Genomic DNA, 230,686 nt, shown 5'->3' with positions numbered 1-230,686 from the left:
CTCGGAAGTCTGGAACGACTGCGAGGCGACAGCACCGCCGTGTACACGATGAATAACTCCTTCACGATTCAAAACAGCCAGATCTCGGCGAATTGTTTCTGCGGTGACATCGAAGCGAGAGGAGAGTTCAGTGACATTAACCCGGCCTTCAACGGCGGTCATTGAAGCAATTTGTCGGCGACGTTCCTCTGCGTACATGTGATATCCCTTCTCGCGAGCTCATGGTGGACGGATCGTTAACGTGATGTCTGGGTACCTCACGGGTACGAGCGACAGATGAAAGTCTTCATTGCCTTAATCGGCAGCGAGGTGAAACATCACGGATGGAAGACCGATGTGGAGTTGTGTCCAGAATTGGCTGTGTTCTCTCTACAATGCCACGGATTTCAGAAATAAACACAGATTTCTTTACTCTATTCTGGGCCGCTTGTGTCGAAATTATACTGCTTGTCGCGGTATTTTGCGCGGTCAAGGTGTTGAAACGTGAAGGAAATAATGTGGGATTATCTGTGTTTGAAGATGGCGCGAAGTTTACCATTTCGGGGGTAGAGTGCTGGTCATTTCTCACATCACCCGTCAGCAAGAAGGACCGTTTCCCCAACATGAATCGGGGAAACGGTCCTTCTTGAGGTCAGCTGCCGGCTAGATTTTACGGATGACCGAAACTACCTTGCCCATGATCTGAGCATTATCACCGTTGATTGGTGCGAATGCTTCATTGTGGGGAAGCAGCCAAACACCGCTCGAATCCTGGTGGAATTCCTTCACGGTAGCTTCTTCATTGTCCAGCAATGCCGCAACGAAGTCGCCTGGTTCGGCTGTGGGCTGAGACCGAATGATAACCCAATCGCCGTCAAGGATTGCCGCATCCTTCATCGAGTCACCGACAACCTTGAGCATGTACAGCTCACCCTTGCCCACGATCTCATCAGGTAGAGGATAGTAAGAATCTACGTTCTCCTCGGCCGTGATAGGGGCGCCTGCCGCAATTCGGCCAACCACAGGGATGTAGCTAACGCCTGCGGCGGTCTCTGGGAGCCCCTCGTCAACAGGGGCGGGCGCAGTAGTCTTGCGGCCAGGTTTAGGCTCATCATCCATCGCGAACTGGCGAAGGTCTACCGCGCGTGGCTTATTGGGATCGCGGCGCAGGAAGCCTTTCTGCTCCAGTTGATTCAGTTGGTACGCAACCGAAGAGGTGGACTGCAGCCCAACGGCATCACCAATCTCGCGGATGCTTGGCGGATAGCCACGTAGAACTACCGCATCCTTAATTACTTCAAGAATCCGGCGCTGGCGTGGTGACAGCTCGGAGATGTCAGGGCGGGGAGTAACTCCTCGTGGTTTAGCCATATCTATTAGCTCCTTGGGCTACGTAAACATTCGGCCTTCGCGATGGTGCTTGTGCTGAAGTCATGTTCGGCGATTTCACATGGGTGGACGGCTGGGATTGGACAAAGATTGTGCCAATTAAGGCGATACCCCATTTGTAGCACGTTTTGTGCTCATGTTCGACTATTCCACGCCAAATGTGGACAAACTTTCGAAATCCTGTTATAAATCGAACATACCCAATAAATCGAACAGTTGCGCGAATGTCGAAATCCAGTGTCTGGCTATTTGGATAAACTCACTCGCATAACCGAAAGGATATCAACATGGCTATCGCACTTGACCGAGGAAAAATCTATTCAGCTCGCACTTCTTCCTTCTCTACCGGTCGCTCTAGGGTGGTCCCAGCCGCCGCAGTCTGGGAGCCTTCCAATTCGACTCCTCGAGTAAACAACGTTCGCACCCTGGGTAATGTAACTAGAACAGTACAGCGAAGTAATTTCGAACACCGTCCTCTAGGTTCTGAAAACTGCTCGCGCGAGGATTCGGCATCAGGTGCAAGTGTTCGAAGTAACCTTGCGCTTGGGGGCATGTTCGGTATGGCGATCTTCTTCGGCATTCTTTTTACTGGATTTAATGCTGGGGAAGAGCCAGTCGCTCCGGAAACTACTATCAGCAGCACCTCGGCGACTACTGAGGTATTCGCGCGATAGTCAAACCGCGTGAAGTGAGGGCTAGCTTGCCCACTACGATGGGCAAGCTGCATCAATTAATTAAATGCAACAAGGGCAGTACACTAGTTCAAGTCATCTCTTCAACAACGCTTTTTAGAGCGTGAGAATCTTTTGAGTAAGGACGCTTGGTGTACTGCCCTTTTTGCCATCATGAACAATCCCGAGTCATCGATTCCCGTGTCATAGATGCGGGGTCGTCGATTCGGCGCCGACGCGAGTGTGCGTCCTGTCAAGGGCGATTCACCACGGTCGAAAAGGCCATTCTTTTAGTCGTTAAGCGGAACGGCCTCGCTGAACCTTTTAGCCGCGATAAGCTCATCCGCGGTGTGCGACGTGCATGCCAAGGCCGCGATGTATCCGATGATGCGTTAAAGCGTCTTGCCCAAGAAGTGGAAGAGCGTGTGCGTAGCCACGGCAGCTCGCAGGTGAACGCCAATGATATTGGCCTCGCAATCCTAGATCCGCTGCGCGATCTCGATGAGGTAGCGTACCTGCGCTTCGCATCGGTATATAAATCTTTCGATAGTGCCGATGATTTCGAGTCTGAAATTCGACTCATGCGCCGGCGCGAGCGGGACGTGTAGCACTCGCGTCGGCACTTATTTCAGTTTGTCGACTGCCTTTTGAATCCGGCGTAGTGACACAGCATGTGCTGTGCCGAGACGTTGGGCGAAAAGAGACACGCGCAGCTCTTCAATCATCCATCGGATGTCTTTCACTTCCCGTGACTTAGCGCGACCTGCGGGAAGATTGCGCAGTCTATTGTTCAGGTAGGCATGGGCATTTTCCACCTCTGCTTGTCGGTCCGCGTCTTTGTCCGGATCGATGCCCATTTCTTCCATGCGAATATTCATTGCCTGGAGATAGCGGGGGAGATGGCGCAGGTGACCAATCCCGTGAACCGTGATTGCATGCGGTGGCAGCAGGAACTCGAGCTGTTTCTTCATGTCATCAATTGCTGGGCCGGTCCATTTGTCGAGCTCGTCTTTCACCCGGGCATATTCCACCATCGCCGGAGCCAGTGCGACAATAGATTGGCGCACTCGTCCCGGAATTTCTGGTTTAACTTTCATCTTCAATTCGTGGAATGCCTCTGGGTCGCGGACTGGACCTCCCACTTCCATCATCAAATCTCGAATCGATGCCACACGCGCGTCATTGACTAATTCCTTGCTGCCGTAATTATCAATTGCGACGCGCTGCTGCAAGGGTAGGCCCTTGACCATGCTTTGGGCATTGACGGTGATATCGCGCATGAGCAGAGTCAACGTCGTGGTGATCATCGCTGAATCAGCGGCGGCCTTGGTGGCGTGCACCTTGACCTCAACACCTTCAGGAGTTGCCACGAGAGCTGGGTACGCGGTGACTTCATGGCCGTCAACGACGGTCGACACTTCTTCCTCGATCGTGCCGAGGGTATCGTTGGTCCATTTGTCGACAGCTTCAGATTCCTGCGAACGGCTTAATTGTGACACCGAGGACGTAATTGAACCAGCTTGCCGTGTTACCAGCTGTGCGAGATCGCGATCGGAGTCAATGATTTTGCCCTTCTTATCGACTGCAGCAAAGTTGAACTTTAAATGTGCTGGCAGGGCTTCAGGGCGGAAGTCGGACGCTGAGATGCCTGATCCGCCAAGTGAACGGAGGACATCTGAAAGTTGCTGCGTGATGTCGCCTTCATACGGGATCAACTTTGGTAGAGCCCGCTGGGCGAATTCTGGAACAGGCACGACTGAGCGGCGCAATGCCTTAGGAAGCGTGCGCATCAGCTCCGTGACTAATTCTTCCCGCAATCCAGGTACTAGCCAATCGAAGCCCTTCTTCTCTAGACCCGCTAGGAGCGGTACCGGAATCATGAGGGTCACGCCGTCTAGCGGATCGCCCGGCTCGAAGCGGTACGTCAGTTCATATTCAATTGAACCTTGCTTCCACTTATCAGGGAAAGCCTCCTCGGTAACTGAGGCGTCTTCATTGAGCAGGCTATCTGGATCGAAGTCCAGAAGCGTCGGGTTCTTGTGGCGTTCTTTCTTCCACCAAGAGTCAAAGTAACGCCCCGTCGTGATTTTGGCAGGTAGGCGTTTGTCATAGAAGTCAAAGAGAGTGTCTTCATCAACGACAATGCCACGACGGCGGGCCTTCTCCTCATGTTGAGCGGCATCTTCCAGCTTCTTGACGTTGTCGTGGAAGAAGTGGTGGTGGGTATTCCAGTTGCCACCGATAAGTGCTTCACGAATGAACATATCGCGGGCTGCAACCGGATCGACCCGGTGATACGGCACCGTTCGATCTGCAACGACAGTGACGCCATAAAGCGTTGAACGCTGCGTTGCCATCGCGGCGGCACGCTTGGTGGACCAGGTGGGTTCCGAATAATTATGACGCAGTAAGTTTCCAGCGAGTTTTTCCACCCATGCTGGATCAATCTTGGCCACATCGCGTGCCCAAAGCCGAGAGGTTTCGACGAGCTCGGCCGCCATGATAAATTCGGGCGGCTTTTTGGCAAGAGCCGAACCTGGGAAAATCAGGAACTTGGTATTACGCGCGCCAAAGAACTCCTTGGAGTTGCCGTCGCGGGCACCAATATTTGACAGCAGACCAGACAAGAGTGACTGGTGAATGCTATCAGGTTGACGTTGAGCCTCCTTAGCAGTCCAGCCCATTTGCTTGGTGACGGTATTGAGCTGCCGCACCAAGTCGAACCATTCACGGATCCGCATGTAGTGAAGGAATTCCTTCTTCATCCGTTTGCGGAACGCATTGCCCGACATTTCATCGCGCGAATCCTGAATATAGTCCCACAGACGCAGCATCGACATAAAGTCTGAAGCTTTGTCTTTGAAGCGCGCATGCGCTTGGTCTGCCTGAGCCTGGTATTCCAAAGGTCTCTCGCGAACATCCTGAATGGTCATTGCAGCGACGATGACGGAGACATCGGCAAGCACGCCCAAGCTTTGAGCTTCAACGAGCATGCGCGCCATACGTGGGTCGACTGGAATGCGCGCTAGATCCTGACCGATCTTGGTTAGCTGCGGCAGGCCGTCTTTTTCTGTGTTCTCAATGGCAGAAAGCTCTTGGAGAACCATGATGCCATCCCGAATGGACTTAGCTTCTGGTGGTTGTACGAAGGGGAACTTCTCAATCGCGCCCAAACGCAACGACACCATCTGCAAAATCACGCTGGCTAAGTTAGTGCGCAGAATTTCTGGGTCCGTGAATTCCGGACGCGATGCGAAGTCGTCTTCGGAGTACAAGCGAATGGCAATGCCATCAGCGATACGTCCACAGCGGCCGGAACGCTGATTGGCGGATGCCTGTGAGATGGGTTCGATGGGCAAACGCTGTACCTTAGTGCGCGTGGAATAGCGTGAGATACGTGCGGTACCGGTATCAACAACATAGTGGATGCCGGGGACCGTCAATGAGGTCTCAGCGATATTGGTGGCCAACACAATGCGCCGGCCTGAATGCGGGCTAAAGGCCTGGTGCTGTTCTTGGTTAGAGAGGCGGCCAAAGAGCGGTGTGACTTCAACACCGCGCCAACGGCGACTATCAATGGCTTCCATGGCGTCACGGATATCACGCTCACCGGGGAAGAAACACAGGATATCGCCTGGGCCTTCCTTCATGAGCTCTTCGATTGCTTCACACAGACCATCGAGCGGGTCTTGATCCACGAGCTTGCCATCTACTTCAAATTGCAGTGGTCGGTAGCGCACTTCTACTGGATAGGTACGGCCAGAGACCTCAATGATTGGCGCCGGTGTGCCGTCTTGCGCAGCGAAATGTTCAGCGAATCTTTCCGGATCAATGGTCGCTGAAGTAATAATCACCTTGAGATCAGGACGCTTGGGCAATAAACGCTTGAGATATCCCAAGAGAAAATCAATATTCAGTGAACGCTCATGAGCCTCATCGATAATGATCGTGTCATAAGCATTCAGGAACCGATCCCGCTGCATCTCAGCCAGCAAAATACCATCTGTCATGAGCTTAACCGCAGTGGTATTGGTGACGCGATCATCAAAGCGGATGGCATAACCAACAGATTCACCAAGATCTTGGTTCAATTCATCAGCGATACGCTCAGCAACAGTGCGTGCTGCCAAACGGCGTGGCTGCGTATGGCCAATGAGTCCGCGACGTCCACGTCCTAGCTCCAAGCAAATCTTCGGGATCTGCGTGGTCTTACCAGAGCCAGTTTCACCGGCAATGATGACGACCTGGTTATTGCTAATTGCCTCAGCGATATCATCTTTGCGCTCGCTAACGGGCAGCGTATCCGGGTACACGATCTCAGGCACGCGTGCGTCGATGGTGGTCACGCGCTGCGCTGCCTTATCGATGTCTGCGCCGATGGCGGCTAACGCTTTCGGTGCCCGTGCCTTAGACAAGCGGCGTCGAAAAGAGCGTTCCTCCGTTAGCGACACGTGTGAAAGGCGCTCAAACAACTCATCACGAGTTGGAGCGCTCAAGTGTGCATCGGATGCATGTGGTGGATTATCACTGTGGTTATTAGTCATGGCTAGTGGAAAATGATACCCGCTATCAGCCCCTTTCCCCAGTTTGCTGCCTTTACGAAGCGCTTGGCCGCACCAAGCATTTCATGTCCTTCTTATTCAAACTGTGATGAAGCTGAGCAGGACTGTGCAAATTTTGCTTCTACCTCGGGATTCCTACACGCAGGATTGGTTGGGAGCGAAGAAAATTGGGGTGAAGAGGAGAAGCGCCGGGATTGAGGACGCCCGTACGCAAGTTCCCACGCTAAATTTGGGGTGGAATGGGCTGAAAGGAATAAACCTTGAGTATCTCCGATGACGCGGCGAAAGACGGCACTCACGAGCGTTTGCAGGGTATTTCTGGGGACGCAGCGAACCAGCACAATCTTGGCGAGCTTCGCGTTCTTGACGCGCTCGGATTTAGCTTTGGGCGCACGTTTTCACATGCCTCATTGTGGCTAGTTGGCGCCTTGGTGATCATCGTGGTATTTGCTGCCCTAGGTGCACTAACCGGAGTGCTGATAGCGTCTAGTCCTCGTATTCACGGCTTCATAAAACTTGGTTTTCAGATAGTTGGCAACATAGCCAATATCCTGATGATGTTTGTAGTGCCGTACATTTTTCGTCTGGCCACGATGGAACTTGATCTTAAGAATAATCGGCGGAAAAACTTGGGCAAAGATGTTCACCAAGGGACGGCCCTAGGGGTCATCATTCTTATGGTGATCATGTGGATACCGTTTATTTTTGTTTTATCCATTTTACTATTTGGCATATTTGTCGGGTCGATTTTTGCACTCTCAGACGCGGCTGAGGGGGCGGAATGGACGGCCATCGTCGATTACACTGGGCCGTGGCTCTTGCTGGTTGTGCTGCTTCTTGTAGGAGCATTCTTGGTAGTACCGCTCTTCCAGTTGATGCCCTGGTATGGGGCGGAAGGGCGTGGCGAAGTCATGGCAATCTTTCGCAGCGGATTTCGCCGCGGCAAGGAACACTACACGTCCTTGCTTGGCTTAAACCTCGTACTTTCAATAATGGTGGTTATCCTGATCCCCTTAACGCTTGGACTGGGATTAATAGTCTTCGTGCCGGTCTGCTTGCTTGCTCAGGCTCATGCTTTTAGACAAATTGCGGGAAAGCCACCACATTCGGAAACCGGGGAGTAACACACACTGCACTTTCAAGGACATGAGCAAGAACACGTTTCCGATTTAATCCCCAAACGGTAATATTTTTATTTTGGTCGCCTCAGTATTTATCGCTGAAGGTAGGCTGGAGATGAAGCGGATGGCCTACGTAGTCGTTTGATGTGAGCGAAATAGCTTGAGAAAGGGGATAGCCGTGAGTACTCCGTATAGCGGAAATAATGACGAAAACTGGGACCCAGGTGATGGTTTTGGGGACCTGCCAAAGTATGGTTCGACTAATCATCCGGAGGATCAGCCCGGCTATGGTCAATCGTCATATGGCCAGCCTGGGTACGGCCAACCTTATTCTTCGGGGTATGACTCGAATTATGGAGCTACTGGATATAGCGGCGCACAATTTGGTGGTGCCGGCTATTCGGATCAAGGCTTTGGTCAGAGTTATGGGCACGAGACGCTGATTCAGACCCATGGCAAGCTGCAGGTCTTTAAAGCGATCGGATTCGGTTTCAAAAGAACATTCACCAACGCCAAGTTGTGGCTATTGGGGTCCGTTGCTTTCTTGCTGGTATTTATGGTTCTCGGTGCGATCATCGGCATGATTGCACCTGCTCCGGCACAGGCCGACGGAACTTTCCAAGTGGGCACTGATTGGGCTAGCAGCATCACCGGTGTAATTTCGCTGGCATTGATGCCATTCATTTATCGTTTGGCGACGATGGAAGTTGATACCCGTGACAATGGGTGGGGCAAGATAGGCAAGGATGTTCACTTCCTGCCAACTCTGGGCATTCTCTTGGTCATGTGGCTAGTGGGAATCGTAGTTTCCGTAGTGTTTACGGAAGTCGCTTTTGGCGGCATCCTCTCTGCCTTGGAAGCTGCCGGCACGAATGAGGACGCCATCATGCAAGCATTCGTTGACCACGCGGGCGCCGCCTTTGGTGGTCTCCTGCTCTTCATAATTGTTGTTCTGTGCGCCACGCCTTTCTACCAATTGATGCCGTGGTACGCAGCCGATGGCCGCGCTGGAGTTATTGGCTCGATTAAAAATGGTTTTCAAAATGGTACGGTAAATTTCTTTCCATTGCTCGGTTTTAATATTGCGATGGGTTTCCTCATGGTGGTTATCACCATCTTTACCTTGGGATTGGGCATGTTCATTGCTATGCCGGTGTATCTTTTGGCTCAGGCACATGCCTACCGCCAGATTGCTGGTGGTCCAGTTCCGGCGGATAGTGTTGAGCAGAGTTTTGGTGACAGCGCATATTAGAGGTCCATTTCGCCCTGATGCTTGGGAATGAATAATGAAAGCTGTGTGGCCCCACCATTAAGGGTGGGGCCACACAGCTTTATGCGATAAAGAGCAGTGAAGAAGTAGTTGCTGACTACTTTGTCTTGGAGGCGAGTACCTCACGGGAGCGTGCGATTGCAGCTTCATACGCTTGAACCACTAAATCGCCGAAGTGACGGAATTCTTCCCCGCGGGCAGCCGAAGCACGGAATACTAGACCGATTTCACGTTCAGCAATGACATCATCAGCAAATGTAGCGAGCTTGAGCTTGTCATTGGAGTACTCAGTACTGATTGCTGACTCTGGTAGCAGCGTAGAGCCCAAGCCGCCCAATACTAGCTGGATAATGGTGGTCAGAGATGAAGCACGGGTAATGGAGTTGGTGGCATCTGAAGGATTGACATCTGCACGGCGGCACAGATCCATGATCTGATCGCGTAAGCAGTGTCCGTCATCAAGAAGCAAAAGCTCCAAGTCCTTGATTTCGGCCAACGTAACGTCTTCACGGCCAGCAAGTGGATGGCCGTCCGGGAGAACCACCGCGAAGCGCTCGCGGTACAAAGGAACGGAGACAAGTCCGGCGCCTTCGGCGGGCAGGGCGATGATAGCCATATCTAGCTGGCCATCACGCAGCTTCTGCGTCAGGTGCTTGGTTTGTTCCTCCACAATGCGTGGCTCAAGCTCAGGGAATTGAGTTTGAATCTCCGTGAGAATCTGCGGCAGAACGTAAGGCGCGACCGTGGGGATCATGCCGATGGTCAATGGGCCAGATAGTTCTCCATGCGCGCCACGGGCATGGGTCATGAAGATATCAGCAGCCTCGAGCGTGGCTTTGGCAAAGGGGAGTAGACGCTCACCGGCGGAGGTGACAATCACCTTGCGGGTGGAGCGTTCGATTAACTGAATTTCAAGGCCTTGCTCTAGGGCAACAAGGGCTTGAGATAGGGAGGGTTGGGAAATTCTAAGCTTCTGGGCGGAAGTACCGAAGTGCTTATTTTCGGCGATGGTAACAAAGGTGCGCAGCTGAGCCAGAGTCGGGCGGTACTCTTTATCGAACATGCCTATAACTCTACACCAACTGATATGACAAACTATAAATCGGAGTAATATTGATAACCATTTCAACTAATTGCAGGTAGTGTGCGCATATCCATCGGTAATAGATGGTTGGTTACATTACTGGCCTGCGCCACTCGCTACCCATGACATGAGTATGGTGTCAGATATATCCACACACCTTAACCCTGATGGGCCTTGACATGAAGGAATGTATCCCCGATGGCATTGGAAGAGCTTAAGCGCCGTATCCCTGAATTTGCACGGGACCAGAGAAGAAATCTGGATGCGCTACTCAACTCATCAACATTGTCGGAGCAACAACGATGGGGATGCATCTTGGCCGCCGCAATGACCGCCAACCATCACTTGGTGCTGGGGCCCGCGCGGAAAGAGGCCCAAGAGAACTTGGATGCCCGCGCTTTAGAGGTCGTGGCCTCGTGTGTCACGGTGATGACCTTGAATAATTATGGCTTTCGTGCAAAACACTGGCTGGGTGAAGATTTTGATGACATTCGCTTTGGCTTGCGCAATGGGGTCAACCTCGCGCCGGGGGTCAGCCAAGCTGATTATGAGTTGTGGGCGATCACCGTATCTGCGGTCAACGGTTGTGAGCAATGCATCCAAGCGCATTCACGCGTTGCGCAGACAGCTGGTGTAGAAAAACTTCAGGTGTGGGAAGCTGTGAAGATTGCTGCGGTCATCGAAGCCATCGCCCAGGCTATTGCGATGGCGCAGGAAATAGGCGATGGCCAGGGTGATTAGTATTCAATCCGCAGGTTAGCTAGGCGGACTTCGCCAGCTTCATCGGAGGCATCCAAATCGACTGTGGCAACAAACTGGTAGCCGTGGTCACCTTGTGGGTCCTTGATAATTTGGCGGACATCCCATATGCGTCCGGAGGTATCTCCTAGGCGGAAGAACTCTTTGCCGCGTGCTTCGGGACCGGTCTCCATATCGGAATATTCATCAAAGTAATCATCTAATGCCGCACCGAAGTCCGGAATATCTTCCAGATAATCCAAGATTTCGGCCAAACGATCTTCCTTTTCCAGTGCGAAAAGCTGCACGAGACGGAAAAGATAATTGCGCACCATGATGGTAAAAGCACGGCGATTGGCAGTTAGTGCCGTCGGGTCTTCCACGCCGAATGCCAGCTCACGCTCCAAGGTCTCCTGCGAAATCGGAGCATCCTCACCGGTCATTTCTGCCCACTCATCAACCAGTGAGGAGTCCACCTGGCGGATGGTTTCTCCGAGCCACTCGATGACATCGGCGAGTTCATCCGTCATGTACTCATCAGGAATGGACTGACGCAATGTGCGCCACGCATCCGTGAGATAACGCAACACCACGCCCTCTGAACGAGCCAGCCCATAGGTGGCAATAAGGTCAGAAAATGTCATGGCGTTTTCCAACATGTCACGCACGACAGACTTCGGCGAAAGCTTAAACTCTTTGACCCAGGGATTAGATTCGGCAAAGGTGTCATAGCCTTGCTCAAGAAGCTCCTCTAAAGGCTTTGGCCACGTGATATCTTCAACGATTGCCATGCGTTCGGTGTAATCGACACCGTCGGCTTTTAGTGCTGCAATTTCCTCACCTCGTCGCTGAGATTGCTGTGCCTGCAATACCTGGCGTGGATTATCCAGGATGGACTCAAACACGGAAATAACATCCAGGTAGAAAGTCGGCTCTTCTTTATCCAGTAAAGAAAGGGCGGCCAAGGCATATGGTGATAGTGGTTGGTTCAATGCGAAGTCTCGGGGAAGCTCACGTACCAAATGATAAGGGCGACCGTAAATATCGAGGCCCTTGGTGGAACGCTGAACCAAGCCCGCGTTGACTAAGCCCCGGAAAAGGTCCAGTGCCGTCAAAATATGTTTATTCTGCTGTGTGCGGGTGTCATGATTGGTGCGCAGCAAATGTTTCATGTGCTCATATCCATCACCGTGACGCGCAAGGACATTGAGCAACATAGAGTTAGAGACTTTAAATTGCGATGTGAGCTGTTCTGGTTCAGCGTTGATGATGCGGTCGAAGGTCTTCTCCGACCATGTCACAGAACCATCGCGGGCGGATTTCTTTTTCAGCTTCTTCAGTTTGGCTGGATCACTGCTCAGACGCTGGCGAGCCTTGGCGTTTTCAATTTCATGCTCAGGTGCTTCGACCACCACGGTGCCTTCGGTGTCATATCCAGCGCGGCCGGCACGGCCAGCAATTTGATGGAACTCGCGCGATTTTAAGATCCGCTCACGGCGGCCATCATATTTGGCTAATCCCGTCATCAAGACAGTGCGGATAGGCACGTTGATGCCCACACCCAAAGTGTCAGTCCCGCAGATGACCTTGAGTAGACCTTTTTGCGCAAGACGTTCGACCAAGCGGCGGTACTTCGGGAGCATGCCTGCATGGTGAACGCCAATACCGCGGCGTACTAGTTTGGATAAATCTTTACCAAAGGTTGTGGTGAAGCGAAAAGTGCCGATTTCCTTGGCAATGAGTTCTTTTTCTTCAGCGCTGATTAATCCAGACAAAGAAGTCAACGCCTGGGCGCGCTCCGATGCTTCACGTTGCGAGAAATGCACGATATAGATGGGAGCCTTGCCTGCATCCAGAAGTTCCTGCACTGTTTCATGTACCGCGAGGAATGTATAAGAGAAATCCAGGGGGACAGGGCGGGTGGTGCCACCGACGAACGTGGTCTCACGCCCGGTGCGGGACGTGAGGTCTTTTTCTAGCCACTCGGTATCACCCAAGGTCGCCGACATGAGCAGGAATTGTGCCTTAGGCAATTCCAGAAGCGGCACCTGCCATGCCCAGCCGCGGTCAGGCTCGGAGTAATAGTGGAACTCATCCATTACAACCTGATCGATCTGGGCATCCGCACCATCGCGCAGTGCAATATTGGCGACGATTTCTGCGGTGGCGGCAATGATAGGGGCGTTGCCATTGACAGTGGCATCACCGGTCATCATGCCGACGTTTTCCGGACCAAAGATCTCACACAATGCGAAGAACTTCTCACTCACCAGTGCTTTAATCGGCGCTGTGTAGAAAGAACGCTGACCACGCGCCATGGCAATAAAGTGCGCAGCATTAGCCACCATTGACTTACCCGACCCGGTAGGGGTGGCAAGGATGACATTGTCACCAGCCAGCAGTGCTAAGGAAGCTTCTTCCTGTGCTGGGTATAGCGAAATCCCCCGTTGTTGAGTCCATGATAGGAACGTGTCCCACACGGCATCATCAACGAGGGATTCAGGTACTTCTTCCAAGTCAGGCAACATCTGGGATAGGTTCACCCCACCCAGCTTAGCTACTGCAGTGACTAGAAGTCATCCTCAGGCCCGGAGTCCTCACTGTCATCAATATCTTCTGCTAAGAAGTCATCAACCGTTCCTAAATCAGCGAGGAAGCGCTCAAACTCAGCACTAATTTCCTCACCAGTTGGAATGTTCTGTTCACCCGGCATAATCGCTTGCGGATGCTCATTGCGGTAGCGCTCCATATAGGCGTCATATTGGTCTTCAAGCGAGTGAACGACCTGGACGATTTCTTCGGAGTCATTGACCTGCTCTTCCAGCTGGGTGTTGACACGCTCAATGTCATGCTCCAAAGACTTCAACGGCAGCTTCACCCCAGCCGCACCCGAAATTGCGTCAAGCAACTCGAAAGTAGCGTGTGGATAAGGCGAGGAAGCCAAATAGTGCGGAACATGCGCCGTATAGCCGGCGACATTGCGCCCACGCTTAGCCAACTCTTTCTCGATGTAGAAAGACGCCGAGCCTGGAACAATCATCTTGGACTCCATGCGCACCATGCGCGAGACCAATTCCGTTGAATTGCCGTGTGCAGTTACCACCAGCGGGCGAGTATGGGGCACAGGCATAGGCGCTGCGTAAAGGCAGATGGTGTTTTGCACATCAAAGCGAGTTACGAGCTCGGAGACAGCCTTGGTAAAAGATTCCCAACGCAAGTCCGGTTCGGGACCAGAAAGCAAAAGAAAAGGCTTGCCCTCGGTGTCCTTGAGCACTCGAATATCCAAGTCCAAAGACTCAACTTCAACCGGCTGGTCAATATCAATAGTGACCGCTGGGCGGCGTGAGCGATAATCAATGAGCTCATCAGAATTAAAGGTGGCTAATGGACGTGACTCCAAAGCCGCCTTGAGGTGGTCTGCGCTGGCTTCAACCGCCAGGCCTGCATCGGCATAACCGTGCATTGCCACCACTAGCGTTGGTCCCTGATCAACCGGTGGTGCGGGATATTCCAACTCATACATGCGACGTTCGTTTTCTTGCATGATAAACCTCCTCTTGCTACCACATACAACACACTTCATTAATAAAGTATTCCGGTCGTAATTCGTGGTGCTTGTCCGACTATTCTAGGCCAAACGCAGCTACATATGTGCAAACCGGGCCCGTGGATGTCCATTAAGGGCGCCGCCTGTGGACAAAGATTGTTGCAACGTCAACAACTAGAGCCAGTTATCCACAGAAAGGGCAGTGAAGAAGCGATAGCCCTCGTGTACAAGAGCTGAGTATATGAAGCTTGAGCCATGACACAATCAACACTGACAACACCTGGACAATTGCTCGCAAACATTCCCGGAATCCTTGGATTCTATCCAACTGAATCTATTGTCTTCATGGCCTTAGAAGAAGACCAAGGCACGTACTCACTGGGCCCAACCCTGCGCTTCGATATCAACAACATGGAGTCCACGCTCGTAGAAGCACTCACCACCGTTGACAATAAACACAACGCAGTCATACTCGCATTTGCCATTACCGCCGATGAGGGCATCGACCTAGACGACGTCACCGTCGAAATCTTCAAGCATGCAGATACCCTCGAAGCCCCAGTTGCCGGACTATGGCACACCAGAGAAATTGCAGATGGTGAGCCATGGGAGATGATGAACATGGAATCAGTCGGTGAGGTCCCCGGCATTCCGGCATTTCCCGAAATACCGCCAGCATGGAAATACGGCTATATCGATTCCATCGTCACCGCCATCAGCATGGAGCCTTATATCCGCGAAGGACGCCTGCCAGGATATGACCGCGACGAAGCCCACGCACCCCTGCACATGCGCAACCCACACATAGACGCAGAGACTCTGAAGCTCACCCAACAGCAAGCACACCATGCGGCAGCCATCATGTATGAAAAGAGCACGCTGACCAACCCACGCTATGGATACGGATTGGAACAGCTCCTCAAAGAATGTGAAGAAGTCATCTTCCGTACCACCACCTATGGTTTTGACGCAGCAGATAGCTGCCTCCACGATGTCAACGTGCTCGGATACGCAAGCATGACTATGGCTAATACCTACGTCCGCGACCTCACTGCAGCAACCTACCTCGACCACCCCGAAGAAACCGCAGCCATCATGCTTGCAGTCTCTCAATCATTCACGGGGACTATCCGCAACAACGCCCTCTGCATCTACGCCGCCGCACAAATTAAGCGGGGACTGCCAATGTATGCAGGAATGGCACTCAGCGCCTCCAACGACGCCGACCGTGCCCATTCGCTCACCACACTCATGTTGCAGTGCTACCTGAACGGACTAGCTGCGCAATGCGTGGACAATATCTATCACGGAAGTGAACAAGCCCGCAGCCATCATGACAGGCAACGGGCAGATAAACAGACGGGCGAAAAGAAGGGAAAAGCTAAACGCCCAGACTTCGATGACGCCGCATAGGAGAACAGCTGAAGGGCTACTTCACGCGCTTGGCGGAATGTGCTCGATCACCAAGCTGACGGGTAAATTCCCACGCATCAGAAACAATGGTGCGCAAATCGGTACGCGTTGAGTTCCAGCCCAATTCGGACTGGATCTTCTCTGAAGAGGCGATCAGCGTTGCCGGGTCGCCAGCGCGCCGGGCTGCAACCTCTGCGGGAATCGGGTGCCCGGTGACTTCACGGCACATTTCGATGACCTGCTTGACGGAGTAGCCATCGCCCGAGCCAAGATTGAAAATGCGGTGCTCGCCAGAGGCGTTGGACTCCAATGCCAATAGGTGAGCATCGGCCAGATCGCGGACATGGATGTAGTCGCGCACAGCCGTGCCGTCTGGGGTATCCCAGTCATCACCAAACATGAAAATCTTGTCGCGGTGACCCAGGGCTACTTGCAAGACAATGGGGATGAGGTGGGTCTCCACCTCTCGGTTTTCACCAATCTCGCCATAAGCGCCGGCAACGTTGAAGTAGCGTAGCGAGGTAGCCCCCAGGCCATAAGCCTTGGCGTAGGAGGTGATCATATAGTCAATCGCTAGCTTAGATGCGCCATAAGGATTCGTTGGTTGCGTGGGCATCTGCTCCGTGATGGGAACCTGCTCTGGCTCACCATAGGTGGCAGCAGTGGAGGAGAAGACGAGATTAGTAACGTTATTCGCGCGCATTGCTTCCAGCAGTGTCAGGCTGGTTACTACATTGTGCTGCCAGTACTCAGCTGGCATCTCCACCGACTCACCAACGAGCGAACGGGCAGCAAAGTGCATGACACCGTCGAAGCCGCCCGATGCAAGAACATCCGCCACAACGTCAGCAACATCACCCTCCACCAACGTAGCCGAGCTAGGAACTGCTTCTCGGTTGCCAGTGGAGAAATTATCAATGATGGTGACGTCATGGCCAGCCTCGATCAGAGTGGCAGCACACACGCTGCCGACATATCCGGCTCCGCCAGTAACAAGAAGTTTCATGCAATGTCCTACTAAACAGGTTGAGTACTTAAAAAATGGGCACGCCACACGCACAGGGTGGAACTCACCACATTGACCTGACAAGCAAAAATCCCAGGAACACGACTCACCGTGTGCCTGGGATTGCTGCGTGGTGCAGATTAACGGAGTGCGACGCGAATCGCGTGCGCGTAGTCATCCGCCAATTGTACCTTTGCACCCTTATCGTTGGTGATAGTCACCACGCCACCGTCTTGGCACACCGTGACATCAGAGCCAACGGTCATGCCGGCGGCATATAGCTCGACGAAAGCGTCACCGTCATACTGGATGATTTCGTTGATCTGAGTAATAGTGGCTGGGAGTTCTTCACCATGTGGCAAATCAATGGCGCGCTTATCTTCCACAGGAGCAGAGCCCTTTGCGCCCAGTGCTTCCAGTCCCGGGATGGGGTTACCGAAAGGAGAGAGGGACGGGTCCTCAATAACGGCGACGACGCGGCGCTCCACGTCTTCACTCATGACGTGCTCCCAACGGCAGGCCTCATCATGGACCTGGTGGATATCTAACCCCAATACATCCGTCAGCAGGCGCTCAGCCAGACGGTGCTTACGCATCACAGAGGTCGCGTGTTCACGGCCTTCTGCGGTCAGGTCAAGGCTACGGTCGGGAAGAACGTGCAGGAGACCGTCACGCTCCATGCGGGCGACGGTCTGGGATACGGTTGGTCCAGACTGCTCAAGGCGCTCAGCAATGCGTGCGCGAAGAGGAGTAATTCCTTCTTCTTCTAGTTCGTAGATGGTGCGCAGATACATCTCTGTGGTATCGACTAAGTCCCTCACGTGGCGACCCTTTCAGCAACAAAGAAAATTCTAATTACTTACACACTAGCGCATTTTGTCCGCCGAGACCTTTCAGAACCATGTGGTTAGCCTAGGTCAAAACTCGCGATTATGTGCAGTTATTATTTTGTCTAATTAATTCAGCGGTATAGGAAAGCTTTAGTTTTAATTTAGCACAGAATGGCACGCATGTTCCCTTTGGTGCCGTGCGCTGGGCAAAAATAGCTCATTTGAGAAAACGCCCGGAATTTTTGGTCATTTCAAGATGTAAAAATCCACCGACCTCAGAATGTTAGGCGAGGTAATCGGTGGATATTTCAGCTGAGATTGATGACTTTAAAGGGCGTACTCACGCAGGCGCGCTGCACGGTTGCCGTCACGCAGCTTCGCCATAACCTCACGCTCTATCTGGCGAACGCGTTCACGGGAAAGCCCAAACTTGCGACCAATCTGGTCCAAGGTGCGTGGAACGCCATCATCCAAGCCATAGCGGAGGCGGATAACGTCTTGCTCGCGCTCCTCGAGGGTGTCGATGACATCCCGGATATCGGAATGGCGCATAGAAGCAACCACTGCGGTCTCAGCGTCAGTTGCCTCAGCATCTTCGATGAAGTCACCCAAGGGGGCTTCTTCATCTGCACCAACTGGCATGTCCAAAGAAACTGGGTCACGAGACTGGCGCAGCAGCATCTCGATCTTATTTTCATCGATGCCGGACTCTTCTGCGAGCTCCTCATTGGTCGCTTCGCGTCCGAGGGACTGATACATCTCACGCTTGATGCGGGAAAGCTTATTTACCTGCTCCACCAAGTGGACTGGTAGGCGGATCGTGCGGGACTGGTCAGCCATGCCGCGGGTAATTGCCTGACGGATCCACCAGGTGGCGTACGTGGAGAACTTAAAGCCCTTGGCGTAATCGAATTTCTCCATCGCGCGGATAAGGCCCAAGTTGCCCTCTTGAATGAGGTCTAGGAGCGGCATGCCGCGGCCCGTGTAGCGCTTGGCTAGTGAAACCACGAGGCGAAGGTTTGCTTCCAGCAGGTGGGAGCGTGCCTTCTTGCCTTCCTTAACCAGGATTTTCATGTCACGCTTTTCGGCGCGGGTCAGCTTCTCGGCATTCGCCAGCTTGTATTCGGCATAAAGACCAATCTCAATCGCTTGTGCAAGTTCAACTTCGTCTTCAGCGGACAGAAGTGCGGTTTTACCAATTCCATTGAGGTAAACGCGCACGAGATCGGCAGAAGGATTGTCATTGGTCTGACCGCGGCGTGAACCCCGGTCTACTTCCTTCTCGTCATGTTCTGGAGTGTCATGGGAATTCTGGGCAGATGCATCGGTCATCGTTGGCCTCCTGAATTAATCGCCGGTTACATTAGGTCTAACGGCACACGCTTCCAATTAGTTCCCGAGCGTCTTAAAAGAGTGAATCTGGCCTCTTTCGCCCAACCCGATCGGGGGTAAGGGTGTCCTAATATGATTAGGTTTCGACCATTACGGTAAAGGGGCCATCGTTGACGGAAGCGACTTTCATCCTGGCGCCGAAGCGGCCTTCTTCCACGTGAATCCCGCGCGCACGCAGCTTTTCATTGATTTTTTCGATGACTGGCTCGGCATCTTCGCCCCGCGCCGCATCAGACCAGGAGGGGCGACGTCCTTTTGCGGTACGGCCGTAGAGTGTGAATTGACTCACGACAAGGACTGGTGCACCAACTGTTTCCACTGAGGTCTCACCATCCAAGATTCGCAGCTCGGCAATCTTGCGCGCCATCGTGTCAATCTTGTCTTCTAGACTCTTTGGATCATTGACACCAGATTCGATGTCTTGTGTGGAGACTCCCACCAGTGCCAACAGACCACCTGTATCGGGAGCATCGAATGCGCCAATGATGTCACCGTCGACGGTGACTGAGGCACTAAGGCAGCGGGTCAAAATAGCACGCATAGTGAAGCGTACTTCTCCTTTCTTCGGCGTCTATCCAGGTCGGTTCAGGTGGGTATTAGAAGACTGGTCCGAGTTCAGTGGGGTAGAGGAAGCCATGGCGGACTAGGTCAATGATTGCTGGCTGGGCAGCAGCAAAGAGCTCATCAGCATCCACATCATTGGCCACGGCATAAAGCTCCACAGTTTCCCGCAAATTGAGGCCATGTGGATTAAGCCCTGCCACGATGGAGGCGAGGTGTTCATCGACTTCGTGCGTCCAACGCGGTCCTTCCGTGCGGGTTAAGCGCATGGTGGCGCGAGTAAAGCCGAAGCCGAGCTCATCATTGCTCAGCGCGATATCCTCACGCGCAACGCCTGGGCGAAGTCCAAATTTCTTGTCGCCGATTTCATCGGGAAGCAAATTGCGCAGCCACGCGGAACGGCGGAAGTGCTCTTCTACCTCAGAACCCAGTGCGTCATCGAATGCCTGCGGAATCTCTTCGGCGGTAACTTCTGAGGGCAGGGAATCATCTATCTTTTGCAGTGCCACAAATCCAAAACCAATGCCAGTGACATCATTATCCCGGAAGTGCTCCAGCCAGAGCCGTGAGCGCTTGCGGCCCTCTTTGCCGCGTGGGTCAATAGATTCATCCTTGAGCCACGTGGAGACATAAAGCGCGGGGTCGGCAACATCGCGCTGCAAGACCCAAGCGCTCACACCGGTTTGAGGCAACCAAGAAGCAACGCGTTGTTGCCACGCATTATCTGAAGTATGAATCCATGCCGCCAAAAGATGCGCAGTGCCGCCCTCGTTGAGATGCTCCGCCGCCTGAGAGACCACCAGCTCACTCGCTCCATCCAGATTGAGCCCGGAGTCACGGTAGACGTGGCCGACCTCTGGAAGACCGACCACGAAAGGTGGGTTCGCAACAATGCGGTCGAATTTTTCACCCGCCACGGGCTCAAACCAGCTGCCATGGCGGAATTCAACATTCTTTGCATCCGTGGTTGCGATGGTGGCCTGCGCCAACGCTAATGCGCGCTCATGGACATCGGTAGCCACGATGCGCTCAGCAGAATCCAACTGACCTAAAAGCTGCACGCCAGAACCGGTGCCCAAGTCCAACACGGATGCTACCGGAGTAGTGGGAGTAGTTCGCAACAAAGAAAGGCTTGCCGCGCCCACGCCGAGCACGTGATCGGGGCCCGGGACGTGTTCCACCACTGACGCATCGGCATCGGAAAAGACCCACCTATTCGTGCCGTCAATGATGTGGGAACGAATATCCAGGGCGATGTGCACCATGCCGTTAGAATCGGCAAGCGCGATGTGCGAATCCACAAGCTTGGTGGCAAGCAGCGAGCCGACGGCATCGGCAAGCGCGGTGGCCGGAACCTGCTCGTGCAGCAAGAATAAACGAATCAATAAATCCATCTGGCTGCCACCTGACGTGGCAACCTCCACGGCGGCTGGCTCGCCGCGGTAGAGCGCCTCTGTTGCCTGCGGACCAAGATGCGCTGCTATGCCCTGGGTATTAAACCCGGCCTTTTCAAAAACGGACACTAATTCTGGAGCTACCGTATGCAGCGGAAAGTCGGGGCTCAGCGGCGGGCAAAATTGAAGCATCTGGTTATCCTTAAATCTTCGCGATTGGGTCTATCAAATAAAGGCTGGAGGCCCGCATTATTGAGGACGCGTTGGGCCATCGGGATCGATATGGTCAATAATGTCAGATTCTCGCCGCGGTGAGTCCTTGAACTCCAACTGCTGATAGTTGCCATCCGCCAATGCCTGCTGCTGCCGCGCCTGACGGGCTATCGCCGGCTTATACGTGTTGCGGTCGCGCTTATCGTTTTGGTTGCCTTTGGCATTGGCAAAGACCACAGCAATCCACGGCAATGGAATGGTGATTGCTGAAATGATTGCTGCGGCCACCCATGCTTGGTGGGCATAAATGAGCCACACCGTGAGAAAAAGAGCGGGCACCCTCAAAAACTGTAAGATGCCATAGCCGATCTCGCGGCGATGCCGGTCCTGGCCAGGAGAGACTTTGGCGTCGGTAATGAGCACAGACTCTTTGCGGCGCCACCAACTCTTGGCGCCGGATTTGCCATTGCGCTTATCGTGACCAGAATTCATAGTGCTCAAGCGTAGACCCCTGAACCGTCAATTTCGATATGTCCCTACCAGCGGCTTGCCCATTCGGCGGGGTTTTGGGGCAAGATAGTAGGCGTGAGTACGACGACGAAGACTATTGAGAGACCAGACATCCGTGAGGATGTAAGCAACACCGATGACGACACCCCGAAGTTCTTTCACTACGTCAAAAAGAACCAGATTGTGGACTCTGCTGTGTCCGGCAAGATGGTCGTTGCGTTGTGCGGGGAGACCTTCCCGGTGACCAAGCAAGCAAAGCCGGGGTCACCGGTCTGCCCTGATTGTGAACGGATTTATAAGGGTCTGCGTCGAAAGTGAGTGCTCCAACGTCCAGGAACAAAGGTCAACTGCGTGCCTGGCAGCAAGCAGCCTTAGACAAGTTCTTAAAAACCAAGCCGCAAGATTTCATGGCGGTGGCAACGCCAGGTGCAGGTAAGACCACCTTCGCGCTACGAGTTGCCACCGAGTTGCTCGATTCACGCGCGGTCGAGCGTGTCATCGTGGTGGTCCCCACGGAGCACCTGAAAGTGCAGTGGTCTGCTGCGGGCGCCCGCGTCGGGCTGTCGCTTGACCCGCATTTCACTAACTCCTCAGCCGTTAATCCTTCTTATGACGGCATTGTGGTCACTTATGCGCAGGTGGGTATGCACCCATTCAAGCACCGCGCCGTGGCATCTGCCCGGCGTACTTTGGTGATCCTGGATGAGATCCACCACGCGGGTGATGCCAAGAGCTGGGGCGATGGTGTGCGTGAGGCATATGATGATGCCGAACACCGCCTGGCGCTTACCGGTACGCCATTTCGTTCTGATGATTCGCCGATTCCTTTCGTGCGTTACGAGGAGGACGGTGAGGGGCATCAGGTTTCACGCTCCGATCACACCTATGACTACGGGCATGCGCTTGCCGATGGCGTCGTGCGCCCCGTAGTCTTCCTCGCCTATTCGGGTGAGGCGAGGTGGCGTACCTCAGCGGGTGAAGAGTTTGCGGCACGCTTGGGGGATCCACTCAACCCTGAACAAACGGCTCGTGCATGGAAGACTGCGCTGGATCCGAAAGGTGACTGGATTCCCTCGGTGCTGCAGGCCGCGCACACGCGCCTGATGCAAATGCGCCGCAATATGCCTGATGCCGGCGGCCTGGTGATTGCTACCGATACGACGACGGCACGTGCCTACGCGAAGATCCTCAAGCAGCTTTCTTCCACCTCGGTGTCTGTCATTTTGTCGGATGAGCCAGGCTCCTCAGACCGCATTCAGGAATTCTCTGACTCGCGTGATGAGTGGATGGTGGCTGTCCGCATGGTGTCGGAGGGCGTCGACGTTCCGCGTCTAGCGGTGGGCGTTTATGCAACTTCTGCTTCAACACCTTTGTTCTTCGCGCAGGCAATTGGCCGTTTCGTGCGTTCGCGCATGCCGGGTGAGACAGCATCTGTCTTCCTGCCTTCCGTGCCTCGCCTTTTGGGCTTAGCTGAGAATATGGAAAAGTCCCGCGATCACGTTCTGGGCAAGCCTGACCCGGACCGTGAAGGCTGGGATGAAGATCTTGTTGCACAAGCGAATAAAGAGCAGACCGAACCGGATTTGGAACCTTCCTATGAGTCCATTGGTGCCGATGCTGAGTTTTCATCGCTGATTTATGATGGCTCGCAATTTAATACCGCGGCTTTAAGTTCAGATGAAGATGCGGATTTCCTCGGCATTCCGGGTTTGCTTGATGCTGATCAAGTAAAGGACTTGCTGCGGAAGAAGCAGGAAGAAGAAATGGATGCGCGTGCTGCTAAGGAACGTGAGCAGCGCGCAGCTCAAGCTGCTGAGGAACATCGCCGTAAGATTCATGGACTACCTTCGGCACCCGCCAACCGGCGCAGGGCGGAAGCAGCAAAGGATGACGGCAATGATCCGGTGGCGATCGATGAAGTCACGGCATTGCGTAAAGAGCTCAACACCATCGTGTCTATTACTGCTGGCCGTACTGGTCGCCCGCATGGCGCTATTCATACCGAAGCACGCAAAGCCTGTGGTGGTCCGCCCACCGCATTGTGCAATGCGGATCAGCTTCGGGAAAGGATTGAATACCTGCGCAAGTGGTAGGGACTTCAGCTCTCCTTCGGTTGGGGCCATGTGATAGTTCACGTGGTCTGATTCCTTGCTTTGGATATCGTGTGGGTGGTGTGCTGAACGGAGAATAGGTGAACCGGTAAACTGGTTCACTACGCCCCATGGCTTCTCCGCTCACACTACGGTGTGGGCCGCGATCTGTATGCCAACAAAGTTTAAGGATTATCTGAAATGACCAACCCAAACAACAACCCGTACGGCGCTGATGGCCAGTCAGGCAGTAATGGCGATAACGCTGGGGGACTGCCCAGCTACGGCGGGGGCTCCGTAAATAACGGTGATTACCAATCTGGAGCTAGCTCAGCCGGCGGTTACCAGGAGCCTGATTTCTCCAGCTACGCGGAGTACCAAGGTTATGCAGGTGCGGACCAGCAGGGCCCGGTGAAGAAGTCTGGCATGGCGCTGGCAGCGTTCATCATCGGTCTCATCTGCTTGCCGGCTATGCTCACCGCTTTTTCCATTGTGCCAGGCGTAATTGGCCTGATCGTTGCCATCATTGCTTTGGTACGTAACCGCAAGAAGCCGAAGGAAGCACGCCGTACCTGGATGTCCGTGGTGGGACTCATCCTATCCATCCTCGGCATCGTTGCCACCGTGGCAGTCGTCGGCCTGGTTGCAGTCATCATGGGCGACCCAGCCGTTCAGGCGTGCTGGGAGAATTCTGCCACCCAGGAAGACTTCCAGGCGTGCTTCAACAGCCTAGTTGAGTAACCAGTTAATTCAGTCACAAGTAGGATTGCAAAAGTTGCTCTGTTTCTTTTGCAAGAGTAAAGCTAGATAGTAGAAGATGACGTTACGATGAAACTCATCGTGGCTTCGGCGCTTGCCACCAAACCACGTGCGTTCTTAGGTACAACGCAGGATAGGTAGATGGCAAGCGCTTATTCTGTGCTCGGCTTCGAGTCTTAAAGTGCTCAACACATTGGCATGGCGGCGAAATGAGAATATTTAAATAAAAGGGGATGAGCTCTTTCGTGAGTCAAGGGACTGGGGCTAATAAGAAAATGCTCACCATGGCAGATTGGTGGACAGCATTTACTGCTATCAATTCCAAAGCGACACGGTGGCCCGGTGCACTGCGAGCCGCCCTCGCTATTGCTATCCCAGGCGGCATCGCCATGCTCACTGGAAATAGAGATGCCATCCTTTTAATCTGTGCCGGCGCATTCGCCGTTATCTATGGTGAAGGAATTGTTTACCGCAAGCGTTGGAAAGTTATGGCGATTGCCGGAGCTTTGCTGTGGCTTGGCGCTACAATCGGCACACTCGTCGGCACGCTCATCTTTGCACCAGGCAATGGCCATTGGTGGTTATTGCTTTCAGCTTTCTTTGTCACGGCACTTGGCGCAGTCGTGGTCTTTTTGCAGAATGCGCTCAGGCTACCACCGCCCGGCGGCTTCTTTATCGTCATGGTATCGGGTGGTTCGACAATGCTGGCCAAATCTGGTGTTGACCCATTGGAGGCAGCTTTTTGGCCGCTGACTGCTATTGCAACGTCACTGGTGCTGGGAATGCTGCCTGCCTTAAGGGACCCTCATGGCCCAGAACGTGCCACGGTGGAAAACTTAGAGCGCGCTGCTAAAGCCTTTCAAGAGGCCAAAGATGATGAATTAGCGCGCCATCACCAGGCACAAACTGCGCTGGCTAATGCGTGGGAAGCTCTTTCTGACGCAGGCATCGTGCGCGGCGGCTTGATTATCAATGAGTCCCAAAGCGACCTCGTTGACCGGACTCTGGCTGCGCAGCGAGCAATTGTTCAGCACAACCAAAAGCGGGATGGCCTAGGTGCGGATGCTGCAACTTTATTTGAGTCCGTCAACCTTTTGGAGCCGGAACGCACGGCGATTCCGCACTCACGTCCAACAGCCCGCTACCGCATTTATCGCTCGTTGACTGCAGATAGCCATGCAGTGGTAACCGCTAAGAAAGTGGCGATTGCTGGTTTAGCTACTGGCGTGATTGGCGTGGCTCTAGGCTTGAATCGTCCGGACTGGGGCGTTATCTCTGCGCTATTGATTTTGCAGAATGGGCCGGAAAAGATTCCGGGAACCATGCGTGGTACCCACAGAATGCTGGGGTCAATCTTGGGTTTGGGACTATTCGCCCTGTTTTACCTCTTCGGGGTTGAAGGCTGGACACTTGTTGCGGCTTTGGCGATCTGCCAGTATTGCGCTGAAATCATGGTGGTCAAAAACTACGCGCTCTTGGTTATTTTCTCTACTCCGCTGGCGCTGCTCATGGGTGGTATCTCAGAGCCCTTAGGCAACTTAGTCGTATCCCGTATTGCGGAGATTGGCCTGTCTGTATTCTTTGCTTTCATCGCCTTGTGGTTTATGAGCAATGCTTCCAAGGCGCGTGAGTATCTACGGCTGCAGGTACGCAGCTATCAGGCCATGAGTACGGTGCTGGGTACACTGCTGTCAGCTACTCCAGATGAAGCACTAGTTTTGCGCCGCGACCTGCAATATGAGCTGCTCTCTGAGCGTCGTGCAATTCAGACATTGGCTCTAGACCACCCAGAACAAGCTCAAGAGCACTGGGAGAAGCACCGTGCTATTCAGCATGCGGGTTATCAAATCCTGGACTATTGCTCCTTGAGTCCTAATACCATGATGGAACACGGGGCCCTCGGGGCATTAATCGAGTCTGTGCGTAAGATTTCACCCTCAAAATCAGGGAGTAAGTAGCCAATAGGCAGGCTAGTGCCTGCGTATTGACAAGGGGTGTGCAAATATATATTTATGTCTGAAACGATTTACTTAGTTGCACCGGCAGGCCATCCCAATTTTGGTGATGAATTTATCGTTTCGGCATGGCTGCGTGAGCTCTATCGGCGCCGTCCTACTGCTCAAGTGATTTTGGATTGCCACACTCCTGGGATTGCATCCATCCTGCATGCGAATGTGCACCCGAATCTCACAGTCACGGATACCTTGTGGCACGTAGGCCTCAAATGCGCAACGCCAGAAGACGTTGTCCAAGCATTTAACAATACTTATTCCATCCCGCTGTTAACTACCGGGATGAACCTTGCCAAGACCGCCGATATTGTTCATGTGGTGGGGGGCGGCTGGTTCAACGACACCTGGCCGCATCATGTGAAGGTGCTGGCAGGGGCGTCGTGTCTGGGCAAGCAGGCCAAAATTATGACTGGCCAAGGATTTGTGCCCGGCACTACCATCAAGGATGAGCTGGCTATCTGGCTGGAAAAGTTTGACCGAGTCTTAGTTCGCGATGAGCCATCACATGCCCTTCACCAAGCGATTTCTGTGGTTGATAGGGGAGTTGATGATGCCTGGCTGGCGGCAGCTGATAGCACGACACAGCATGGGCTGGGATGGGGCAATGCTGATGCCCGGGAACGTGATTTTATTATCGCTGCCCAATCGGATTTCCTCGGAATTGAGCTGGAAGAGCTTGCTCAGCGGCTAGTTAAGCAATTGCGTTACCTAGGAGCTACTGGCGATAATGCGGTCTTCTTGGAGTGTATTCCGGAAGAAGACTACAAGGTGCTGGATGTAATGGTGGAGGCCGATGCTGCGCTGATGGACGGCATCAAAGTTGTGGCTTTTGATGAGCTGTGGGCTTTTGGTTTGCCAACCCGAGAAGGGCAAACCTGGATCTCAACGCGTTTTCACCCACACCTTATCGCGGCAGCACGTGGCGTTTCTGGCATCGCTGTATCAGCGCACGCCGGTAACTACTATTCGGTCAAACATGGGTCCGTCGGATCATCGTGGACCATCACGGACCTATCGGAGCCAGTTGACCCGGGCAGAGGAATGACGAAACAGCACCTGGAAAATAACGTGCTTCGCGCGTTTGAGCTGGCTGAAGAAATTTACCCGATGAATCGGAGCCAATACTTAAAGCAGAGCTTGAAGTCGATTGGGCGTGCTGCAAAGCAAAGGCTTAAGAAATAGGCGGCGAAAGGCTGCGAGCGTCAAGCCCGTGAGAGTGCCTCATCGCAGCCTGAAAGAAGATTGCGCCCTATTTATGGAACGCGTTTGGTCCACTTCTCAGTAGAGTATTTTTCAGCAACTAGCTGCTCGGCAGCATTAAGATCAGTGTCACTGAGCTCAACTTCATTCGCACCATAGCGATTTGCGAAGACCGATTTGAGCGTGCCGATGATGTTTTCACGTGACGCGCCAGTTTGGCGGCGCAGAGGATCGACTCTCTTCTTCGCACTGCGGAGGCCTTTGTCAGAAATCTTGACTTTGCCAATGCGCAGAACTTGTGTCATCATATCCGCGTCAATGTCATAGGACATGGTGACGTGGTGAAGCACAGCACCTGAACGGCGCTTTTGCGCAGCACCGCCAATCTTTCCACCAGTTGAGGTGATGTCATTGATTGGCACATACCAAGCATCGACGCCATGCTCCTTGAGCGCAGCCAAAACCCAGCGGTCCAGGTATTCATAGGACTGTTCATAGCTTAGGCCTGCAACCAGGGACTCTGGGGCGTAGACGGAGTAAGTAATGCAGTTGCCACCCTCCATAAACATCGCGCCACCACCAGACATGCGGCGCACCACGGTGACGCCGTGTTCGTCTACGCCTTCTTGGTCAATTTCATTGACATAAGACTGGAAACTGCCGATAACCGTGGCGCGGTCCTCCCAGTCCCAAATCCGCATGGTGGGCTTTCGCTGGCCAGAAGCAACCTGTTCCAGCAGCAGCTCGTCGAGCGCTACGTTCATAGGAGTTGGCAAAATACCAGGGTGGAGGATTTCCCATTCGAAATCGGTGAAATCCTTGGCACCACTCACAGCCCGGCGTACAGCAAGCGCGACATCGCTGGTGTGGAAGCCTTGGAGCTCCGCATCATTAAAATCAGCGAGGGCAGCGTCCATCTTAGCCTGTAGCCGTTCCGCCGGATCATTGATGGATGATCCCTTCAACGCTCGGCTGAGATCGAAGAAAGCTTCATCAGGCTCGATGAAGAAATCACCCGAAATTTTCACGTCTTTAATGGTGTCTTCTTCGATATCAACGTCAACCACAACGAGTTTGCCACCAGGAACTTTTAGCTCAAAATGTTTGCTCATCCCACCAGACTAATGAAAAACCAAAGTTAGGGTACCCAAACCATTTTTGGTGAAAGTGACAAAGAAGTTGAATACAAGAAATCTTCTACGTGTATGTGATGTGCGTCATAGGAGGCGTAAGCTGGAGGGTGGACTTTTCCATAACCTTTTCAAGGGAGAACATGCCATGGCCGGTACTCTTTCCACCTACATCACATTTAATGGACACACCGCCGAAGCTTTGAAGCATTGGCACGAGGTGTTTGGCGGTGAGTTGGATTTGCTCACTTATGCCGATACACCAATGCCCGCTGATGCAATGCCTTTTGAACCAGCACCAGATGCGCTTGCTCATGGAGTCTTGACTATGCCGGGAGGCATCATCTCCGGCGGTGACTCTATGGACGGGGAATACCCTGTCCGCGACACTGCCTATTCCATGCTATATAACGCAGAATCCGTCGAAGAAGCCCGCGAGAAAATCGATAAGCTAATTGCGGCAGGCGGCGAAGAGACTATGAAATTTGAGGCGGCACCTTGGGGCGGCGCCTATGGTCAAGTTTTCGACAAATTTGGAGTTATGTGGGCATTTTCTGCTGAATAGTTGCGTCAAAGGCAAACCAGAAAGACGCAAAACAAATGGGCTCGGTGCATCGACCATAGTTGGATCGTGCACCGAGCCCACGGCGTTGTGGAACTTGATGAGTTAAGAACTCAGATACTAATAAGTGTTAACTCGACTGCGGTTTGGGAGCCGCACTGTCGATGTGCTCAGGGCGAGTCTTTAGTGTGCGCGAGGTCGCAAGGATGAGCGCTCCCAGGAGGCCAACAATTGCGAAGGCGAAGAAGCCCCATGGATAAGCAATGCCTAAGGATACCAGCAGGCCACCCAATATCGGTCCGGAAATTGCACCTAGACGACCCACGCCAGCAGAGAGCCCCATTGCGGTAGCACGAACTGATGCGGGGTGATTTTCCCCGACGAAGGCGTATACGAGGACCTGCGACGAGAATACAAAGATACCTGTCAGGAAGATCATGACGTATAGCGCGATGATCGGGAGTTTGATAGCAAGGGCTGCCAAGAAAAGGGCAGAAGCGACAAACCAAATGAGCGAGGTTTTGCGTGGAGAGTGCTTATCGGCGACTTGTCCAGAAAGCAGTAGTCCGACCACCGCACCAACGTTGAGAACCATGAGGAAAGCGAGGGAATTGCCTAGATCATAGTCAGCATCGCGCATGATCTGCGGTAACCAGGTATTCATTCCATAAACCAATAGCAGGCCCATGAATGAGGTGCCCCAAATAGCGATGGTATTGCGGCGGAAGGTTGGTCCTAGTAGCACCTTCATGGTGTTACTATTTTCCATTTCAGCTGCGTGCTTATCGCCCAGCTCATCCTCCAACGGGATATTGTATTCCGCTGCAGTCGCTTTCGCTTCTTCAATTCTGCCAATAGCCTTCAAATATTGCGGCGATTCCGGAAGCAGGAAATACATAGCTGGGACCAGAACCAAGGCTGGCAATGCACCTGCAATGAATAGTGAGTGCCATCCAAATGGGGCAATCATGATGATTCCCAAGAATGCGGTCGCAACGGCCCCCACGTGGTAACCGGTCATCAGGGTGGTTGATGCAGAACCGGACTTCGTGGCTCCGCGAAATTCCGTGACTAGTGCAATGGAAGTCGGCAGCGCGCCGCCCAGACCAGCGCCTGCCAAGAAGCGGAGCAACATGAAGACTGTGACGCTATTGGTGAACGCGAGGAAGAAAGTGAATAGGGAGAATAGCGCTACTGCAAACATCAAGACCCGGCGACGGCCAAACTTATCGGTCAAAAAGGAGATGACCAGCGCGCCGAGCATCATACCAACAAGACCAGCAGTGGAAACCAAGGTGGCCTCAGCGGGGCCGAAGTTCCAACGGTCGTCTTCCATCATCGAAGGGATGGCGACGCCCAAGACAACGAGGTCGAAACCATCAAGCAGCATGGCAAGCCAACACAATACTGTGATGACCGCAGGGTTTTTATCACTGCGCGTGGCAGCAGAGGAGGTTGTGCTCATAATTTTAAATTGAGAACCTTTAGATAGTCGGGAAATCGAGGCCGACGTATTGCTGTGCCAGAAGCTGGCGGCCAGCATCAGAGCTGACCACGGTGGACAACTCTGCCAAACGACGGTTGGTGTGGAATGCGGAAGTTAGTTCATCCTCAGCAGGTACAGAGTGGAGCATAGATGACATCCAGTAGCTAAAGTGCTGAGTCTTCCATACTCGTGGGACGGCGCGCTGGGTATAGGTCTCAAGCAGGGAAGAGTCTGACTTCTTGACTGCATTAATTAAACCTGGCGCTAATGCACAGATGTCCGCCATAGCGAGGTTTAAGCCCTTCGCGCCGGTTGGTGGAACTGTATGTGCTGCATCGCCAGCGATAAATAGACGGCCGCGTTGCATCGGATCGGTGACAGCGGAGCGGAAGCGTAACACAGCCTTATCGGTGATCTCACCTTCAGATACAGTCACGCTGTCATTGTCAGCACGCAGATGCAGTTGCTCCCAAATTCGATCATCTGGCCACATATCTGGCGTGTCATCAGGGTTGCACTGAAGATAGTAGCGCTGAACATTCTCGCTGCGAGTAGAAATCAATGCGAAGCCCTCGGGATGGGTTGCGTAAATGAGTTCTGGTGCAGTCTGAGGAGCATTGACCATGATGCCAAACCACGCGAATGGGTACTCATGCTTCATGCGGCGACCACCAGCATCAGTAATGCGCTTGCGAGCTAAAGACTTTGATCCGTCTGCGCCGATCACATAGTCGGCATTGAGTGTTCCTTCAGTGCCATCGGCTTTCTTGTATGAAATAGAAGGATTGTCAGTGTCTTCGCCGTCAATGGAGGTAACTTCGGTTTCAAACCAGAGTTCACCATCATCGCTCAGGCGGCGGGCGATTAGATCGATGAGGACTTCATGCTGAGGGTATACAGCGACTTGCTTACCGGTGTACTTAGCGAAGTCGATGCGGTGGCTTTCGCCTGCGATGGAAATAGAAATACCTTCATCAATTTCGGCCTCGCGGTCGAGACGCTCGCCGACGCCAGTTTGACGCAGCAAGTTGATGGTTCCTTGTTCTAGGATGCCGGCACGCACGGTGCTCTCAACCTCAGCGCGGCTCTGCTTCTCGATGACGACGCTTTCCACGCCCTCTAGATGGAGGAGGTGTGAAAGCATCAACCCTGCGGGACCCGCACCGATGATGGCTACGGGTACATGAGAAGATTTTGAATTGCTTTGAGTTGCCATGGGATTACCTCTTTTTACGGTCACACGGTCAATCTGGTGGCAGATTGGTCGAGGATGATACTTTCTGCATTACCTTCAAAAATAAAAGTGATGTTGGAAACAATATATCCTGTGTTCGCAAAAGTAATACAAGATTCGCTCTGCGCACATGTGGCCATTGATAATGTACTAGGTCGGGGGTAGGTGACGGTAGAGAACTGTCTGCGACCGGTGCACCATTCCCAGCCGTGCAAGGAGACAATCTGGCTTCAGAAACTGAAGTGGAATCGTTTGAAAAACCTGCTTTTGTGAGTGGCATATTTTTTATTGATGTGCAATACTTTTAGTTGTCAGAGCGTGGCCCCCGGTACTTCACCCCCGAATGTCCGGCGCGTGCCCCCTGACACGGAGGCATTCGGCCAACCCCCCCGAGCCGAATGTCTCCACTTAGTTTTCCACCTCCCGCCTCGAGCGCAGTGCATTAAGTGTATTTTCAGAACGATAAAGCCCTAGCTTCCGTCCACAAAGTGGGGGAGAAAGCTAGGGCTTAGTCGCTAAAAGCATGGGGCTTTAGTCCAAATAGTCTCGAAGAACTTGAGAACGAGAAGGGTGACGCAGTTTCGACATCGTCTTGGATTCGATCTGACGAATGCGCTCACGGGTGACTCCGTAGACTTGGCCAATTTCGTCTAAAGTGCGCGGCATGCCGTCGGTCAAGCCGAAGCGAAGACGAACAACGCCGGCTTCACGCTCTGACAAAGTGGTCAAAACATCCTGCAGCTGATCTTGGAGCAAGGTGAAGGAGACCGCGTCGACAGCGATAACTGCCTCCGAGTCCTCAATGAAGTCACCGAGCTGGGAATCGCCCTCATCACCAATGGTTTGGTCTAGGGAAATAGGCTCACGAGCATATTGCTGGATTTCCAGCACCTTTTCCTCGGTGATGTCCATTTCCTTTGCCAATTCCTGCGGGGTTGGCTCGCGACCCAAGTCCTGCAAGAGCTCACGTTGGATACGGCCCAATTTGTTGATGACCTCAACCATGTGGACTGGGATACGAATGGTACGAGCCTGGTCCGCCATCGCGCGAGTGATGGCCTGACGAATCCACCATGTCGCGTATGTGGAGAACTTGTAGCCCTTGGTGTAGTCAAACTTCTCAACCGCACGAATTAGACCGAGGTTACCTTCCTGGATTAAGTCCAAGAATGCCATGCCGCGGCCGGTGTAGCGCTTTGCCAGGGAAACTACCAGTCGTAGGTTGGCTTCCAGGAGGTGATTCTTTGCCTTACGGCCATCTCGTGCAATCCAGCGCAAATCACGCTTTTGTGCAGGGGATAGCTTCGCTGCCGCATCACCTTCAGCAATGAGACGCTCCATGTCATCAAGACGGTGCTGCGCATAGAGTCCAGCCTCGATGCGCTCAGCCAGCGAAACCTCTTGCTCAGCATTGAGCAAAGCGACCTTACCGATCTGCTTCAGGTAAGCACGCACGGAGTCAGCGGACGCGGTGAGCTCGGCGTCTTTACGCGCCTGGCGCAGGGTTGCAGACTCATCTTCGTCCCAGACGCTGGAGCCATTGTCTTCCTCGGCTTCTTCGTCCTCTTCGGCTTCGAGTTCCTCACCGGGTTCACCGAACTCGTCCTCATCCATATCCGCATCAGGATCGAAGTCAGCTTCGGGCTGATCCGCGTCCTCCTCGGAGTCGGTGAGGTCTTGGTCCTCTAATGCTTCCTCATCAGAAGATTCAGCAGCGTCCTTCTCTGGAGAAGTTGCCTTTGAAGCCGCCGACTTGCGTACGGTCTTCTTGGTCGACTTCTTTGCAGTTTTGCGCGCCGTCTTCTTGGCGGTCTTCTTAGCCGTTTTCTTCGCCGTCTTCTTGGCGGTCTTTTTGGCTGTTTTCTTCGCCGTCTTTTTGGCAGGGGTTTTTACTTCTGGAGCTTCCTCTGCGCCCTCGCCGAAAGCCTGGTCTGAAGATTCAGTGGCTGCCACGTACGCCCTTTCGCCTTGACATGATTTGTTTGAAACTTAACACGCGCGAGTAATAAAACTCGGACATACACCCTCAAGAGTGCGACAAATAAGTAAAACGCTTGGGGGAGCGTTTTAATTTCCTGCCGCCGTATTGAGGGCATAGCAGCGTCAACTGTAAGTCCTACTGCGTGCTCCATTGCTCAATAATGAACGGTCGACCGCCCAGTATAGATGATTGATCGTCACCACTGCTAGAACGGGTCTGTGTTTGTTCCATTATAGAGACCTTTTGGGGTAAATGGGGTGGACACACTACGGCGCGATATCAAGACTGATAGCCATCGCCGCGCCGATAATCCCAGCTTTATTTCGTAGATGAGCTGGCTCAACAGGAGTTTTGACCGTGAGATGTGGTCCCCATTTTTCGAAACGGCGGGAAATTCCACCACCGATGATGAACATGTCTGGGCTAAAAAGTGCCTCGTATTCGTGCAAGACCTTGTCTACTAATTTGGCCCAATGCTTGAAAGAAAGGTCTAACTCTTCTTTTGCTGCGGACGACGCTTGATGTTCAGCTTCATCCTGACCCACGATGAGATGACCTAGCTCTGTGTTTGGCCACAGCGTCCCGTTCATCAAAAATGCTGAACCAATGCCGGTGCCAATGGTGAGGAAGATGACATTGCCTTCGCAGGCTTTTTCACCGCCGAATTCCACCTCGGCAAGACCCGCGGCATCAGCATCATTCAGGACCGAGATGTGGCGATCCTTTCCCAAGTGGCGATGGAAGAGCTCATAGGCATCCACGCCAATCCAGGATTTATCAATGTTGGCAGCGGATAAGACTGTTTGTTCTTTGACAATCGAGGGGAGTGTAATGCCCAGCGGGCCTTCCCACTGCGCTTGTTTAACTATCTCTTTGATAGTCTCCGCGACGGCCTCAGGGGTTGCCGGTTTCGGGGTAGAAATCTTAATACGATCACCGACGAAATCGCCGGCGTTTAAATCAACGATGGCGCCTTTAATGCCAGAGCCGCCCACATCAATGCCGAAAGAAGTTTTCATGCGCACGAGTCTATAGAAGTGCACAATGGGAGGCATGACTATTGATGATGTATGCAAGTTTCGTGACTATGCCAAAGAGCTTGCTAAGCAGGCAGCTTCATTGATTGTGGCAAAGCGGGCGGAGATTACCGCCACGGATGATCTTCGCAACCATGCTGAAATCAAGTCTTCTGCGGTGGATCCCGTAACTGAGGTGGATACAGCGGCCGAAGCATTCATCGTTGCCAGCATTACGAAAGACCGCCCAGGGGACGGCATTATCGGCGAAGAAGGTGCAAATGTTGAATCCACAACTGGTGTCTCGTGGGTAATCGACCCTATTGATGGCACCGTGAACTTCATGTACGGCATTGGGGAATTCGCAGTGTCTATTGCAGCGATGAAGGACGGGCAGTACGTCGCGGGCGCGGTCATCAACGTCACCAAAGGAACTCTTTACTCTGCGGCGGTGGGACATGGCGCGACCGTCACATATGAGGATGGAACCAGCACCGATTTACGTTGCCGTCAAGAAACTGACCCAGGTTTGGCCCTTGTTGCCACGGGGTTTGGATACACCGACACACGTCGCGCTGGCCAAGCCACTATCCTGCAGTCCTTGCTGCCCCAGGTGCGCGATATTCGCCGTATGGGGTCAGCAGCGTTGGACCTTTGCCGCGTGGCTGATGGCACGGTTGATGCCTATTACGAGCATGGAGTTAAAATCTGGGATGTAGCTGCTGGAGTTGTCATCGCCCGCGAAGCAGGCGCTCAGGTCACGGTGCCAAGTTCATGGGATCGTAGCAGTGACAGAGGCTTGCTCGTGTGGGCAAGTTCTGCAGATCTGGCCCCTGCATTTGAGAGGTTGCTGGAAGCCTCAGGTGCAGCAAAGGAGATTGATTAACTTTTTTGAGCATTGTCCTTCACTGGGCAGGTTGATTACTCTGTTTTCAAGAGCGCGAAAACGAGAACTCCGCCGGGGACAGTAGGGGTAAAATCACATTCCTTTAAAGGCGGGGGATTTCTGCAGGTAGAGCCGTTATATCTGCAGGATATATAGGTGGTGGGGGTAAAATTGGTCCCCGCGCGAGTCGAGAAGTATGACATCGTCGCAAATGTGCTTTACTATGCGCGATCGACGAAACGTTTAACCTATGATTAACCCGAGCTAAGGACACATCTATGGCAACCGATTACGACGCACCACGTCGTCGCGTTGAAGACGAACTTGAGACCGACTCTCTTGAAGGTCTCAAGGCTGCTGAAAACGAAAACAATGGCATGGACGATGATGGCGAGATTGTTGAGCCTTTTGAGCCACCAACAGTAGACCTGACCGGTGAAGAGCTAAACGTCACCGTTGTGCCTCGCCAGGAGAATGAATTCACCTGCTCTGTTTGTTTTATCGTGCAGTCAAATAAGCGACTTTCGCATGAAGAAGATGGCCAGCCAATTTGCCTTGACTGCGCCTAATAATTTCTGCGCTTAGTATTCAACGAAAAGACCAGCATCCCTTCTCTGCTCACCGGCTCACAGCCATGAGCAAGAGTTTGGATGCTGGTCTTTGCTTATTAAGCGTTTAAGTTCTTCAAGGCACGATCTGCTTGCGCAGGAACGAGAGCACGTAGAAGCGCTTCGGGGTCCTTGGAGCTGATGAGCCAATAAGGAGTTGGGTCTTCGGGATCATCGAGCACGAGCATTACAAGCTCGTCAACCCATTGGTGTGAGACCAAGAAAGCAGCGGGGTCGAGCTGCGGTCCTAATGCGCTGCGACGCGCCGACTTTGGAACAGCCAAGCTGCGGGAGATGATGTCATGCGGTAATTGGGCGCCCTTCACGGTAAGCCAGCGGGTACCATCGGCATCCTTTTCCACCTGGATGATAGTTCCAGACATGGAAACTAGAGCCCATCCGAAAAGGCCAAAGGCAATAATGAAGGTAATGATCGGCCAAATATCGTGGCGGTTGAGGCTAACGGTTGCTGCCAACAAGGCTGCGACGAATGCCGCGAACAGCCACCAGTACCACGGAACCCACTGACGTTCACGATAAAGAACTTCAAAATTGTCCCCTTGGTCCAAGCCATTGGAAACATTTTCTTGATTGTTGCCCTGCGGCCCACCATCCGGGGCAGTATTAGCTGATGAAGTCACAAATAACTAGTGTACTTGTTCTCTCTTTATTAGCGAACTACCTAGACGAACACCACACGTAGGCGATGGCGGTAAGGTGTGAATGGTGAATGCGAACGAACAAGCAAATGAAGTAACCAACAGTGCACAGGTCGAGCCCATTGGGAATGTCGCTATCAAGCGTCTTGATAAGGACCTGCCTCTTCCGCATCGTGCGCACCGTGGAGATGCGGGAGCAGATCTGTACGCTGCGGAGTCGCTGATTCTGCAGCCTGGGGAACGTGCGTTAGTTGGAACCGGCATCGCGATTGCCTTACCTCTGGGAACCGTGGGGCTGATCCATCCTCGCTCTGGCCTGGCTGCAAAGCATGGCTTGAGCATTGTGAACACCCCAGGCACCGTCGATGCAGATTATCGTGGCGAGATTAAAGTCTGTCTAATCAATCACGACCGTCACGAGCCAATTGAGATTGTCCGTGGTACGCGTATTGCCCAACTAGTTATCCAACGCGTAGAACTCGTGGATTTCATTGAAGTTGAAGATCTGGATGCTACCGAGCGTGGAGCGGGAGGCTACGGCTCGACAGGCGTTTAAAACCCCACGCCACTTCATTAGGCTTGAGGGTATGCAAAGAACCTTGCCGTCCTTGACACACAGTGGGCTGCTTGCTTGCTAAGCATTTGATGCTGCGAGCGCCCAATACGCTGGGGTAGCATTGCGAGGTTAAAATTTATAGTTACACCTGAAGGGATGATGACGAATTATGGCTATCTGGCCTTTCGGAAAGAAGAAAAAGCAACGCGCAGAGGAACAACCATCACAGGATGCTGGTGAGGCTCATACTGAGCCATCTGCGGATGTTAACCCAGAAGCGGAACGCGAAAGCATTGAACCAATTCTTGGAGCAGATAGTCCAGCCCCGAGTGATACCCCGGGTGATGCGGCTGCAGCCAGCAACCTCGAGGTAACTGTCAAGCGTCATGACGCAATCAACGGTGAGATGGGGCCATTCGATGGTGACTCTGTGGACATCGAGACCTTCGATTTCTCTGACTTCTCCAATGGAATCTTGGACCTGAAGTCCATTAAAGTTCCATTGCCGAAGAAGTCACAGGTGCAGGTAGAAATGGGTGCAAAGGGGCCCAAGATGCTGCACATTATCACCGAATTCGGCCGAATTACCCCGGTAGCTTTTGCTGCCCCACGCTCAAGTGGACAGTGGGAGTCTTCTGTCGGTGAGCTAGTGGAAAACATCCATAAGGACGGAATGGATACCGACTTGGAGGAAGGTCCATGGGGAACTGAGATTGTTGCACAGAACTCTAATGGCATGATTCGTATCATTGGCGTGGAAGGCCCGCGCTGGTTGCTCCGAATGACTTTGGCGGCGCCTACCGGGCGTGAAGAAAATCTGACTGAGCTCGCACGCGAAGTCGCATCCCGTACCTTCGTTTACCGCGGTGATGATCCGATGTTGGCCGGAAATTCTCTTCCAGTGACCATGCCGCCGCAGTTGGTGAAGCAAGTTCAGGATGAGATGGAGCGCCGTAAGAAGGAGCAAAACCAGTCGAAGGCATCGAACGCTAATAACGCAGCGTCCCCGAGTCCTGCTGATAAGGCTGCGCAGGAAGCTGCTGCGCGACAGCTATTCCAGATGCTTGGTGGAAACGCAGCTGCGGCGAAGAAGAACTCTGAGAATCACCCAGAAAATGCTCCTGATTCACAGACGGATTCCACCGAATCGAACCAGAACAATACTGGCAACAACGAAGATTCAAAGTAGAGTAAATCTACCTCTCAATAACGTGCTGGAAACAGCAGAACGCAGCAGGCACATGTGAAATTCGTGCGATACGGTGAAAGCAAGGCAACGCAAACGGTGAATGACGAACACAGCAAGAAGAATGCGGCTGAAGTAAAGCCCGTTAAAAAGCCCATCGAAGAGCAGACACTGCTGGAACAAATGGGCGGTTGGCAAGGGCTCGTGTCCACTACTTTGCCAATTTTGGTTCTCGTTCCCGTCAACACCCGATGGGGACTAGAACCAGCACTGATCGCTGCGTTAACCGTGGCATTTCTAATCCTGGTGTGGCGCATCGTCCGCAAAGAAACCATTCAGCCGGCAATCTCGGGATTTATTGGTGTAGCATTTTGCGCCGCGATTGCCTGGTTCACCGGCGATGCCAAGGGTTACTTTCTTTATGGCATCTGGGCATCACTCGTCTTTGCAATCATCGCTTTCGCTTCAGTCCTGTTTAAATGGCCAATCGTTGGTGTTATTTGGAAGGGCATCAATGGGGAAGACATGGCGTGGCAGCGCGTCACTAAGGCACGACGTTCTTACGCTATCGCTACCTTAGGCTGGGTTGTCATCTTCCTTGCACGTTTCTTTATCCAGAACAACTTATATACCTCCGCGGATACTGCGACCTTAGGCATCGTTCGAATCTTGATGGGTTGGCCGCTGACCGGCGTGGTTACAGTGCTAACTATCTGGATGGTCCGCCGAGCCAATAAGGCTGTGGAAGAAGCTATAGCCAGTGGGCTCATTACACCCACGCCAGCAATAGACTCAGTGACGGATGTTGAACAATCAGAATCAGCGCGTAATGTCGAAGATTCTCATTCCGTCGCAACCGATCCTGTTGTAGACAATGCTGATGATATTGCTGACACCACTAATAATTTTTCTAACCCAGAGGAGCGTCGATGACCCAATCACCGCACGATGAAAAGCACAATCCGGAAACCGCGCATCCAGTGGCAGTGGGTGATGTTTTTGAAATGACCATTGACCGGATGGCGCACGGCGGTGAAGGAATTGGACATGCGCCCGATGGGCGAGTGGTATTCGTTCATGAAGCGTTTCCTGGCGATGTAGTATCCGTTACGGTGACGAAAGCCAAGAAGTCCTTTGCACATGCACAGCTGAACGGCGTTATTGAGCCCGGACCACACCGCGTCGCATCAGTCTGCCCAGCGGCAGAGCTAGGTGCAGGTTGCTGCGACTTTGCTGAATTATCTCCAGCATCAGAAATGGACATCAAAGCCACCATCTTGGTGGACCAGCTTCAGCGTGTAGCAAAGACCTCGACGTTGCCAGACTTGGAAACGATCAATCTCAACCCGCATCGAGGTTGGCGTACCCGGGTGCGCCTCGGCGTCGATAACGAGGGACGTGCTGGAACCCGTAAGCGCGGATCAAATGAGATCATCTCTGACGTAGCCTGCTCGCAGCTTGCCCCAGGACTAGTTGATGGTTTGGTGGGCGTGGATGCCCGCCGTTTCACCCCGGGGGCTGAAGTGATTGCGGTGCTAGATAGCGAAGGCACTCGACACGTGGTGGAAACGATGAAAGCGCCGCGTGGGCGACGTGTGGAGAAAGTCACCACTGTGATTGAAGGATCTGGTGAGGTCAACGAAGTTGCTGATGGGCACAACTTCCACTTCCCAGCAACGGCATTCTGGCAGGCTCATGTGGAAGCCCCTGATACTTATTCCCAGGTTATTCGGGAATTCTTGAATGATTGCCCGCAGACTCCAGGCCGTGAACCACTCGGCTGGGACCTGTATGGCGGGGTAGGGGTGTTTGTTCCAGCAATTGCACGTACTTTGGGAGCTCCAGAAAAACCTGCCCGCGTTATTTCTGTGGACTATTCACCAGCAGCAACAGCATTGAATCAGTCTGACCTTGAGCAATATGAAGTTGACGTTGTGTCAGACCGCGTTGAAAAAGTAGCCGCACAATTGCCTGGACCAACTGCCGTGGTGATGGATCCTCCACGTACCGGTGCGGGACGCGACGTGGTATCTACTGTGGCTTCAGTTGCGCCGCAGCGAATTGTGCATGTTGGCTGCGATCCAGCGACCTTTGCTCGCGATATTGGCTATTGGAATGAGCACGGATTCAAGTTAGACCGTCTGACCTTAGTTAATGCTTTCCCCGGTACTCACCACTTTGAGGTCATTGCGTTGCTGGTACCTGGTGTCGACGTCGGAAATGAAGCAGAAGAAGGAAGCGTGACGGTCTCTTCATAGTCGCTGGGGTTGTAGCCAGCGGGTTGTGCCTCGAGCATGTGCTGTCCGCTTTTCGAGTGCAGTGCTCTGCGTAGGTGAACCAAGACCGATGTGTAAATGGTGAAGGCAGCTGCTGTTGCACGAGTAAGCTGACGTCGCCAGCTGTAGGAGGATATACCGTAGTTCTGCGGAGTATCATTCACATTTTTGATAGTTCGCGGGGTACGGTGGAATCTACAGATTTTATGCAGGTGTGGACTTGCTAATTGCCTAATGCGACCACACCAAGTTGCGGTGTATCCCCATATACAGCGCACATCCATGTTGAACACCATTTAGTAAAGGGGTTTAGTACACTCCATGGGAATTCTCCACAAGGTGACATCACCACAAGACCTCAAGAATTTGCCTGATGACAAAGTTGAGGAATTGGCAGCTGAGATCCGCCAATTCCTGATCGATAAAGTCTCGGTCACCGGTGGCCACTTGGGGCCAAACCTGGGCGTGGTCGAATTGACTATTGCTTTGCATCGCGTCTTCGACTCACCACGTGATCCCATCGTGTTTGATACCTCGCATCAGTCTTATGTCCATAAGATTCTGACCGGCCGCGCGGATCAATTTGATACCCTGCGCCAAAAAGGTGGACTATCCGGTTACACCGACCGTGGCGAATCGGAGCATGACTGGACAGAGTCCTCTCACGCATCGGCAGCAATCTCTGTTGTTGATGGACTCTCCAAGGCTTTTAAGATTAAGGGTGAATCCCGCCGTAATGCTGTTGCCGTAGTGGGTGACGGTGCGCTCACTGGTGGCATGTGCTGGGAAGCGTTGAACAATATCTCTTCGGATACTGAGCGCAACGCTGTCATCATCGTCAATGACAATGGGCGTAGCTATTCACCAACCATTGGCGGTTTCTCAGAAAACCTCAGCCGTATTCGTGCGCAGCATGGTTATGACGAGTTGATGGAACATGGCAAAAAGACGCTCCAGTCATTGGGCTGGGTTGGTAATCGCACTTTCGATGCCCTGCGCGCATTCAAGGAAGGCGTAAAGTCTTCAGTGCTTCCAACAGAAATGTTCCCTGAGCTGGGAATGAAGTACATTGGGCCAGTAAACGGCCATGACTTGGAAGCCTTGGATCACGCGTTGGCATATGCGCGCGACTATGAGGGACCCATCATTGTTCACGTTGTGACTGAGAAGGGCCATGGTTTTGCACCGGCAGTTAACGAGCCGCAAGACCAAATGCACTCCACAGGCGCTATTGACCCAGTTACGGGTGTGCCGAAAGGGAAGAGCCAGCCGGGTTGGACCGCGGTGTTCTCTGAGGAATTGGTAGAATCCGGCAAACGTCGTGATGACATCGTGGCTATTACTGCGGCGATGGCCGGACCTACCGGGCTGATGCCATTTGCGGAGCAGTTCCCAGATCGTTTCTTTGACGTTGGTATTGCAGAACAGCATGCCATGGCATCGGCGTCTGGTTTAGCTCTAGGCGGCCTGCATCCAGTGGTGGCTATTTATGCCACTTTCCTGAACCGCGCATTTGACCAGGTCCTTATGGATATTGCGCTGCTGAAGCAGCCCGTCACCATTGTTCTTGACCGGGCTGGCGTTACTGGTTCGGATGGTGCGAGCCATAATGGCGTGTGGGACATGGCCTTGACCACTATTATTCCCGGCATTCACGTTGCTGCACCACGCGACGGTGCGCGCCTGCGCGAACTTTTCCGTGAGTCCCTGGAGATTGAATCTGGTCCTTCGATCGTACGTTTCCCCAAGGGAAACCTGCTTGAGGATATGGAAGCGGTGGCTACAACCGAAGATGGCGTCGATATCCTCCATGAATCCGCACCAGAAACCAGTGATGCCGATGCTCCGAAGGTGCTAGTTATTTCAATTGGTGCGATGTCGGCACGTTCATTGTCCGCAGCCGAAATCTTGGAAAAAGAAGGCATGTCTGTCACCGTGGTTGATCCACGCTGGCTGTGCCCAGTAGCGCCGTCATTGATTGAAATGGCTGATGCACATGACATCGTTGTGGTCGCTGAAGACGGCATGATGCGTGCCGGTGTGGGCTCACTCTTCGATGAAGCTTTTGCCGCAGCAGAGGTTGATACTCCTTTGCGTCGCGTGGCGTTTCCTAGCCTCTTCCCAAAGCATGGCTCCCGCGGAGAGGTCATGGAAGAAGTTGGCATGGATGCCGAGGGCATCGCAGCAGCCGTTACCGAGTGGGTAGATAACCTCGAGGCATAAGCGGGGACTAGGCAGTAAAGAGCAGCGGTTCCAGAACTGGAACTAGTTGCTCGATCTGCCAATTGCGCAAGCCCTTCTCATGAAGGAAGGCATTCAACTGATCAGCATTGTTTACTGTTGCCGCGGTGTGCCCATAGTAGACATTGGAGACATCACCGTGGACTGCCCATGCAGCAGCACGCAGGTTAGAGATGCTGACGATTGAATCTGGGATCACAGCAAGATCTTCTGCCAACTCATCGCGGCTAATTCTTAGCTGATCAATGAGGTCATTGAGTTCAGGTGCGTGATTCTTCAGGTATTGCTTGGCGGGGAAGTCTTGAGACTCTTCTGGCAAGCTAGGCCACGTTGCCGGGTCAGAATCGGCTGCAGCGTTAATGATATTGACCAGAGCGGTCAGCTCTGAAGCTGATCGCTTCTTCAACTGCGTTATGCGCCTCAGTGACGTGATGGAACGTGGAATGGTTTTGGCAATCTCTATCACAGAAGAATTAGAAATGAGCTGACCAGGTGCACGGTCTGTGGATCTGGCCTCACTTTCGCGAGCTTCCCATACTGCCTTGGCAACAGCTAACCCTTCAGGTTCTGTCACAGCGCGTAAGCCCCGCGTGTCCAGCCAGCTGCGTGGCGCAGGCTCAGTGACATTAGCGAACTCTTCAACGATTGCCGCGAATTCCTCCTCAGCCCATCTGAGCTTATCTTCCTCATTAAGCTCATACATCATTTCTTCCGCTAACTCCGGAAGAGTGTCTACATCGAGTGCGGCGTAGAGGATCTGGGCTTTAGACAGCGGGAAACGCGACCAGTCGGTGCCGCCGTAGCCTTTGTCTAGTTCAATTCCTAAGAATTCTTCCGTGACGAACGCTAAGTTGGGGTGTGAGATACCCAAAAGTCGCGCAGCTACTTCTGTATCGAATAACTTGCCGGGATATAACCCCAACCAAGCTAAGCATGCGAGGTCAGTTGCGGCGGCGTGAATGATCCATTCTTGTCCGTTAATGACTGGAGATAAAAGCTCACGGACATCACCACGGATTCCTTCGGGGGCGATGAGGACGTTTGGGGTGTCGGCTCTCCGCAGTTGGATTAAAAAGGCCCGATCGTCATATCGATATGACGACGCACGTTCAGTATCGATAGCGATGGGGCCAGTGCCCTGGGATAGAATCCGGGCTGCTTCTTTCACTCCGTTGCGCGTGGTATATACGGCAGGGATGCCGCCATCGGGCACACGGTGTGAAGAAGTCATAACATAGAAGAGTAGTCCAAGTGACAGGCGGCGTAATGCTCAAACAATGCTTGTTGCGAAAGTTTTTGCGAGCAAGGCAACTATCGGGACAGTTCGGTCACGCCTTCTGGTGGAAGACCGGCAACATTTGCCAGGACGCGGGAGAAGGCTTCTACATGCTTGGTCAAATCCAATCCATCTGCGGTCCAAGATGCACGCATCTCGAGCTGGTGGGCGCGTGGTGGGCCGCCGATTTCGCCAAACCTTACGGAGGCGGTGGCAGTTACTGTCCCGCCCAGGTTGGTATGTCCGGCGCCGCATTCTTCCATGGACTCAGTGAGCCACTCCCAGGCCACATCGGGCAAAAGTGGATCGCCTGCGACATCGGAGTCCATGTCAGCCTGGATGTATGCGACCAAGCGCATGGCGCCTTCCCAGGCTTCCTCTGCGCCCGGATCGTGCAGCAGAATGAGGCGACCGAAGGCATCGCCGTCAGTATCTACTGGGACGATGTCATCGGCGCGATTTTCGCCCACTTCCAATCCAACGGCATGGCTAAACGGGGCCAGCTTCTGTGGCGGGCGGATGGTGCCCAAGTTGATCTCAGGCCGCAGGTTCGCTGCGTGCATGGATTCAACCGCTTGAGAAAATGCAGGTGGTGTCATGTTTTCTGAATCTCCAGCCGAAGGGCGCGCGTTGTCCTGAATGCCAGTGATTGGCGTAGGGGCGCCGGTTGGGTGCTGGGTAGGTGCGTCGGAAATGCTCACGAGTCTCAACCTATAGTTTAAAGTCGCCCATACGGATTAGGCGCGCCGAGTCACATTTAGTGCATTTCTCAACCATCCAACTTATGATGGATAGGGTAGTTATTCCTATTGATGAAAGATTGGCGGCGAATTCGCATGGCGAAGCTCGACTATAAGGCACTCAATGAAAAGCAGCAGTACTCTCAGCACGCAGTATTCAAGGTTCCGGCTGGCGCTTTGGGTACTGAACGAGCAGAGGTAATCGCGCAGGCTCAGCAATTCTTTGAATCCCTTAAGGATGCGGGCGTCGTTATTGTTCGCGGCATCTATGATCTCTCTGGAATGCGTGACAGTGCTGATTTCATGATCTGGTGGCACGCGGAAGAATTCGCCGACATTCAAAAGGCTTTTTCTGACTTCCGTCGTGAGACCGTCCTGGGTCAGATTTCTGAGGTGACCTGGGTGGGCAATGCTCTGCACCGTCCAGCTGAGTTCAACAAGTCCCACCTGCCATCCTTCATCATGGGTGAAGAGCCAGAAGAGTGGATTTCGGTCTATCCATTCGTTCGCTCTTATGACTGGTACATCCTGGAGGATGAAAAGCGCCGCAAGATCTTGATGGAACACGGCATGGCTGCCCGTGACTACGCAGATGTGCGTGCGAATACCGTTCCGGCATTTGCTCTTGGGGACTATGAGTGGATTTTGGCCTTCGAGGCGCCGAAGCTCGACCGTATTGTCGATCTCATGTACGTCATGCGCTACACCGAGGCGCGCCTTCACGTCCGTGAAGAGATTCCATTCCACACTGGTCGTCGCGTTCAGGATGTTTCTGAATTGATTGAAATCCTGCCTTAAGTCCCAACGAGGGTATAAGTGCATAGATACATAAATGCATAAGCATTGCTTGCCGATGCTTCCCTCACCTCATCAGAGATGAAAAGAGCGTGTGTTCGCATCCCAATGGCGGGGATGTGCGAACACACGCTCTTTGTCTAAGAATTAAAGCTCTAAGCGCTCTCAAAACTCATGGAGATGGAGTTGATGCAGTAGCGCAAGTCAGTGGGGGTGTCATAGCCTTCGCCGGCAAATACGTGACCCAAGTGGGAGTGGCAATTGGCGCACAGTACCTCAGTGCGGACCATGCCCAAGGAGCGGTCTTCGCGCTCAATGATGTTATCGCCAGCCAGCGGGGAGAAGAATGATGGCCAACCACAGTTGGACTCGAACTTTTCGGTAGAGCGGAATAGCTCAGCATTGCAGGCGCGGCAACGGTAGACACCTTCGGACGTGGTGTTGGTGTATTCGCCAATATGGGGGCGTTCAGTGCCGGCCTGGCGTAGCACTTGGTATTCCTCCGGAGACAGTCGCTCACGCCACTGTTCCTCAGTCAGCTGAGAAAAGTCAGTGTCGGCGTCAGAAGCAGGAGTTTGTAGATTATCAGACATAGGGTTAAGTCTACGCCGTATTTTTGGCTTGTAAACGCCACCAGCCACACGCAGTCGCCGTAGTGACGGCGATGAGTAATACCCAGCCAATTGTGCCGATGTACGTGGACATCCAGCGCCCGAAATCTGGCCATAAATCGGAGGACCAGCTGTTGGGAATCAGAAATAGTACAGCGGCGAGCCATGCAGGCCAGGTGTGAAATACGCTGCGGGAAAGTAGCACGGTGAAAAGCATGGGAAATAACCACATGGAGTAGTACTGCTGACCCAAGGAAGACAGAGTGAAAACTCCGACCATGAGTAATCCGCTCGTGGTCAACGCCCAAAGCTTGATATCTGTAACTCGCCAGCGTAGTAGCACGATGATTCCTACGGCCGCGGAGGCAGCGGTAATCAGCCAGAGGGGATAGTAGAGTGCCCCAGGGATATCAAAGTAGGCTTGCCATCCTGCCAGTGAGGAATTGGCGTAATCGCGGGTCTCACCAAGATAGGGAACCAGCTTGGTAAGGTAGTCTCCTGCTCCGGGGATGAGCGGCCACGCAGCGATGTTGAGAACGACGGGTACGACGATTCCTGTGCCGGTGGTGCGCCAATCCAGGCGCGTGAGCGGCAGGAATAACAGTGGCGCGAATTGTGGCTTAATGACGATAGCCAAGCCAATTGCGAGACCAGCAATATAGGTCAAGAGCTTAGCTCGTGAGGGCGGAATGTCTGTCCGAAAGGAGCTGATGAAGCAGGCTAAAAATACTGCAAGCAGTAATAGCAAAATGCCGTTGATATTGGAAAATGTGAGCGTGTTGATGACAGCTTCTGTTGAATATGCCAGTGCAATAGACACTGGCAACACTGGTCCCCGCAGTGAATGCCCCATGAGCCTGGTCAAGATGGCTAGTGCGGCGACAATCGCAGCACAATTAAAGATGATAAACGCGTATCGGGCGGCTTCGAATTTGTCTACGGCGCCAATGGGCAGCAAAAGCAGGGTTGCGCCCGGGTTGTATAAATACAGCGGGTCTACGTGGTTATAGGCCTGGTCATAGACGGCGTTGCCCGATAGTGCGCGCGTGAGGGCGCTATAGACCGTGGTGAAATCATCCGTGGCAGTGCCATTGAAGGCCGTGAAGAAGGTGCGATGAAGCACCAGCACTATAGCCAATGGCCAGGCCGCAAAGGTGAAGATCTTCCGCGTATTGCTGGTTCTTGCTGAAGCCGGGTTCTCCGCGTTCAGGTCGGGGTCAGCCGGGCTTCGATCACTTGTTGAGGTAGCTAGAGTGAGCGGGCTGTGAGCACTGAAGGTTTTATCGAACCGGGTATGAAATGCGGATGACACAGTGGATGATACTAGTTCCTAGCGGGGTTTTTATAGCGTAGAAACACCGTCGAATCAGGGTGGATGGCTAGATGTTCTAGCTCCAACGGTAAATGAGGTTGCTCCTCTTGGCCGATGGCGGCGACAATCCTATTAGAGACTAACGCCGTTTCTACTGAGCTAGACGTCCCTGGAGTCAGCGTGAGATAGAACTGGTCTACCTCTAATGAGGCAATAAAGAGCCCATAGACACCCGGTCCGCCCTCACATGTAATTCGGTAGTAGCCGAGCTTATTTAGCGCCTGAACAATCTCCGTTGCGGTGCCTTGACCGCAGTCGACAATGGTGACTCCTGCTTCTTGCAGAGCTTTTTTCTTCTTAGCCAGTGTTAAGTCATTAATTGATGCAGATTCAGCGAGAATCAGCGGTGGCGTGGCTGCTTCCGTGACGAAAGCAGAGGTGGGATCAATACTGAACCTACTCGTGAGCACTGCGATGGGGGCGGGAGTGGGACGTGCATGAGATGGCCTAATGCCAACGTATTTCTCCGACTTAACGGTCTTGCTGCCCACCACGATGATGTCCGATTGGGCGCGAAGCTCATGCAGTAGCTTCAAATCGACATCATTTCCGAGCCCATTTGATTTTCCGGATAATGCCGCAGAGCCAGACAAGGTTGAGATCTCAATCAGCCTGACATGGCTTTGACCTACGGGTGCTGGTTCACCTGCAAGTTGGGCGATTGTCGATGCAGAAGCATCAGTGATGGTCATAGCTGTGGAGTTAATCATGAGAGATGTGAGTGAGTTCTAGGAACAATCGTGCGGCAGTGAACCCTAAGGATTCGTCTAGAGGATCGGTGTACGTGGAATGGTTGCCTGAATTACTCAAGACCACGCGTGCAAGTGCCACAAGGGAGTTGATTCCACCGGAGGAGACCTGCATGGGATTCTTCGTCGTCCACGCATGCTCAGGATCAGCGCCCAAAGATACCAATGTCTGGCGGATTAAGGCCTTATCCTCGGAGCCGTCTTTACCGCGCGATAGTTCAACGGGAATCCGCATGGCGAGTTCAAAGCCAGCAATGGTTTGCCACACTTGGATATATCGATCAGCGTCATCAAGCAGGCGTTCATAGAAGTCCGGGATTTGGCGCTCGCGGATAAAGTTCTTGCGGACCTTGCTGAGGACTTTTTCTTGGTACTCCTCATTGGACGTAATTGTCTCGTTTGAGCCACCCAAAAAGAGCGCGTCTGCTCCGGCGCCTGTGAACATTGCACCGGTCGCATCGTGCTTGCGCCCTTCCTGCTCGCAGGCCAAGAGGATGACACCGGCCAAGACCTCCCAGGGATCTGTGCAGTCGAGTTTTATGACGGTCTCGCGAACAAGAGATTCATATTCTGTCGAATCAAGTTCTGTCACAACATGTTCTAGGCCTAGGTTGGCCGCAACTTCGCTGGCGATGTTGAATTCTTCTGAAGAATTACGATCTTCGTACGGGTCTATGAATGTCACCGCTAATGTATTCGGCGCATGCTTGGCTAGGATGGTCGCAAGCAAGATGGAGTCGACTCCGCCAGAAAGCATCAGCAGGGGACGGGACTCGTACTTTTCCAAAACGGCGAGGACGCGCTTTTCCAAAAAATTAATGATTGCTTCCGAAGCTTCAGCGCGAGTTCGTATCAGCGAATTATTGTCACCGATGCATGCTTCGAGATTGACTATGTCTGCGACATACTCGCACGGTGACGAGAAATCGGATGCTAAACTCATGTCAGGGAACTATACCAGAGCCGAGACTCACGAAATCGCTGGATTTAACGCCTGCGTTTGGGCTTGGTCAGCACGTGAATCATGATGAAAAAGAAAATGATGAAGACGGAAGATGTGGAAAGGATGAGAATTCTTTCCATAAACTCCAAATTGCCGGCAATGGAGACTCCCACGGTGGTGGCTAGAACACCAATGAGAGCTACGAATAGCCCCAAGATTTCCATGATACGAAAGAGCAAGTCATGTGAGCGCTCATCCATCAAGGAGATTGCTTCATCAACTTCCTGCTTGAGGGTCTCTTCGAATTGTTGCTGAAGTAAACGCTGGGACTCAGCAACATCGATACGTTCGATGATCTGAGTTCTTTGATATGAATACTGGTCATGGACTTGTAGTGCAGAACGGTCGAGGAGGTGCAGAGCCTTTTCTGTGTCCTGCAGTGCTTCCTCAAATCGTCCCTGGCGTTTGTATCCAATTGCTCGGCGAGCCCACACGTGTGGATCCTTGTGGGTGAACGTAAGTACCTTGTCGGCGACAAATTCAATCTCGAAACCATAGTTATTGGTCGGTGCGAGACACATGCCTTGCAGGACAATCATGAGGTTCTTACTGAAGTTCTGCTCCTGAGCGAACTGCTGAATGCGCTCAGGGGCAGGATTCTGGTTTAAGAAGAGCTCTGTGAAGAGCTCGAAGGCGGTAAAGATGCCATGTTCTTCTAAAAGACGCTTATCGTAGATTTCAAGGAGCGTTCGAATCCGATCACAGTCATAGTTGAACCTGGCCATAGTCAAAGCTAGATACTGAAATGCAAACCTGGTCATGCGGTCGGTGATTTCGCACAACTCCTCATCGTGGTACTTGTCCCGAATGATGATCTCATTCTGTCTCATGCGCCAAGCTAGATCAGGAACAAACTCGATGAGAAACTCCGTGGTCATCGAATCATGCTGGGCTACAGCTCTCAGAAGATCATCCCAATTCTCAATGTCATCGTCGAATCGCTTGAGAAGCTTAGGTTTAAATGCCACGTTGTCGACGGCAATACTGACGAGTTCATTGAAATCAAGGTTATCGAAGTTGGATAGTTGGGAAGTGTTTCTAGAATCTTGATGATGCATCGGGCCGTCCTTTTCCTTTTTAGCTGTGCCTGTCCATCGAGCTACCTTACCGAGCATCAGGTTAATCACACGGGTGTTATTCATGCACGGAATTCAGTGGCAAAAGTTATCGATAAAGCGCAATTTAGCGGGGGATTTGGAAACTGGGGCTGCAAAGGATAAAGTTTCATATCGCAACACAGCACGCGTGTTTCACAATTGATTGACTTTACGTCGATGGAGTTTGGTGAAACGATGTGACTGGGAAGCAGTGCGGATGTAGCGCAGTTGGTAGCGCATCACCTTGCCAAGGTGAGGGTCGCGAGTTCGAGTCTCGTCATCCGCTCAAAGTTTCAGCAATGAGACTTATCTCGCGCGATTAGCTCAGCGGTAGAGCACTACCTCGACACGGTAGGGGTCACTGGTTCAATCCCAGTATCGCGCACCAAGGGTGAAACCTTGAAAATGCGGATGTAGCGCAGTTGGTAGCGCATCACCTTGCCAAGGTGAGGGTCGCGAGTTCGAGTCTCGTCATCCGCTCTGGTACTTTTACGGGTAACTGTCGAAGTGCCTGAGGCGGTTCGCCACGGTGGAATGGCCGAGTGGTGAGGCAACGGTCTGCAAAACCGTGCACACGGGTTCGATTCCCGTTTCCACCTCAATTTGTGCTGTCCTCGGACACGCACAAGGCGCGATTAGCTCAGCGGTAGAGCACTACCTCGACACGGTAGGGGTCACTGGTTCAATCCCAGTATCGCGCACACGGACAGTTACTTAAGTTAACAAAGTCCTAGAAACCGGGCCTGGTTTCGTTTGCGGATGTAGCGCAGTTGGTAGCGCATCACCTTGCCAAGGTGAGGGTCGCGAGTTCGAGTCTCGTCATCCGCTCAAATATCAAGTGTGTCTTCTGGAAGATGTTCCGGAGGGCACACTTTTTTGATCTCTGTAAATGAGGCCTAAGGCGCACGAAACTCATTCTGGATTGTGTTTGATATCACCGGATGGTTGCCAAGCGCAAAGTGTGTGCTACTAAAGGCAATGGTCAATGTGGTTGTTGTGAGTTTGGCAGTTATTTGCCAGGCTTTTCCATTCGTGCCTGCTGGAACTAATGTGATCGGTGATGCGACTAAATGCTTAGTACAGCCTTTGTACACCTAAAATTTTGTCAATCACAGTGGGCTAATTGCAGGAAACTCCTGCTAGAGCCAAGGAGTGAAACATGAATCAATCACCAATCCGCCTCGGACGGACATTAACGGCCGGCGCAGTCGTTGCAGCTTTAGGCGCAGCCTCTGCATTTCTGTCCCCTACTGCGCTTGCTCATGACAGCGTGGTGGGCGGAAGTATCTCCGAAGGCGATGTATTGGATGAATTCCCGGAAGAAATCACGTTGGAGTTTTCCGCGATCCCACGTGAAGGCTTCAATAACTTTGCTGTGACTGACCAAGGTTCCGGTGAGGTTATTTTCTCCGAGGAACCCGAACTCAATGACCGGGAGCTCACCATCAACACCCCTGCAGGTCAAGAACCAGGCGATGGTGACTACCTATTGGGCTTCCAGATCACATCTTCAGATGGACATGCCACCCGTGGGGGAATCAATTTCAGCGTGGAATCCGGAGATTCTAGCGCAACAGCACCAGCAAATGCCGCAGATGAGCCTGCAGAAACCACCGCACCTGCGCCCGAAGAAGAAGCCACTGAAGGCATGAGCGACACCATGAAATGGATGCTTGCCGGTGCTGGTGTACTAGCCATAGCTGCTGTCTTGGCGGTCGTGCTGGCTAAGCGCCGCGGCTACGACGCTGAATAAATTTTCTATTTCTTAAATTTAACCCGCTTTATTAAAGCGGAGAAAGATTGATTTTTCATGACTAAGCCTTCTCGTCTGCTTGTTTCCGCCATCGCTGCTTCCGCGCTAGCACTGGCTGGCTGCTCCAATTCTGAACAGGACTCAACCCAGAATGACTCGGCGCAGACCGGCGCGGCTGAAGAGACCACTGCGGATGATGTTGCCACCAGCGATGACGACAGCGACGACAGCGACGATGACAATGATTCAGACGATGATCTGGACTTTGAGGACGCAGTCGTGCGTGCCATGGACGAAGACGCGGATATGACCGCGATCTTTGGCACCCTTGTCAATGAAACTTCCGAGGACATCGAGGTTGTGGGTTTTAGCTCGAGTATCGATGCCGGTGTGAATGAAATCCATGAGACCGTCGATGGCCAGATGCGTGAAATGCAGGAGCCATTAATTATTCCTGCAGGTGAAACCGTAACTCTTGAGCCAGGTGGCGCACACTTCATGCTCATGGAAGTAAATGATGCAGTCATGGCCGGTGATGAAGTAACACTCACCATTGAATTGTCCGATGGCTCCACTGAAGATTTCGATGACATTCCAGTACGCACGATCGGCGCGGGTGATGAGAACTACGGCGACCTCGGCCACGGCGGTCACGATGATGCCGATGATCACGATCACTAATTAAGTAGGTGACAGACCACATGGTTCAGCTCGATCGCCGAGCGCTCCTTGTTCGTGGTGGCCTCGTTAGTGGCTTGGCCGCCTCCGGCTCCATCCTTGCTGCCTGCGGGGCATCAGAAGAAGCAGTGATGCCCTCCGGAACGGATGCGAAAGGGGAGGAGGGGGCATCGGAAAGCGATGCTCAAGCCGCAGCCGACAGTGACTTTGTGCTCAATGAGGCAATCGTCCCTTTCGACGGCGACCACCAGGCGGGAATCACGGCTAATTCCCATGCTGTGTTGAATATGCTGGGGTTTAACCTCAAAGACTCGGTCTCCAAAAAGGAATTTACCAACCTGATGAGACTATGGACTGCTGATGCACGCAAATTGTGCACGGCGGAAACACCGGCAGGCTCCCTCGAACCTGAGATGGTGGAAAGCCCAGCCAACTTGACGATTACCTGCGGCCTTGGCGAACGTGTATTCGAAGTACTAGGCGCACCTGAGCTGCGCCCGGACTGGTTGCGCGATGTGCAATCCTATGAGCGCGATAAACTTGAAGCCGAATGGGGCCAGACAGATATTGTGCTGCAAATCTGTTGTGATGATGCAGTAACTGCGGGCCATGCCATGAGGCATATGATTCGTGCAGGCCAAGACTATGCCACAGTGGCGTGGCTGCAACAGGGTTTTGGCCATGCCTACGCCGCTGGTGGCAAGGAAAAGACCATGCGCAACCATTTCGGGCAGCTGGATGGCACGGTCAATCCTCGCACCGAAGCAGAAATGGATGCGGGCGTCTGGATTGATGAGGGACCAGCGTGGGCTAAGGGCGGAACATCCATGGTGGTGCGGCGTATCCGCATGAACCTGGACACGTGGGAGAAGCTGGACCGGAACTCGCGGGAAAACTCCATTGGACGCAGCCTTGATACGGGTGCGCCTTTGACCGGTGAAGAAGAATTCGACGAACCTGACTTCCAAGCCGTGGATAAGTACGGACTGCCGGTCATTGACCGTAATTCCCACATCGCTCGCGCGCAGGCCCCGGAAGGCCAGCCGGAACAAACTATGCTGCGTAGGGCATTTAACTATGACATGCAGCCAGATTATGCGCCGATTTCTGAAACTGGTTTTGTCAGTGATGAGGAAGGCATCTCTGGCACTGATGTGCAATTATCAAATTCTGGATTGGTGTTCATCTGTTTCCAGAAAGATATGAGTAAAGTATTTGAACCCATGCAAGCGCGGATGGATGAAGTAGATCTGCTCAATGAATGGATTACGCATATCGGTTCTGCCGTATATTTTGTGCCACCGGGAGTGAAAGCTGGCGCCGGTGAGGACGATGCTTTGGGGACCTTTTGGGCAGAAACCTTAATCGACGCGGTAGGATAACAAGGTTAGATTTTGTACATCAGGGTGGCGGCCAGGTATGCCGTTTTCCCGCTAGGCGCAAAGGAGCGCAGCATGTCAGAAGCAATCGCCGCTATTTCGGTAGGATACGAACCATTTACCTGCCCCGCCGGCACACCGGTTGGCGCCGCGATGCGGGAACTGGGCTTGCCAAATAAGGGCCCAGAGGCGGTTGTCGTTGTACGTGACGCCGAGGGAAATTTGAAGGACCTCGCTCACGTACCAGATGCGGATGCTGTGTTTACTCCAGTCGCAGCCAGCGAAGAAGATGGCCGTGCCGTCATTCGCCACTCCTGCGCGCACGTGTTGGCGCAGGCTGTGCAGGCTGAATTCCCAGGTACCAAGCTGGGCATCGGCCCAGCGATTGAGAATGGCTTCTACTATGACTTCCAAACCGCGGAGCCTTTCACGCCGGAGAACCTGGCGGCGATTGAAAAGCGCATGAAGAAGATCATCAAGACCGGCCAGCGCTTTGAACGTGGCGTCTTTGCCTCCACTGAGGAAGCAGCAGAGGCGCTCAAGGATGAGCCTTTCAAGTTGGAGCTGATTCAGGATAAGGGCAACGTTGACCCGAACTCTGATGAGGCAACCGAAGTAGGTGCAGGTGAGCTGACCTACTACGACAACGTCAACCCACGCACCAGTGAAGTTGAATGGTCTGATTTGTGCCGTGGCCCGCACCTGCCCACCACCAAGTACATCCCAGCATTTACGTTGACGCGTTCTTCCGCAGCCTACTGGCGCGGTGACCAGGACAATGCTGGCTTGCAGCGCATCTACGGCACTGCATGGGAGTCCAAGGAAGCTCTGGATGCTTATCAGCTGATGATTGAAGAAGCTGAAAAGCGTGACCACCGCCGTCTTGGCGCGGAGCTGGACCTGTTCAGCTTCCCGGATGACTTGGGTTCTGGTCTGCCAGTATTCCACCCCAATGGCGGCATCGTTCGCACGGAGATGGAAGAGCACTCCCGTCGTCGCCACATTGAGGCCGGTTACTCCTTTGTGAACACCCCACACATCACCAAGCAGGACCTTTTTGAGCGCTCCGGTCACCTGGGTTTCTACAAGGACGGAATGTTCCCGCCCATGCACGTGGATGCGGAATATGACGAGCAGGGCAATGAGACCAAGCCTGGCCAGGATTACTACCTGAAGCCAATGAACTGCCCGATGCACAACCTGATTTTTGACACTCGCGGACGCTCATACCGTGAGCTGCCACTGCGCCTGTTCGAGTTCGGTAATGTCTACCGCTACGAGAAGTCCGGTGTCATCCACGGACTCACCCGTGCACGTGGCTTTACCCAGGACGACGCGCACATCTACTGTACCGATGACCAGCTCGAAGATGAGCTGACCTCGGTACTGGACTTCATTATTTCCTTGCTCAAGGATTATGGCTTGGATGACTTCTACTTGGAGCTGTCTACCCGTGATCCGAAGAAGTCAGTTGGCTCTGATGAAATTTGGGAACGTTCCACTGAGATCCTGCAGCGCGTGGCCACCAACTCGGGTCTAGATTTGGTTCCAGACCCAGAGGGTGCAGCATTCTACGGTCCAAAGATTTCCGTGCAGGCACGTGATGCGATTGGCCGTACCTGGCAGATGTCCACGGTGCAGCTGGACTTCAACATGCCTGAGCGTTTCAACTTGGAGTACACCTCTTCGGATGGTTCCAAGAAGCAACCAATTATGATTCACCGTGCACTCTTTGGCTCCATTGAGCGTTTCTTCGGTGTGCTGTTGGAGCACTATGCGGGTGCTTTCCCAGCGTGGCTGGCTCCTCACCAGGTAGTGGGCATTCCAGTTTCTGAGGACAATGTGGGTCACTTGGAGCAGGTTATTGCCAAGCTGCGCGCCAAGGGCATCCGCGCGGAGGTGGATACCTCTGATGACCGCATGCAGAAGAAGATCCGTAACCACACCACCGGCAAGGTTCCTTTCATGCTGCTTGCTGGCGCACGTGACGTGGAAGCAGATGCTGTGTCTTTCCGGTTCCTCGATGGCTCCCAGGCTAATGGTGTGCAGGTCGATGAAGCAGTTGAGCTCATTGCACAGTGGATTGCAGAGCGCAATAACGAGCAGCCAAACCAGGAGAATATCGAAGCCCGCCGCGCTGAAGCTTAAAGGTTTCAGCCCACAAGCGGTCGTAATCGCCCCCGCACAATATACACCCAGGAGCCGGTATTTCAGAGCTGGTGAGAAAGGATACGCCCCGACACTATGAACTATTCACCTGATAGCCGTGATGAGTCAGGGGAGGACGTCTATGTTGAGTGGGGTGCAGGCACACCTGACCGCTTGGAGCGTTTATGGGCGCCATTTCGGATGGCGTACATCAATAAACGCACCACGGATCCTTTCGTAGAAGCTCCTAAGAAGAGCGATGAAGAAGCGCTCATCATTGCCCGGGGCGAGCATGTTTATGCTTTATTGAACTTATTTCCTTATAACGCTGGTCACTTAATGGTGGTTCCGTACCGCAAAGAATCCAACTTTGAGGACCTCACGGATGCTGAAACTGCCGAGCTCATGCAGTTTGTGAAAAAGGCAATTCGGGTGCTCAAACGCGTATCCAAACCAGAAGGAATCAACGTTGGATTCAATCTGGGCAAAGCTTCAGGCGGTTCCGTTGGGGATCATCTGCACATGCATGTCGTGCCGCGGTGGTCAGGAGATAGTAATTTTATGACTATCCTTGATGGCACAAAGGTGCTTCCGCAATTATTGCGGGACACCCGGGATGTGCTGGCGCAGGGTTGGCAAGAAATCGACATGGAGGATCAGCAGGTGGATAACCCCAGGATGGAGAACCCCAGTGCTTAGTGTCCATGGGCGCAAGCCCGCGGCGGTTGTTGTGGAGCCGGTTGCTCAGTTCTTCTTGAAAGTGGGACTGACCCCCAATGCTGTTACCTTCATCGGAACATTCGTCACCATTGCTATCACGGTGACGTTGATTCCTACCGGCCACCTTTTTGCGGCCGCTGTCTTTTCTGGGCTCTTTGCCGCGTTCGACATGGTGGATGGAACCATGGCGAGACTATCCAAGGGTGATACCAAATTTGGTGCGACGCTGGATGCGACGTGTGACCGTATCACCGATGGTGCGCTTTTTGCTGCGATCATCTGGTATCTCATCTACCAGGACAATGCACATCCCGCCACGGTTTTTGCAGCGCTCGTGGTGCTGGTGACCTCGCAAGTCATTTCCTACGTCAAAGCCCGCGGTGAAGCCTCTGGTTTCACTATGGTGGGTGGCCTCATTGAGCGTCCTGAGCGCCTGATCTTGGGTCTCGTTGGTATTGGTCTCGAAGGTCTGGGCGTGCCATATATCCTGCCAATTTGCCTATGGGTACTCGCAGCCGGTTCATGCTTCACTGTCTATCAGCGCTTGATGCAGGCATATAAGCAGGAACAGAATGCAATCAAGCAGGCTGAAAAGGCCTAATAAACCCTTAAAGGAAGATTTCTGACGTGCTGAGCAAAGCTGACTTATCCGCAGCCGGCTATTTTGCTGGCTGGTCATTGGTCAAGCATCTTCCGCTACCTGTTGCGCGTTGGCTGTTTAATAAGGTCGCGGACAAGGTTTCGGATAATGGCCGGGGAATGGACCAATTGCGTCGCAATCTCAGCCGAATTGTTGGACCAGAAAACGTGACGAGTCAGTTGGTGCGTGATTCCATGCGCTCCTATATGCGCTATTGGATGGAAGCATTTCGCCTCAGCGCTATTCAAAAAGACCCGCAGCTCCATCAGAAATTGCTGGAAGGAATTGAAGGCAAAGAGCATGCCGATGCCTCCTTTAACAGTGATAAAGGCACAATCCTGGCGCTGACACACAGCGGCAATTGGGACATGGCCGGTACCTTTCTGGTGGGGTATAATGGTCCTTTCACCACGGTGGCCGAACGAGTGAAGCCTGAAAGTCTGTTTCACGCTTTCGTGGACTATCGCGAATCGTTGGGTTTTAAAGTTATAGCTTTGACCGGCGGTGAACAGCCACCATTTGAGCTGTTAAAGGAAGCTCTCAATAAGGGTGAAGTCATCTGCCTGTTGTGTGAGCGTGACCTGACGCGTAGTGGCGTGGAAGTGGATTTCTTCGGCGAAGCCTGCAATATGGCGGCAGGACCGGCGCTTTTAGCTCAGGAAACTGGCGCGAATTTGCATGCGGTGCACTGCTTCTTCACTGATGGCGATGATGACACGGAGCCTGGCTGGGGGATGACGGTATCTCAACCCATCGAGGTCTCAGATACTCAATCGACCACCCAGCGCATTGCTCAAGAGTTTGAAGTATTTCTGCGCCGGCGCCCGCAGGATTGGCATATGCTGCAACCACAGTGGAATGTGGATGTGGAAGCGCGAAGAAAACGCCGTGAAGAAAAAGATCGAGAAGAACGGGGATAGATATTCCTATGCGTATAGGTATTGTGTGCCCGTATTCTTTTGACGAACCTGGCGGTGTTCAAGCGCATATCCTTGATTTAGCAACAGTCTTTCTTGATCAGGGGCACTTTGTTCAGGTGCTGGGACCGGCATCGGAAAGCACGGAGCTTCCTGGATTCGTTGTCAAAGGCGGTGGCTCTCTGCCGATTGCTTATAACGGCTCGGTAGCCCGTTTATCCATCGGACCGCAAGTGAGCAGGCGCGTCAAAGAGTTCATTAACGCGGGTAATTTTGATGTTTTGCACATCCATGAGCCAAATTCTCCCAGCTACTCGATGTGGGCCTTAAGGATTGCTCAAGGTCCGCTTGTTGCGACCTATCATGCTTCAGCTGCGAGCTCGCGGCTGCTGCAAGTAGCAAAACCGGTGTTATTGCCTATGCTGGATAAAATCCGGGGTGGGATTGCGGTGTCTGAGATGGCTCGGCGCTGGCAGGTGGAGCAACTTGGCGGTGATCCAGTGCTGATACCCAATGGCGTGGACACATCCGTTTATGCGGCTGCACGGCGCCATCATGAGCAGGAGATCGCATCCGAGGCTGCAAGCTCCACATCCGAGCCGCTGGAGATTGTCTTTCTGGGACGGCTGGATGAATCCCGCAAAGGCTTGGATGTGTTGCTGGATTCCCTCGACTACATCGATCGTCCCATTCGCGTTACGGTTATGGGCGGTGGGCAAGCGCGTGAGCGTGCGGGCGTGGATTTTGTTGGTCGCGTGTCCGATGCAGAGAAAGCAACCATTTTGGGCCGTGCTGATATTTATGTAGCGCCCAATCGGGGCGGGGAGTCCTTTGGCATCGTGCTAGTGGAAGCCATGGCCGCTGGCTGTGCCGTGGTTGCTAGCGATCTAGAGGCTTTCGCAGCGGTTTGTAATGCTGATTCAGATAGCCCAGCGGGCCTATTGTTTCGAAATGGCGACCACAAAGACCTAGCTGAGAAAATCACTCACCTGATTGATGACTCATCAGCCCGTCGCACCTTGATTGATGCCGGTACCGAACGTGCTCAGCAATATGACTGGGATCATGTGGCAAGTGCAGTGATGCAGGTCTACGAAACTGTTCAGGACGGCACTAAAGTTCACGTCAGCTAAAGCAACAGGTGTAGAAGGTAGGAAACCTCTTCGATGATTACCACAGTGTGGACCAGTATCGCCGTCATCATCACGATAATTGCGTTGTGGGCCTATTTCACGGCTCAGCGGCTTAACTCATTGCATATCCGGACGGACGCGGCGCTTGCCCAGCTGCAAGCCATGCTGGACCGCCGCGCGGCCGTGCTCGCTGTCTTGGTCCCTTCGATTACCGCGACGGCGACAAAGGCGGAAGGCATTTCGCTCAAACATGGCAAATTCGATGAGCGCGCACAAGCAGAACGCGAGCTGAATCATGAGGTACACCAAGCTATTGCGAACGATGAAGTGGGCGGCGCCAAAATCCCAGTGAATGCCCAATTAGTGGATGCAGAAACCCGCGTCCAATTGGCTCACCGTTTCTATAATGAAGCAGTTTCCGATACCCGCTCGCTCCGTCTTCGCCCTGCAGTCAAGATGCTGCGCCTTGGCGGGACAGCGCCATTGCCGGAGTTCTTTGAATACTCCGTCAAACTTGATCCTAAATAGCGCGGGGGCGAGCCCAACGGCCCACCTGCAAAGAATAGCTCGATGACAAAGGCTCTACTTGTACGCGGAGAAGAGCATTAGTATGCGTCTTTGCCCATGTCGATTCCGGGATTTCTGTCATCTGGCTCCGGTCTGTAGTTAGCATCCTGTGGTGATTGCGGCTCATACTCCTGGACAGGGGAACCATAGTCTGAGCGCCCAGGAGCAGGAGTTAAGTCTTGTGGCCACACACTGTTGTGGGCATCTCCATTGGTAGAAACTTCTCCGGCAGAACTAGTATGTGGTTCTGCGAGCGGGAGATTCGGCCCTTCAACACCTGCTTTGGTGAGTTGAGCATCACGCCAGGTTTCTAGGGCTAGCCAGATGAGGGACAAAACGGCCATCGCGACAATCAAGCCATTACGGATAGCGAGGGCCAGCACCGGTGCGTATTCGATACCGACATCGTCCCAAATAAAGTTGTACTTGGTGGGGTAAACATAAGTGCCCAGGCCTGCTGCGGCCAGCGTCATGAGGGTCAGCAGCATCAAGATAGTACGAATAGCGATCCGTGTTTTCGGCGTACCTTCAATCTTTGGTTGCCGGATAGCAACGGCCAGCAATGGACCGAACCAGACAATGTATTGCGGGGAAAAGACCTTGTTGGTTACCAACAACAGCAGAATCATCACTCCGAAGAATGCGATGGTGCTGCGTGGCTGCCAACCACCGGCGATGAAACGCCACAGCGCCCATAACAGTGCGAAGATGATGACACCGGCCATTGCCCACGTGGAGATGTCAATTGCTTGTTGAACACCGGGGCCAGCGATTTCAAAACTCTTGGAGCTGGCATAGCCCATCTCCCAGCGCTCGGGCTCGAAGAAGGCCTGGTATACAAAGGGTGTTGCGGGGATTGATTCAATCTGCAGCCCACGCACATCCTGGTACGTCAACGGGCTGATTAATCTCTCCCACCCACTGGTGACAACGGTGATGGCGCATAAAACAGCGAGGCCACCAAAGAAAGACACCAACCGTAGCCATGATTTACCTTGGTTAAATTTGCCAACCAGACCGGCTGCGAGGACACCGGGCCAGAGTTTCATGGTGGTCGCAAACGCCAACATAGCCGAGGCGAGGTGGGGCCACCGGGTAATACAAGCAGCGGCTGCGGCCACCGCTAAGGCTGGGAAAATATCCAGGCGCATGTAGAAGACCTGACCAGCTAGCGTGCCAAAGAGCGCCCAGAACCAGCCAGCAATAAAAACCCGTGAATTATTCTGATGCTCACGCAGGACAAGCGCGAGGAATAGGGCATCGAAAAGCATGCACATCAGCACGAAGGCGATGTAGAACGCGTCCAGACGATTTCCGATGAGCGAGGTGAGTATCTCCACTGGCCACGTGCCGGCGTGTGGATATTCCGTCATCATGGAGGGGTCATCGCCGAATTCCCCGTAAAAGTAATAGGCAACGTCGCCGCGCGGGGCGAAATTTTCCAGAATGATGAAACCTAACCCAATGCGGGCTAAAACCCATGCCGTCCAAACAGCTGGAACGGATGCGAACAATCGCCTAAATAGTGGCATACGAAAATGGCCTTAGATGTGATCTGGAATTTTTTAAATCATGGGTACCTTACCCACAAAATGTCCTGCCGGCACCGCGCAGGCAGGACTGAGGAAAAGTGGGCTATTCGCCTTCGATGACGGACTCAACATCTACTGGTGGGCCCAGGTACAGCAAAATGCTGAACACGATGATGACGATTACGAGCACGATCAGGATGGAACGCACGGGGTGGCGGACAACCTGGGCGAGTATTTTGTCGAAGAAACCATGTGGCTTGTCATCAGTACCAGCAAAACGCCAGCCGCCTTCCAAAAAGCCCTTACGGTCAGCCCATAGCGCGAAAGGAAGCGCTGCCCACGGCACAATGGAGACAAAGAGACCAAGGATGCCAATGCCGAATGGCCAGCGGTTATTGATCCAGACCAGAATCGTGATGAATGCGAAGCAGAGGAAGCCAAAGCCATGGATACCGCCGGCAACTGAGGTCACCGCGTCCGTTACTCCGGAATACTTCAGGATCATCCCTATAATTAGGAAGGTCCAGGTGAACATTTCGAGATAGGCGACTACTCTATGTAGCTTCTTCGGCGTCATAACCAACATGGTATCCAACAATTACCGCAACCGGCGCACTGGTCTGAGTATGTCAGGGCTTAGTATTGCTCACATATTTGTTATACCTAAACCCGCACTGAGCCACCCGGGCGAATAGCTCAGTGAAAACTCAAGGAGAGATTATTGATGGCTCATTTCGATCAAACAATTCATGATGTGCTCGCTGTAGAGCAGATTGAAGAGAACATCTTTATTGGCCCTTCAGTGAATTCAGCGTTCGTTCGCACTTTCGGTGGGCAAGTCGTGGCACAGGCTTTGTGTGCCGCGCAGCAGACCGTCACCGACAAAAACACACACTCACTGCACGTTTACTTCCTTGAAGGCGGCATTGCTGAGTTGCCGATTGAGTTCCGAGTAGACCGCATCCGGGACGGGCGAACTTTTTCCTCGCGTCGTGTTGAAGGGTTTCAGCATGGTAAGCGCATGATGATCATGTCTGCTAGCTTCCACCATGAGGGGGATTCAGGGCCCGAGCATTCTGACGCTATGCCGGAAGTCCCGGGACCAGAGGACTCGATTGACCACCTTTTGATTCGGCCACGTTCTCAGGCAAAGCGTGATCTGGATTGGCAGGACTGGGACTTGCGCGTAGTGCCGGAGCAGGCGCTTTCCGATGCCCAATTGAATCCGCATGGACAAGGCCGCCACCAATACATGTGGTTTAAAAACTTAAGTGAGATGGGTGATGACCAGGCGGTGCATCAGGCGGCATTGGCATATCAATCCGATATGTCATTGCTCTATACCGCCTTAATGGAGCATCCCGCCCAAGAATTGCAGGTCGCTAGCCTTGACCATGCGATGTGGTTCCTGCGTCCAGTCAGGGTTGATGAGTGGCTTTTGGTTGATCAATATTCGCCTTCTGCAGCTCATGGGGTGGGATATACGCAGGGCAGAGTGTTCAACCAACAAGGTGAATTGGTTGCGATGCTTTCTCAGGAAGGTCTGACCCGTCAGAAAAATTAAGAAATTAACGTGAAACTTTCTTCAGACGGTCATTGACCATTTTTAGGGGAGTAGCATTGAAAAACCTAAAGGGACGTATAGTTGATTTAGAGTTAATTTCTTAAATACGAAAGGTTACTTGAATGGCAGGCCACTCAAAGTGGGCAACGACGAAGCACAAGAAGGCTGCGAACGACGCTAAGCGCGGCAAGGAATTCGCAAAGCTCGTTAAGAATATCGAAGTTGCAGCGCGAACCGGTGGCGGTGACCCGTCGGCAAATCCGACCCTGGATGACATGATCAAGAAGGCCAAGAAGGCCTCTGTTCCCAATGACAATATCGAGCGTGCTCGTAAGCGTGGTTCCGGTGAAGAAGCTGGCGGCGCTGACTGGGAAAACATCATGTATGAGGGCTATGGCCCGAATGGTGTTGCCATGCTGATTGAGTGTCTGACGGATAACCGCAACCGTGCAGCAACTGAGGTTCGCACCGCGATGTCTCGCAATGGCGGCAACCTGGGTGAATCCGGTTCCGTTTCCTACATGTTCACTCGTACCGGCGTTGTCTTGGTTCAAAAGGGCGAACTCGACGTTGATGACGTATTGATGGCGGTTCTGGAAGCCGGTGCAGAAGACGTCACTGACATCGGTGAATTCTTCGAGGTCACATGCCAGCCAACTGATATTGCGGCGGTTAAGGAAGCACTCCAGGAAGCTGATATTGAGGTAGAAGATTCTGACCAAGACTTCCGTGCTTCTGTTGAGGTTCCTCTGGAAGTCGAGGACGCTAAGAAGATTCTGCGACTGATTGACGCTCTGGAAGATTCAGATGATGTCCAAAACGTATACACGAACATGGATCTCTCTGATGAGGTTCTCGCAGCCTTGGATGACTAGTCTCTGATGAGCTAATCACTGACTGATTAACTTAGGGCTTATTCGAACTAACCGTTGGCTCAACCTTGCTGCTGATAGCGAGCACATGCACCCACGTCGGATATCGGCGGTGGGTGCCTTTGTGTCATGATGCGCTATGGTAGAACATATGTGTGAGAACATGGAGAAGGCGGTGAGTTGTGAACCTTGAAGGTCTGCGCGTCATGGGAATTGACCCAGGTTTGACGCGTTGTGGTTTATCAGTCGTTCAAGCAGGCCGCGGCCGCGCCATTATTCCGGTATCAGTTGGGGTCGCTAGAACCCCTCCTGATGAAGATCTTTCACAACGCCTACTGCGTCTATCCAATGCAGTTGAAGAATGGATGGATGACTATAAGCCGGACGTCGTAGCGATTGAACGCCTTTTTGAGCGCGGAAATGTCTCCACAGTGATACACACGGCTCATGGCGTTGGCGTATTGATGCTAGCTGCAGCTAAGCGTGATATCCCGGTGTACATGTACACGCCTTCAGAGGTAAAGAAGGCTATTTCTGGTAATGGACGTGCTGACAAGAAACAGATGACGTCCATGATTACTCGGATTCTGGGACTGAGTGAGGCTCCGAAACCAGCCGATGCCGCGGACGCTTTAGCCTTGGCGGTGTGCCACTGCTGGCGCGCTCCGGTTATCCAAAGAGCTGAATTAGCGCAACAGCAATTAAAGAAGCTAGAAGCTGAGCGTCGTGCCAAGGCGCAATAGTCCTAAAATCTCGCTGTGAGAAGTAATTACAGCAGAATTTTGACAGTCTTAAATGGTGGAATGAAAAAGAAAAGGAGCCTGAAAGTACGTGATTGCATCTTTGAGCGGTGAGGTTCTCACCATTGAATTGGACCACGCGGTTATCGAATGCGGTGGTGTGGGCTATCAGTTTTTGGCAACGCCAGTCACGTTGGGCACCTTGATCAGGGGAGAACACGCACGCGTGCTGACCTCAATGGCAGTCAAAGAAGATGCCATGACCCTTTATGGGTTCACTAATGCTGAAGACCGCGCCATGTTCCACCAGCTGCAGGCTGTCTCAGGCCTCGGGCCAAAGCTCGCCATGGCATGTTTATCAGTACTCGGTGCCGAAGAGATTGCTGCGGCGATTGGTAACGGTGACACGAAGAAGCTGCAGACCATCCCTGGTGTCGGTAAGCGAATGGCAGAGCGCATGGCACTAGAGCTTAAAGACAAGGTCGCGCACTTTATTCAAAAAGCCGATTCTTCAGATGCTAGTGCTCCCGCTGCGGGTGCTGCATTGCCGGTGGGTGCTGGGGCAGTGGCAGATACAGTCGTGGAAGCACTTATTGGTCTTGGATTTACAGAAAAGGTCGCACGCCCGGTCGTCGAATCTCACCTTTCAGAATCCCAAGACCCCGAAGCAGTTGATACCGCCACTATTCTGCGTGCCTCATTGTCCTCACTGAGCCGAAGCAAATAGAGCTTGAGAAGTTAAGAGCAATAGATGTCCGACGTAGAACGTACAGAATTCACACTTCCCGAAGACGCTAACCAGGCAGCCGGGTCGAAACGCAATGATGACGTGGAGCCTGAAGCCCATCACGGTGAGCACGATATTGAACGCTCACTGCGCCCAAAGGGGCTCGATGAATTTATTGGCCAGCCCAAAGTAAAGCAGCAGCTTTCCTTGGTTCTTACTGGTGCGAAGAATCGTGGGGTTACCCCAGACCATGTCCTGCTTTCGGGTCCTCCTGGTCTGGGTAAGACCACGATGGCAATGATTATCGCGCAGGAGATGGGTACGAGTCTGCGCATGACTTCTGGCCCAGCACTGGAGCGTGCTGGTGACTTGGCAGCGATGCTGTCAAACCTGATGGAGGGCGACGTACTCTTTATCGATGAAATCCACCGCATTGCGCGTCCAGCTGAGGAAATGCTGTACATGGCCATGGAGGACTTCCGTATCGATGTGATTGTGGGTAAGGGCCCCGGTGCTACGTCGATTCCGCTGGAAATCCCGTCTTTTACTTTGGTGGGTGCCACCACTCGTGCGGGTATGCTCACTGGTCCTTTGCGTGACCGTTTCGGTTTTACTGCGCAGATGGAGTACTACAACACTGGCGATCTTGAGCGGGTTGTTACGCGCGCCGCGCGCATCTTAGGGGTGGAGATCGATAAGGACGCGGCGGTTGAAATTGCCTCGCGGTCCCGCGGCACGCCTCGTATCGCTAACCGCTTGCTGCGCCGTGTTCGAGACTTTGCTGAGGTCAACGGAAATGGACGCGTTGATATGGCATCTGCGCAGGGTGCGCTCGAAGTTTTCGACGTTGACCACAAGGGCCTTGATCGTCTCGACCGCGCAGTTCTGTCTGCGTTGATTAAAGGACATGGTGGCGGTCCAGTCGGTGTTAATACGCTTGCTATCGCGGTAGGCGAGGAGCCTTCAACGGTGGAGGAAGTCTGCGAGCCCTACTTGGTTCGTGCCGGAATGATCTCTCGTTCTGCTCGTGGCCGTGTTGCTACAAAGACGGCCTGGGAACATCTGGGCCTTACTCCTCCGGATACCGCAGCGGGATTATTTTAGCGTAAGGATATTTCGTACAGAACCTATTTAGGGGACAAATCCACGAATTTGTTCGCGTGTAGAGAACAAGCCCTCTATGCATTAACTTTCCGCTAATTCTTCTGGCACACTCGAAGTATTATGGAATTAATCTTTCTCGCTATTATCCTTGTCCTTTTCCTCTTGCCAAGTATCCTGATTGGCCGTAAGCAGCGCCAGCGTCAACGTGAAGTTGTCAATTTTCAGCAGAGTCTGGTATCTGGCCAGCGCGTAGTCACTGCCGGTGGCATCGTCGGTACCGTATCTGCAACGTATGAAAATGGCGTTGACCTTGAGATTGCTCCTAACGTTGTGGTCACTTTCGATCGCATGGGCATTTTGCGCAGCGCCGAAGCCATTGGCCAGGCAGATACTCCTTCAGTTGCGCCACAACAGCCTGCAGCAGGTTCTGATGCTGACCGTGCATCCTTGGAGGACCGCTCTATTCACCCAGAAAATAATTCTGATAACTACGGTTCCGGTGATTATGGCGAAGGTAACTACGGCGAAAGCCCTGAGTCGAAAAACTAAGGGTACTTAGTACTTCGCTTAGCCCAGCGCTTTGTGGTGACTTATGACGTCACTGCAAGACGCTTTTGGCTTTCAGACAGCGTATTCAAAGGTCTTATCCAGTTGAATATGTGCAGTTCAGAGCTTAATGGTGGCCGGGTTTTGTCGAAGATTCGTTGTAATAGTCACAAGTAGCTGGATTTGAGCAGGTTGGGTGGGGCAATGCCAGGTTAATGACGTACGATGATGGTTTGTGTTCGGTCTGCAATGAGTTCAGGCCATCGAATTTCTAATAATCAATAAAGTCAATTAGTGGGAGATTAGTCTTGTCCGCTCCTAACCGCGGTGTGGCTAGTAATAGTCGCACATGGCCAAAGCGCGCGCTCGCGCTTTTTGGTCTTATCGTGATCGTCCTTTATGCATTCGTGCTGTTTACCGGCGACCGCTCCCTGTCACCAAAGCTTGGTATCGATCTTCAAGGTGGTACTCGTGTCACCTTGGTGCCGCAAGGTGAAGAACCAACCCAGGACCAACTGGCACAGGCACGCGTCATTCTGGAACAGCGTGTTAACGGTATGGGTGTCTCCGGTGCTGAGGTAGTGACCAACGGCAACACGCTGGTGATTACTGTGCCAGGTGAAGATACCTCCCAGGCGCAGGCTGTGGGCCAGACCTCTCAGCTGCTGTTCCGCCCAGTCGCGCAGCAACCGATGCCGGACCCTGCCCAATTGGGGGAAACCTTAGAAGACATGGCTAACCGCTGGGTCGAGTATGGCGTCATCCCTGAGGACCGTGCGAACGATGTCCTGGCTCAGGTCAATGACGCGTTGAACCCAACGACTGAAGAAGAGGGCGAAGAGGCATCTGATGCACCAACGGTGACGGCTGAGCCAATGCCTGAGCCAGAGAACTCCATTGAACAAACAGAGCGTCGTGGAGAAGTCACTGAGATGCTTCTGCAGGACCGTCAGTCTGAAGACCCAACGGTTCAGGCAGCTGCGTTGTCTTTGATGCAGTGTGATGCCACCACAGATCCTCTTGCTGGTGCTGATGACCCTGCTCTGCCATTTGTGACTTGTGATTACGCTAATCAGACTCCATATCTGTTGGATCCAGCTCCACTGTTGACAGGTGTTGACGATCCAGAGGGCACCCGCCTGACCGGTAATGAGATCGACACTGATTCTCCAATTACTGGTGGTTTGAACCCACAGACCGGCCAGATGGAAATTAGCTTCTCCTTCCAAACTGGTGATGGCCCTAACGGTTCCGAGACGTGGCAGAACCTGACCACTGAGTACCTCCAGCAGCAGATTGCTATCACCTTGGACTCCGCAGTCATCTCTGCACCAGTTATCCAGGGCACCACTCCGTACGGCTCGGCCACCTCCATTACGGGCCAGTTCACCCAGGAGGAAGCGCAGAGCCTAGCGAATAACCTGCGTTATGGCGCACTGCCGCTGTCGTTTACAGGTGAAGATGGCGAATCCGGTGGTACCACGGAGATCGTCCCACCATCTCTGGGTCAAACTGCGCTGCAGGCAGGCTTGATTGCCGGCATTGTTGGTTTGCTGTTGGTTGCTGCGTACTCCATCTACTACTTCCGCACCCTGGCGGGGATCTCCATGCTTACTTTGGCCGGTGCAGCAATCCTGACTTATGGCGCCATCGTCCTGCTGGGCCGTTGGATCGGCTACTCCCTTGACCTATCGGGTATTGCTGGTTTGGTCATCGGTATCGGTGCTACCGCCGACTCCTTTGTTGTCTACTACGAGCGCATCAAGGATGAATTGCTAGAGGGCCGAACCTTCCGTTCGGCCGCTACCAAGGCTTGGGAGCGTGCCCGCGCAACCATTGTCACCGGTAACGCTGTGACCCTGATTGGTTCGGTTGTGGTCTACCTACTGGCAGTCGGTGAAGTTAAGGGCTTCGCGTTCACCTTGGGTCTGACCACCGTGTTCGACTTGGTCGTTTCCTTCCTCATTATGGCCCCACTAATGCAGCTAGCGGCACGACGTCCGGTGTTTGCGAAGCCATCGATGAATGGTCTGGGCGGTATCTACGGACTTGTTGAAGAACGCCGCGAGCAAGGTTTCTACTCGAAGGCCACCAAGGCCGGTGTAGATGCTGAGGATGAAGAAGCACCAGAGAATAAACTTCGTTCGGTTGTAGGACCTACTGCCTCAAGTGATGAATCAGAAGTGACAGTTTCATCAACTGATTCCACGAGCAAGTCAGGCTCAAATCCTAAGAGCGATAATGCGCAGGATGAGGAGAAATAATCATGGCTTCCAATAAATCTAAAATCTCCCGCATGGATCGCCTCTACCTTGATGAAGGTGGCTTCGATTTCGTCGGGCGTTCCAAGACTTGGTACTCCATAACCATCGGACTGTTGGTTGTTGCTATCGCGGCTATCGCTATTCGCGGCTTTACGCTCTCCCTTGATTTCGAGGGCGGTACCAAGGTCAGCTTGCCGGCTGCCGATTTGGAAGAACAGTCCGTCTCTGAGGTGTTTGAGACCGCTACGGGCGTTGAGCCTGAGCAGGTACAGATCGTCGGTAGCGGCAACTCTGCAACGCTAGAAGTAAACTCTGAGCGTCTGACGCAGGAACAAGCGGATTCTGCCCGGATGGCTATTTATGAAAACTTCCAACCAGAGAATGAGCTTGGTGAAGTAACTCCTGACGCCGTGGGTGTTTCTACGGTTTCTGAGTCCTGGGGTTCGACGATTACCCAGCGCATGGTCATCGCGATGATCGTGTTCTTGGTGCTGGCAACCGCCTACGTTGCTATTCGTTTGCAGCGAACCATGGCATTCGCTGCAATTCTGGCGCTGATTGCCGATGGCGTGATCATCGCGGGTATCTACGCGCTGTTCGGACTTGAGGTTTCTCCAGCTGTCATCATCGGTTTGCTCACAGTATTGACCTTTTCCATCTATGACTCGGTCATCGTATTCGACAAGATTAATGAAAATACGCAAGGTATTACGGGGCAGAGGCAAAGAACCTTTGCTGATCAGACCAATCTGGCGATTAACCAGACTGTCATGCGTTCGATTTCTACCTCGGTAATTTCTGCGCTGCCAATTGTCGCGCTATTCGTTGTTGCGGTGTGGATGATGGGCATTGGTACCTTGCGTGATCTAGCGCTGATTCAGCTGATCGGTGTCTTAGAGGGTATCTTCTCCTCAATCTTCTTGGCCTCGCCGCTGGTATCCACTCTGGCTAATCGCCGGAAGGAGATTAAGCAGCATAATAAGGATGTTGCGGAATACCGTGGAACCCGCGAGTACGTCGAGGGTGAAGATGATGCCTCCGGCGTAAATGATGAAGGAAACCAGAAGCGTCAATTCGTTTCTCCAAATCAGCAGTTGACCAACCTCGAAGGAACACAGGTTTCAAATACTGGTTCATCGTGGCGCCCGGGGCGCTAGCAACGCACAGTAGAACGGGTTAAAGACTTCTAGACAGCACCGCATGTTAATTAGCGGTGCTGTCTGATTTACTTAGGTGGCAGGATCGCACCTAATTTCTTGAATTCGTCGGCTAAAAGAGTAGTCAATTTGTTTGGACTCAAAGCCCATTGGTTGTTGAAGCCATGCAGTAGTAAAATCCCGGGCTTGTGAAGGAGACGTGGGGTATGAGTAAGAAGACTGCGCGCAAGCGCGTAGAACACAAGGCACATACTGGGGCCAATGGTCGCTTTGGTGTAGTTCGTGCTGTCGTTGCGCTCATTGCAGCTTCAGGACTCATGCTTACCGCCTGTTCATCCGGCGAGAATTCCCTGATCGACCTGGAAAAGGATCCAAGCGAAATGGAAACGTCAGAGTTTCCGGGATATCTGGCTAACTCAGAACTAACCACTGTGAATGCCGGTTCAGCATTCGGCACGGCATCTATCGCAGCCCAGATTTCAGGTCGTCTGTACCCCGGAGCATTTGTTCCTGGACCAACAGGTCAATTCATCCCCAATACTGATCTTGTATCAGCGCGAGAAACCATGGATGGTGACCAGCGCAGTGTCCTTTACACCATCAATGAGGACGCAAACTTCTCAGATGGAACTGCGGTGACCTGTGATGACTTCCTACTGGCGTATACAGCAGGCCTAATGCAATCCCAGTTTGGTTCCAATATGCCTTTGATGGAGCAAGTGGAATCTGTGGGATGTGCTGCAGAAAATAAGCACTTTCTCGTCAAGTTCCAACCAGGCGAGGGTGGGCAATGGCGCTACATGTTTGGGCCTGGGACCATTATGCCCGCGCATAAAATTGCTGAGCGCGCCGAAATGAGCCAAGAAGATTTGGTCACTGCTTTGTACTCTCAAGATCCTATTCAGTTGGAGCGAGTGGCAGAGATTTGGCGTTTTTCTTTTGGGCTTGAAAACTTCATTCCTGAAATGCACGTTTCTTATGGGCCATTTTCGATTGACAGGGTAGGAGAACAGGGCGAAGTTCTGCTCAAGCGCAATGAGAGTTATTACGGCGATCAGGCAGCCTTGGAACATATCGTGGTCTGGCCGATTGGGGCAGATTTAAACGAAGTCATTGGTGAAGGAAATCTCATGGTCGCTGATGCAGCGGTGTCCGAACCACAGTGGTTTGATGAAGAGACCATGAGCCAAGACTTTGAGGTTGAGTCTGTTGTTGGCGATCTGACAGACTCTTTGATCTTCTCTGATTCTGGAATCTTTGAACAACAATGGGCCCGTGAGTCGTTTGCGGCTTGTATCGACCAAGATGAAGTAGCGCGAGTTAGTTCAGAAACTTCTGGTGTTGAGGTTCCACCGGTCTATACCCACGCGCTTAATCACAATGATCCACTTGCACGAAGCTTAAACAGCGTTGTGGAAGAACACCATGGGACTGACATGGAAACTGCGGGCCAGCTGGCAGGTCAAACCATCCGTATTGGATACCTAGGCGAAGATCAGCGCATGCGTGCGATGGTGGAATCTATCCGCGAGCAATGTGAGCCAGCAGGAATTAACGTCGAGGAAGTAACCGGCGGTAACGTGTCTGCGGCCTTCCTCGAAATGGACCCTGAGACCTGGCTTCCTAGCATTGATGCATTCTTAGGTCCGATTGATGCGCGTACTCAGTACGGTGTGTCATCGGCCAGCTTGGCGCAAGTAGACGATCTACGAGATGAAGAACGCGAGTTATGGGAAGAACTTCCTGGACTGCCGCTATCGGCTGAGCCGCATACATTCTTCATCGCTCCGGAGATTGCAAATGTAGTTCCTTACACGGGTAGCTCAGGTATCGGTTGGAACATGGACCGTTGGTTCATCCGAGATGTCGAGCCCACTGATGAATCAGCCGAGTGATGGTCCCATCCTGAAAGTTCCAAGCTCAGTTGATACTCTTCATATGGCCATTTATTTAGAAAACTTTTTAATCCCTTCTTTTAGTTTTAAGGTAATACAACGTGAACTCTCCGTATAGCAATGCCCAAGAAGCCATCAAGGATAAAATCCGCTACGTTAAGGATTTTCCAGAAGAGGGTGTGCTTTTTGAAGATCTCACCCCAGTTCTGGCAGATGCGGACGCATTTTCCATGGTGATTGATGGTCTTGCTGAGGAGTGCGAGAAGCTCGGTGCCAACCTCCTTGCGGGATTGGACGCGCGTGGATTCCTCCTGGGGTCTGCGGCTGCCTACAAACTTGGTACCGGAATCCTGGCGGTACGCAAGGCTGGTAAGCTGCCGCCACCAGTACTTCACCAGGAATACTCATTGGAGTATGGATCCGCAGCACTGGAGATCCCCGCAGATGGGGCGATCATTGAAGGCGCAAAGATTGCACTGGTTGATGATGTTCTGGCAACCGGCGGTACCTTGGCGGGTGCTCGTAAGTTGCTGGAGTCTGCTGGAGCAGAGGTTGTTGGCGCGGTTGTGGTCTTGGAAGTAGCTGGATTGGGAGGCCGTGAGAAATTTGGCAACCTCCCAATTAGTGTGCTGAATGCCACATCGAATTAAGACGCGCTAAACTAGATTCATTAAGAGTTCGGTTTATGAAGAAAAGAGTCATTTTTCTTCTGTATCGCCGGCTATGTAGTGAGTGAAAGGGCGCACATGACGAATAATAGGTCTACGAAACGCCCGGCGAGCAGTGGTGTTCGCAGCATGTCAGCGCGTCTCGCGCGGTCGCTGACTGGGGGTCGCGTCAAGGTCAATCCGGTCCTGGATCCTTTGCTATCCATCCATCGGCAGTTTCATCCACGTGCGGACGTAGAAACCCTCAACAATGCCTATTCCACGGCGGAAAAGCTGCATGAGGGTGTGTTCCGCAAGTCTGGGGAGCCATATATCACGCACCCGCTGGCTGTTGCCACGATTGCCGCTGAGATTGGCATGGACACTACAACCGTCATCGCAGCGTTGTTGCATGACACTGTGGAAGACACTGATTACTCGCTGGAAGACCTCACAGCGGATTTTGGTCCCGAGGTAGCCCGTCTGGTGGACGGTGTGACCAAACTGGACAAGGTCGCATTGGGCGCCGCAGCGGAAGCAGAGACCATCCGCAAGATGATTGTGGCCATGGCTCATGACCCACGTGTGCTGGTCATCAAGGTTGCTGACCGGTTGCACAATATGCGCACCATGCGCTTTTTGCCGCCAGAAAAGCAGGCGAAGAAGGCGCGTCAGACGTTGGACGTGATTGCGCCTCTCGCACACCGCTTGGGTATGGCGAATGTTAAGTGGGAGCTTGAAGATTTAGCATTCGCTATTTTGTACCCAAAGAAGTATGACGAGATTGTGCGTATGGTTGCAGACCGCGCGCCATCGCGTGACCGTGCTTTGGCGGAGATTAAGGACCAGGTCAGCTCCGCGCTGAAGGACAATGGAATTGAAGCTGAGGTCATGGGCCGACCAAAGCACTATTGGTCCATTTACCAAAAGATGATTGTCCGTGGCCGTGACTTCGCAGAGATCTTTGACCTGGTAGGCATCCGAATTTTGGTGGATGACGTCAATAATTGCTACGCAGCTATCGGCGTCGTGCACTCACTCTTCCAAGCCTTGCCAGGTCGCTTCAAAGACTATATTTCTTCACCACGCTTTGGCGTGTACCAATCACTGCACACCACGGTGATAGCAGGGGAGTCCACCCTGGAAGTCCAGGTCCGTACGCATGAGATGCACTATAACGCAGAGTTTGGTGTTGCGGCGCACTGGCGATACAAGGAGATGAAGGGCAAGAACTCCGGTAATAGTGAAGAAGTTGACCAGATGGCGTGGATGCGTCAGCTGTTGGATTGGCAGAAAGAAGCGGCCGATCCGAATGAGTTCTTGGACTCGCTGCGCTATGACCTAACCTCGCAACAGATCTTTGCATTCACTCCAAAGGGCGATGTGGTGACATTGCCAGCTGGTTCTACTCCAGTGGACTTTGCATATGCAGTCCACACTGAGGTGGGGCACCGCTGTATTGGAGCGAAGGTCAACGGCAAATTGGTTGCTTTGGAATCGGAGTTGAAGTCCGGTGACAAGGTTGAGATCTTTACTTCGAAAGATGCTAATGCCGGCCCTTCCCGGGACTGGCAGGAATTCTTGGTTTCGCCACGCGCGAAGGCAAAGGTGCGCCAATGGTTTGCCAAGGAGCGACGTGAAGAGCACTTAGAAGCTGGTCGAGATGCGCTGGCGTCTGAAGTCCAGCGTGGTGGCTTGCCAATGCACCGCTTATTTACTGCTACTTCTATGAAACAGGTAGCGGAGCAGCTGCACTTTGCTGATGTTGATGCGCTCTACACAGCCATTGGTGCTGGACACGTATCTGCACAGCACGTAGCCAATCAGCTAATGGCGCTGTTTGGTGACCAAGATGATGCTGTTGATGCATTGGCATCGCGGACTCCTCTTACTGAACTGGAGAATTCCCGAGCTCAGCAGACTGAAGACTCTCAGCGTGGCTCTGGCATTTTGGTCGAGGGCAGTCCAGACGTGTTGGCAAAGCTCGCCAAATGCTGTCAGCCAGTGCCAGGTGATGAAATTTTCGGGTTCGTGACTCGTGGCGGCGGGGTATCTGTCCACCGCGTTGATTGCACTAATGCTGAGAAGCTCAAGAGCGAACCAGAACGCATGATGCGAGTGGAGTGGGCGCAAGGTAAAGCTTCTTCGGGTGCTTTCGCAGCCACATTGCAGCTGGAGGCTTTGGACCGTCAAGGACTGCTCTTTGAGGTCACCAAGATTTTCTCGGAACAGAAGCTCAATGTGCTTTCTATGCGTTCGAGCAGAGGCGATGACCACATTGCGACCCTGCAATTCACTTTCTCCGTCTCCGACACGAAGCAGCTGGGTGCACTAATGACTACGCTGCGAAACACTGAAGGCGTCTTCGACGTTTACCGCGTCACCGCCTAGGTTGATCGACCTGTGGAGAAGCGACGGGGCGCATATTTTCTCCACAGGTTAATCTCAGTTTCCCTCCCGGTGCTGGTACCCCCGTGGGGGGATAGTTTGGGGACAAACATGTTTCGGGGAGGTTTCAATCGGGTGAACTGTTTCAAGATTTAAAGTAAAAATGCAGGTGGGGGTTTATACTTGCGCTGCCGTTTTGTGGCAAAGACGTTATAAACGGTTCTGTAAGCAATTTCTTATGATCCTCACAGGAGTACTCGTGTCTAAGTTCCGCCGTTTTGGCCGCCTTCTGGCAGCCACCACCGTCACCGCCACCATCGTTGTTGGCGCACCAAACGCCATCGCCCAGGATGATGATATCGCTGACTTCTCAGTCACCAACATCACTGACTTCCACGGTCACCTGAGCCCTGCAGAAACTGATGAGCCAGGCGCTGGTGACCAGATGGGCGCAGCGAAGCTTAAGTCCCTGATCGAGTACGTGAACCAGGACCAGGAATACCTCATGACCACCTCCGGCGATAACGTTGGTGGTACCGCTTTCGTTTCCGCGATTGCAAATGATGAGCCAACCTTGGACGTCCTCAACATGCTCGGCGTTGACGTCTCCGCTGTGGGTAACCATGAATTCGACCAAGGCTATGATGACTTACTTCAGCGCATCATCCCTGCATCTGACTACCCAATCTTGGGCGCAAACGTCACTCTTAACGGCGAGCCACTGTTGGATGCCTCCTACGTTCAGGAAGTTGACGGCGTGAAGGTTGGCTTTGTTGGTACCGTAACTACCTTGACCGCAGATAAGGTTTCACCTTCTGCTGTTGAAGGTGTTGAATTCAGCGATCCAGTAGAAGCAACCAACGTCGAAGCTGACCGTCTGAAGGACTCTGGCGAAGCTGACATCGTGATTGCTCTGATGCATGAAGATGCTGAGCAATATGCAGCGGGCTTCAACGACAATGTGGATATTCTCTTCGGTGGTGACTCCCACGCACGCAGCCAGGGCACCGTGGAGCGCGAGGGTGCACTGCCCCTTCACTGGGCACAGGGCCACGAGTACGGCAAGGTTCTGCAGGACGCAGACATCCGCTTTAATAAGACCACCGGTGAGATCGAGTCCATCGATATTCAGCAGTACGACCGCTCCATGCCTGAGGTTGAGGCACTTGCGCCAGCTGCCGAGGTAGCTGAGCGTGTTGCTGAAGCAGAAGCAGAGGCAGAAGTACTCGGTGCTGAAGTCGTTGGCACCATGGATGCTGCAACCTTCCGTGGACGGGATGAGGGTGCGGATTCTGGTAGCAACCGTGGTGTTGAGTCCACCCTGAACTCGCTGATTGCCGATGCAAACCGTGAGTCCGTTGCCAACGCTACTGGCGCTGACATCGACCTGGGAATCATGAATGCTGGTGGTGTTCGCGCTGATCTGCCAGCTGGCGATGTCACTTATGAAGATGTTCTGACTGTTCAGCCATTCGGTAACTCCATTGCATACGGCACCTTGACGGGCCAGGATATCTTGGACGCACTGGAAGCGCAGTGGCAGCCAGACAGCTCTCGTCCGCGCTTGGCTTTGGGCCTGTCTGCTGGTTTCGAGTACGCCTATGATCCTGAGGCTGAACAGGGTGAGCGCGTTATCTCTGCAACCATCAATGGCGAAGAACTAGACCCAGCAGCCAACTACACGGTTGCTACTTCCACGTTCTTGTTTGAAGGCGGCGACAACTTCGCATCCCTGGCAAATGTTCAGAATCTCACCGATGTTGGGTACATGGATAATGCAGTACTCAATGACTATATCGAGGCCGGTGCTGAGATTCAGGATGGCCAGACCGACGTCGGCATTAGCGTTGATGGCACGGTAGCAGCAGGTGAGACCGTTACCTTTAACCTGACCTCCCTGAACTACACCGTTCCAGAAGACCCACAGGCAACCACTGCAACCGTTGCTATTGGTGAAGATTCTGAGACTGCTGACATTGATTCCGTTTGGAATGCCGAGGAAGACTCCCAACTCAACGAGTACGGACGTGCAGCTGTAGAACTGACTATTCCAGAAGACGCAGAAGCATCGGACCTCGTCACCATTTCCACCGACATTGGTACTGAACTTTCCGTTTCCTTGGAAGACTTAGGTTTCGAGGAAAGCGAAGACGAAGAGCCTTCCGAGTCCAATGATGGTTCCGCGGATGGGTCTGCTGATGGCTCTGCACTGGGTTCAGCCGCTGGCTCTTCAACCGGGGCACTGGCTGGTGCTCTCGCAGCTATCGCTGGTCTCGCAGCATTCATCGGTCTGAGCGGTCAGTTCGACCAGATCCTTCCAGCTAACCTGCAGCGCGCAATTAATGATGTGCGCGCTCAGATTAACGCTGTTAGCCCTATCCAATTCTAAGAAGCCTGCTTAGCTAAAGATGAGCTAGCTGAGGACACCACTGGAGCGGTTCTTCACCCGATTTACAGGGGGAGGGACCGCTTAAGCTCTTTCCTGAGGATTGCCACGGGTATGGTTGATGACGTGACATGGACAGATTCGATACTAGAAGAAGCACGGCACCAGCTGACGATCGAGCCCTATCGAATTCCGATCATCATCGCAGCGGCGGTGCTGACCTATGGTGCATTTCTGATCTTGGTGAAGCTTTTCGGGTCCCGTGTGCTTACCTCGATGTCAGCGTCTGATGCAGTCATCATCATTATGTTTGGCGCAGTCGCAGGTCGTGCCATTCTCGGGCATCCACCTACAGTCGCTGCCGGAATCATTGGTCTCTCAACGCTCATGGCGCTTGAAGCGCTGTTTGGAATACTGCGGGATAAAAGCGGTATTCGTCGCCTCATTGACGGTGAGCCAATCTTACTCATCTTCGAAGGCGCATTGGTGACTAATGGCCTGCGCGCATCGCACTTTTCCCGGGACGATGTCCGGATTGCTTTGCGCAAATCTGGCATCGGCAGTATTGAGGATGTTCGCGCGATGATACTTGAGGCAACTGGCCAAGTTTCCATAATCCGTATGGGCGCCACGCTTGACCTAGAGATACTCAAAGACGTTCGCGGTGCCAAGGAGCTTCTCGACGCACCACCACAGCAACCGAGATAGCAAGGTATCTATAAAACACGCAAAAGCTTCGGTTCCATTTCAGGAGAATGGAACCGAAGCTTTTGGCGTCTAGTCTCTAGCTATTCTTACGCAATCGACAGGAAGCTGTCCATGGTGCGAAGCAAAGAGTTGATGGTGTTGATCCAGGTGGTGAACGCCTTAGGGTCGAGCTCGCCATCATCATTCGTGGAACCAATGAACAGGTTGTAGACGAAGGAATCCTCGGAGGAAATATCGGTGTTATTGGATTCCTCCGTAGTGGTGGATTCGGAGCTGCCAGGGAAGCTGCTCTGTGCATTTGCAATACCTGCGCCGGTGAAGGTCAACGCTACGGCAGTAGCGCCAGCAACGAGTGCCTGACGAGAGAAAAGAGACATGTAGGGAATCCTTAAATATTCAGATGTGTAGTGCTCAGAGATAGTCTACTAGAATGTCTTCATTTTCTAAACTACATATCCGTAATTGGTTCAACCTCACACACTCGAACAGGGGCAGCCTGATAGAGGTGGACGAAATAGCAATGCATATGCATGCAAAAGCTGCCTGGCATGATTGCTCAGGCAGCTTTAAGGCAAAATCTCAGTTAATGAGATGTGAGATTATGCCATGAAGTCGAAGTGCTTGTTAGCGAAGGTAAACAGGGTGCCCAGTGCGCCAATTACAGCAGTGAATACGGAGATCCAAGCGGTGATTTCCTTAGGATCGGAGGAGAGGTCATCTTCTTCCTCGTCGTCCTTGTTGCCATCAGCGTTATCGTTGTTGTTTTCGTCGTCGTTGGTGTTCTCTTCACCTTCGTTGTCGCTGCCCTCATCTTGAGTACCCTCTTCTTGGGTGGTCTCGTCCTGGGTAGTGACGGCGTCTTCATTGTCCTGAGCGGTAGCAACAGAGGTGCCAGCGAAAGAGATTGCAACTGCGGTTGCACCAGCAACGAGTGCCTTGCGGGAGAAAAGCTTCATGATGAAATCCTTCAGACTTCGTGGGTTCTAGTAGACGAGATGATGTTAACGTGACTCCAAGGGGATTGCAAGGCTTCTGCAAAGAATTTCAAAGAGTGTGATACGTAACACTAATGTGCTGTGGGCTGTGGAAAGCTTCCTAAAGTTGTTTTCCGCTCAAGGTCGGTGGGTTGAATAAAGATAAATCCCTGCGGCTTTGTTAAGCCAACAGGGATCTGTTTAATACATTTCGAGAGAAACGATTTTGATTGAGGGGCTAGGCAACGCTCGCAGATTCAATCCGTACTTCTTCAGCTGGTGCACCATCTGGCTGCCCGCCTTCGATGCCGATTTCGGCAATTGCGTCCAAGGTTTCCAAGCCCTCTTCGGTGATGTCACCAAAGTAGGTGTAATCAGGCGCCAAAGTAGAATCGGCATAGTTAAGGAAGAACTGGGAACCATTCGTATCGGGGCCCGCGTTAGCCATTGCGATGGAACCGCGAGGGTAGATGGTCTGGCTTGGCGCATCATCGGCGAGCTCATCGGTCGGATATTCATTTGCGAATTGGAATCCAGGGCCTCCGGAACCAGAACCGGTTGGGTCACCACACTGCAAGACTGCCAGACCGCCAGAGGTCATGCGGTGGCAGATGGTGTCATCGTAGTAGCCCTGGTCAGCTAAGTCAGCAATGGCGTTGACGGTGCAAGGAGCCAATTGGCGGTCAAGCTCCATCGGGATTTCACCATGGTTGGTGGTCAAGTTGACCGTTACGGTTCCTTCAGTGGACACGTCTGATCCATCAGGGACAGTCGCATCATTAGCTGCCTCGCCGGACTCGTTGTACTCGCACTGCACGGTGCCTTCGAGTGGTGTTTCGCGCTGACCAGACAGAGTGATGACCTCCTGCTCCTCAGGAGCAGTTTCAGCATCCGTGGCCTGATCCTCAGCTACGACCTCTTCGTCATTATTGCTTTGGGTAGCCATGTAGGTAATACCGCCGCCGATAGCCAGAATCGCTACCAGGGAGGCAATAACAACGCCGAAGGGACGTGCCTTTTCCTTACGGTCACGTGATTTAATTTCACGTTGAAGTTGATTGAGGGCTTCTTCGCCACGCTCTTTATTACTAGTCACCGTGGGTGGTCCTTAGCTAGTCGTTGAATACGAACACCTGGCAAGCAAACCTGCGCCAGTTTCTCGGACTGATTCTAGCGCGAGCGAGCAACAAGGGGTGAAGCAGCCCTGTGAGATTTGATGACGCTGGACGATGACCAATTCGTGGCACAAAAGCTTAAAGGTCAGTATCGTCGGGGACATGGCTAACGTAACTTTCAATAATGACCCAGCGCACACCGCAGGCGACTTGCCAGCAGTGGGCGAATCCATCCCAGATTTCACCGTAGTTGGAACCGACCTTTCAGACATCACCCCGGCGGCCTACGAAGGCAAGCGCCTGGTTATCTCCCTCTTCCCATCCATTGACACCGGCGTGTGCCAAGCGCAGACCCGTTCTTTCAATGAGAAGGCTAATGGCTTGGACAACACCGTTGTCCTATGTATCTCGAAGGACCTGCCTTTCGCACTGGATCGTTTCTGCGCAGCTGAAGGCTTGGACAACGTTGTCGCAGCTTCCGCCTTCCGTTCTTCCTTCGGTGAAGACTTTGGCGCAACCCTGCAGGACTCCCCACTAGCTGGTCTGCTGGCCCGCGGCGTCATTGTCACCGATGAGGACCACAAGGTTGTCTACGCTAAGTTCGTAGATGAAGTCACCACCGAACCTGATTATGATGAAGCACTTTCTGCACTGCAGTAAATAAGCCTCGCGCTTTTCGTCGACTCCGATGAACCCAGTATTTTCTGGGGGCATCGGAGTTTTCTTGTTGCCTGGTTTGAGGACTTAGACGATAAGCTTAAAAGCATGCAAATTCTTGGCTTTGGAGCAGGCCCATACAAAACCAACACCTACATTGTGGAAAATGACGGCCACGCCTTTGTGGTAGATCCCGGCATGCATGCGATGAGCAAGGTCTTGGAATTATCTGCTGAGCATGGTTTTGTCATTGACGCAATTGTGCTTTCCCATGGGCACTTGGACCATACGCGTGAGGCCGGCGACTTAGCGAAGCGGCTGGACATTCCGGTCTACATTCATCCCGCTGATGCCTTCATGTTGGAGGATGGCCGGGGTGTGTCACCGCAATCATTAGTACTCTTTGATGCCGCTTCAATGATCCCGATCAAGGATGTTAGGAGCATGGGGGAGGGGGAGAAGCTGCAGCTTGTCGGTCTGGAATTTGAGGTCTTGCACTGCCCAGGTCATTCGCCAGGATGCGTCGTAATTGTGTCAGATGATTTTGCGCTGACCGGCGATGTCTTATTCAAGGGCTCGATTGGACGTACAGACCTAGAGCATTCAGATCCACAGGCAATGCAGAAATCCTTACACAAGGTGCTGGACGCATTAGGCGATAACCTCACGCTATTGCCCGGCCATGGCCCGACTACCACCATGCGTGCGGAAAGAAAGACCAATGGGTTTCTCCTTAACCCAGAGAAGGTAATCTAGATAATCGTGAGTGATAAAAAGCAGTTTCAAGCCATTTCAGCACCAAAAGGCGTGCCTGATTATGTTCCGCCGCAGTCAGCGACTTTCGACGCAGTGCGCAAGACCTTGGTCGGTCAAGCGTACTTAGCGGGCTATTCGCATATTGAGCTGCCGGTATTTGAAGATACCTCGCTTTTTGCACGTGGCGTGGGGGAATCCACAGACGTGGTCTCCAAGGAGATGTACACCTTCGCCGACCGCGGTGACCGCAGTGTGACACTGCGTCCAGAGGGCACGGCAGGTGTTATGCGTGCGGTTATCCAGCACAACCTGGACCGTGGCCAGCTGCCAGTAAAGATTGCTTATTATGGACCATTCTTCCGCTATGAGCGTCCGCAAGCCGGGCGCTACCGCCAGCTGCAGCAGGTTGGCGTGGAAGCCATTGGCGTGGATGATCCGGCGCTGGACGCGGAAGTAGTTGCTCTTGCAGATCGTGGCTACCGGGCACTGGGACTCACTGAATTCCGCCTTGAAATGACGTCGCTGGGCTGTGGTAATTGCCGCCCTAGTTATCGTGAGAAGCTGCAGGCATTCCTCTTTGATCTTGATTTGGATGAAGAAACACGTCACCGTGCAGAGATTAACCCTTTGCGAGTGCTCGATGATAAGCGTCCTGAGATTAAAGAAGCCACAGCGGATGCACCTTTGATGCTCGATCACCTCTGCGAAGAGTGCTCCACGCACTTTGAGACAGTGAAATCATTGCTCGAAGAGATGGGCGTGCCATTCGTGATTAACCCACGTATGGTTCGCGGTCTGGACTATTACACCAAGACGACCTTCGAGTTCGTCCACGACGGTTTGGGTGCCCAATCAGGCATTGGCGGCGGTGGCCGCTATGACGGCCTGATGGAGCAACTGGGCGGCCAAGCACTATCTGGCATTGGCTTCGGACTTGGCGTTGACCGAGCTGTCCTCGCTTTGGAAGCTGAAGGCAAGACCATCCCCGGCGTTGATGAGCGTGCCGCGGTCTTTGGTGTGGCTCTGGGACAGGAAGCTAAGAAAAAGATGGTCGGCATTATCAACGATCTGCGCTCGGAGGGTATTTCTTCCGATATGTCTTATGGCGATCGCGGCTTGAAGGGCGCCATGAAAGGTGCTGACCGCGCTGGTGCGCGTTACGCTCTGGTTTTGGGTGACCAGGAACTAGAAAACGGCACCGTGGCCCTGAAAGATCTGCAGGCTCATGAGCAAGAGGATATCGCCAATTCCGATATTGTCTCGGTGCTTAAGCAAAAACTGGCATAAAATGACCCTGCGCCAGTAACTTGTTAAAAGTAAACGAGGCGCCGTGAATGTATGAAAGTCATTCACGGCGCCTCGTGTGGTTTTAGGGGGAGCCGTTTTCTAGCACTCCACCTGGGAGACGGATAGACCTAAGGTCTTGGCCAAGCCGCCAATGGAGGTTTCCTTGTACTTGGTGTGCATATCGCGCCCCGTTTCGGCCATAGTTTGTACAGCGTTGTCGAGGGTGACGTGGTGGGTTCCTTCACCCATGCGCGCCAGGCGAGCTGAGTTAATGGACTTCACAGCACCAATCGCATTGCGTTCAATACATGGAATCTGGACCAAACCGCCAACCGGATCGCAGGTCAATCCGAGGTTATGCTCCAGAGCGATCTCTGCCGCATTCTCGATTTGAGCTGGGGTAGAACCCAGAACTTCCGCCAGACCGGCAGCGGCCATCGAAGAAGCGGATCCGACCTCGCCTTGGCAGCCAACCTCAGCACCCGAAATTGAAGCATTCTGCTTGATGATCATGCCGACAGCACCAGCGGTCAACAGGAACCGGCGGGCTGATTCGCGAGTGAAGTCTTCGATAAAATCACGCGCATAGTGCAACACCGCTGGGATGATGCCGCAGGCACCATTGGTCGGCGCAGTTACAACGCGGCCACCGGCAGCATTTTGTTCATTGACAGCCAGCGCATAAAGGTTGACCCATTCCATCGCGGAAAATCCGGAGGAAGGGTCGTCTTGCTGCTCCAGTAACTGGGCATATAGGCGTGGTGCACGTCGTGAAACGCGAAGGCCGCCGGGCAAAATACCTTTCGTGGAAATGCCATCAGTCACGCACTCTCGCATGACATCCCAGACTAGATCTAGGTGTGCGTAGACCTTGTCCAAACCACCATCAGCTCGGTGCAGTACCGCTTCATTGGCAGCAATGATCTCCCAGATGGTCATGCCATGGCGTTCACACAAATCTAAGAGCTGGTCACCCGTGGTGAACTCATAAGGAATTGTGTTGTCTTCGCTCTGTGCAGCAGCCATACCCGCTGGGACTTCTTGATTCTCAGCAAATTGCGCGTCTAATTCAGCACGCGAGAGCACGAATCCGCCACCGACGGAGAAATACTCCATGCTAGTTGCAATCTCATTGCCGCTGTCATCCCATGCACTGAAGATGAGGCAGTTGGGGTGTTCCGGGACTGGTTCATTATTAAAAGCGATGGAATATTCCACATGGCCAAACGGACCGGAGATGTTGCCTTCAGAAGGAATGAAGCTGCCTGCTGCTGGCTCAGCATCCACTGGCACTGTCAATGGCGTCCACCCGGCCAAGCCGAGGATAACGGCGCGGTCGGTGGCGTGGCCTTTACCGGTTGCGGACAAGGAGCCGCGCAGTTCGGTATGAACTTTTGCGGGAGCCTGGGGTAGAGACTCCATGAAACTTTTTGCGGCGCGCATTGGTCCAACGGTGTGTGATGACGATGGGCCGACGCCGACTGAGAAGATATCTACGACACTAATAGCCATTCAATGCCGCCTTTCTACCTTGATTGGAAATTTTTAAAGTCAATTGGGGAAATTTATTCTTAGTCACTAGCACCTTGATTAACGCAGGAAGTGCTTAGTGTTTATCGCCATTCTAACGCTTCTTAGATTGATTAATTTGCCAAAGTCTAGGTGTATCAGATTCGCTTAGATCCATAAAAAATTGCCCACCGCGTTAAGGCGATGAGCAGGGGAGACGGGGAAGGTCTATTTCAACCAGTCAGACATTGGTACGAAGTCATCGGTATCAATCCCAACCCCGGATTTACGCTTGCGGGAGTTTCCGCCATCAAAATTGCCCGCAAGTCCCTCCACATGGTCTGGGTTCGCCACCATGAAATTCGCGATCTCGCCCGCTGCGCGGCTGATGCGCTGCTCAATGCGTGCGCCTTCGGGAGTGCCAAAGTCCTCCGTTGCTTGGAATACACCGGTGGGCATAACCATCGCGTGCAGGAAGGTCATTAGAGGGCGCAGAGCGAAATCGAGAACCATGCTGTGACGTGCAGAGCCCGCAGTGGCCGCAATAATCGTCGGCATGTCATTGATGCTCTCAGTATCTAAAGAATCGAAGAACATCTTGAAGAGGCCTGAGTAGCTGCCCTGGAAAATCGGGGTGACCACAATGAGGCCATCGGCAGCTGAAAGGGTCCTGCGCGCCTCGTCAAGCAAAGGCGTTTGCGCAGCGGTATTAATGAGCGACTGTGCCAACTCTTCGGCGTAGTCACGAGCCTCCAAGAAATGGATTTCTACCGACTCACCCCGGGAAGTCACCGCGGCCTCAACTGCCGCCGCGATCTTCTCGCCCAATTGACGGGTGGAGGAGGGAGTAGATAAACCGGCTGTGACTACGGCCAATGAACGCATTATTTTCTAACTCTTTCTGACTCTAAAATTAACAAGGAAGGTAGGGGGCTATAGAAGCCACCTAGTGAGCCTACCCTTAGTGAAAATTCCGTGCTCTAAGCCTCGTCAGCAATCTTGCCTGGAGCGACCGCAAAGTGTGGGTGCTCCCGGTTAGCCTTCAAAGAAGCATGTGATGGTGGATCGGATGGCACGTGATCTGGGCGGCGTGCTTCCATGCGCTTGCGCAGTTCCGGCACAATCTGGGTGCCCAGGATTTCGATCTGGTTGAGGACAACCTCTAGTGGCAGGCCAGCGTGGTCCATGAGGAACATTTGACGTTGGTAGTCACCCACCCAGTCGGCGAATTGCATGGTGCGATCAATGACCTGCTCGACGGTGCCGACAGTTAGTGGAGTCAATTCGGTGAACTCTTCCAAGCTTGGTCCGTGGCCGTAGACCGGTGCGACGTCGAAGTATGGGCGGAACTGCTTCTTTGCTTTCTCTTCGGTATCAGCTACAAAGATTTGACCGCCCAAGCCGACGATTGCCTGGTCGGCACTGCCATGGCCATATGCTTCGAAGCGGCTGCGGTACATGCGGACCATCTGTGCGACATGTTCTTTATTCCAGAAGATGTTGTTGTGGAAGAAGCCATCGCCATAGAACGCGGCCTGCTCCGCAATTTGTGGGGAACGGATGGAGCCGTGCCACACAAATGGTGGGACATCATCGAGCGGGAATGGCGTGGAGGTGTATCCCTGCAATGGGGTGCGGAACTTACCTTCCCAGGAGATGTTTTTCTCACGCCACAAACGGCGCAACAGGTGGTAGTTCTCAATCGACAACGGGATACCCTCACGGATGTCCTTGCCAAACCATGGGTAGACCGGGCCAGTGTTGCCACGGCCCATCATGACATCAACGCGGCCGCCCGAAAGGTGCTGCAGGAAGGCAAAGTCTTCAGCAATCTTGAGCGGATCATTGGTGGTAATCAGCGTGGTTGAGGTAGATAGCTGAATATTTTTGGTCTGCGCGGCGATATAAGCCAGGTGCGTGGTTGGGGAAGATGGCACAAATGGTGGGTTGTGGTGCTCGCCGGTGGCGAAGACATCCAGGCCAACATCTTCAGCCTTCACCGCAATTTGGGTCATTGCATTGATGCGCTCGTGCTCGGTTGGGGTCTTGCCGGTGGTGGGGTCTTGGGTGACGTCACCGATGGTGAAGATGCCGAATTGCATGGGCTTGTCCTAACTTTTTAAAGGGTTGGTGTCTGGTGCCTAATGACCTTGTGGGCTCCCAGTTTACAATATCTATGACATGTCAACAAAATATGTGGGAAGTTATTCCAAGCTCAAAGAATCAATCAAAACTGCCAGGTCAGATGCGGTGATGATGCGCAGCGGTTTCTGGTGCTTATCGCCGGTTTCGGTCACTATTGCGGCATAAGGCACCCGGCCATTTTTGTCGGGGGTGGTGAGCGCATCAACGGCTTCTTGGGCCGTGGTATCGCGCGCTAAGAAGACTGCCGTATCGATTTTATTTACTATCTTCAGCACATCAGCGATAGTGCGAGCATCGAGAGCCTTATTATCTGCCAAATCAATCGCGACCCACCGGGAGATGGTGTTGGTGGTCAGTAGCTGAACGAACTTGCCCTGCTCGTCATAAATTGGGATCTGTGCGAATCCTTCTTCCCGGACGACTTGGAGGGCGTCCTCGATGCTGGATTCTGGAGTTAATCGGATAACCTCGGCGGTGTCGAGGATGGAAATCGCCAAAGGTGGGTCCACCAGTAGACCTCGGAGCAGTTCAATGTTTTTCACCACCACCGCATGGGGCTCAGCGATGGGCTCGCCATCGTTGTACCGGCCGTGCGAAATAGCGTTACGCAGGTTGCCATAATCTTTAAGATCTTCGCCCTGCCGGCGCGAAAGCAGATGCTTATCGACGGCACGATCAACCATCCACCAGAAAGAATCAGACCGTTTTGCTTCCAGCGTTATGCGCAAATGCGTCTCGATGTCATTGAAAGCCGCAAGGAACGGAATGGCTCTGCTCTGGGGCTGTGGCTGCGAATCATCTGCTCTAGACGTCATAGCTTTTAAGGCTATTAGAAAACGCTGAGGCGTGAGAGGTAAGAATGCCCGCCCACTACTTAAAAATTATTCTTTAGGAAGAATAGACGCCACGTTCTAGGGTGTCACAGGACGCCATGGTGCCTTCGCGGTATCCGGTCATGAATGCCTCTTGGCGCTGCTCGGAGGAGCCGTGGGTAAACATGTCGGGGCGGACTTCGCCGCCGGAGCGCTGTTGAATATTGTCATCACCAACCGCTCGGGCAGTGTCAATCGCTGAGGCCAGCTGCTCATCGGTAATCGGTTCCAGCATGGCATCTTCGCCCTTATCTGCATGTGCTGCCCAGAGGCCGGCATAGCAATCAGCTTGCAGCTCAATCTTCACGGCCGTCGAATCTTCACCCGGATCGTTGTAATTGGATAGGCCCAGAGTGCCCTCCAGCTGCTGGATGTGGTGGCCGAACTCATGAGCAACGATGTACATCTGTGCCAGTGGCGCATTTGTTGCGCCATAGTTTTCCAGTTGATCAAAAAATGAGACATCGAAATAGGCGGATTGATCGGCAGGGCAATAGAAGGGGCCAGTGGCCGCGGTTGCCATACCACAACCAGATTGCGTGGAGTCCTGGAAAATCACACGGCCAGGTTCGGTGTATTCAATGCCAGCCTGCTCAGGCAGCGCTACTTCCCAGAAGTCATCGACTGACATTGCAGCAAACTCCACCCGGCAATCGGCATAGAGATTTCCATCTTCAGGGGTTTGGCAGTGCTCAAGCCCGCCAGTATCGTCACCGCTTTCAAGTGCCGGCTGATTTTGATTCCGGCCACCGAATACATCATCTATTTGGGCAGGATTGCCGCCCAGCAGCAGGAATAAACCAATGAGCAGGATAGAACCAGCGCCACCACCGGCAGCGATCATGCCACCGCGGCCACCGCGGCCACCGGTGGAGGCGCGCTTGCCGCTGATATCTGCACCCTTTTTGAAAGTCATGTACTAATTTTGCCACAGCACAAGCAGTTATCACTGCACAAAGGCAAAAATTGTGCACCATGGCGGCTACTTACAGCGGCAGTTTAAGGTCTGGCATATCCAGGGATTTTTCAAATGGAATGAAGAAGAATCCATCCATGAAGAGTCCGCACCTTTTGCCACGTATTTTTCATCCACCAAGGTCCCAGGGTGCTTTCTAAGTCAGAGTGAGGCGCCGCAGTTGTCGCCCGAGTCCCTCAACGGAGCGGTGTACTGGGGATTCCTGAAGGCCTAATGCCTGATGCTGGGGGTTGGTTGTGCAGAGGCTGTAAAAGTTTGACCCCTTAAGGTACTAGCGGTGGTGTGAGCGAGTAGACTTGGGCCGTTCATGTCTTCTTCCCTCCGTGTCGCGCGCGCTGTCTACGCAAGGCGAAGGTGGGGAAGAAGTGGTTGCAAACTTGAAAGGAATGAACACTAACGTGTTGCGTACACACCTAGCGGGCGAACTCCGCAAAGAGCTGACTGGAGAAACCGTCACCCTTACTGGTTGGGTTTCTCGTCGTCGTGACCATGGCGGCGTCATCTTCATCGACCTGCGCGACCGTTCTGGTCTCGCCCAGGCTGTATTCCGTGAATCCGAGGTAGCGGAGCAGGCACACGAGCTGCGCTCCGAATTCGTGGTGAAGCTGACCGGTGTTGTCGAAGCTCGACCAGAAGGTTCTGAGAACCCGAACTTGGCTTCCGGTGACATTGAAGTGAACGTTACTGAGCTTGAGGTGTTGAATAAGTCTGCAGCACTGCCTTTCCAGATTGATGACCCATCTACTTCCGGTGAGGTTGGCGAGGAAGCGCGTCTGCGCTACCGCTACCTCGACTTGCGCCGCAAGACCCAGGGTGATGCACTGCGTCTGCGTTCCGCAGCCAACCGCGCTGCACGACGCGTATTGGATGCTCATGAGTTCACTGAGATCGAGACCCCAACGCTGACCCGTTCCACTCCTGAGGGTGCGCGTGACTTCCTAGTTCCTGCTCGTTTGAAGCCAGGTTCTTGGTACGCACTGCCACAGTCCCCACAGCTGTTCAAGCAGCTGCTCATGGTTGCTGGCATGGAGCGCTACTACCAGATTGCCCGTTGCTACCGTGACGAGGACTTCCGCGCAGACCGTCAGCCAGAGTTTACTCAGCTCGACGTTGAGATGTCTTTCGTGGACCAGGATGACGTTATTGCATTGGGCGAAGAGATCATCGCTGAGCTGTGGAAGCTCATTGGCTATGAAATCACCACCCCAATCCCACGCATGACCTATGCGCATGCGATGAAGTACTACGGCTCCGATAAGCCGGATCTGCGTTTTGATATCCAGATCGTGGAGTGCGCTGACTTCTTCAAGGACACCACATTCCGTGTGTTCCAGAATGAATACGTCGGTGCAGTAGTTATGGAGGGTGGCGCATCCCAGCCACGCCGCCAATTCGATGCTTGGCAAGAATGGGCGAAGCAGCGCGGCGCTAAGGGTCTTGCCTATATCACCATTGCTGAAGACGGCACCCTGGGTGGCCCGGTTGCTAAGAACATCACCGAAGCTGAGCGCGAAGGAATTGCTGAGCATGTTGGTGCAAAGCCAGGCGACGCCATTTTCTTCGCAGCAGGGGACACCAAATCTTCCCGCGCGTTGCTGGGCGCAGCCCGTGGCGAAATTGCACGCAAGCTAGACCTGATCAAGGAAGGCGACTGGGCATTTACCTGGGTAGTTGACGCTCCTATGTTTGAGCCTGCAGCCGATGCCACCGCTTCCGGCGATGTGGCTCTGGGTAACTCCAAGTGGACCGCTGTCCACCACGCGTTTACCTCTCCTAAGCCTGAGTGGATGGATTCCTTCGATGAAAATCCAGGGGAAGCAACTGCTTATGCCTATGACATTGTCTGTAATGGCAATGAGATTGGCGGCGGTTCCATCCGTATCCACAATGGTGAAGTCCAGAAGCGTGTCTTCAACGTCATGGGCATTGGTGAGGAAGAAGCTCAGGAGAAGTTCGGCTTCCTGCTTGATGCTTTCCAGTACGGCGCACCACCTCACGGCGGTATCGCTTTTGGCTGGGACCGTATTGTTTCCCTGCTCGGTGGCTTTGATTCGATCCGCGACGTCATTGCTTTCCCGAAGTCTGGTGGCGGAGTCGATCCGCTGACCGATGCTCCAGCACCGATTCCTGCGCAGCAGCGCAAGGAGACTGGCGTGGACTTCAAACCAGAAAAGGCGAAGGCAGCCAAGTCCAAGGCAGAAAACACCGAATCAGCAGAGGAAGAAGCCTAAGATAGGCTCTTTGAGCAGTCCACCTAGTGGCCGAAGAAAGACATCGAGGTAGCGCTTGAACATCAGCGCTGCCAGATCTGAGGAGTACACCGTGAATCTGGAACAACAACAAGTCATAGACATTGCTCAAGACTTGCTGTCGCGGCGATTTGGCGGTCAACAGAAACTCTCAGAAATTGAGCCGCTCTCCGGCTCAGGCCATGCGCTCGTTCTTCGTGCCCGGGTGGCATCCTCGCCTTTTCTGCAACAGCGCACCGTTGTCCTCAAGCACAACCCGGCAACGGGACATGCGATAGATGATGCCGCGTTCATTAGTGAGGTTGTGTCATATCAGTTCACCACCTCTCTGTCTGAAGACACCCGCCCTGGTCCTGTTTTGCTCGCGCATGACCTCGAGCAGCGCATCTTGGTGCTGTCGGATCTTGGGGATTCCAATACCTTGTCGGATACTTTGGCGCAGGCTAGTGATGATGAGCGCACGCAGGTTATCCGTGCACTCGGTACCGAGTTAGGTCAGATGCATGCGGAGACCGCTGGGCGCGAACCTGACTTTGAAGCTTTACGCAATCGTGTCATCCGAAACCAGCCAGATAAGTTCAATTACCAGCTGCGCTCGGATGCACTGCACAATTCGATTTATCTCGGTGCAGAAATTCTGGAGCGGGCGGGTCTGACCCCACCAGAGCCAGTGAAGTCCTACGCGCATTCTGCGGCGGCCACTCTCTTGAGCGGGAATGAGCGCGCTTTCACACCTTTTGACCTCTCACCCGACAATATTATTGTCTCCCACAAGATTTCATTCTTGGACTATGAGTGGGCCGGATTCCGCAATGTCGGATTCGATGTCGCGTGTGTGATTGCCGGGTTCCCTCAATTCCTCTTTGCGCGTCCAATTTCGGATGAAGAAGCAGATATCTTTGTTCATGCATGGTCACGCGAGGTCACCAAGACTTGGCCACGTTTTGGTGAAAATGAAGAGCTCAATCGTCTCATCGTGCGCTCTTTGATTGGTTGGGCGCTTTCTAGTGTTGCCACCATGTATACCGGCGGGGTAGAAGAGCTGGCTTCTTTCGCTTCTGAGAAGCGCGAAGTAGATGATGCGATGGCTAATTCGCTACTTCGTCCAGGCTCGCAAGGACCTTTCGACGATGAGGAGCAGTTGGTCCGCCGGGACCTCTTTGAAACCTTTGAGTCGCTGGCTCGTTTTGCAGCTCGCCGTGGGCGTGGCTCCTATGCTGAGGAATACCAGACCATCGCCGACTATTGCCAGACGGTGGCGGAACGGCTCCGCGACGTTCGCCAGCTTTAGCACTAATCTCGCCTCGAGGGTCGGAAGGTTGATATGACGCAAGATTCGCTGTTTCCGACAGCTTCACCGCAACCACATGAGGAATCCGCATCTGGGATTACCGGTCGTGGCAGCTCGATGTTCGCAACCCACAGTGGTTCGCCGTTGGCTGCGCGTATGCGCCCCCAAAACCTCGACGAGGTCGTTGGCCAAGACCACCTGCTTGCTCCAGGAAAGCCACTGCGTCGACTGGTGGAAGGCTCCGGCGAAGCATCTGTCATTCTGTATGGCCCGCCCGGAACGGGCAAAACCACTATTGCATCGCTCATTGCATCAGCGATGGGGCAAAACTTCGTGGGGCTCTCCGCGCTGGATTCCGGTGTCAAGCAGGTCCGTGAAGTCATCACGCATGCCCGCCAGGAAGCGATTCGCGGGGTGCGTACCGTTCTGTTTATCGATGAGGTCCATCGCTTTTCTAAAACCCAGCAGGATGCACTCTTAGCCGCGGTAGAAAACCGCACGGTGCTATTGGTTGCCGCCACGACAGAGAATCCATCCTTCTCCGTGGTCGCACCCTTGCTTTCACGTTCACTGCTGCTGCAACTCAACTCGCTGGAGCCAGTGGATATCGGCATACTCATTGATCGCGCTGTTGAATCCGAACGTGGTTTGGCTGGACGCATCAGCATTGCTGCCGATGCCAAAGAGCAGCTCATCATGCTCGCCGGTGGCGATGCCCGCCGTGTGCTGACCTATCTGGAAGCAGCAGCCGAGACAACCGAAGATTCTGCGAAAAAAGCAGAAGGAGATCAGGACCCAGATTCATCGCCTGATTTGGATTCAGCTTCCTCTGGTGCGCCAGCAGTACCGGTTCTGACCTCGGAGATTTTGCATGCCAGTGTCAATCGCGCCGTAGTGCGCTATGACCGCGATGGTGACCAGCATTATGACGTCGTCTCGGCATTTATTAAATCCATACGTGGTTCTGATGTGGATGCAGCGTTGCACTATCTAGCACGCATGATTGAGGCAGGGGAAGACCCGCGCTTCATTGCGCGTCGGCTGATTGTGCATGCCTCCGAAGATGTCGGTATGGCAGATCCGACGGCGCTGCCCACCGCAGTAGCTGCAGCTCAAGCGGCGCAGCTCATTGGTCTGCCAGAAGCTCGAATTCCACTCGCACAAGCCGTTATTCACCTGGCCACAGCACCCAAATCAAACTCGGTCATGCAAGCAATATCCGCCGCGCAGGAAGATATTGCCCGGGGCAAGATTGGTCACGTCCCAGCGCACCTACGTGATGGACATTATGAAGGTTCCAAGCGCTTGGGTAACGCAGTGGGGTATCAATTCCCACATGATGACCCGCGTGGGGTAGTGCCGCAGCAATACTTGCCGGAAGAGTTGAAAGATACTCGGTACTATCAGCCCACCGATCATGGTGCAGAAAAGCGCATTAATGAATACCTCCCACGCCTGCGTGGGATTGTTCGCGGCGATGGCCGCAAGCAATAGACGCTTTTCTCACCCCATATTCCGATGAAATTAACCAAGGCGGGTAAAGTCTTGTGTTGTTATGCCCGTACCAATTTTCCCCAAGATATGGTGCGCGCAAAGATGAAGCCAATAGTATTGATTCAGCACCGGTTCTGCCCGGTGGTGGATGCAACCCAGAGATGTATTAAAGGACACGTACACAGTGAAGACTCATGAGATTCGCGAACGGTTTACCCAGCACTTCGTTAATAGCGGTCACGAAGCGGTACCAAGCGCCTCGTTGATTCTTGATGACCCGAACCTGCTGTTCGTTAACGCTGGCATGGTTCCTTTCAAGCCATACTTTCTGGGTCAGCAGACCCCTCCTTACCCAAATGGTTTAGCAACCTCGATCCAGAAGTGTGTTCGCACCCTGGATATCGAAGAAGTTGGTATCACCACCCGCCATAACACCTTTTTCCAGATGGCCGGCAACTTCTCCTTCGGTCAGTACTTCAAGGAAGGTGCCATTAAGAATGCCTGGACCTTGCTGACCAACTCGGTTGAGGAAGGCGGCTTGGGCCTAGACTCCGAGCGCCTGTGGGTCACCGTCTACTTGGATGATGATGAGGCAGCTGATATTTGGCACAACGTTATTGGCGTGCCAAAGGAACGTATCCAGCGCATGGGCATGGAAGATAACTACTGGTCCATGGGTGTTCCAGGACCATGCGGCCCATGCTCGGAAATCTACTATGACCGCGGTCCAGAATATGGCCAAGAGGGCGGCCCTGAGGCTGATGACAACCGCTACATGGAGATCTGGAACTTGGTCTTCATGCAAAACATCCGCGGTGAGGGCACCGGCAAGGGCAACTTTGAGATCCTTGGTGAATTGCCAAAGAAGAACATTGATACGGGCATGGGCATCGAGCGCGTCGCTTGTATCCTGCAGGGCGTTGACAATGTCTACGAAACGGATCTTCTGCGTCCCGTTATTGAGGAAGCAGAAAAGGTCACTGGCGCGACCTATGAGGATCCACAAGATGAGCGCATCAATGACGTGCGTTTCCGGGTGATTGCGGACCACTCCCGTACCGCGATGATGCTGATTCTTGATGGCGTTACACCATCAAATGAGGGCCGTGGCTACATCCTGCGCCGCCTGGTGCGCCGTATCATCCGGTCGGCTCGTCTACTCGGTGCACAGGCTGAGGTCCTGGAGCGTTTCATTAACACCATCATGGACACCATGACCCCGTCCTACCCAGAAATCGCCGAGAACCGCGAGCGCATTCTGCGCGTTGTCATCAACGAAGAAAAGTCTTTCCTGAAGACTCTTGAGTCCGGCACACACCGCTTCGATGAGGTGGCACAAGCAGCCAAAGCTGAGGGTAAGACCACAGTTAAAGGTAATGAAGCTTTCGAGCTGCATGATACCTATGGTTTCCCAATTGACCTGACTTTGGAAATGGCAGCTGAGGCTGGCCTTGAAGTGGACATGGAATCCTTCAATGCTGCGATGACCGAGCAGCGTGAGCGCGCTAAGGCAGATAACCGTGCGAAGAAGCACGGGCATGCTGATGAGTCGCTTTACCGCGAATGGGTGGATAACCAGCCAACCATCTTCACCGGCTATGAAGAGCTGGAGTCTGATGCGAAGGTGATCGGTCTGGTTCGTGATGGCGAGAAGGTCTCTTCTGCTGGCGCGGGCGAGGAAATCGAAGTGATTTTGGATCACAGCCCGCTATATGCAGAATCCGGTGGCCAGATGGCTGACCGCGGACGCATCTTCACCGGTGACACCGTATTGGATGTCTCTGATGTTCAGAAGATCGGTAAGAAGCTGTGGGTACATAAGGCGACCGTGACTTCCGGTGGTCTGGATCTGGGCTCGAATGTGACCGCTGCTGTAGATCAGCAGTGGCGCCATGGGGCAACCCAGGCGCACACCGGTACCCACCTCATCCACGCAGCGCTGCGCCAGGTGCTCGGCCCAACAGCCGTCCAGGCAGGTTCCTTGAACCGTCCAGGCTACCTACGCTTTGACTTCAATTTCACCGAGCAGCTCACACAGGCACAGATGGATGAAATCGCCACCATTGCTAACCAGGCGGTTGACTCTGACTTTGCTGTTAACACCATCGAAACCTCTTTGGAGGAAGCGAAGGCGATGGGCGCGATGGCGCTCTTCGGTGAAAACTACGGCAACAATGTGCGCGTGGTAGAAATCGGTGGACCATTCTCCATCGAGCTTTGTGGTGGTACCCATGTTGCACATTCTTCCCAGATTGGTCCGATCTCCGTACTGGGTGAGTCCTCCGTTGGTTCAGGCGCACGCCGTATTGAGGCATATTCCGGTATGGATGCTTTCCGTTATTACTCCAAGGAAGCAGCGCTTATCGATGCCGTCTCGAAGGACCTCAAGGTCCCATCTGACGATCTGCCAGAGCGCATCGCTGCGCTCAGCGAGAAGCTTAAGGCAGCAGAGAAGGAAATCGAGCGTCTGCACCAGGCACAGCTGCAGGCTAATGCCGGCGAGTACGTGGCACAGGCCAAGGACATCAACGGTTTTAAGGTTCTGACCGTGAACCTGCCAGCTGGTGTTGCCGCAGGCGACCTGCGCACACTGGCAACCGACCTGCGCAACCGCATGCAGAATGAAGATGCGATTATCGTGTTGACCTCCGTCAATGACGGTAATGTTCCTTTCATTGCTGCAGCGACCAAGTCTGCGGTCGCACGCGGCGTCAAGTCCGGCGATATCGTCAAGCTCTTTGGCGAATACGTCGATGGCCGCGGTGGTGGCAAGCCAGACATGGCACAAGGTGCTGGTAGCCAAGCTGATGGTATCGATGCTGGCTTCGCTGCAGTCGAGGATTTCGCGGGCAATCTTTAACTTTCGGCCCAAGCGAATATTCGAGTTCTGCAGATAAACCAGGACGATAAGCGGACAGAAGGAAAGTGATGGCGAAAGTTTCTCCTGATACCCCAGGTATTGACGATCCAGGACCGGGCCGCAGGCTGGGACTGGACGTCGGTACTGTCCGTATCGGCGTGGCAGTGTCAGATCGCGATGCCAAGCTCGCCACACCTGTCGAGACTGTGCCTCGTGAGACGGGGCTGAAGGATGCGGACAAGGGTGATATCGATAAGCTCTTGGCCCTCATCTCCGAATACTCCGCTGTTGAAATCGTGGTGGGCTTGCCACGTGATCTTCAAGGCAATGGCTCAGCTAGCGTCAAGCATGCAAAAGAAATTGCGTTTCGTATCAAACGGCGCTTGGGCAAGCCTCTTGCCGGTGATCCTGACGTTCCCACCCCGATTCCGGTTATTCGCATGGGCGATGAACGCCTGACTACGGTTGCCGCGACCACCGCGCTTAGAGCATCCGGTGTGAGCGAAAAGAAGGGTCGTGCAGTCATTGATCAGGCAGCTGCGGTTGAGATCCTGCAATCCTGGCTGGATGGACGCGCACGTAATCTCGAATCTTAGGATTTCTGCTCAAGACTCAGTTTAAACTCAGGAATATAACTAGAATATCTCAGAAAGGTAACGATTCCACGGTATGTCAGATGGCTTCACGGGGATCGACCAGCTAGTGTGGTGGCGTTAAAACATGTTGATGGTTGAATGTCACCTGCATTTCGTCAATGCCATGTAATGAACCCAAGGAGCCGTGACCTTAGTGAGCCACAAAGAACCCCGACTGGGTAAGTCTATGGAACCAGTCCACGTGAAGCGCCGCCAACGCGGACTTGCGGTACTTATTGCGTCCTTCGTGCTCATCATTGGCGCGGTCGCCTACATTGCCATGAGCGTGCTCAGCGGCGGCGGTAACGAGGCCGAGAGCAATGACTATGAGGGCGAGGGCAATGGCACCGTTGAATTAGTCCAGATTCCCGAGGGTTCTTCAATCTCTCAGCTTGGTCCTGAGCTGGCTGAGCGGGACATTGTGAAAACAGACGCTGCTTTCCAGACTGCTGCCGCAAATAATATGGACGCAGGCAGCATTCAGCCTGGTTTCTACCGCCTGCAAGGTCAGATGAGTGGCAATGCTGCAGTCGAAGCTTTGCTCAATACTGAAAACCGCGTGGACATGCTCGAAGTCCAGGGCGGCTCCACATTGATGGACATTAACGTCCTTGGCGGCGACGTCCGCTATGGCATCTACTCACTCATTGAGGCAGTGACCTGCAATGACGGTGAGTGTGTAGATAAGGCAGAGCTGGAAAATACCGCAGCGACCGTGGATCCAGCTGAACTTGGTGCACCGGAGTGGGCGTTGGAAGACATCCGTGCCCGTGGTGAGGATCCGAAGCGTATTGAAGGCCTGATTGCCCCTGGCCAGTACGTGCTGGACCCGAATATGTCCGCTCAAGAAATCCTTACGGACCTCATTAGCCGTTCCACTGCTCGGTACAACGAGACCGGTATCGAACAGCGTGCGGAAGCCATTGGTCTGACCCCTTATGAGTTGTTGACCTCCGCGTCCTTGGTGGAGCGCGAAGCTCCAGCTGGCGAATTTGATAAGGTAGCGCGCGTTATCCTCAACCGTCTAGAAGAGCCGATGCGTTTGGAGTTTGACTCCACAGTCAACTATGGCTTGGAAGACGTCGAGTTGGCGACCACCGATGAAGACCGTGCGAATGTCAATGCGTGGAACACCTACGCCATGGACGGATTGCCAGAGACTCCAATTGCATCCCCATCCGATGAAGCAATCGAAGCCATGGAAAACCCAGCTGATGGTGATTGGCTCTTCTTCGTGACTATTGATGAACAGGGAACCACCGTGTTCACCAATACTTTCGAGGAGCACCTCGAGCAGGTTGACCGTGCGATAGACTCGGGCATCCTCGATACTCAACGCGAGTAGCACGCTCTCTTGCTTCACGCTTTTTAAGTTACGTCTTTAAAAGGAGACCACATCAATGCCACGCGCTGCTGTGCTGGGACAACCCATCGCGCACTCCATGTCACCAATCCTGCATACCGCTGGATATCGGGCTCTTGGCTTGGATGATTGGTCTTATTCTCGGATCGAAGCGAATGGGGAGACCCTGCCAGGAATCGTACAATCCGCAGATGAAGATTTCCGTGGGTTTTCGGTGACCATGCCTGGAAAATTCGCTGCGCTCAACCTGGCCACTGAAGTCACCGAGCGTGCCCAGCTGATGGGGTCTGCCAATACTCTGGTGCGCATTGATGGCGGTTGGCGCGCAGATAATACAGATACCGAGGGCGTACAAGGTGCACTCAATGAGTTGCTGGGGCGCGCGGAAGACAGCCGCATGGCCGATAGCATGGCACCCGGTAAACGCGCGTTATTGATTGGCTCCGGTGGCACTGCTCGTCCAGCCTTGTGGGCTTTAGCGCAGCGCGGTATCACTCACGTGGACCTGCTAAACCGCTCTGACCGCCGTGAAGAACTAAGAAATCTCACGGATGCTTTGGGGATTCACATTGAACCGTTGAGCTATCAGGACAACATTGAGGCTATCGCGCTCAAGGCCGAAGTCATCATTTCCACCGTGCCTTCCGATGCCCTGGGTGGGCATGAATTTTCCCTTGCCCATGCGCCGGTCTTGGATGTTATCTACGATCCGTGGCCGACCCCATTAACGGTGCACGCGGCTGCCGATGGCTACCCAACGGTGTGCGGTCACCGCATGCTGGCATATCAATCATTCAGCCAATTCGAGCAGTACACCGGCCATGAAGCTCCCCGTGATGCAATGTTCGCAGCACTGGAAGACTACATGGTTCACACCAAGGGACAAGAAAACCGCTAGCAGCGCACTTCATCCTCCGGCATCGGGTTTTACCCGGTGTCGTGTTTCACCCGGCGCCTTTTGCTATCCTCAATCCCACATAGGGGGATCGGGGAGAAATGATCTATAACTTTTCGGGTGCGGGGACGCTGGGCGCGGGGGCACTCGTTCTTCTACTCGGGCTGATGTGGGCCGCGTTGTTGATGTACTTCGACATCACGCAGCGCCGACTGCCAGATTGGTTGACCATTCCAGCGGGGATTTATGCGCTTATTTATCCAGCTATCACCGCGCAGATGCACGGCTATTGGGGCTTGATGTGGGTGCTGGTTTATCTTGCGTTGGCATTGTTTCTCGGGGGAGTGGGCGGAGGTGATATCAAACTCGCCATCCCATTGGGCATCCTCATTGTGCTCAACCGTGGCTTAATTTGGGTGTTTCTCGCGATCGTCATCACCGCCGTGATTACTCTCGCGTGGGGAATTGCTATCCGCAGACGCAGCGCGCCCGCCACAATCCGGAATGAATGTGACCTTGGTGCAGCTCAACGCGACAAATTCTCGGACCCGCCCAATGGGCCGGGCATGTTAATTGCTACTGCACTTATTCTATCTACACCTTGTTAGGGGTAGGGGTGTGAATCTAACCCGGAGGCAAATGGTTCATTGTGGATCGCGTCGTGTGATAATGGTTCACATGCTTCGTTGGACTACTGCAGGGGAATCCCACGGCCAGGCGCTCATCGCAATGCTTGAGCACATGCCAGCCGGTGTACCCGTCGACCGTGATGAAATCTCGTTCCAGCTCGCTCGTCGCCGCCTGGGCTATGGCCGCGGTGCGCGTATGAAGTTTGAAGCTGATGAACTTACCCTTCTGACCGGCATCCGCCACGGACTGACATTGGGCAGCCCGATTGCCGTCATGATTGGCAATACCGAGTGGCCAAAGTGGACCACCATCATGTCTGCTGAGCCAGTAGACATGGAAGACCCAGAGGTAGCTAAAGCCATGGGTTCCGGACGTGGTGCGCCACTGACTCGTCCACGTCCAGGCCATGCGGACTTTGCCGGCATGATCAAGTACGCACAGAACGAGGCGCGTCCGATTCTGGAGCGTTCCTCTGCCCGTGAGACCGCATCCCGAGTTGCAGCAGCAACCATTGCGCGCAGCTTCCTGCGTGAGACCCTGGGCGTTGAGGTCCTTTCGCACGTGATTTCCATCGGCCCATCTGAGCCTTACGTGGGCCCATCACCTGCACCAGGGGATCTCACTGCGATTGATGAGTCCCCAGTGCGTGCCTTTGATAAGGCAGCTGAGGAATCCATGATTTCTGAGATTGAAAAGGCAAAGAAGCAGGGCGATACCCTCGGCGGCATCGTTGAGGTTGTGGTTGATGGCCTGCCGATTGGCCTGGGTTCACACATTTCCGGTGATGACCGCTTGGACGCACAGCTGGCATCCGCGTTGATGGGCATCCAAGCAATTAAGGGCGTGGAAATCGGTGATGGCTTTGAAGAAGCACGCCGTCGTGGTTCTGAAGCTCATGATGAAATGGTGCGCACCGAGGATGGCGTGGATCGTCTCACCAACCGCGCAGGCGGTTTGGAAGGTGGCATGACCAATGGTCAGCAACTGCGCGTTCGTGCTGCGATGAAGCCAATTTCGACTGTGCCACGCGCACTGAAGACCGTGGATATGGCCAGCGGTGAGGCAGCCACCGGCATCCACCAGCGCTCTGATGTTTGTGCTGTCCCAGCGGCCGGCGTTGTTGCTGAAGCAATGGTCGCACTGGTGCTTGCGCGCGCAGTGCTGGAGAAGTTCGGCGGCGACAGCTTGGAAGAGACCAAGCGCAATATTGCTTCATACCAAGAATATGTTGCCACTCGTTTGGCTTTTGAGCAGGACAACTGATCATGACTCTCCCTACTGTTCCGCAGCCTAAGGCTGCCTCCCCGCGCGTTGTATTGGTGGGTCCACCAGGCGCGGGTAAATCGACCATCGGCAGGCGCTTATCCCGTGCGCTCAATGTCGGTCTAGTGGATTCTGATGAGCTCATCGAAATCGCCGAGGGCAAGTCCTGCGGCGAGGTATTCTCTGAGGTCGGCGAGCCACGCTTCCGCGAGATCGAAGCTGAGCATGTCGCCAAGGCCTTGCACACTGATGGTGTGGTCTCCCTTGGCGGTGGCGCCATTTTGACAGAATCGACTCGCCAGCTTCTGATCAACCACGTCGTGGTGTTAGTTGATGTTTCCGCGGAGGAGGGCGCACGCCGCACCGCTGGGGAATCCAGTCGACCGGTATTAGCAGCTGATGACCCAACCGAGCACTACCGCAACCTGATTGAAACCCGTCGGCCTTTCTACCGTGAGGTCGCGAACTTCCGCGCCCGTACCGATGGCCGTACGCCACAGCAAGTTGTCGCGGATATTTTAGGTTTCCTCGATACCGCAGTCGTTTAATCCCTTCGCAATCCAGCGAGAATTCGCAGAGGAAAATTTTACTTTTTAAAGAAAGGTTTGACGTCCATGACCACGATTGCCGTAAACGGTCCAGCTCCATATGAGGTGGTCATTGACCATAACCTGAATGTGCAGATTGCCGCACATGCGAAGGCCACTGGTGCCGATAAAGTGATGGTGGTGCACCAGCCAAGCATTGCTGATGCTGCTAAGGTACTTGCCGATGCCCTCCACGACACCGGTCTCACCGTCATCGTGGAAACCGTTCCTGATGCCGAAGCCGGCAAGCAGATTGCTACCCCGATCGCGCTGTGGGACCGTTTGGGCGAGGAGAGTTTCTCCCGCTCCGACGCTATCGTCGGCCTGGGTGGCGGTGCTGTTACTGACATGGCGGGTTTCGTAGCCGCGACGTGGATGCGCGGGATCAAGGTGATCCAAGTGCCGACCACACTATTGGCCATGGTGGATGCTGCTGTGGGTGGCAAGACCGGAATCAACACTGCGTCAGGGAAAAACCTGGTTGGCGCATTCCATGAGCCTTCTGCTGTATTTATCGACTTAGAGCGCCTGCGTACCCTACCGAAAGAAGAGATCATCGCAGGGTCAGCTGAAATTATTAAAACCGGTTTCATTCATGATCCGGTCATCATTGAACGTTATGAGCAAGACCCACAGGCCTGTTTGGACGTAGACGGCCTGCTGCCGGAACTCATTGCGCGTTCAGTGGCGGTCAAAGCTGCCGTGGTGGGCGAGGACCTCAAGGAAGCCGGACTGCGCGAAACACTGAATTACGGCCACACCTTTGGCCACGCGGTGGAACTGCGGGAGAACTATTCCTGGCGCCACGGCAATGCTGTTGCTGTCGGAATGATGTTCATTGCGAACCTGACGCACGCCCGTGGCCTGATTGATTCTGAGCTTGTGGCACGCCATGAAAATATCCTCAGCAGCATCGGGCTGCCCACCAGCTATGAGCCGGGGCACTTCGATGAGCTTTATGCCGGCATGACTCGCGATAAGAAGAACCGTCACGGGACCATCCGCTTCGTTGCACTGACCGGCGTAGGCTCGACCACACGGCTCGAAGGCCCAGCTACCGAAGAGCTGCGTGCCGCCTATGAGGCAATTTCAGCGTGCTAATGCAACGCACTAATTTTCTGCACTAAGAATCAGAGCCAACGCTAAAGAATTGGGGAAGAAACACACATGAAGATTGTTGTTGTCAACGGACCAAACTTGAACCGACTGGGCAAGCGCCAGCCAGAGATTTATGGCACCACCACGCTGGCCGATATTGAACAGCTCGTTCGCAGTCATGCTGATAAGGCGGGCGTCGAACTGGATTTTGTGCAGTCTAATCACGAAGGCGTGCTGCTGGATACGGTTCATGCTGCTGCCGATGAAGGTGCGGCTGTGATTATCAACCCTGGTGCCTTTACTCATACGTCTGTGGCGCTGCGTGATGCATTGGCAGAAATCGCCGATGGTGCAGGCTATGTCGAAGTCCACATTTCTAATGTGCATGCGCGTGAGCCATTCCGCCAGCATTCTTACCTGTCGGATAAGGCGCGCGGCGTTATCGCTGGCTTGGGCGTATATGGCTACATCGCGGCATTGGGATATTTCACCCAAGACTCCGCACCAAAGCACGCGTGAAAGGCTAAGCTTTAAAAATATTCATCGAAATAAATACTCCATGCCTTGAAGTTGAAGGCAGTTATAGCAAAGGATAAAGAGCAATAATGGGTTTGGCAGATACTCGCTTTAGCAATCGTCGACGTGCACTCGCGGCTACTTTGGCAGCGCAGCGAATTGACGCAATTTTGGTCACGGACTTAACCCATATGCGTTATCTCACCGGCTTTTCTGGTTCCAATGGTGCATTATTACTGCGCAAGGACCTTTCTGCGGTGGTGACCACCGATGGTCGTTATACCACCCAGATTGCGGAAGAAGTCCCGGATATCAAGGCAGTTATCCAGCGCAATGTGGGTGCGAACCTGCTAGAAAACCTCGAAGGCCCACTGCGCGTGGGTTTTGAATCCGCTTTTGTCTCCGTGGACACGTTTAAAAAGCTGGAGGAGGCATGCCCTGAGGATGTCACCTTGATTCCGGTTTCCGGCGTGATTGAAAAACTGCGTGAGCGCAAAGATTATTTCGAACTCGAGCAGCTAGAAAACATTGCGCTTTTGGCTAATGATGCGCTCGAAGACCTGCTGGAAGCAGGGGAGTTGGCCGTTGGTCGCACCGAACGCGATGTCGCTGCAGACCTGGAATACCGCATGCGCAAGGCCGGTTCGGAACGAGTCAGCTTTGACACCATCGTCGCTTCCGGACCTAATTCCGCGAAGCCGCACCACGGCGCTGATGACCGAGTTATTGAGAATGGCGACTTGGTCACCATCGATTTTGGTGCGCACTTGCGCGGTTTCAACTCCGATATGACGCGCACGTTCGTCATGGGTGAAGCATCCGACTTTGCCAAGGAAATCTATGACGTTGTGCTCAAAGCGCAGTTGGCTGGTGTGGAGGCTGCTCGTGCCGGTACCGCACTTTATGATGTGGATCGTGCCTGTCGTTCGATCATTGAGGACGCAGGCTATGGCGAGTACTTCGTGCACTCCACTGGCCATGGCATTGGCCTGCATGTGCATGAGGGACCTTCGGCGGCAACCACCGGCAAGGGCCACCTGGAAGAAGACATGACCCTGACCATTGAGCCTGGCATCTACGTGCCAGGAAAAGGTGGTGTGCGTATCGAAGACACCTTGATCATTACTTCCGGTGCACCGAAGATTATTACGCCTTCTTCGAAGGAATTGCGCGTCATTTAATCCAGCGCATCCTGCTTATGCCGCGTTATCCCAGTATGGTGTGGGACAAGCGGTGTAGTAGGATAGTAGACCGTACTTTTACACGACCCATCACAGGAGAATCCCGTGGCAGATACCACTGACTTCAAGAACGGACTTGTTCTCAAGATTGACAACAAGCTCCAGCAGATTATTGAGTTCCAGCACGTCAAGCCGGGCAAGGGCCCAGCTTTCGTCCGCAGCAAGCTCAAGGACGTTGTCAGCGGCAAGACTACAGATAAGACTTGGAGTGCTGGCACCAAGGTTGAGACCGCAACCGTTGACCGTCGCGACATGACCTACCTGTACAACGATGGCACCAACTACGTTGTGATGGATGACAAGAACTTCGAGCAGGTTGAGCTGTCCGAGGATAAGTTCGGCAACGCTGCGCAGTTCCTGCAGGAAAACATGCGCGTTCAGGTGTCTTTCCACGAGGGCGAGCCACTTTTCGCTGAGCTGCCTATCTCCGTGGAGCTGAAGGTTGAGCACACTGAGCCAGGCCTGCAGGGTGACCGTTCCTCCGGTGGCACCAAGCCAGCAACGCTGGAGACCGGCGCTGAGATCCAGGTTCCTTTGTTCATCGAAATCGGCAACGTTCTCAAGATCGATACCCGTACCGGTGAGTACCAGTCCCGCGTGAGCAACTAGTCGTGTCGGAAGAAAACAACCTTTCTGAAGGCAACCAGCCTGCAGGTAATAGCTCGGCTACCTCGCACCGTGTTCCTAAGCAGCGCCGTCATGGCGCTCGCTACCGCGCGCGCCGCCGCGCGGCGGACATCATCTACGAGGCAGAAAACCGCGACGTGGATCCAGTGGCTATCGTCGAGGATCGCGTCAAGCTTTCGCGCGACAAGATTCATGATGTTGCACCCATCGCTGCCTACACCAAGGTATTAGTCAATGGTGTTGCTGAAGAGCTTGACACCATCGATAGCACCATCGAGCGTTTCTTGGCTGAGGACTGGGAGCTGCACCGCATTCCGGCAGTCGACCGCGCGATTATGCGCGTTGCTGTGTGGGAATTGCTGTACAACCCAGAAGAGATTGATATCGCGACCGCTGTGTCCGAAGGCGTGGAGCTTGCCAGCGAGTACTCCACCGACGCCGCAGCGCCGTATATCAACGCCGTCTTGGATGATGTCGCGCATTCGCGCTCCCTGGATAATCCAATGAACCAGGAAGCAGACGCAGACGCAGATGACGCCTCTGTAGGCGCTGCAGGCATTGACGCAGATGTGCCTGATGAAGTTTCGGATGCACCAGCTGCTGAGTCAGCAGAGTCGTCTGTGCCATCAGAGTCTGTTGAGGGCGATCCTCAGCAGTAGCCCTGGATTCGGTGCGTGTACTCTAAGCGCCTTTCACTTGCGATTCTTTTTCAAGAATTCGGTGAAAGGTGCTTATTTTTCTGGGTAAAGTGGGGAAGATGGGTAAGTTCAAAGTCAAAGATGCACGCAAACTGAGAATCGGCAAGGACTTCGATTTCAGCGATGATGACCCCGCAGCAACCCCGGGGTTCGACGGCGATAATAAAGACTTGAAGAAGCAATCCGAACGCTTTGATGACGAACTCAGCGACTTACAGGAGCTGCTTTTCGCCAATGGACGCGCGCTGGGGGAGAATGCCCCGTCGGTGCTGGTGATTCTGCAAGGCATGGATACCTCTGGCAAAGGTGGGGCGGTGCGGTCGGTATTCTCAGTATTCGACCCGCAGGGTACTACCACAGTCGGCTTTGGTAAGCCCACGGAAGAAGAGCTAGAGCATGACTTCTTGTGGCGTATCCGCAAACATGACCCACGCCCCGGCCAAGTTGTAGCCTTTGATCGCTCCCACTATGAAGATGTGGTCATCCAGCGCGTCCACGGCTGGGTGGATGAAGAAGAAATTGACCGTCGTTTCGAAGCTATTCGTGATTATGAAAAGGAGCTCGCCGACCGCGGCGTGCACATCATCAAAGCCTTCTTACATATCTCCAAAGATTTCCAGAAGGAAAACCTGCTGGAGCGCGTCGAAGACCCGAAGAAATACTGGAAGTATGACGAGGGAGATGTCACAGAGCGCGCTTTCTGGTCCGAGTATTCCAAGGCTTACGCAGATGCGTTTAATCGCACGGATGCAGACCACGCGCCGTGGTACATTCTGCCATCGGATAATAAGAAATACGCGCGCATGGCGTTGAAGTTTCTCATCTTAGATGCTCTGCGCAGCATGGACTTGGAGTGGCCAGAGCCTAAGTTTGACCCCGAAGTTGAGCGCCAGCGCATTCTGGATGCTGATTAGATAAAAATACCCACTGCCCTGAAAGTTCATGAAGAACCAGGAGCAGTGGGGGTTTAGCTAGCTGGCTAGCTAGCTACTGTTCGCTATTGGCGGCTTGCTCAGCGGCTTCAGAGCCGAGCTTGGACATCTCTTCAGCAGCAGCTACGAGAGCGTCCTGTGCGGCGAGTACGCCGTCGACCGCGACCTTGAGGGACTGCGCGAGTTGCTCATCGGTCATGCCCGCGAGGTGCATGAACTCACGCTCAGTGCGGACAATGAGCTGGTCTTCATGCTCGGTAATGACCGCGCGTGCACCAAAGGACACGGTGTTGATCTGGCCGGCAGCCAGGAAAAGACCGGCATCAGCATTGGCGAAGGACACGTCGGTGGCCACATCAGCGCGAACAATGATGACACTCGGAAGCACCGCGAACATGACATTGAGGCCATTGAGGTTAGCCATGGCGACAGAATCTGCGCCCTGTGCTTTTTCCAGGGTGATATCAAATTGCGTCATCGCGGCGATTGCGCGATCAATGTCCACTGGTGGCAGTGTATTTTCTGGACTAGTCATGGTTGTGTTCCCCTTCCCAGGTCACAAGCTCAGGATGCTGCTTTTCAACCCACCCGAAGGCACCCAAGATGGCATCAATGGTGGTCATCACGAAGGCATCAAGCTGATTACCCGATGCGCCTGCGCCCACGTGGTATTCACGAAAAGCAGAGACCGCGAGTTCGTCCGCGGAGCTGTCGAAAAAGCGCAAGGTTGGTGCAAAGTTATCCTGGTTCCACTGATTGGTCAGCATGAGAACCTGTGGGCCCTGCGTGGTGGGGAATGCGCCGCGCCAGAGCGAATCAATCACCAAGGTGTTATCGCGAATCTGCATAGCAATGGCCGCATTGGAAAAGCCAGTGCGCAAAATGGTGCCGGTCTGACCATCTGGGGTCTCAACGTCTTCGAGTCGATAGACCAGCGACTTGGCGTCAAAGATTTCCGCTACTCGCTCAAGAGTAACGTTTTCGACTGGTGTATCCGGAACGATTGTGGGTTCTTCGGAGCTCACTTCATCAGTCCTTAATTTAAGGGTTGTGTGTTGTAACTTTCGTCCTACCCAGCATAACGGGTCACTACAAACGCGTCCGTTCGGTAGGGCAGTTTAATCATTTCACCCGGTTGAAAGCCCATGTGGTCATAGAGGTACCAATTGAGATTGCCGGTCATCTTTTCCCGCGTCTTTTCTTTCGCGCGCAGCCAATAGGACCGCGAATGCATCAGCGTGTGCAATTGCTCCACCTGCATAGCTTGTTCCCAGTAATCATGGCGAACATCTCTAATCGTCCACGGCGCGTGTACCTCGGGGCGGAAGTCGGGGCGTTGGATATCACCCGAATGCATAATGCGCGTCAGCCGCAGAACCCAAGGATCGGAATGGACGTCAATGGTATTCCACACCAACACCACCGACCCACCCGGCCGGATAACACGGTCTAGCTCGGCGTATGCAGATTGTGCATCCACCCAATGCCACGCTTGGGCGCAGAAAGCGATGTCCACGGAGGCATCGGCAAGCGCTAATTGCTCCGCCTTCGCCCGCCAACAGCTAATGCCGTGGGTTTTCAGGACACGCACCATATCTGCGGAAGGATCGCAGGCATAAACGGTGTCAAAATCCAATGCGCGAGTAAGCTTTCCCGTGCCGGCACCAATATCGAGCGCCACCGAGCCCGCAGCCAGCGAAGTAATAAACCCCGGATAGCCCGGGCGGATGGCGTCGTAATTCTCCGCGCCGTCGGCAAAAGCCTGCGCCGCAGCATGCTTGCGCGCGGGATCCGCAAAGCGCGGGTTCTGCCGGCGGGAAGGGGGACGGTAGCTCGGATAGTGTTCGGGGCTAGTATTAGGTGTTTCGGGTGTCATATTTTTATTTTTTAATTGTGCAAGAGGTGATGGGTGTGGCTGCTCTTCCGCAAGCCGATGATCCGCGGTGGGTATTAAAAACTATTTTCTCACGCAAAGAAAGCACTTTACCCGCCGCGGTGTTGATGTCCATCAGCTTTGTCTGTAATGGACTCTCACCGGTGATTATCGGGCGTGCGATTGATGATGCTATCGCAACAACGCAGCTATCTACATTGTGGCTGTGGGTAGTAGTTTTGCTCATCACCTTTTGTATTAATGCTGCCGCCAGCTGGTTTGGCCGTTCACTATTTACTCGGGCGATGCTGGAAATTGGTCACGAGATGCGCATGGAAGTCACGGATCGCATCCAGGACCCCAAGGGCATGGCGGGGCGTCAGCGCACCGCGGGAGAATTGCTGTCCATTGCGTCTTCGGATACCCAGCGTGTGGCCGAAGCAGTCATCATGACCGTCTTCCCCGTCGCGGAGATTACCTCCATTATTTATGTCGCCACGATGGTCTCTTTGGTGAACCTTCCGCTGGGAATTGGCGTGCTCATTGGTGGCCCGCTGGTGGTGATTATATCCCTGAAATCCGCTACGCCTCTGCGCAAGCGTTCCTCAAAGAGGCAGCGCGCTTTGGCACAGGCTTCCGCGACGGCTACGGACGTGGTGCAAGGGTTGCGCATTCTAAAAGGCCTGGGCGCGGTTGATACGGTGCGTGCGCGCTACCAGGAGGTCTCCGATAATGCCTATGACCGCACGGTTGAAGCCAATGGTGCGCAGGCCCGCCTGAATGCGATTACCGAGTTCGCCGGCGCAGTGTACGTTGTTGCCGTGGGCATTGCCTCAGGCCTTATGGCGATGAATGGCGTGATTACGGTTGGTGAGCTCATCACCGTGGTCGGCTTGACGCAATTTATCATCACGCCGATGACCATGTTGGGCAAAAATATTGCGTCCCGCTGGGCCACGGCGCAGGCCTCGGGTCGCCGTATCCAGGAGCTTTTGCTTACCGATGCCTCCTTCACCAATGACCAACCCGCCCTTCCTGCCTTGGAACCGGGAATCACCGTTATCACCGGCACAGCACCTGAGGAAATAGTGAACCTGCCGCGGGAAAAGTACCTGGTTGCCCCACACCAAGCAGACATTTTTGAAGGCACGGTGGCTGATAATATTCACACAGATCATGGCCGCGCGATGTGGGCGCTAGAAGTTGCTTCTGCCGAAGATATCCCTGGTGGTCCAGACCGCGAGGTCGGGGAGAATGGCGGGCACCTGTCTGGCGGGCAGCGCCAACGCGTGGCATTGGCGCGTGCGATTGCGGCGGATGCGGAGATTCTCATCCTCCAAGACCCCACCACGGCGGTGGATTCAGTTACAGAGCACACGATTGCGTCCCGCGTTGTGCAGGCACGTAAGGATAAACCGACCATCGTCTACACAAATTCCCCTGCCTGGCAGGCCGTTGGAATAGGAGCGAAGTAGATATGAGCATGCGTTTTCCTACCGCCACCTGGCCGGAAACCCGCACGGTGTTGGCCCGCCACCTGCGCCACGTACCGAAGGCGGGTTCGCAATTTACGTTATCAATCGTGCTGCTGATCATCGGCGCGGTGGCCAATATTTGGATCCCGCTGCAATTGGGCAAGATTGTGGACGTGGTCATCTCAGAGACCTCCACGAGCCTCGCGCGCATCACCATGGAGCTCGTCATCGCCGCACTGGTTGCGGGCGTATTTTCTGCCTGGGGCTTCTTCGTGCTCTCCCGCCTAACCGAGCGCATCATCGCGAATTTGCGCGAGGACATGGTTGGCACTGCGTTGGGCTTGCCTGTTCACCGCGTGGAAGATGCCGGCACCGGTGACTTGGTGTCGCGCTCCACTGATGACGTGGCTGAGCTTTCTGCTGCGGTGACCGAAACCGTACCGGTGCTGGCGAATTCGGGTTTTGCCATCATCACCACCGCGGCGGCGCTGGTCATGATGGACTGGCAATTCATTCTCATCGTGGTTCTGGCAACACCCATCTACATCATCGCTGCCCGGCGTTATCTTCGGGTGGCACCAGGGCGTTATGCCGCTGAGCGCGCTTCCATGGCTGATCGTGCTCGCCGGGTGCTCGAAGCCATTCGCGGACGCAGCACCGTGCGCGCATTTGGCATGGAAAAGACCATGCATAACCGCATCCACACTGCATCTTGGGATGTGGTGGAAAATGGTTTCTCCGCACGCCGCACCATGTTCGTGCTGCAGTTGTGGATGACGTCGGTGGAATTCGTCATGCTCACCACCGGTCTTTTCGTCGGTTTCTACACGGTGGCGACGGGCAACTTGACCGTTGGTGCGGTGACCGCCGCGATGCTTATGCTCATTCGCCTGCGCGGACCACTCATGGGGCTGATGCGTGTGCTGGATACCGTCCAGTCCGGTTATGCTTCGTTGGCGCGTATTGTCGGCGTGGTCATTAATCCGCCACAGCCAACTCAGCCGGCCGGCGCGCCGCCCAAGCAGGGCCACGTGCAGGTCAAGGATGTGTCCTTCTCCTATGGCGAAGGCTGGGCTGTGGAGGATGTTTCCTTAGATATCGAACCCGGAAATACCGTTGCCCTGGTTGGTGCCTCCGGTGCTGGTAAGACCACCGTCGCAGCTTTGCTTGCTGGTTTGCGCGTGCCAGATTCGGGCAGCGTGACCATCGATGGCATCGAGGTCACATCCCTGTCAGATACTGAGCGCGTTGCACGCCTCGCCATGGTTTCTCAGGAAGTCCACGTATTCTCCGGCACATTGCGTGAGGATTTAAGCTTGGCCAAACCAGATGCCACTGATGCCGAGATGCTTGAAGTTCTCGAGCGCGTACATGCTGGCTGGTTTCACCAGCTGGCCGATGGCCTCGACTCCGTCGTGGGCGCTCAAGGCCTCCAACTTGAACCCGTGGAAGCCCAGCAGCTCGCTTTAGCGCGGATGCTTTTGCTGGATCCGAAAGTCGTGGTCATGGATGAAGCGACCGCCGAGGCAGGCTCTCAAGGCGCGCAAGCGCTCCAAGACGCAGCGGAAGAATTAACCAAGGGCCGTGCAGCTCTCGTGGTTGCCCACCGCCTCGATCAAGCCTCTAAGGCTGACGAGATTCTGGTGATGGATAACGGACGCGTCGTGGAGCGGGGAACGCATGCGCAATTGCTAAAATCCGAGGGACGTTATCACCAATTATGGTCTGCGTGGCTCATTGGTAGACAATAGAAGTATTCGTGGGGCAAACCCCGAATCCCGTAAAAGTTGAGCTGCATAAGATTCAGCAGTGCAGAAGCAGAGGAGATCCGGTGCGCACAACCAGCAATCAGGGATCGCCATCCCGAATCGCTGCTCTTCGTACCATCATCGCGACGGTTGGTGTCATGGTTATGGCCTTGACTTTAGTTTCTTGTGCTGAGTTGAGCTCGCGCGGAGAAACGTCCGGGCTGGCTGGCAAAGCCACAGTGGAGACCGCAGGCGAAGAAACTGAAGATAACGCCGCTGATGAGCCGCGAAACTTGGGCATGCCGACCTCTGCGCCGTTGGTGGGCCCTGAGCCAGGCACGTCAAAGACGATCAACCTAGCATCGGGCCGCAGTTTCATCCTGCACGTGCCTGAGGACTACACGCCGCAGAAAACTTGGCCCGTCGTCTTGGCTTTCCATGGTTGGAAAGAAACTGCCGGCATGATGAAGCGCTATTCAGAACTCAGCGCCGCGCAGGCAATTACGGTCTTTCCCTCTGGTGAAGAACGCGCCTGGGCGCCTGCGCCGTACGCAGAAACCACCGGCGCCGAGGACACGCAATTCGTTCGCGACATCGTGGACTCTTTGCGCGCCACCTATGCAGTAGATGATGACCGCATCTACGCCACGGGCATGTCGAATGGCGGCGGCTTTGCTGCCTATTTGGGTTGCCAGATGCCTGAAGTATTCAAGTCAGTCGCAACAGTCTCTGCTGCCTATTATCAAGCTATCCATGCCTCTTGTAAGGGCGAGCCTGTCGGTCGCCTGGACATGCATGGCACGTTGGACCCAGTTGTGGATTACTATGGCGGCACCCGTCATAAGGAACGCTACGTGGCCGTTGGGGAAGTAGTAGCCATGGACGCGCAGCGCAACCGCTGCGAAGGCGGCGTGCGCACTGAGCGTCTAGCTAATAATGCTCTGCTCATCCAATGGGAGCAGTGTACCCGTCCCGTTCAACACATCCGCATTGGCGGTGGCGAACACGTCTGGCCCGGCGGCACCTATGACACCGATAGCGAGGTCGGCTCCGGCTTTGCTACCGATAAGGTCTTAGACTTCTTCGCCATCCCGGGCCGCCCGGACGGTACTGAAGAGGCCGGCACCGTCTCCACGGGCACGATGGAAGGATCCGAATTAACCGATAGCTAGCCGCTAATTGCCTTGAGCGGTCCCAACATCGGTGGGGACGGCATCAATACGCACCGCATCGAGCTCCGCTGCCTGCATGCGCGCCCAGCAAATATCCGCTATATCTTTAAACCCCACGCGGTATGCAGCACTATTTTTCGCGGTCGGCTCCAGCTGCTGAATCAACGTCACCTCACGGCTGCCGCCATCACGTGCATTCAGCTGTGCGACTGCCTGCGCCGTCGTACCTGATCCGGCAAAGAAGTCCAGTACCTTGGCATCTTTTCCAGCGCCAATTGCCAGCAGATGCTCAATCAACCTGACCGGTTTCGGGTGGTCAAAAATACCGGCGATGCCCAGGGCGTCTTCGGCATCGCGTCGGCCTGACCGCGTTACGCCAAAACGTTCTCCATCGAGAATACTTCGCGGGCGTGCACCAGTCTTTTGATAATTTTTGGTGTAGACAAAGCCGCGCCGAAAGACCAGCTGATCATAGTTCTCAGCAACTTTTTCTTTCCCCCAGCGCCAGCGCGCCACCTGCGTTAGCCCTGGCGGTTGGTGCGGCCAATACTCGTCCCCTTCGGGGCCTTCAATCGCATAATCGAGTGTTGGCAAATATCCCAGCGTCTTGGAATCTAGGCGCACCAAAGAATAGGCACCACGTTCATCGCGGTAGTTGTACTTGGTGGAGGTATGGCCATCTGGGTCGAGGTTGAAGCCAGGGGATTGCTCACTGCGGGCATAAGCCAGCACATATTCATGCTCAGTTACCGCAAAGCGGGAGTCATTTTTGCCCGTGCCGCCCTTCTTCCAAATGAATTGGTTGGCAAAGTTGGACTGGCCAAAAAGTTCATCGGCAAGCATGCGCAATTGCGCAACCTCGGCCTCGCCGATGGAAATAAAAATATGCCCGGTCGGCTTCAGTAGTTCCCACGCTAGCGCCAGTCGGGGTGCCATCATGGACAGCCACTGCGCGTGCCACTGTCCGTGGTCGGTAGAGCGGTGCTCGCGCCGATTACGATAGTTATCGCGGTACACAAAATCGCGACCCGTGTTATACGGCGGATCGGTATAGATAACGTCCACGCTGGAAGGCGGCAAAGCCTTCAAAATATCCAAGTTATCGCCGGCATAGAGCACATTGCCGTCGGCGCAATCAACCGTGGCTTGGGCAGGGGTAAAAGCCTGGGCAAGAGCTTCTTGCTTGCCCGGCCAATAAAGCCCAAAGCCATTTGTCACTTAGAAAAGACCTACAATCGCTGCGGAAATAGTTGCAATACCTGTAATGATGACAAACCAATCATTAAAAGTATGGCGGAAACGCGCAAGCGCGGGGATTTTATGTACCGCAACCATCGGCATGATGAACAAAATCATGGCAATCAGCGGGCCACTGATGGATTCAATGAGCGAGAGCACGGATGGATTGGCAATCGCTACCAGCCAAGTGGTGAGGAAGATGAAGAAGTAAATCAGGTAGTTAATCGTCTTCGGTGAAGTGCTCTCCACGGTCTTCGGAGCCAGCTTGCCGATGACAAACCGTGCACCCTCCGTGGCACCCATTGTGAAGCCAAAGAAGGAAGAAATAATCGCCAGGATCGCAACAATCGGGGAGAGCAACGCCATGATGGGGACACCAGAAGTATTGGCGATATAGGACATCACGGGAATATTTTGTGCGCGTGCTTCAACCAAACCATCGGCGCCGAGCGCCAGGGTGCAGGACCACACGAAGAACATGGTGAATACCGTCAGCAGTACGCCTGTGATGGCCAGAACCTTGCGAGACTGCGCCAGTGAGTGCTTGCCCCAGGTGCGCTGCATGGCCAATGTGAACTGCGAAATAGCAGGCGAGTGGTTGAAGGAGAACACCAGCACCGGCAGGATCATGATGACTGACCATAAGGACGGGCTTTTGAAGTCCGCGTGATAAAAGCCTGCCAAGTCCCACTGCGGTATCAGATAGAAGGACACCGCTGCCAGGCAGATAATCAGTGGGTAGACAATGATTTGAGTGACAGCCAGCATTATTTTCTGCCCGAAGGCGAAAATCAGGGTCATAAAGCCCACCAGAATCAGGGACAGCAGCCAGCGGGGGACGTCCGGACCATGTAGCTGGTTGACGATGAAACTATCCATCGTGTTGGTGATAGAGACACCATAGATGAGCACCACCGGGTAGATGGAGAAGAAATATAGCACTGAGATAACCGTGCCGGCGCGCTCACCGAAGTACCCGGTAACCACACCCGTGATGTCCGAACCTTGATGCGGAGAGGCACACATGATGCGTGACAGCGCCAGGTGTGAGAGATAAGACATCGGTCCGATCAACACGGTGGCAATAAGCAGTGGCCAGAAACCAAAACCGCCCGCGTTGATCGGCAAGAATAAGATGCCGGCGCCCACAGCGGTGCCAAACAGCGATATCACCCAGTTCATATTCACTGTGGTTGGTTTTTGCTGCTTCACCACTGTTTGTGTCATGAGGGTGGGGTGCTCCTTGAAGTTATTTCCTGGTTGTGATCGAGCAATCACGCGTCGTCATGGTGGGAAAGATTCGACAACGGTCAGTCATCAAATACCGACCACCGGAAAGAAATCAGCTCAATTGGGAAACTGAGTTGGCAATGAAACTAACTTGTTATATCCGGATGTGAATTGCGATGTGTTGACCGTATCACTACGACTGGAAAATAGGCACGTACCACCACCGTAATGGGGGTTTTGATGGGTAAAGTTGCACTAAAGTCTTCCACTGCGACGCTCGTCACAAAATGATTAAGAATAGCGAATTTAGGCAATTTTTAGCCGATTCTGAGCGAATTTTCATGGCGAGATTTCCCGCTTGCCCCTATCGTGGGAAAGCGTACGAAGCGCTAAAGCTTAGGGGCCATCAAAGCCTGAGCCACCGCGGTGTTAAACCGAAGTGGTCTCCAGCTTGGAGCGTTAGATGAAATCTATTGTTAAGGAGCTTTAATTATGGGTATTTTTGACGAGGCAAAGAACAAGGCAACTGAGGCAGCGCAGGACGGCAAGCTTGATGGCCACTTGGACAAGGCAGAAGACTTTGCCAAGGACAAGGTAGGCGAGGAGCACCACGACAAGGTCGACTCCGCACGCGACAAGATTGACGGCGCCCTCGGCTCCGACAACAACGACGACGAGCGCAACGAAGAGAAGCGCTAAAGGGACTCGTTCTAAGCTTCCGCTTTAACAAAGAGCTGTGCCGCGCACCCCGCAATGAGAGTGCGCGGCACAGCTCTTTTAGCGCCAGATACTGGCTATTTATGCAGTCCAAGAAGCTATGGCCTGAAGAGGTAGCCATCTTCGTAGCTAACAGCCCATCCGAATTGATTAATGGATTTGTTGCCGCCGCCTGCTTTGACTTCGTCTCTTGCCAAATCTGCCCATTCGCGCACCTGTGCAGTGGAATAGCCGTCGTAAAAATATTCCATGTTCGATAAATCATTAGCAGGGACTCGATAAACCAAAACTCCTACTTTGTTAGATGGGTACGCCTTGCGTGCCGCTTCTGCTTCGCCCGGGCGGTCAGTCCATTGCATCTTGTCTCCAACTGCATCTTGCAGTCCCGCTTGGGCATAACTGTGAAGCTCTGGGTTTTCGTTAATCCAATGGATTTCGGCCAATCTACTCATAATGGTGTTCATCTGCCCGAGGATCTGCTTTCGTCAGTGAAAGGTGTTGACGGATCGCTTGGAACGTCAGGGGCCGAAGGTTCGGTGGATGGCCTCGGGTTGGACGGGGTTGACGGCTCGGCAGGGGTTGATGGTGTTGTAGGAGTCGATGGCTTAGAGGGGGCAGAAGGCTTGCTGCTGGAGGACAGACCGAAGAGGTTGGAGCTCTGAGCAGTAGCGGCAGGGGCGAGGGAGAAGGTCAAGGCCGCTGCGGCGGCGGTAGAAACTAACGCAGTGGTGAATTTGTTCATACCAATTAAAATAGCGCCTTCAGACAGGTTACGCTCAGGTTCCACTCAGTTTCCATTCAGTTGATTGCCAGTAAATTGGAACTAGTGTGTCGAATGTGGGGCACTTTTCGTGCTTTTGGTTAGATATTTAGCGCATCTTGGGGTGAGAATTGCCAGCGTGGAATATGTTTGGAGTTTGGCAGATAGTGCTCTAAGCAAAACGTATGGTCCATACTTCAAAAGTATGAACGTATTTCAGGCCGGTGCCGAACGGGGGTAAAGGCGGGGTATAAATCGCAGTGGTGGTCTGCCAGTGCTGTGGGATTGAGTCACGAAAAAGAGAAACGCTTCCGTTCTCAGGCGTTGAGATGGAAGCGGTGGGCATTAAATTTTGTTTTAAAGAATGTTGTCGGACTAACAGGATTTGAACCTGCGACCCCTACACCCCCAGTGTAGTGCGCTACCAAGCTGCGCCATAGTCCGCCATCGCCCGCGTGGGGCAATGAAGATAGGTTACATCATTGCTATTTCGAGGTGAAAATTAGCCCATGACTTGCTTCGGACTAGCTCACGTCTCCGGTGGAGTAGACCCACTCGCGTGGAGCAGGCGTGCCGTCGGTGTCTTCACGAAGTTGGAGGCGGCGGAAGGTGGAGCGTTCGCGCTGCGAGCCTTTGGCCGCGCCCTTGTAGAAGGCCTCAAATTCGACCACGCCGGTGTCATCGAGGGGCGTGCCAGCCTTGGTATCGATGATGTCGAGGCGGTAGAAGCGGATGCCGGTGTCCTGGGCGAAAGGTTCAGCCAGGTTGAGCGAGCCCGGGCGGGTATCCGGATCCCAGGTGCGCAAAAGGTAAGCTTCATCGCCGGTGACGAATGCGGTAAACCTTGAGCGCATGAGCGTCTCCGCGGTGGGCGCGGGCTGGCCATCGTGGTATTTCTTGCAGCACTCGCCAAAGGTGAGTCCGGTGCCGCAGGGGCAGCGGATATCGGCAGGCAATGGGTTGAGAATATCCATCTAAAACACATCCACGATGTGTGCCGAAGAAATCAGTGAGACAATATCGGCGTCCTTGCCGGCCTGCAGCAGGGCGGACTTCTCAGCCGCGCTCAGGTTGCCGGTGAGAGAAACGCGACGCTCAAATGTCGCTTCATGGATATGGGTGACGGTGACCTCAACATCGTCCAAATCCATCTTCTTCGCTGCCTCTTTCACTGCCTGCGCGGTGCCGGACGCCAGCGCCGACATCAGCAGACCTGCAGCCGTATGCCCATTGCCGCGCCCGCCATTGGACTTGGTGAGGTCGGTGGAGATCGAACGGTCATTATTGCGCACCACCACACCAAATCGGGTGCCGGTGGCCAGATGCGCGGTGGCTGCCTCGGGGCCCACGGCAGCGGGCACGTTGTCAGGTTCAATGTATTGCTCCACCCACGCACCGATCAGATCGGCCGCACGCGCACCGGCACCATGCTTGGTCAGCAGGTGGTCAGCCTTATCCAGCGACACCAGCGACTTCGGGTAGCGCGTGACCCGGAAGATGGTTTGCGCATTATCAATGCCTACGGTCTGATCAATCGGGGAGTGCACCAGCATCAAAGGCTTACGCATAGGACGCAGGTAGTCTTCTGGATTGGTGGAGGCCAGATCCTCCAAGAAGTGACGCGAGATGGTCAAACGGCGCCCGCCAAGGACCACCTCAACGGAGCCATTCTTATCCACTTCACCAATCTTGTCCGCATAATGCAGCACCGAATGCGCCGGATCAAAAGGCGCGCCAATGGTCGCCACGGCTTTGACAGAATCCACGCCACTCGCGGCCGCGAGTGTGGCAGCACCGCCGAGCGAATGGCCAATGAGCAGCTGTGGGGCGGCGTATTCATCGGCAAGCCATGCGGCTGCCGCCTGAATATCTGCGACGTTGCCGCTGAAAGAGGACTCGGCGAATTCACCCTCGGACTGGCCTAAGCCGGGGAAATCAAAGCGCAGCGTCGCAATTCCGAAACTAGTCAACTGTTTCGATACACGCGCGGCACCGGGCGTGTGACGGTGGCCAGCGAAGCAATGCGCGAAAACCGCGAAAGCTTTGGGCGGGGAATCAGGAAAGTCAATAGTGCCAGCAAGTTTAATGCCGGTCGCCGAAGGAAACGTGACGTTCACAGAGTGCATGACCACTAGAATAACGGGCGCAGTTGATTCAACAACACCCAGGCCTACTACAGTCAATAGAAATCACATAAACCGCTAAAGGGAGATGAATTAACACTCATGGGAGCATTCGACTGGTTCTGGAAGGCGATGGGCTCATCTTCGGAGCGCAATAATAAGAAATCTAAGTCCATCGTGACTGATTCCCAATCGCTACAGGATGAGCTTTCTGCGCTTTCCGATGCCGAGCTCGCCGCCCGTGCACGCGACTGCGCCGCAGGTGGGGAGCTTAAAGACAAGTCCACATTCCTGGCTTGCCTCGCGGTGGCGAGCCAGCGCAAGCTGGGCATGACGCCTTTTCATGTCCAATCCCAAGCGGTCTTGAGGCTTCTCGAAGGCGACGTTATCCAGATGGCGACCGGTGAGGGCAAGACTCTGGTGGGCGCGATGGCGGCTACTGGCTTTGCCCTGACGGGCAAGCGGGTGCATGTAGTAACGGTGAATAATTATCTAGCCCAGCGCGATGCCGAGTGGATGGGACCATTGGTTGAGCTCTTTGGCCTATCGGTTGCAAGCGTGACTGAGAAGATGAGCGCCGATGAGCGCCGCGCGGCGTATCTTTCGGACATTATTTATGCACCGGTGAATGAGCTGGGCTTTGATGTGCTGCGTGATAACCAGATCACGGACCGTTCTCAGACCGTGCAGGCGCCTGCCGATGTCGCCCTCGTTGACGAAGCCGATTCTGTCCTGGTGGATGAAGCTTTAGTGCCACTCGTGCTGGCTGGTTCACGCAAAGGCGAGGCGCCGACCGGGCACATTACTAATGTGGTCTCACGTTTGCGTGAAGATTTGGACTACTCCATTAGCCAAGACGGCCGGACGGTCTCACTGACGGATGCTGGCGCGCAACGCGTCGAACAGGAGTTAGGGATTGACTCCTTATACTCCGAGGACAATATTGGCACCGTGCTGGTGAAGGTCAATTTGGCTCTGCATGCCAAGGCGCTGTTGATTCGCGATATTCACTACATCGTCAACGATGGTGAACTGGCCCTGATTGACGCCTCCAAGGGGCGCGTAGCTGACTTGCAGCGGTGGCCTGATGGACTGCAAGCGGCGGTGGAAGCCAAGGAAGGCCTAGAGGTTTCCGAAGGCGGCCGCATTTTAGACACGATTACTTTGCAGGAGCTGATGCGCCGATACCCAACCGTGTGCGGCATGACCGGCACTGCGGTGGAAGCGACTGACCAGTTGCGCCAATTCTATGACCTGCATGTCTCAGTAATTGATCGCAATAATGAATTGCAGCGTTTTGATGAACAAGACCGCGTCTACGCCACCATGGCGGATAAGAATAAGGCCATCGTGGCAGAAATTCAGACGCTGCATGCGACCGGTCAGCCGGTGCTGGTGGGCACGCATGACGTGGCTGAATCCGAGGACCTGGCCGAAGCGCTGCAGGAACTTGGCATCGAGGTCAACGTGTTGAACGCAAAGAATGACGCCGAGGAAGCACGCATCATCGCCGAGGCCGGTGATCAGGGTCGCGTCACTGTGTCTACGCAGATGGCTGGTCGCGGTACCGATATCAAGCTCGGTGGCGCTGATGAATCCGACCGCGAGGCAGTTGCTGCGGCCGGCGGATTGGCGGTGATTGGCACCTCCCGGCACCGCTCCTCGCGCCTGGACAATCAGCTGCGTGGACGTGCCGGACGCCAAGGTGACCCGGGGCTGTCGCTATTTTTTGTCTCCCTGGAAGACGACATCGTTGTTCAAGGCGGTGAGGATGATTCCCTAACCGTGCAGCCGGGCGAAGATGGCCGCATTGAGTCAAAGCGCGTGAATGATTTCATCGCACACTGCCAGCGAGTGACCGAGGGCCAATTGCTGGAGATTCACGCGCAGACCTGGAAATACAATCAGTTGCTGGCGGATCAGCGCATTATCATCGACAAGCGCCGCGCGAGTTTATTGGATACAGATCAGGCCTGGCAGGAATTGGCGCAGCGTGCCCCACAGCGAGCAGCGGAGCTTGAGGGCGTCTCGGAAACTGCGAAGATGGCTGCGGCGCGCGAAATCATGTTGTACCACCTGGACATGTCCTGGGCTGATCATCTAGAGCTGATGGATGATGTCCGTGAATCTATTCACCTGCGTGCGATTGCGCGGGAGACCCCGATTGATGAATATCACCGCATTGCCGTGCGCGAATTTAAGGACCTAGCGCAGCGCGCAGTCGATGATGCGGTAGAGAGTTTCATCACTGTAGTTATCGATGAAGACGGAGCTCATCTGGACGATTCTGGACTCGCGCGCCCGTCAGCAACGTGGACTTATATGGTTTCTGATAACCCGCTGGCTGGGTCTGGCAACTCTGTGATCGGGGGGATTGGTAACCTATTTAGGTAAGCGAAATCTCACGGGTTAGCCCGCATAGCGATAGAAAGTCGCTATTATGAACTTAGTAAAACAATATCCACGACTTTGCACTATCCTTCGGAGGTAAACATTATGGCCGAGAACAATGGCACTCCAGAACCACAGGTCGAAACCACTTCGGTTTTCCGTGCTGACCTGCTCAAAGAAATGGAGAACTCTGCTGCGTCGAGCACTGACACCTCCGCAGCGGGTGCCGATAACCTGCCTGAGGGCCAAGCACTGCTGGTGGTAAAGCGTGGACCAAACGCAGGCGCACGCTTCCTATTGGATCAGGCAACCACCACTGCGGGACGCCACCCAGAGGCAGACATCTTCCTGGATGACGTTACTGTCTCCCGCCGTCACGCAGAGTTCCGCATTGATGGCGACCAGTTTGAGGTCGTTGACGTGGGATCTCTTAACGGCACCTACGTTAACCGCGAGCCACGCAACTCCCAGGTTCTCGAAGTTGGAGATGAGATTCAGATCGGTAAATTCCGACTAGTCTTCATCGCTAATAAGAAGTAGAATCTGGTTCTTGAAACAAACAGTCTCTTTTTGTGAGAGACTGTTTATTAGTAAATGACACGGCTGTGGTTTACCTTCCCCGGTAGTCGACTTTCGCAATCTGCCTTTAATTGCACAGTCGGCTTAGCGCGAGGGTGGGCCAAGCGATAGCTATGATTTCAGAGCCACAGCGGTAAAACCTGAAGTGGCAAGAGATCCGGAGAGAACAAATAACATCGTGAGTGCAGCGAAGCAACAGGCAGCGACGGCAAGCGCAGCGGCAGCGAACCCAGCTCCCAAGACGCAAAAGAAGAAGACCATGTCCATCGGCGTGGTTTTGGAGAATCTGCAGCAGCAATTCCCCGAAGTTAGTGTGTCTAAGATCCGGTTCCTTGAAACCGAAAAGCTGATTACGCCCGCCCGCACCGCCTCCGGCTACCGCCGTTTCACTGAAGATGATGTGGAGCGATTGCGCTACATTCTCACCCAGCAGCGCGATAATTACACGCCGCTCAAGGTGATTCGTGAGCAGCTCGAAGCCATGGATTCTGGCCAGGTCACCGCGATTGTTGGTGCCGGACAGACCTCCACGCTGGTGTCTGCAGATAAATTCCGCGCACCGGTAGTCACGCGTCTCACCGGCGCCGATGTGGCAGAGCAGGCTGGCAGCGATGAAAAGACTGTCATGTCCTTGACCAAGGTCGGTCTGATTTCTGCGGACGCGACGGGTTTCTACACTGCAGATGATGTTTCCATCGTTTCTGCAGCTGAGGCTCTCAAGGCTTTCGGCTTTGATGAGCGCCGCCTGAAGTCCCTGCGCATTAGCGCGCGCCGCCAGGCTGACTTGATTGCGCAGGTGGCCGCTCCGGTTGCTGCCTCCAAGTCTGATACCGCGCGTCAGCAAGCGGAAGAGATGTCTTCCCAGATGGCGGCGTTGGTGGTCTCCCTGCACGCAACGTTGGTCAAGACTGACCTGCGTAATGAGTTTTAATTAAGACCCTTCTTCACCACCCTTCAACGTGCGATGCGCGGACTGCGCACTCGCGTTAGGGTGGTTTAATAATTTAGATGGCGAAAGGCACAAGACCATGAAGTTAGTGGAATTGCAGTTCTTGGGTGTTCACATGATGGAGCCGGAGGACTTTCTCTGCGCGCTGCTTGCGGATCCGGCATCATCCAAGCTGGTCCCGGTATGGATGTCTTTGGCTGATGGGGCACGCTTGAGCTCGCGTGCCGATGGTTATAATCCGACTCGTCCCGATACCCATGATCTGCTGATCGAACTCATGGAAGCCCAGGGCGGCCTGTCGAGCGCCGTAATTAATAATGTGCACGAGGGAGTCTTCTACGTGGAGATCACCACCGGGCAGGGCACGACGCTTGATGCTCGTGTTTCTGATGCCGTGGCGCTGACCCTTCACTTCGAGGCGCCATTGACAATTGATGAAGAGATCCTGGGCAAAGTCGGGCTTTATGTTTCCGAGGATGACTTGGATCAGTACTTCGATATTGACTACTCAGCCACATCCTTCACGCCTGGTCAAAGCAGCCGGCCGGAAGAGGATGACTCTTCATCAACATCGGCTTCAGGCGATGCGCAAGCTGATGCTGATTTCAGCGCGCTCATGCAGTCCATGGGCATTAGCGAGGAAGAACTGCGCTTGGAGGAAGATGCTGAGGGCGCAGAAGATAAAGCCTCCGATGCTGATGTTGACGAAGACGAGGACATCTGGGGCGACATCGACGACTCCAAGGGTGAAGACTCCAAAGAAGACTCCGAGGGTGATGATACCCAAGACGACGATACTGAGGGCGGCAAGGGGAGCGGACGCTAAAGCCTACCCTCACCAGGTATTATCCTTCCGCCACCCGCGAGTTTGGGGGTAGTTCCGGGGGTGGTTAGGGAGAAATATTGGCGAAATAAATGACACGCGTGTGACTTATGGTGCCTTGAAGATCTCCAAGGTTTAAGGTTGAAGTAGAACTTGAGACTTTGACGTTTCGCTTGCGCATGGGTTGACGTAGCTTCATCCATGGCAAATAATGAAACCTATAGCTCTAAAGCTAAACACAATTGGAGTAATTACGTGTCTAAGAAAGACGATGCCCTCATCATGGGCGATAACACCCACATCGAGCAGGCCGCTAAGGACGCAACCGCCGAGCAGCAGCCTGTTCAAGAATCCCTTTTTGACGTCGGTCCAGACGAGCAGGTCGGTTACCGCGTCCCAATCGCATGCCAGGTAGCAGGCATTACTTACCGCCAGCTCGACTACTGGGCGCGCACCAACCTGGTTAACCCATCTATCCGCAACGCGCGCGGCTCCGGCTCCCAGCGCCTGTACTCCTTCAAGGACGTACTGGTTCTGAAGATCGTAAAGCGCCTGCTGGACACCGGCATCTCTTTGCAGAATATCCGCCTGGCAGTTGAATCCTTGCGCGACCTTGGCGTTAATGACATTGCGGAGCTTACGCTCGTATCGGATGGCACCACCGTTTATGAGTGCCGCTCCAACGATGAAGTTATTGACCTTCTGGCCGGTGGCCAGGGCGTATTCGGCATCGCTGTCCCAGGCATCATGAAGGAGCTCTCCGGTACTATCTCTTCCTTCCCATCCGAGCGCATTGAGCTGGATGAGGGCGAAGCAACCGTGGTTGGCATTGATGAGCTAGCCAAGTTCCGCGAGCGCAAGACCTCCTAGGCAGAAACTGCTCTTTGTAGCTTCTCCACCCTTTAATTACTCCGCAAAAATCTCCGCTGCACATTGAGTGCTCGCGGAGATTTTGCAGTTTTGCCCAGTAAGCCAGGGGATTTAGTTGGCTAAGGCTCAGTCCGGCCCAGGATTTGGGCTGGCCTGGGCTTGTGTTGGCTTAGAACCCCTTGTTGGTTTAGGCGCTGATGCCTAAGCCAATGGTCCGTGGGCGCGCACCAGCTGGCGTGCTTCTTCCATCACCAAGTAATAGGTGGTCAGTGTTGGAGCAAGCTGCGCGATATCGGCCCAAGCCTTCAAGTGCTGGGATTTGATGGGGGTGAAGAACTTCGCGACACCCTTTTGTTCTGCGGCAGCAGCACGCGAGACGTGCGCGGCAGCAACTGAAAGGTAAGGTCCCCACGCCCACCAATTCTTCTGCCGCTGACCATACGTCGCGCCAAACTTACGCAGCAGGACCAGATGGCGGCGCACGTCGTCACCAATCATGTTGGCTTCCTGCTCAAACATCTCCTGGCGGAACTCCACGAAGCCCTCGATGTCTTCGAACTTTCGGCGACGTCGCAGCAGCTCAAACCAACCGTGGCGCAATGCCTTGGCATCGACGATGCCGCGGTCGCCGGCGATATCGTTGAGGGCCTCGACGGCATCGGAAAGCGCATTGGCTTGTGCCGCGGTAACGACTTCCTTCATGATCTGCTGGGTATCGCGCAGCGGCGCCAAAATATCCGAGGTGGCATCGGCAGTCTTGGGTGGCAAATTCGCCGGCAGGGTGCCATTGATGAGCCCCTCGACGAAGGCGCCGGTCTCGGTGCGGATGAAGTCCAGTGCATCGGCGCGGGCCTCGCCGTCCAGGTTGCCGTCAATGAGCTCATTGAGCAGCTCAATGGCGTACACCCACGCGGTGGCGCGGAAATCGACCATGCGCTCACCATTGGAATGGAAATCGAAATTGGCCAGGCCATGATAAATCGTCAACGCAGGCTGGTCACCCACGCGCACATTGGAACGGCCGAGCGCTTCGAGCATGTGGCGTGGATCAGAATTGACCGTGCGCCGAATAACAGCGCGCATCGGATTCAGCAGCGGGTCATCCAGGTTGCGAAGCGCATACAGGTGGCGCCACAGCGCCGGTTGCTGCTGCTTTTCGATGGTCTCTTTCTCATTAGCTTTCGACAGCTGCCATGCAAGTTTCGCGCCATCGGCCATATCGAAGTGACCAGGCTGGTCCACCACGATCGCGTTGAAGGTCGGACGCTTCGGTGCCTTCGCGATATATCCTGGTGCGGTCTCTGCGACGTCCAGAACAATTGGGCCAGCGTCCTGGAGTTCCTCAGGCAGGTCGCAGCTGTAGCGCGCATCAAAGCTCACGCGCCATGGCTCAATATCCGGCCGGGTGGCAGGCCACAAGAAACCAGTCAGCGGCTTATCGATGGACAGGCCAGACAGACGAAGCGTTGTGCCGACGATTTGGCCGGCGATTTCGGGCAGGGCCTGGGTAAAGCGTGCGGTGGTTGCCATGACGACATCCGGGGTGGTGTGCGCTGCGTAGGCCTTTTCAAATTCCAGTTCAGACTCGTACACCTTGGTCTTGCCAGCTGCTTCGAGCTCTGCGAAGGTATCCGCCATGGATTTGGGGTGCCACGCAATAGTAGCCAGAATCGACGCATGGGCGTCCTTGAAGGCGCTGCGTATCGATGCATTCGTCGTGGTGTAGACCGCCCCGCCGCGCTTGCGCTTGAGCTGAATAACTTTCACCTTGCGCGATACTTCATGAGTCAGCAGCAGGGAAGCGGTACCCGAAATGGTGCCAGGGAAGAAGAAACGGAATTCGCCATTTTTCGACAAAGAATCCAAGGCAATAGCATTTGGGAAGTAGTCCCAATCAGGCTGCTCGCCGCGCTGGTCCACCGAATATGCCAGAGCCTTCGGCACGACCACGACGTCCAGCTGGTATTCGGCTGGATTAGAGATCAGGAAAGACTTGCTGCGCTCATCGCGGTCAATGGGCTGCGCGCGCTCAAAAGGCACCTCAATGTACTTCTTCGACTCAGAGCGCTGCGCGAAATAAGCCTTGGTATAGGCGGTGGCATCACCGGATTGGTCGGGATGACGAAATTGCGCCGGCGAATCGCCGGTATAGGAGACGCGCAGGTCAAAACCTTCAGCGAGGTTATAGGTGCGGCGCTCAACAAGCTCGCCATCACGCAAGACATCAATCTCATAGTGTCCGAGCCAAGCGTCCTCAAAGACGTCATCAAAAAGCGGGAAAGGCTCACCTTTAAAGCGGTTGAGCTCAATCAGCTCTTCCACCAGCTCACGCTCCGGCAGCTCGCCACCCTCATAAGCTTCGGCCGTGGTGTCGATGTAATACAGCTCCACGGTCCACTCGGAATTATCATCGGTCGGCAGCTGCAGCCGTGGTGAGCGAGTATAAATCGGCGCTCCATCCACACCTTGCACATCACCAATGCGACCCTGGGCATCAATCCAGCGTGGCCCATGGGTGTGTCCAATGCGCACTTGCTTAACGATGCTCGCCTTCGACGTCGAGTCCGGCGCCCCGTAGCTCATCAGCAGCACCGGGGTGACGTCCAAGTTATCGAATTCAAAAAGCGACCACTCGGGCCACGAGCTGAATTTCATCTCATCGCTCGGCACCGCCGTACGGGTTGGGAGGTCGGCTGCTTCTGCAGATTCCGTGGATTCGCCGGCATCCCCGGACTCTAGGCTTGCAGCAGAAGCCTCAGAGGTTTCATCGGCCCCTGTAGCAACAGGTGCTTCAACGAGCGGTGCGTCAGCGAGCGGCGCCGCAGGTGCGTCCTTGACGACATCGGCCGGCAGGTGGAACTTGGTGCCCGTGGGAGCAAGAAACAGTGCCGTGGAGTGCGTGATGCGGTTCTGGTCTGCGGCGCGGGATAGGTCCGGCGCAAAGAGCATGGAAGGAAAGCTGGGGTCAATCACGGGCAGGCGGTGCTTGACGCCGGTTTCCGAATTGGTGACGGTGATTTTCGCGGTCGGCTGCACGATGTTAACGCGCTGAGCCACCGGGCGGCCCTCATCGTCGGTCTCGGCTGGGATGCGGAAGCTATCGAAGCCAGCATCAATGAGCCACTCGATACGCTCATCATCGCTCGGCATGATCGCGGGCAGAATCAGGTAGAGCTTGCCAGTATCTGGCTCCAGCTCCAAGCGCGGAACATCCGGTAACTTTGCTGGCTCCTCCGCGATGGCTGCCTCGGTCGGCTCTAGCTCCGCAAGGGCACTGATGAGATCCTTATCCTTCGTGCCCACCTGGCGCGATAGCTCGGCCTTGAGGGTGGTCTTGTTGCGAGAGTGTGCCTCGCCATTGGCGCGTGCCAGGGCAGCAATCGCAGGGTAGGAAGAGAAAATCTCAGCACCCGCGGTGCTTTCCGCATTCACCGGGCTTTTTTCAACAAACGCTCGGCCGAGTTCAGCGGAACACCAATCAAGTTGAGATTGGGTGATAGGGGTGCCATCGGCAAGCAATGCGGCAACCGCTTTCTCGGCGACCTCGAGGCGCTTGTGCGCCTGTGGAAAGCGCTGCGCGTCGATGACAAAGTCGACGCTAGCAACAGTGGGTGCGGATGCTGAATTCTGTAAAGTAGTCAAAAACCTAAAATCCTGGAGTAGAAACGCTATGTGAAACTGCTGAGAGCCTTACTATCTTGCCACATCTCTACGCTAATCCGGATTCCTGCTGCATGCACCTTAGATTTCGACACCGGACGTGATCAGAAGGGATCGGGCAACCTTGTCCGTTTCCTGCAACATGAGCGGATCAGTTCCCGGCATGGGCGAGATTGTGGTGTCTGGCCACTGCGAATAGGTCGGGATACCGGCGACGTGCAGGCGCTCATCCAAGCTGCCATCGCTGTGTATTGTGCGGCGGGTCGCGTCATCGGTGGCGGGCGAGCCAGTCTCATTTCCGCCGTCCAAGAATGGCGTGACACGATCGGCAATGGATGCCTCTAGCCCCTCGGGGGCATTGCGGACATCGGGCTGGTGCATCCAGGCATCAATGAGCACAGTGGACGCAACGGTGCGGGAGCCAGAGGTCATGATGAATTGCTGCTTTTCCTTGCCCTCTGGCGTGGCGATGTGCACCGAGGGGCGGTCGCCGACAAAGGTGACCAGGCCTGCGTCCACGAGCGCGAGCAGCTGGCGGGTACGAAACAGTGGTGGGCCGGAGCCGGCCATCTGGCCCAGGGCCATGAATTGCTTATAAGCCCCGACGCGGGTGTCGAACATGAACCGCCCATTGGACCCCAGAATCGAAGCGGGCTTGCGTGCAGCCGATACTGCCCACAGGCCGGATTTCAGCGGGGAGTTGCGTGCGGCGACGGCCTCCTGGATATCGCGGTGCAGGCTGCTGGCGATGCGCGAGGTCAGCTCGGCGGAGGTAAAACCGTGGACGCCGTTGCCGCGAGACAGCGGTGCCATCCAATCGGTGAGAACGAAAGGCTCGGTGCTGGCGTCCTGCAACGCCGCGGTGAGAGCATTCGGCGCGATTGCCGCATCGGTGGTGGCCTGCGGGATGGTGGTGGAATCGATGGTCTCCAGGATGGTTTCTAGCGGCTGCTTGAGGCTTTCGGGGCGCACGCACGCAAGCGTGGTGTAATAGTCGGCGTAGGAATCGCGCACGATGGCTGGCCAGACCACATTGGTGAAGTCGATCGACTGCGGCTGCGCATCCTGGTGCTCGGCGATGACGTTCTTCAGCCGCGCCAGGTTCGCCTTGGGCGGCAGCGAGTGGTACTCGGACTTGGGCAAATAAGGGTAGCCGCGGCCCGAAGCGACGTAGAGGTGTGGTTCACGCCCGGTGGGCTCATAGCGGAGCCCGGCGCGCGCGGAGGTGTCCTCAATAAACTTTCCGCCGCGGTCGATGGTGAGAAGCGCCATGACGTCGAAAAACCCCATGCCGAGTCCGCGGACGAGCACATCGGAGTTGTCTGGCACCACGCTTAAGTCTTGGTCGAGCGGGTTATTGGGCCCGACCCAGGTGAGTCCGGAGTTGCCCAGGATTTCTTCTTCTTTGTTGGCGGCCGGGGCAACCCAGCCTGTGGCCAGGACGGTGGCGTGGGCGTCGATGGTGGTGGAATCGGCCAGCTCAATGACGTCATGGCCGTGCGATTGCGTGATGCCGGTGGCTCGGGAGGCGTGATTGTGCACGGTGACGTTGTCAGGCAGTTGGGCGAGTGCGACCTCAAGAGCCCAGCGCAAATAGGCGCCATAGAGCGCGCGGGAAGGATTGGACTCAGGCTTGGTGGCAGCGATTTCCGCGGAGAAGTCCTCGGCGATGGATGGGTGGGGCGGGAAGGAATCGAAAAGCTGCAGCTTGGCCTCATCGATGCCGTCGCGCTCGCCGCGCAGCAACTTAATCCACTCATATTGGATGGGGCCTTCGAGCACAGGCGCGCCGACGGTAGAGCCCGGTTCAGTAAAGAGAGTGACGGCGCCAGCCAGGGTATTCATGCACAGCGTGTGGGTCTGCGTGGTGTCCCAGATGCGCCCGGCGCCGTGCTGGGCATCATCAATCAGGTGAATGTTAAGCGGCTGGGTGGTGCTGTGTGCGTTCAAGTAGGCAGCGATGCGCTCAATGATCGAAATGCCGCGCGGTCCTGCGCCCACGATGGCGATGGACGCGTTGGAGGCAGGGGACTTGGTGTCGCCGCGAGTGGGGGTGGCAGTCATTGAATATTACGCTCGACTTTCTTAGGGGTATTAGCTGCTGAAATGCTAATTTTAAGAACCATTAGACCATGCAGTCTATTAAAAATATACAAATCAGTTCAAATCTGTTAGATTTTCTACATCAAACAATAGCAATACATAGCCAATAACTATTAAGAAAGTGATGGCTCAGACGTGAAACTCACCAGGGGCACCGGGAACGGGCGGGTAGTGGGCGTGATCGCCGCGCTGCTGGCCACCAGCCTGGTTGCGGCGTGCACCACCAGCACCAATGCCGCGGAGGATGCGCCCAATGAAATTACTTACCTCGAGCCGCAATTCTTCAAGACCTTGTACCCGCCAGCGGCCGGGTTCTATCCGAACGGTGCGGTAGTCAACCAGATCACTGACCGTTTGCTCTACCAGGATCCAGAGACTCTTGAGCTGTCGCCGTGGATCGCCACGGACCTGCCGGAGATCAATGAAGATGCCACTGAGTACACCTTTGATATCCGCACCGATGTCACTTACTCCGATGGCTCGCCGCTGACCGCAGAAAACGTGGTCCGCAACTTTGATCTTTATGGCCAGGGCGATGACGAGCGCCTGTTGAATGTCTCCGAGCAGATTTCCAATTATGAGCGCGGCGAGGTCGTGGATGAGGACACGGTGAAGTTCTACTTCTCCGAGCCATCACCAGGCTTTGAACAGGCAGTCTCTTCCTTCAACGCTGGCCTCTTAGCGGATTCGACGCTCGAGCTGGACAATGAAGGCTTCGGCCCGGGTAATGCCGTCAACGTGATTGGCTCGGGCCCATTTGTCATCGACGGCGAGCGTCTGGGCACTGACCTGCACCTTTCGGCACGCGAGGACTATGACTGGGCGCCAGAAGCGCACGAGCACCAGGGCCGCGCGCGGCTCGATGGGATCAACATCGTGCTGGCGGCCGAAGAATCCATGCGTACCGGCGCGATTACGTCCGGCCAGGTAGAAATCGTGCGCCAGGTCTCCGCCCCGCAGGAACAGCACCTGCAGGCCGCTGGGCTAGATGTCATCTCGCGCGGTACCAATGGCATGAATAACCAGCTCGCGCTGCGCTTTAACGTGTGGCCTTTCAATGAAAAGCCCGTGCGTGAAGCGTTCATCCATGGCATCGATCGTGAGCAGATTCTGCGCGTGCTCTTCTCTGATTCTTACCCGCTGGCGACCTCGACCATGGCGGAATCTGCGCTGGGCTATAAGGACCAGGGTGATGCATATGAGTATGACCCGGAGCGCTCCAAGCAATTGCTTGACGATGCCGGGTGGGAAGTCGGCACCGATGGCATCCGCCACAAGGATGGCCAGCGCCTGAGCGTTACCGCCAAGCTGGCGATGCCGCAGCCCCGCTCCCGCGAGGTCATCACCATGGTTCAAGAGCAACTGACCGAGATCGGTATCGAGCTGCACTTAAACTCCGGTGACCAGGCAACGCAAGACTCCGATTCGAAGGATCCGGAGAAGATCCAGGTGGACCACACGATGGTGGGACGCGCTGATTATGACGTGATTAAGTCCCTGTATTCGATCAATAACCGCGACGCGTTTATCAACCAAGATGCGCAAGGCAATGTCCTGGACCAGCACCTCGAGGACTTGCTCATGGCGGTCGTGTCCACCGCGGATGAAGAAGGCCGTGCTGAAGCGACCGCCGCGGTGCAGGACTACATCACCGAGCAAGCCTATGCGCTGCCACTATTTGAAGAACCCGTGGTCTACGCGGTGCAGCCCACCCTGAAGGGATTTAACCCCGAAGCGATTGGCCGCCCGAGCTTCTACGGCGCCTGGGTCGATGAGCAGGAGGAGAACTAAATGACTAAGGCAGCTTTTGCACGCCGCATCGGACAATCGATTCTGGTGCTCTTTATTACCTTTACGCTGGCATTCTTCTTGCTCTCCGCATTGCCTTCCGATGGCGTCATGGCACGTTATGGCGCCCCCGCCCTGGGCCTTTCCCAGGCCGAAATTGCGGGCATTCGCGAGGAGATGGGTATCGATAAGCCACTGGTGGTGCAATTTTTCACCACACTCGGTGGCTTCTTAACCGGTAACTTCGGAACCTCCGTGCAAACCGGCACGGCGGTCTCAACCATGGTGGCAGAAAACCTGCCGCACACACTGGCCCTCGCTGCCACCTCGGTGGGCCTGGCGGTTATCGTTGCGCTTGTCACTGCATACCTTGCGACTGTGCCGGGCTTTGGATTCATCGGAAAGTTCTTCCGCAGCCTTCCCTCCCTGCTGGTGTCCCTGCCAGGCTTCTGGTTGGCGATTATCCTCCTGCAAGTCTTTTCCTTCCGCCTCGGTTGGGTCTCCGCGATTAATCCAGGCCCCATCGAGGGCCTCATTCTGCCGACTTTGACGCTGGTGGTGCCGATGGCCGCACCACTTATCCAGGTGCTCATTCGTTCTATCGACGACGTCAACCAGCAATCATTCGTGCAGGTGGTGCGCGCGAGGGGAGCATCGGAAGGCTGGATCTTTTGGCGCAACGTGTTGCGCAATGCCATCCTGCCGGCGCTGACCATGGTGGGTCTGCTCTTTGGCGAACTCGTCGGCGGCGCCGTGGTGACCGAGACGGTCTTTGGCCGCGCTGGCCTGGGCAATATGACCGTCCAAGCCGTCTCCAACCGTGACACCCCAGTGCTTCTGGCTGTCGTGGTGATCGCTGCAACGGCATATATCATCATCAACCTCATCGTCGACCTGCTCTACCCGGTCTTGGACGTGCGTTTGCGTAGGAAGGCTCAGTAAATGACTCAGAAAACTTCTTCATCAGAGCACGTTAAGGCCCGGATTGCTCCGCGCCGAAAGTCCGCCAACCCGTGGACCACGCCAGGCTCTATCATCGCGATTCTTGTGCTGGTCATCGCGTTTGCGTGGGCGCTCATACCGAGCCTGTTTACCAGCGCCGACCCTTATGCGGGCACCGATGTCGCGCTGCAGGCACCAAATAGCCAACACTGGATGGGCACCGATGCCGTCGGCCGCGACGTCTACTCTCGCATCATCTACGGCGCGCGCCAATCCCTCTTCGGCGCGGTTCTCGCCGTGGCGGTCGGTCTCGTGATGGGCACCCTCATGGGCCTGGTCGCCGGCACCCGCGGCGGCTGGGTGGATTCCGTCATCATGCGTATCGTCGATGTGCTGCTGTCAATCCCCGGCATTCTGCTGTCCCTGTCGATCATCATCCTGCTGGGCTTTGGCTCGATGAATGCTGCCTTCGCCGTAGGTATGACCTCGGTCGCGACCTTCGCACGCCTGGCTCGCTCGCAAGTCATCACCGTGGCTGGCGCTGACTACATCGAGGCTGCTTATGGCTCCGGCGCATCCAGCAGCCAGGTGCTGTTTAAGTACATCCTGCCCAACTCACTCACGCCGGTCATCGCGCTGGCTGCGCTGCAATTCGGCAGCGCGATCCTACAGCTCGCCATCTTAGGATTCCTGGGATATGGCGCTCCGCCACCGATTCCAGAGTGGGGCCTGATTATTTCTGAGGGCCGCGACTTCATCGCCACCGCATGGTGGGTCATTACCTTCCCAGGTCTTGCGATCATCGCCGTCGTGATGTCCGCGAACCACCTGTCCCGCAACATTCACACGGAGGATTAAGACATGTCGGAAGCTTTGCTGAAGATTGAAAACCTCGCGGTCAGCTACCAGACCCGCAGGGGAGGGGTCGATGCCGTCCAGGGCGTAAGCTTGGAAGTCAACCCTGGAGAGATGACTGCGATTGTCGGTGAGTCCGGCTCCGGTAAATCCACCTCCGCAATGGCTGCGATTGGCCTTCTTGCGAATAATACCAGCGTGGATACCGGCACGGTGTATTTCAAGGGCCGTGACATCACGAACCTGTCCAATGCCGAGTGGCGCAGCCTGCGTGGTGCCCACATCGCGCTGATTCCGCAGGACCCGAATAATTCGCTCAACCCGATTAAGACCATTGGTGCTTCGGTGGAAGAAGCCTTGGTCATTCACGGGCAGGGCACGGCGGCCACGCGCAAGGACCGTGCCATTGAGCTGCTCGCAACGGTGGGCATTGATGATCCTGCTCGCCGATACGCGCAATACCCACACGAGCTTTCCGGCGGCATGAAGCAGCGTGTGCTCATCGCTGCGGCTCTAGCGTTGGAGCCGGAGCTGATTATCGCGGATGAGCCAACTTCAGCACTCGATGTGACCGTGCAGAAGGTCATCCTTGATCTTCTGGACCGCATGCGCAAAGAACTTGGCCTGGGAATCTTGTTCATTACCCATGACTTGGCGGTGGCCGGCGACCGCGCCGATCGCATCGTGGTGATGGAAAAGGGCCAGGTCCGCGAGGAAGGCTGGGCGCAGACCGTCTTGACGGATCCGCAGCATGACTACTCCAAGCGCTTGCTTGCCGATGCCCCCTCGCTCGCCGCCCCCACCCTCCGCCGCGAGGCTGGAGTCCCCGGGGACTCTAGCGTTGCTGGTGTTGATGGCGGTGTTGGCGTCGACGGCGAAGCGCCACTGGTCAAGGTCACGGGGCTGAATAAGTCCTTCGGGGACTTCCAAGCAGTCCACGATGTCTCCTTTGAGGTTGCTCCGGGCTCCACGCATGCGCTGGTGGGAGAATCCGGTTCCGGTAAGACCACCACTGGACGCATGATTTCACTTTTTGAAAGCGCCACGTCCGGCAGCATCACGCTCGGTGGGGAAGAGCTCACCGCTGCTTCTAAGTCTGAAGTTAAGCGGTTGCGCAGCCGGATCCAGCTGGTCTACCAAAACCCATATTCTTCCTTGGATCCCCGCATGCGCATTGGCGATATCATCGCGGAGCCCTACCGGAACTTCACGGGGGCATCGAAAAGCAAGGCTCAAGCCCGCGCCAAGGAATACCTCGAGCTGGTCGCCCTATCCGCCGACATGTACTCGCGTCGCCCTCGGGAACTTTCCGGTGGGCAGCGCCAGCGCGTCGCCATTGCGCGTGCGCTGATTGTCGAGCCCGAACTGGTCGTGCTGGATGAGGCCGTCTCCGCATTGGATGTCACGGTTCAGGCACAGATCCTCCGCCTGCTCGATGACCTGCAAAAGGACCTGAACCTGACCTACATCTTCATCTCTCACGACTTGGCTGTGGTGCGCCAAATCTCCGATACCGTGAGCGTGCTGCGTCGCGGCGAGCAAGTCGAGGCCGGCCGCACCGAGTCCGTATTCAACGACCCGCAATCGGAATTCACGCGAGAACTCATCGCCGCAATCCCTGGCACCCGCTACCGCGCGGGCGACCTAAACTTGGGTCTATAACCCGAGCGTAAGTCAACACAGAAAGGTCAACATGACTGACATCATCAATGAACTGGCCGGCCTTGACGGCACCAGCGACACGGGCGCGGAGCTCATTGCACTGCGCGAACGCCGCGCAGATGCCGTCGCCAACGCACAATTGAGTTTCGAAGCCCTGCTGGAGCCCGACAATCCCGGCACGTTCACGCTCGCCGAGCGCTACGCCATCGCCGCTTATGTCGCTGGCGTCACGCAGGCTCCGGCTGCATCCACGTTCTACCTGGATCTGCTTGCCGATGAAGCCCCCGCCGCCCTCGTCGATGCCCTGCGCACCGCCATTGCCGAGACCCTTTCGGAGACCCTCGAGACGTCTGGCGCACAGGGCCCACAATGGCAATCCGATTTCGTTGTTTACGCTCCAGATTCTGCACTGGGACGGCGCCTCGCGGCGGCCCTTGATTTCGCGCACCTGTTAACCATCCACCCGAAGGATGCATCACCAAAGGCAATCGGCCATCTGGATGCCGCCGGTTGGTCCACTGATGACATCGTATCCCTTGGCCAGCTGATTTCTTTCCTGGCATTCCAGCTGCGCGTGGCGCACGGGCTTCAGGTTCTCGCGGGCGACACCCCGGCAGACGCACAGCCGGTTCAGCCCCAGGGGGACGGCGCAGTTCTGAGCACCCTGGTTGCGGACCCAGGTTGGGAAGTCACGGCCAATACCTTGACTCCGCAGGTGACCCCGCCGGCGAAGTTCGTCAACCATCCTCTCGGCTGGAAGCCATGGGTTCCAGCGATGGAGAAGGCCGACTTCACTGACGTGCACGTGGATGCGCTTATTAAGCCCGAGCGCATCGACATGCCTTATTTCCGCTTGCTCGCCCGCGACCCAGCCGCGTTGAAGGCGCGCACGCTCACAGATCTGGATATCTTCTACAACACCGCCGGCGGCATGGGCCGTGCCGAGCGTGAATTGGCAGCCACCGTGGCATCCCGCTACAACGGCTGTGAGTACTGCGCATCCGTTCACCAGGGCCGCGCCAAAGAGGAGGGTGGCGACGCCACCATCATCGACCGGCTCCTCGACGAGGGAATCGGCGCTGACCTCGAAACCCCAGAATGGACCGCCATCCGGGATGCGGCTGTCGCTTTGACCACAACCCACATCGCTTTCACCGGCGAACACGTGGCGCAGCTGCGCGAGGTCGGATTCGATGACCTGAGCATCATCGACGCCATTAATTCCTCCGCCTTCTTCAACTGGGCCAACCGCCTGATGCTGACCCTCGGTGAGCCCGACGTGCCCAAGCGCTACCAGTAGGCGGAGCGCCCGAGGCCCTGCTTCAACGGCTTAGCTTCAAGGGCTCCACTTCTGGGTTCTAGCTTCAGGGACTTAACTCCAGGGCCCAGCTTCACGGACCCGTAAAACTAGTAAAACCACCACAGTCGCCAAGGGAGGCTCAATTGAGCCGTCTTTGGCGGTGCTGGGTGGTTTCATTGGTTCTGTGGTCTTAGCGCTCGTGCTAGGCCGGAGTAAACAGACTGTCCTGGGCATCATCTGGTGGCGGGTCCGTTCCACCTGGGGGTCCTTGGGAACTTGCGGCGGCTTCTTTCTTGAGTTTATGGTGCGCCGATTGCTGCGCCGCCGTGGACTCATTGAACTTCGGTCCACCGGGCCCCGGATATTGGGTTCCGGCGCGCCCGTTCTCAGGACTCCTGGTCGCGTGCGCCATGTTGTATCTGAAGTCTCGGGCGTCATTATTATCGCCGTGATGTCGACGGCAGCGCAGCGTGAGGTTCTTTAGGTCCGTTGGCCCTTGGAAGCTCCAAGCGATGATGTGGTGAACATCGCAATTCATGGCTGCCGTCTCGCAACCGTCATGCGAGCAGACCATCTCGGAGGCGATGAGCGCTATCTTCTGCGCCAGCGTCGCGGTGCGCTTGCTACGCCCCAGCGCGAGTGGCTGGAAGTCTTTATCGTCCATGATGCAGAGGTAGTCACTGCCCGCAGCTCCCAGGCGAACCAGGTCGAGCGGGGTGAGGTAGATTCCCGTATCCGTTGGCAGCAACGTGTCCGCCGAGAGGTTCTCAAGCTCCTTGCGGGTCGCGGAGACGACGATGGAGGAGAGGCCCGATTCTGGGTGGCGGCTGGTCATGAAGTTTTGGCACAGTATCGCCAGTTGGTCCGCGCGGCGCTGTGCCAAAGTGCGGTTATCTTCGTAGCCGGTTTCATCCTTGTCGAAGGCCGGGCGCGCAGCCGGAGACATTGCTTTCATGAGCAGCGCTGCCGTGACGGGGTCAAGGCGGCCACTGAACTCCACCATGCCCTCTGCGTCTGGCTGACCGATGATGAGCTTGCGCTTTTGCGCCTGCGCAGTGTGATCCTTTTCCCCGTTAGGCATGCGGCCCTTCGCATTAGCCTTGCGAATCTCAGCGCGCAACCAGTTCTTCAGCTGTGACTTGGAAATCTCGCGTGCCTTGTTTAAAGCCATTTCGCGGAGCTCGTGCTCACCGGGCTGGGCGAAGCGGTCGAGGTTCTTGAGTTCATAGTCAATCATGCGCAGCACGTCTGCTGGGATGGAGCCAGTGCCAAGCTTGTCTCGGTTGCGCTGCTTTGCTTCATTCTCGCGCTCTGCACGTTCGCGCGCCTCACGTTCTGCTTGTTCCTGTGCCGCCCGTTCACGCGCCAAACGCTCACGTTCGCGTTCCTCACGCTCACGGCGCTTCTGCACATCTTCGGCAGAGGTCTCAAAGTTGGGGTCCTGTGTGTCCTCGGAGGCCTCCGATTCAGCCTCTGGCTCCGGCTCGGCCGTTGGTGGTGGTCCCACGTCAGGCTTGACGTCCTCGCCGAAGAGAGTTTGGGCATTGCGGAGTCGGTCCATAGCCTCGGGATAAGTCAACCCTAGGCGTTTAATGAGGTACTCCGCTGGGTTGGCTGAGGAGACCATGCGGCCAGCATCAGCGCGCTCGGCAAGCAGGGCGAAGGCAGCATCGATAAAAGTCTTCTTGCCGAATGCTTCCTCCAGCTGTTCCATGCGGAGGTAGATGTCGTGGAATCTGAGGGTATCCACTGAGTGCATGGCGGCCTGCAGGTTGCTAAGGCCGGTAACGATATGTTCGATAGATTCGTGGATGATTCCATTGGTGATAGCGCGGTCTTGCTGACGTGCGGTGGGGTTATAGCCGTGCATGACATCTCCTCCTTTCATGGCTATGAACTGCAATAAAAGGTGTCGTTCTCGGGTTTGTCTCTATTCTTTTCTTGTCATCAGCCTAGCTGAAGTAAAGGCGAAAGGGGAGGGAGTGTTCGAAAAGGAAGGCGGCGAAAATTAAAGGTCTATAAATGACTTAAAGGTTGAAATATTCTCTTGCCAACTGGCAAAACGGTCGAATTTGGGACACGAAAAAGAGGATGCGAACCTTAAATGGTCCGCATCCTCGATTGCCCTCAACCGGGGGTAAGTTAGGCGCCGGCAGCCTCCTGCAGGGCGGAGGCAACCGCTGCGCGATCCGTACCTTCGACAGCTTCGAAGGAATCAGCAAGGCCTTCGATAGCAGCATCGGGCTCACCAGGTCCGACGTGGACAACACTGAGCTCCACATTGCCACCGGCTGCCTGCTCAAAGGCTTGGGTAAACCCGGCATCATCCATATCGCCTTCAGTGCCCGTGGTCACCAGCAAGACACGGGCTGTAGAGCCGGTGTCAGCTGCGCGATCTGCCGCTGTATCAACGGCAGCGACGACTGCAGAGCGCGATTGCGGGACGCCGCCAGTGCCGAAGTTAGTGATGGTATTCGCTGCCGCCTCACCGTCGCCGAATCCGAGGTTATCGCGGAAACCTACGGTCACGCCCGGGTTGAGAGGGGAGGAGTAGTTCCACAGGGCGACAGACTGACCGGCGCCGGACAGGGCGCGGGCAGTATCAGCAAGCGCGCCAGTAACGGGCTCAAAGCGGTCCGCCATGCCATTGGAAGTATCTAAGAGGATGAGAGTGTCAGCCGCCTCGATAGCAGGCGCAGCGGGCTGCTCAGAGGTGGTTTCTTCCTCGGATGCTTCTGGTTCCTCAGACTCTTCCACGGCAGTTGATTCGGCCTCGGACTCGTCTTCGGATTCTCCAGTGGACTCAACCACGGAGGACTCCTCGGCTGCAGCCTCATCAGTTACTTCGGCCTCGGAACTGCTCTCGGCGGCGGCGTTGGTGTCTTCGCCGGAATCATTATTGCCCGCGAGGAGGTAGATTATCAGCGCAACAATGGCCACCACCACGGCAACCGCCACGGCGATGACCCAGCCCGCTACCCGGTAGTTATCTTGTCCATTTGAGTGCCGCGCCATTGTGCAGTGCCTTTCATTTCCTCCGCCACAATCTATTAGGCACCTAGATTAGCGCGTTTAGCGGTCTCAATCAGTGCGACAAGCCGACTGCGCATGGGCTTTGCCCGCTCCGCTAGATCCCGCTGGCGGTGGACATACTCGGCCTTCCCCTCTGGGGTCTCGATGGCGACCACACCAAAGCCCAGCTCACGGCAGTCATAGGGAGAGGCCTCCATGTCCAGAATGCGGGCATCGACGGCTAGTTCCAGGGTGTCGAGGAAGAGGTCTCCAGGTACCAAAGGCCCCATCTTCCACGCCCACTTATACAGGTCCATCGTTGCGTGCACGCATCCAGCTTGTTCAACGTTGACCTGGTCTTTTCTCTCCAGTACCGTCAGATTCAGCGGCCTGGCAGGAGGGGTAAAGAACCGGAACGCGTCATAGTGGGTGCAGCGAATTTTATGCTTTTCCACTACGGCATCAGTACCGTCTTGTCCTAAACGTAGCGGCAGGTCGTGGCGTGTTTGCTCGGATCGGTACAGCATCGCCCACTCGTGGAGCCCAAAGCATTCAAACCGTGATGGGTTGGCTTCAGAGTTTTCCAAAAGGCGCTGGATATGTTCCATGGAATCGCCGCGGCGAGCCCAAAAGGCGTCGATGTCGAGGCTGATGGCGCCATCGGCAAGCTGGTAATCGCGAAGGTTGGCATGAGAGCAGTCGCCATCGTCAGCCAAAGCAACGCCAACGCCAGGATGCCATTGGCGCAGGTGTTTCGGGCGCACCGGATAGTAGTTGAATAAGAAGTCAAAAACTGGGTGCTTTTCGCCGGGGAAACGGTAGCGGGCCAGGAGGGCATCGGCACGCTGCTCATGGGCTTCCTGGGCCGCGTGCCAGGTGGCAGGGTCTAACACGCGCATGGTTTAACGCCCCGAGCGACGCTGACGGTTATTGGGCTTGCGGTTTTGCCGGCTGCTTGCCGATGCCCCCTTGCCACCACGGTTCCTTCCGCCATTTCCGCCGCGACCGCGTGGTGCAGGTGTGCCCTGATTCTTCGCGGGTGCCTTCTTCTTTTGCTGCTGTCCGGGCTCAGGCAAGGCAACGCCGGTGGGGGCCTGCGCGCCCGTAATCGCGGCGAGAGTGCGGTTGGTGGCCGGGTTATTGTCATTGGAGATATCAATGCGCTGGGCATCAACACCCGCCTTCTCAATGAGCTTATCCACTTCATCGCGCTGCGGGTTCATGACCAAAGTGACCACGGTTCCTGCTTCGCCAGCGCGCGCGGTGCGGCCGGCCCGATGCAGATACGCCTTGTGCTCGGCAGGCGGATCGACGTGGACCACGAGTGAGACATCGTGGACATCAATACCGCGGGCCGCGATATCGGTTGCCACCAGCACAGAGACCGTGCCATTAGCAAAGCCCTCGAGGGTCGTGGTGCGCGTGTTCTGGCCTTTATCGCCATGCAAGCCCATCGCTGGGATGCCCGCGCGGCGCAACTTCTTGGCCTGACGGTCCACGCCATGCTTGGTGCGCATGAACATGATGGTCTTGCCATCACGCGCGCCAATACGAGTGACCACCGAGTTGCGCTCTTCGCGTTCACCAACGAAGAAGAGGTAGTGCTTCATCGTATCCACAGCCGCTTGGACCGGCGCGGTGGAGTGGGTGACCGGGTCTTTCATGTAGCGGTCAACCAGCTTGGTGACATCGCCATCCAGCGTCGCTGAAAACAGCAAACGCTGCCCCTCGCGTGGAGTCAGATCCATGAGCTTGCGTACCTGTGGCAAAAAGCCCATGTCTGCCATCTGGTCGGCTTCATCGAGGGCGGTGAGAGAGACATCGGCAAGCGAAAGCTTCTTTTGATTCACCAAGTCCTGCGCACGCCCGGGCGTGGCCACCAAAATGTCAACGGGTCGCGCCAACTGGCGGATTTGATTATTGATGCTCACGCCACCAACCACGGACAATACGCGCAATCCCATGGCATTCGCTGGCTCATCCAGACGCTGCTGAATCTGGATAGCCAGCTCACGGGTTGGCGCCAAAATCAGTGCGCGCGGATGCGCAGGCTTGGAAGCACCGGAACCCGCAAGACGGGAGATGATGGGCAGACCGAAAGTAAAGGTCTTGCCGGAACCTGTGGGACCTCGCCCGAGGAGGTCTTTTCCTGCCAAAGCGTCAGGAATCGCCGCCTCCTGAATAGGAAACGGCGAGGTAATGCCCTGTTTAGTCAGGACGGAAACAATTGGCCGCGGCAGGCCAAGATCAGCAAAAGTAGTCATTGCCCTCAAGTTTAGCCGCGGAGGTGTTTCCTCAACTAATCCATCTTGGTGATGGAGCGATCCGCAGACCACTCGATGTGATAGGTGCCTTCCTTATCCACGCGCTTGAAGGTGTGTGCACCGAAGAAGTCACGCTGTCCCTGCACCAATGCTGCTGGCAGGCGGGATGCGCGCAGCGAGTCATAGTAGGAGAGTGAAGACGCAAAGACTGGCACTGGCAGTCCCAGCTGGGTCGCTGCGATAACCACGCGGCGCCATGGATCGATCAGGTCAGCGAGCTCACCCTTGAAATAAGGATCCAGAATCAACGCTGGCAGCGCAGGGTTGGTGTCATATGCTTCGCGGATACGGTCCAGGAACTTCGCTCGGATGATGCAGCCGCCACGCCAAATGGTGGCCAGATCGCGAGGATCGACGTCCCAATTATGTTCATCGGAACCGGTCTTGATCAGGTCAAAGCCCTGGGAATAAGCAATCAGCTTGGAAGCATAAAGTGCGCGGCGAACGTCTTCGATGAAATCTTCGCGGGAAATGCCGAGGCCCTCAAAGTCGATGGCGGTGCCAGCTGGCAGGTCGCCCTCTTGCGCAGCAGCACGCTGGTCAGCAGAGGAGGAGAGAGCACGCGCGAAGACGGCCTCAGCAATAGCGGTAATTGGGATACCGAAGTCCAGACCATTAATCGCGGTCCAGCGGCCAGTGCCCTTTTGACCAGCGGCATCCACGATAACGTCTACCAAAGGCTTGCCGGTGTCCGGATCCTGAGTTGCCAGAACCTCAGCGGTGATCTCAATGAGATAGGAATCCAGGTCGCCAGAATTCCATTCCTTGAAAACCTCAGCGATTTCAGCTGGTTCCATGCCTGCGCCAAAGCGCAGAAGCTGATAAGCTTCGCCGATAACCTGCATGTCAGCGTACTCAATGCCATTGTGAACCATCTTCACAAAATGCCCAGCACCATCCGGGCCGATGTGGGTGACACAAGGGGTGCCATCGACTACCGCCGCGATGGACTCAAGGATCGGCCCCAGAGTTTCCCATGACTCAGCAGGACCACCAGGCATGATCGAAGGGCCGTTAAGCGCACCTTCCTCACCGCCGGAAATGCCCGCGCCAACGAAGTGACGGTTGCGCTCGGCCATCTCCTTCTCACGACGAATGGTGTCCGTGTACAGCGCATTACCGCCGTCGATGATGATGTCGCCATCATCCATGGCATCAGCCAGCTGATTAATAACAGCGTCTGTTGCCTTGCCTGCCTGCACCATGATGATGGCCTTGCGTGGGCGCTCCAGGGATGCCACGAAGTCCTCGACGGTTTCAGAAGGAATGAAATTACCTTCCGAACCATGCTCTTCAATCAGGGATCGGGTGCGCTCTGGGCTGCGGTTATACACGGCGACGGTGTTGCCATTGCGGGCAAAGTTACGGGCTAGGTTGCTGCCCATAACTGCCAAACCGACAACACCAATGTGGGCTTGTTCAGTAGATTCACTCATGCTTCGACATTTTACGCACACTCAGCCCAGCGCGTGTTGACCTCCACCTGCAAACCGGTCACAAACCCAACTAGCTGGGCGCCTAAGATGAATGTTATGAACGCAAAACCAACATCTGAGACCATCCGCCAACAACTTGATGAATTGCTCAAAACCGCGCATGAGCGTGCCTTAAATAGCAACGAACTGGCGTTGATTAATGACAATCTCATTGGATTCGATGCCCAGTTGGGTCTGCGTTATACCCACATCACCCGTGGCGAAGTCCGCGCGATGGTGCGCGTGAGCCCATCGCTGTTACAGCCCTGGGGCTTGGTCAACGGCGGGGTCTATTGCTCAATTGCTGAATCCGTTGGCTCCATCGCGGGCGTGGTGCAGGCCGGTGAGGTCGTGGTCGGTGTCAATAACAACACCGACTTCATCAAACCTGTCACCACCGGCATCATCGAAGCACACGCAACACCAATCCAAACCGGGCGCCGTAGCCAAATTTGGAACATCGAACTCACCCATCAAGGCAAGCTCGTTGCCCTCTCCAAGTTGCGAACCATGACGCTGGGATAGCATTGCTTGCCGATGCGGAGGGCTATAGCCAGTTATTCTTCCGGAACCACCAGAAGATGACGCCCACGGTGATAATCATGAACGCGATGGAAATGTAATACCCGTATTCCAGGTGGAGCTCCGGCATGTTGTCGAAGTTCATACCGTAGATACCGGCGATGAGCGTGGGCACCGCCGCCATACCGACAACCGCGGAAATGGTGCGCATGTCGGTATTTTGCTGCATAGAAACCTTCGCGACGGACACATCCAACAGCGAGGACAGACGTTCATCGAAGCTTTGGATATGGTCTTTGACCACGGACTGGTGGTCATGGACGTCACGCAGGTAGGAGCGGATTTGCTTAGCGATGAGATCCTTGTGGTTTTCCACTAGTGACTTCAATGCGGCGGACAGCGGTTCCACTGCGTGCTTCATCTCGAGAATCTCGCGTTTGTAAAGGTAGATGCGGTTGACATCGAATTTCACGCCGGGTTCGAAGACTTCCTCTTCGATCTCATCGACTTCGACGGCCAGCAAGGCGGAAATCTCGGAATAGCGGTCAACGAGCATGTCGAGGATCTTCCAGACCATAGCCACGGGGCCGATCTCCACCAGGGCTTGTTCATCAGCAACCGTGTACGCCAGGTTCGGCAGCTTGGCCTTGTGGCAGACCGTGATGATGAAATTTTTGCCCATGATCATCTGAACCTCACCGGTGGAGATGACATCGCGGCGGTCGGTGACTTCATCTGAGTCGCGGTAGTTGACTGAACGCGCGACGACGAACAGCTGGTCATCGTAACGCTCCAGCTTGGGACGCTGATGGGCAACCACGGCGTCTTCGACAATGAGCTCGTGAATACCGAATTGCTCGGCCACGCGGGTCATCTGGTGCTCCACGGGTTCTACCAACCCCACCCAGACAAAGCCGCGGCCGTATTCTTCAACCGCCTCAAGAGCGGAGTGCACGGTGTATTCACCAGGCAGAGCTTCGCCGTCGATGAATACACGGCAGTGCTCAATGGCGTGCTCAACGGGCAACTTCATCTTAGATTGTGAAGGAGGCTCAACCTTTGGCTTACGTGGCCTAAACGGCGACGGTACAGCTGGCATATTAGCCTCCTTTAAGGGTGATTAATCAAGTGATGATGACGCTAAGGAATCATACCCGCAACCGTCACGCCTATACTTATTGTTATGCCTACCTGGAAAGAACTTACGGAAGCAGACCCTTCGCACTCGCACAATTATGCCCGCAGGTGGAAAGTGCTTGCAGCGCAGGGCAAAGACATCTACGGCGAGGCACGCACCGCCGATGCCATGTTGGAGCGCGGCTCCAAGGTGCTCGATGCCGGCTGCGGCACTGGACGCATCGGTGGCTATTTGGCCAAGCAAGGCCACAACGTGGTGGGCATGGACATTGATCCCATCCTGATTGACTATGCCCGCGAGGAACACCCTGATGTGCAGTGGGAGGTTGGCGACCTGTCGAATGATGAGGTCCCTGAATCCGACTTCGATCTGGCAATTTCCGCTGGCAACGTCATGGGCTTTCTAGAGCAGGAAGGCCGCGAGGGCGCATTGCGCAACATCTTCAACGCATTGGCTCCTGGTGGACGTTTCATTGTCGGTTTCGGCGAAGGCCGCGGCTGGACGTTCGATGAGTTCTTGGCGCTGGTAGAAAAGGTCGGTTTCCGAGTCGAATTCAAATACTCCTCGTGGGAGCTAAATGTTTTCAACCAGAACTCAACCTTCCTAGTGGCAGTTCTGGCACGCCCCGGAAGCTCCCTGCTGGGATAAATCAAAAAGCACAGCGCTCCTAGTCTTTTTCCGTGAAATACGGGAGAGACTAGGAGCGCTTAGCTTTTCCGAAGCAGTGAAGCTTTTACTTCACGTCCTGCTTCTTGGAGTTATCAATCACGTTGCGGGCATATGCCTGCTGCTTGGTGATCTCAATGTTGCCACGGTTGCGGCTAAGAATGTTGTGGCCCCAGTTGACCAGGGTTGCCAAACGGCTGCGGACACCACGCAGGTAAACCAAGTGCAGGCCGGACCATGCCAACCAGCCCAGCAGGCCGGTGAACTCGGTCTTGCCCATCTTCACCACAGCGTAGCCGCGGGAGATGATTGCCATGGAGCCCTTATCGAAGTAGTCGAAGGCTTCCTTCTCATTGACGGTGGACTCTTCATCGACCTTGGCAACAATCAGCTTGGCAGCGTGAGCGCCACCCTGCATTGCCACCTGAGCCAGACCAGGCAGACGGTTGAGACCCATGAGGTCACCAATCGCGTACACGTTGGAGTACTCGCCGACAGTCAGATCCTCATTGGTGGAGACGCGGCCTGCGCGGTCAACCTCAACGCCAGCCTGCTCGCCAACCAGGCGTGCGAGTGGGGAAGCGGCAACACCAGCGGACCAAATCTTGGTCGCGCCGTGCAGCTCATGAACGGACTCGTCCTTCATGTTCTTGTAGGTGACGGTCTCTTCATTAACATCGGTCACCATTGCGTTCAGACGAACATCAACTCCGAGCTTCTCCAGTGCACGCTGGGACTTACGGCCCAAACGCTTGCCGAATGGTGGCAAGACCTGTGGAGCGCCATCCAAGAGGTAAATCTTTGCGGATGCAGTGGAAAAATTGGAGTAGGTATCCTTCAGGATACGGTTTGCCAGCTCAGCAATCTGACCGGTCAACTCAACACCGGTTGGGCCAGCACCAACGATGATGAAGGTGAGCAGGCGCTCGCGCTCCTTCGGGTCATCGGTAAGCTCTGCCTTCTCGAAAGCACCGATGATGCGGGAGCGCAGCTCAAGTGCGTCATCCAAGGTCTTCATGCCTGGAGCGAACTCAGCGAAGTGGTCATTGCCGAAGTAGGACTGGCCGGAACCAGCAGCAACGATCAGGGAGTCGTACTCGAAAACGCGGGTCAGTTCATCATTGACGGTGGTCACGGTTTGTGCCTTGATGTCAATGTCGGTGACTTCAGCGTTGACGAAGTTGGCATTGTCCTGGTTACGCAGCAGCTGACGGACGGAAGGTGCAACTTCACCGGCAGAAATCATGCCGGTTGCTACCTGGTACAGCATTGGCTGGAACAGGTGGTGGTTTTTCATATCGATTACGGTGACGTCAACGTCTTCACCTTTGAGCTTCTGTGCGGCAGACATGCCACCCAGACCAGCGCCGATGATCACGACGTGGTGGCGACCACCGTTGGGACGAAATGGAGCATCAGTCATTGCGAAGGAGCAACCTTCCTATAGTAATAAGTAATTTTTCGACACAAGTAGTCTAGATCCGAAATCCCTGAAAGACTAGTTAGTAAAGCCTGTGCCTTATGTCTATCGCGGCAAGCCTACTAAGGATTGTGCGTTTGATAACTAACATCGTATCTCGGACTAAACGATAGTCATTTAAAGAAAAATTCGCTGGCATTTCCCCGCTATGTTCCCAGCCAGCGGCGCGTAAGAGGAAGGCAGTGATGGCCACAGACCAACATTTGTCGAGCATCGATCACGATGCATGGCCAGGTATCGCCTCAACCCCTAGTGGTTTGTTAACTGGGGTCAAGGCACGGCGTGCGGAGGCCGAATTTGCTAAAGCCTGCGCAAATGCCGGACTCTCTTTGGAAGATGAACCAGATTTGACCGTTCATCATGATGCTTTGTTTGCTCGCATCGCGCATAGCGGTTGGCTAGGAATTGCCGAGTCTTTTATGGCCGGGGAGTGGTCTACTCCCGATTCTTCAGCTTTAGTTAAAGTTCTCACACGCCTGTTGGAAGTGGGATATAACCCAGCAACAAAGCATGTTCCGATCTCCGAAGCCTTCGGCGGTGAATTGCCCGGTGACCTGGTTGCACTCTATTCGGGAGATGGTTTGAGTCATCACGGCGGCGCCTTTACTTCGGGAGTGCCGACCACGGTCCGCGAATCCTGGCCGACATACTCACGCGGGGTGAATAAAAATAGCAAACCTCACTTCGTCGACGTGACAACCGTGGCCGAACCCGATGACACCGTCGACCGTGAGGACCTCGCTGATGCGCAGCGTCGCTGGGCCGAGCAGCTCTGCGATATGACTAAGACCAACGTGGGTACCCACATGCTGGTTTACCCGGCTTCCGGCGCGCAGGTAGCTGTCTCGGCCGCCGCCCGCCGCGCGACGGTAGATATTGCCTCCCCGGATGACGCGCACCTGGCATATCTGCATGAGCAATTGGTACTGGAAGGCGTAGAAGACTCCGTTGCCTGCGTTAGCCTGGATGATGGCATCCCGCGTCGCGGAGAATTGCACAGCCGCTATGAGGCGATCGTGAGCATCGAAAAGCTCGAAGCACTAAGCCCCAAGCAACGTGAAGCCTTTGCTCAGACCATTAGCCGGGCGCTGGTGGGGACCGGCCGCGTGGTCCTGCAATCCACCGTTGCCACCGAAACCATGTCCAAAGCAGCACACTCCGCGCTGCAACCCTTGCGTGCCTATATCTGGCCCGGCATGGAATATCCCACGACTCACGACGTCCACAAACTCCTAGAACGCAATTCCGGCCTGCGCGTCATTGAGCACACTCACGTGGGAACCCATTACAAAGCATCCCTACGCCATGAACGCTCCTTCTTTGATGGGCGCCTACGCGAAGCTGCAGCCGCCGGATTCGACCAAGTATTTCGCCGCCTGTGGACCTATCAATTCGCTCTGCGTGAAGCACTGCTATCGCTTGGCATGATCGACTCCGTTGCGTTTACTGCCATCCACCGGCACCGGGGTGGTAGGCGTTAGCGCTGTGGGTGCAAGCACCGACAGCGTGAGCAGTGATGGCGCCAGCATCGACGTCGTGCAGCGAGCAGGGGATTTGGACACTTTCCCCAGCTGGCGACACCCTTTGATTCCCTCCGAACGGGGGTAAAGTGCCGGATTGTTACCACCTGCGCCGATTTCAGGGCTAGGGTTGGTTCCTGCTTAAAAAAGAAGCTTAGATTGAGGGGCCTTATCCACTGTTCAAGGCCCCTTTCTTAGCCCCTAACCGTATTTCTCAATGCAGTATCTATTTAAGGAGACTGTTTAAGTGTCTGAAAAGCGTGCTTCGCGGAGCCTCGGTCGCGGCAATGCCGTGGCTGTGGCGCCTGCCAGGGATGCACTCGATGTCGAGAACTTCGAGCCAACTGGTGATATCGAAGAGACCGATAACGGACGTCAGATCGTCATCTCAAGGGAGATGCCTCAGTCTCCCAAAGTTATTTGGGGCTACCTCGAGGATGCTGCCCGTATTTCCCGCTGGTTTGGCAACTGCCACACCAAGGGCGATACCTTGCATCTCTCCGTAACCGCGGATGATATTGAGACTAGCTACGATGTCACCATCGCTGAGTCGAATCCGTACACCTACCTGCACTTGGCGGTTAATGACCACCAGGGCCATGACTTGGATCTGCGTTTCTACCTCACCGAGGAAGATAACCATGAGACCTACTTGGAATTCCACCACAGCGTTGATGGGGTAGAGGACCAGATTGGATTGATTGCTCCAAAATGGGAGCTCATCCTGGACCGCCTCGAGATCGCGCTAGAGGGCGGCAACATCAAGGACGTACAGCTGGAGAATTACTACCCATGCCAGCTGGCACACTACGACCTTGCGGCTAAGAACTAACGCAGCAGCTTTGCGCTAGCTCAAACTCAAGAGAAATCCGCCCCCATCCAGAACCATAAGTTTTGGATGCGGGCGGATTTTCATGTCCAAGGAAAGTAGGGAGATTAGACCTCGTTGAGGTCTTGCTTGGACAATTCCTTCATGCACATCACGGCGATGAAGGAGATGGCAGACACAATAGCTAGGTAGTAGCCCACTGCGTGGACGCCAACCTCTGCGACCAGCCAGGTAGCGATGAATGGTGCAATCGCTGCGCCCAGAATGGATGAGACATTGTAGGCGATACCGGAACCGGTGTAGCGGACGTTGGTAGGGAAGAGTTCTGGCAGTACTGATGCCATTGGGCCGAAGATAAGTCCCATGAGGAACATGCCGATGGTCAAGAACGCCAGTACGGATGCCTCGGTCGCGATGTCGATGGCCAAGAAGTGGGTGAAGGTAAAGCCAAAGACGACGATGAGCGCGGAAACGACACCAAGAACTGGCTTGCGGCCGACACGGTCAGCCAAGATGGATGAAACTGGGATGCCGGCAATGAACGCGAAGATGGACACCAGCTGCAGCTGGAGGAAGTCCGTGTATTCAATGCCCAGTCCCAATCCCTGGGATGGGTCTCCAATACCGAAGGATAGAATCCATGTGGTGACAAGGTAGAACAGGGTGTAGCAGCCAACCATGACGAAGGTGCCAATGAACATTGGTTTGCCTGCGGTCTTGAAAACCTCAGACAGTGGGGACTTAACCTTCTTGCCTTGGTCGACAGCGTTCTGGAAGACAGGGGTTTCTTCCAGCTTCAAACGAACATAAAGGCCAATGAGAACCATCACTGCGGAAGCCAGGAATGGAATACGCCAGCCCCATTCCATGAATGGGCCAGTGGTATCACCGCGGGTGTAGCCCAGGGCAGATACCAGGATGAGGAAGAGGCCGTTGGCCAGGAAGAATCCAAATGGCGCACCGAACTGTGGCCACATGGCTGCCGATGCACGCTTGCCTTCTTCGGCGGTTTCCGACGCGAGTAGGGCCGCGCCGGACCATTCGCCGCCCAGACCCAAGCCCTGGCAGAAACGCATAAGTGCCAGCAGTGCTGGTGCGATGATGCCTGCGGTAGCGTAGGTCGGGAGCAAACCGATGATGAAGGTTGCAATACCCATGGTCAACAGCGCGCCAACCAGGGTGGCCTTGCGGCCAATGCGGTCACCGAAGTGGCCGAAAACAATCGAGCCCAAAGGACGGGCGACGAAAGCTAGACCAAAGGTCGCGAAAGACTGCAGCAAGGCCACGGTAGGGTTCTCAGAGGCAGGGAAAAATAGTAGGGGGAAGACTGCTACGGCCGCGGTGGCATAAATGTAGAAGTCATAGAACTCAATCGTGGTGCCGATGGTGGACGCGAACGCCACACGACGACGGTCACGAGGAGTCAGTTTGGCAGCGGTGGAACTTGCGGTTCCGTCCGTCTTAACTGAGGATGTCATAATGTCGGCACTTTCATAATAGAAATTTCAGTAGATGGGATGCCGATGTAACGGCAAGTCCAGCTATGAACAGGGAGAATAACCAATTATCTCACCAATTGGTCTATCCATTTCATTTGGTGAGACTTTTAGCGTATCGCCTGGAGAACAAAAGGTCAAAGATTATTGGATAAGTTACACCCGTAAATAAAGGCGTGCGCAGCGCGATTGTGGATGTCACCGAGCAATATCGCCTGAAAGTCTTCCTTTAAGGTCCAACGAGGGCCCAGAACTACACGTTTATACGTGAATGGCACTTGGTCGAGGGGCAGGTGGCACAGGATGGAATTGCCGGAATCAACAGTTGTCCAGAATGTCCAAAGCTCAAACCCGGGAGAGTGTGTCCGAGTCTAAAATGACATAATGTACATTATCGGACAAAAGGGGAAGTTATTATTTACCCCGCTTTGGGCGCCCAGCTGGTGACGATTATTTCATGTACGGACTCTGGTCTGTGTAGCGCTCTCTGACTTACCGTTTGTGCTCGATTGGGTTCGTCCCGTTGTGATATCTGTGCACGCCGTAGGTATTCGTTGCTCCCTTGATGGTCAAGCCGTTGGGCGTAATCCAGTGCCCATGTGTCCATGCGTCTCTGTTTGAGCGTCCTACGCCTAAATCAGTTTAAGTATTTCTCGCGCAGATGTCGTCACTGTGTCGGGACTCTGCCTGGGTTCAGCCGGGTTTGCTTAAATGAGTCGATCTTCCCACTACTATCCAAATGCACGAATAAACCCCTAATAACGTCACTGTGACGTTATTAGGGGTTTATAGCAGCTCATTGCGTGCCGGGCGAATTTAGCCTTCTGACTTTTCTAGAGTCAGTCGGATATTAACGTCGCCTTCTTCATCAATCTTGGCTGCGATCATATCTGGCGTGATCACGTTGTAGTCCAAGCGGTTGATTGGAAGGTCGCCGCCAAGAACGATCGTGTCGCCATCGCGAACAGCCGAAAATGGCGCGGTGATTGATTGGGTCTGATCCTTAATGGTGAGATCGCCGGTTACTTCAACCTCGCCGAGTGAGCCATCCTCGGGCAAGCTGTTGAGGTCCAGTGGTTCGGTTAGCTCGAAGGTTGAGGTTGGCCACGTGGAGGTCTCAAAGAGCTTGTCCTTCATGTTCTGGTCGCGGACCTGCTTGTCCGTGGTTAGGTCTTCCATGTTAACGGTTATCGCCGCAGAGTCGACAACCCCGTCGGAAATCTTTGCCTGGCCGGTGACATCCTTGGTTGAACCTGAAGTTACGGTTTGCTCAGCAGGAAGAATCTCAGCGAAGGTAAAGCCCACTGAGGTGTAATTATGTCCGTTGCCTTGAACAACTTCCCAGGTGCCATCAAGCTCAGTTGATGCTGGACTGGTTCGCTCAGCGTTAATCGGTTCAGTCTTCACCCCTGAACCCATGATGAGCGTATAAATCATGGGGAAAAACGCTACTAGCGTTAATCCAATAATGATCACCAGGAAAATAGGGACCATAATCTTGCGGTTGTAGAAAATCTTCTTCAACATTGGGTTTTATCTCAACTCTTCCACTCGGCGGGCTATACCCACCAACTCATCACACAGGTGTCGTACCTCTGCCGCGGGTGCGCCTTCTTCGATGGCGGTAGCAATATCTTCCGCAGAACAACGAAGCTCAAAGAGTCCATCATGCAATCGCACTGCACGCTCTGGCGAAAGAGTCAAGGCTTTATCGTTGTTTGCAAAGTCTTGAAGTGCCGTCCGCTTTTCATATGCGCGCTGTTTGCATGCCGGGCTACAATACTTCTTTGGCCTTCCTCTCCCCTGGTTAATCACGGTTTTACCGCACCAGAGGCAAGCTTGTTTCTCACCTTCTTGACCAGAAGTACGCATCACTGTACCTACCTTAGTCCATTTACATTCAATCTAGCGAGTCCGCTTTGGTGCTGTGGTTGAGTGACTCATCACCATGCAAATAGTAAGACTTTGGCCGGCTGGGAACAATTTCGCATCCTTATCCGTTATACTTATAGCTCTATTTAATGAGAAGGCGTTGTGGGTTTGCACCGAACCCGCACTCTCCTATCCCTAGATGTAAAGGATGATGTCGCAAATGGCAGATCGCGTACTCCGTGGCAGCCGCATGGGCGCTGTAAGCTACGAAACCGACCGCGACCACGATCTCGCTCCACGCAATATGGTCAAGTACCGTACTGCAGCTGGTGAGATTTACGAGGTTCCTTTCGCACATGATGCAGAAGTTCCAGAGGAATGGCTGTGCAAGAACGGTTCTTGGGGAACCCTGGTTGAGGGTGAAGGCGTAGAGTCCAAGCCAGTCAAGCCACCACGTACCCACTGGGACATGCTGCGTGAGCGTCGTTCCATCGAAGAATTGGATGCTCTGCTTGAGCAGCGCATTGATGCTCTTCGCAAGCGTCGTCGCTCTGCAGCACGCATGCTGAAGGAACAGCAGGAAGAACAGGCTAAGAACGCTAAGTAGTCAGTATTCATAGCGCTTTAGCTCAATAAGAAACGGCACCTACCAGGAGATTCTGGTAGGTGCCGTTTCTTATTGGTTCAAAGCGTTCAGCTTGAACGCTTTAGTTGAGACGCTCGCCGGTGGTTGCGGAGAATACGTGCATGCCGCCGGTAACAATGGCTGCGTGGATAGTTTCACCGGCTTGTATATCGGAGTTTGCCGCAACGCGCATAACAACGTCAGTGATGTTGGCAGTTGCCACTGGTGCTGCAGAGGATGGCAAAGTGGCATCCTCGCCAGAAGATGCAATGTGGCCATAAAGGTAAGTATCGCTGCCAAGCTCCTCGGCGAAATCTACCGTGAAGGAAACTACGCCGTGGCTATCCGCAGGACGCTGCTCAGGTCCTGAAATCTGCTCCAATCCTTCGGGCCTAAAACCGATAATGACCGAAGATTCGCCGCTTGCGCTGATTGCTGCACGTGCGTTCTCGGGAAGTTCAAACACGGCGCCACCGTGTCGTGCGACGCCCTGGGCATCAACCTTGAAGGTAGAAAGGTTCATCGCTGGTGAGCCAATGAATGACGCTACGAAAGTATTACGTGGGGTGTCATAGAGTTCACGTGGGCTGCCAACCTGCTGTAGCTTGCCATCTTTCAGCACCGCAATGCGGTCGCCCATGGTCAACGCCTCAGTCTGGTCGTGCGTTACGTAAACGGTTGTGACGCCGAGCTTACGCTGAAGTGCGGCGATCTGCGTGCGGGTCTGCACACGCAATTTTGCATCCAAGTTGGACAGTGGCTCATCCATCAAGAAGACCTGTGGGTTACGCACAATTGCGCGGCCCATGGCTACGCGCTGGCGCTGACCACCAGACAAAGCCTTAGGTTTACGGTCGAGGAACTCAGTGAGCCCAAGTGTCTCTGCTGCTTCTTCCACGCGCTGGTTGATCTCAGCTTTGGATTTGCCCGCCATCTTCAACGCGAAACCCATGTTGTCGCGCACCGACATGTGCGGGTACAAAGCATAGTTCTGGAAAACCATGGCGATATCACGCTCACGTGGCTCAATATTGGTGACGTCCTTGTCCCCAATTGAGATCGAACCATCAGTCACCTGCTCCAAGCCAGCGAGCATGCGCAATGTGGTGGATTTGCCGCAACCGGAAGGGCCGACGAGAACGAGGAACTCGCCATCGGCGATTTCCAGATTGAACTTATCCACCGAAGGCTGCTCAGCGCCTGGGTAGGTGCAAGTGGCGTTGTCAAAAACTACGTGAGCCATGGTTGTCCTTATGCGTTGATTGTCGTGGCTAGAAGCCTAGCGCTTTGCACTGTCTCGCATGTCATTAATGGTGTGCTTCGCCAGTTTCCACACTTCATCGGCAAAGTCACCAACGTAGTTTGCAGCATCGCTGACCTTAGAAGGAACCTGCTTGACACCAGAGTCATCCACAAACCTCTTGAGAACCGGCGTGATGTCCTCATAGGCATCCTTTGCCTGTTCACTGCGGTGGGCAACACCCCACTTGGTGACCTCAAACAATGAATCCTTAACAAAGGAGCCATCCAGCTTGGATTCACCCAGCTCACGCTCGGTAAAGGTGATAGGCACCTCGCGAACATCAAAGCCGTCCTTGACAGCGCGGAAAGCGAGATCCACTTGGAAGATATAGCCTGCATCGGAAAGTTCATCGAAGTCGATAGCTTCCAAAAGGTCGCGGCGGAAAGCACGGTAACCGGCGGTCATATCAGAAAGACCAGCGCCTAGCGCTACGGAAATGTAGATGTTTCCCAAACGTGAGAGGTACTCACGGGAAGCTGGCCAGTTGACGGTCTCGCCGCCTGGTACGTAACGCGAACCAATAGCGAGGTCTGCGCCTTCATCAATCTGTTCCAGCAGCAGGTGCAGCTGCTCAGGTGCATGGGAGCCATCAGCATCCATCTCACACAGCACCTGGTAATCGCGCTCGAGACCCCACTTGAAACCCGCGATATAAGCTCCCAGTAAGCCATCCTTGCTCTCACGGTGGATGACATGCAGGTGGTCATCCGAAGCAGCAAGCTTATCCGCCAATTCGCCGGTACCGTCTGGTGAGCTGTCATCCACGATCAAAATGTGCACCTCGGGCGTTGCTTCACGCACGCGCTTGGTGATCAACGGCAGGTTCTCAATCTCATTAAAGGTTGGAATGATAACCAAGGTGGTATCTGAGATTGCAGTCTGTGGAGAAGTCACTGGGTTTGGTACTCCTTAGTCTGGGAAAATATCTTGACGCGAATGAAATTTATTAGCTTATTATGCATGAACGAGTGGCTGGTTGGCTTTAGGTGACATGCGTCGTTCGCGTTTTACCATCCAAGCATACCCTGCGCCTATGACGCCGATAACAACGAGGATTAGTTGCACCCACCATCCATAGCGCATGGAGAAGGTCACTGAGTCCCGTAGAGGTAGTTCTTCTACCAGATAATCAGCCTCAAAAATCTCTGTCTGCTGTGAGACAGTGCCGTCTGGATGCACGATTCCTGAAACCCCAGAGGTCGCTGGGACAATCATCGCGCGGTCAGTTTCAATCGCACGCATACGGCTCATGGCTAGCTGCTGATAGGTCATGTCAGAAAAGCCGAAAGTGGCGTTATTCGTTGGGCTGGTGAGGATCTGTGCGCCATTCTCAATAGCTGTGCGGAAGGCATCATCAAAGATCACTTCATAGCAAGTGGCAATGCCGACGACGATGTCTGACATATTGACCACACCGGGGCCATCACCCGGTTGGAAGTTGCCTGCCAATTCAACATAGTCACTGAACATGGCGAAGAAATCACGCATGGGCATGGTTTCACCAAAAGGTTGGAGGTACTTCTTGTGGTGGTACTCCCCTGGTGTGCCATCGGCCTCGAATACCTGCATGGTGTTTCGTTCACCAACCTCATCAACGGTAAGGGTTCCCACGAGAATCGGAACCTCTACTGCCGCGACTGCTGCTTGGATCATGTCGGCAGCTCGCTGGTCGAGGAAAGGATTCACGTCGGAAGAGTTCTCGGGCCACAGGACAATGTCTACGTCCTCTCCGGATTCGCCGAGTTCCTGGGTGACGTTGACGTGGTTTTCCAAGACTGCGCGGCGCTGAGCATTAAACTCCAAACCGAGGCGCGGGACGTTTCCCTGGATGGCTGCGACGTTGACCGTATCAGTGGTGTGTTCAGGCTGATTAACGCCATGTTGTGCTAAAAACGCCAGGCCAAAAGGAATAAGTCCGGTAAATAATGCCAGTGCACGTACACCATAAGTACCGGATTCGGCTTCCGCATCATGCCCAAGGCGTACGAGTGGATTCTCTTCCACTGTTTGTGGAGCAACCGGCTGGCGTGGCGGTCCGAAGAGCAGCGCGGCAATGCTGGTGCCGATGATGGCCGCCGCGACAGTAACCAGTGCCGGACCGCCCCAGGAAGACAGGAATGCTAGTGGGCCGTTGATTTGGCCCCAGCCCAACCGAACCCACGAGAAGCCACCGAAAGGCGCTGAGGAACGCAGGAGTTCCACCGCGAGATAAAACAGCGGGAAGAGCACAAAGCCCAAGCGCAGACGTGCGATGAAGACACCGAAAACACCAGTGAGGATCGCGTATAAGCTCAGCGAGAATGCCAGCGCAATATAGGGGAATGCGCCGACGAGTTCACCGATCCACGGCAGCAAGAGCACATAAGAAACAAACCCGTGAACAAAGGCGACGAGTCCGCCTGCTTTGGCGCTAATGAAATTACTGCGCCAAGGCATTAGAGAGATAAAAAGTGCGGTGATCCCGATAATGCCCAATAGCCAGAGGCCATGAGGCTCATAGGAGTAATACACCGCGGCGCCGCCGACACCGGCAAGGAGGATGCGAAGCAATAGAAGCACCCCTAATTATTATCACCTTTTATCAAAAATGGCCGTTGCGCCGCCCACCTAACAAAGTTGCTCCCAGCTGACGTGAATCAACTGGGAGCAGATAAGCAGTTTCGGCTACTTCAAATTACTTATTGGTGCCGGAAGGGCCGTCGCCGTCTGCCTTGCCGAAATCTTCAGGGTTGAGTGATTCGGTCCAGTTACGAATCTCTTCTTCATCGATGACTTCGTGATTCTCCGGTTGCTGAGAAGCTGAGCCTTGAGCAGTGCCGCCTGATTGTGGTCCGAAGCCTGCAGGGCCAGCGAAGTTACCGAAGCTGCCATAACTTGAGTGCTGCCCGGACATGGGTGAAGCATCATAGAATCGCACACCCATGTTTTCGACGGACTTAAAGAGGCGTACCGAGAGCATGGTGCGTAGTAGTGCGCGGGTTGGTGGAAGGATGAGGAAGATGCCGATAAAGGTAGTCAGGAAACCAGGCAGCGAGAGGAAGACGCCACCTGCCAAAGTAAGACCAACGTTGCCGGCGGTCTTGCCAGGCGTGGCATCTTCCATCATGACGGAGCCATCCTTGGTGCGGGTGACATTCTTGCTCATGATGCGGCGCACCTCGAGGCTGGCGATGGTCATTCCAAAGAGCATGGTGGCCAGCAGCAACAACAGGGTCCAACCAAGACCGATGAGTTGAGCGATTCCCATGAAGGTCAAACCTTCAAGGACGATATAGGCAAATAGGAGAAGCATAAACGGCATAGTGCTTCTCATTCTACATTTACCCATGTGCACACGAGATGAGTACATGCTGTGCATTTGCATGGAAGTAGTAGAATTTGCCCCATGCCTCAACCAATTATCTCCTCTGCTGCCGACTCCACTACCCTCAAGCTATTTCCGGCAGGTGGTGTCACAACGTCACAGGATTGGTTAGAGATTGCTGATGCTGCACGCGAGTTCGCGGATTCTAATGTCTATCTCGCAGCGCATAGCTCCATGGAGCTGCACGGCATCACGGATGACCAGGGAGCTATCCAGCGTCTCGAAGGCACTTCCCTGCACACCTCAGCATGTCGCGTGGTGGCTTCCCCACTGGATTCTCGTGCGCGTGAGTTGGCACGAGTCATTGGTCAAGCGGTTCCGGAGTCCACAACTGACAAGCTCTTAGTGGGAGTTGATGCCGGTGATGGCGCCATTGCGGGGCAAAATCCGCACGTGTGCGTCCATGTTGATAGTTCGTCATCACAAGTGCGCGTCAACACTGCAGATTCTGAAATTCTGACGACCGTCACTGAGGCTCCGCAGGAAGTAGCAAAGCTACTACAGGCTTTTGATGTCTCCAGTCTGGAGGACAAGCAGCCGCAGACTTCTGCATTGCCCATTGGTTGGTTGGCGGACCACATGCCTGAGGGTCGAGTCGAGCTTGGTGTAGGTGTGTATCAGGGCATTGTTAGTGCTGATATCGCCGAGCTTTTAGGACGTATGGAAGTGCCAGTGAGCATCACGCCGTGGCGCAGCCTTGTTCTCCACGACCTAGCGGAGGGTGACGCCGATGTTGTGGTCCGCGTCCTTGCCCCACGCGGGCTGATCTTCGACGCCAGCTCCCCCTTCTTAACCTAAGGGTTACCGCGGCATGTGCCTCCAGATGGGGCGCGGTACTAGGCGCATGATGAATGCCAGTATGGCCAGACGCCCTGGGATCCATAACGTGCGGCTTCGCAAGAGCTTTCCGGAAGCGTGCTGACGCGAAATCTCTTGGGCGATCTCATCTGCCACGATCTCCGGAGTCACTGACATCGGTGCGGGATCCATGCCCTCGGTCATCGAGCCAATCACAAAGCCCGGACGCGCCGTAATCAGGCTTAAGTCCTTCGAATTATCCATCGTCAGCTTGTCTGCCAGACCCTGGCAGAAAGCATCGAGGCCGGCCTTGGTAGAGCCGTAGACATAGTTCGCCCGGCGAGCACGCCACCCGGCAATAGATGAGAAGGCGATGATGTGGCCTGATGCCATGACATCGGCGAGCACAGTCAGCATGGATACCTGCGCGAGATAGTCCACCATCGCAATATCGACCGCATGCTGTTCATCATGCTCAGCCTTGTCCTGCTCGCCCAAGATTCCAAAGGCCACCACCGCACAGGTGATCTCCCCTGCCAGTTCTTGTGCTTGAGCTAATGCTTGCCGATGCCCCTTGAGATCCACCGCATCGAAATCCAGCAGATGGACGCTTGTGGCGCCAACGGATAAGAGGGCATCGGAAAGCTCGGCTAAACCGTGTGTCCCGCGGGCAGCGAGGATGACCTCACGGCCGGGCGCTAAACGGCGTGCGAGCTGACCGCCGATGTCACTGCGACCGCCCAGGATGAGCAGTGCCCCGGGATTCTTAGCGGAGCTCACGTGGACCCTGGTTGAGTGATTCGATGCCATCGGCAGTCGTGGTGACGATGTCTTCGATGCGCATGCCCCACTTGCCCGGAATGTAGATGCCTGGCTCGATGGAAAAGGCCATTGATTCCTTAATTTCTAGCTCATTGCCGTTGATAATGAATGGCTGCTCATGCAAATTTAAGCCAATACCGTGGCCCAAGCGGTGGGAGAAGTACTCGCCATAGCCGGCCTCGCTCAAAGGCTGACGTGCCGATGCATCGATCTCCTGCGCCGTGCGACCTGGGTGGGCAAAGTTGCGTGCCTGTTCCTGGGCGTCTTGCAATACGGTATAAGCCTGCAGGAAATCTTCGGGAGCCTTCGAGATATCGCCGCCAGCGACATAGGTGCGGGTGCAATCTGAATGATAGCCGGAAGCCAGTGTGCCGCCGAGATCCACCACGACGGGATCGCCATCCTCGATTACCCGATCGGAGAAGCTATGGTGCGGGTTGGCACCATTTTCCATAGAGCCGACGATGACAAAGTCCACCGCAATGTGCTCTTGAAGAATCAACTCAGTGAGATCATCTGCGACCTCACGCTCGGTGCGGCCGGGCTGCAGCAGCTCCGGGACCTGGGCATGCACGCGGTCAATAGCCTGTGCTGCCTTACGCAGCTCATCGATCTCTGCGGCGTCTTTCGAGGAAAAGAGCTCTGCCAGCGCGGTATTAGCCAACACCCACTGCTTCCCAACTAAGCCCTGCAGCTCAAAGAGATGATCGGCGGTAAGCGCCGAGGTTGCCGCCACGGTCTTAGCCTCGCGACCGATGGAATCTGCGACCTGGCCATAAATGTCATCGCCATCATTCCAACCATGCACTTCCACGCTTAAGTTCGGCACTGGCGAAAGGTTCAAATCCACAATGTCCGTATTCGGTGCAAAGAGCTGTGGCTTACCTTCTGCTGGGATAATCAAGGTGGTCAGACGCTCATGGGAAGCTAAGTCTGAACCGGTGAGGTAAAAGAAGTCTGCACCGGTGGCCACAACCACGGCGTCGATGCCTGCAGCCTTGGTCAATTCCTGCGCCCGGTGAAGGCGCTTTTCGTATACATCAGGTGCAAAAGCAATTAAAGAACTCATGTCGCCCATGATAGACGCGTTAATATTCATGGCCATTTCTCGCCCCACCAGAAATGACTAGTGTGGGACTGGTGCAGATTCATCAATGGTTGGAAGAAACCGATCCATCTACTTTCGATATCCACGGGGCAACCGTGCGGATCAGTAACGGACGCAGGTATTGCTCAGGCATGCTCATCGCCGAGGACCTTGAACCCACCATGGAAAAAGTTTCCACGTCCCTGGTGCTGACCTGCTCGCACTTCTTCCGCACCGCCCCGATTGGTGATTTCTATGTACGCGGGCGTGGCCTAAACCGAAAGCTTTCGGCCGTCCGTGCCATCGACGGAACCGATATCGCACTCGCACTTCTACAACGCCCCGCTCCGATGCGACAGCTATTAGGCATTGGCTCACGTTCGCTGACACCAGGAACAAAAACTGCCACCCTAGGCTACGGCGGCAACTCTAAGTACGCCATGGTCAAAAACGGAACCGTACTGCTTCCACTACCGCTGACCTACTCCCGTGGCTTTGAAACCCGCGTGCGACCCGCCGCCATTCAAATAAATACGCCCAAAGCAATCAAAGGTGACTCCGGCGGCGCCGTGCTGACACTGAGCGGAGATAACGCCACCACCGAACTGCCGAGCATCAGCGCCGTACAATCTCTCGTACTTGACCCCATGGGAGTCAACCTTGGTCTTGCGACGGTTGCCCAATTGCCCAAGCACAGAAAGACCTTACGCCGGGCGGCAGAAGGCCTTTTAGCTATGAAAGAACTTTAAGAGCCGATTGCCACAACCCCGCGCTGGATCGCGTCCACAGCGCGCCGGGCATTGGCCTTAATCTCATCGGAATAGCCTGTCTTTGCCACTTGTTGCAGCAGGTCTACTGCTTGACGGCAGCAGCGCACGAAGTCACCCGGGGTGAGTTCCGCACCGGATTCTGCCGCTGCGGACATGCAATAGCCCAGTGGTGCACCGGCTGCCCACTGGTGCAGCGCCAATGAGAACCCTGGTTCTGGTTGGCGGGTCAACGGCAGCTTGTGTAGCTGCTCATCAGCAGTGAGCTCCGCATGGATACGATAGGTAGCGTTCATGGCTTCAGCCATCCGGTCCGTTGCCGCTTCTGGTGAACCGCCGGTTTCCTTACGGTTTTCAAAAGAACACATGGACACCACACCGGCCAGCTCTGCCGGATCCAAATCATCCCAGATGCCGCGCTTAAGGCATTGCGCCACCAACAAGTCACACTCATTATGAATCAGTGCCAGGCGCTCACCTTCATCAGTGATGACAGGGGTCCGGTCCTCTCCAAGGCCTTCAAAGGAAACATAATCCATCTGTGCAAGCAGATCTACGATGCGCTCAAAGCTCTTACCCAAAGTATCCGTTGCGCGTTCCACCGTGGAGGTCAACTTCTTCAAGTCACGCTCACGCCGTGCCAGCTTTTGCGCTAGACCGGCGAGCTGTTCACGGTCGGTTGCCGGCCACTCATGGACCGGGTGCAAGCGAATAGCGTCGCGCAGCATCCCCACCTGTGGGTTCGGGCGGCTCCGGGGCTTGGCCTTCATCCGCTTGGGGCGGTCAAAGTGCTGGCGGCGGAATTGGTCTTGAACAAACTTGGCACTGCGGCGTGGACTCTTAGTCACGTGGCGCGGCAGCTTCATGTGCCCCATGACGATAGGTGGGTTATCAATGCCGCTGGCATCAATGCGCCCTGACCAACCGGTCTCTGTGGTGACCCACGGGCGTGGATCGGAAGTCTGATTAGCAGGCGTAGCTACAACCGCCAGGGTGGGCTGACGCTTGCCAGCAATAGCGATGACATCGCCGATCTGTAGTTTGCCCAGGACTGCGACGACTTCCTTATTGCGTTCCTTACTCTTATTTTCCTTAGATTTCCGCTCTTCCTCCGTTAGCTCGCGCCGAAGGTCAATATATTCCAAGAGCATGTCCGCTGCGTCATCATCATCCGGTGCTGGCGGTGCAAGAATTCCAATGAGCTCATCCAGTTGTGAGCGCAGATCCCGGACGCGGTGCTCAGCACGTTCAATTTCGCGGGACTCCTCCACGACTGAGCCATCGGCTTGGAACTGCGCGAAAGACTTTTCCAAAAGGCGTAGCGAGTCCTGGTATCCAAGCATTCCCAGCAGGTTAATCGCCATGTTATAGCCAGGCTCGAACGTGGAAATAAGTGGATAGGTACGGGTTGAAGCGAGTCCTGCAACTTGACGTGGGTCCATCGCTGGTGCCCACATCACGACCGCATTACCGATGGTGTCAATGCCACGACGGCCCGCACGGCCAGTGAGCTGGGTGTATTGGCCAGGAGTCAGATCCACATGGGCTTCACCATTGAATTTGATGAGCTTTTCCAATACGACCGTTCGCGCCGGCATATTGATGCCCAGCGCAAGAGTCTCCGTCGCGAATACTGCTCGAACTAAGCCTTGAACAAATAAGTCCTCGACAATGTGACGGAAGGCTGGCAGCATACCTGCGTGGTGTGCAGCGAAACCCCGCGACAGCGCCTGCCGCCACTGACGGAAGTTAAGGACCTGTAGATCTTCTTCTGGAATGCCTTCTACGCCGGCGTCAACGATTGCCTTAATTTCCTCAGCCTCTTCAGGGGTTGTCAACGACATCTTGGAACGCAGACATTGATAGAGCGCGCCATCACAACCCGCACGGGAGAAAATGAAGGTGATCGCCGGCAGCATATTCTGCCCCTGCAAGATCTTCAGGACTTCCGGCCTACCCAATGGGCGGTACCGGTCTTGTGGGCGCTGATTGCCAGAACGCCCACCATGGTGTCCCCCGCGCTGTCCGCCACGGCGATCATCTCGCCCTCCATGTCCGTTTCGGTCATCACCACCACGGTGTCCCGCACGGGCACGGAAGCCTTTGCCAGACTTATAGTCATCACGGCCATCATCATTGGAGCCAGATTCCAGACGTGCAATCTTTCGCTCCAACTCAGAGTTCACGCGGCCGTCTGTGCCAGGCTCAAAGAGCGGGAAAATTCTGCGCCAAAGCAGCATCCATTGGTCCAGCGGAACCGGGCGGTGTTCGGAGACGATGATCTTGGTATCACCGCGCACCGTGGATAGCCAATCACCGAATTCTTCGGAGTTGGACACTGTGGCGGATAGACCAATAATGGAAACAGATTCATCAAGATTCAGGATGACTTCTTCCCACACCGCGCCGCGCGAAGCATCTGCTAGGAAGTGAATTTCATCCATCACCACGTGGGTCAAGCGGTCGAGCGCGCTGGAGTCCGCATAGATCATGTTGCGCAATACCTCAGTGGTCATCACGACGATGTCTGCCCCACCATTAATTGAGACATCACCGGTTAAGAGTCCAACTGCCTGTTCACCATGCTCTTCAACCAAGTCATGGTACTTCTGGTTGCTGAGTGCCTTGATTGGTGTCGTGTAGAAGCACTTGGTGCCCTGTGACAACGCGAGAGATACAGCAAACTCACCTACGATGGTTTTACCGGCGCCCGTTGGGGCACAAACCAGGACACCATGACCTTCTTCTACTGCCTGGCAGCCCGCGATCTGGAATTCATCCAGGGGATGTGACAACGCTGCTGAAAATTCCTCAAGATGCGGGTAATTCATAGTTGCAACACTACCCGGTACCTGCAGGTCATGCGAAAAGAAGAGCGCAGTTTCCACAAACGGAAACTGCGCTAATTCCAGCTTTCAGAGTACGTCATCAAATGCGTTGCCGGCGGCTGGTCCATTAGGCCCACCATTGTAAGGACCATTATTCGGTCCATTGTTAGATCCATTATTTGGCCGAGGCCCTGGATTTGCTGTTGGTGGGTTAGCCGGTGGCTGTTGATAATTGAAACCACCGTTTTGTGCAGGAGCCTGGAAGTCATTCAATGGCGCGGCTGGTTCGATCGGCTGGACTGCTCCGATTCCGCCATCAGAACTAATTGGGGACGCTGAAGCAATTGGGCCGGAAGCTTGCTCATCATCCAGGTCCATCCAGTCAGGACGTTTGCGGCCACGGCGCTTGTCATTGAAGCGGCAGAACTGGAATGCCAGTTCCACCAGAATTGAAATAGCGACTGAGAGAATAATCATCGACGTGGGCTCGCCACCAGGTGTCATAAAAGCGGCGAAAATCATGATTCCGACGATGATGTATCGACGCTTATCCTTCACCTGGTGGTACTCGAGTAATCCCACCACGTTAAGCATGACAATAACCAGAGGCACTTCAAAGCTGACGCCAAAAATTACTAAGAATGCCAAAAGGAAGTTGTAGTACTCGTTTCCGGTCAGTGCAGTGATGCCAAATTCATCACCAATTCCAACCAGAAACTCCAGGCCAAACACCATAACGTAGTAAGCCAAGACTGCACCGGTGACGAACAAAATTACTGCTAATGCGACGAAGGTGAAAGTCCCCCGCTTCTCGTTCTTATAAAGACCTGGGGTGATAAAGCCCCAGATCTGGTAGAGCCATACTGGAGAGGATAAAACCGCGCCTGCCAGTGCAGCAACCTTAATTCGCAAGATGAACATCTCAAACGGTTTGGTGGCTAGCAGTCGACATTCACCATCTGCGGTGAATACCGCGCGCTGCTCTTCTGGCAAGTCACAATAAGGACCGCGGAGAATCTCTCCCAAAGGCTGCATGCCGAAGGGAGCTGATTGGTACCAAATGAAACCAACGATGCTACCGATGAAAAGAGCAATCAACGACACGATGATGCGACGACGGAGCTCCTGGAGATGCTCCACCAGAGTCATCTCACCGGTCTTATTCGCCTTTCTAGCGCGACGCTTTTGGTTCGACTCCTTGAGCCTAGTCATGACACCGCGCTTTGTAGGTGAAGGTGCCCCGGGATGCTTTTCGACTCTGCCTGAGTGTTGTGGGGGCATGCCGTTAGCCATGTTTCATTAATCCCTTACCCATAAAATAACCACCGCACCCTGAGCAACTACAGACGCAAATCAAGGTGGGGTGGATGAAATTCGTGCGCGCTACTACTGCTGAGGCTGCTGTGGGTAGTTATTACCCTGCTGGAATCCCTGCTGAGGTTGCTGAGGTTGGTTCCAGTTCTGCTGGCCTTGCTGAGGGGAGCCCTGCTGGAAACCTTGCTGTGGCTGCTGCCCCTGGTTCCAGTTCTGCTGTTGGCCTTGTTGAGGGTTTCCCTGCTGGTAGCCCTGTTGCTGAGGATTTCCCTGCTGAGGTTGGTGCTCCCAGTACTGCTGCTGTTGTGGCTGGGATTGCTGCTCTTGCTGGCGTGGCTGCATATCTGGGGACTGCCAGAACTGGTCATTGTCACCGCCCTTTTCGAGTTCAGCCTGAGGCTTATTCTCTTCGCGAGACTTGTTCTCATTGGTCATTTCATTGACCTCAGACTTGAAAATACGCATGGAACGGCCAACCGAACGCGCCAAGTCCGGCAATTTTCGTGCACCAAATAGCAACACAATTACCACAAGAATGAGGATGATTTCTACGGCACCTAGACCAGCCATGAACTTACTCCAGAGATCGGGCGTGTACCTTATTTTTTGGGCACGCGCAGCCTTTTACTTATCTTCTTGTTGAGTATATCGATCGAGGGCATATTTCGCGCTCTCCGAAATGGCACTTCTGAGGTTTTCAGGGCTAATCACTTTGATTCTGTCAGCATTACTCAATGCAAATCTAATGAACCAAGCTTCGCTGCCAATTGGCATAGAACCCTCAATCCAGCTATTTCGCGCAGAATTGGATAATTCTATGTCGTGATAGTCAGCCATCCACGTAGCATCTTCTGAGACATACATCATGGCCTTTTCACTGGAACTAAATCCGAAAGGATCGGCTGGATCGATGGCTATCACCGCCGAATTGGGGGTCGCATCCATATCAAGTACTTCAACATTGCGCATGCGATCGAGTCGGAATGTGCGGTGGGCGTCACGGGAATCATCCCAGGCGATGAGATAGAGCTCTGAGTCAGCCAGGAATACACGAGCCGGATCAACGGTTCGCAAGCTTGAATCATTGGCGCTGGAAGACCAATATTCGAATCGCGCCTTTTTATTGGTATCTATCGCCGTTGCTAGCGCGGACTGCACCTGGGATTCCTGAGGTGGAGTTGTGGCCAGGGAATCGTAGATTCCTTCGGTCTTTTTATCCATGATGCCGCGGATCTTGTCCGCGGCTGATTGAACTGCCTGTGGATCAATCAGTCCCGGCATAGATTCTAAAGACTCCAACGCCAGAAGCAGCGCGCTCGCCTCAGTCGGAGTCAGACGTAGAGGCTTGTCCATCCCCTGGCTATCAATAATGTCCACCTTGCGGAAATCCCAAGCAAGATCCACTAAGTCCTCGGTATTCTGGGTGGCACCAGAGACAAAGAGCGTATTGAGAGCTGCAGAGATTTCTTCATAGGTCATTCCCAGATCCGCTGCTGCTTCCATCATCGACTTATCTGGATGGCGGCGGAAATAAGGAATCACATTGGCGAGCCGAACAACCCGATGCACACGGGGACTGACCGTTGACGTCTGAGGTGCTGCAGCTTCTTCCTCATCTTCACGCCAGGCATAGGGCTCGTCATCGAGCGAATCGAATAATGGTTCCGCGGCCTGTTTAGCAAGATCGGCAATCGCACGGCGAATGTCTGCTGGAGCGAGTACTTCCGCTGAGTCCGCGAAAGCCAATGTAGTCCGCACGAGCCAATCGATGGAGACATCTTTAAGGGTGAAAGTGCCGTCATCATTTAGCTTTGCGTCCTCAACCAGCTCATAGGCCTTGTTTTCATCGACCTGAACGATAGCTGAGGTCTGGGCACGTACGAGTGCTTCCTTGACCAATTGCTGCAAGGATTCGTCGCTGCGCTGATGCGTGGCATTTTCATCGCGGACGCGCACGCGTGAGACTCGCAGAATACGAAAGACACGCGGTGCGTCTTTATCGATGTCATAGCCAACGAGATACATCCGGTTATGGTGCGTCACTAAGCCCCACGGGTCCATTGTGCGCCGCTCAGCCGCAACACCTGGCTGACGCTTGTAATCAAACCGCATGCGCTTACCGGAACGAATAATGGTGTTGATATCCCGAATAATGATGGGCTGCACCAGCGTCATATCTGAGACAGCCGCATGCACTGGGATACTAGCCTGTGAACGGGATGCGCCGGAGGCGGCAATCTTTGTCCATCCAGACTGTGAAAAGTCCGCTAGGCCGCCGGTGTTGCCAAAACCTGCAGCAACGCTGAGCACCATGGCTTCTTCGGGGGTGAATTGCACATCCGGCAGAGCGTATTGATCGACAAGCAGTTGGTAGTGCGTGTGTCCAGAAGAATCACGCGAGTGAGATATCGGAATACCGGCGTGACGCAGAGTATCGATATCACGACGCAAAGCCTTGTCGAAGGCTTCATCAGACTTACCCTTGTAGCCTTCAACGCTCTTGCGAATCCACTCGGTCGAACGGGTTGCATTGCCACTATGCGATGCTGCGGCCAATAGAGCAAGGTACAAGCTGATATGCCGAGCAAGCGCCACATACTCGGAGCCAGCATTAGCCTTCATTGGCTTGTCAGCGGAACCGAGCCCGCCACTGGGCGCTGAATGACGCTGTGTACCCATGCGTGTGTTCGACCTTTCGTAGAACTATTGATCCCGCCTATTTTCTACAATGTAGTCTAACAACCCAGCTAAGCGCTCATCTTCTGAAATGAAAGGATCCGCGAACTCTTCAACCGTCGGTTCCGGCTTATTGACCTTGAGTCGGGTCCAATCCACTGTGAAATCAACCTGATGCTTGCGTGCCTGTACGAGGAACTCACCACGCATCTTCGCGCGGGTGGTTTGCGGTGGAAGGTCGATGGATTTCGCAATGTCTTCATCGCTGGTCCAGCGCGCAATCATGCCCTTGCGCATGAGAACGTCATAGAGACCACGTCCTGGCCGAATATCGTGATAAGTCAGATCGACCTGAGCCAGCTTTGGGTGTGACCAATCGCAGTTCAGTCGATCCCGGTACTTCTGGAGCAGTTCATGTTTGATGACCCAGTCAATCTCAGTATTAACCTTCGAGAAATCCTGAGTGCGGATCGCTTCCAGTGCACGCTTCCACAGGTCTACTACCTTGGCGAGCTCAGCTGTGGGAGTGCCCTGATCAGGACGAACTTCGAGCCAAGCTTCAGCGCGTTTGAGCAATGCTTCCTGGATTTCCAAAGCTGTCATTGGCGAAGCATCAACGAGCTTAATTTCTGTTTGACCAGTGATATCACCCGCGATTTCACGTATATGAGCAATCGGATCCTCGACCTCTAAGTTCGGGAGTTCGAACTCAGCTTCAATCATTTCCAGCATGAGCTGTGTCGAGCCAATCTTGAGTGCGAAGGTTGGCTCAGCCATGTTGGAATCGCCCACGATGACGTGCATGCGGCGAAAGCGAGAAGAGTCGCCGTGGGGTTCATCGCGAGTGTTAATGATGGGACGTGAACGCGTCGTCGCTGAAGACACGCCCTCCCAGACCTGGTCTGCGCGTTGTGAGAGCAAGAAGCGTGCTGGCTTATTTGCCTTCTCCTTCTCCGGGGAAATCATGCCCGCGCCGCAGATTAGCTGACGGGTAATCATGAATGGCATCAGTGTTCTGGAAATTTCCCGCAGAACCATGTGCCGCGAGATCAGATAGTTCTCATGGCAACCATAAGAATTGCCCTGTGAATCCACGTTATTTTTAAACAAGATCAAAGACTTCGCGAGACCGGCATCCTGCAGTGACTTTTCTGCCTTCTTCGCCATCTCATTAACAATGGCATCACCCGCGCGCTCATAATTGAGCAGCTGGGTAAGGCTATCGCACTCCCCTGTCGCAATCTCAGGATGCGAACCCACATCGAGATATAGACGGGAGGCATTCTCGGTGAAAATATTGGTCGCTTGGTGCTTATCCACGACTTCACGGAAAAGCTCGCGCGCGACCTCATCTGGGGTCAGTCGCCGCTGCTGCGGCTCAGAGATAGCGGTGATGCCATATTCCGTCTCAATGCCCATAATTCGCCGGGCGTACACCGGTGACTTCGGTCTTTGAAAATTCATGAGGGCTTACTGGCCGCCCTTTTGAACATAAGACTTCACGAACTCTTCAGCATTGGATTCCAGCAGACCATCAATCTCATCCAGCAGGTCATCAGTGCCGGTGGTGTTGATCTGCACCTGGCCAGCAGCCTGGACATCATCCTCATTATTGTTGTTTCCGCCGCCCGAGCTAGAAACCTGTGATTGATTAGTAGACATGGTCACTCCTTAAAATTTCTTCTACCTACGTACTCTAATTGGTTTGGTAGTCCGATTGATCTCTATACCTTGCTTGCTTAATCTCTCAAGAAGTGCAGTTACGTTTGTAGAAGTCTTAATCACATCACCGACGTCGCTTTGTGAGAATCCATCTACATCATCGAAGCGGATGTGTGCTAAATGCGCGGTGGTATCTGCACCTTCGGTGGTCACCTTCTCCGTTAAAGAGATCAACTGCCAATTGGAGGCCAGGACATCCTCGCCGAATTTCTCGGACACTCGGCCACGGAAATAAGCGCGAGAGTCAGCTGGTGGAGTTGTCGCTGCTTTTTCAATTTCTTCTTGGCTAACGAGTGTTCGCATCTGCCCTTTACGCACTAACGCGTGATAAAGGGATTTCGCTGGGTCAATATCAGTGTATTGCAGGTCAATAAGGGCAAGCTTCGGATTATCCAGTGGCACGCCACGGTCAATAAAGCCCTTGATCAAGCGATACTTGGCCACCCAATCGAGAAGGTGTGCGGCAGAAAGTGGATCATCGGCAAGCAATGCAACTACCTCATCCCACGCCTGGAGCACCTTTTCATCTGTCTCAGAGGTTCCCTGAATCCGCGAGCGGTATTCGGCAAGTAATTCCAGTGCAGTCAGCTCACGACCATCAACGAGCTGCGCCTTATGTTGCAAAGTCAGGTCACGGCTGATCTTTTTAATCTCTGAAACTGGATCTGACAGCTTCAAATCGGAGAAATCCACGCCCGCTTCGATGGCATCCAAAACCATGGAAGTCATGCCCAACTTGAGCAGATTGGATGTCTGCGACATATTCGCATCACCGACGATGACATGCAGGCGGCCCCACTTTTCCGCATCAGCATGCGGCTCGTCACGAGTGTTGATAATGCCGCGGTTGAGAGTAGTTTCTAGCGTAATTTCTTGCTCCATGTAATCGGCACGCTGGGAGATCTGGAAACCAGGCTCCGAGCCATCCTGCCCGAGCCCGATACGGCCTGCTCCGGTAACGACAATACGTGCGACGAAGAAGGGAATCAGCGCCTGAGCCAGAGTGTCAAAATCAGTGGAGCGCGCATACTGATAATTCTCGTGCGAGCCATAGGAGGCGCCCTTGCCATCCACGTTATTTTTATAGAACTTCAGCGGCGGGCAGGGCTCATTATTTGCCAGCACCGACTTGCCCTGTGCAGTAAGGCCAGCGACCGCGGCAGCGGAATCAAGCAGGACTTTATCGCCAGAGGCGTCATATAGCATGGCGTCCCAGGCATTGGAGCATTCCGGCGAAGAGAACTCTGGGTGGGCGTGGTCGACGTAAAAGCGTGCGCCGGCAGCTGTGACAACATTGGCCACACCAATCGCGTTCGGATCCACAACGGGTGCAGTGCTATAGCGTTTCAGGTCAAACCCACGCATATCGCGCAGTGGATGTTCCTCGGTGAAGTCCCAACGCGACCGCGCCTTGGTGTGCATCGCTGCATATGCCACCACCGCATGTGTTGAGGTAATGATTGGCGACAATTCTGGCCACTCAGGAGTGGAAATGCCGTACTCAGTTTCAGTACCTAAGAAACGTGCCATGAGGGGCTCCTAAATCCAAGAAACTCAACGCGATCAACGTGCTTGCCTTGACCGATCGTACCGCCGGAACCACCATCAATGGTCTTAATCCACTCTTCCGCCGTGGTAGAAGTAGGCAGATGCTCACTCTCGGCCTGCTCAGCGGCAATCGCCATCGCCAGGTGGGAACGGCTAATGCCCCGAGGGCCGTCGGGATTCTGAAGTGAATCCTTGATGGCAAGCTTCTTGGCGCGCGCCATGATATTGGCGATCATTGCACCGGACACGAAGTCGCGGTAGTACGAAGTGCGCTCTGTGCCGTCCTCAAAGTGGAGGCGAACAAATGGGCGCTCACCGAAGAGCTCATCTGTGGCAAATTGAATGAGCTCCGGGCGATCTCCCTGGTGTGGGACATCTGCTGAGAAGTGGTTCTCGAAGATCTCCTTCGCGCCTTGCCAGTTGGGGCGACTGACACGAACTTTAATGTCCAAGCGGCCTGGGCGCATGATTGCTGGGTCAATGAGCTCATCACGGTTGGTAGCGCCAATGATGATGACGTTGTCCAGCTTTTCTACGCCATCGAGCTCCGTCAACAACTGCGGCACGACTGTGGTTTCCATATCGGATGAGACACCAGAGCCACGGGTACGGAAAATGGATTCCATCTCATCGAAGAAGATAATGACCGGGCGATTAGGTGAATATGCAGCCAATTCGCGTGCGCGTTCAAAAATCAGGCGAATACGGCGCTCGGTTTCACCTACGTACTTATTGAGCAGCTCTGGACCCTTGACATTAAGGAAATAAGAAGTGCTTTCCTCCCCCATTTGTTGCGCCAAGGAATTGGCTACCGCCTTTGCAATCAGGGTCTTGCCACAGCCCGGAGGGCCATAAAGCAGCACGCCCTTGGGTGGGCTCAGGGCGTAGTCCCGGTAGAGCTCTGGGTGCAGGAATGGCAGCTCGACTGAGTCACGGATCTGAGAAATCTGCGCGTCAAGACCGCCGATGTCCTCGAAGGTAACATCTGGGACTTCTTCTAGCTGGAGCTGGGAAACTTCAGTCTTGTGGACGTGTTCCAAAATGATTCCAGCACGTGGATCCACCAGGACTGAGTCCCCTGAGCGCACCGTCTCCCGCAACCGGTCAGCAATGATGGCGATGAATTCTTCATTATTGCCGCCCAGAACTACGGCGCGGTCTTCACCGATTCTTTCCGTGATGGTGCCGAGTTGGCCTTCGCGGGCGTAGTCCCCGGCCTCGACTACAACCAGGCCATCGCCCAAGCGGACCATTTGCCCGACTTTTAGAGTGCCCGGCTCAACCTGCGGGGAAATCTTTAAGCGCATTTGCCGGTTATTGGTATAAACCTCAGCATCTCGCCGTGAATCATGTGGCCTTCCGGAATAACCCAGAAAGATGCCATAGGTGGACGCTGGTTCCGCCAATTCATTGACATCAGCTGCCATCTGCTGCAGTTTATTGCGGGAATCCTGCAGCAGCGAGGCAAGGCTGCTATTGCGCTCAGAGAGTTTGCGCACCTGGACGCGAAGCTCACTTAAATTATGCGCGTCCAAGTTCTTGCCTTGTGCATCAGTGGATTGTGACATATATCCACCTTAGCGCTTAAAGTAACCACTACGTTCGAAAGGTGCCCAATTTAATTTAGGCAAGGCTAATTCTCGCATTTGCGCTGCGCAGACGGTGTGACTTAAGGAACACTTGACCTGGGGTGGGTTAATTTAGGGGTGGTTAACGCCTTGATGCTAACGCCTAGCCTTGCGCTTGACTACTGGCGGGGTGACGCCGTCCGCGAGGCGGCGGGTGTGGATGAGGAATGCCGTGTGGGCATTCATGCGGTGCTCCGGACGGGTGGCAAGGCCTTCGACCTTCCAGTCGCGAATGAGGGATTCCCAGGCACGTGGCTCGGTGAAGCACTTGAGCTCACGCAGCCCTTCCATGACTTTCATCAGCTGAGGCACGGTGGCCACATAAGTCATGAATACACCACCAGGGATGAGCAAGTCGCGAACTGTTTCCAGGTGCTCCCACGGCTCGAGCATGTCTAAGATGATGCGGTCGACTGGGCCACCGAGATCTTCTTTGGTGACATCGCCTAAGTCACCGAGGCGTGGGCTCCACCATTCGGGCTTGGTGCCGTAGTACTCAGCGACGTTATTCTCGGCGTACTCGAGGTGGTCTTCGCGGATCTCATAAGAGAAGACGTGGCCTTCGGGGCCGACCGCGCGGAGCAGCGCCATAGATAGCGCGCCAGAACCAGCACCGGCTTCCAAGACGCGGGCGCCCATGAAGATATCGCCCTCAACCAGGATCTGTGCCGCATCCTTTGGATAGATGACCGCAGCGCCACGCGGCATGGACAGTACGTGGTCCACCATCAGGTGGCGGAAGAGCAGAAAGTCAGAGCCCAAGGTCGAAGTTACTACCGAACCTTCATCCATACCGACGATCTGGGAGTGCTCAATGATGCCGCGGTGCGAGTGGAACTTTACGCCCTCCTCAAGAACCAAGGTGTAGTGGCGACGCTTGGCATCGGTAAGCTGCACGCGGTCACCGTACTGAAACGGACCTGAGTAAGGCATGTAAATTGCTCCTATTGAGAACTATCGGGTTCGAAGAATGATTATCTCTGAACTGTTTTAACCAACCAAGTATGCCTTAAGTGCCTCGATCATCCACAGTTGGTCCTGCACGCCGACCATCTCACGCGCAGAGTGCATGGACAAAAGGGGTACACCAACATCCACCGTGTCAATGCCCAAACGGGTCGCGGTAATGGGGCCAATAGTGCTTCCGCACGGCACGGCGTTATTGCCCACGAAACGCTGAACCGGAACGCCGGCACGTTCACACGCGGATTCCCACAACTGGATGGAAATAGCATCCGAGGAATAGCGCTGGTTAGCATTAATCTTTGTCACCGGTCCCCGACCAATGAGTGGATGATGGCTGGGGTCGTGCTTGCCCGCATAATTCGGGTGAACGCTGTGTGCAGCATCAACAGAAATGCAGGAAGACTTCGCGTACATCTGCCGCTTGCCTTCCTCATCCTTGCCCAGAGCACTAGCGGTACGAGTGAGAACGTCCTCCAGCAGTGGTCCAGCCGCGCCATAGCGGGACGACGAACCTACTTCCTCATGATCGAATGCGGCCATGACCAAGACATCTTCACCGTCATAGTCGTCGATTGCCAGTTGCATCGCCTTCAATGAGGCCCACACTGAGGTGAGGTTGTCCATGCGACCGGCAGCTAAGAATTGATGGCCCGCGCCAAAGAGCTGGCCACGCTGCGCATCAACGGTAATTAGATTGAATGAAGAGATTTTTTCTTCCGCAACGCCGAGGTGCTCCGCTAGGACTTGAGCGAAAGAAACGTCATCGGAATCAAGCGACAAGATTGGCTGAACGTGAATTTGACGATCTGGCTCAAACTTAGCTTCGCGGCTGAGGTGGATGGCCAAATTCGGAATGCGGACCAGCGCTCCAGTGTCCACCAAGTGACGGGTGCCGTCTTTGAGAACTACCTGTCCAGCGAGCTTGAGCTCACGGTCGAACCAACTGTGGATGATGGGTCCGCCATATACTTCCACCGCAAGTTGGGACCAACCGGCGTTGCGGAAATCCGGGTTGGGTTTGACCATAAACCCTGGTGAATCAGTATGGGATCCGATGATCTTAAAGCCACCGCTGACCTTTTCTGGCACATACCAGGCAACCACTGCCCCGCCACGGACCATGACATGCCCGCCAGGAGTGGTGGGCCATGCTTGGGTTTCATCAACCCGGTTGAAATCAGCAGCCGCTAGCTCATCAGCTACTACTTTCGCTGCGTGATAGGAGCTGGGTGAGCTTTCCATGAATTCAATGAAGTTTTCGATTCCATTTTCCATACCCTCCACTGTGCCACTTCTTGGTCAGCGATAAGCTTGTAACACCATGAATTCTCCCCAAAGTACTATCCGTCGACCTATAGCACTGTCCCCATCGCGCGCTAGCGACTACAACCAATGCCCTCTGTTGTATCGTCTACGCGCCATTGACCGCTTGCCGGAGCCCAAGACCATTGCGCAGGTCAAAGGCACCCTGGTGCATGCGGCACTCGAGAAGATGCATGAACTTCCTCGCGAAGAACGCACATATCCCCGAGCGGTGAAATTTCTCAAACCTGAGTGGGAAGACATGTGCGCCAAGGATGACGAGTTGAAAGAACTCGTCCCTGAAGATCAGACCATTGACTTCCTCGTGGATGCCCGCGAATTAGTCAAGGGCTATTTTCAGATGGAAAATCCTCAGGGCTTTGATGCCAAGGCTGTGGAAATGTACGTGGACACCGTCTTGCCCAATAATGTCCCGGTGCGCGGGTTTATTGACCGAGTGGATGAAGCCCCGACCGGTGAAGTCCGCGTGGTGGACTATAAGACTGGTAAGAAACCCAAGCCGCAGTATTCTCATGACGCGCAATTCCAAATGCGCTTTTACGCGTTGGTCTATTGGCGCCTGCACGGTGTTATCCCCGCGCAACTGCGCTTGATGTACCTCAAGGTTTTTGACTCAATGTTCCTGATGCCCACGCGTGAAGAACTGGAATATTTCGAGCGCGATCTGGGAGTACTGTGGTCCAAGATCGAGGGCGACGGAAAGCAAGGAATTTTCAAGCCGAAGAAGACTAAGCTCTGCGGCTGGTGCTCTTTCCAATCCTTGTGCCCTGAATTCGGCGGCACCCCACCAGAATATCCTGGCTGGCCTGGCTCCACGGCTGATAACCCACAGCCGATTAGCCCCGAGCAGACCAGCCTCGGTGCCACCAAATAGCGCGGCGCCGAGGCTGATCAGCAGGATTGGGCCCAGACTATTCAGCTGGGTTAGAACAGCCCGGAGATGAAGCCTTCGCCATCGACGTCAATGTTATTGGCGGATGGGACCTTCGGGAGCCCCGGCATGGTCATGACATCGCCGGTGAGCACCACGATGAACCCGGCACCTGTACGTGGAACAATCTCACGCACGTGCAGTGTGTGGTCAACTGGTGCACCCAAGGCCGTTGGGTCATCAGAGAATGAGTACTGAGTCTTGGAGATAACCACCGGGAGCTTGTCCCAACCATTTTCCTTCAGAACCTGCAGTTCTTTGAGCGCCTTCTTGGAGTACTCAACGCCCTTTGCGCGATAGATCTCCTGCGCAATGGTCTCAATGGAGGCTTCCACACCATCAGCAGGATCATACAGCTGCTGCGACGTGCCATCGATGTTTTCCAGCAGTGTCTGAGCCAGTTCTTCTGCGCCCTGGCCGCCCTGGGCAAAGACATTGGCTTCTTCAAATGCCACGCCGAAGGACTCCGCCCATTCGCGCATGAACTCACGCTCATAATCGCTATCCGTTGGGAATAAGTTCAGCGCCACAATCGGCTTGATGCCGAACTTGCGGATATTTTCTACGTGGCGCTCAAGGTTTACTACACCCCTCTTGAGAGCGCCGAGGTCCTCGTTTTTAAGATCCTCGCGCTTTGCTCCACCGTTGTACTTCTGCGAACGGATGGTGACCACGATGACGGCGCCATCAACATTCATGCCGCCAAAACGGGCCTTGATGTCCATGAACTTCTCGCCGCCAAGGTCAGAACCAAAACCTGCCTCAGTCAGAACAATGTCACCCAGATTCAGGGCCATTTTGGTGGCCAACAAGCTATTGCAGCCATGGGCGATATTGGCGAATGGCCCGGTGTGTACGAAGGCTGGTACGCCACCTAATGTTTGAACCAAGTTGGGGTTCAGCGCATCACGCATCAATGCAGTCAGTGCACCGCTGGCTTGCAGATCATCAGCGGTGACTGGCTTCTTATCAAAGGTGTAACCAATCGTGATGGCACCCAAGCGACGCTTAAGCCCCTCAAGGGACGTGGAGAGGCCCAAGATAGCCATAATTTCTGATGCCGCGGTGATGGTAAATCCAGTTTCCGCAACACGACCATTAGCGGTACTACCCAGACCAGTAACAATATTGCGCAGCACGCGGTCATTGACGTCCACACAGCGCTGCCACGTGATTGACTGTGGGTCAATGTTGAGTTCGTTGCCCTGGTGAATGTGGTTATCAATGATTGCCGCCAACGTGTTGGTGGCTGCAGAAATGGCGTGGAAGTCGCCCGTGAAGTGCAGGTTAATATCTTCCATGGGCACAATCTGGGAATAGCCACCACCAGCCGCTCCGCCCTTGATGCCCATGACTGGACCTTGGGAAGGTTCACGAATGGCCACGATGGAACGCCTGCCCAATCGATCCAAAGCATCAGTAAGGCCAATCAGCGTGGTGGACTTGCCCTCACCCGCAGGAGTTGGTGAGACACCCGTGACCAGAACTAGCTTGCCCTTTTCTTTTCGCTTCGGGAACTTAGTGATATCCACTTTGGCCTTATTCGTGCCATAAGGAATCAACGCCTCTTCCGGGATGCCAGCCTTCTGGGCAATCTCCCTAATGGGCTTTAGTTCATGCGCCTGCGCAATTTCAACGTCACTGAGCTGTTTAGTCATAGTGCCCATCGTACTAAGTCACGCACATCGCGGTCCCTCCATCATCGTGAGATAGATCCAAAAAGGGTGCCAATCCCACGCACAAAACGGGATTAGCACCACTTCAGTGAGCAAGCACGGTTGCGGTGGCTGCAGCTTAACTAAGCAGCGCCACCGCGATTAAGCACCGCGTTCGAAGGCCAGAAAAATTTACTCGTCGATGTAGAGCTGACCGCGGAACTCTGGGTGCATGAGGTTTTGAACAGAAAGCACCTTGTCCAAGGTCTCTTCATCCATCAGCCCCTTATCCAGGACCAAGTCGCGAACACCACGGCCAGTCTGCAGGGATTCCTTCGCAATGAGGTCGCCATTGTGGTGGCCAATGAATGGGTTGAGGTAGGTAACAATACCGATGGAGTTAACCACGTATTCGCGGCAGACATCGGCATTCGCGGTGATGCCCTCGACGCACTTTTCACGCAGGGTATCAACAGCGTTGCCCATGATGCGGATGGACTGGAAGAGTGCTTCACCAATGACTGGCTCCATGACGTTGAGCTGCAGCTGACCAGCTTCTGCTGCCATGGTGACGGTTTGGTCATTGCCAAAGACCTTAAAGCACACCTGGTTGACAACCTCAGGGATAACTGGGTTGACCTTACCCGGCATGATCGAGGAACCAGCCTGACGTGGAGGCAAGTTGATCTCACCCAGACCAGCACGTGGGCCAGACGCCAGAAGGCGCAAGTCATTACAGATCTTGGACAGCTTCATCGCAGTGCGCTTGATGGTGGAATGCAGCAGCACGTAGGCGCCACAGTCAGAGGTTGCCTCAATCAAATCACGCGCGGTCTTGATTTCTAGGTCGGTGACCTCAGAAAGCGCGGCTACTACCTGGTGGCGGTAGCCAGCCGGGGTATTCACACCGGTACCAATTGCGGTCGCGCCGAGGTTGACCTCCAGCAGCATGTTCTGCGCCATGCGCATGACTGCTTGCTCTTCCTGCAGGTTATGAGCAAAAGCCTTGAACTCATCACCCAAAGTCATTGGCACAGCGTCTTGCAGCTGAGTACGGCCCATCTTCAAGATGTCCTGGAATTCACTTGCCTTCGCGGACAGAGCGTCCTGCAGCTCATCGATCCGCTCAATGAGCTTATTGATAGAGAAGTACAGGCCCAGACGGAAACCAGTTGGGTATGCGTCATTAGTGGACTGGGACATGTTGACGTCATCATTCGGGTTGATGATGTCGTAGCTGCCCTTTTCTTCGCCCAAGTACTCCAACGCGAGGTTGGCAATAACCTCATTGGTGTTCATGTTGGTAGAGGTACCAGCGCCGCCCTGGAATACATCCAGTGGGAACTGATCCATGCAGCGACCTTCATCCAGGATCTGGTCACAAGCCCAAACAATGGCTTCTGCCTTCTTTTTCGGCAGAGTGTGCAGGCGACGGTTGGCCATAGCCGAAGCCTTCTTCACCATCACCATGCCGCGGATGAATTCCGGGATGGAGTTAACGGTGACGTATGCGATCTGGAAGTTATCCAGCGCACGCATGGTGTGCACACCGTAGTAGGCATCAGCTGGGACTTCGAGCTTACCCAGTAGATCCTCTTCGGTTCGAGTCTTGATGTTGCTGGTCTCCACAGCCTTCTTTGCAGCGACTGCTGGGCCTTTCAGCCCAGAAGAATCAGGCTTTGACTGTGCAGTTGCCTGTTCCATGGTCTCCTTGGTGTCAGCAGCTTTGGTGGTTGCTGCTTCGGCGGACTTGTCCTGGTTGGACTCATCCTTCTTGGAGGTTTTGGCCATATTCGGTTCGCTCCTTGTGCGGATACGTGCCCAGGGCATAAGAAATCACGGTGAGAAAATCACCGTGATTAAGTTATTACGCCATAGACGAAACTGAAGTGTTCGCCTTAATCGTAACCACGTCCACAATGCGAACGAATAAAAACCCGCTTTATACCCCTAAATGCGGGCAATTCGAAGCTCGGAAGCCAAGATGGCTTCAGCACCGAGCTTTGAAAGACCATCCATGAGCTGGTTCGCCTGCTTCTTCGGAACCATCGCGCGGACCGCAACCCAATTCTCGCGGTTGAGAGGTGACACGGTCGGACCAGTCAGGCCAGGAGTAATACTGGATGCTGCATCAAGGTTGTCCTTGTGGATGTTGTAGTCAATCATCAGGTAGTTATACGCATTCAAGATGCCCTGGATGCGTGATAGAACAACCTGCTCTTCTTCGGTAATGCCTTCATCCACGCGCTTAATTACCACTGCTTCAGAGGTAATGAGAGGATCGCCGAAAGGCTCCAGGCCCTGCTGACGCAAGGTATTGCCGGTAGAGACGACGTCAGCGATGACATCAGCAACGCCGAGCTTGATGGAAATTTCCACCGCACCATCAAGGCGGATGACTTCTGCCTCCATGCCGCGTTCAGCGAGGTAATCGCGGACAACATTGGGGTACGATGTCGCAATACGCTTGCCGTCGAGGTCTTCAACCTTCCAGTTCTCGCCCTTGGGTGCCGCGTAGCGGAAGGTAGAGGAACCGAAGCCCAAAGGCAGGACTTCTTGAACCTTGACGCGTGAGTCCGCCGCCAAGTCGCGGCCCGTAATGCCTAGGTCCAACAGGCCCTTGGCCACGTAAATTGCGATATCTTTCGGGCGCAGGAAGAAAAATTCCACGCCATTGGCTTCATCAACCACGTTGAGGGCTTTGCTCATGCCGCGGCCCTTGTAGCCAGCTTCCCTAAGGATCTTAACGGCAGCTTCTGACAGTGAGCCCTTATTTGGAACAGCAATCTTAATCATGAGGATTCATCCTTTGATGCAGGTCGCGCACTTCCCCGTAACTTCACATACTTTCAGTACGGGGTAAGGACGGCAGGGTAAATTTACAGGTACTTGTAGATGTCTTCAGGCTTGAGACCACGATGGACCATCATCACCTGGGTCCAATAAATGAGCTGGGACATCTCTTCTGCCAATTCCTCATCGGACTGGTATTCCGACGCAATCCAAACTTCACCGGCTTCTTCAATGATTTTCTTGCCGATGAAATGGGCGCCCTTGTCTAATGCTTCGACCGTGCCAGAGCCCTCAGGTCGGTTCTGGGATTTTTCTACCAGTTCATTAAACAAAGATTCAAAGTTTTTCACAGTTACCTATTGTTCCATAGATAGGTGTTTTCGCATGACATTGGCTACGCTTTTACCCACTAATTCGGGGACACCAGGGTCTCAAACCAGCCATATACATCTTGTGCGGTGGCACCATCGAGGTGCTTGTTGCCGCTAAGCTTGCCGATGCTCACAGCGCCGTCCGGAATGACCACGTCTTCATGCGCAGGCAATCCAATGACGTGGCAGCCTGCTTCGAGCGCAGCAGACATACCAGTGGTTGAGTCTTCAAAGACCAAGCTATCTTCCGGCGCAACACCGGCACGGCGTGCCGCTTCGAGGTACATATCCGGGGCGGGCTTGCCCTGCGCTACTTCATCACCACAGATGGTGTCGGTGAAGAAATGGCGGCCCACGGTATCAATCGCAGAGTCAGCCACGTGGCGCACGGTATTGGTGGTCACAAACATGTCCATGCCATCGGCTTTCAGCTGCGTCAGCAGCTTCTGAATACCCGGGAAGACTTCGAGACGCTCGGCGAAGAGCTCCCGCGTCTTGTTGAAGGTCAATGCCTGGTATTTCGGGTAGTCCTCTTCGGTCAATTGGACCCCGGCAGCGTCCGCGCAGATCCGCAAGGTGTTTTCAAAAGTCGATCCGACGGTTAATTCACGCTGCTCAGGAGTAAGCCGCTTGCCCAGAATTTCGGAGAGGAAATAGGTTGCTTCCTCCCACAATGGCTCGGAATCAGTGAGTGTGCCGTCCATGTCCCAGAAAATGGCAAGAGGTTTCTTCATGAATGTGATGCTTTAACTTTTCGTGTCGTTGTTGAGTATTTGAATGGTGTACTTATTCAGCAGCCAAAGACGCTAAAACCCTCGTACGCCCAGGAGGCTGCACGAGGAGCTTGAAGGTGTGCGGAGTTCCTCCGCTGCCGGTACGCCAGAATCTAAAAGGCTAATCCAGTTCAGGAAGTTCGTTGAGGGCTTCATCATCGGCACCGGTATCAGCGGCAGCCTGAGAGATGAGCTCATTGAGCTCCTGCTTTTCCTCCGGTTCAATGACTGCATCTGCGTTTTTGCGGTTGAATGCTTCAAGCTCATCAATGAATGGACTGATAGATGCCTTGAGCTGAGCTCCGGTTGGGTCATCCGGGATGGCATCGAAGGTAGTGAAGAGACGCTCAACGATGTCGCGAAGTGCTGGCAGGACCTTCGGGTCAAAAGGCTGATCCCAGAACTCCTTCTCATCCTCATTGAGGTAGTCACCCGTAGCGAATGACTCCAGGTTGCTCATGAATTCATCAATTTGTGGCTGATAGGTAGCGCGAATGCTCATGATGGATATTGTCCCCTAAAACTATGAAATGCGCACGCCCAACAGAGCATCCACTGCCTGAGCCACTATCCCAGCTGCTACTGGCGTCGATGGCGTCTTGGTCCATTCGTCAATTACCTTCAGCGCACCGGAAGTATCTAGGTCATCGGAAAGACGCTCACGCAGGGATTCCACGGCTTGTTTAGCGGCTGCATCGGCAACAGACGCATCTGCATCATCGGATGCCTCTGCCACAGCCTGACGCCACACACCTAAACGTTCGATGCCGGTGTTTAGCACCTCATCGGACCAATCACGGTCCGCGCGGTAGTGGTTTACATACAGACCCAAGCGGATCGCGGATGGGTCCACGCCTTGCTCTACCAGCTTGTGGACGAAAACCAGGTTGCCTAAGGACTTGGACATCTTGGTGCCCTCCAAACCGATCATTCCGGCGTGGACATAAAACTGGGCCATACGCTCTACCCCATGGGCTGCCTCAGCATGCGCTGCAGAGAACTCATGGTGAGGGAACTTCAAATCTGATCCGCCACCGTTAATGAGGAAATCGTTACCCAGGCGGTTGGTGGCAATCGCAGAGCATTCGACGTGCCAACCGGGACGGCCAGGGCCGAATGGAGAATCCCAGGAAGGCTCGCCTTCACGCGCGGCACGCCATAACAAGGCATCGAGTGGATCTTTCTTCCCCTTGCGCTCGGGATCACCACCGCGCTCGGCGAAGAATTCTTCCATGGTCGCGCGTTCATAATTTGATTCATACCCAAAGTTCGTGGTTGCTTCAACGGAAGCATAAACGTCCGGATATTCTGCATCGTCCACGACGTATGCGGAACCGTTGTCCAACAACCTTTGAGTTAAGTCAATAACTTCATCGATTGCTTCCATCGCGCCGATGTAATCCTGCGGTGGAATCACGGCGAGCTGCTCCATATCGGAGCGGAAAAGATCGATCTGGCTAGTTCCGAGTTCACGCCAATCCACGCCATCGCGGGCAGCGCGTTCAAATAGTGGATCATCGACGTCGGTGATGTTTTGGACGTAGTGCACCTTGTGCCCTTGGTCCAGCAGCAGACGGTAGATCACGTCAAAGGTGACGTAGGTAGCCGCGTGGCCTAGGTGCGTGGAGTCATAAGGCGTAATACCGCACACGTAGATCGTGGCGGTATCCCCTTCTACCTGTACAGGCTTGATTTTCTCATCTGCAGAATCATAAAGCTTTAACTGAGCAGTATTGCCGGGTACGGATGGAACGGACGGAATAGGCCAAGATTTCATGACTGCCATCGTACCTAGCGTGGGCTTAAAGGTTTAATAAGGCTGTAACAGGCCGACAGCAAGCAGGATCATAACGATGATGCCCACTGGAATGCGGTAAGCAGCGAACCATTCGAAGGAGTGGTTCGATACAAACTTCAGCAACCAGGCAATGGATGCATAGCCAATCACGAAAGCGATTGACGTGCCCACAATCAACTGTGCACCCGACGCAGCCTGACCAGCCGCAGGGTTAAATGCGTCCGGCAGCGAGAAAAGTCCGGATGCCAGCACAGCTGGGATCGCTAGCAGGAAGGAAAATCGGGTCGCAACTTCACGGTCGAGGCCCAGGAACAGACCACCGGAGATGGTGCCGCCGGAGCGCGAAACACCGGGGATAAGAGCCAGACACTGGCATAGGCCCATAACGATGGCATCTTTCATGGTGAGCTCGTCAAAGCCACGGTTCTTCTTGCCCATGCGTTCCGCCAGGATGAATACGAAGGAGAAAATAATCAGCATGGATGCGGTAATCCACAGGTTTCGTAGTGCATCACGGATGAGGTCTTGTCCAAGCAGGCCTAAGACGCCGATTGGGATGGAACCAACAATGACGAACCAGCCCATCTTCCAGTCCTGGCCGCGGGACTCTTTGTCCTTCCAACCACGGAACCAGCCGGTGAGGATCTGCCAAATCATCTTGGCGAAGAAGACCACGACGGCCAGCTCGGTGCCCAATTGGATCACGGCGGTAAATGAAGCGCCGGCGTCCTCGCCCCAGAACAGCTCTGAGACGATACGAAGGTGGCCAGAAGAGCTCACGGGCAGGAACTCCGTGAGTCCTTGAACGATAGAGAGCACAATGACCTGAATCCAGGTCATGTCAGACATTTCAGCAGTCGATTGGGCAAGAGTCAGATTTTCCACGCGGGTAAGCCTACCCGTAACACGGTTCTTAGCTGGTAATTCCAGGTGATAGAATCTAAAGCCGTGTATTCATCCTCTGGTGCGAAAAAGTTTGTAGTCGGCGCATTGGCAGCATCTTCGCTGGTCATAACCGCCTGTAGTTATAACCCGGTTGAAGGAACCGACACGGAGGTCCAAGGTAACGCGACCCCGGCTGCTTCGCCGGAAGCAAACAATCCAGCAGGTAGCGTCCACGAACACAGCGATATTAGTGATATCGATCATGTCGGCGACACGTTAGCGGTCCGCTCCGGCAACACTTTCACCTTCGGTGAAGCAGATTCTCTTGGCAACCCGCTGCAGGTGGATCCAGACTGCGGTGATCTAACTTCTTCTAATGGAGCTTTCTATATTGGCTGCTTGGATAAGGTTTATAAGATCACCCCAGATAATCTCGATGAGCCAAGCGTGATCCCGGTCGAGACGGAATTTCCCGTGACCGCCGCTACGGAGCTGACCTCCGGCGAGCTGATTCTAGCTTCCAATGAAGCACCAGAGATCGTCATCTACAAAGATGGCGAGCTAATCGATGACTTCCCGGTGGACGCTCCTACGGATCAGCTCTTGGCTGTTCCTAATCGTGACGGAGTGGACAATGTCATCCGTACCAACGGTGCTGATACCACGATCCAAAACCTTGACTGGGAAAATTCCCGCGAGGGTGGCCGTCTGCGCGCGGGTCAAGGTCTTGGCCAAGCGACCGTAGGCGAGGATGGAACCATCCTGGTGTCTGACAGCGTGGGCGGCCGCTTGATGGTCTACACCTCTGAAGACCTTGTTCGTCACCACCAATTTGGTCCAGTCGATGGCAACCCGTGGGGTGTTGCCTGGGATGAGGATCGCCAGCTCGCGTGGGTAACCACCACTGATAACAACCTGGTTCAGGGCTTCGACATCTCAACTGGCGTTCCGCAGCTGGTCACCACGTTGAACACCGTAGCGGATGCGCAACACATCGAGGCGCTATCTAATGGCGACTTGGTTTTAGGTTCTGCCACCGGTGATGGTCTGCAGATTATCCCTGCAGAAGAGGTTAATGACGCCGTAGATAATCCGACAGAAAACTCCGCCTCAACTAACTAGTCTTAGCGGTACCGCCTCACCCGCCTTTTCGACACAGCTTTCGCGGCATCATCTTGGCTTGACCCGAGCCAGAAAGGTTTTAATAGCTACTATGAACTTTATTAATAAGCTCGGCTCCACAGCAGGACGCCTCGCCAATACGGCGCGCCAAGGCGCATATGACGTTGCGCTCAAAGGCATGTTCAAGATTGATCCGGAACGGATTCACATTCTGGCTAATCAGCTCATGGGCGGAATCAATAAATTTTCCCCTGCGTATAAGGCACTAGGTGCGATTCTTCCGGTCAATGACCCAGTCCTTGCCCAGGATGTCTTCGGCGTGCATTTTCCATGCCCATTAGGGTTGGCTGCGGGCTTTGATAAGAACGCTGCTGCTGCGGATTCTTGGTCCGCAGTGGGCTTCGGTTATGCCGAGCTTGGCACCGTGACCGCTCAAGGTCAACCGGGTAATGAACAGCCACGCCTGTTCCGTCTGCCGCAGGACAAAGCGATCCTTAACCGCATGGGCTTTAATAATGCCGGTGCTGCTGAGGCAGCTAAGAATCTGCATAAGCGTAAAACCGATAGCGTCATTGGCATCAACATTGGCAAAACGAAGCTAACGCCAGCTGAAGAAGCCGTGGATGATTACCGCCGTTCTGCCTCGCTCTTGGGCGATCTGGCGAATTTCCTCGTGGTCAATGTCTCCTCCCCTAATACCCCAGGCTTACGTGATCTCCAGGCTGTTGAATCACTGCGCCCAATCCTGCAGGCCGTGCAGGAATCCACATCTGTGCCAGTGCTGGTGAAAATCGCCCCAGACCTGTCCGATGAAGATGTTGATGCAGTTGCAGATCTGGCGGTGGAACTTGGTCTGGCCGGCATCGTTGCCACCAACACCACCATCTCCCGCGAGGGTCTTAATTCTGATGACCAATTTGTTCGCGAATTGGGTGCTGGTGGAATTTCAGGTGCGCCCGTTGCCGCTCGATCCCTGGAGGTTCTCCAGCGTTTGTACGCGCGCGTTGGTGACAAACTTGTCCTGATTTCCGTCGGCGGTATCACCACCCCGGAACAAGCATGGGAGCGCATAGTTAATGGTGCTGCCCTCCTGCAGGGCTACACCGGACTTATCTATGGTGGCCCGGACTGGATCCGCGATATTCACAAGGGAATCGCCGCTCAAATCCGTGCCCACGGCCTCAACAACATCACTGAAGCCATTGGCTCCAACCTGCAGTGGAAGAACGTTTAGAATCTACGTTGAGCAACCACACAAAAGGCTCTTTACCTGAGAAATCAGGTAAAGAGCCTTAGTCTTTGCGCTATCAAAGCCAAAAAAGGAGCTATGCCTTGGGCATGACGGAGCGGCGGAGAATCAGCGAGCACAGTACCGCTGCGCCACCGTAGAGAATCAGGAAGGACTGGTGCTGAACCAGATACACTTCCTGCGGTAGAAAGCGGCTGCCAAAGATTAAGAGGACAGCAACCAATAGCGCAACCACTTGCGTGACGCTAGCTTTCTGGTCTCTGCGGACTGTGGCGAATCCACCAACCAAAAGTGCCGCAATGACAATGGCAACGCGGATTGGGGTCCATGCGAAAGGCTCCCCCCAGCCCTCAGTGAATACGGCAACCAAAGCAAGCAGGAAAAGCACGATTGCAAGTGCCATAAATGCACCACCCACGCGTACCTGAATTGGAATGGTGACGCCTGGGCTGTCATCGGAGCGCTGAGGGGAATTGGGGGAATTCTTAGCCATAGATAGTTAGATTAACTTGTCGGGCTACTTTTGCTCGTACCAACCCCACAAAATAGCGCGACCAAGGGTGTGGAAGTAGAGATTAAAGCCCAGCACCGTTGGCGTCGCATCAGGATCAATGTCCAGGGTCTCTACATCGAGCGCGTGAACGGCAAAGAGGTAGCGGTGCGGTGCGTGACCTGCTGGAGGTGCTGCACCGTAGTACTCACGTTGACCACCATCATGCTTCAAGGAGATGACACCTTCAATACCCAGGTCTGCTTGGGAGCCAGCGCCCTGTGGTAGCTCACGCACATCGGCTGGGATGTTGAACGCTGCCCAGTGCCAGAAACCTGCGCCAGTCGGGGCGTCTGGATCATAGAGGGTTACTGCCAAAGACTTGGTGCCCTCCGGCAAGTTCGACCACTCCAGCTGTGGAGAAATATTGGATGGTGCGCGGAACTTCTCTTCCAGCTCATCTCCATCGATAAAATCGGTGGAAGCTAAAACAAAGGTTGGTGGGTTGCCCAGTGGCTCATAAGGATCTGGTCCTGGGAACCGTGGTTCGTTGTACGTAGTCATAGATCCATTTGTACCTGACGTCACAAACTTTTGCCGCGGCTTCATGCATCTCTATTCACCATTAGTCCAGGCCCTTCTATCCCCTGATGCCTGCTCCCATGTGCTGTGCGCCGACCAAACCATGAAGTTAACTCACACCAATGTGTTTTTCTGTTGAAAAGGTTCTTAGGGGAACCGATTTTATGGCTATTAAGCTGGCGATTTGTCACCTTGTGTTGTTTCCCGCTAGAGTTAACGCGTGCCTAACGGAGCAGTATGCCTCGTTAAAACACCCAGCCCGGGTGGCGGAATGGCAGACGCGCTAGCTTGAGGTGCTAGTGTCCTATTAACGGACGTGGGGGTTCAAGTCCCCCTCCGGGCACAAAATTTTTACTCCGAAACTTTTATTTCATTAAAGGTTTCGGAGTTCTGCTTTGCCTAGCCGAATTCTTCCTCGCTGGCATGACAGATACTATTACTCCTTGTGTCTTCACTCGTTTCCTGGTTAAAAAGCTTCGCGCACTTCGTCGGCCGATTGTGCACGGATGCATGGGCTGCGATTAAACAGTGGAGCATCCCACGCAAGCTTGCAGCCCTCGTTGGGGTCATCGGCCTCATTGTGTTCGTCTTCTTTGTAGACCTACCAGGTATCGAAGAATTGCGGACGTGGGCAGAATCGGCCGGGTCCTGGTTCATCATTGCTTTCTGGGCTGCATATGTGGTGCTCACCCTCTTTCCCCTTCCACGCACACTGTGGACCGTCGCCGCGGGCGTCCTATTTGGACCAGGGACAGGACTTATCATCGCGCTCACAGCACTGACGGTGTCAGCCATCATCGCTTTGCTGGTCGTACGCAGCATGCTCGGCGAATGGATGAAGCCCAGACTTCAGCACCCAGCCGTAGCCGGCATTAACGCCCGTCTGGAGCGCCGTGGCTGGCTGGCTATCGCATCGTTGCGTTTGGTTGCGGGAGTCCCCTTCTCATTACTTAATTACGCCGCCGCATTGACGGCCATTCCGGTTGGCCAATTCGCCATCGCTACCGCACTTGGCTCCATCCCCACGACGGTCATCGGCGTATTCTTCGGAGACTTACTCACTGGTAAAACCCATCCCGGCATCATTGTGGCAATGCTGGTGTGCGCGCTGATTGGAATTGCCGGATTAGTACTCGACTCGCGGATGCCAGTTGCCCAAGATAGTCAAGGCAAGACAGTAGACTAGTTTGTATGTTAGCTGTCCACGCCCGTTACCGCGGCCGCGCTACTCGCCGCGCAGAATTAGTTGAACAATCAGCCGTCGCCCTATCTACGCTGGAGGGCGTCGGTGAATTCGATTTCCTCGGCGTTGAAGATATCTGCGCCGAAGTAGAGACCGCCACCGCAGTGTGCGAGGTTGTTATGGCATTGCTAGCCGATGGCTCCTGGGCCATCTCCATTGGCGTTTCCACTAAGGATGCCAAGCAGGCTGCGACGAATGGATTAAAGAGCTCCGCCCGCCCTGGGCAGGTCTATGCCACCGTTGAGCCAGTCATCGCTTCTGGAACTGGTTCCTTAGCATCGAAGAATAAGGCGAAGACCGATGCCGCAAATATCGTTTCAGCATTCGCTCTGCTTAGCTTTGTCCTGTCCAAGCGCACCACGGAGGGCCGCGAGGCCACGTCATTGGTTCGCTCGGGACTGAATCAGAACGAAGCCGCTGAGGAGCTCGGCATCTCTAAGCAGGCAATGTCCCAGCGTCTCCAAGCTGCGGGCTGGGCTGCGGAGGGTGCAGGCTGGCAATTGGCGGTCAACCTAATTGCTACCGCCAATTCCGTTGGGTAGTGATTTTAGCGTTGCTAAATTCCTCTACATCAGATCGTGCTTGGACAGCTCTGGCGTGGTAACGAAGTCAACTAGGCGCTCCACTGCCCCAATCAATGTGGAGTCCAGGTCGCGAAAGCTGTTGACTGCGCTGTACACACGGTGCCACCCTTCCTTCGGGTCGGACCAACCCAGGCGATTACATACGCCGGTTTTCCAGTCTTCGCCATATGGCACTTCGGGCCAGGCTTTAATCCCAACGGCTTGAGGCTTCACCGCTGCCCAAATATCGATGAATGGATGGCCCGTGACTAGCACGTGCTCCCCGACCGTCTCGGTCATTCGAGTCTCTTTAGAACCCTTGACTAAGTGGTCGGCGAGCACCCCAACGCGGCGGTCCTTTTCTGGGCGAAATTCCGCCAGCTTTTCTTCGAGGTTATCCAGACCTTCGAGGTACTCCACTACTACGCCTTCAACACGAAGGTCATGGCCCCAGACTTTTTCGACGATAGCGGCATCGTGAATACCCTCGACCCAGATGCGTGAAGGAGCGGCCACCTTCGCTTCAAGATTCTCCACTCGCCGCGAACCAGAATTTGATTTGCGCTCCGTCTGACGTGGCGCCACATAGCGAGTCAGAGAAACCCGTTTGCCTTCGAGCAAAAATCCGCCCTTGATGAGATTAAAGACCCGTTCTTTGCCATAGCGGTCCTCTAGGCGGATAACGTCACCATAGACTGTCTTATCCACGCCCATGACCGCACCAACGAAGTCATCGCCGAATACTTCTACCACCATGCCTGGTTTAGCGGGAACCGTCGGATACTCCACGGGCTTGCTTCGTGAATGGCCACCAAGAATATCGCCTGAATAAGGATCACGGGAAGAAAAACTCATGCCGCATATTTTATCGTCACATCCATAGTGATCTAGACTGGCTCGCCATGGATATGCGCGAACAGGTCTGGTCACCTCTACAAAATACGGCCGTGTGGTTGGGTGCGTGGCTTTATGGGCACGAGCCTGCCGATGATGCCCTTTCGGCGCTTACCGCCCTCGGCGGCGCGCAACGTCTAGTCTCTACCCCTGACGAAGTCAGCAAGACCCGGCCTTTCATTGATGCTTTCAGCATGATTCGCGCTGAAACCTCTGAAGTAGATAGTTCTCAAGGTCCAATTCTTCGATTGGTTCTGTGCGGCCCGGGCGATCCGCCAGCTCTGCCAGCAGGTAGTGAGTCAGCTCAGGCAGCAGCACAGAGTGGACAGGGCGCCCTAGTTGTGCGGACCAATTCTGGCGAGCATTTGGTGCTAGTTTCGCAGAAAGTCGAGCGCGGTACAGATTGGAGCCTTTACCGAGAGGATAAGCCCATGCCACCTTCGGCCTGGCTGAGTCCTGGTGATGCGGATGCCCTATTAAGCGAAGCTACTAATGAGTCAGCCGCGCTTATTGAATCGATGGGCTATAAAACAGACAAACTCCCTAACCCGCGTTTAACGGTAGGGAGTTTGGCAGACTTTTATGACACACCGGGCTTGCCGTCAAGTGTTCCAGCCCGTTCAGCGAAGCTTTTCGCGCGCGCTGATACGGTCGCCGCAATCATTGAGACAGTGACTGAAAGAATCGGCGACCATAGCTTGGACCCACAGCTATTTCGACTGTGGCGTCACGTCCGTGCAGCGCGCATCGCCGGAGTCGACTACGCGCTGATGGATTTTGCTCGCTAAGCTGTCTTCTTCTTTCGGTTTGACCAAATGTCGCAACAGCCAACTGCACAAGGCTCACCGTTGGTCGTGCAACCCTGGGTTGCGACCTCACCAAGCGCTTCTGCCGTGCGGCCCTTAGTGTGCTCCTCCACCAAGTCCACGATCATTGAAGAGAAAGAATCGGTCGGGCCGACCGTGTAAGCACGCGAAACTTGAATGCCCAATTTATCGGCTGCATCTTTCAGCTCAGAGTCCAAGTCCCAGATGACTTCCATGTGGTCAGAGATGAAGCCGATGGCGCACACCGTAATCGCCTGTACGTTTTCTTCGGCATGGATCTGCTCCGTATGGTCAACGATGTCAGGTTCAAGCCACGGAGTGCGCGGATCGCCGGAACGGGACTGCCAGACCAAGTCATATTCTTCGACACCAGCAGCTTCTGCAACCAAACGAGATGCTTCTGCTACCTGACGGGAGTACAGGTTCTTATCTCCCTCACCGCCACCGACTTCATCATGTGCAAGCGGAATTGAGTGCGCAGTAAACAAGACACGCATGTTGTCTCGCTTATCCTCATCAACCGCGGCAATGGCTTCCTTCAGGGCCTTAGCATTCTCAGCAATGAATGCTGGGTGCGAGTAGAACTGGCGCAGCTTAACAAAGTCGATGTTCTCCAGGCCCTTGTCTGCCAAGTGCTTGCGAATGCGCAGGATGTCTTCGTCATATTGGCGACACGCAGAGTAGCCGCCCCATGCGGAGGTGGCGAAGACGAGTGCGTTGCGCACGCCGTCTTTCACCATCTGCTCCGCCGCATCTTCGGCGAAAGGATGCCAGTTGCGGTTGCCAAAGTAGACAGGAAGATCGGTGTCGCGTGCGCTTAGCTCCTTCTCAATATGCTCAATGATTTCTCGGTTGAGGTCATTGAGTGGGCTCTTTCCACCGAAATGGAAATAGTGCTCTCCGACTTCGACCAGACGCTCACGGGGAATGCCGCGTCCACGAGTCACATTCTCTAGAAAAGGAACGACCTCCTCATTCTTCTCCGGGCCACCGAAAGAAAGAACGAGGAGGGCATCATAATCACGGGGGTTGTGGGATGATTCGGTCATACCGAAATAATACCAACTAAAGTTGGATATCCAGAACCAACGTGAGTTAGGTCGAGCACATCCCCTGATGAACGAATTTAAATGAGACGAACTGCATAATCAGACATTCCGGACCAACGAACTGGAGCCTTTGTGACAGTCTGTCCGGACTGTGGAGCCTCGATCATCATTCCATCACCTAAGTAGATAGCCACGTGGTGATTGCCGCTTGGACCGTAGAAAATCAGGTCGCCGCGCTCCATCTCTTGTGGACTAACTCGGGTGCCCTGGTTGTACTGGTAGCCGGTGAAGTGAGGAAGGGAAATACCGACGCCTGCAAAGGCATACAGGGTGAGTCCGGAGCAGTCAAAGCCGACCTTGTTGTAGTCGCCGTGGGAGTCAGCGACACCGCCGTCGCGGATGCCCTTGGTTGGGCCATTCGCGTCACCGCCGCCCCATGCATATGGGACACCGATCTGAGACTCTGCACGTGCGATTACCGTTTCAATCTGTGCGTCACGTGAAGAATCGCCCAACTCCTTCGATGCTTCTTCCTGAACATCATCTGCAGTTGGCAATTCTTCCAGCACACCATCGAGATCGTCGGCGAGATCTTCGCCCTCGGTCTCTTCAACTGGGCCTTGTTGTGGGAAGAGTGCGCTGCTACCCGAAATTGCTGCTTCCGAAGAAGCCTGAGCCTGATCGGCATCAACGTCACTTTCACCAGATTCCAGGGAATGTGACGGCTGTGATGCCGCGACGATCGCTGCAGCTGCGCTGACAGCCACTCCAGCTAATTGTGCAGCCTGCTCTGCATCGATATTGCTGCTTCCGGATGCATCGCCTTGTGCATCCTCAGTGGCTGCAGCATTTTGGTCTCCAGCTTCCTGGCTCTCTGCAGCACTTGATGCCTGGGAAGAAGCATCAGTTGTTTCGGCCGCATCGGTTTGGGCCTGGGTTGCAGACGGATCCGAATTAGTTGGACCGGCCCCTACCAGCGCATTTGCGGGTGGTGCAGAATAGTTGGCCGTTGATTCAGATGAGGTCTCCGTAGAAGGATCCTCATTCGACTCAGGTGCTTCGGTCGTGGATTCCTCGCTGGTAGGTTCCTCGGTCGTCGCAGCCGCGGTAGTTGAGCCCCCAGCAGTATTCTCTGTGGACGTGGAGTCGGCGGCGGACTCCGTTGTCGTTTGCTCTGAGGTGGACTCGTCGACCGGAGCGTCCGAGGATTCCTCGCTCGCTTCATCTGCTGGCGCTGGTTCTTCTCCGCGCGCAGACGACAGTGCTGCTTCAGCTTCTTCCTGCAGTGCCAAAAGCTCGTCCCTTTCGGAAGAAATATCTCCGATACGGGTCTCGTTTTCCTGCAGTACGTCGCGCGCTTCTTCCTCTGCCCCAACGGCATTAGCTTCGCGCTCGGCGGCAAGGCGTTCTGCCTTACGCAGCTGAGATTCCTTATTGGACTTCTCAGTACGAACGCGCTCTAGCTCAGTGACGGTCTCCTGCTGCTTATCGGCTTGGGTTCGCAAGTAGCTTTGGCGGGCAAGCATATCCTCGCGCGCGTCGCCGCCGGCAGCATTAGTGACAGACTCCGAGGTATTGGCGCGACGGTAAGCAGAACGAGAAATCTCGTCCAGCTTCTCCTGCGCACCTTCAACCTCAACCTGGGCGTCATCAAGATCGCTGCGCGCAGCGAGTGTGCCCCGTCGGGCTTGCTCAGAAAGGTTGCGTGCATCTTGCAAGTCAACCAATGCCTGGTTGGCGCGTTCACGGTACTCGCCTAGTTCTCCCTCCAGTCGGGAGATTTCTTCTTGGGCATCAGCAATTGCCCCGGCGAGAGAAGCAATTGAAAGGTTGCCGTCAAGAACATCTTGGAGCTTGTCAACGACGGATGTATTTTCTTGGGCGACCGCGGGGGTCGTTGTTGAAATCAGAGAAACGCTGAGTGTACAAGCGATAGCCGCGAAGGCTGATCGCACGCGGTACGAGCGTTTAGACGAAGTGGTGGCCACGGATGAACTCCTCACACCACCACCAAAAGACAGGTTGGTCTAGCCGACCAAGGCATAGGAATGCCCGAGGGCCCTCATTCAGCCTGCCTTTAGGGATTTGAGGATCGGAAGAAATCTCTAACCCTACGCACCCTGAATAAAGACCCACTCCTGCCATCAGGTGATGGGTGCTCAAATAAAAAGCGAATAGAAAATACCGTCTCCGCGAATCTTCATCCGCCTCTTCTTATCGCGCTCCACGACAACAAAAATGTTGCCCAATTCTGGTGCCAGCGCCTGGCGTGCTTCCCCACATGCCCGTGCTGCGTCTGAAATAGAAATGGTCAACAATCAAGTGTCGAAACGTGACTCGAATTAACTAAATCCAACTCGCGAGTCGATGTTTGAACCATACGACACATACCCACCCCTTCGCATCTGCTTTCACAAGAAACACATCTGTCAAGTAACGCAACATGACTTAACAGAGGTTGATAACCAGCACTTCTGTAATCAAAACGTAACCAATGTAAGTTTCGTCACAGTTGTATTAATGGCAGCGTTTTGTAAGCCTTAAGCACAGATAGTGCATGTTATATAGCACTGCAGATTAAAGTCTGGGAGTTTACACTGGTGAGAGTGTGCAAAACGAACACGGCGCCCGAGATATCCCGGGCGCTAAGGTTGGCGTGTCTAGGCTTTAAACTTTACCGACTTACATGGGTGTCGTGATTTTTGGCCGTCGCACGATAGGCGACAAAGGCGGCAGCGGTAACAAATATGACGAGACCGACGATGATCAATGGCCACGGCGCACCGAACGGATCCACACTGGAATAAAACTGGTCAAGGAGTGTAACTTGATCAATCCCTTGCGGGATGGTGGTCTGAGCCGACTCGATGGCGGCTCGAGAATAGGTGTCACTGACTGCCGAAACATTGCGCGTGGTTTGAACGATGACGGTGTCCAGCCCAGTGGCATCCTGAAGCTCTTGGGCAATATCGCGCGAGTCGGCCAACCTATGCGGATAAACGTCCACCACCGCAATCCCGTGAGACTCCTGTAGCGCCGATTCAATCGAGGATTGAACACTTGGATCATTGGCAAGTTCGAGATTGGAGAACGCGACTCCATCTTCACTCAGCTGTTCGGCAAGGTTCGGAATATCTGTTCCCTCAGGAATCACGGTCTACTCCCCCTTGTCTGGATGGAAAATGCTGGGCCATATTTGCGGCATGGGTGAACCCCTACTTATAGGGCACCTAATTTTAGTTTCGACACTATTTCTAGCGAATCCTGGGAACTCATTCCGAGATGACGCGCCGAAAATGTCAAACGACTGGTAACAGTACAAGCGTTCTGTTACAATCGTGGGCGTTCGACTAGATACCTCGCTACCATGGATGGGTGAACCACATGTTCGCTTCATTCAGGTTTGACTTTGAACCCCATGACTCAAGCGGATTGAAGACAACGGTGGCGAGGAAAACCGAATATTTAGTTCAAAATCTACAAGGATTGGAGCTCCCTGTGACTGAAAGCTTGAACTCCTTTGACGCCAAGAAGACTCTTGACGTTAACGGCAAGGAATACACTTACTACGACATTACCGCAGTAAAGGGCCTGGAGAAGCTGCCTTACTCTCTTAAGGTATTGGCCGAAAACCTGCTGCGTACCGAAGACGGCAAGAACGTTACCGAAGACCACATCAACGCACTGGCAAACTGGGACCCACAGGCTGAGCCTGAGACCGAAATTCAGTTCACTCCAGCACGTGTTCTGATGCAGGACTTCACCGGTGTTCCTTGTGTGGTTGACCTCGCAACCATGCGTGAGGCTGTCTCTGCTCTGGGCGGTACCCCAGATCAGGTGAACCCACTGAACCCAGCTGAGATGGTTATTGACCACTCTGTTATTACTGAGGCATTCGGCTCTGCTGATGCACTGGAAAAGAACGTTGAGATTGAGTACCAGCGCAACGAGGAGCGTTACCAGTTCCTGCGTTGGGGTGCTGAGAACTTCTCCAACTTCAAGGTTGTTCCTCCAGGAACCGGTATTGTTCACCAGGTAAACATCGAGTACCTGTCCCGCGTTGTCTTCGACAACGACGGTCTGGCATACCCAGATACCTGTATCGGTACCGACTCCCACACCACCATGGAAAACGGCCTGGGCATCCTGGGCTGGGGCGTTGGCGGCATCGAGGCTGAGGCAGCAATGCTTGGCCAGCCGGTCTCCATGCTTATCCCTAAGGTTGTTGGCTTCAAGCTGACCGGCGACATTCCTGCTGGCGTTACCGCAACCGACGTGGTTCTGACCATTACTCAGATGCTGCGTGAGCACGGCGTAGTTCAGAAGTTCGTAGAGTTCTACGGCAATGGCGTTAAGTCCATTCCTCTGGCTAACCGCGCAACCATCGGCAACATGTCCCCTGAGTTCGGTTCCACCGCTGCGATCTTCCCAATCGACGAAGAGACCATCAAGTACCTCGAGTTGACCGGTCGCCCACAGGAGCAGATCGATCGCGTTGAGGCTTACTCTAAGGCACAGACCATGTGGCTGGAGCAGGACGCTGAGGAAGCTGCTTACTCCGAGTACCTCGAGCTGGACCTGTCCACCGTTGTTCCATCCATCGCTGGCCCTAAGCGCCCACAGGACCGTATCCTGCAGTCCGAGGCAAAGGAACAGTTCCGTAAGGATCTTGGCAACTACACCACCGACGAGGTCTTCGTTGATGAGTCCTCCTACGCTGCAAAGCGTATGACCTCCGAGTCTGGCGCTATCGAAGATGGCGACGACGTAACCGGTGGTCTCAACTACTCCCGCAAGGGCAACGGCGAGTCCGCTGCTGCTGGAGCTCTGGGCCGTCAGTCCAACCCAGTTATCGTTGAGTCCCCTAACGGTGGCGAGTACACCCTGGACCACGGCATGGTTGCAATTGCATCCATCACCTCCTGTACTAACACTTCCAACCCATCCGTCATGATTGGCGCTGGCCTGATTGCCCGTAAGGCAGCAGAGCTGGGTCTGGAATCCAAGCCATGGGTTAAGACCATTTGTGCACCAGGTTCCCAGGTTGTTGACGGATACTTCCGTCGCGCAGACCTGTGGAAGGATCTGGAAGCAATGGGCTTCTACCTCTCCGGCTTCGGTTGTACCTCTTGTATCGGTAACTCTGGCCCACTGCCAGATGAGATCTCCGATGCCATCAACGAGCACGACTTGGCTGCAACCGCAGTTCTGTCCGGTAACCGTAACTTCGAAGGCCGCATCTCCCCTGACGTGAAGATGAACTACCTGGCTTCCCCAATTATGGTTATCGCTTACGCTATCGCCGGCACCATGGACTTCGACTTCGAGAACGATGCCCTGGGCCAGGATAAGGACGGCAATGACGTCTTCTTGAAGGACATCTGGCCATCCACCGAGGAGATCGAAGCTACCATCCAGGAAGCTATCTCCCGCGAAATGTACGAGTCTGACTACGCTGACGTATTCAAGGGCGACGAAGCATGGCGCAACCTGGAGGTTCCAGAGGGCGAGACCTTCAAGTGGGATGAGGACTCCACCTACATCCGCAAGGCTCCTTACTTCGACGGCATGGAAGCTGAGCCAGCTCCAGTAGAAGACATCAAGGGCGCACGCGTTCTGGTGAAGTTGGGCGACTCCGTCACCACCGACCACATCTCCCCTGCATCCGCTATTAAGCCTGGTACCCCAGCTGCTCAGTACCTGGATGAGCACGGCGTTGAGCGCGTTGACTACAACTCCTTGGGTTCTCGTCGTGGTAACCACGAGGTCATGGTTCGCGGTACCTTCGCTAACATCCGTCTGGCTAACCAGCTGGTTGACGTCACCGGTGGCTACACCCGTGACTTCACCCAGGAGGGTGGCCCACAGGCATTCATCTACGATGCTTCTGTGAACTACCAGGAAGCTGGCATCCCGCTGGTTGTCCTCGGTGGTAAGGAATACGGCTCCGGTTCTTCCCGTGACTGGGCTGCAAAGGGCACCAACCTGCTCGGTGTTAAGGCAGTTATCGTTGAGTCCTTCGAGCGTATTCACCGCTCCAACCTCATCGGTATGGGCGTCGTTCCACTGCAGTTCCCACAGGGCGAGTCTCACGAGTCCCTGGGCCTTGACGGCACCGAGACCTTCGACATCGCTGGTCTGGAAGAGCTGAACAACGGCACCACTCCTAAGACCCTGAAGGTCACCGCAACCAAGGAGTCCGGCGACAAGGTTGAGTTCGACGCAACCGTCCGCATTGACACCCCAGGTGAGGCTGACTACTTCCGCCACGGCGGCATCCTGCAGTACGTTCTGCGCCAGATGGTCAAGTCCTAAAGCTCAACTCTGACTGGTTCTTTGCAGTCACCGTTAAGCTTTCGGCGTGTTGGCTAGTAATTCATTTTGAGTTGCTAGCCACGACCTAAGGCTTTTGCGCGGGGCCACGATCATGAGGTCGTGACCCCGCGTTTAGCTTTTCATTTCCCTTATCCGTAAATTTAGTACTCAAAGGAGCAGGCTGAATCATGCCTATCATTAGTGATGAAGAGCTCCAGCGCCGTCGCCACGAAATATTGGTCGGTGCCCGTAAGTGCTTTGCGGAACATGGTTATGAGGGAGCGACAGTTCGTCTGTTAGAGGAAGCCACCGGCAAGTCACGCGGTGCCATCTTTCACCACTTTGGTGATAAGGAATCGCTCTTTCTGGCACTCGCCAAGGAAGACACGCTACGTCAAGCTGAAGTGGTTGCCAATAATGGCCTGGTCGAAGTGATGCGCGAGATGTTGCGGCATCCGGAGCGCCATGACTGGTTGGCTACCCGGCTAGAAGTTGTCTCTCTCGTGCGCACTGATCCGTCATTTCGTGCACGGTGGAAGGATCAGCAGTCCATCTTGGATGAAGCCATGCGCATGCGTTTGCGTTCCAAGGCGGAAGAAGGCCGCGTGCGCGATGACCTCACGCTTAATACCTTGATGGTTTATCTGCAAACCTTCATGGACGGTTTCATCTCGCGTCTTGTCCAAGGCGATACTCATGAACTCGAAAATGCCCTCAACATTGTGGAGCACTCAATCCGTACTGCGTCTTAGCCTTGAGATGGTCAAGGCGCAGGTGTAGTCGACAATGAACAATAAATGAGCAAGGGCTGAGCCCGTCCCCAGTGTGGGATGGTGCTCAGCCTCTTGTTATGCATTCAGTTCAAGCCTTGTTGGGCCTGAAGGGATTACTTCTCCCAGATGGCAGCCAGTGGCCTGTCGCCAGAGAAGAACTCGAGTGGTGCGTGTGGTGGAACCTCGTCCTTGTTGATGATTTCAGCAATGACATTAGCCACCAGGTCACGTGGGGATTCACCGTCGCCATCCTTGCCGGCGCCAGGTTCGACAATACGGATACCTTCACCTGCATCATCAGTTAGCACGCCAGGACCTAAGATAATCGAGTCCAGGGAGCTGGAGTTAATGCGGTTATCAGCATTCTTCTTTGACTCAACGTATGCGTACCAAGAGCCACCGTCATTCTCGACTTCATTCTGGGTTGCACCCATGTAGGAAATCATGATGAGACGAGGTGCCTTATCGCCTAGGGACTCTAGACCCTCAACAGCGGCGATGGCGCCGTCTTGGTCAACGGCGAAAGTCAGCTCGGCTCCGCCGCGGCCACCGTTACCGGCACCCCAAACGACGTAATCGAAGCCCTCGGCAAGCTTTGCCCAATCCTGCGCTGTCAGTTCAGTAATGTCGGCGATAACTGGCGTTGCACCGAGGCCTTCCAATTTAGCTTTATAGTCGGGGTTGCGGACTAGAGAGTGAACCTCATGGCCGCCTTCAATGAGCTTCGGGGTGGTCAGCAAACCAATCTTGCCATGACCACCGATGTACAGAACCTTCTTTGAATCAGTCATGACCCCACTCTAACCACGCCCGGCCAACATTCCCACCGCTTAAGCTTTGCTACAAGCGATCGGGAAATTGGGAATAAATTTCTGGCTCTCTACAGCTTTTCTGCATTTGCGGGAGAGCCAGTGAACACTGTGCTAAAGGCGCTCGCTAGTATGTAGTCCATGATTGCCATCATGACTGTCACCGGTGCAGATAGCACCGGCATCATTGCCCAAGTAACCACTGCCCTCGCTGAACTCAACGTCAACATCGTTGATGTCTCCCAGACGTTGATGTCAGGATACTTCACCATGATCCTGCGTGTAGAAATCCTTGACTCTGAGGTATCTATCCAACAGATTCAGGAGTACATGAAGCCAGTGGCGGAAAAGACGAAACAGGTTATCCGTATCCAGTCGGAAGACCTGTTTACCGCTATGAACGAAATTTAAGGGAGCCTCGTACACAATGGCATTTGAAACGCACGGCATCCTTGACACTATCGAGATGATTGAGAAGTATCGTCTTGATATCCGTACCGTCACCATGGGCATCTCCTTGCTCGGTTGTACGCGTACCACCATGGAGGAAACCTGCCAGGCAATCTATGACCGCGTGACCACTCAGGCCGCACACCTGGTGGAGGTCTGCGAAGGCATTGAGGGTGAGCTGGGCATCCCAATTGTTAATAAGCGCATCTCCGTCACCCCAATCTCTTTGGTGGTGGCTGGCGTTGAAGGCAACCCAGTAGACGCTGCGAAGGCTCTAGATAAGGCCGCAAAGGAAGTTGGCGTTAACTTCGTTGGCGGCTACAGCGCATTGGTGGAAAAGGGTGCAACAACCGCGGAAAAGAAGCTCATTAGCTCTATCCCCGAGGCTCTCGCGACCACCGACGTAGTCTGCTCTTCGGTCAACATCGCCTCTTCGCGTGCCGGCATCAACATGAATGCAACCGCGAAAATGGGTGAAATCATCAAGGAAGCCGCTGAGCTGACCAAGAACGACTCCGCAATCGCGTGTGCGAAGCTAGTTGTCTTTGCGAACTCCGTTGGCGATAACCCATTCATGGCAGGTGCTTTCCACGGCATTGAGGAGCCAGACTGCGTGGTTTCTGTCGGTGTCTCCGGCCCTGGTGTTGTTGACCGCGCGCTGGGAAGCCTTGAAGGTGCAACCCTGGATCAAGTCGCCGAAGAAATCAAAAAGGCAGCGTTTAAGATCACCCGCGCTGGCCAACTAGTGGGCAACATGGCTGCTGATCGCCTCGGCGTTCCCTTCGGCATTGTTGACTTGTCCTTGGCTCCTACAGCCGAGCTAGGTGACTCGGTCGCACACATCTTGGAACACATGGGCTTGGACCAGGTGGGCACACACGGTACTACCGCAGCATTGGCATTGCTGAATGACGCTGTGAAGAAGGGCGGCATGATGGCCTGCTCCCGTGTTGGTGGTCTCTCTGGCTCCTTCATCCCTGTTTCTGAAGATAAGGGCATGATTGATGCGGTGCGTTCAGGTGCAATCACCATGGACAAACTAGAAGCAATGACTGCGATCTGCTCGGTAGGCTTTGACATGATCGCGCTACCTGGCGATACCTCGGCATCGACGATTGCTGGCATGATCGCTGATGAGGCAGCCATTGGTGTAATGAACCATAAGACCACCGCGGTCCGCGTCATTCCAGTACCGGGCAAGACCGTCGGCGATGAGGTCAACTTCGGTGGCCTGCTGGGCTATGCCCCCATCATCCCGGTCAATACGGTTGGCAATTCCGAATTCATCGCGCGTGGTGGATTCATCCCTGCACCCGTTCACGGTTTCAGGAACTAAGCAAGCGATTCACTGGAACTCACGACTTCTGCAGGGTTCACAGGGGTTGGGATCTTTTAAGGTCTCAACCCCTTTTTTTTCTTTGGCGTTACACTGGACATTTGCTGTCCTCAATCTGACAAATAATTCATTTCCCCTGCGTAGGACCTCACCCCCAAATTGCGGAGACTCTCCCGATCCGTAGATAGTTCTTCCTTAAATTAGTAATGTTTACTTATGCAATAAATAGAAATCCAAAGGTAAACGATATGGAAATTCGTTGAAGGAAGAATCGAAACAGTCAGTTTCCACAAGAATATGGGTAGGTGAATCCTTTTGGGAGAATTTATAGCTGAACGCTGGCAGGACATCGCCTTTCGCTCCTACCAACACACCTCGTTGGTATTGCAGTCGGTGCTGCTCGCCCTCATCATTGCACTCGTGATCGCAGTCTTAGTCTCTTCGCATCATCGCGCGACCGCTATTGCGAACGCTTTATCTTCAATTGGCCTAACGCTGCCATCCTTGGCACTTTTGGGTCTGGCCATTCCGCTTTTCGGGATCGGCACTATTCCCTCGGTCGTCCTGGTTGTTTTCTACGCCACCTTGCCAATTTTGCGCAATGCCATCGTGGGTCTTCAAAACATTGATCCAGGGATTATCGAATCTGCGCGTGGTCAAGGCATGAGCCCCTCTGCCGTTCTATTTCGGGTCCGCCTTCCATTGGCGTGGCCCATCATCATGACGGGTGTCAGGGTTTCCACGCAGATGTCAATGGGCGTGGCCGCCATCTCTGCATATGCATTAGGCCCAGGTTTGGGTTCCTACATCTTCAGCGGGCTGAGCCAGATTGGCGGTGCCAATGCTTTGAACTATGCCTTGGTTGGCACCATCGGCATCGTCATTATCGCGCTTGTAGTAGATGCACTTTTGGCGTTACTGCAAAAACTCACTACTTCAAAGGGACTATAAATCATGACAGAATCTACAAAGACCGCTTCTGGCGCAAGCATTGAGTTTAAAAACATCGTGAAGAAGTACCGCGGCCAGGCTTCTCCTGCGGTAGATAACCTTTCCTTAGAGATTCCGGCTGGTGAGCTAGTCGCTTTCGTCGGCCCTTCGGGTTGTGGCAAGACCACTTCGCTCAAGATGATTAACCGCCTGGTGGAACCCACCAGCGGCCAGATTCTTATCAACGGTGATGATGCGACCACCAAGAACCCAACGGAACTTCGCCGTGAGATTGGCTATGTCATCCAAGGCGGTGGCCTGCTCCCCCACATCTCCGTTGCTGACAACATCGCACTCGTGCCTTCGCTATTGAAATGGCCGAAGGCAAAGATTACTAAGCGCACCGATGAATTGCTGGAGATGGTGGGCCTGGACCCCTCTATCTACCGTGATCGTTTCCCTCGTGAGCTCTCGGGTGGCCAGCAACAACGTGTTGGCGTTGCTCGTGGACTCGCTGCTGACCCACCGGTTGTGTTGATGGATGAGCCTTTCGGTGCCGTTGACCCAATTACGCGTACTCACCTGCAGGATGAGCTGGTCAATATCCAGTCCGAGCTGGGTAAAACCATTGTGGTGGTGACGCACGATATCGATGAGGCCATCAAGCTGGGACACCGCATCCTGATTCTGCAACCGGGCGCACAGATTGCACAATACGACACCCCAGAAGCAATTCTGGCAGCACCTGCTTCTGAATTCGTTGAGGACTTCATTGGCTCTGGCTCCGCGCTCAAGCAGCTCAACCTGCGTCGTGTGGATGAATTCCCACTTGATGAGCCACCGGTTGTTCGGATTGGTGATAACTCATCTGAGGTGCTGAGCCGAGCACGTGCCGCGAAGCAAAACTCCGTGGTCATCCTTGACCGCAATGACCGCCCACGTGAATGGGTCCAGCTACGCCAGCTAGAACGAGTTGAGACCATCCCAGAACCGAACATCGAGCTGTCCTCTACTGTTGATGCCCGCTCGACCGTCAGTGATGCGATGTCAGCGATGCTGGCATCTTCTCACGGTGGTGCTATGGTCACGCGCCGTGGCAAGTACATCGGCGTGCTCAGCTATGACTCCGTCAATGAATACATCCGCAGCCTGAATGAGGCAGCGGCCGCAAATGAGGAGGTTGAGCCTGGTGGACAAGTTTAAATCTCTCAAAGGCGAAAATCGCCTCCTGATTTTCGGTATTCCGATCCTGGTGATCGTTGCCGTCGTAGGCTGGGCGGTCTGGCGTGCCAATGCGACATTGGATGATATTGAAGACCGCACGCTAGCTCCGAACGCAGTGCTCAACATGACCTGGGAGCACCTGGTCATCGTGGTGATTTCCGCATTCTTCGTCTTGATCACCGCAATCCCCCTCGGCGTGGTGCTTACTCGCCCATCGACGAAGTTTCTTAGCCCCTATGTCACCGGTATTGCCAATATCGGTCAGGCAGCACCTGTTATCGGTGTCATCGTTCTGCTGGCCATTTGGTTAGGTTTCGGTCCACCAGTTGCTATTTTGGGGCTCTGGTTCTACGCGTTCCTGCCTGTGCTCGCTAACGTCGTAGCTGGCTTGCGCGGCGTTGATTCCTCACTCGTGGAAGCCGCACGCGGTTTGAGTATGTCGCCCATGCAGGTTCTCTTCAAAGTTGAGCTCCCCTTGGCGCTGCCTGTCATCATGACGGGTGTCCGTACCTCCCTAGTGCTGCTCGTTGGTGCAGGCGCGTTCGCGACTTTCATTGACGCAGGCGGGCTTGGTGGTCTGATTACAGCCGGCATCAATTTGTACCGTAATCCAATTCTTATTTCGGGTGCCGTCCTCATCGCTGCTTTGGCGTTGGCCATTGAGTGGGTCGGACGTGTACTGGAGATTGGACTGACACCGAAGGGAATGCTGAAGTGAAAAAAGTAATTGCAACCATTACTGCAGCAAGCACCTTATTCTTAGCCAGCTGTGGTCTGGGCACCGCAGGTGGTCTTATTCCATCCGGTGAGCTTCAAGGTGAGCTTTCAGATATTGACCTTCAGGGGGCTTCCATCGGTGTTGGTTCAAAGAACTTCACCGAGCAGATTGTCTTGGGCAAAATCGCTGCCATTCTTTTGGAATCAGCTGGTGCAAATGCCCGTGACCTGACCAATGTTCCCGGCTCGACGTCAGCACGTCAGGCTCTGGTTACTGGTGACTTGGACATGATGTTCGAGTACACCGGCACAGCTTGGATTACTTACATGGGTAATACTGATCCGATTCCAGATGAGCAGGAACAATATGAAGCAGTCAAGGCTGCTGATAAAGAGAACGGTATTGAATGGCTACCGCCTTTCCCAATGAATAACACCTACGCCATTGCCTCCAATGCTGAGACCGGGGAGGAATATGACTTATCTACGCTCCACGACATTGCCAATGTGCCGGTTGAGGAACAAACCATCTGTACCGATGCGGAATTCCGTGCAAGAAATGATGGCCTCTACCCCATGCTTGAAGCATATGGATTAGAAGCACCACCACAGGACAACATCATGGAAATGGACTCCGGTGCCGTATATGCCGCGGTCTCTAATGGTGACTGCAACCTAGGCGTCGTCTTCGCTACCGATGGACGTATTCCAGCTCTGGACTTGAATGTGCTTGAAGATCCGGAAGCGTTCTTTCCTAAGTACAATGCCGCATTGACTGTACGTTCTGAGGTATTGGAAGAGTACCCAGAAATTGAAGAACTCTTTGCTCCCCTGCGGGATCTATTAACCAATGAGAAGATGCAGGAGCTGAACGCCCGCGTGGATATTGAAGGTCAAGATTATGCCGACGTAGCCTATGACTTCCTCGTTGAGGAAGGTTTCCTGGCTGAGTAGGTTCATCTACTAGGAGATAGACAAAGGTGCAGCCTTTCCCAATTTAAGGAAAGGCTGCACCTTTGACATTTTTGAAGAGCTACGCCAGCTCGACGATCTCCATGTACTCATCGGACCAGAGGTCTTCATCGCCATCCGGCATGATGATGACACGCTCTGGTTCTAGGGCGCGGACAGCACCTGGATCGTGAGTGACCAGGACGACTGCGCCCGTGTAGGTCTTGAGAGCATCCAGAACCTGCTCACGCGACTGTGGATCCAAGTTGTTGGTCGGCTCATCCAGCAGCAGCACGTTGGCGCGGGAAGACACCAGCGTCGCAAGCGAAAGGCGAGTCTTCTCACCACCAGATAGAGTACCGGCCGGCTGCTGGAGCTTGTCACCGGAGAACATAAACGCACCGAGTAGGCCACGCAAGTCCTGCTGACCAGCATCAGGGCAAGCCTCAATGGTGTTATCCCAAACAGACTTATCTGGGTCGATGTTGTCATGCTCCTGTGCAAAGTAGCCAATGCGCAGGCCGTGGCCTGACACAATGCCGCCCTCGCCATCGGTACGCTCCACGCCCGCAAGCAGCTTCAGCAAGGTCGTCTTACCGGCACCGTTGGTACCCAGCACGACCACTCGGGAGCCCTTGTCAATAGCCAGGTCAACGCCAGCAAAGACTTCCAAAGAGCCATACATCTTAGTCAGGCCCTTGGCGAACATCGGGGTCTTACCACAAGCAGCTGGCTCAGGGAACTTGATGCTGGCCACGCGGTCAGCAACACGTACCTCATCGAGCTCATTCATCATGCGGTCAGCACGCGCGAGCATCTGCTTCGCAGCAGCAGCTTTGGTCGCCTTAGCGCCCAACTTCGCAGCCTGCTTGTGCAGAGCAGAGGCTTTCTTCTCGGCATTGGCACGCTCACGGCGGCGGCGTGCCTCATCAGTCGCTCGGGCATCCAGATACTTCTTATAGCCCATGTTGTAGACATCGGCTTCAGCACGGACGGCGTCAAGGAACCAGATCTTATTGCAGACATCGGCAAGCAGCTCAACATCGTGGGAGATAACCACCAAGCCGCCCTCGTGCTTTGCCAGGAATCCACGCAGCCATGTAATTGAGTCAGCATCTAGGTGGTTGGTTGGCTCATCGAGCAACAGCGTGGTCTCAGATTTGCCGGAACCCGATGTTGCCGCAAAGAGGATCTGCGCCAGTTCGACGCGGCGACGCTGACCACCTGAAAGGGTCATCAGCTGCTGGTCCAATACGCGCTGTGGCAAACCGAGGTTGTCACAAATCTGTGCGCACTCGGCATCGGCTTCATAGCCACCGAGAGCCTGGTACCGCTCCTCCAGGCGCGAATACTTCATAATCGCTTTATCGCGCTTATTTTCATCCGTCTCGGTTTCCATGATTTGCTGAGTTTTATCCATGGAACGCTTGATTTCATCCAGCCCACGCGCTGAGAGGACGCGCTCACGCGCAGTCTGCTCAATGTTGCCCTCACGAGAGTCCTGCGGCAGGTAACCAATCGGGCCCGCCGTGGTGACCTTGCCACCATAGGGTTCGGTCTCCCCTGCCAAGATGCGCATAGAAGTAGTCTTGCCCGCGCCATTGCGGCCAATCAGGCCGATTCGGTCACCGGGTTGCACACGTAGGTGCTGGCCGGGGGCCTCCAGTAGCGTTCGGGCGCCAACGCGCACTTCCAAGTCTTGGGTAACAATCACATCGAGCCATTGTATCGGTGATTGTCTAACTTGCTAAACCGACCGTGTCGTTGGCTTTTATGAGCTTCAATGCTCTTTAAACGTGTTGATATTCCGGGCACAAGAAAGTCCGCCGGACGCACTGTTATGTACGTCGCGGCGGACTTAAAGAGCCAGCTAGTGCTGGTTCGGTGGATTATACGGAGAAGCCTAGAGCCTGGAGCTGCTCACGGCCTTCTTCGGTAATCATGTTTGGACCCCATGGTGGCATCCATACCCAGTTAAGATCGATAGCTTCAGCCAGTTTATTACCCAGGATGATGTCTTCGATCTGCTCTGCAATGACATCGGTCAAAGGACAAGCTGGCGAAGTCAGGGTCATGTTAATAACGACGGTGTTCTTGCCTTCAAGTTCCTCGAACCACATGTCGTAGACAAGACCCAAGTCGACGATATTGATGCCCAGCTCTGGGTCAATCACATCACGCATGTACTCCGCGACATCGTAGATCTTGGCGATCTGCTCTTCGGTTTGCTCAGGGCGCTGGGCTGCGCCGCTAAAGGAAGAGCTCTCATTCTGATATGGATCCGGGGTCGGATTTGCATTCGTCATTTAAGACTCCAATTCTTTAAGTGCGTCAATAGACGCGGCTTGGAAGGCTTTCCAGCCTAGTAGTGCACATTTTACGCGAGCTGGGTACTTAGAGACACCGGCAAAAGCCACGCCGTCACCGATGACGTCCTCGTCGCCCTCTTCCTTGCCGCGAGAGGTGATCATCTTCTCAAACTCATCGAGCTTAGAATTTGCTTCCTCCAGCGACTTTCCCACGATTTCCTCAGCCATGACTGACGTCGAAGCTTGAGAAATTGAGCAACCAACCGCGTCATAAGACACGTCCTCGACGGTCTTACCGTCTTCGGACAGCTTCACACGCAGGGTGAGCTCATCACCACAGGAAGGGTTGACGTGGTGAACTTCCGCCTGAAACGGATCCCTTAAGCCCTTGTGCTGAGGGTTCTTATAGTGATCCAGGATCACCTCTTGGTACATCGAATCAAGCATTAGTTCACCCCAAAGAATTTCTTAGCGGCGATGATGGCATCAACCAAGGCATCAACCTCGTCGCGAGTGTTGTACAGATAGAAGCTTGCACGTGCCGTGGACTGAGCGCCCATCGTGCGGTGGACCGGCCACGCGCAGTGGTGGCCCACGCGGATGGACACGCCATGGTCATCCAAAACCTGGCCCAAGTCATGCGGGTGGATTCCCTCCACATCAAAAGACAGTGCTGCGCCGCGGTTCTCAGGAGTTAGCGGGCCGACGATACGAAGGCCTTCAATCTCCTGCAGTTTCTCCAAAGCATATGCAGTGAGGTCCTGCTCGTGGGCGTGGATGTTCTCCATGCCGATCTCGGACAGGAACTTGACTGCTGCACCAAGACCAACCACCTGGCTGGTCATCTGGGTGCCTGCCTCAAAACGCTGTGGTGGCGCCGCAAAGGTGGTCTTTTCCATGGTGACAACTTCAATCATGGAGCCACCGGTCAAAAATGGTGGCAACTTCTGAAGGTGTTCATCCTTGCCGTATAGAACGCCAACGCCGGAAGGTCCGCACATTTTGTGTCCGGAGAATGCCGCGAAGTCAACATCCAGCTCGTGGAAGTTCACCGGCATGTGCGGAACAGACTGGCAAGCATCCAGAACGGTCAAAGCACCAACTGCCTTTGCGCGACGAACAATCTCGTCGACATCAGCGACGGCACCGGTCACATTGGACTGGTGGGTAAAAGCCACAACCTTGACAGTGTCATCGAGCTCAAGCGAGTCAAGATCGATACGACCATCGTCGGTGGACTTGTACCACTTCAGCGTCGCGCCGGTGTGCTCGGCCAATTCCTGCCAAGGCACCAAGTTCGCGTGGTGTTCTAGTTCCGTGATGACAATGGTGTCATCGGCAGTAACCTGCAGGTCACCTGCGCGGGGATCGCCCAAGACAAAAGCAACTTCGTTGAGCGCCTCGGTCGCGTTCTTAGTGAACGCAATCTCAAGCTCATCGGCGCCAACGAACTTGGCAATATCCGCGCGAGCGTCCTCATAGGCGTCCGTGGCTTCCTCAGCTAACTGGTACGCACCGCGGTGAACGGGCGCAAAGTTGTTGAGCACGAAGTTTTCTTCGGCCTTCCACACCGGCAACGGGCGCTGGGAAGTAGCGCCCGAGTCGAGATAGACCAAAGGTTTATCGCCACGAACCGTCCTGCTGAGCACAGGGAACTGGCTGCGGATGGATTCAATATCAAATGCTGGTGTGGTCATTAGGCTTTCTTACTGGAACTGCTCGTAGCCGGTCTTCTCAAGTTCAGCAGCAAGCTCGGAGCCGCCGGTCTTGATGATTTGGCCGTCTGCGAAGACGTGTACGAAATCAGGAACGATGTAGTTGAGAATGCGCTGGTAGTGCGTAATCATCAGGATGCCGCCATTGGTTTCCTTCTGATAATCATTGATGCCATCAGAAACAATGCGCAGTGCGTCAACGTCCAGGCCGGAGTCGGTCTCATCCATAACTGCAAACTTTGGCTTCAGCAGATCCAGCTGCATAACCTCGTGGCGCTTCTTCTCACCACCGGAGAAGCCCTCATTCACGGAACGGGAGATGAAGGACTTGTCGATGTGCAGACGCTCACGAGCATCGGTGAGTTCCTTGTTCCACTCACGCAGCTTTGGAGCTTCACCGCGTACAGCGGTGACTGCGGAACGCATGAACTGGCTCATCTTCACGCCAGCGACCTCGGTTGGGTACTGCATAGCAAGGAATACGCCTGCGCGTGCGCGCTCATCAACTTCCATGTCGAGGATGTTTTCACCGTCGAGCAAGATTTCGCCTTCGGTGACCTCGTAGCGTGGGTGGCCAGCGATGACATAAGACAAGGTGGACTTGCCAGAGCCATTAGGGCCCATGATGGCGTGGGTTTCACCGGAGTTGATGGTGAGGTTGACGCCCTTCAGAATTGGCTTTGGTTCTGCGCCTTCCTCGTTTGGAAGGACCTGTGCGTGGAGGTTCTTAATTTCTAGAGTAGACAATTCTAGTGCTCTTTCTTCTCTGATAAGGCTTAAGTGCGATGTAAACGTAGGTATTTAAGCTGTTTACGCGTTGATCTTTTCCAGTTCGTCCGAGACGCGGCGTTCAAGCTCTTCGCTCAAGGACTCAACTGGGATGCGGTGAATAACTTCGTTGAAGAAGCCGCGAATGATCAATCGACGCGCCTCATCAGCCGGAATACCGCGGGACATGAGATAGAACAGCTCTAGGTCATCAAAGCGGCCAACGGTGGCTGCGTGACCTGCACCAGTGATTTCACCGGTCTCGATCTCCAAGTTTGGAATTGCATCCGCACGTGCGCCGTCAGTCAGAATCAGGTTGTTGTTGGTCTCATAGGTATCGGTGCCATTAGCGCCGGAACGAATCAGAACGTCACCAACCCAGCAGGTGCGAGCCTCATTGTCCTTAGAGCCCTGCAGCGCGCCCTTGTACAGGACGTTGGAGCGGCAATTTGGAACTGAGTGGTCAACCAGCATGCGGTTTTCAAAGTACTGGCCTGCATCAGCGAAGTAGACGCCGAGCAGCTCAGCGTCGCCGCCAGGTGCGGTGTAGTTGACGCGTGGGAAGATGCGCACGACCTCGCCACCAAAGATGGCGGAGTTGTGGCGCAGTACCGAGTCACGGCCCATGGAGACAACCTGGTTGGACAGGTGAACGGTGTCGTTCTCCCAGTCCGCATCAACCACGACGGTCACGTGTGCGCCGTCGCCAACGATGAAACCAATGTTGTCAGCGTGGGTACCAGAGCCCTCGTACTTAACAACCAGGGTGACCTCAGCGTGGTGGCCGATATCAAAGGTGGTTGCACCGAAAGATACGTTGCCTTCGCCTGCACCAGAAATGGTGACAACGATTGGCTCTTCCGCACGAGTCTCAGGATCGATGGTAACCAGGGTTGCCTCTGGCATGGAGGTCCATGCCTGCGCAGCAACACGGTCACCAGGGGCACCAGCGGCACGCAGACGCTCATTAGAGCCATCTACGGTTTCTGCCTTAACGCCGGCGCCAGCCTTTACGTCCACGTTCTGAGGAACTACCTTCAGCTCCTCAGCAAAAGAGCCGTTGTGGAGACCACGAAGCTTACGCAGGGAGACAAAACGCCACTCCTCATCGCGGCCACCTGGGACCTCAAAAGCCTCAACATCGAAAGAAGTAGGCAGGTCACCCTTGGTCTGGTACTTTCCGCCTTCAGCTACAGCAGCACCAGAGTTAAATTCGTTAGAATTTACCATTTTGTTTAGCCCACAGATCCTTCCATTTGCAGTTCGATGAGGCGGTTCAGCTCAAGCGCGTACTCCATTGGGAGCTCCTTCGCGATTGGCTCAACGAAGCCACGAACAATCATTGCCATTGCTTCTTCTTCCGCGATACCACGGGACATCAGGTAGAACAGCTGCTCCTCAGAAACCTGGGAAACAGTCGCCTCGTGGCCCAAAGTGACGTAGTCATTGCGGATGTCGTTGTACGGGTATGTATCCGAACGGGAGATGCTGTCAACCAGCAAAGCATCACACTCAATGTTGGAATAAGAGTGGTGCGCGTTCGGGTGAACCTCGACCAAGCCACGGTAAGCAGCACGGCCACCACCACGAGCAACGGATTTAGAAACCACGTTGGAAGACGTGTGAGGAGCCAGGTGCTTCATCTTTGCACCGGTGTCCTGGAACTGACCCTCGCCAGCGAAAGCAACGGAGAGAACCTCACCCTTAGCGTGAGGACCCATCATCCATACAGCTGGGTACTTCATGGTGACCTTGGAACCGATGTTGCCATCGACCCACTCCATGGTGCCGCCCTCTTCAACCTTGGTGCGTTTGGTCACCAGGTTGTAGACGTTGTTGGACCAGTTCTGGATAGTGGTGTAGCGGCAGCGGCCGCCCTTCTTCACAATGATCTCAACAACTGCAGAGTGCAGGGAGTCGGACTTGTAGATAGGTGCGGTACAGCCCTCAACGTAGTGAACATATGCGTCCTCATCAACGATGATCAGGGTGCGCTCGAACTGACCCATGTTTTCAGTGTTGATTCGGAAGTATGCCTGCAGAGGAATGTCAACGTGGACTCCTGGTGGCACGTAGATGAATGAGCCACCAGACCAAACAGCGGAGTTCAGCGCGGAGAACTTGTTGTCACCAGCAGGGATGACGGTACCGAAGTGCTCCTTGAACAATTCTGGGTGCTCCTTCAGAGCGGTGTCGGTATCCAGGAAGATAACGCCCTGCTCTTCCAGATCCTCACGAATCTGGTGGTAAACAACCTCAGACTCGTACTGTGCAGCGACACCTGCAACCAGGCGCTGCTTCTCAGCCTCTGGAATACCCAACTTGTCGTAGGTTTCCTTGATGTCCTCTGGAAGATCGTCCCAGGTCTGGGCCTGCTTCTCGGTGGACTTCACGTAGTACTTGATGTTGTCGAAGTCGATACCGGAGAGATCCGCGCCCCACTTTGGCATTGGCTTCTTATCAAACATGCGCAATGCCTTGAGACGCTGCTCCAGCATCCACTCAGGCTCGTTCTTCTGGCCGGAAATGTCGCGGGCAACGTCCTCGCTTAGGCCACGGCGTGCTGCTGCACCCGCGACGTCAGAGTCGTGCCAGCCGAATTCATATGCACCGATTGAGTCAATGATTTCATCATCGGTCATCTTCTTCTCAGTACCTGGCGCCGGTTTTGCCTGGGTCATGCCCTGCTCCTTTCGTCTGAATTCCTATTAATTGGTGTCAGGGGGATGTTCGTCGTACAAATCCCGTGGCCGTCTGCAATAGAGGCCAAAGGCTGTACGTGTGTGCCTAATAGGGCGGAAAAGACTTCCTGCTCCGCCTCACATAGCTCTGGGTGTTGCTCGGCCACATGGGCTACTGGGCAGTGGTGCTGACAAATCTGCACTCCCTGTCCAGCTGTGCTGATGGTTGCGGCATACCCATTATCGTCCAGTGCTGCAGCAAGTTCTCGGGCCGTGTCTATCACTGATTCATCTTCACCCGTAATGGGTTCGATGTCAGCTAGCAGCCTTTCTATGCGCAGAGTGGCGAACTTTTTAACTGCTTCTGAGCCACCGAGTTCGCGCAGCGTGTCGAGGGCTTCTGAAGCCAGCTCATCGTATGTATGGCCAAATTGCGAACGGCCATTGTCTGTGAGGCGAAAGTGTTTAGCCGGCCTACCGCGTCCCGCAGGTTCCCCATTTTTGGGAACAGGACGACGATTGACTGTTTCGGTCCAACCATCTTCCACCAGGATGTCTAAATGCCGGCGCACGCCGGCAGCGGAAAGACCCAGCTGGCCGCCCAAATTGGACGCAGTGATTGGGCCTTCCTTGAGCAACAAAAGCATTACTTGGCGGCGCGTATCGCCTTCAGTAGAGCGAGTCTCCGCGTGGATGCGGTTCTCTTCAGCCATTGCGCTCACCTCCTTCTGCTTTCTCTTTAGACAACACTATTGTTTCTTAATTCATTCCCAAATGCCACCACTGCAGGTCAGCGGCGTGTCAAAATTAGGCTTACCTACCTTAACCGCAGGCTCAGACCCAGGGATTTTAGTTTTCGCAAAAATGTTTGGTGTTGCGCACGGCACAGCCTTCGCACCCCCGTGGAGGTGGGCATTAGAGTAATAGGTCATGAAGAAAAGACTGGGGCGCGTAGGTGGCATGCTCGGCGGGGTGATCGATGAGCTTCCGCGTGTAGGCACGGCCGGTTCCCGTTCAGCGCAGCTGCACGGCGAGGTTGGCACGCAATATGACGTTGATAGTGAACCAACCACTGACGTCGTTGCGCGCGCATCTAATGCCCGGAAAGTTTTCTTCCTTCGTTTAATGGGCACAGTCGGCGCGCTGCTGATTGGGCTTGGCGGCCTCGGTGCCGGCGCGATGCCGGTGGTCAATAATCCTTATGGCGATCTACCATTTGGCCAATTAATGGGTCGGATGTTGGTTACCAGCAGTGCCTTGGTACTGATTGGCGTCGGGCTTATCGTTTTGGCCTGGGTCCTCATGGCGCCGATGGTGGGCAATCCTATCCGCCTAAAACCCAAGCCCGCAGACTCTAATCTCCAGCAGCTAGACAAGCCGAAGCATTCGATAACACGCACTCAAGTGTGGGGCACGTTCTTTAGCTGGACCGTGCCGATCATCGCCACTGCCCCGCTATTTACACAGGATATTTATTCCTATATCGCTAATGGCTCAATCGTCGTGCAGGGCATGGATCCCTATTCAGCTGGCCCAGTGCAATTGCTTGGCGCAGACCATGACTTAGCACGTTCAGTCCCTTTCATTTGGGCTAATTCACCCTCACCATATGGGCCAGTCGCACTCGGCATTGCAGCCATCATCAGTGTTGTCACCAATGACTCCATCGTTGCCGGGGTTATCCTGCACCGCATTGCGTCCATCTTGGGCGTGGTTGCCGCCGGTTGGGCAATCTCAAAGCTTGCTACCCGATGCAAGGTTGCCCCACCCGCTGCCCTCTGGCTGGGCATTCTCAACCCATTGACCATCCTCCACTTAATCGGAGGTATTCATAATGAGTCGATCCTTCTTGGCCTAGCGCTGGTCGGCATGGAATTCGCACTGCGCGGCATCGACAAGCTCAGGGTATTCTCAGAAGGACTGAGCGATACCGGATTGCGGCAATTGTTTGGGCGAGAAAATCTCACTGCCTGGGGCCCCATATTCTTAGGTGCAGTGTCAATTTCTGCCGCCGGCATGGTCAAGGTCACCGGCTTTATTGGCCTGGGTTTCACGGGCATGGCATTAGCTCGGCTCCTGCACAAACAGTTCATGATGCGTCAAGCAACCGCGATCGCATTGGCTGCAGGAATCTTCGCCATATTCATGGTCTTGACCATCGCGACATTCACGGTTCTTTCGGGCATCGGGCTCGGTTGGATCACTGGCCAGGGTGGCGCGGCAACTATTCGCTCCTGGCTTTCTATCACCACAGATCTTGGTGTGGCCTCGGGCTTTTTCGGAATGATGCTGGGTCTGGGCGACCACACCGAAGCCATCTTGAGCATCACCCGCATGGTAGGTGTCGTTATTGCAGCCGGGTTCATGGTCCGCATGCTGTTCGGTACGTTCCGGGGCGTCATCCATCCCATCGGCGGACTCGGCGTATCAACCTTGGTGTTGGTCATCCTCTTCCCCGTTGTCCACCCTTGGTACATCCTCTGGGCCGTTCTGCCGCTCGCTGCTTGGGCCAACCGGATGTTCTTCCGCTATGCAGTCATTATCTACTCCACCATCATGAGCTTCGTGGTTCTTCCCCGCGGTCTCGGGTTGCCGGCAGGCACCGTTGCTCAAATTTACGTGTCCGCCGCGGTCGGATTAGCGGTTCTTATCACGATCGGGTGGGTTGTATTGCGTCGAAATAGGGAACGTATCCTAGACTAGATAGCCGTGAGTACAACTTTTGATGGACAGCCAGTTTTGCAGGTTAATGACCTAGCCAAAGCTTACGGTGACAAGCAAGCCGTCAATGGCTTGTCCTTTGAGCTTCACCGCGGTGAATTGCTCTGCTTGCTGGGTGCCAATGGTGCCGGCAAAACCACCACCATCGAAATGTGCGAGGGGTTCATCAAGCCCACCTCCGGCCGCATCAGCGTGCTGGGCATGGACCCAACGACGCAGGCGGATGACGTTCGCGCCCGCGTTGGTATCATGCTCCAGGGTGGCGGCGGCTATACCGGCATCAAGGTTAAAGAAATGCTGAAGCTAGCCGCGAGCTATAGTGCTAATCCGCATGATCCGGATTGGCTCATTGACATCCTTGGCCTGCGCGGAGTTGCCAACAACTCTTATCGCCGGCTCTCTGGTGGTCAGCAACAACGCCTGAGTCTTGCTCTAGCAATCATTGGCCGCCCAGACCTAGTTTTCCTGGATGAGCCAACTGCTGGCTTGGATACCCAAAGCCGCATCGCGGTGTGGGAGCTGGTACGCGCGCTCAAGCGTGATGGCGTCGCGGTTGTTCTGACCACCCACTTGATGGATGAAGCCGAAGCTTTGGCAGATAATGTGCTCATCATCGACCATGGCCGCAAGGTTGCAATGGGTACACCGGTGGAGCTCACTCGAGATGCGGCGACGCAAATCATCACCGTCACCTGCAATAGGGATATTGATGAGAAAGCTTTTTCCGAGCAGGCAGGCTATGACATCACTCCGCTGCGACCCCTGCACTATCGGGTGCATGCGGAGCCCTCACCGCAGTCCATCGCAAAGATCGCCGCGGAGCTAGAGCGCCAGGAGATTCTTGCTACCCACTTGGAGACTTCGCACCGCAATTTGGAAGACGTCTTCCTCGATATCACCGGCCGTCATTTAAGGAGCTAAACATCATGACGAATACTTCTAGCAATAATGGCGCTCCGAGTGTTCCGGCTTCCTCGCGCAACGAAGTGAGCACGGAAGCAGTGCTACCCGACTTTGAGCCAGGCACGTTCTCACCTCAGGCGGCATCGGCTAGCAAGCTGAAGATGATTGTTGCGCAAGGCGCGATGGAGTCGAAGCTCATGCTGCGCCACGGCGAGCAGCAATTCTTGAGCATCATCATTCCTTTGGCGTTGCTCATTGGGTTTCGGGTCTTTCCCTTCTCTGAGGACCTAGGTGGGCTGGAAGGCGCTATCCCCATGGTCTTCGCGGTGGCTGCGACTTCTGCTGGCTTTACAGGCCAGGCCATCGCGGTGGCATTCGATCGCCGCTACGGGGCGCTCAAACGCAATGGTGCATCTGGTGTGCCGGCGTGGTTGATCATTGTTAGTAAAATCATTGCGGTTTTCGCCATGGTTGTGCTGCAGCTGGTGGTTTTAGGCATCGCCGCAGCGATACTCGGATACCGGGCTCCGGCTAGCGGCGTCGCATTAGCGCTGGTGGTTTTGCTCTTTGGCGTTGCCACTTTCACTGCCCTGGGCTTGGCACTGGGCGGCAGCCTAAGCGCCGAGATTGTCCTCGCGCTGTCCAACCTGATCTGGTTTATCATGCTGGCTATCGTCGGTTGGGTTCTGTATTCGCAAGGACTCACAGATGCCGGATGGTTCAATGTCATCCCGTCGGTGGCGCTGGCTAGCGGTCTTGCTGAAGCACTCGAAGGAAGCTTCCCGCTTATCCCATTCATTTCCCTGATCTTGTGGGCTGTGGGTGCGTCGTATATCGCCGCAAAATGGTTCCGGTTCGAGGGCTAAATGTGAACTTATTCCCCATTCCCCTAAGTATTTAGGCCACCCCCATCATCAAAGGTAACGTAAGTATTTGTGAGCGCCATGACTGATTCAACACATTCCTTATCCACTCCCCAAAGTGCGAGCAGAGGCTACCGCATCCGGACTTTCTTCCGTGACGCGGTACCGTCCATCAAGCAGCAGCGAATTATCGCTTTCATCCTGCTTCTCTGCCAGGGAGGCATCACCGTCTCTGGTTCTATCGTGCGTGTCACCGGCTCCGGCCTGGGTTGTGAGACGTGGCCGAACTGCCACGCTGGCTCCTTGGTCCCCGTTCCGGGCGCCGCACCGTTGATTCACCAAGTCATTGAGTTCGGCAACCGCCTCCTGACCTTTGTGGTCGGTGCGGCGGCTGTTGCCACAATCGTCGCCATGCACATGGCCAAGCGCCGCCTGGAGCTAAAAGTCTATGCGTGGGTCTCTCTCGCCGGCATTGGCGTGCAAGCAATTCTTGGCGCAATCTCCGTCTTCATGGATCTACACTGGTGGGCAGTCGCCATCCACTTCTTGCCATCGATGGTCTTGGTCTGGATTGCTGGCCTGCTCTACTCCCGCATTAAAGAACCCGATGATGGTGAGCGCACCGCGGTATTGCCGGAGAAAATCCGCTATATGGCTATTGTCGCAGCAGTTGGTTTGGCTGCGGTATTGATGACCGGCACCATGGTTACTGGTTCCGGCCCGCACGCAGGTGATGCCGGTGTGGGCATGGATGGCCGCTTGGACATGGACACGGAAATGCTCGCATACGTGCATGCTGCCTTCATGTACATCTACGTGATTTTGACCATCATCGTCGTGGCCTTGCTGTATAAGAACAAGGCATCCGATGCCGCGAAGAAGGCCGGCTGGGTATTGATTGCCTGCATCATCATCCAATGGGCAATTGGCGTATTCCAGTTCTACATGGGCGTTCCACGCTGGACAATCCCATTCCATATTGGAATGTCCTCTGTGGTTACTGCATTCACCGCACTTCTGTATGCGCACGGAATTAGGCGTCTGGGCGGCACCGAAGATTCACCTTCAGGCTCCCCAGCTGGCGATATCAAGCGCGAACAAAGAGAAAACGCACTCGCGGGTCAGTAAAAACATCTACCCTGGAACTATGTATGCAATCCAGGTTAGTAAAAATGGTGGCCCAGAAGTTCTGGAATACACCGAAGTGCCCTCCCCATCTCCATCGGAGAATCAGGTTTTAGTCGATGTCCACACCGCTGGTGTGAACTACATTGACACCTACTACCGGGAGGGCATTTATAATTCCGCCCTACCTTTCATCATCGGTGAAGAGGGTGTGGGCCGCGTTGTCCACGACCCCAAGGGCGACATCGCCGAAGGCACAATGGTGGCCTGGAACCACGCTTTCGGGTCCTACGCGGAACAGGTATGCGTTGATCGCAACCGCATGGTGTCCGTCCCCGACGATATTGATACTGATGTTGCTGGCACCATGTTGCTACAGGGCATGACCGCGCATTACCTCATCCAAGGTGTCTACGAGCTCGGTGAAGACTCCTCCTGCTTGATTACCGCCGGTGCTGGCGGAGTCGGTCTTTTGGCTACGCAAATGGCTAAAGCAGCCGGTGCGACGGTCTACACGGTGGTATCCAGCGATGAAAAGGAACAGCTGTCCTATGAGGCCGGCGCTGACCAAGTCTTCCGCTACTCAGAGGGACTTGCCGAGCAGGTTCGCCGCTTCAATGGTGGCCGTGGCGTGGACGTGGTCTATGACGGCGTAGGCAAAGACACCTTCCAGGAGTCGCTCGAGGTCGTTCGCCCCCGCGGCACTGTATGCCTCTTCGGCGCAGCGTCCGGTCCAGTCGACCCGATTGATCCGCAGGTGCTCAATAAGCACGGTTCAATCTTCCTCACCCGTCCTTCGCTCGGTGCATACACAGCTACCGATGCCGAATTCCAGATGCGTGCCTCAACGGTCGTGCAGATGGTCAGCGAAGGCAAGCTCAACTTCCGTATTGGCGCCTCCTATGACCTCAAAGACGCGCGGCAAGCCCATGAGGACCTACAAAACCGCAAGACCACTGGATCCATCGTCTTGCGCGTGCGTGAGAACGACTAGTTACTCCCACATCGTCTGAGTCAGACAAAAGCGGTGTGCGGCCCTCTTGAAGAGGAACTGCACACCGCTTATCGCATTTATGCGTTTATGCATCTATGTAGTTATACCCTCATTTTGCGGGTTCGCGTCGCATTGTGCGCAGTCCATTCTCGTATTGTGCTTTTCCTTTTAGAAAAGGACAGCGGACCAACCAAGCATGCGGCCGATTGGCTCCCAGCCGACGAGTGCGTCAATGGTGAGACCAATAAACAGTACCGAAAGGTAGTTATTGGAGTAGATGAACAAGCGCATTGGCTTGACCTTGGCGCCCTTCTTGACGCCGTCGTGCAGGCGAATAGCCATCCACAGGAAGCCGATACCGGAGACCACCGCTGCAACCAAGTAAATCCACGATGCGGCTGGGATCAGCAGGAAGGTCACCAGGACGGTGGCGATGGTGTACCAGACGATCTGACGGGTAACTTCTTGCTCCGTTGCTACCACGGGCAGCATCGGTACGCCTGCGCGGCGGTAGTCTTCCTTGTACTTCATAGCCAAAGCCCAAGTATGAGGTGGGGTCCAGAAGAAGATGATAAGGAAGAGGACAATCGCCTGCCACCAGCGGTCAGGGTCGCCGTCGGTAGCGTTATCGCGGATTACAGCCCAACCAACGAGTGCTGGCATACAGCCGGCCAAGCCACCCCAGACAATGCCCTGCTCATTCTTCATCTTCAGCCACTTGGTGTAGACGAATACGTAGAAGAAGTTTGTCAGGATGACGAAGAACGCCGCCAACCAGGAATTAGCCACGACACCCAGCCAGAAGATGGACAATGCCAACATGATCCAGGCGAAGATCGCCGCATTCTTGCGGGAAATGTTTCCGCGCACCAGAGGGCGCGCGCGTGTGCGCTGCATTTTCTTATCAAGCTCGTACTCAACAACATTGTTGAAGGTGTGCGCTGCTGCAGAGCCCATCCAGCCACCAAAGATGGTGGAGATGATAAGCCAGATGTTGTCTGCTGCGGCGTCAATACCGCGCTGTGCCTGCAGCATTGCAGGAATGGCGGCTACGAGGAGGAGCTCGATGATCCGAGGTTTTGTCAAAGCAATATAGGCCTTGATGGTGTCCAAGGAATTTTCCTCCAACTATAAATTGTGTATGCGCAGTGCAAAATGATTCGCTGTTGCCTGACAATTAGCTCCAGCGTCTATCGCGTTTAAGGTGCGCTAAATAAATCAAGAAATATCAGTGACTAATTGTCCCAAATACACTTCATTAGTCGAACTCAGGGTTGCCATAGTTCCCTAGCGCTCTTAAATCGTTGGCAAGGTCACAGTGGGTAGCTGATTCCTTGCCGGAGTCTGCGTAAGTCAGGCTTAGTTTCTTAAAACTCCAATTAAATTCATGGTTATTTTACGTGGCCTTAGCAGCAGGTAACCATGCAAGCCTACAACTTTTTGTCTAAAGGATGAAATAGCAACACGTGATCGATCCTCCCTGGGCTGGAGATCAGTAGACTATGTGTGGTCAGAATTAATCCCGAACAGATTGGTGAGGCAACTTTTACCGTGTCTTCTTCGAACCTCTCCCCCGAATTGCAGGCGATGACAGAGCGCCGCTACCCAGATAACTGGTCAGAGTATGACACTCGCGCAATTGATACTGTGCGCGTGTTGGCAGCAGACGCGGTTCAAAACTGCGGTTCGGGCCACCCGGGCACCGCGATGTCGCTGGCTCCGCTGGCGTACACGCTCTACCAGCACGTGCTGGATCATGATCCAAAGGACGTGAACTGGGTTGGTCGTGACCGCTTCGTGCTATCAGTTGGTCACTCTTCTCTTACCCAGTACATTCAGCTGTACTTGGGCGGCTTCGGTCTGGAAATGAAAGACCTGGAGGCACTACGCACCTGGGATTCTTTGACCCCAGGTCACCCTGAAGTTGGCCACACCGACGGTGTGGAAATCACCACCGGCCCTTTGGGCCAGGGCTTGGCATCTTCCGTGGGTATGGCGATGGCTGCGCGCAAGGAGCGCGGTCTTTTCGATCCCGAGGCAGAAGCCGGTCAGTCACCATTTGATCACTTCGTGTATGTGATTGCATCCGATGGTGACTTGCAGGAGGGCGTTACCGCAGAGGCATCGTCTTTGGCTGGTACCCAGGGCTTGGGCAACCTCATTGTCTTCTGGGATGACAACCGCATCTCCATCGAAGATGACACCAATATTGCTTTCAATGAAGACGTCAACGCTCGCTATGAGGCTTATGGTTGGCACGTCCAGACCGTTGAGTCTGGTGAAGACGTTGTCTCCATCCTCGATGCAGTTGAGAACGCGAAGGCTGAGACCAACCGTCCATCCTTCATCCGCGTGAAGACCGTCATCGGTTACCCAGCGCCAAATAAGATGAACACCGGCGGCGCTCATGGTGCGGCTTTGGGTGATGATGAAGTTGCAGCCACCAAGGAAATCCTGGGCTTCGATCCTTCCCTCAACTTCCACATCGATGATGCGGTTATTGCTCACACCCGTAAGCTCGCGGAGCGCGGTGCAGAAAAGCACGCTGAATGGCAGAAGAAATTCGACGCGTGGGCTGAAGCTAACCCAGAAAATAAGGCACTCTTTGACCGTATGGCAGCACGCGAATTGCCAGCCGGATTCACCGAGGACCTGCCAACCTGGGATGCCGATCCAAAGGGCATTGCTACCCGTAAGGCATCTGAGGCAGCTATTCAGGCTCTAGCGGCCAAGCTTCCTGAGATGTGGGGCGGCTCTGCCGACCTTGCGGGCTCCAACAACACCGTCATCAAGGGTGCTCCATCGTTTGGTCCAGAAGCAATCACTACCGATATGTGGTCAGCAGACCCACACGCGGGACGTAACCTGCACTTCGGTATTCGTGAGCACGCTATGGCCGCAATCATGAACGGCATTGCACTGCACGGTAATACCCGCGTTTACGGCGGCACCTTCCTGATCTTCTCCGAGTACCAGTTCCCTGCCGTTCGCCTGGGCTCCTTGATGTCCACCGACACCTACTACGTGTGGACCCACGACTCCATCGGTCTGGGTGAAGACGGCCCTACCCACCAGCCGGTGGAGGTTCTATCCGCACTGCGCGCTGTACCTAATCTCTCTGTCATCCGTCCAGCAGATGCAAATGAGACTGTTCAGGCATGGGCAGCTGCCATGGAATACAAGGCTGCACCAAAGGGTCTGTCTTTGACCCGTCAGAACATTCCTGTTCTGGAAGGCACCAAGGAGAAGGCCGCTGAAGGCGTACGTCGTGGTGGCTACATTCTTGTGGAAGCTTCACAGGAGACCCCAGATGTCATCCTGATTGCGACCGGTTCCGAGGTTCACCTGGCTGTGGATGCAGCGAAAGAATTGGAAGCCGCAGGCACCGCAACACGCGTAGTGTCGATGCCATGCCAGGAATGGTTTGATGAGCAGCCAGCAGAGTACCGCGAGTCCGTCCTGCCAAGTGATGTACTGGCACGCGTCTCTGTCGAAGCTGGTATCTCCCAGTCGTGGCACAAGTACTTGGGCTTTGCAGGCCGCGCAGTATCCATCGAGCACTACGGTGCTTCCGCGCCTGCTGAAGAGCTATTTGAACGTTTCGGTTTCACTGCCGCCAAGGTTGTTGAAGCTGCTCAGGACTCATTGGCTGCAGCCAAGAAATAGGAGTTTAATACATGACCACCATTGATGACCTCGCACAAATTGGTACCTCCACCTGGTTGGATGACCTTTCCCGTGACCGCCTGGAGTCCGGCAACCTCAAGGAACTGCTGAGCACCAAGTCGATCGTCGGTGTAACCACCAACCCAGCTATCTTTGCATCGGCAATGTCTCAAGGTTCTGCCTATGACGCAGACTTTGAGAAGTTGAAGGCAGAGCGCGCAAAACCAGATGAGGCTGTGTACTCCCTTGCTATTGATGACGTCCGCAATGCTTGCGATGTATTCCAGGAAATCTTTGAGAAGTCCGGCGGCAAGGATGGCCGTGTATCCATCGAGGTTGACCCCCGCATCTCCGATGATGGTGAGGCCACCATCGCCCAAGCGCGTGAACTGTGGAACCGCGTTGACCGCGAAAACGTCATGATCAAGATCCCAGCAACCGATGGCTCCATGGGTGCTATTAGTGAGGCTCTTGCTGATGGCATCTCCGTCAACGTCACCTTGATCTTCTCTCTTGAGCGTTACAAGCAGGTTATTGAAGCATTCAAGACCGGTATCGCTCGCGCGGCAGCGAATGACTTGGACATCACCAAGATTCACTCTGTTGCCTCCTTCTTCGTTTCCCGTGTGGACGTAGAAATCGATAAGCGCCTCGAGGCTCTTGGAAGTGATGAAGCTCTTGCGCTCCGTGGCAAAGCTGGCATTGCGAACGCTCAGCAGGCTTATGCGCTCTACCAGGCCGAGCTCGAAAACGCTGATAACTTGCCAGAAGGCACTAACCTGCAGCGTCCACTGTGGGCATCGACGGGTGTGAAGAACCCTGATTACCCAGCAACGCTGTACGTTTCTGAGTTGGCTGGTCCAAACACGGTTAACACCATGCCAGAAAAGACCATCGATGCCGCTTTGGACTCAGCTGCTTTGCACGGTGACACTTTGAGCAATACCGCTGAAGAATCTGCGCAGGTGCTAAAGGATCTTGAGGCCGTTGGCATTGATCTGGATGACGTATTTGAGGTTCTTGAGCGCGAAGGCGTTGAGAAGTTCGTCGACGCGTGGAATGAGCTTCTAGAGTCTGTCCAGCCTCGCTTGGTCTAATCTGACCACCCTTCACTGCGCAATAGCGCGTGGTGTACCCGCCGTAAAATTGTCCTCCTGTGAGATTGATTCTGACTGGAATGTTACGGCGGGTCTTTTAAATATTTGGCTAGCGCCCACCAATCCCAGCGGTGCTAGTAGACTCGAGGGCGTTCGAATGCGCTGAAAGGATTGCTTGCTTGTGACTAGCCCTAGCGACTGGGTTAACCCCCTGCGTGATGATAATGATAAGCGCCTACCGCGCATCGCTGGACCTTCCGGAATGGTCATCTTCGGTGTAACTGGTGACTTGGCCCGAAAGAAACTGCTGCCAGCTATTTATGACCTTGCTAACCGCGGTCTGCTGCCGGCTGGATTCACCTTGGTTGGCTATGGCCGCCGTGATTGGGACAAGCAAGCCTTTGGCGAGTACGTCAAAAAGGCCGTGGAAGCAGGTGCTCGTACCCCGTTTAGGGAAAACGTGTGGACGCACCTGGCACAGGGCATGGAGTTTGTGTCCGGCGACTTTGATGATGCCGGCTTCGATGCGCTTTCTACGCGTTTGGGTGAATTAGATTCAACACGCGGTACTGGTGGCAACTGGGCGTATTACTTGTCGGTTCCGCCGGACTACTTCTCTGATATCTGCCACCAGATTGAGCGCGTGGGTATGGCAACCCCGACCGATGACTCTTGGCGCCGCGTAATTATTGAAAAGCCATTCGGCCATAACCAAGAATCAGCACGCGAGCTCAATGAGATCGTCAACGCGGTCTTCCCAGAGGATGCCGTATTCCGTATTGACCACTATTTGGGCAAGGAAACAGTGCAGAACATCATGGCACTGCGCTTTGCAAACCAGATTTATGAGCCAATGTGGAACGCACACTACATCGACCACGTGCAGATCACCATGGCTGAGGATATCGGCTTGGGTGGTCGTGCTGGCTACTATGACGGCATTGGTGCGGCCCGCGACGTTATCCAGAATCACCTGATTCAGCTTCTAGCACTTGTGGCCATGGAAGAGCCGAGCTCGTTTAGCCCCGCAGCACTGCAGGCTGAAAAGATTAAGGTCTTGCAGGCAACGAATGCTATCCACCCATTGTCTAAGACCACCGCGCGCGGTCAATATTCCGCCGGTTGGCAGGGTTCTGAATACGTGAAGGGATTGCGTGAGGAGGAGGGCTTCGACCCGAATTCCACAACCGAGACCTACGCAGCCTGCACGTTGGAGGTTAACTCACGTCGGTGGGCTGGAGTGCCTTTTTACCTGCGCACTGGCAAGCGTTTGGGCCGTCGTGTGACGGAAATTGCGCTGGTATTCAAACCAGCACCCCACCAGCCATTTGATAGCGGGCAAACCTCCGCCCTAGGCACCAATGCCGTGGTTATCCGTGTTCAGCCTGATGAGGGCGTGACCCTGCGCTTTGGTTCGAAGGTGCCAGGTTCAGCCATGGAAGTTCGTGATGTCAACATGGACTTTTCGTATGCTCAGGCCTTTACTGAAGAATCGCCTGAGGCATATGAGCGTCTGATTCTGGATGCGCTACTCGATGAGTCTTCGCTCTTTCCTACCAACGAGGAAGTGGAGCTGTCTTGGGCCATCTTGGATCCAATTTTGGATTATTGGGAAAACAACGGCCAGCCAGAAAGCTACCCAGCTGGTACGTGGGGACCTGAGTCCGCTGATGCCATGTTGGCCCGCCGGGGTCGTACCTGGCGCCGACCATAGATGTGAAGTGTGAAGGATAATTTGCTGTGATCACCCCAATGCCCAATACCACCACGAGCAAAATTGCCCGTGGGCTTGTAGAAGCACAAGAGCACTACACACTAACCACCTCTCGCGTGCTGACTTTAATCGTCGTGCTGCGCGCTGAGGATGAACTAGATGCAGTCCTTGATTCAATCCGTGATGCTTCACACGAGCACCCATCTAGGGTTCTCGTAGTCATTACCGGTGAGCAAGATGCCGAGCCAGTACTCAATGCTGAGCTGCGTGTGGGTGGTGAGGCTGGCGCCTCAGAGATCGTTGTCATGCACCTCTTCGGCCCACTTGCAGATAATGCCGAATCAGTCGTGACTCCCCTCCTGCTGCCGGATACCCCCATCGTCGTATGGTGGCCATCGGCTGCGCCACAAGAGCCATCAAAGACACCTATTGGTGCCCTGGGTCAGCGTCGCATCACCCGTGCCGCTGGTACTGATGAATTGAAGGAACTTTCCGCAGGATATGCCCCGGGTGACACCGATATGGCATGGGGCGAGATTACCCAATGGCGCGGCATCGTTGCCTCTGCTTTAGACCGTTTGCCCCACGAACCCGTCAAAAGTGTCGAGATTGCAGGACCAGCTGACAGCTTGGCCGTGGATCTCGCGGCTGCGTGGCTCCTGGACCGCCTCGCGGTGCCAGTCAAGCGCACCGTCTCGAATGATAATGAGGAGCTATTTACGGTTCATAGCCTGCGCTTCTTCCGTGAAACCTCCGACATTCACATTGAGGCATCAGAGGCGGGATCCATCCGCGTGGATGTGCCTGGCTCACCCGAATCCATGGTCGCGCTCAACACCCGTTCCGTAGCAGAAATGCTTTCAGAGGAGCTACGCCACTTGGACGCGGATGAGACCTACGCACACACGCTGCGCGGGCTTGCAAAAGTCGACTACAACTAGTTTCATTAATCCCTATAACACTGCACATTTTCCCTATCCCAGTTTCCGTGCAGTGATGCGAAAGGACCAATTTCAAAAGCCATGGTGACTATCAATCGCGTTGCCGATTTACAGGAACTCATCTCTACCGCTGCGCTCAAGTTCATTGACGTTGTCAGTGCAGCCCAAGCTCCTGGTGGAGGTGTCCATGGTGATGGAATTGCCCGCGTTGTACTGACCGGCGGTGGTGCAGGCATTGGGTTGTTGAAGGAACTAGCCAACTTGGAACGCGCCGCTGATGCTCAGGGAGAAGACTTTCCTGCCCTTCGCATTGATTGGGAACGAATCCACGTATTCTTTGGCGATGAACGCAATGTTCCAGTCTCAGACCCTGACTCCAACGAGGGCCAGGCGCGTGAAGCACTATTGGATCACGTACGTATCCCCAATCGGCATATCCACGGATACGATTTGGGTGCAATCTCTATGAAGACAGCAGCGAGTGCCTATGAAGAAGAACTCCGCGACTTCGCACCGCAGGGCTTTGATCTACACCTGCTGGGTATGGGTGGCGAGGGCCATATCAACTCGCTCTTCCCTCATACAGACGCTGTGCGTGAGACTGAGGATAAAGTCGTTGCGGTACAAGACAGCCCGAAGCCTCCTGCAGAGCGTCTGACCCTCACATTACCAGCAGTCAACACCGCACAGCACGTTTGGTTGCTCGTTGCCGGTGAAGAAAAAGCCGAAGCCGCAGCTCAAGTAGTTGCGGGCGC

General features: G+C 54.4%; 201 protein-coding genes and 8 tRNA genes (2 of these 209 only partly in view). 112 read left to right on the top strand and 97 right to left on the bottom strand.

Going from position 1 to position 230,686, the window contains the following annotated elements; genetic code table 11:
• Both ACG98I_RS01300 and lexA read right to left on the bottom strand, forming a co-directional pair.
• Window positions 1-198, bottom strand: partial view of a DeoR/GlpR family DNA-binding transcription regulator gene (locus ACG98I_RS01300; RefSeq protein WP_394717726.1) — the 5' end (the start) only. It extends 606 nt beyond the left edge of the window; only the first 198 of its 804 coding nucleotides appear in the window; it begins with the start codon at window positions 196-198; its stop codon lies beyond the left edge, outside the window.
• A gap of 444 nt (window positions 199-642) precedes the next feature.
• Window positions 643-1,350 (bottom strand): transcriptional repressor LexA, encoded by a 708-nt coding sequence (gene lexA, locus ACG98I_RS01295; protein WP_394717725.1) that lies wholly within the window; start codon window positions 1,348-1,350, stop codon window positions 643-645.
• 841 nt (window positions 1,351-2,191) lie between these two features.
• Here lexA and nrdR point away from each other — a divergent pair.
• On the top strand, window positions 2,192-2,647 hold the full coding sequence (gene nrdR, locus ACG98I_RS01290) for a transcriptional regulator NrdR (protein ID WP_394717724.1): 456 nt from the start codon (window positions 2,192-2,194) through the stop codon (window positions 2,645-2,647).
• Window positions 2,648-2,662: 15 nt separating this feature from the next.
• Here the strand turns inward: nrdR and hrpA are convergent, their stop codons facing one another.
• Window positions 2,663-6,583 carry an ATP-dependent RNA helicase HrpA gene (hrpA, locus tag ACG98I_RS01285; RefSeq protein WP_394717723.1) on the bottom strand — a complete coding sequence of 1,307 codons (3,921 nt, stop codon included), beginning with the start codon at window positions 6,581-6,583 and terminating at the stop codon, window positions 2,663-2,665.
• A 278-nt stretch (window positions 6,584-6,861) separates the two neighbouring features.
• Between hrpA and ACG98I_RS01280 the strand changes: the two genes are divergently transcribed.
• Together ACG98I_RS01280 and ACG98I_RS01275 are read left to right on the top strand one after the other, a co-directional pair.
• Window positions 6,862-7,725, top strand: coding sequence for a hypothetical protein (locus ACG98I_RS01280; RefSeq protein WP_394717722.1), 864 nt, complete (start codon window positions 6,862-6,864; stop codon window positions 7,723-7,725).
• A gap of 175 nt (window positions 7,726-7,900) precedes the next feature.
• The gene (locus ACG98I_RS01275; protein ID WP_394717721.1) at window positions 7,901-8,974 is read left to right on the top strand and encodes a hypothetical protein; all 1,074 of its coding nucleotides are present in this window, start codon (window positions 7,901-7,903) and stop codon (window positions 8,972-8,974) included.
• A 115-nt stretch (window positions 8,975-9,089) separates the two neighbouring features.
• On the opposite strand, the gene ACG98I_RS01270 is transcribed toward ACG98I_RS01275, so the two are convergent.
• Window positions 9,090-10,055: a LysR substrate-binding domain-containing protein gene (locus ACG98I_RS01270; protein WP_394717720.1), complete on the bottom strand. Its 966-nt coding sequence runs from the start codon at window positions 10,053-10,055 to the stop codon at window positions 9,090-9,092.
• A 219-nt stretch (window positions 10,056-10,274) separates the two neighbouring features.
• Here ACG98I_RS01270 and ACG98I_RS01265 point away from each other — a divergent pair, with 219 nt between their 5' ends.
• Window positions 10,275-10,817, top strand: a complete 543-nt coding sequence (locus tag ACG98I_RS01265) for a carboxymuconolactone decarboxylase family protein (protein WP_394717719.1) — start codon at window positions 10,275-10,277, stop codon at window positions 10,815-10,817.
• Here the strand turns inward: ACG98I_RS01265 and ACG98I_RS01260 are convergent.
• Both ACG98I_RS01260 and ACG98I_RS01255 read right to left on the bottom strand, forming a co-directional pair.
• Window positions 10,814-13,357, bottom strand: coding sequence for a DEAD/DEAH box helicase (locus ACG98I_RS01260; protein WP_394717718.1), 2,544 nt, complete (start codon window positions 13,355-13,357; stop codon window positions 10,814-10,816). The two genes, ACG98I_RS01265 and ACG98I_RS01260, sit on opposite strands and share 4 nt — an antisense overlap.
• 26 nt (window positions 13,358-13,383) lie before the next feature.
• Entirely contained in the window at window positions 13,384-14,358 is a 975-nt protein-coding gene (locus ACG98I_RS01255) for a PAC2 family protein (RefSeq protein ID WP_394717717.1), read from the bottom strand.
• A gap of 258 nt (window positions 14,359-14,616) precedes the next feature.
• Between ACG98I_RS01255 and ACG98I_RS01250 the strand changes: the two genes are divergently transcribed.
• The gene (locus tag ACG98I_RS01250; protein ID WP_394717716.1) at window positions 14,617-15,774 is read left to right on the top strand and encodes a DUF4192 domain-containing protein; all 1,158 of its coding nucleotides are present in this window, start codon (window positions 14,617-14,619) and stop codon (window positions 15,772-15,774) included.
• A 16-nt stretch (window positions 15,775-15,790) separates the two neighbouring features.
• On the opposite strand, the gene galE is transcribed toward ACG98I_RS01250, so the two are convergent.
• From galE to ACG98I_RS01220, 6 genes are all read right to left on the bottom strand, one after another.
• Entirely contained in the window at window positions 15,791-16,780 is a 990-nt protein-coding gene (gene galE, locus ACG98I_RS01245; RefSeq protein WP_394717715.1) for a UDP-glucose 4-epimerase GalE, read from the bottom strand.
• A gap of 140 nt (window positions 16,781-16,920) precedes the next feature.
• Window positions 16,921-17,601, bottom strand: coding sequence for an iron dependent repressor, metal binding and dimerization domain protein (locus tag ACG98I_RS01240; RefSeq protein WP_394717714.1), 681 nt, complete (start codon window positions 17,599-17,601; stop codon window positions 16,921-16,923).
• A gap of 336 nt (window positions 17,602-17,937) precedes the next feature.
• Complete coding sequence (locus tag ACG98I_RS01235; protein ID WP_394717713.1) at window positions 17,938-18,942, bottom strand: sigma-70 family RNA polymerase sigma factor; 1,005 nt, start codon at window positions 18,940-18,942, stop codon at window positions 17,938-17,940.
• 136 nt (window positions 18,943-19,078) lie between these two features.
• Complete coding sequence (gene dtd, locus ACG98I_RS01230; protein WP_394717712.1) at window positions 19,079-19,543, bottom strand: D-aminoacyl-tRNA deacylase; 465 nt, start codon at window positions 19,541-19,543, stop codon at window positions 19,079-19,081.
• A gap of 55 nt (window positions 19,544-19,598) precedes the next feature.
• A complete protein-coding gene (locus ACG98I_RS01225; RefSeq protein ID WP_394717711.1) occupies window positions 19,599-21,149 on the bottom strand; it encodes a methyltransferase in 1,551 nt (516 codons plus the stop codon).
• Between the two features lie 57 nt (window positions 21,150-21,206).
• On the bottom strand, window positions 21,207-21,662 hold the full coding sequence (locus ACG98I_RS01220) for a DUF3099 domain-containing protein (protein ID WP_394717710.1): 456 nt from the start codon (window positions 21,660-21,662) through the stop codon (window positions 21,207-21,209).
• A 93-nt stretch (window positions 21,663-21,755) separates the two neighbouring features.
• On the opposite strand from ACG98I_RS01220, the gene ACG98I_RS01215 reads away from it, so the two are divergent.
• From ACG98I_RS01215 to ACG98I_RS01195, 5 genes are all read left to right on the top strand, one after another.
• Window positions 21,756-21,998 (top strand): DUF3039 domain-containing protein, encoded by a 243-nt coding sequence (locus ACG98I_RS01215; protein ID WP_006821808.1) that lies wholly within the window; start codon window positions 21,756-21,758, stop codon window positions 21,996-21,998.
• The gene (locus ACG98I_RS01210) at window positions 21,995-23,773 is read left to right on the top strand and encodes a DEAD/DEAH box helicase (protein ID WP_394717709.1); all 1,779 of its coding nucleotides are present in this window, start codon (window positions 21,995-21,997) and stop codon (window positions 23,771-23,773) included. The genes ACG98I_RS01215 and ACG98I_RS01210 overlap by 4 nt, the downstream gene beginning before the upstream one ends.
• A gap of 198 nt (window positions 23,774-23,971) precedes the next feature.
• On the top strand, window positions 23,972-24,511 hold the full coding sequence (locus tag ACG98I_RS01205) for a DUF4190 domain-containing protein (RefSeq protein ID WP_394717708.1): 540 nt from the start codon (window positions 23,972-23,974) through the stop codon (window positions 24,509-24,511).
• 302 nt (window positions 24,512-24,813) lie between these two features.
• Window positions 24,814-26,487, top strand: coding sequence for an FUSC family protein (locus ACG98I_RS01200; protein WP_394717707.1), 1,674 nt, complete (start codon window positions 24,814-24,816; stop codon window positions 26,485-26,487).
• A 54-nt stretch (window positions 26,488-26,541) separates the two neighbouring features.
• Window positions 26,542-27,723, top strand: coding sequence for a polysaccharide pyruvyl transferase family protein (locus ACG98I_RS01195; protein WP_394717706.1), 1,182 nt, complete (start codon window positions 26,542-26,544; stop codon window positions 27,721-27,723).
• Window positions 27,724-27,794: 71 nt separating this feature from the next.
• Here the strand turns inward: ACG98I_RS01195 and ACG98I_RS01190 are convergent, their stop codons facing one another.
• Entirely contained in the window at window positions 27,795-28,853 is a 1,059-nt protein-coding gene (locus tag ACG98I_RS01190; RefSeq protein WP_394717705.1) for a lipoate--protein ligase family protein, read from the bottom strand.
• A gap of 166 nt (window positions 28,854-29,019) precedes the next feature.
• On the opposite strand from ACG98I_RS01190, the gene ACG98I_RS01185 reads away from it, so the two are divergent.
• On the top strand, window positions 29,020-29,436 hold the full coding sequence (locus tag ACG98I_RS01185) for a VOC family protein (RefSeq protein ID WP_394717704.1): 417 nt from the start codon (window positions 29,020-29,022) through the stop codon (window positions 29,434-29,436).
• A gap of 127 nt (window positions 29,437-29,563) precedes the next feature.
• On the opposite strand, the gene ACG98I_RS01180 is transcribed toward ACG98I_RS01185, so the two are convergent.
• The 4 genes from ACG98I_RS01180 to ppgK all read right to left on the bottom strand — a co-directional run bounded on the left by ACG98I_RS01180 (window position 29,564) and on the right by ppgK (window position 35,153).
• Complete coding sequence (locus ACG98I_RS01180) at window positions 29,564-30,898, bottom strand: MFS transporter (RefSeq protein WP_394717703.1); 1,335 nt, start codon at window positions 30,896-30,898, stop codon at window positions 29,564-29,566.
• Window positions 30,899-30,917: 19 nt separating this feature from the next.
• Window positions 30,918-32,135, bottom strand: a complete 1,218-nt coding sequence (locus tag ACG98I_RS01175; protein ID WP_394717702.1) for a 4-hydroxybenzoate 3-monooxygenase — start codon at window positions 32,133-32,135, stop codon at window positions 30,918-30,920.
• Window positions 32,136-32,684: 549 nt separating this feature from the next.
• Window positions 32,685-34,106: an RNA polymerase sigma factor gene (locus ACG98I_RS01170; protein ID WP_394717701.1), complete on the bottom strand. Its 1,422-nt coding sequence runs from the start codon at window positions 34,104-34,106 to the stop codon at window positions 32,685-32,687.
• A gap of 294 nt (window positions 34,107-34,400) precedes the next feature.
• Window positions 34,401-35,153: a polyphosphate--glucose phosphotransferase gene (ppgK, locus tag ACG98I_RS01165; protein ID WP_394717700.1), complete on the bottom strand. Its 753-nt coding sequence runs from the start codon at window positions 35,151-35,153 to the stop codon at window positions 34,401-34,403.
• A 34-nt stretch (window positions 35,154-35,187) separates the two neighbouring features.
• Here ppgK and ACG98I_RS01160 point away from each other — a divergent pair, with 34 nt between their 5' ends.
• Together ACG98I_RS01160 and ACG98I_RS01155 are read left to right on the top strand one after the other, a co-directional pair.
• Window positions 35,188-36,036, top strand: a complete 849-nt coding sequence (locus tag ACG98I_RS01160) for an inositol monophosphatase family protein (RefSeq protein ID WP_394717699.1) — start codon at window positions 35,188-35,190, stop codon at window positions 36,034-36,036.
• A 278-nt stretch (window positions 36,037-36,314) separates the two neighbouring features.
• The gene (locus ACG98I_RS01155; RefSeq protein ID WP_394717698.1) at window positions 36,315-36,605 is read left to right on the top strand and encodes a DUF4193 domain-containing protein; all 291 of its coding nucleotides are present in this window, start codon (window positions 36,315-36,317) and stop codon (window positions 36,603-36,605) included.
• 98 nt (window positions 36,606-36,703) lie between these two features.
• Here ACG98I_RS01155 and ACG98I_RS01150 read toward each other — a convergent pair whose 3' ends face one another.
• Window positions 36,704-37,285, bottom strand: coding sequence for a DUF3093 domain-containing protein (locus ACG98I_RS01150; RefSeq protein ID WP_394717697.1), 582 nt, complete (start codon window positions 37,283-37,285; stop codon window positions 36,704-36,706).
• 82 nt (window positions 37,286-37,367) lie between these two features.
• On the opposite strand from ACG98I_RS01150, the gene dut reads away from it, so the two are divergent.
• The 5 genes from dut to dxs all read left to right on the top strand — a co-directional run bounded on the left by dut (window position 37,368) and on the right by dxs (window position 43,544).
• Entirely contained in the window at window positions 37,368-37,859 is a 492-nt protein-coding gene (dut, locus tag ACG98I_RS01145; protein WP_394717696.1) for a dUTP diphosphatase, read from the top strand.
• 169 nt (window positions 37,860-38,028) lie between these two features.
• Window positions 38,029-39,048 carry a DUF3710 domain-containing protein gene (locus ACG98I_RS01140; RefSeq protein ID WP_394717695.1) on the top strand — a complete coding sequence of 340 codons (1,020 nt, stop codon included), beginning with the start codon at window positions 38,029-38,031 and terminating at the stop codon, window positions 39,046-39,048.
• 180 nt (window positions 39,049-39,228) lie between these two features.
• The gene (locus tag ACG98I_RS01135; RefSeq protein WP_394718052.1) at window positions 39,229-39,978 is read left to right on the top strand and encodes a DUF3159 domain-containing protein; all 750 of its coding nucleotides are present in this window, start codon (window positions 39,229-39,231) and stop codon (window positions 39,976-39,978) included.
• On the top strand, window positions 39,975-41,303 hold the full coding sequence (locus ACG98I_RS01130; RefSeq protein ID WP_394717694.1) for a class I SAM-dependent RNA methyltransferase: 1,329 nt from the start codon (window positions 39,975-39,977) through the stop codon (window positions 41,301-41,303). Before ACG98I_RS01135 ends, ACG98I_RS01130 begins: the two co-directional genes overlap by 4 nt.
• Before the next feature lie 339 nt (window positions 41,304-41,642).
• Entirely contained in the window at window positions 41,643-43,544 is a 1,902-nt protein-coding gene (gene dxs / locus ACG98I_RS01125) for a 1-deoxy-D-xylulose-5-phosphate synthase (RefSeq protein ID WP_394717693.1), read from the top strand.
• Between the two features lie 7 nt (window positions 43,545-43,551).
• Here the strand turns inward: dxs and ACG98I_RS01120 are convergent, their stop codons facing one another.
• On the bottom strand, window positions 43,552-44,793 hold the full coding sequence (locus tag ACG98I_RS01120; RefSeq protein WP_394717692.1) for an HRDC domain-containing protein: 1,242 nt from the start codon (window positions 44,791-44,793) through the stop codon (window positions 43,552-43,554).
• 80 nt (window positions 44,794-44,873) lie between these two features.
• Entirely contained in the window at window positions 44,874-45,548 is a 675-nt protein-coding gene (locus ACG98I_RS01115) for a DUF3000 domain-containing protein (RefSeq protein ID WP_394717691.1), read from the bottom strand.
• A gap of 126 nt (window positions 45,549-45,674) precedes the next feature.
• On the opposite strand from ACG98I_RS01115, the gene hemQ reads away from it, so the two are divergent.
• On the top strand, window positions 45,675-46,376 hold the full coding sequence (hemQ, locus tag ACG98I_RS01110; protein WP_394717690.1) for a hydrogen peroxide-dependent heme synthase: 702 nt from the start codon (window positions 45,675-45,677) through the stop codon (window positions 46,374-46,376).
• Window positions 46,377-46,528: 152 nt separating this feature from the next.
• Here the strand turns inward: hemQ and msrB are convergent, their stop codons facing one another.
• The 5 genes from msrB to ACG98I_RS01085 all read right to left on the bottom strand — a co-directional run bounded on the left by msrB (window position 46,529) and on the right by ACG98I_RS01085 (window position 51,250).
• On the bottom strand, window positions 46,529-46,966 hold the full coding sequence (msrB, locus tag ACG98I_RS01105; RefSeq protein ID WP_394717689.1) for a peptide-methionine (R)-S-oxide reductase MsrB: 438 nt from the start codon (window positions 46,964-46,966) through the stop codon (window positions 46,529-46,531).
• Between the two features lie 10 nt (window positions 46,967-46,976).
• Window positions 46,977-48,107: a glycosyltransferase family 87 protein gene (locus ACG98I_RS01100; protein WP_394732517.1), complete on the bottom strand. Its 1,131-nt coding sequence runs from the start codon at window positions 48,105-48,107 to the stop codon at window positions 46,977-46,979.
• Between the two features lie 200 nt (window positions 48,108-48,307).
• A complete protein-coding gene (locus ACG98I_RS01095; RefSeq protein WP_394717687.1) occupies window positions 48,308-49,066 on the bottom strand; it encodes a dihydrofolate reductase family protein in 759 nt (252 codons plus the stop codon).
• Entirely contained in the window at window positions 49,059-50,048 is a 990-nt protein-coding gene (locus ACG98I_RS01090) for an asparagine synthase C-terminal domain-containing protein (protein WP_394717686.1), read from the bottom strand. Before ACG98I_RS01090 ends, ACG98I_RS01095 begins: the two co-directional genes overlap by 8 nt.
• Window positions 50,049-50,092: 44 nt before the next feature.
• On the bottom strand, window positions 50,093-51,250 hold the full coding sequence (locus ACG98I_RS01085) for a tetratricopeptide repeat protein (RefSeq protein WP_394717685.1): 1,158 nt from the start codon (window positions 51,248-51,250) through the stop codon (window positions 50,093-50,095).
• Window positions 51,251-51,418: 168 nt separating this feature from the next.
• Here ACG98I_RS01085 and ACG98I_RS01080 point away from each other — a divergent pair.
• The 15 genes from ACG98I_RS01080 (at window position 51,419) to ACG98I_RS01010 (ending at window position 61,101) form a co-directional block, all read left to right on the top strand.
• Window positions 51,419-51,491: transfer RNA gene (locus ACG98I_RS01080), tRNA-Gly, on the top strand.
• Window positions 51,492-51,518: 27 nt separating this feature from the next.
• Window positions 51,519-51,593: transfer RNA gene (locus tag ACG98I_RS01075), tRNA-Val, on the top strand.
• 19 nt (window positions 51,594-51,612) lie between these two features.
• Window positions 51,613-51,685 (top strand) — tRNA-Gly (locus tag ACG98I_RS01070).
• Window positions 51,686-51,733: 48 nt separating this feature from the next.
• Window positions 51,734-51,804, top strand: a tRNA-Cys gene (locus ACG98I_RS01065).
• Between the two features lie 30 nt (window positions 51,805-51,834).
• A tRNA-Val gene (locus ACG98I_RS01060) sits at window positions 51,835-51,906 on the top strand.
• Between the two features lie 54 nt (window positions 51,907-51,960).
• A tRNA-Gly gene (locus ACG98I_RS01055) sits at window positions 51,961-52,033 on the top strand.
• A 331-nt stretch (window positions 52,034-52,364) separates the two neighbouring features.
• Window positions 52,365-52,958, top strand: a complete 594-nt coding sequence (locus ACG98I_RS01050) for a copper resistance CopC family protein (protein WP_394717684.1) — start codon at window positions 52,365-52,367, stop codon at window positions 52,956-52,958.
• Window positions 52,959-53,015: 57 nt separating this feature from the next.
• Window positions 53,016-53,639 carry a copper chaperone PCu(A)C gene (locus ACG98I_RS01045; protein ID WP_394717683.1) on the top strand — a complete coding sequence of 208 codons (624 nt, stop codon included), beginning with the start codon at window positions 53,016-53,018 and terminating at the stop codon, window positions 53,637-53,639.
• A 20-nt stretch (window positions 53,640-53,659) separates the two neighbouring features.
• Entirely contained in the window at window positions 53,660-55,018 is a 1,359-nt protein-coding gene (locus ACG98I_RS01040) for a Dyp-type peroxidase (RefSeq protein ID WP_394717682.1), read from the top strand.
• Window positions 55,019-55,090: 72 nt separating this feature from the next.
• Window positions 55,091-57,163, top strand: coding sequence for a threonine--tRNA ligase (gene thrS, locus ACG98I_RS01035; RefSeq protein ID WP_394717681.1), 2,073 nt, complete (start codon window positions 55,091-55,093; stop codon window positions 57,161-57,163).
• 96 nt (window positions 57,164-57,259) lie between these two features.
• Window positions 57,260-57,862, top strand: coding sequence for an HIT family protein (locus ACG98I_RS01030; RefSeq protein WP_394717680.1), 603 nt, complete (start codon window positions 57,260-57,262; stop codon window positions 57,860-57,862).
• Window positions 57,855-58,484, top strand: a complete 630-nt coding sequence (gene pgsA, locus ACG98I_RS01025) for a phosphatidylinositol phosphate synthase (RefSeq protein ID WP_394717679.1) — start codon at window positions 57,855-57,857, stop codon at window positions 58,482-58,484. The genes ACG98I_RS01030 and pgsA overlap by 8 nt, the downstream gene beginning before the upstream one ends.
• A 26-nt stretch (window positions 58,485-58,510) precedes the next feature.
• Window positions 58,511-59,443 (top strand): phosphatidylinositol mannoside acyltransferase, encoded by a 933-nt coding sequence (locus ACG98I_RS01020; protein WP_394717678.1) that lies wholly within the window; start codon window positions 58,511-58,513, stop codon window positions 59,441-59,443.
• Between the two features lie 8 nt (window positions 59,444-59,451).
• On the top strand, window positions 59,452-60,573 hold the full coding sequence (locus tag ACG98I_RS01015; protein ID WP_394717677.1) for a glycosyltransferase family 4 protein: 1,122 nt from the start codon (window positions 59,452-59,454) through the stop codon (window positions 60,571-60,573).
• Window positions 60,574-60,606: 33 nt separating this feature from the next.
• Window positions 60,607-61,101 carry a hypothetical protein gene (locus ACG98I_RS01010; RefSeq protein ID WP_394717676.1) on the top strand — a complete coding sequence of 165 codons (495 nt, stop codon included), beginning with the start codon at window positions 60,607-60,609 and terminating at the stop codon, window positions 61,099-61,101.
• A 77-nt stretch (window positions 61,102-61,178) separates the two neighbouring features.
• On the opposite strand, the gene ACG98I_RS01005 is transcribed toward ACG98I_RS01010, so the two are convergent.
• Window positions 61,179-62,672, bottom strand: a complete 1,494-nt coding sequence (locus ACG98I_RS01005) for a DUF2029 domain-containing protein (RefSeq protein ID WP_394717675.1) — start codon at window positions 62,670-62,672, stop codon at window positions 61,179-61,181.
• Between the two features lie 103 nt (window positions 62,673-62,775).
• Window positions 62,776-63,249, bottom strand: coding sequence for a DUF3817 domain-containing protein (locus tag ACG98I_RS01000; RefSeq protein WP_394717674.1), 474 nt, complete (start codon window positions 63,247-63,249; stop codon window positions 62,776-62,778).
• A 147-nt stretch (window positions 63,250-63,396) separates the two neighbouring features.
• On the opposite strand from ACG98I_RS01000, the gene ACG98I_RS00995 reads away from it, so the two are divergent.
• From ACG98I_RS00995 to ACG98I_RS00935, 13 genes are all read left to right on the top strand, one after another.
• Window positions 63,397-64,236, top strand: a complete 840-nt coding sequence (locus tag ACG98I_RS00995) for an acyl-CoA thioesterase (RefSeq protein WP_394717673.1) — start codon at window positions 63,397-63,399, stop codon at window positions 64,234-64,236.
• A 122-nt stretch (window positions 64,237-64,358) separates the two neighbouring features.
• A complete protein-coding gene (locus tag ACG98I_RS00990; protein ID WP_394717672.1) occupies window positions 64,359-65,111 on the top strand; it encodes a YebC/PmpR family DNA-binding transcriptional regulator in 753 nt (250 codons plus the stop codon).
• A 179-nt stretch (window positions 65,112-65,290) separates the two neighbouring features.
• A complete protein-coding gene (ruvC, locus tag ACG98I_RS00985; RefSeq protein ID WP_394717671.1) occupies window positions 65,291-65,851 on the top strand; it encodes a crossover junction endodeoxyribonuclease RuvC in 561 nt (186 codons plus the stop codon).
• A gap of 88 nt (window positions 65,852-65,939) precedes the next feature.
• On the top strand, window positions 65,940-66,575 hold the full coding sequence (gene ruvA, locus ACG98I_RS00980) for a Holliday junction branch migration protein RuvA (RefSeq protein ID WP_394717670.1): 636 nt from the start codon (window positions 65,940-65,942) through the stop codon (window positions 66,573-66,575).
• Between the two features lie 24 nt (window positions 66,576-66,599).
• A complete protein-coding gene (ruvB, locus tag ACG98I_RS00975; protein ID WP_394717669.1) occupies window positions 66,600-67,679 on the top strand; it encodes a Holliday junction branch migration DNA helicase RuvB in 1,080 nt (359 codons plus the stop codon).
• Between the two features lie 120 nt (window positions 67,680-67,799).
• A complete protein-coding gene (gene yajC / locus ACG98I_RS00970; RefSeq protein WP_394717668.1) occupies window positions 67,800-68,228 on the top strand; it encodes a preprotein translocase subunit YajC in 429 nt (142 codons plus the stop codon).
• 305 nt (window positions 68,229-68,533) lie between these two features.
• Window positions 68,534-70,489, top strand: coding sequence for a protein translocase subunit SecD (secD, locus tag ACG98I_RS00965; RefSeq protein WP_394717667.1), 1,956 nt, complete (start codon window positions 68,534-68,536; stop codon window positions 70,487-70,489).
• A 2-nt stretch (window positions 70,490-70,491) separates the two neighbouring features.
• Window positions 70,492-71,646 carry a protein translocase subunit SecF gene (gene secF / locus ACG98I_RS00960; RefSeq protein ID WP_394717666.1) on the top strand — a complete coding sequence of 385 codons (1,155 nt, stop codon included), beginning with the start codon at window positions 70,492-70,494 and terminating at the stop codon, window positions 71,644-71,646.
• 206 nt (window positions 71,647-71,852) lie between these two features.
• Window positions 71,853-73,541 carry an ABC transporter substrate-binding protein gene (locus ACG98I_RS00955; protein WP_394717665.1) on the top strand — a complete coding sequence of 563 codons (1,689 nt, stop codon included), beginning with the start codon at window positions 71,853-71,855 and terminating at the stop codon, window positions 73,539-73,541.
• Between the two features lie 101 nt (window positions 73,542-73,642).
• A complete protein-coding gene (locus ACG98I_RS00950) occupies window positions 73,643-74,191 on the top strand; it encodes an adenine phosphoribosyltransferase (protein WP_394717664.1) in 549 nt (182 codons plus the stop codon).
• 96 nt (window positions 74,192-74,287) lie between these two features.
• Window positions 74,288-76,579: a RelA/SpoT family protein gene (locus ACG98I_RS00945; protein ID WP_394717663.1), complete on the top strand. Its 2,292-nt coding sequence runs from the start codon at window positions 74,288-74,290 to the stop codon at window positions 76,577-76,579.
• A 235-nt stretch (window positions 76,580-76,814) separates the two neighbouring features.
• Window positions 76,815-78,965, top strand: a complete 2,151-nt coding sequence (locus ACG98I_RS00940; RefSeq protein WP_394717662.1) for a bifunctional metallophosphatase/5'-nucleotidase — start codon at window positions 76,815-76,817, stop codon at window positions 78,963-78,965.
• A gap of 111 nt (window positions 78,966-79,076) precedes the next feature.
• Window positions 79,077-79,670: a DUF421 domain-containing protein gene (locus tag ACG98I_RS00935; RefSeq protein WP_394717661.1), complete on the top strand. Its 594-nt coding sequence runs from the start codon at window positions 79,077-79,079 to the stop codon at window positions 79,668-79,670.
• A gap of 86 nt (window positions 79,671-79,756) precedes the next feature.
• Here the strand turns inward: ACG98I_RS00935 and ACG98I_RS00930 are convergent, their stop codons facing one another.
• The 3 genes from ACG98I_RS00930 to ACG98I_RS00920 form a co-directional block, all read right to left on the bottom strand.
• Window positions 79,757-80,047: a hypothetical protein gene (locus ACG98I_RS00930; protein WP_394717660.1), complete on the bottom strand. Its 291-nt coding sequence runs from the start codon at window positions 80,045-80,047 to the stop codon at window positions 79,757-79,759.
• A gap of 222 nt (window positions 80,048-80,269) precedes the next feature.
• Window positions 80,270-80,626 (bottom strand): hypothetical protein, encoded by a 357-nt coding sequence (locus ACG98I_RS00925; protein WP_394717659.1) that lies wholly within the window; start codon window positions 80,624-80,626, stop codon window positions 80,270-80,272.
• A 256-nt stretch (window positions 80,627-80,882) separates the two neighbouring features.
• On the bottom strand, window positions 80,883-81,740 hold the full coding sequence (locus tag ACG98I_RS00920; RefSeq protein WP_394717658.1) for a peptidylprolyl isomerase: 858 nt from the start codon (window positions 81,738-81,740) through the stop codon (window positions 80,883-80,885).
• A gap of 181 nt (window positions 81,741-81,921) precedes the next feature.
• Here ACG98I_RS00920 and tpx point away from each other — a divergent pair, with 181 nt between their 5' ends.
• The 3 genes from tpx (at window position 81,922) to hisS (ending at window position 84,459) form a co-directional block, all read left to right on the top strand.
• Window positions 81,922-82,419, top strand: coding sequence for a thiol peroxidase (tpx, locus tag ACG98I_RS00915; protein ID WP_394717657.1), 498 nt, complete (start codon window positions 81,922-81,924; stop codon window positions 82,417-82,419).
• Window positions 82,420-82,524: 105 nt separating this feature from the next.
• Window positions 82,525-83,172, top strand: coding sequence for an MBL fold metallo-hydrolase (locus tag ACG98I_RS00910; RefSeq protein ID WP_394717656.1), 648 nt, complete (start codon window positions 82,525-82,527; stop codon window positions 83,170-83,172).
• Window positions 83,173-83,178: 6 nt separating this feature from the next.
• The gene (gene hisS / locus ACG98I_RS00905; RefSeq protein ID WP_394717655.1) at window positions 83,179-84,459 is read left to right on the top strand and encodes a histidine--tRNA ligase; all 1,281 of its coding nucleotides are present in this window, start codon (window positions 83,179-83,181) and stop codon (window positions 84,457-84,459) included.
• A 99-nt stretch (window positions 84,460-84,558) separates the two neighbouring features.
• Here the strand turns inward: hisS and ACG98I_RS00900 are convergent, their stop codons facing one another.
• The 5 genes from ACG98I_RS00900 to ACG98I_RS00880 form a co-directional block, all read right to left on the bottom strand.
• Window positions 84,559-85,971, bottom strand: coding sequence for an L-serine ammonia-lyase (locus ACG98I_RS00900; protein ID WP_394717654.1), 1,413 nt, complete (start codon window positions 85,969-85,971; stop codon window positions 84,559-84,561).
• 225 nt (window positions 85,972-86,196) lie between these two features.
• A complete protein-coding gene (locus ACG98I_RS00895; RefSeq protein ID WP_394717653.1) occupies window positions 86,197-86,853 on the bottom strand; it encodes an FMN reductase in 657 nt (218 codons plus the stop codon).
• A gap of 95 nt (window positions 86,854-86,948) precedes the next feature.
• Window positions 86,949-88,070 carry an LLM class flavin-dependent oxidoreductase gene (locus tag ACG98I_RS00890; protein WP_394717652.1) on the bottom strand — a complete coding sequence of 374 codons (1,122 nt, stop codon included), beginning with the start codon at window positions 88,068-88,070 and terminating at the stop codon, window positions 86,949-86,951.
• A 102-nt stretch (window positions 88,071-88,172) separates the two neighbouring features.
• A complete protein-coding gene (locus ACG98I_RS00885; RefSeq protein ID WP_394717651.1) occupies window positions 88,173-88,928 on the bottom strand; it encodes a CBS domain-containing protein in 756 nt (251 codons plus the stop codon).
• 73 nt (window positions 88,929-89,001) lie between these two features.
• Complete coding sequence (locus ACG98I_RS00880; RefSeq protein WP_394717650.1) at window positions 89,002-89,901, bottom strand: neutral zinc metallopeptidase; 900 nt, start codon at window positions 89,899-89,901, stop codon at window positions 89,002-89,004.
• Between the two features lie 458 nt (window positions 89,902-90,359).
• On the opposite strand from ACG98I_RS00880, the gene aspS reads away from it, so the two are divergent.
• The 16 genes from aspS (at window position 90,360) to ACG98I_RS00800 (ending at window position 108,322) form a co-directional block, all read left to right on the top strand.
• Entirely contained in the window at window positions 90,360-92,192 is a 1,833-nt protein-coding gene (gene aspS, locus ACG98I_RS00875; RefSeq protein ID WP_394717649.1) for an aspartate--tRNA ligase, read from the top strand.
• Window positions 92,193-92,283: 91 nt separating this feature from the next.
• Window positions 92,284-93,501, top strand: a complete 1,218-nt coding sequence (locus ACG98I_RS00870) for a phosphotransferase (RefSeq protein WP_394717648.1) — start codon at window positions 92,284-92,286, stop codon at window positions 93,499-93,501.
• Between the two features lie 33 nt (window positions 93,502-93,534).
• Entirely contained in the window at window positions 93,535-94,995 is a 1,461-nt protein-coding gene (locus ACG98I_RS00865) for a replication-associated recombination protein A (protein WP_394717647.1), read from the top strand.
• 184 nt (window positions 94,996-95,179) lie between these two features.
• Window positions 95,180-97,855, top strand: coding sequence for an alanine--tRNA ligase (alaS, locus tag ACG98I_RS00860; RefSeq protein WP_394717646.1), 2,676 nt, complete (start codon window positions 95,180-95,182; stop codon window positions 97,853-97,855).
• Window positions 97,856-97,923: 68 nt separating this feature from the next.
• Entirely contained in the window at window positions 97,924-98,451 is a 528-nt protein-coding gene (gene ruvX, locus ACG98I_RS00855; protein WP_394717645.1) for a Holliday junction resolvase RuvX, read from the top strand.
• Window positions 98,452-98,677: 226 nt separating this feature from the next.
• On the top strand, window positions 98,678-99,835 hold the full coding sequence (mltG, locus tag ACG98I_RS00850) for an endolytic transglycosylase MltG (RefSeq protein WP_394718050.1): 1,158 nt from the start codon (window positions 98,678-98,680) through the stop codon (window positions 99,833-99,835).
• Between the two features lie 55 nt (window positions 99,836-99,890).
• The gene (locus ACG98I_RS00845; RefSeq protein WP_394717644.1) at window positions 99,891-100,751 is read left to right on the top strand and encodes a shikimate dehydrogenase; all 861 of its coding nucleotides are present in this window, start codon (window positions 99,891-99,893) and stop codon (window positions 100,749-100,751) included.
• A 98-nt stretch (window positions 100,752-100,849) separates the two neighbouring features.
• Window positions 100,850-101,356, top strand: coding sequence for an A24 family peptidase (locus tag ACG98I_RS00840; protein ID WP_394717643.1), 507 nt, complete (start codon window positions 100,850-100,852; stop codon window positions 101,354-101,356).
• 61 nt (window positions 101,357-101,417) lie between these two features.
• Window positions 101,418-102,641 (top strand): chorismate synthase, encoded by a 1,224-nt coding sequence (gene aroC, locus ACG98I_RS00835; protein ID WP_394717642.1) that lies wholly within the window; start codon window positions 101,418-101,420, stop codon window positions 102,639-102,641.
• 2 nt (window positions 102,642-102,643) lie between these two features.
• Window positions 102,644-103,189 carry a shikimate kinase gene (locus ACG98I_RS00830; protein WP_394717641.1) on the top strand — a complete coding sequence of 182 codons (546 nt, stop codon included), beginning with the start codon at window positions 102,644-102,646 and terminating at the stop codon, window positions 103,187-103,189.
• A 66-nt stretch (window positions 103,190-103,255) separates the two neighbouring features.
• Window positions 103,256-104,329 carry a 3-dehydroquinate synthase gene (gene aroB / locus ACG98I_RS00825; RefSeq protein WP_394717640.1) on the top strand — a complete coding sequence of 358 codons (1,074 nt, stop codon included), beginning with the start codon at window positions 103,256-103,258 and terminating at the stop codon, window positions 104,327-104,329.
• A 66-nt stretch (window positions 104,330-104,395) separates the two neighbouring features.
• Window positions 104,396-104,845 carry a type II 3-dehydroquinate dehydratase gene (aroQ, locus tag ACG98I_RS00820; protein WP_394717639.1) on the top strand — a complete coding sequence of 150 codons (450 nt, stop codon included), beginning with the start codon at window positions 104,396-104,398 and terminating at the stop codon, window positions 104,843-104,845.
• A gap of 86 nt (window positions 104,846-104,931) precedes the next feature.
• A complete protein-coding gene (locus tag ACG98I_RS00815; RefSeq protein WP_394717638.1) occupies window positions 104,932-106,023 on the top strand; it encodes an aminopeptidase P family protein in 1,092 nt (363 codons plus the stop codon).
• Window positions 106,024-106,128: 105 nt separating this feature from the next.
• Window positions 106,129-106,692, top strand: a complete 564-nt coding sequence (efp, locus tag ACG98I_RS00810) for an elongation factor P (protein WP_394717637.1) — start codon at window positions 106,129-106,131, stop codon at window positions 106,690-106,692.
• Between the two features lie 2 nt (window positions 106,693-106,694).
• On the top strand, window positions 106,695-107,369 hold the full coding sequence (nusB, locus tag ACG98I_RS00805) for a transcription antitermination factor NusB (protein ID WP_394717636.1): 675 nt from the start codon (window positions 106,695-106,697) through the stop codon (window positions 107,367-107,369).
• Between the two features lie 98 nt (window positions 107,370-107,467).
• Complete coding sequence (locus ACG98I_RS00800; protein WP_394717635.1) at window positions 107,468-108,322, top strand: PPK2 family polyphosphate kinase; 855 nt, start codon at window positions 107,468-107,470, stop codon at window positions 108,320-108,322.
• A 73-nt stretch (window positions 108,323-108,395) separates the two neighbouring features.
• Here ACG98I_RS00800 and ACG98I_RS00795 read toward each other — a convergent pair whose 3' ends face one another.
• From ACG98I_RS00795 to ACG98I_RS00785, 3 genes are read right to left on the bottom strand one after another with little or no spacing between them, the layout of a single operon-like run.
• Window positions 108,396-108,875: a hypothetical protein gene (locus tag ACG98I_RS00795; RefSeq protein WP_394717634.1), complete on the bottom strand. Its 480-nt coding sequence runs from the start codon at window positions 108,873-108,875 to the stop codon at window positions 108,396-108,398.
• Window positions 108,868-109,365 (bottom strand): YbjN domain-containing protein, encoded by a 498-nt coding sequence (locus tag ACG98I_RS00790; RefSeq protein ID WP_394717633.1) that lies wholly within the window; start codon window positions 109,363-109,365, stop codon window positions 108,868-108,870. Before ACG98I_RS00790 ends, ACG98I_RS00795 begins: the two co-directional genes overlap by 8 nt.
• A 44-nt stretch (window positions 109,366-109,409) precedes the next feature.
• Entirely contained in the window at window positions 109,410-110,216 is an 807-nt protein-coding gene (locus ACG98I_RS00785; protein ID WP_394717632.1) for a class I SAM-dependent methyltransferase, read from the bottom strand.
• Window positions 110,217-110,245: 29 nt separating this feature from the next.
• On the opposite strand from ACG98I_RS00785, the gene ACG98I_RS00780 reads away from it, so the two are divergent.
• From ACG98I_RS00780 to ACG98I_RS00770, 3 genes are all read left to right on the top strand, one after another.
• Window positions 110,246-111,688, top strand: a complete 1,443-nt coding sequence (locus ACG98I_RS00780) for an ABC transporter transmembrane domain-containing protein (protein ID WP_394718048.1) — start codon at window positions 110,246-110,248, stop codon at window positions 111,686-111,688.
• A gap of 2 nt (window positions 111,689-111,690) precedes the next feature.
• A complete protein-coding gene (locus ACG98I_RS00775; protein WP_394717631.1) occupies window positions 111,691-113,439 on the top strand; it encodes an ABC transporter ATP-binding protein in 1,749 nt (582 codons plus the stop codon).
• Between the two features lie 80 nt (window positions 113,440-113,519).
• Window positions 113,520-114,608 (top strand): alpha/beta hydrolase family esterase, encoded by a 1,089-nt coding sequence (locus tag ACG98I_RS00770; RefSeq protein WP_394717630.1) that lies wholly within the window; start codon window positions 113,520-113,522, stop codon window positions 114,606-114,608.
• 3 nt (window positions 114,609-114,611) lie between these two features.
• On the opposite strand, the gene ACG98I_RS00765 is transcribed toward ACG98I_RS00770, so the two are convergent.
• Together ACG98I_RS00765 and ACG98I_RS00760 are read right to left on the bottom strand one after the other, a co-directional pair.
• Window positions 114,612-115,826: a site-specific DNA-methyltransferase gene (locus ACG98I_RS00765; RefSeq protein WP_394717629.1), complete on the bottom strand. Its 1,215-nt coding sequence runs from the start codon at window positions 115,824-115,826 to the stop codon at window positions 114,612-114,614.
• Window positions 115,827-117,074 (bottom strand): aromatic amino acid transport family protein, encoded by a 1,248-nt coding sequence (locus ACG98I_RS00760; protein WP_394717628.1) that lies wholly within the window; start codon window positions 117,072-117,074, stop codon window positions 115,827-115,829.
• A 495-nt stretch (window positions 117,075-117,569) separates the two neighbouring features.
• Here ACG98I_RS00760 and ACG98I_RS00755 point away from each other — a divergent pair, with 495 nt between their 5' ends.
• Window positions 117,570-117,776, top strand: a complete 207-nt coding sequence (locus ACG98I_RS00755; RefSeq protein ID WP_394717627.1) for an antitoxin — start codon at window positions 117,570-117,572, stop codon at window positions 117,774-117,776.
• Between the two features lie 116 nt (window positions 117,777-117,892).
• On the opposite strand, the gene ACG98I_RS00750 is transcribed toward ACG98I_RS00755, so the two are convergent.
• The 4 genes from ACG98I_RS00750 to ACG98I_RS00735 all read right to left on the bottom strand — a co-directional run bounded on the left by ACG98I_RS00750 (window position 117,893) and on the right by ACG98I_RS00735 (window position 120,680).
• Window positions 117,893-118,258: a hypothetical protein gene (locus tag ACG98I_RS00750; RefSeq protein ID WP_394717626.1), complete on the bottom strand. Its 366-nt coding sequence runs from the start codon at window positions 118,256-118,258 to the stop codon at window positions 117,893-117,895.
• Window positions 118,259-118,924: 666 nt separating this feature from the next.
• Window positions 118,925-118,998 (bottom strand) — tRNA-Pro (locus ACG98I_RS00745).
• A gap of 80 nt (window positions 118,999-119,078) precedes the next feature.
• Window positions 119,079-119,528 (bottom strand): YchJ family protein, encoded by a 450-nt coding sequence (locus ACG98I_RS00740; RefSeq protein WP_394717625.1) that lies wholly within the window; start codon window positions 119,526-119,528, stop codon window positions 119,079-119,081.
• Complete coding sequence (locus ACG98I_RS00735) at window positions 119,529-120,680, bottom strand: alpha/beta fold hydrolase (protein WP_394717624.1); 1,152 nt, start codon at window positions 120,678-120,680, stop codon at window positions 119,529-119,531.
• 99 nt (window positions 120,681-120,779) lie between these two features.
• On the opposite strand from ACG98I_RS00735, the gene secA2 reads away from it, so the two are divergent.
• From secA2 to ACG98I_RS00710, 5 genes are all read left to right on the top strand, one after another.
• The gene (gene secA2 / locus ACG98I_RS00730; RefSeq protein ID WP_394717623.1) at window positions 120,780-123,071 is read left to right on the top strand and encodes an accessory Sec system translocase SecA2; all 2,292 of its coding nucleotides are present in this window, start codon (window positions 120,780-120,782) and stop codon (window positions 123,069-123,071) included.
• 102 nt (window positions 123,072-123,173) lie between these two features.
• Window positions 123,174-123,608 (top strand): oxoglutarate dehydrogenase inhibitor Odhl, encoded by a 435-nt coding sequence (gene odhI / locus ACG98I_RS00725; protein ID WP_394717622.1) that lies wholly within the window; start codon window positions 123,174-123,176, stop codon window positions 123,606-123,608.
• A 217-nt stretch (window positions 123,609-123,825) separates the two neighbouring features.
• Entirely contained in the window at window positions 123,826-124,578 is a 753-nt protein-coding gene (locus tag ACG98I_RS00720; protein WP_394717621.1) for a MerR family transcriptional regulator, read from the top strand.
• A gap of 97 nt (window positions 124,579-124,675) precedes the next feature.
• Window positions 124,676-125,422 (top strand): bifunctional nuclease domain-containing protein, encoded by a 747-nt coding sequence (locus ACG98I_RS00715; protein WP_394717620.1) that lies wholly within the window; start codon window positions 124,676-124,678, stop codon window positions 125,420-125,422.
• Window positions 125,423-125,701: 279 nt separating this feature from the next.
• Complete coding sequence (locus tag ACG98I_RS00710) at window positions 125,702-126,289, top strand: MerR family transcriptional regulator (protein WP_394718046.1); 588 nt, start codon at window positions 125,702-125,704, stop codon at window positions 126,287-126,289.
• A 201-nt stretch (window positions 126,290-126,490) separates the two neighbouring features.
• Here the strand turns inward: ACG98I_RS00710 and ACG98I_RS00705 are convergent, their stop codons facing one another.
• Both ACG98I_RS00705 and ACG98I_RS00700 read right to left on the bottom strand, forming a co-directional pair.
• Window positions 126,491-129,931, bottom strand: a complete 3,441-nt coding sequence (locus tag ACG98I_RS00705) for a hypothetical protein (protein WP_394717619.1) — start codon at window positions 129,929-129,931, stop codon at window positions 126,491-126,493.
• Between the two features lie 99 nt (window positions 129,932-130,030).
• Entirely contained in the window at window positions 130,031-132,013 is a 1,983-nt protein-coding gene (locus ACG98I_RS00700) for an FAD/NAD(P)-binding protein (RefSeq protein ID WP_394717618.1), read from the bottom strand.
• A 174-nt stretch (window positions 132,014-132,187) separates the two neighbouring features.
• On the opposite strand from ACG98I_RS00700, the gene ACG98I_RS00695 reads away from it, so the two are divergent.
• From ACG98I_RS00695 to ACG98I_RS00675, 5 genes are read left to right on the top strand one after another with little or no spacing between them, the layout of a single operon-like run.
• A complete protein-coding gene (locus ACG98I_RS00695; protein WP_394717617.1) occupies window positions 132,188-133,843 on the top strand; it encodes a TIGR04028 family ABC transporter substrate-binding protein in 1,656 nt (551 codons plus the stop codon).
• Window positions 133,844-134,782 carry an ABC transporter permease gene (locus tag ACG98I_RS00690; RefSeq protein ID WP_394717616.1) on the top strand — a complete coding sequence of 313 codons (939 nt, stop codon included), beginning with the start codon at window positions 133,844-133,846 and terminating at the stop codon, window positions 134,780-134,782.
• Complete coding sequence (locus ACG98I_RS00685; RefSeq protein WP_394717615.1) at window positions 134,783-135,640, top strand: ABC transporter permease; 858 nt, start codon at window positions 134,783-134,785, stop codon at window positions 135,638-135,640.
• A gap of 3 nt (window positions 135,641-135,643) precedes the next feature.
• Window positions 135,644-137,299: a dipeptide ABC transporter ATP-binding protein gene (locus ACG98I_RS00680; protein WP_394717614.1), complete on the top strand. Its 1,656-nt coding sequence runs from the start codon at window positions 135,644-135,646 to the stop codon at window positions 137,297-137,299.
• A gap of 31 nt (window positions 137,300-137,330) precedes the next feature.
• Window positions 137,331-138,599 (top strand): alkylhydroperoxidase domain protein, encoded by a 1,269-nt coding sequence (locus tag ACG98I_RS00675; protein ID WP_394717613.1) that lies wholly within the window; start codon window positions 137,331-137,333, stop codon window positions 138,597-138,599.
• Between the two features lie 202 nt (window positions 138,600-138,801).
• On the opposite strand, the gene ACG98I_RS00670 is transcribed toward ACG98I_RS00675, so the two are convergent.
• The 5 genes from ACG98I_RS00670 to gndA form a co-directional block, all read right to left on the bottom strand.
• Complete coding sequence (locus tag ACG98I_RS00670; protein ID WP_394717612.1) at window positions 138,802-140,487, bottom strand: DUF222 domain-containing protein; 1,686 nt, start codon at window positions 140,485-140,487, stop codon at window positions 138,802-138,804.
• 254 nt (window positions 140,488-140,741) lie between these two features.
• A complete protein-coding gene (locus ACG98I_RS00665) occupies window positions 140,742-141,614 on the bottom strand; it encodes a vWA domain-containing protein (RefSeq protein WP_394717611.1) in 873 nt (290 codons plus the stop codon).
• A gap of 35 nt (window positions 141,615-141,649) precedes the next feature.
• Complete coding sequence (locus ACG98I_RS00660; protein WP_394717610.1) at window positions 141,650-142,510, bottom strand: 3-methyladenine DNA glycosylase; 861 nt, start codon at window positions 142,508-142,510, stop codon at window positions 141,650-141,652.
• A 3-nt stretch (window positions 142,511-142,513) separates the two neighbouring features.
• Window positions 142,514-143,875 (bottom strand): DEAD/DEAH box helicase, encoded by a 1,362-nt coding sequence (locus tag ACG98I_RS00655; RefSeq protein WP_394717609.1) that lies wholly within the window; start codon window positions 143,873-143,875, stop codon window positions 142,514-142,516.
• Between the two features lie 35 nt (window positions 143,876-143,910).
• On the bottom strand, window positions 143,911-145,371 hold the full coding sequence (gene gndA / locus ACG98I_RS00650) for an NADP-dependent phosphogluconate dehydrogenase (protein ID WP_394717607.1): 1,461 nt from the start codon (window positions 145,369-145,371) through the stop codon (window positions 143,911-143,913).
• A 96-nt stretch (window positions 145,372-145,467) separates the two neighbouring features.
• Between gndA and ACG98I_RS00645 the strand changes: the two genes are divergently transcribed.
• The gene (locus tag ACG98I_RS00645; protein WP_394717606.1) at window positions 145,468-145,935 is read left to right on the top strand and encodes a PaaI family thioesterase; all 468 of its coding nucleotides are present in this window, start codon (window positions 145,468-145,470) and stop codon (window positions 145,933-145,935) included.
• Between the two features lie 22 nt (window positions 145,936-145,957).
• On the opposite strand, the gene corA is transcribed toward ACG98I_RS00645, so the two are convergent.
• Window positions 145,958-147,031 carry a magnesium/cobalt transporter CorA gene (gene corA / locus ACG98I_RS00640; RefSeq protein WP_394717605.1) on the bottom strand — a complete coding sequence of 358 codons (1,074 nt, stop codon included), beginning with the start codon at window positions 147,029-147,031 and terminating at the stop codon, window positions 145,958-145,960.
• An 84-nt stretch (window positions 147,032-147,115) separates the two neighbouring features.
• Here corA and ACG98I_RS00635 point away from each other — a divergent pair, with 84 nt between their 5' ends.
• Window positions 147,116-147,718: a class I SAM-dependent DNA methyltransferase gene (locus ACG98I_RS00635; protein WP_394717604.1), complete on the top strand. Its 603-nt coding sequence runs from the start codon at window positions 147,116-147,118 to the stop codon at window positions 147,716-147,718.
• Window positions 147,719-147,803: 85 nt separating this feature from the next.
• On the opposite strand, the gene ACG98I_RS00630 is transcribed toward ACG98I_RS00635, so the two are convergent.
• Entirely contained in the window at window positions 147,804-149,159 is a 1,356-nt protein-coding gene (locus ACG98I_RS00630; protein WP_394717603.1) for an NAD(P)/FAD-dependent oxidoreductase, read from the bottom strand.
• 242 nt (window positions 149,160-149,401) lie between these two features.
• On the opposite strand from ACG98I_RS00630, the gene ACG98I_RS00625 reads away from it, so the two are divergent.
• Together ACG98I_RS00625 and ACG98I_RS00620 are read left to right on the top strand one after the other, a co-directional pair.
• Window positions 149,402-150,697, top strand: coding sequence for a class I SAM-dependent methyltransferase (locus tag ACG98I_RS00625; protein ID WP_394717602.1), 1,296 nt, complete (start codon window positions 149,402-149,404; stop codon window positions 150,695-150,697).
• Window positions 150,698-150,983: 286 nt separating this feature from the next.
• Complete coding sequence (locus ACG98I_RS00620) at window positions 150,984-151,568, top strand: toxin-antitoxin system toxin subunit (protein WP_394717600.1); 585 nt, start codon at window positions 150,984-150,986, stop codon at window positions 151,566-151,568.
• Between the two features lie 104 nt (window positions 151,569-151,672).
• On the opposite strand, the gene ACG98I_RS00615 is transcribed toward ACG98I_RS00620, so the two are convergent.
• From ACG98I_RS00615 to ACG98I_RS00605, 3 genes are all read right to left on the bottom strand, one after another.
• The gene (locus ACG98I_RS00615; RefSeq protein ID WP_394717599.1) at window positions 151,673-153,043 is read right to left on the bottom strand and encodes an MFS transporter; all 1,371 of its coding nucleotides are present in this window, start codon (window positions 153,041-153,043) and stop codon (window positions 151,673-151,675) included.
• Window positions 153,044-153,877: 834 nt separating this feature from the next.
• A complete protein-coding gene (locus ACG98I_RS00610) occupies window positions 153,878-154,588 on the bottom strand; it encodes a YceI family protein (RefSeq protein WP_394717598.1) in 711 nt (236 codons plus the stop codon).
• A 6-nt stretch (window positions 154,589-154,594) separates the two neighbouring features.
• A complete protein-coding gene (locus ACG98I_RS00605) occupies window positions 154,595-154,933 on the bottom strand; it encodes a hypothetical protein (protein WP_394717597.1) in 339 nt (112 codons plus the stop codon).
• 220 nt (window positions 154,934-155,153) lie between these two features.
• Between ACG98I_RS00605 and ACG98I_RS00600 the strand changes: the two genes are divergently transcribed.
• Window positions 155,154-155,540 carry an RNA polymerase-binding protein RbpA gene (locus tag ACG98I_RS00600; RefSeq protein WP_394717596.1) on the top strand — a complete coding sequence of 129 codons (387 nt, stop codon included), beginning with the start codon at window positions 155,154-155,156 and terminating at the stop codon, window positions 155,538-155,540.
• A gap of 100 nt (window positions 155,541-155,640) precedes the next feature.
• On the opposite strand, the gene ACG98I_RS00595 is transcribed toward ACG98I_RS00600, so the two are convergent.
• The 4 genes from ACG98I_RS00595 to ACG98I_RS00580 form a co-directional block, all read right to left on the bottom strand.
• Window positions 155,641-156,801: an ABC transporter ATP-binding protein gene (locus ACG98I_RS00595; RefSeq protein ID WP_394717595.1), complete on the bottom strand. Its 1,161-nt coding sequence runs from the start codon at window positions 156,799-156,801 to the stop codon at window positions 155,641-155,643.
• Window positions 156,802-156,837: 36 nt separating this feature from the next.
• Entirely contained in the window at window positions 156,838-157,755 is a 918-nt protein-coding gene (locus ACG98I_RS00590; RefSeq protein ID WP_394717594.1) for a polyprenol monophosphomannose synthase, read from the bottom strand.
• Between the two features lie 60 nt (window positions 157,756-157,815).
• Window positions 157,816-159,420 (bottom strand): apolipoprotein N-acyltransferase, encoded by a 1,605-nt coding sequence (gene lnt / locus ACG98I_RS00585; RefSeq protein ID WP_394717593.1) that lies wholly within the window; start codon window positions 159,418-159,420, stop codon window positions 157,816-157,818.
• A gap of 115 nt (window positions 159,421-159,535) precedes the next feature.
• Window positions 159,536-160,153 carry an FxsA family protein gene (locus ACG98I_RS00580; protein WP_394717592.1) on the bottom strand — a complete coding sequence of 206 codons (618 nt, stop codon included), beginning with the start codon at window positions 160,151-160,153 and terminating at the stop codon, window positions 159,536-159,538.
• Between the two features lie 93 nt (window positions 160,154-160,246).
• Between ACG98I_RS00580 and ACG98I_RS00575 the strand changes: the two genes are divergently transcribed.
• Window positions 160,247-161,023, top strand: coding sequence for a cobalamin biosynthesis protein CobG (locus ACG98I_RS00575; RefSeq protein WP_394717591.1), 777 nt, complete (start codon window positions 160,247-160,249; stop codon window positions 161,021-161,023).
• A gap of 3 nt (window positions 161,024-161,026) precedes the next feature.
• Here the strand turns inward: ACG98I_RS00575 and ACG98I_RS00570 are convergent, their stop codons facing one another.
• Both ACG98I_RS00570 and ACG98I_RS00565 read right to left on the bottom strand, forming a co-directional pair.
• Entirely contained in the window at window positions 161,027-161,803 is a 777-nt protein-coding gene (locus ACG98I_RS00570) for an SDR family oxidoreductase (RefSeq protein ID WP_394717590.1), read from the bottom strand.
• Window positions 161,790-162,923: a M24 family metallopeptidase gene (locus ACG98I_RS00565; RefSeq protein WP_394718045.1), complete on the bottom strand. Its 1,134-nt coding sequence runs from the start codon at window positions 162,921-162,923 to the stop codon at window positions 161,790-161,792. The genes ACG98I_RS00570 and ACG98I_RS00565 overlap by 14 nt, the downstream gene beginning before the upstream one ends.
• A gap of 62 nt (window positions 162,924-162,985) precedes the next feature.
• On the opposite strand from ACG98I_RS00565, the gene ACG98I_RS00560 reads away from it, so the two are divergent.
• Window positions 162,986-163,681, top strand: a complete 696-nt coding sequence (locus tag ACG98I_RS00560; protein ID WP_394717589.1) for a trypsin-like peptidase domain-containing protein — start codon at window positions 162,986-162,988, stop codon at window positions 163,679-163,681.
• Here ACG98I_RS00560 and ACG98I_RS00555 read toward each other — a convergent pair.
• From ACG98I_RS00555 to ACG98I_RS00510, 10 genes are all read right to left on the bottom strand, one after another.
• Window positions 163,678-166,530, bottom strand: a complete 2,853-nt coding sequence (locus ACG98I_RS00555) for a DEAD/DEAH box helicase (protein ID WP_394717587.1) — start codon at window positions 166,528-166,530, stop codon at window positions 163,678-163,680. The two genes, ACG98I_RS00560 and ACG98I_RS00555, sit on opposite strands and share 4 nt — an antisense overlap.
• Before the next feature lie 84 nt (window positions 166,531-166,614).
• Window positions 166,615-167,676: a twin-arginine translocase subunit TatC gene (tatC, locus tag ACG98I_RS00550; RefSeq protein ID WP_394718043.1), complete on the bottom strand. Its 1,062-nt coding sequence runs from the start codon at window positions 167,674-167,676 to the stop codon at window positions 166,615-166,617.
• Window positions 167,677-167,913: 237 nt separating this feature from the next.
• The gene (gene tatA, locus ACG98I_RS00545) at window positions 167,914-168,411 is read right to left on the bottom strand and encodes a Sec-independent protein translocase subunit TatA (protein WP_394717586.1); all 498 of its coding nucleotides are present in this window, start codon (window positions 168,409-168,411) and stop codon (window positions 167,914-167,916) included.
• A gap of 54 nt (window positions 168,412-168,465) precedes the next feature.
• Entirely contained in the window at window positions 168,466-170,520 is a 2,055-nt protein-coding gene (locus tag ACG98I_RS00540; protein WP_394717585.1) for a helix-turn-helix transcriptional regulator, read from the bottom strand.
• 24 nt (window positions 170,521-170,544) lie between these two features.
• Complete coding sequence (gene pafA / locus ACG98I_RS00535; RefSeq protein WP_394717584.1) at window positions 170,545-171,981, bottom strand: Pup--protein ligase; 1,437 nt, start codon at window positions 171,979-171,981, stop codon at window positions 170,545-170,547.
• A gap of 6 nt (window positions 171,982-171,987) precedes the next feature.
• Window positions 171,988-172,179, bottom strand: coding sequence for a ubiquitin-like protein Pup (locus ACG98I_RS00530; protein ID WP_394717583.1), 192 nt, complete (start codon window positions 172,177-172,179; stop codon window positions 171,988-171,990).
• A gap of 21 nt (window positions 172,180-172,200) precedes the next feature.
• Complete coding sequence (gene dop, locus ACG98I_RS00525) at window positions 172,201-173,769, bottom strand: depupylase/deamidase Dop (RefSeq protein ID WP_394717581.1); 1,569 nt, start codon at window positions 173,767-173,769, stop codon at window positions 172,201-172,203.
• Complete coding sequence (gene arc / locus ACG98I_RS00520) at window positions 173,754-175,355, bottom strand: proteasome ATPase (protein WP_394717580.1); 1,602 nt, start codon at window positions 175,353-175,355, stop codon at window positions 173,754-173,756. The genes dop and arc overlap by 16 nt, the downstream gene beginning before the upstream one ends.
• A 156-nt stretch (window positions 175,356-175,511) precedes the next feature.
• A complete protein-coding gene (locus tag ACG98I_RS00515; RefSeq protein ID WP_394717579.1) occupies window positions 175,512-176,348 on the bottom strand; it encodes a tRNA (adenine-N1)-methyltransferase in 837 nt (278 codons plus the stop codon).
• 57 nt (window positions 176,349-176,405) lie between these two features.
• Window positions 176,406-177,656, bottom strand: coding sequence for a M18 family aminopeptidase (locus tag ACG98I_RS00510; RefSeq protein WP_394717578.1), 1,251 nt, complete (start codon window positions 177,654-177,656; stop codon window positions 176,406-176,408).
• A 46-nt stretch (window positions 177,657-177,702) separates the two neighbouring features.
• On the opposite strand from ACG98I_RS00510, the gene ACG98I_RS00505 reads away from it, so the two are divergent.
• Complete coding sequence (locus ACG98I_RS00505) at window positions 177,703-178,578, top strand: RecB family exonuclease (protein ID WP_394717577.1); 876 nt, start codon at window positions 177,703-177,705, stop codon at window positions 178,576-178,578.
• Window positions 178,579-178,628: 50 nt separating this feature from the next.
• On the opposite strand, the gene ACG98I_RS00500 is transcribed toward ACG98I_RS00505, so the two are convergent.
• From ACG98I_RS00500 to ACG98I_RS00465, 8 genes are all read right to left on the bottom strand, one after another.
• On the bottom strand, window positions 178,629-180,293 hold the full coding sequence (locus ACG98I_RS00500) for a formate--tetrahydrofolate ligase (protein WP_394717576.1): 1,665 nt from the start codon (window positions 180,291-180,293) through the stop codon (window positions 178,629-178,631).
• Between the two features lie 189 nt (window positions 180,294-180,482).
• Entirely contained in the window at window positions 180,483-182,081 is a 1,599-nt protein-coding gene (aspA, locus tag ACG98I_RS00495; protein ID WP_394717575.1) for an aspartate ammonia-lyase, read from the bottom strand.
• A 159-nt stretch (window positions 182,082-182,240) separates the two neighbouring features.
• The gene (gene hisG / locus ACG98I_RS00490) at window positions 182,241-183,086 is read right to left on the bottom strand and encodes an ATP phosphoribosyltransferase (protein WP_394717574.1); all 846 of its coding nucleotides are present in this window, start codon (window positions 183,084-183,086) and stop codon (window positions 182,241-182,243) included.
• Between the two features lie 83 nt (window positions 183,087-183,169).
• Entirely contained in the window at window positions 183,170-183,433 is a 264-nt protein-coding gene (locus tag ACG98I_RS00485; protein ID WP_394717573.1) for a phosphoribosyl-ATP diphosphatase, read from the bottom strand.
• Between the two features lie 59 nt (window positions 183,434-183,492).
• Window positions 183,493-184,188, bottom strand: coding sequence for an HAD family hydrolase (locus ACG98I_RS00480; protein ID WP_394717572.1), 696 nt, complete (start codon window positions 184,186-184,188; stop codon window positions 183,493-183,495).
• A 160-nt stretch (window positions 184,189-184,348) separates the two neighbouring features.
• Window positions 184,349-184,729: a hypothetical protein gene (locus ACG98I_RS00475; protein WP_394717571.1), complete on the bottom strand. Its 381-nt coding sequence runs from the start codon at window positions 184,727-184,729 to the stop codon at window positions 184,349-184,351.
• Between the two features lie 21 nt (window positions 184,730-184,750).
• Entirely contained in the window at window positions 184,751-186,004 is a 1,254-nt protein-coding gene (mshC, locus tag ACG98I_RS00470; RefSeq protein WP_394717570.1) for a cysteine--1-D-myo-inosityl 2-amino-2-deoxy-alpha-D-glucopyranoside ligase, read from the bottom strand.
• Window positions 186,005-186,037: 33 nt separating this feature from the next.
• Window positions 186,038-186,865, bottom strand: coding sequence for an undecaprenyl-diphosphate phosphatase (locus ACG98I_RS00465; protein ID WP_394718041.1), 828 nt, complete (start codon window positions 186,863-186,865; stop codon window positions 186,038-186,040).
• A gap of 108 nt (window positions 186,866-186,973) precedes the next feature.
• On the opposite strand from ACG98I_RS00465, the gene ACG98I_RS00460 reads away from it, so the two are divergent.
• On the top strand, window positions 186,974-188,032 hold the full coding sequence (locus tag ACG98I_RS00460; RefSeq protein WP_394717569.1) for a YncE family protein: 1,059 nt from the start codon (window positions 186,974-186,976) through the stop codon (window positions 188,030-188,032).
• A gap of 91 nt (window positions 188,033-188,123) precedes the next feature.
• Entirely contained in the window at window positions 188,124-189,266 is a 1,143-nt protein-coding gene (locus tag ACG98I_RS00455; RefSeq protein ID WP_394717568.1) for a quinone-dependent dihydroorotate dehydrogenase, read from the top strand.
• 91 nt (window positions 189,267-189,357) lie between these two features.
• Here the strand turns inward: ACG98I_RS00455 and ACG98I_RS00450 are convergent, their stop codons facing one another.
• Window positions 189,358-189,774, bottom strand: a complete 417-nt coding sequence (locus tag ACG98I_RS00450) for a hypothetical protein (RefSeq protein WP_394717567.1) — start codon at window positions 189,772-189,774, stop codon at window positions 189,358-189,360.
• Between the two features lie 24 nt (window positions 189,775-189,798).
• Window positions 189,799-190,335 carry a YbhB/YbcL family Raf kinase inhibitor-like protein gene (locus ACG98I_RS00445; protein ID WP_394717566.1) on the bottom strand — a complete coding sequence of 179 codons (537 nt, stop codon included), beginning with the start codon at window positions 190,333-190,335 and terminating at the stop codon, window positions 189,799-189,801.
• Window positions 190,336-190,610: 275 nt separating this feature from the next.
• Here ACG98I_RS00445 and ACG98I_RS00440 point away from each other — a divergent pair.
• The 3 genes from ACG98I_RS00440 to ACG98I_RS00430 all read left to right on the top strand — a co-directional run bounded on the left by ACG98I_RS00440 (window position 190,611) and on the right by ACG98I_RS00430 (window position 192,138).
• Window positions 190,611-190,696 (top strand) — tRNA-Leu (locus tag ACG98I_RS00440).
• 102 nt (window positions 190,697-190,798) lie between these two features.
• A complete protein-coding gene (locus ACG98I_RS00435) occupies window positions 190,799-191,539 on the top strand; it encodes a TVP38/TMEM64 family protein (RefSeq protein ID WP_394717565.1) in 741 nt (246 codons plus the stop codon).
• Between the two features lie 5 nt (window positions 191,540-191,544).
• Window positions 191,545-192,138: a MarR family transcriptional regulator gene (locus ACG98I_RS00430; RefSeq protein WP_394717564.1), complete on the top strand. Its 594-nt coding sequence runs from the start codon at window positions 191,545-191,547 to the stop codon at window positions 192,136-192,138.
• Between the two features lie 24 nt (window positions 192,139-192,162).
• Here the strand turns inward: ACG98I_RS00430 and ACG98I_RS00425 are convergent, their stop codons facing one another.
• The gene (locus ACG98I_RS00425; RefSeq protein WP_394717563.1) at window positions 192,163-193,014 is read right to left on the bottom strand and encodes a DUF3097 domain-containing protein; all 852 of its coding nucleotides are present in this window, start codon (window positions 193,012-193,014) and stop codon (window positions 192,163-192,165) included.
• A gap of 47 nt (window positions 193,015-193,061) precedes the next feature.
• On the opposite strand from ACG98I_RS00425, the gene ACG98I_RS00420 reads away from it, so the two are divergent.
• Complete coding sequence (locus ACG98I_RS00420) at window positions 193,062-193,841, top strand: hypothetical protein (protein ID WP_394717562.1); 780 nt, start codon at window positions 193,062-193,064, stop codon at window positions 193,839-193,841.
• On the opposite strand, the gene ACG98I_RS00415 is transcribed toward ACG98I_RS00420, so the two are convergent.
• The 4 genes from ACG98I_RS00415 to ACG98I_RS00400 form a co-directional block, all read right to left on the bottom strand.
• The gene (locus ACG98I_RS00415) at window positions 193,838-194,929 is read right to left on the bottom strand and encodes a ferrochelatase (protein ID WP_394717561.1); all 1,092 of its coding nucleotides are present in this window, start codon (window positions 194,927-194,929) and stop codon (window positions 193,838-193,840) included. The genes ACG98I_RS00420 and ACG98I_RS00415 overlap by 4 nt on opposite strands.
• 77 nt (window positions 194,930-195,006) lie before the next feature.
• On the bottom strand, window positions 195,007-196,917 hold the full coding sequence (locus ACG98I_RS00410; protein ID WP_394717560.1) for a DIP1281 family NlpC/P60 protein: 1,911 nt from the start codon (window positions 196,915-196,917) through the stop codon (window positions 195,007-195,009).
• A gap of 171 nt (window positions 196,918-197,088) precedes the next feature.
• Window positions 197,089-197,244: a hypothetical protein gene (locus ACG98I_RS00405; RefSeq protein WP_394717559.1), complete on the bottom strand. Its 156-nt coding sequence runs from the start codon at window positions 197,242-197,244 to the stop codon at window positions 197,089-197,091.
• Between the two features lie 359 nt (window positions 197,245-197,603).
• A complete protein-coding gene (locus ACG98I_RS00400; RefSeq protein ID WP_394717558.1) occupies window positions 197,604-198,083 on the bottom strand; it encodes a DUF6676 family protein in 480 nt (159 codons plus the stop codon).
• A gap of 344 nt (window positions 198,084-198,427) precedes the next feature.
• Between ACG98I_RS00400 and can the strand changes: the two genes are divergently transcribed.
• The gene (can, locus tag ACG98I_RS00395) at window positions 198,428-201,244 is read left to right on the top strand and encodes an aconitate hydratase (protein ID WP_394717557.1); all 2,817 of its coding nucleotides are present in this window, start codon (window positions 198,428-198,430) and stop codon (window positions 201,242-201,244) included.
• 188 nt (window positions 201,245-201,432) lie between these two features.
• Window positions 201,433-201,996 carry a TetR/AcrR family transcriptional regulator gene (locus ACG98I_RS00390; protein WP_394717556.1) on the top strand — a complete coding sequence of 188 codons (564 nt, stop codon included), beginning with the start codon at window positions 201,433-201,435 and terminating at the stop codon, window positions 201,994-201,996.
• Window positions 201,997-202,130: 134 nt separating this feature from the next.
• On the opposite strand, the gene ACG98I_RS00385 is transcribed toward ACG98I_RS00390, so the two are convergent.
• Window positions 202,131-202,808 (bottom strand): NAD(P)-binding oxidoreductase, encoded by a 678-nt coding sequence (locus tag ACG98I_RS00385; protein ID WP_394717555.1) that lies wholly within the window; start codon window positions 202,806-202,808, stop codon window positions 202,131-202,133.
• A 159-nt stretch (window positions 202,809-202,967) separates the two neighbouring features.
• On the opposite strand from ACG98I_RS00385, the gene ACG98I_RS00380 reads away from it, so the two are divergent.
• The 6 genes from ACG98I_RS00380 to ACG98I_RS00355 all read left to right on the top strand — a co-directional run bounded on the left by ACG98I_RS00380 (window position 202,968) and on the right by ACG98I_RS00355 (window position 208,437).
• Window positions 202,968-203,237 (top strand): ACT domain-containing protein, encoded by a 270-nt coding sequence (locus ACG98I_RS00380; protein WP_394717554.1) that lies wholly within the window; start codon window positions 202,968-202,970, stop codon window positions 203,235-203,237.
• 16 nt (window positions 203,238-203,253) lie between these two features.
• On the top strand, window positions 203,254-204,612 hold the full coding sequence (locus ACG98I_RS00375) for a PFL family protein (RefSeq protein WP_394717553.1): 1,359 nt from the start codon (window positions 203,254-203,256) through the stop codon (window positions 204,610-204,612).
• 315 nt (window positions 204,613-204,927) lie between these two features.
• A complete protein-coding gene (locus tag ACG98I_RS00370) occupies window positions 204,928-205,563 on the top strand; it encodes an ABC transporter permease (RefSeq protein ID WP_394717552.1) in 636 nt (211 codons plus the stop codon).
• 3 nt (window positions 205,564-205,566) lie between these two features.
• The gene (locus tag ACG98I_RS00365; RefSeq protein ID WP_394717551.1) at window positions 205,567-206,745 is read left to right on the top strand and encodes an ABC transporter ATP-binding protein; all 1,179 of its coding nucleotides are present in this window, start codon (window positions 205,567-205,569) and stop codon (window positions 206,743-206,745) included.
• Entirely contained in the window at window positions 206,732-207,484 is a 753-nt protein-coding gene (locus tag ACG98I_RS00360; protein WP_394717550.1) for an ABC transporter permease, read from the top strand. Before ACG98I_RS00365 ends, ACG98I_RS00360 begins: the two co-directional genes overlap by 14 nt.
• The gene (locus ACG98I_RS00355; RefSeq protein ID WP_394717549.1) at window positions 207,481-208,437 is read left to right on the top strand and encodes a glycine betaine ABC transporter substrate-binding protein; all 957 of its coding nucleotides are present in this window, start codon (window positions 207,481-207,483) and stop codon (window positions 208,435-208,437) included. Before ACG98I_RS00360 ends, ACG98I_RS00355 begins: the two co-directional genes overlap by 4 nt.
• 79 nt (window positions 208,438-208,516) lie before the next feature.
• On the opposite strand, the gene ACG98I_RS00350 is transcribed toward ACG98I_RS00355, so the two are convergent.
• The 8 genes from ACG98I_RS00350 to ACG98I_RS00315 form a co-directional block, all read right to left on the bottom strand.
• Window positions 208,517-210,148 carry an ABC-F family ATP-binding cassette domain-containing protein gene (locus ACG98I_RS00350; RefSeq protein WP_394717548.1) on the bottom strand — a complete coding sequence of 544 codons (1,632 nt, stop codon included), beginning with the start codon at window positions 210,146-210,148 and terminating at the stop codon, window positions 208,517-208,519.
• Window positions 210,149-210,323: 175 nt separating this feature from the next.
• Entirely contained in the window at window positions 210,324-210,740 is a 417-nt protein-coding gene (locus tag ACG98I_RS00345; RefSeq protein ID WP_394717547.1) for a metal-sulfur cluster assembly factor, read from the bottom strand.
• On the bottom strand, window positions 210,741-211,190 hold the full coding sequence (sufU, locus tag ACG98I_RS00340) for a Fe-S cluster assembly sulfur transfer protein SufU (protein WP_394717546.1): 450 nt from the start codon (window positions 211,188-211,190) through the stop codon (window positions 210,741-210,743). It abuts the gene before it with no gap.
• Window positions 211,190-212,440 carry a cysteine desulfurase gene (locus tag ACG98I_RS00335; protein WP_394717545.1) on the bottom strand — a complete coding sequence of 417 codons (1,251 nt, stop codon included), beginning with the start codon at window positions 212,438-212,440 and terminating at the stop codon, window positions 211,190-211,192. The genes sufU and ACG98I_RS00335 overlap by 1 nt, the downstream gene beginning before the upstream one ends.
• Window positions 212,441-212,449: 9 nt before the next feature.
• The gene (gene sufC / locus ACG98I_RS00330) at window positions 212,450-213,205 is read right to left on the bottom strand and encodes a Fe-S cluster assembly ATPase SufC (protein WP_394717544.1); all 756 of its coding nucleotides are present in this window, start codon (window positions 213,203-213,205) and stop codon (window positions 212,450-212,452) included.
• Window positions 213,206-213,268: 63 nt separating this feature from the next.
• Window positions 213,269-214,456 carry a Fe-S cluster assembly protein SufD gene (gene sufD, locus ACG98I_RS00325; protein ID WP_394717543.1) on the bottom strand — a complete coding sequence of 396 codons (1,188 nt, stop codon included), beginning with the start codon at window positions 214,454-214,456 and terminating at the stop codon, window positions 213,269-213,271.
• A gap of 5 nt (window positions 214,457-214,461) precedes the next feature.
• Window positions 214,462-215,907 carry a Fe-S cluster assembly protein SufB gene (sufB, locus tag ACG98I_RS00320; protein ID WP_394717542.1) on the bottom strand — a complete coding sequence of 482 codons (1,446 nt, stop codon included), beginning with the start codon at window positions 215,905-215,907 and terminating at the stop codon, window positions 214,462-214,464.
• Entirely contained in the window at window positions 215,904-216,620 is a 717-nt protein-coding gene (locus tag ACG98I_RS00315; protein WP_394717541.1) for a helix-turn-helix transcriptional regulator, read from the bottom strand. Before ACG98I_RS00315 ends, sufB begins: the two co-directional genes overlap by 4 nt.
• Window positions 216,621-216,837: 217 nt before the next feature.
• Here ACG98I_RS00315 and mptB point away from each other — a divergent pair, with 217 nt between their 5' ends.
• The 5 genes from mptB to ACG98I_RS00290 all read left to right on the top strand — a co-directional run bounded on the left by mptB (window position 216,838) and on the right by ACG98I_RS00290 (window position 222,513).
• The gene (gene mptB, locus ACG98I_RS00310) at window positions 216,838-218,610 is read left to right on the top strand and encodes a polyprenol phosphomannose-dependent alpha 1,6 mannosyltransferase MptB (protein ID WP_394717540.1); all 1,773 of its coding nucleotides are present in this window, start codon (window positions 216,838-216,840) and stop codon (window positions 218,608-218,610) included.
• A 6-nt stretch (window positions 218,611-218,616) separates the two neighbouring features.
• On the top strand, window positions 218,617-219,549 hold the full coding sequence (locus ACG98I_RS00305) for an ABC transporter ATP-binding protein (protein WP_394717539.1): 933 nt from the start codon (window positions 218,617-218,619) through the stop codon (window positions 219,547-219,549).
• 80 nt (window positions 219,550-219,629) lie between these two features.
• A complete protein-coding gene (locus tag ACG98I_RS00300) occupies window positions 219,630-220,397 on the top strand; it encodes an ABC transporter permease (protein WP_394718039.1) in 768 nt (255 codons plus the stop codon).
• Between the two features lie 78 nt (window positions 220,398-220,475).
• Complete coding sequence (locus ACG98I_RS00295; RefSeq protein ID WP_394717538.1) at window positions 220,476-221,522, top strand: heme A synthase; 1,047 nt, start codon at window positions 220,476-220,478, stop codon at window positions 221,520-221,522.
• Between the two features lie 19 nt (window positions 221,523-221,541).
• Window positions 221,542-222,513, top strand: a complete 972-nt coding sequence (locus ACG98I_RS00290; RefSeq protein WP_394717537.1) for a quinone oxidoreductase family protein — start codon at window positions 221,542-221,544, stop codon at window positions 222,511-222,513.
• Window positions 222,514-222,681: 168 nt separating this feature from the next.
• Here the strand turns inward: ACG98I_RS00290 and ACG98I_RS00285 are convergent, their stop codons facing one another.
• Window positions 222,682-223,641, bottom strand: coding sequence for a heme o synthase (locus ACG98I_RS00285; RefSeq protein ID WP_394717536.1), 960 nt, complete (start codon window positions 223,639-223,641; stop codon window positions 222,682-222,684).
• 459 nt (window positions 223,642-224,100) lie between these two features.
• Between ACG98I_RS00285 and tkt the strand changes: the two genes are divergently transcribed.
• From tkt to pgl, 5 genes are all read left to right on the top strand, one after another.
• Entirely contained in the window at window positions 224,101-226,179 is a 2,079-nt protein-coding gene (tkt, locus tag ACG98I_RS00280; protein WP_394718038.1) for a transketolase, read from the top strand.
• A gap of 11 nt (window positions 226,180-226,190) precedes the next feature.
• Window positions 226,191-227,276, top strand: coding sequence for a transaldolase (tal, locus tag ACG98I_RS00275; protein ID WP_394717535.1), 1,086 nt, complete (start codon window positions 226,191-226,193; stop codon window positions 227,274-227,276).
• Between the two features lie 181 nt (window positions 227,277-227,457).
• Window positions 227,458-228,990, top strand: coding sequence for a glucose-6-phosphate dehydrogenase (gene zwf, locus ACG98I_RS00270; RefSeq protein WP_394717534.1), 1,533 nt, complete (start codon window positions 227,458-227,460; stop codon window positions 228,988-228,990).
• Between the two features lie 26 nt (window positions 228,991-229,016).
• Entirely contained in the window at window positions 229,017-229,931 is a 915-nt protein-coding gene (locus ACG98I_RS00265; RefSeq protein WP_394717533.1) for a glucose-6-phosphate dehydrogenase assembly protein OpcA, read from the top strand.
• Between the two features lie 81 nt (window positions 229,932-230,012).
• Window positions 230,013-230,686: the 5' portion of a 6-phosphogluconolactonase gene (gene pgl, locus ACG98I_RS00260; protein ID WP_394717532.1), read on the top strand. The gene runs 91 nt beyond the window's last position; the window shows 674 of its 765 coding nt (coding positions 1-674); it begins with the start codon at window positions 230,013-230,015; its stop codon lies beyond the right edge, outside the window.

This window comes from Corynebacterium sp. L4757 (genome assembly GCF_043673995.1).
GTDB lineage: Bacteria > Actinomycetota > Actinomycetes > Mycobacteriales > Mycobacteriaceae > Corynebacterium.
The sequence above is the reverse complement of the archived record's forward strand: the minus strand, read 5'-3'. Positions and strand labels throughout refer to the sequence as shown.

Coding starts and splice junctions, on each gene's coding strand:
- lexA (WP_394717725.1), bottom strand. CDS start 1,350: ATGGCTAAACCACGAGGAGTTACTCCCCGCCCTGACATCTCCGAGCTG.
- hrpA (WP_394717723.1), bottom strand. CDS start 6,583: ATGACTAATAACCACAGTGATAATCCACCACATGCATCCGATGCACAC.
- ACG98I_RS01270 (WP_394717720.1), bottom strand. CDS start 10,055: ATGTTCGATAAAGAGTACCGCCCGACTCTGGCTCAGCTGCGCACCTTT.
- ACG98I_RS01265 (WP_394717719.1), top strand. CDS start 10,275: ATGGCATTGGAAGAGCTTAAGCGCCGTATCCCTGAATTTGCACGGGAC.
- ACG98I_RS01255 (WP_394717717.1), bottom strand. CDS start 14,358: ATGCAAGAAAACGAACGTCGCATGTATGAGTTGGAATATCCCGCACCA.
- ACG98I_RS01250 (WP_394717716.1), top strand. CDS start 14,617: ATGACACAATCAACACTGACAACACCTGGACAATTGCTCGCAAACATT.
- galE (WP_394717715.1), bottom strand. CDS start 16,780: ATGAAACTTCTTGTTACTGGCGGAGCCGGATATGTCGGCAGCGTGTGT.
- ACG98I_RS01235 (WP_394717713.1), bottom strand. CDS start 18,942: ATGACCGATGCATCTGCCCAGAATTCCCATGACACTCCAGAACATGAC.
- dtd (WP_394717712.1), bottom strand. CDS start 19,543: ATGCGTGCTATTTTGACCCGCTGCCTTAGTGCCTCAGTCACCGTCGAC.
- ACG98I_RS01225 (WP_394717711.1), bottom strand. CDS start 21,149: ATGCTTCAATTTTGCCCGCCGCTGAGCCCCGACTTTCCGCTGCATACG.
- ACG98I_RS01220 (WP_394717710.1), bottom strand. CDS start 21,662: ATGAATTCTGGTCACGATAAGCGCAATGGCAAATCCGGCGCCAAGAGT.
- ACG98I_RS01205 (WP_394717708.1), top strand. CDS start 23,972: ATGACCAACCCAAACAACAACCCGTACGGCGCTGATGGCCAGTCAGGC.
- ACG98I_RS01200 (WP_394717707.1), top strand. CDS start 24,814: ATGGCAGATTGGTGGACAGCATTTACTGCTATCAATTCCAAAGCGACA.
- ACG98I_RS01195 (WP_394717706.1), top strand. CDS start 26,542: ATGTCTGAAACGATTTACTTAGTTGCACCGGCAGGCCATCCCAATTTT.
- ACG98I_RS01190 (WP_394717705.1), bottom strand. CDS start 28,853: ATGAGCAAACATTTTGAGCTAAAAGTTCCTGGTGGCAAACTCGTTGTG.
- ACG98I_RS01185 (WP_394717704.1), top strand. CDS start 29,020: ATGGCCGGTACTCTTTCCACCTACATCACATTTAATGGACACACCGCC.
- ACG98I_RS01180 (WP_394717703.1), bottom strand. CDS start 30,898: ATGAGCACAACCTCCTCTGCTGCCACGCGCAGTGATAAAAACCCTGCG.
- ACG98I_RS01175 (WP_394717702.1), bottom strand. CDS start 32,135: ATGGCAACTCAAAGCAATTCAAAATCTTCTCATGTACCCGTAGCCATC.
- ppgK (WP_394717700.1), bottom strand. CDS start 35,153: ATGAAAACTTCTTTCGGCATTGATGTGGGCGGCTCTGGCATTAAAGGC.
- ACG98I_RS01160 (WP_394717699.1), top strand. CDS start 35,188: ATGACTATTGATGATGTATGCAAGTTTCGTGACTATGCCAAAGAGCTT.
- ACG98I_RS01155 (WP_394717698.1), top strand. CDS start 36,315: ATGGCAACCGATTACGACGCACCACGTCGTCGCGTTGAAGACGAACTT.
- dut (WP_394717696.1), top strand. CDS start 37,368: ATGGTGAATGCGAACGAACAAGCAAATGAAGTAACCAACAGTGCACAG.
- ACG98I_RS01140 (WP_394717695.1), top strand. CDS start 38,029: ATGGCTATCTGGCCTTTCGGAAAGAAGAAAAAGCAACGCGCAGAGGAA.
- ACG98I_RS01135 (WP_394718052.1), top strand. CDS start 39,229: ATGGGCGGTTGGCAAGGGCTCGTGTCCACTACTTTGCCAATTTTGGTT.
- ACG98I_RS01130 (WP_394717694.1), top strand. CDS start 39,975: ATGACCCAATCACCGCACGATGAAAAGCACAATCCGGAAACCGCGCAT.
- dxs (WP_394717693.1), top strand. CDS start 41,643: ATGGGAATTCTCCACAAGGTGACATCACCACAAGACCTCAAGAATTTG.
- ACG98I_RS01120 (WP_394717692.1), bottom strand. CDS start 44,793: ATGACTTCTTCACACCGTGTGCCCGATGGCGGCATCCCTGCCGTATAT.
- hemQ (WP_394717690.1), top strand. CDS start 45,675: ATGGCGAAGCTCGACTATAAGGCACTCAATGAAAAGCAGCAGTACTCT.
- msrB (WP_394717689.1), bottom strand. CDS start 46,966: ATGTCTGATAATCTACAAACTCCTGCTTCTGACGCCGACACTGACTTT.
- ACG98I_RS01095 (WP_394717687.1), bottom strand. CDS start 49,066: ATGATTAACTCCACAGCTATGACCATCACTGATGCTTCTGCATCGACA.
- ACG98I_RS01090 (WP_394717686.1), bottom strand. CDS start 50,048: ATGAGTTTAGCATCCGATTTCTCGTCACCGTGCGAGTATGTCGCAGAC.
- ACG98I_RS01085 (WP_394717685.1), bottom strand. CDS start 51,250: ATGAATAACACCCGTGTGATTAACCTGATGCTCGGTAAGGTAGCTCGA.
- ACG98I_RS01050 (WP_394717684.1), top strand. CDS start 52,365: ATGAATCAATCACCAATCCGCCTCGGACGGACATTAACGGCCGGCGCA.
- ACG98I_RS01045 (WP_394717683.1), top strand. CDS start 53,016: ATGACTAAGCCTTCTCGTCTGCTTGTTTCCGCCATCGCTGCTTCCGCG.
- ACG98I_RS01040 (WP_394717682.1), top strand. CDS start 53,660: ATGGTTCAGCTCGATCGCCGAGCGCTCCTTGTTCGTGGTGGCCTCGTT.
- thrS (WP_394717681.1), top strand. CDS start 55,091: ATGTCAGAAGCAATCGCCGCTATTTCGGTAGGATACGAACCATTTACC.
- ACG98I_RS01030 (WP_394717680.1), top strand. CDS start 57,260: ATGAACTATTCACCTGATAGCCGTGATGAGTCAGGGGAGGACGTCTAT.
- ACG98I_RS01015 (WP_394717677.1), top strand. CDS start 59,452: ATGCGTATAGGTATTGTGTGCCCGTATTCTTTTGACGAACCTGGCGGT.
- ACG98I_RS01010 (WP_394717676.1), top strand. CDS start 60,607: ATGATTACCACAGTGTGGACCAGTATCGCCGTCATCATCACGATAATT.
- ACG98I_RS01005 (WP_394717675.1), bottom strand. CDS start 62,672: ATGCCACTATTTAGGCGATTGTTCGCATCCGTTCCAGCTGTTTGGACG.
- ACG98I_RS01000 (WP_394717674.1), bottom strand. CDS start 63,249: ATGACGCCGAAGAAGCTACATAGAGTAGTCGCCTATCTCGAAATGTTC.
- ACG98I_RS00995 (WP_394717673.1), top strand. CDS start 63,397: ATGGCTCATTTCGATCAAACAATTCATGATGTGCTCGCTGTAGAGCAG.
- ACG98I_RS00990 (WP_394717672.1), top strand. CDS start 64,359: ATGGCAGGCCACTCAAAGTGGGCAACGACGAAGCACAAGAAGGCTGCG.
- ruvB (WP_394717669.1), top strand. CDS start 66,600: ATGTCCGACGTAGAACGTACAGAATTCACACTTCCCGAAGACGCTAAC.
- yajC (WP_394717668.1), top strand. CDS start 67,800: ATGGAATTAATCTTTCTCGCTATTATCCTTGTCCTTTTCCTCTTGCCA.
- secF (WP_394717666.1), top strand. CDS start 70,492: ATGGCTTCCAATAAATCTAAAATCTCCCGCATGGATCGCCTCTACCTT.
- ACG98I_RS00955 (WP_394717665.1), top strand. CDS start 71,853: ATGAGTAAGAAGACTGCGCGCAAGCGCGTAGAACACAAGGCACATACT.
- ACG98I_RS00945 (WP_394717663.1), top strand. CDS start 74,288: ATGACGAATAATAGGTCTACGAAACGCCCGGCGAGCAGTGGTGTTCGC.
- ACG98I_RS00940 (WP_394717662.1), top strand. CDS start 76,815: ATGATCCTCACAGGAGTACTCGTGTCTAAGTTCCGCCGTTTTGGCCGC.
- ACG98I_RS00935 (WP_394717661.1), top strand. CDS start 79,077: ATGGTTGATGACGTGACATGGACAGATTCGATACTAGAAGAAGCACGG.
- ACG98I_RS00930 (WP_394717660.1), bottom strand. CDS start 80,047: ATGTCTCTTTTCTCTCGTCAGGCACTCGTTGCTGGCGCTACTGCCGTA.
- ACG98I_RS00925 (WP_394717659.1), bottom strand. CDS start 80,626: ATGAAGCTTTTCTCCCGCAAGGCACTCGTTGCTGGTGCAACCGCAGTT.
- tpx (WP_394717657.1), top strand. CDS start 81,922: ATGGCTAACGTAACTTTCAATAATGACCCAGCGCACACCGCAGGCGAC.
- ACG98I_RS00910 (WP_394717656.1), top strand. CDS start 82,525: ATGCAAATTCTTGGCTTTGGAGCAGGCCCATACAAAACCAACACCTAC.
- ACG98I_RS00900 (WP_394717654.1), bottom strand. CDS start 85,971: ATGGCTATTAGTGTCGTAGATATCTTCTCAGTCGGCGTCGGCCCATCG.
- ACG98I_RS00895 (WP_394717653.1), bottom strand. CDS start 86,853: ATGCGTTCATTGGCCGTAGTCACAGCCGGTTTATCTACTCCCTCCTCC.
- ACG98I_RS00890 (WP_394717652.1), bottom strand. CDS start 88,070: ATGCAATTCGGCATCTTCACCATCGGTGACGTCACCCAAGACCCCACC.
- ACG98I_RS00885 (WP_394717651.1), bottom strand. CDS start 88,928: ATGACGTCTAGAGCAGATGATTCGCAGCCACAGCCCCAGAGCAGAGCC.
- ACG98I_RS00880 (WP_394717650.1), bottom strand. CDS start 89,901: ATGACTTTCAAAAAGGGTGCAGATATCAGCGGCAAGCGCGCCTCCACC.
- ACG98I_RS00865 (WP_394717647.1), top strand. CDS start 93,535: ATGACGCAAGATTCGCTGTTTCCGACAGCTTCACCGCAACCACATGAG.
- ruvX (WP_394717645.1), top strand. CDS start 97,924: ATGGCGAAAGTTTCTCCTGATACCCCAGGTATTGACGATCCAGGACCG.
- mltG (WP_394718050.1), top strand. CDS start 98,678: ATGGAACCAGTCCACGTGAAGCGCCGCCAACGCGGACTTGCGGTACTT.
- ACG98I_RS00845 (WP_394717644.1), top strand. CDS start 99,891: ATGCCACGCGCTGCTGTGCTGGGACAACCCATCGCGCACTCCATGTCA.
- ACG98I_RS00840 (WP_394717643.1), top strand. CDS start 100,850: ATGATCTATAACTTTTCGGGTGCGGGGACGCTGGGCGCGGGGGCACTC.
- aroC (WP_394717642.1), top strand. CDS start 101,418: ATGGTTCACATGCTTCGTTGGACTACTGCAGGGGAATCCCACGGCCAG.
- ACG98I_RS00830 (WP_394717641.1), top strand. CDS start 102,644: ATGACTCTCCCTACTGTTCCGCAGCCTAAGGCTGCCTCCCCGCGCGTT.
- aroB (WP_394717640.1), top strand. CDS start 103,256: ATGACCACGATTGCCGTAAACGGTCCAGCTCCATATGAGGTGGTCATT.
- aroQ (WP_394717639.1), top strand. CDS start 104,396: ATGAAGATTGTTGTTGTCAACGGACCAAACTTGAACCGACTGGGCAAG.
- ACG98I_RS00815 (WP_394717638.1), top strand. CDS start 104,932: ATGGGTTTGGCAGATACTCGCTTTAGCAATCGTCGACGTGCACTCGCG.
- ACG98I_RS00800 (WP_394717635.1), top strand. CDS start 107,468: ATGGGTAAGTTCAAAGTCAAAGATGCACGCAAACTGAGAATCGGCAAG.
- ACG98I_RS00795 (WP_394717634.1), bottom strand. CDS start 108,875: ATGACTAGTCCAGAAAATACACTGCCACCAGTGGACATTGATCGCGCA.
- ACG98I_RS00785 (WP_394717632.1), bottom strand. CDS start 110,216: ATGACACCCGAAACACCTAATACTAGCCCCGAACACTATCCGAGCTAC.
- ACG98I_RS00780 (WP_394718048.1), top strand. CDS start 110,246: ATGGGTGTGGCTGCTCTTCCGCAAGCCGATGATCCGCGGTGGGTATTA.
- ACG98I_RS00775 (WP_394717631.1), top strand. CDS start 111,691: ATGAGCATGCGTTTTCCTACCGCCACCTGGCCGGAAACCCGCACGGTG.
- ACG98I_RS00760 (WP_394717628.1), bottom strand. CDS start 117,074: ATGACACAAACAGTGGTGAAGCAGCAAAAACCAACCACAGTGAATATG.
- ACG98I_RS00755 (WP_394717627.1), top strand. CDS start 117,570: ATGGGTATTTTTGACGAGGCAAAGAACAAGGCAACTGAGGCAGCGCAG.
- ACG98I_RS00750 (WP_394717626.1), bottom strand. CDS start 118,258: ATGAACACCATTATGAGTAGATTGGCCGAAATCCATTGGATTAACGAA.
- ACG98I_RS00740 (WP_394717625.1), bottom strand. CDS start 119,528: ATGGATATTCTCAACCCATTGCCTGCCGATATCCGCTGCCCCTGCGGC.
- ACG98I_RS00735 (WP_394717624.1), bottom strand. CDS start 120,680: ATGCACTCTGTGAACGTCACGTTTCCTTCGGCGACCGGCATTAAACTT.
- secA2 (WP_394717623.1), top strand. CDS start 120,780: ATGGGAGCATTCGACTGGTTCTGGAAGGCGATGGGCTCATCTTCGGAG.
- odhI (WP_394717622.1), top strand. CDS start 123,174: ATGGCCGAGAACAATGGCACTCCAGAACCACAGGTCGAAACCACTTCG.
- ACG98I_RS00715 (WP_394717620.1), top strand. CDS start 124,676: ATGAAGTTAGTGGAATTGCAGTTCTTGGGTGTTCACATGATGGAGCCG.
- ACG98I_RS00710 (WP_394718046.1), top strand. CDS start 125,702: ATGGGCGATAACACCCACATCGAGCAGGCCGCTAAGGACGCAACCGCC.
- ACG98I_RS00700 (WP_394717618.1), bottom strand. CDS start 132,013: ATGACTGCCACCCCCACTCGCGGCGACACCAAGTCCCCTGCCTCCAAC.
- ACG98I_RS00690 (WP_394717616.1), top strand. CDS start 133,844: ATGACTAAGGCAGCTTTTGCACGCCGCATCGGACAATCGATTCTGGTG.
- ACG98I_RS00685 (WP_394717615.1), top strand. CDS start 134,783: ATGACTCAGAAAACTTCTTCATCAGAGCACGTTAAGGCCCGGATTGCT.
- ACG98I_RS00680 (WP_394717614.1), top strand. CDS start 135,644: ATGTCGGAAGCTTTGCTGAAGATTGAAAACCTCGCGGTCAGCTACCAG.
- ACG98I_RS00675 (WP_394717613.1), top strand. CDS start 137,331: ATGACTGACATCATCAATGAACTGGCCGGCCTTGACGGCACCAGCGAC.
- ACG98I_RS00670 (WP_394717612.1), bottom strand. CDS start 140,487: ATGAAAGGAGGAGATGTCATGCACGGCTATAACCCCACCGCACGTCAG.
- ACG98I_RS00665 (WP_394717611.1), bottom strand. CDS start 141,614: ATGGCGCGGCACTCAAATGGACAAGATAACTACCGGGTAGCGGGCTGG.
- ACG98I_RS00660 (WP_394717610.1), bottom strand. CDS start 142,510: ATGCGCGTGTTAGACCCTGCCACCTGGCACGCGGCCCAGGAAGCCCAT.
- ACG98I_RS00655 (WP_394717609.1), bottom strand. CDS start 143,875: ATGACTACTTTTGCTGATCTTGGCCTGCCGCGGCCAATTGTTTCCGTC.
- gndA (WP_394717607.1), bottom strand. CDS start 145,371: ATGAGTGAATCTACTGAACAAGCCCACATTGGTGTTGTCGGTTTGGCA.
- ACG98I_RS00645 (WP_394717606.1), top strand. CDS start 145,468: ATGAACGCAAAACCAACATCTGAGACCATCCGCCAACAACTTGATGAA.
- corA (WP_394717605.1), bottom strand. CDS start 147,031: ATGCCAGCTGTACCGTCGCCGTTTAGGCCACGTAAGCCAAAGGTTGAG.
- ACG98I_RS00635 (WP_394717604.1), top strand. CDS start 147,116: ATGCCTACCTGGAAAGAACTTACGGAAGCAGACCCTTCGCACTCGCAC.
- ACG98I_RS00630 (WP_394717603.1), bottom strand. CDS start 149,159: ATGACTGATGCTCCATTTCGTCCCAACGGTGGTCGCCACCACGTCGTG.
- ACG98I_RS00625 (WP_394717602.1), top strand. CDS start 149,402: ATGGCCACAGACCAACATTTGTCGAGCATCGATCACGATGCATGGCCA.
- ACG98I_RS00615 (WP_394717599.1), bottom strand. CDS start 153,043: ATGACATCCTCAGTTAAGACGGACGGAACCGCAAGTTCCACCGCTGCC.
- ACG98I_RS00610 (WP_394717598.1), bottom strand. CDS start 154,588: ATGTTGAAGAAGATTTTCTACAACCGCAAGATTATGGTCCCTATTTTC.
- ACG98I_RS00605 (WP_394717597.1), bottom strand. CDS start 154,933: ATGCGTACTTCTGGTCAAGAAGGTGAGAAACAAGCTTGCCTCTGGTGC.
- ACG98I_RS00600 (WP_394717596.1), top strand. CDS start 155,154: ATGGCAGATCGCGTACTCCGTGGCAGCCGCATGGGCGCTGTAAGCTAC.
- ACG98I_RS00595 (WP_394717595.1), bottom strand. CDS start 156,801: ATGGCTCACGTAGTTTTTGACAACGCCACTTGCACCTACCCAGGCGCT.
- ACG98I_RS00580 (WP_394717592.1), bottom strand. CDS start 160,153: ATGCTTCTCCTATTTGCCTATATCGTCCTTGAAGGTTTGACCTTCATG.
- ACG98I_RS00575 (WP_394717591.1), top strand. CDS start 160,247: ATGCCTCAACCAATTATCTCCTCTGCTGCCGACTCCACTACCCTCAAG.
- ACG98I_RS00565 (WP_394718045.1), bottom strand. CDS start 162,923: ATGGGCGACATGAGTTCTTTAATTGCTTTTGCACCTGATGTATACGAA.
- ACG98I_RS00555 (WP_394717587.1), bottom strand. CDS start 166,530: ATGAATTACCCGCATCTTGAGGAATTTTCAGCAGCGTTGTCACATCCC.
- tatC (WP_394718043.1), bottom strand. CDS start 167,676: ATGACTCTGGTGGAGCATCTCCAGGAGCTCCGTCGTCGCATCATCGTG.
- tatA (WP_394717586.1), bottom strand. CDS start 168,411: ATGGCTGGTCTAGGTGCCGTAGAAATCATCCTCATTCTTGTGGTAATT.
- ACG98I_RS00540 (WP_394717585.1), bottom strand. CDS start 170,520: ATGGGTACACAGCGTCATTCAGCGCCCAGTGGCGGGCTCGGTTCCGCT.
- pafA (WP_394717584.1), bottom strand. CDS start 171,981: ATGAATTTTCAAAGACCGAAGTCACCGGTGTACGCCCGGCGAATTATG.
- ACG98I_RS00530 (WP_394717583.1), bottom strand. CDS start 172,179: ATGTCTACTAATCAATCACAGGTTTCTAGCTCGGGCGGCGGAAACAAC.
- dop (WP_394717581.1), bottom strand. CDS start 173,769: ATGGCACGTTTCTTAGGTACTGAAACTGAGTACGGCATTTCCACTCCT.
- arc (WP_394717580.1), bottom strand. CDS start 175,355: ATGTCACAATCCACTGATGCACAAGGCAAGAACTTGGACGCGCATAAT.
- ACG98I_RS00515 (WP_394717579.1), bottom strand. CDS start 176,348: ATGCCTTACTCAGGTCCGTTTCAGTACGGTGACCGCGTGCAGCTTACC.
- ACG98I_RS00510 (WP_394717578.1), bottom strand. CDS start 177,656: ATGGAAAATGGAATCGAAAACTTCATTGAATTCATGGAAAGCTCACCC.
- ACG98I_RS00505 (WP_394717577.1), top strand. CDS start 177,703: ATGAATTCTCCCCAAAGTACTATCCGTCGACCTATAGCACTGTCCCCA.
- ACG98I_RS00500 (WP_394717576.1), bottom strand. CDS start 180,293: ATGACTAAACAGCTCAGTGACGTTGAAATTGCGCAGGCGCATGAACTA.
- aspA (WP_394717575.1), bottom strand. CDS start 182,081: ATGGCCAAAACCTCCAAGAAGGATGAGTCCAACCAGGACAAGTCCGCC.
- hisG (WP_394717574.1), bottom strand. CDS start 183,086: ATGATTAAGATTGCTGTTCCAAATAAGGGCTCACTGTCAGAAGCTGCC.
- ACG98I_RS00480 (WP_394717572.1), bottom strand. CDS start 184,188: ATGAAGAAACCTCTTGCCATTTTCTGGGACATGGACGGCACACTCACT.
- ACG98I_RS00475 (WP_394717571.1), bottom strand. CDS start 184,729: ATGAGCATTCGCGCTACCTATCAGCCACAAATTGATGAATTCATGAGC.
- mshC (WP_394717570.1), bottom strand. CDS start 186,004: ATGAAATCTTGGCCTATTCCGTCCGTTCCATCCGTACCCGGCAATACT.
- ACG98I_RS00465 (WP_394718041.1), bottom strand. CDS start 186,865: ATGACCTGGATTCAGGTCATTGTGCTCTCTATCGTTCAAGGACTCACG.
- ACG98I_RS00455 (WP_394717568.1), top strand. CDS start 188,124: ATGAACTTTATTAATAAGCTCGGCTCCACAGCAGGACGCCTCGCCAAT.
- ACG98I_RS00450 (WP_394717567.1), bottom strand. CDS start 189,774: ATGGCTAAGAATTCCCCCAATTCCCCTCAGCGCTCCGATGACAGCCCA.
- ACG98I_RS00445 (WP_394717566.1), bottom strand. CDS start 190,335: ATGACTACGTACAACGAACCACGGTTCCCAGGACCAGATCCTTATGAG.
- ACG98I_RS00430 (WP_394717564.1), top strand. CDS start 191,545: ATGTTAGCTGTCCACGCCCGTTACCGCGGCCGCGCTACTCGCCGCGCA.
- ACG98I_RS00425 (WP_394717563.1), bottom strand. CDS start 193,014: ATGAGTTTTTCTTCCCGTGATCCTTATTCAGGCGATATTCTTGGTGGC.
- ACG98I_RS00420 (WP_394717562.1), top strand. CDS start 193,062: ATGGATATGCGCGAACAGGTCTGGTCACCTCTACAAAATACGGCCGTG.
- ACG98I_RS00415 (WP_394717561.1), bottom strand. CDS start 194,929: ATGACCGAATCATCCCACAACCCCCGTGATTATGATGCCCTCCTCGTT.
- ACG98I_RS00390 (WP_394717556.1), top strand. CDS start 201,433: ATGCCTATCATTAGTGATGAAGAGCTCCAGCGCCGTCGCCACGAAATA.
- ACG98I_RS00385 (WP_394717555.1), bottom strand. CDS start 202,808: ATGACTGATTCAAAGAAGGTTCTGTACATCGGTGGTCATGGCAAGATT.
- ACG98I_RS00380 (WP_394717554.1), top strand. CDS start 202,968: ATGATTGCCATCATGACTGTCACCGGTGCAGATAGCACCGGCATCATT.
- ACG98I_RS00375 (WP_394717553.1), top strand. CDS start 203,254: ATGGCATTTGAAACGCACGGCATCCTTGACACTATCGAGATGATTGAG.
- ACG98I_RS00365 (WP_394717551.1), top strand. CDS start 205,567: ATGACAGAATCTACAAAGACCGCTTCTGGCGCAAGCATTGAGTTTAAA.
- ACG98I_RS00345 (WP_394717547.1), bottom strand. CDS start 210,740: ATGACGAATGCAAATCCGACCCCGGATCCATATCAGAATGAGAGCTCT.
- sufU (WP_394717546.1), bottom strand. CDS start 211,190: ATGCTTGATTCGATGTACCAAGAGGTGATCCTGGATCACTATAAGAAC.
- ACG98I_RS00335 (WP_394717545.1), bottom strand. CDS start 212,440: ATGACCACACCAGCATTTGATATTGAATCCATCCGCAGCCAGTTCCCT.
- sufD (WP_394717543.1), bottom strand. CDS start 214,456: ATGGTAAATTCTAACGAATTTAACTCTGGTGCTGCTGTAGCTGAAGGC.
- sufB (WP_394717542.1), bottom strand. CDS start 215,907: ATGACCCAGGCAAAACCGGCGCCAGGTACTGAGAAGAAGATGACCGAT.
- ACG98I_RS00315 (WP_394717541.1), bottom strand. CDS start 216,620: ATGGCTGAAGAGAACCGCATCCACGCGGAGACTCGCTCTACTGAAGGC.
- mptB (WP_394717540.1), top strand. CDS start 216,838: ATGAAGAAAAGACTGGGGCGCGTAGGTGGCATGCTCGGCGGGGTGATC.
- ACG98I_RS00295 (WP_394717538.1), top strand. CDS start 220,476: ATGACTGATTCAACACATTCCTTATCCACTCCCCAAAGTGCGAGCAGA.
- ACG98I_RS00290 (WP_394717537.1), top strand. CDS start 221,542: ATGTATGCAATCCAGGTTAGTAAAAATGGTGGCCCAGAAGTTCTGGAA.
- tkt (WP_394718038.1), top strand. CDS start 224,101: ATGACAGAGCGCCGCTACCCAGATAACTGGTCAGAGTATGACACTCGC.
- tal (WP_394717535.1), top strand. CDS start 226,191: ATGACCACCATTGATGACCTCGCACAAATTGGTACCTCCACCTGGTTG.